We start from the raw sequence: 230,686 nt of genomic DNA on the forward strand, positions 1-230,686 counted from the left end.
CTCCAGCACCGCGTCGTTGACCAAATCATCGATCAGCACCACATCGGCCTCTCTCAACGCCCGAACGGCTTTAAGGGTCAGCAATTCCGGATCACCAGGCCCTGCGCCCACCAGCCAGACTTTTGCATTCATAACGTTTTCCTCACGAGGTAATGGCGATGGGTTGCATTTGAGCAGCCAGCAGACGCTTGATTTGCGGGACACACGAACCGCATTGCGTACCGCAGCCCAGTTCTTCTTTCAGCCCTTGCAGATCCAGCCCGCCAGCAATACCGGCGCACACTGCGCTTTGGCTGACGTTTTTGCAGTTGCACAGAATTACGTTGCCAGCCGCTGGCGCATGGACGTCGCCCGGTGGGGCACTGAGTGGCGCCAGCAGCCACCGCCGCAGTTGCTCGTCGGCGCGGCCTTCCAGCCACAGGTTTTGCAGCCAGTGCTGTGCAAGCGTTTCACCGGCCAGTCGAATGGCGGTGATTCGACCGTTTTCGATGCGCACGCGCTTACCGATGGCGCGTCGTGGATCGTCGTAGGCCAACACCGGGCCTTCGGTGAGTTTCAGGCACTCATCAATGGCGCGCAGCAGATGCGGCTCAGGCGCGACGGTGCTGGCGGCGCGTATCAGCAGCGCGGGACGCTCACGGCCAGCAAGGCTGAGGCTCACGTAGGAAAAAGCCTCACAGAGCGGTCGTAGCGTCTCAAAGTGCTGTTGAACATTGCCCTCGATCAAAGCGAAAAGGTGCCAGGGCAGATTCACCGGCTCCAGGCGTACAGCGCTGTGTTTGAGTTCTGGCTGTTTTGAGAGCGGATCGAACGCCGGCAGGGTCAGGGTATTCACCCCGCCCTTGAGAAAGCGGTCACCGAAATGCATCGGTAGAAAGGCTTGGCCGGGGCGCACATTGTCGTCGCTGGCGACGGCAACGATCACCGCGCCGCGTCGGCTTTTCAGGCTTGTGAGGTCACCTGGCTGCAGCCGATGGCGGCGCAATTCATCCGGGTGCAGGCTCACGACAGCGTCGCTGACATGACCAAACAGTTGAGCAGCGGTGCCGGTGCGGCTCATGCCATGCCATTGATCGCGCAGGCGTCCGGTGATCAGGGTCAGCGGGAAGCGTGCATCGCGTTGTTCTTTGGCGGCGCGATACGGTTCGGCAATAAATTGCGCTCGTCCGCTGGCGGTCGGGAAAATACCGTCCAGATAAAGTCGGGCGGTGCCTTGCGTGGCTCCCGTGGGGAACGGCCACTGTTGCGGCCCTATCTGGTCGATCAGTGCGTGGCTGATGCCGGATAAGTCCAGATCCCGACCGCGAGTCAGTTGCTTGTACTCGTCAAAGAGCTGCGCAGGCTGTGCGAACGCAAACAGGCAGGCTTGTCCGGGCCGCAGGTGTTTCTCCAGGCGCTGCGCGAAATCTACGGTAATCGCCCAGTCGGACCGCGCTTCACCCGGTGCGAGGATTGCCTGGCGGACGTGGGAAATGCGCCGCTCGGAGTTAGTCACCGTGCCGTCCTTTTCGCCCCAACTGGCAGCGGGCAACAACAGGTCGGCAAACGCTGCGGTTTCGGTCGTGCGAAAGGCTTCCTGCAATACCACGAACGGGCAGGCTTGAAGGGCCGCGCGCACGGAGGTCTGATCTGGCAGCGATTGTGCGGGATTAGTACAGGCGATCCATAAGGCTTTGATTTTGCCGCTGCCGACCTGCTCAAACAGTTCGATGGCGGTGAGCCCGGTGTTCTCGGGCAGCTGATCCACACCCCAATAGTCCGCCACTTGCGCTCGGTGTTCGGCATTCGCCGCATCACGATGGCCTGGCAGCAAGTTCGACAACGCGCCGGTTTCTCTTCCGCCCATGGCGTTTGGCTGACCGGTCAACGAGAAAGGTCCTGCGCCTGGGCGGCCGATTTGCCCGGTGGCGAGGTGCAGGTTGATCAGCGCACTGTTCTTTGCGCTGCCGGCCGTGGATTGGTTGAGTCCCATGCACCACAACGATAAAAAACTCGGTGAGGTGCCGACCCATTCGGCGCACTGCTGCAGTTGTTCGAGGCTGATTCCGCAGAGTTGCGAAACCATTTGGGGCGTGTAGTCGCGGACCAGTTTTTTCAGCTCGGGCAAGCCGTCGGTGTGAGCGTTGATAAAATCGCGGTCGACCCAGTCTTCCCACAGCAACAGATGCAAAATCCCATGAAACAGGGCGACATCGGTACCGGGAAGAATGGCCAGGTGCAGGTCGGCCAACTCGCACGTATCGGTACGACGCGGGTCGATGACGATGACTCTCATCTGTGGGCGACGGGATTTCGCTTCTTCCAGGCGTCGAAACAGTACCGGGTGCGCATAGGCCATATTGCTGCCGACGATCATCACGCAGTCGCTCAGCTCTAGGTCTTCGTAGCTGCACGGCGGTGCATCGGCGCCAAGGCTGCGCTTGTAGCCGACCACCGCCGAGGACATGCACAGCCGCGAATTGCTGTCGATGTTGTTAGTGCCCACCAGTGCCCGCGCCAGTTTATTGAAGGCGTAATAGTCCTCGGTCAACAGTTGCCCCGAGACGTAGAACGCCACGCTGTCCGGGCCGTGCTCGGCGATGGTCTTGGCAAAAACGCTGGCGGCGTGATCAAGCGCGGTGTCCCAATCGGTGCGGCTGCGAGCCAGGTTTTTGCCCAGCCGCAGTTCCGGGTGCAAGGCCCGAGCGGCCAGATCGCCCGTCAAGTGCAGCGTCGAGCCCTTGCTGCACAGTTTGCCGAAATTCGCCGGGTGCGCCGGATCGCCGCTGACGCCAAGGATGCGCTCGCCGTCATGCTCGATCAGTACGCCGCAGCCAACCCCGCAATAGCAGCAGGTGGACGCGGTAGTCTGGCGGTCCATCAGCCTGCGTCCCGTAATGCCAACATCACCCGACCCTTGTCGACCCGTGCCGGGTGGTGATGCGCGCAACCAATGTCCGGCGCCTGCGCTTCGCCGGTTTGCAGGTCGATCTGCCAGTTGTGCAACGGGCAGGCGACCCGTTTGCCGTAGATAAGGCCTTGCGACAACGGGCCGCCCTTGTGTGGGCAGCGGTCGTCGAGGGCGAAAACCTCATCGTCGCTGGTGCGGAAAACCGCAATGTCACCTTTGGGGCCGGCGATGATCCGGGAGCCGAGTACGTTGATTTCTTCCAGCGCACAGATGTCCAGCCAGTTCATACCAGCACCTCCAGATTTTTCACCGCGATGACGTCGAATTCCTTCTTCAGCAAGGGCTGTTCCAGGCGTTCTTTCCACGGATCCTGTTCGAACGAAAGGGAAAACTGCAGGCGCTCGTTGAGTGCCTTGCGCCGCTGCGGGTCCTGCAACACTGCATTCTTGATGTGTTCCATGCCAACCCGATGCAGGTAGTGCACGGTGCGTTCGAGGTAGAAGGCTTCCTCGCGGTACAACTGCAGGAATGCGCCGTTGTATTCGCGCACTTCCTCGGCGGTTTTCAGCTTGACGAAGAACTCCGCGACTTCGGTTTTGATGCCGCCATTGCCGCCGATGTACATTTCCCAACCGGATTCGACGCCGATAATGCCGACGTCTTTGATGCCCGCTTCCGAGCAATTGCGCGGGCATCCAGACACCGCCAGTTTGACCTTGTGCGGCGACCACATATTGAAAAGGTCGTGCTCCAGCTCAATGCCCAGTTGCGTTGAATTTTGGGTGCCGAAGCGGCAGAACTCGCTACCGACGCAGGTTTTGACCGTGCGGATCGATTTGCCGTAAGCATGCCCGGACGGCATGTCGAGGTCCTTCCAGACGCCCGGCAAGTCCTGTTTCTTGATGCCCAGCAAGTCGATGCGTTGGCCGCCGGTCACCTTGACCATCGGCACGTTGTACTTGTCGGCGACGTCGGCGATGCGCCGCAGTTCTGAAGGGTTGGTCACACCGCCCCACATCCGCGGGACGACCGAGTAAGTACCGTCCTTTTGAATATTGGCGTGCGCGCGCTCATTGATCAGGCGTGATTGCGGATCGTCTTTGGCTTCGCCCGGCCAGGTTGAAATCAGGTAGTAATTGAGTGCCGGGCGGCAAGTGGCGCAACCGTTGGGCGTTCTCCAGTTCAAGTAGCTCAACGTGTCGGCGATGGTCAGCAGGTGCTGCTCGCGTATGGCTTGGCGGATATGCCCGTGATTAAGGTCGCTGCAGCCGCAAATGGCTTTTTCGCTCTTCGGTTTGACGTCCGCTGCGCCACCCACGGTGTTGATCAGGATCTGTTCCACCAGTCCGGCGCAGGAGCCACAGGAGCTGGCGGCTTTGGTGTGTTTCTTGACCTCGTCCACGCTGAACAGGCCTTGCTCTTGAATCGCTTTGACGATGGTGCCTTTGCACACGCCGTTGCAGCCGCAGACTTCGGTGGTGTCGGCCATGCCCATGGCATTGTTCTGGCCTTGGTGTCCGGTGTCGCCCAGCGCGTTCTCGCCAAACATCAGGTGATCGCGGATTTCACCGATGGCGTGCTGCTCGCGGATTTGCCGGAAATACCAGCCGCCGTCAGCCGTATCCCCGTATAAACAGGCGCCGACCAGCACGTCATCCTTGATCACCAATTTTTTATAAATGCCGCCAATCGGGTCGCACAGAGTGATGGTTTCGGTGCCTTCGCCACCCATGAAGTCGCCGGCAGAGAACAGGTCGATGCCGGTGACCTTTAATTTGGTCGACGTCACCGAGCCTTTGTAGGTGGCGAATCCCAGTTGTGCGAGGTGGTTGGCGCAGACCTTGGCCTGCTCGAACAATGGTGCCACCAGACCGTAGGCAATGCCGCGATGGCTGGCACATTCGCCGATCGCATAGATCCGTGGGTCGTACGTTTGCAGCGTGTCATTGACCAAAATTCCACGGTTGCACGGGATGCCGGATTGTTCCGCGAGTTCGGTGTTTGGGCGAATACCGGCAGCCATGACCACCAGGTCCGCAGGAATGATGTCGCCATTGTTGAACTGCACCGATCCGACCCGGCCATCGCCCGCGTCGTGCAGCGCCTGGGTTTGCTCGCTCAGGCGAAAGTGCAGGCCACGTGCTTCGAGCGCGGTTTGCAGTAATTGACCGCTGGTTTTGTCCAGTTGGCGATCCAGAAGCCATTCGCCGATGTGCACCACGGTCACGTGCATGCCGCGCAACATCAGGCCGTTCGCCGCTTCCAGGCCGAGCAGGCCGCCACCAATCACCACCGCATGCCGGTGGGTTTTTGCGGTGTCGATCATCACCTGTGTGTCGGCGATGTCGCGATAGCCGATAACCCCATTCAAGGTGTTGCCGGGGATCGGCAGAATAAACGGCGTCGAGCCGGTGGCAATCAACAAGCGATCGTATTCGGCTTCGGAACCGTCATCAGCGATAACCCGGCGTTTAACCCGATCGATTTGCACCACTTTGCGGTTCAGAAAAAGCCTGATGTGATTGTCCAGGTACCAGTCCAGATCGTTGAGCACAATCTCTTCGAAGCTTTGCTCCCCCGCCAACACAGGCGAGAGCAGGATGCGGTTGTAGTTGGTGTGGGGTTCCGCACCGAAGACCGTGATGTCGTAGAGCTCAGTGCTCAGTTTGAGCAGTTCTTCCAGGGTGCGCACGCCGGCCATGCCATTGCCGATCATTACCAGTTTCAGCTTTTTCATCAGGTTCTCCGGGGAGCTCGGACCCGCCTCATCAGGGCGTTTCAAGTCGTGCTCGACAAATTTTGCGCAAACAAAAAAAGGCGTCCCGCTAGTTGCCTAGCGAGGACGCCTTTGTCCTTGTCCCGTTCTCTCGGGAAGCACAGCCTTCGTCGTTGAAGGCTGGGCTTTATGTATGGTGAAACGAGTAATGCAGTGCTTGTGCCAAGTCGTCCGCCCTCGGTTTTATTGGGCCGCCGGCGAGTCTGCGTTGCAGCCTCCAAAGGTTATTGCACCGTATGGACGCGCGTTGCCCGTTAATGGAGCGCCAGGTACACCAGCACCAGGTTTGCCAGTAACGACGCCAGCGCCAGGGTTTGCCAGACTTTCAACGGTTCGCGTTCCAGCAACGGGCGCGGCCTGACACTTAAGCTCTGGCGTTCGCCCTGTTCCAACTGCAGCAGCCATTCTTCGGCGGTTTCAAAGCGCTGATCAGGGTCTGCCGCAACAGCGCGCTGCAGGCCGTGTGCAATCCATTCCGGCAGGTCTGGCCGGTAACGGCTGGCACTGGTCGGCGTACCAAAACGTGGGCGCTGGAATGCTTCGATTTCACCGTAGGGATAATGCCCGGTGAGCAACCAGAACAAGGTCACGCCGACCGCATACAGGTCCTGTCGCGGTGCCGGGGCCATGCCGCCAAACGCTTCCGGCGCAAGATAGCTCGGTGTTCCGGGCAAGGTCGACGCTTGATCTTGCGACAGCCCCGCACAGTAGGCGAGGCCAAAGTCCAGCAAGCGCAATTCGCCGTCGTCGCCAAGCAGCACATTCTCAGGCTTGATGTCGCGGTGCAGAATTTGCCGTCGGTGCAGCATGCCCACGGCTCGCAGCAGGCGTTCAGCCAAATCCAGCCATTGTGGCAACGGCAATGGGCCGACAGTGGCGTGCAATTGCGCCAGGTTTTTGCCGGCATATTCGCGCATCACGTAGTACAAATGCTGACGCTGACTGGCGGCATGGACTTCAGGAAAATGACGGCCGGCGACGCGTTTCAGAAACCACTCTTCCGCCAACAAGGCTTGGCCGGCCAAAGGGTCATCGTGCAAACGGGCGGGCAAGGTTTTCAATAACCACGGTTGTTGCTGCTCGTCGCGCACCCGGTACACCAGTGATTGCTGGCTCTGGGCGCGAATACTTTCCACATGCCAACCTTCGAACGCCTGACCCGGTTTGAGGGTGGGCGGCAGCGGCCACTGCTGCAGTTGAATCAGCGCATCGCCGATACCGGTTTCACCGAGAGCGTCGACGCGTACCAACAAAGCGCTGGCGTTGTCCTGGCTGCCGGCCAGATGCGCCGCACTGACCAATGTACGTGCGGCGCTGTGCAGGTCGGGCTGATCGCGCAGGATCGCTGCAACAGCGGTGTCGCCCAGGACTGCCCAGATCCCATCGCTGAGCAGCACGAAACTTTCATTGAGGCGCAGTTCGCCATCCAGAAAATCCAGCACCAGGTGTTGATCCAGGCCCAGTGCGCGTTTCAGCACATGTTGCATGCCCGGCTGATCCCACACATGGTCTTCGCTGATTCGCTGCAGTTGATCGGCGTGCCAGCGATAGACCCGGCAATCGCCGACATGTGCCAGCGTGAAACGTCGCCCGCGCAGGACCAGCGCGCTGACGGTGGTCAATAGCGGTTGTCCGCCGCCATTGGCCTGCAGCCAGCGATTTTGTGCTTGCAGCAACCGGTCCAGCGACTGCGCGACGCCCCAGGTTTGCGGCGTGGCGTAATAGTCCTGGGCCATCGCCTGCAAGGTTGAGCGGGCAGCCAGACCGCCGTCGGCACACTGGCTGACCCCGTCGGCGATGGCGAACAGGTAACCCTTGCTTGCTGCCAGCGCCGGGGCCGGTGTCACCAGGCGCAACGCGTCCTGATTCTCCTCGCGCGGGCCGATAGCGCTGGCTTCGGCGAAGCTCAGTTGCAGGCTCATGAGTCCTCAGACCCGGGCTGCAGTCACGGCGGCCGAACCCCAAGTGGTTCTCCAGCGACGTTTAACACCATGCAGGCCGAACCAGGCCAGGACGCCGAGGCTGGCAAACAACCACAACGCCATCTGATAGCTGCCGGTACTTTGCTTGATTGCACCCATGCCCGCCGCCAGCGCAAAACCGCCCATGCCACCGGCCATGCCGATCAAACCGGTCATCACGCCGATCTCCCGACGAAAACGCTGCGGCACCAGTTGGAACACTGCGCCATTGCCTGCGCCCAGACCCAGCATGGTGCACACAAACAGCGCCAGCGCAGCGTAGGAGTTTGGCAAGTTGAAGCCCACGGCAGCGATGCAAATGGCGGCCACGGTGTACATCGCGAGCAACGTGCGAATGCCGCCAAAACGATCCGCCAGCGCTCCACCCAATGGCCGCATCAAACTGCCGCCGAAAACGCAGGCTGCGGTGTAGTAACCCGCGGTCACCGGGCTCAGCCCATATTGGTCGTTGAAGTAGCCGGGCAGGGCGCTGGCCAAGCCAATGAAGCCACCGAAGGTCACGCTGTAGAAAAACATGAACCACCAACTGTCACGGTCACCGAGGGCTTTGAAGTAGTCGGCCATGGACTTGGGTTGTGGCCGCTGCGGCGCGTTTTTCGCCAGCCAGACAAACACGATCAGGGTCAAGGTCAGCGGGATCAGGGCGAAACCGAACACGTTGCTCCAGCCGAACGCCGCCGCCATCACTGGCGCGATCAACGCCGCGAGTACGGTGCCAGAGTTGCCTGCGCCGGCGATGCCCAAGGCTTTGCCTTGGTGCTGGGGTGGATACCATTGCGAGGCCAGCGGCAGTGCGACGGCAAAGGAGGCGCCGGCCATGCCGAGGAACAGGCCCAGCAACAGCGCTTGCTCGTAGCTGTGAATACCCAGTTGCCAGGCACCGAGTAGCGCACCGATCACGATGACCTGGCCGATGATGCCAGCGGTTTTCGGCGAAAGACGATCAGCCAGCAAGCCCATGACAAACCGCAGCACCGCGCCGGCCAGAATCGGCGTGGCCACCACCAGACCACGCTGTTGCGTCGTCAGGTGCAAGTCAGCCGCAATCTGCACCGCCAACGGGCCAAGCAGGTACCAGACCATGAAACTCAGGTCGAAATAGAGGAAGGCTGCGAACAATGTCGGCCTATGACCGGATTTCCAGAAGCTTGAATTCATCGCGCACCTCAGCGGTAGGGGGTCTCGAAAAGGAGTGGTTAACCAGCAGGTGGGGCGCCGCAACGGCCGCACCACCGACCCCGGTCACTGGGGCCAAAACGAAAAAACGCCGCTACCTGATCCGCCGTGGGCGAATGAGGTGAGCGACGTCTTTGTCGTAGGTGGGGCAACCGCCGTTGGTTACCTGTAGAGATTGCATAGCCAGATGTGTGCCAACACTTGGAACCGGGTGTGGATTTTCGCAAGCAACCCGCACCTACATGAGGTGCGTATAGATCACCAACCCGCGTGGGAGCGGATTTGCTCGCGAAGAGGCCTCTAAAGCACCCTCAGGCATCAGCCCAGTAATTCACTCATCGCGATGATCTGTTCCGCGACCTGAATCAGCTTCTGCTGCTTGCTCATGGCCTGCCGACGCATCAGCGTATAGGCCTCTTCCTCGTTGCAATTTTTCATTTTCATCAGCAAGCCTTTGGCCAGTTCGATGCGTTTGCGCTCAGCCAATTGTTGGTCGCGGGCGTGCAGTTGAGCGCGCAGCGCCTGGTCACTCTCGAAACGGGCCATGGCCACGTCCAGAATTGGCTGCAAGCGCTGCGCGTGAATCCCTTCGACGATGTAGGCGCTGACGCCAGCCTTGATCGCCTGGCGCATCACGTTGGGATCATGCTCGTCAGTAAACATCACAATGGGGTGTGGCTGGTCGCGACTCACCAGCACCACTTGTTCCATGACATCGCGGCTGGGTGACTCGGTATCGATCAGGATCACGTCCGGGCGCACCGTTTCGACGCGTGTTGGCAGGTCGATGGTCAGGCCGGATTCGTCGATGACCTCAAATCCAGCTTCGGTCAGCGCCGCTTTCAGGCGCCCGACCTTTTTTGCGGTGTCGTTGATCAACAGGATACGCAGCATGTTCGCGGGCTCCTCAGCGGCGGGCGAGAAGGGGAGCGCTATCGCTCATGGCGTGCAATTTAAAACTGCGGGCATAGCCGGAAGGGTCTGAGCCGTCCCAGATTTTGCCGTCTATCAACTGGCTGCTGCGCATTTCCTGACCCCACGCTGCAACGCCGACTGCGGTGGCGGCCTCGCGATAGATGCCCAGTTGTTGAACCTGGCGTGCCACGGCGAGGTAATCCGGATCGTCGCGCAGCAGACCCCAACGCCGAAACTGCGTCATGAACCACATGCCATCGGAGAGGTACGGCAGATTGACTTCGCCGCCACCGTGGAATCGCAACGCGTGCGGGTCTTGCCAGCGATTGCCCAGGCCATCGGCGTAATCGCCCAGCAGGCGTGGCTCTATGCAGTCCAGTGGTGCGTCTAGATAGTCCGGCGCACTCAACAACTGCGCGGTGCTACGTCGATTTTCGTTGCTCTCGTCGATGAAGCGACTGGCCTCAAGGATCGACATCACCAGTGCCCGAGCGGTGTTGGGGTATTGCTCGACGAAATCGCGCGTGCAGCCGAGGACTTTTTCCGGATGGTCGGGCCAGATGGCCTGGGTCGTCGCCAGGGTAAAACCGAGGTTCTGCTTTACAGCGGCGGCACTCCACGGCTCACCGACGCAGAAACCGTCGATACGCCCGGCTTGCAAGTGCGCAACCATTTGCGGTGGCGGCACCACGACGCTGTCGACATCTTGCAGCGGATGAATGCCCTGGCTCGCCAGCCAGTAATACAGCCACATGGCGTGGGTGCCGGTGGGAAACGTCTGGGCAAAGGTCAATTTTGGGCGAACTTGGTGCGCGTGCCGATCCAGTGCCTCAGGACTGGTCACGCCTTGCGCCTGCAACCCATGTGAGAGGTTGATGCTTTGGCCGTTCTGGTTCAGGCCCATCAACACCGCCATGTCGGTCGCAGCCACGCCGCCGATGCCCAGGTGCACGGCATACACCAAACCATACAAACTGTGGGCGGCATCGAGTTCGCCAGTGACCAATTTATCCCGCAGATTGGCCCACGACGATTGGCGCTTGAGGTTCAGCGTCAGCCCATGGGGCTGGGCGAAACCTTGTGTAGCGGCCACCACCACCGAGGCGCAATCGCTGAGGGCCATGAAGCCCAGGTCAATCGTGGACTTTTCCGGGGCATCGCTGCCGTTGACCCAAGCCAGGGGGCCGGCTGTGGTTTCAATCATCGGATAAACACCTTCCATAAAAAAACGCCGTACCAGGCTGCTTGCCAGAGCAAGGCCGGGTGACGACGCCATTGTCCTTGCGCACATCCTGTCGTTGGCATGTGCACTGTTGGCAATGCCGGTGCAAGGCATATGCCAGCGCGAAATTCATCAGGTTTCCATCAGGATTGAATACGGCAGCTCTCGCATTCTGATGGTCATTGCAGCGCAGGTTGCAGAAGGAGGCCGGCGTGCAAAGACAACACCACACCACTACGTTTCCCGTTGTTCGCCTCGCCGAACACGTGCTGCACCTGCGCATCGGGGAAAACCCTGTCTGCCTGACTTCTGTGCATGGCGACCGGTGCGGTGAGTTGCCGGCTGGTTGGGAAGGATTGATCGCGACTCGCGGTGCACTTGAGGTGAGCGGTGGTCGCGTGTACGTCGCGGTGATGTCCGAAGTACCGCTGGTGAAATTGCAGGTGTTTTTCGACGTGAGCAACGCGCAGACCGAGCACCCCGTCGACTCTGTGGCATGGGCCACCTTGCCCGTGCCTTACGCAACTGCTCGGTTCGCCCGTGGATTGGAGCGCTGGTACGTCGAACAGGCGTTGCGCGACGATGTGTCGTATCGGCGTTTTGCCAGCCTGCTGCGCCACAACGAGAGCTATGGGCTGGTGCGATTTCTGTTGGAACAAGGCACTCACAGCGAAAAATTGATCACGCTGGCACGACGTTACGGCGTCTCGGTGTCGCACTTTCGTCGTTTGTGCCATCAAGCTTTGGGCACTGCAGCCAAGCCTGCATTGCGAGGTTGGCGTACGGCTCAGGCGCTGTTGAACATGAGCCTTGAAGACAGCTCGCTGACCGACGTGGCGCTGGAGTTCGGCTTTGCGTCGTCTTCGCACTTTTCAAAGGAAATTCGTGATCTGGTGGGGTATTCACCCAGCAGCCTGGCGGATATCACCCATCTTTCAAGCAAGTGAATCCATGACCTCTCGTTTTCTCCCAACGCTGTTCTGCTCGTTGCTGACGCTCTCGCCCATGGTGGCGCAAGCCCAGGTCGAGGCGTTCGTGGCGCGCGAACAAAGCGTGCGCACATTCTTCACCGAGTTGTCGGGGCCACTGGGTAAACCCGTCATTGTCAGCAAGGCCGCCGCCGCCAAACGCATCTCTGGCGAATTCGACTTGAGCACGGCACAGAAAACCTTTGAGCGCATCAGCATCCAGATGGGCCTGATCTGGTACAGCGATGGGCAGGCGATCTACTTGTATGACGGCGCTGAAATCAAAAGCTCGATGGCGACGCTGCAAACACTGTCGGTGTCCAGGCTGCAGGCCTTTCTGACGCGCTCCGGGCTTTACGATGCGCGCTACCCACTGCGCAATGACGGTCTGCGGACCTTTCACATCGCCGGGCCGCCGATCTATGTCGACCTGGTGCTGCAAGCGGCTCGATTGATGGATAACCAGCAGTCGGATTTGCTGTTGGGCAAGCAGCAGATTGGCGTTATCCAGGTGCACAACACCTTCGTGGGCGATCGCAACTACGAACTTCGCGATGACAAGGTCAACATTCCGGGAATGGCGACGGTCATCGAGCAGTTGTTGCGCGGTGAAAAAAGCGATGTCGAATCGGTTGTCAAAAGGCCCGATGAAGTGTCGGAGTTCCCCTTGGAAGGACTCGCCAGCGAGTTTTCATCTTTGGAACCGGATGCGCCGCGAATACTGGCGCGTGAGGTGGCTGCCGGGAACATCCGGGTAGTGGCCTATCCCGACACCAACAGCCTGCTGGTGAAAGGTCTGCCGGAGCAGGTGCGTTTTATCGAGAACCTGGTGAGTGCGCTGGACATCCCGAAGCGGCATGTCGAGTTGTCGTTATGGATCACTGATTTGCACAAGGACGAACTCAATCAACTGGGCATCGAGTGGCAAGGATCATTGAAGGTGGGCGGGCAGGCGTCGGCCTCGCTCAATGGCGGTTCGGCAACCACGCTCGATGGTGCTTCGTTTGTGGCGAGAATCATGGCACTGGAGCGCACCAGTCGCGCGAATGTGGTCGCTCGGCCGGTGATACTGACCCAAGAAAATGTGCCAGCGATTTTTGATAACAACCGCACGTTTTACGCGCCACTGGTGGGTGAACGCAGTGTCGATTTGCAACACGTGACGTACGGCACATTGGTGAATGTATTACCGCGTTTCGCCAAGGCAGACGAAATAGAAATGTCGCTCAACATCGAGGACGGTAACGAAGTTGAAAGTGCAGGCGGTGAGCGTCCCAATGCGCTGCCGACGGTCGGCCGTACCCGCATCAGTACCGTGGCGCGAGTACCGCAAGGCAAGAGTTTACTGGTCGGTGGATTCACGCGCGATGACTACAGCGAGCAGATAGGACGCGTGCCGGTATTGGGTTCGATACCTTGGATTGGAAGGCTGTTCAGCTACCGTCAAAACCGTTCGGCGAACACCGTGCGGGTGTTTTTGATCCAGCCTAAAGAAATCATCAGCCTGCAGGCGCCCGACGCCGTCGAGCCTGAAACACGCCTGATGACCCCCGAGCAGCATGAGCGTTTGCGTCGCGCCTACTTTCGCGCGGCGATCCTTTGATTCTTCCGACAATCTCAACCGGTGGTCGAGCCGCGCAGGCGCGTTTGAACGCCGAAAAAGCGGCTGAGCAACCGTCATCGCAAGCCAATGCGGATCAGGACGTCGACGAAAGCGGCACGGCCGCCGCCGCGCAACGTTTTGTACAGATCAGCGATGAAATGTCGGCGGCACTTGCACAGTTTCGCGGGCGCCGGCATTTCGAACTAAAAACTGAATCGTTAACTGAAAATTTTGAAAAAGTGCTTGAGGACGACACTGCAGCGAAGGCTCAAAAAGTCTTCAGCCTGGCACGCGTCTCGGATCAATCCATCGGTTGGCTAACGCAAATGGCCCGCGGGCTGTTCCCGGACGACAGTGATCTGGCGTTGGTGCTGCGCGAATTGTTGCGCCGCAAGAAACTCGACGCACTGACCCGTCAACGGCTCGAAATACTGTTGGAGGCGGTCGTCGTCCAGGGTTCGCCCAAGCGTATGAAAGCCGGAATCAATGCGGCGTTGAAAGCGCGATTGTTTGGGGCTGCGATTGCCGTACGTGCGGCGCTGTTGCGCGAAACCTACCGTGATTTCCTGGAGTCCGACGAGGGTCCGGTCAATGCCTATCAGGATTGGATTGCGCTGTACGGTGCATCGCAACGGATGACGGTACTGGCTTTCATCGAAGCGGCATTACTCACCGATATCAGTGCTCAGGACCCCAGTTGCTCACGCCAGGAGTTTGGTCAATTGTTGGCCAGGTTGAGCGAACTCAAGCGCCTGCGCTCAGCGGAAGCACTGTTCATGGAACGTCTGCTGAGCGATCAGTTGATTCGTCGGCATAACGATCAGGAAACCGATTGGCTGGTGTTTCTGCTCGGTTTGTTGAGCTACCCCGATGAGCTCGACCAATTGTTGTTGGGCGCGTTGGGGGAGAGCGTTCTGCTGAGCCTGCACCATGATCGTTCGGCCCTGCTGCAGGTCGTGCGCGGAGTCAGCTTGCAACTGCCACATGAACTGTTCGGCGATGAAGAAGCGCCGCAACGTCTGGCACAGCAGTTCAGTCATCTGGCAGCCATTTCCTTCGCTCATGAACGCATCGAAAGGCGCTAGCAGCATGCTCAATACATTTTTGCGCAGTGTCAGCGCTCGTCCGGAACTACTGATCCTGAGCTTGATGGTGATGATCATCGCCATGCTGATCATTCCCCTGCCAACGGCGTTGGTGGATTTTCTGATCGGCCTGAACATTGTCATTTCACTGCTGATTTTCATGGGCTCGTTCTACATCGAACGCATCCTCAGCTATTCGACGTTTCCAGCCTTACTACTGTTGACCACGTTGTTTCGCCTGGCACTGTCGATCAGTACCAGCCGATTGATACTCACCCAGGCTGACGCGGGGGACATCATCGCCTCGTTCGGTGACTTTGTGATCGGCGAAAGCCTTGTCGTCGGCTTCGTCATTTTTTCGATCGTCACCATTGTGCAATTCATCGTGATCACCAAGGGCTCGGAGCGGGTTGCCGAGGTCGCGGCGCGCTTCTCGCTTGACGGCATGCCGGGCAAACAAATGAGCATCGACGGTGACCTCAAGGCCGGTGCGATCACCGCTGAGGAAGCCAAGGAAAAACGCAGCGTGCTGGAGCGTGAGAGCCAGTTGTATGGCTCGTTTGACGGTGCGATGAAGTTCATCAAGGGTGATGCGATCGCGGGCATCATCATTATTTTCGTCAACTTCATCGGTGGCATGGCCATCGGTGTCGGGCAGATGGGCATGGACATGTCCACTGCACTGTCGACCTACACCTTGTTGACGATCGGCGACGGTCTGGTGGCGCAAATTCCGGCGCTGTTGATTGCCATTGGTGCCGGTTTCATCGTCACCCGGGTCAACGGTGATGACAGCAACCTGGGCCGCAATATGCTCGCCCAAATGTTAGGTAATCCGTTCGTATTGGGGGTGACCGCATTGCTCACGGTGGGTGTCGGTTTTTTACCGGGGTTCCCGCTGATGACCTTTCTGCCGATTGCATTGGCGTTGGGGCTGGTGGTTTTTTTCCGGCACCGCAAAGCCAACAGCGTGCCAGATCAAAGTGGAGCTGCACGTCCTGTGTCGTCGGCGCCTGATGAGGCGAGTAGCGAATTGGGTTTGCTGGATGACGTCGACAGTATTGCCACAGAAACCATTGCGCTGATGCTGCTGGTACCGACGGCGCGGCTGGATGAACTGCAGAATGCTCGCTTGGTTGCGCGTTTTCGCAGCCAGTTTTTTGTCGACTATGGCCTGCGAATCCCGGAGCCACAGCTACGTGCCAGCGACGCGTTGCCGGACCATCAGGTTGCGGTGTTGATCAATGAGGTGCGTGCCGATCAGTTCGATATCCATTTCGACCATTGGCGTCTGCTCGACTATTCGCCAGATCTGGAGGCCTTGGGGCTCGGCCTGGTGCGCGGCACCGACAGTAATCGGCTTAGCGGTGTCTGGGTCAACGCCCTCAACAAGGACCGGGTGCAAACCCTGGGCTATCAGTTACGTCCAGCCTACGACGAATGCTATCGCTGCCTGGTGACCTTGTTGGCCCGCAATATCCAGGAGTTCTTCGGGGTTCAGGAAACCAAGCAGTTGCTCGACGAAATGGAAAGTCGTTACCCCGATTTGCTCAAGGAAGTGTACCGCCACGTCACGGTGCAAAAGATCGCAGAGGTCTTGCAGCGGCTGGTCGGTGAGCGGATATCGGTGCGCAACATGAAGTTGATCCTGGAGTCGCTGGCCCATTGGGCTTCCCGGGAAAAAGACGTGCTGGCGTTGGTCGAACACGTGCGCGGCGCGATGGCGCGCTACATCAGCAACAAGTTCGCGAGCGGTAATGATTTGCGGGTGCTGCTGCTGTCAGCCGAGTTCGAAGACATCGTGCGCAAGGGTATTCGGCAAACGTCTGGTGGCAGCTTCATCAATCTGGACCCGGCCGAGTCGGAAGAGCTGATGGATAGGTTGAGTGTCGGCCTGGACAGTGTGCACATCCCGCATAAAGACATGGTGGTGCTGTGTTCTGTCGATGTGCGCCGCTACATCAAAAAACTGATTGAGGGACGGTTCCGCGAACTTGACGTGATGTCGTTCGGCGAAGTTTGCGAAACGGTCTCGGTCAATGTCATCAAAACGCTTTAAGGAACTTCGTCAATGAGATCAATGGACATCGCCCAGTTGCTACGCGAGGCACTGTTGCACAGCGGTTGTACGGGCGCGCAAATGGGGCACTTCGACAGTCACAGCACCATTGAAATGCAGATGAAGGATTCACCGGATATCAGTGTGGGTGAAGTGGAAGGCGTGGTGTGGGTCTGGGCGTCGATCACCGAAGCCAGGCCTCATGCATTCGACCATTGCGCGGTCGACCTCTGGCAGTTTTTGCTGGAGGGCAGCCCTTGGTCCCGCAGTGGGCAATTGCACTTGTGCGAGGTTAATGGGCAACTGGAGTTGCGCTTGATGTGCAATGAGTTGGCCCTGTGCGATGCCGATCATTTTGCGCAAGCGCTGGACGCCTTTGTGGGTTCGATAGAAACGCTGTGCGGCATTCTGCGCCTGTGACCGTGCGGCTGGAACGCCGTGCCGCGCATCCCTTGCGCCTGAGCGGGCCATTGGTCGAGGCAGCCTTGGTCGACGTGGTCATCGGTGAGGTGTGTGAGGTGCGTCAGCATTGGCGTTCGCCGCAACTGGCTGCCAGGGCGCAAGTCATCGGGTTCAAGCCCGGCGCAGTGTTGCTCAGCTTGCTGGGCGATGCACGCGGGCTATCCAGAGAGTCGCTGATCGTACCGACCGGCTCGGTGTTGCGCCTGGCGTGCAGCGATGCCTTGCTCGGCAGCGTGGTCGATCCGCACGGCAACATTGTAGAGCGCCTGGCGCCTGCCAAAGACTGTCTTCAACAGGACTATCCGGTGGACGCCAATCCACCGGCGTATCACCAGCGTCGGCCAGTGGCAGCGCCGTTGATGACGGGCATTCGAGCAATCGATGGTTTGTTGACGTGTGGTATCGGTCAGCGCATCGGGATTTTTGCCGCTGCCGGGTCGGGTAAAACGTCGTTGATCAACATGCTGATCGCGCACACCGAGGCCGACGTTTTTGTGATTGGGCTGATCGGTGAACGTGGCCGGGAGGTCACCGAATTTGTTGAGCACCTGCGCCAATCGCCAAAGCGCGCACGCTGCGTGGTGGTGTTCGCTACTTCGGATTTTTCGTCGGTCGATCGCTGCAATGCGGCGTTGCAGGCCACCACCATTGCCGAGTACTTCCGCGATCAGGGACAACGGGTGGTGCTGTTGCTGGATTCATTGACACGGTATGCCCGAGCGCGTCGCGACCTCGCGTTGGCCGCGGGTGAAGCGCCGGCTCGGCGCGGTTATCCGGCATCGGTGTTCGATGCCTTGCCGCGTTTGCTCGAACGTCCAGGTGTGACGGCCCTGGGCAGTATCACTGCCTGGTACACGGTTTTGCTTGAAAGCGACGATGAGCCGGACCCGATGGCTGAAGAAATCCGTTCGATTCTGGATGGGCATATTTATCTGAGTCGAGAACTGGCGGCCAAAGGACATTTCCCGGCAATCGATGTACTGCGCAGCGTCAGTCGCGTGGCTAGCCAGGTGACGACGGCAGAGATGCAGCAACTCGCGTCTTCTACCCGGGAAGTTCTCGCACGCGTCCAGCAATTGCAGATATTTCTGGACCTTGGGGAATACACCCCGGGTGCAAATGCCGCCAACGATCATGCCATGCAGCGACGTGAGGTCTTGGCCCAGTGGCTGCGTCAGCCGACGGGGGAGCGTTGCGAGCCTGAAGAAACGTTGCGGAGTTTGCATGAACTCATTGCCTGACAGGCGCCGATTGTTGGCATTCAGTGACAGTCGCCAGCGCCGTTGTGAACAGATCGTTTTGCGCACGCAACAGCAGTTGTTGCCTTTACGCCAGGCGCTGGAGGGGTTTGTCGATCAGCAACACGCGCTGCAAAGCTTGCTGGCCAGCCATCACGCAGAGGACTGCGTTTTGGACCATTGGCAATTGCTGGCATTGCTGCGTCGTCAGGCCGTTATCCGACGGCAAATTCAAGAACTGCATCTGGAGCGTGATCGCGTGGACCAGCAGTGCAAACAGTTTGAGCAATCGTTAAGCGAGCAACGTGAGCAGTTGCATGCCTTGCAGCTCAAGCACGGCAAATATGAACGCTCGGTGCAGCACCTGATGCGCGCGCAACGGCATGAGTCGGTGCGTCGAGAAGAACGGGACATTGAAGACATGACTGGAGTAAGGCGATGAAGGAGATTGGCGCAGTAACGTTGTTGCCGGTTCCGGGCCTGGAACCTGACATCGACGATACGCTGGATCAACTCGAAGACAAGTTTGTACCGATTGAAGAGGATGCTCTACCCCAAGGCGTGCTGGATTTGATCGTCGTGTTGACGGCGCGTCATCGATCATTGTCGCCGACGGGAAACAGCCACAGAGAGGGCGTTGCGTCGGTGCGCACGGTTCACAAGGAAAACCCCGATGAGACCGAGCGTCGTACGTCGCTGCGCACTGAAATGCCAGCGCTTTCGCAACGACTCGCACACTTGCGCATGGGGTTTGTCCAGCCGGTGATGACGAACGTTGCGCTGGCGGCACCTCGGCCCGAGGTGTCCGTGGTGCCAATTGAGCACACGATTCGCCCCATTGAAACACCCTGGGTCGAACGGCAGCCGCTGCAGCCGCAACCGCAGCCGCAATCGAGCGAGCCCGCTATCACAGCTGAAGATGTTCACGCTGCGGTTGCGATGCCAACCGGTTCGTTCATGCGACAGTCGCAGGCCATTGCGCCCGCTGTCATTCATCGACCCGACGCGATGCCACCGGCTGTTCCGCTGGCCATGACTGTTACAGAACTCGAGACGCCCGGACGTGATTTTCTGCAGGTACCCTTCAACAAAGGAGCCGCCAATGGGCAAGTGACGATCACTCGACGCCCCGGCGAGTCGGTGCCGAACCTGATTCTCAGCCCAAGCAATGTTCAAGTCCTGGAGCATCTGCGAGAACCCTTTGAGCAGTCGCGTGACAACCACTGGCGGCTCACCGACACGGCGGATGAACAACCTCACCACGGCTCGCATCATGCCCCGGACGATGAACCGGAAGATCCAGAAGAAACACCGGCATGAGAGCGCTGGCGTTGCGCCGCGTCTGCGTGCTGGCGCATGCCCGCGCACAGATCATTCAATGCTGGCAGCAAAAAGGTCACCGCGCCGGGATAGGTCCCCTCGACGAAGTGTCCGGCTACCTGGGTTTTCTGGCGCTCGGTGAACACGGCACTTGGCGTGGGTTGATCAATGCCCGGGACTGGCTGCATCACTCGCTGCCGGCACTGCCGTTGCTGCTGTCACGTGAGTGTCCGGTGGCGAGCATCGCCCAATTGTTTCGTGCGGTGCCGCGAGCACTTGCCCTGAGCGTGGATGAGCTGCACTACCAGGCGCTGTCTGATATCGAGTTGATCGACCCCTCAAATTGGCTGCAGGTGGAATTGCCATGGCTCGACACCTCGCGGGGACGGCTGTGGTTTACGCAGCTGCCGCCGGCATGTCCTGCGCGACCGGGGCAGCCACTCACAGCGTGGCTGGACGACCTCGCGCTGCAACTGAACCTGGTGCTGGGCATCACTTACCTTCATCACCTCGATCTTTTGGTGCTGAGTACCGGGGATGTGTTGCGGATTAATCAACGGACTCACCAGTGTCTGCTGGCGGGGCGTGACATCGGTGTATTTACGTTCAATGAGGAGGGGATACACGTGGAATTGTCGGTCACCGATGCCAGCGAGCAGGAAGTTGTCGGGCTGGATCATTTATCGCTTCGTCTGGAGTTTGTATTGGCCACCCACGACATCGACCTGGGTACGCTGAGACAAATAATTGCCGGCCAGCTCTTACCGCTGGCTGTCGACGCAGCACAGCAAATTGAAATACGTGCCAATGGCAAACGCGTGGCGCGTGGTGAACTGGTGCAATTGGATGAGCAACTGGGTGTCGAGTTGCTAGAGGTTTATCGGAACGCCAACGATGAATGACGTCTCGCTGATTTCGCTGCTGGCGTTCGCTTCGCTGTTGCCGTTCCTGGTCGCGGCCGGCACCTGTTACCTCAAGTTCTCCATCGTGTTTGTGATCGTGCGGAACGCGCTGGGGTTACAGCAGGTGCCGTCGAACATGTCACTTAATGCCATTGCGATGATGCTGGCGATATTCGTCATGACCCCGGTGATGAAGCAAGGCTACGACTATTACAAGACAGAGCAGGTGGCTTTCACCGACATCGAGGCGGTGGTTGATTTTGCCGAAAACGGCTTGGGTGGCTACAAGGACTATTTGCGTAAATACACCGACCCCGAACTGGCGCAGTTCTTTGAGCGGGCACAAGCAGCACAGCGTAGCGAAGACACTGAACTGCTGTTTGAAGAGGCGTTGGAGCCTTCTCTGTTTTCGCTGCTGCCAGCCTATGCGCTCAGTGAAATCAAGAGCGCCTTCAAGATCGGTTTTTACCTGTACCTTCCGTTCGTCATTGTAGATCTGGTGATCTCCAGCATTCTGTTGGCGCTGGGCATGATGATGATGAGCCCGGTGATTATTTCAGTGCCGATCAAACTGGTGTTGTTTGTGGCGCTGGACGGCTGGGCATTGCTGTCCACCGGGCTGGTCAAGCAATACCTGACCTTGCTGAACTAGGGGCGCCGGATGAACGACCTGGTGTATGCCGGTAACAAAACCCTGTACCTGATTCTGTTGATGGTGGCATGGCCGATCATTGTGGCGACCGTGGTTGGATTGCTGGTCGGGCTGTTTCAGACCGTCACGCAGTTGCAGGAACAGACGCTGCCGTTTGGTTTCAAGTTGATGGCAGTCGCGGCATGCCTGTTTTTGCTTTCTGGCTGGTATGGCGAAACGTTGCTCGATTTCAGTCGCGAAGTCATGCGGCTGGCCTTGAGTTAGCGCGATGGCCGCCTCATGGTTTTTTGAACTTTATGCGCTATTCGCAGCTGCCATCCTGGGGTTTGCGCGGCTGGCACCGATATTTTTCATGCTGCCGTTTCTCAACAGCGGCGTGCTCACAGGGCCGCCGCGTCAGGCCGTCATTGTGCTGGTGGCGCTGGGGTTCTGGGTCTACGTGGGCGAGCCGTTGCCAGCGCTCGACGGGCTGGCATTTTTTGGGCTGCTGATGCGCGAGGTCGCAATCGGGACACTGCTGGGCTGTCTCTTGTGCTGGCCGTTCTGGGTGCTGCACGCGATGGGTAACCTGATTGATAATCAGCGCGGCGCAATGCTCAGCAGTACGGTTGACCCGGCCAACGGTTCAGACACCTCGGAGCTGGCGAATTTCCTGCAGTTGTTTGCCGCTGCCGTTTACCTTGAAGGCGGCGGCATGCTGTTGATGCTCGAGACTGTCGGCCACAGTTATCAGGTGTGCGCGCCGGGCAACTGTGAGTTTCAGTTGCAACCGATCTTGAATCTGTTGGACGCACTGGTCAGCAAAACACTGGTGATCAGCTCGCCGGTGGTGGCGACACTGCTGATCAGCGAGGCGTTACTTGGATTGCTCTCGCGCTATGCACCGCAGATGAACGCCTTCTCGATGTCGCTGACGGTCAAGAGCCTGGTCGCAATCATTGTGCTGATGCTCTATTTCGGCGTGCACCTGCCTGATGAAGTGCTGCGCATGAGCACTAAATCCCAAGGTCTTGAGCTATACATGGACGCGGAGGTCGGTGATGTCGTCCAGCGCTTCGAAGACTGAAAAACCTACGGCCAAACGTCTGCGCGATGCTTCGCGAAAGGGGCAGACATTCAAGGCCAAAGACCTGGTCATCACGTGCCTGACGATGTGCGGCATCAGCTACATGGTGCTCAACAGTTCGCTGCTCGAACTGATGGAAACCTATCGGCGGATCATCGCCAGTGACTTCGACGCCGACCTGCAAAAGTACTCGGCCACCTTGGTGATTGTCGCCATCAAGGCGTTGTTGCCACTGCTGTTGGTGTGCGTATTGACCAGTGCGTTGCCTGCGTTATTGCAAAGCGGTTTTGCGATTGCAAGTGAAGCCTTGAAGCTGAATTTTGGCGCATTGAACCCGATCAATGGCTTCAAAAAGCTGTTCAGCCTGCGCACGATAAAGGACACGGTGAAAGCGCTGTTGTACCTCGCCAGTTTCGCCATGGCGCTGTGGGTGGTCTGGTTGACGCAGCGGCAATTGTTGTTCGCACAGCTGTTTGCCCAGGCACCGGACCTGTTCGCGATCTGGGGACATTTGCTGTTGGTGTTGCTGTTGGCGTTTTTGGGGTGCGCGCTGTTGATCGTGATACTTGATGCGGTTTGCGAGTATTGGCTGTTCATGAAAGACCAGATGATGGACAAACATTCGGTCAAGCGCGAACACAAGGAGCAGGACGGTAACCCGGAGATCAAGAGCCGTCGGCGTGATTTGCACATGGAGTTGCTGTCAGAACAGGTCAAATCCGACGTGCGCAGCTCGCGCATGATCATTGCCAACCCGACCCACATTGCGATCGGTGTGTATTTCCGCCCGGAAATCATCGTACTGCCGTTTATCTCGCTGATGGAAACCAACCAACGAGCGCTTGCTGTGCGGGCCTACGCCTTGGAAGTCGGCGTGCCGGTCATCAATGACATCGCGCTGGCGCGGCGAATTTTCAAAACCCATCAACGCTACAGCTTTTTGCAAGTGCAGGAAGTTGAAGATGTATTGCGTCTGTTGATCTGGCTTGAGCAGGTCGAGCAAGCCTGACACCCACTGTCGATTCCTTTTCTCTGAACGTTGGCGTGAGCGCAATTTGGCAGCGCTCTCGCTTTCGCTTTGGCTCAATACATTCGTCAGCACGTCTGACGTTTTTTCAGGAGTGTGGCTGATGAGTCGCAACAATCAACACGTTGAAGAAGTGGCGCAGCAGATGGTGGATGCGGTACTTGCAGGTGCGCCGTTAAAGGATGTGCAAGGCCTGAGTGACGAGCATATGGACGGCTTGTATGCCTTTGCTTTTCAGTTTTACGAAGAAGGTCGGCTGGACGATGCCGAGAAGTTTTTTCACTTCTTGTGCATCTATGACTTTTACAACAGCCATTACTGGATGGGGCTCGCGGCGGTGCACCAGCTCAAGCAGAACCATCAGAAGGCAATCGATCTGTACGCCATCGCTTTTGCCCAAGGCAGCAACGACTACCGACCGATGTTCTACACCGGCCAGTGTCAGCTGGCGCTGGGTAAGCTTGATAAGGCTCGGTTGTGTTTCAAGTACGTCACCGAGCAGGCCATTGAAGAGGGTCTGCGCTCGCAAGCCCAAGTGTATCTCGACACGTTGGAACAGATGGACAGTAGTGTCCGGAGTAATGACCATGACTGAAATCAAAAGTCCCGTACACAGCGGTTTTCAGGGCCGGGCGCAGGCCTTCGAAATGTATGGCAAAGCGGCTGCCCAGGCGGCCCGAACCGTGGATTTCCAGAAGGCCGGCCAAGACGCGCTGGCAGGTTTGATGGCGGTGAATTACACCGCTGAAAAGAGCCCGTCGACGACGTTCGCAGGCCGCCCACAGTTGCATGCGCCGCCGCCACGTGCTGATGGCAACAAGCAGGAAACCGACGGTGATTTGTTCACGCTGCTAATGGCAATGATGATTGAGTTGCTGGGTGAAGTTGACCATAACAAGCTGAAAAATCGTCTGGCCGTTTTGCAAGCCATGGCCAGTGCAAAGCAGTCCGGACATGAAAAGCTTGGCGCTGATTACCAGGCGGCGGTCGATGCGTTGGCGGCGGGTGAGGAGGCCGTGGATATCAGCCACCAACAGCTCGAAAAACTACGTGACCGGGTCCAGCACTTTCAAGGGCTGCTGGGCGCCAGCGAAAGCCGTCTGGCGGAACTCGACCCAGAGTCGCCCGAGTATGCAAGCGAGCTGGCTATTCGCGATCAACTCAAGGGTGAGTTGGCTGGGCACACGCTGATGTTCAAGCAAGCCACCGATCTTCTGCTGAAGCTAGTCGAGGTTGCCAATGTCGCCGCGAAAGCCTTGTCGATCGTGATCGATAGAGTGCAAAACGCAGGCCTTTCCGATTCATCCGTCAAGCAGCCTGCAGAGAAGGCGCTCAGTAGCAGCGCGCAGGCTCTGTTGCACCGGATGAAGATCATCGAATTGCTCGGTGATGCGGCGCAGAACAAAGAAGAGCTGAATCAGGATCTATACCTGGAGTTGCAGGCGAAACTTCAGCAGCACATGCAGCTTGAGGCGGAGAAATATCTGGAGGAAGTGCGCAAAGCCGAGGCATTGCAGAAGACGATGGGCTGCATCGGCATGGTTGTGGGCGTTTTGGTAAGCGTCGCCCTGATCGTTTCCGGCGTTGGGGTGGCTGCCGGCGTGATAGGCCTGGCGGTGATGATCACCGATTATGCCGTCAAGGAAGCCACCGGATTTTCAATCATGGGAGAGCTGATGAAACCGGTGATGACGGTGATGCAGGAAGCCATCAAGGCGTTTAGCAGTCTGTTTTCCAACCTGTTCGGAGAGGACGTCGGCAACGTTCTGGGGATCATCGTAGGTATTGCTGCCACCATTGCCGCCATTGCACTGGCAGTGATTATCGGGGTTCAGGTATTGGGTCCTGTCATTAGCGCCGTTGCGTCGAGACTGGCGTCGGCAATCAGTGATTTACTGCCAAAGATAATCACCGAAACCGCCTCAATGGTCGCCAAATCCGTGACCCAGATACTGACGCTGATGCGTAATTTTCTGGCGGGCGGCAGTGACCCCGTTTCTTTGGCCCGCTTTACGGCCAATGCTGAAATTGCGCTGTCCCTGACTGAGTTTGGTGGCGTAGCGGTGCAGGGCGGCCTGCAAATCAAAAGTGGGCATCATCAGGCCCAAGCGAGCGAGCACTTGGCCGACGTGCGGGTACGCATGGCAGTCAGCGAGGAAATCGCGTCATACCTGACTCGCGTCGTCGAGGATTACGGCCAGGCCATGCGTGACCGGACCCGGCAGATAGAACAGGTATTCGCCGACATGCAACGCAGCCATGCCGCAAGCATACAAATGGTCCGCCACATCTGACTCCCTGCCCAAGGAATTTTCCATGATCACTAATGGTGTTTTGACGTCTCATTCTTTTGTCCGCCCCCAAGCCACAGCCGAAGCCCCAAAGGTTCTTAAAGCGCCCGGTGACACTGCCGTCGGCGACATGATCGGTCGGTTGCAGGTGCTCGACAAAATTGCCTCCGTCCCGCTTTCGCCTGCTGAGCTCAAAAGCGCTATCGACGTCTATCAACCGATTGACGCAGAGTGGGAAGACTTTGCTTTCGCACTGACCATGCTCAGTGATGAAGTACGAAATGATTTGATATTCGATCCGGGCGCTTGGGAAAAGCATGCGAACGTGCTGGTGGCGGCGATCATTGCATTGAGCATTTCGCGGATTACCAATGCCGAGTTGCGCGGGCATTTCAGCATCATGGCCGCGGATGCCGCCAAGGCTCAAGGCGCGGCCATTGTCGAATCGGGCAAAGCGGCGTTGTACAGCGCTATTACAGCGGCTGCGGTCAGCGGTGCAATCGCCGGATTTGCCATGGCAAAAACCTTCCAGGGCCAGGCCCTGAAGCATAACGACATCAACCTGCACAAGAATAATGCTCTCAACGCCAATACGCTCGAAAGGGACTTGAAGCGCGATCGTGCAAGCGATGAGTGGACTCCTGAGTCGACCTACAAAGTCAAAGTGTTCGATGATTTTGGTCGGTCGAAAACCGTGGAATTCAAACCCCAGGGCGCCACGCTGACGCCAAAGGAGCAAGCCTGGTTTGACGGCGAAATCCTCAAGGCTCAGAAGGTGGGGCAGACATCGGATTGGCTGAGCCAGATGGGCAACAAAGGCATCGAAAAGAAGCTTGAAATAGGGCGCGCACTGAATGCCATGTCCATGAGTTTGAGCCAGGTAGTGTCCAACGTTGTCCGGATGAATGAGCACGCTGCGCGTCAAGAAGAAGTGCTGCAGCAGAGCGTACAGAGCACGCAAAAAAGTTTGAGTGATGAAGTCGGGCAAAAAGACGCCGCAGACGCCGCGCTGCTGCAAAAGCTGATGGACATGGTGATGCAGCTGTTCCAGTCGCGTACCAATGCGATGAGTGTGTAGCCAATAACAGGGGAATGAAATGAGAGTAACGGACTTCACACTTGCCAACGGTCGGCCGCCAGCGGACGTCAAATTGATCCAGCAATCAACTGAACTGGCGCCTTCGCTTGCAGCGACTCCTCACGCGTTCACGCTCGTTGAACAACTTGAGCGCTCGATTAAAGTATTGAATAAAACCTACGACACTTTGCTCAAGAGCCCACCGGATGCACTTCAGGCCCGATCCCTGATGTGGACGCAGCAAGTGCGGCAATCCGGGGCCTTGATGCAATACGGCATGCATACCTTGAACGACGAACTGCGCCAGCAAGTGCTCGACGTGCAAGACGGTATGTTGGCTGGTCTCAAAAGTGCAGTGCCGGTACCGTTTGAAGGTGCTTCTGATGTCGGGGTTAGAGCATCTGATGATTTTTTTGACAAGTTGATCGACTTGATCGACCTAATCAAAAACGGGTACCTGGCAGGGTATGAACATATCCTGAAGGCTTACTCGGAGTTTTTTGATGATTTCAATACAGAAGTCACTGCAAAAATGAAGGATTGGATTAAGGGCGCGAATGACGGTAAAGACGTCGAAGTAAATGCCGCCGAAATCAGGTATGCCCTTCAGCGTATTATTGAGAAATATTCACATCCCAATCCGGGCTCGGTTTTATTCCCGGCACCTGGCATGGGCAGCGCAACACGGGAGGAGGCAGACAAGTGGCGTTTGGCATTGGGTTTGCCCGCCAACTGCTTGAAACAGAACTCAGATGGCAGTTTCAGCGTGGTCATGGACCTCAGTCCACTGATAACCATGAGGGATTCGTTGCCTAGCGGTGCCGGTTGGGTAACCTGGAGCACGCCGTCTTTCCAGGCCTGGCAAACCGGGTTCAATGCGCAAGAAGAACGCCTGAAAAATATGCTGCAAAGCTATACGCAAAAATATTCGAACGCCAATTCGTATCACGACAACTTCAACAGGACGTTGTCTTCACACCTTAATCAATATGCGGACATGCTCAAGGCCATGTTGAATTTTTGATTGGCTGGCAATTTTCGGATTGTTAAAACATTGAATTAAAGAAGGCGCAACACGGTGTCGTCAGATGCTGAGTTGCGCCGATTTTTCGCGTGTTTAATAAAATGGAGTTTTAACGATGAGTTTTGCACATCCTCACGTTGAGGAGAGCGTCGTAAAAGTATTGGTTGGCTATTTTTCAACAGCGCGTGGAAAAATAACCGCTGATTCACGTTTGGTGGAAGACCTTTTTGTTGATTCGATAAGCCTCGTTGAAGTCGTCATGTTGCTAAATGAAACTTTCAACGTGGAGATCCCTCAGGAAGAAGTGGCGCAGTGGAAGGCCGTTGAGGATATCACCAGGTCAGTGATGAGCTGTGATGCCATCGGCAGTTATCGCGAATAGTCCTACAGTTTTAATCGTCATTTCATACAGGTATGAAGACTATTACCCTACGGAATAGTCTTTGCGAACTTTCTATAGTCGGGCTGCTTGTCATCTTTGAACCTGATGACTCATAGTTTCAATTGCGTTTCAGTACCTTTCTATAGAGATCGCCCAAAGTATGGACAGTGCAACTGATCAAACGTCATTCAGGTCGTTTGTCTTCGACCAATGGCTACTGCAAAGCGATGGAACGCTGATGCGAGACGGTAAAGGAGTACACGTCCCACCCAAAGAGTTACACGTATTGCGCCTGCTGCTGGGGTCGACCGGCACTGTGATCAGCAAGGACCTGTTGCTGGACAGCGTGTGGCCAAATACAGATGCCGCCGAAGAATCGTTGACTCGATGTATTTACGCACTGCGCAAGCTGTTAAAGGAAAACAAGAGCTTCATCGCGACGGTCTATGGCCACGGTTACCGATTTACCTGTCCGGCGGTGACTCTCGACTCTCCCGACGCAAAAGCTGTCGCGATTCCTTCGCTGGCTGTTCTGCCTTTTCGCGGTATGGAAGCAGCAGCGGCGCTGGACTTGCAGGACTTGATGATCCGTCAATGGACCGCAGCGTTTGGAGAGACTGTGCGGTTCGTGCCCGCCGGGCTGATGGCCAGTTTCAACCTCCCTGTGGATGCCGGGCTGTTGGTCCAGAGCCTGGCGCCGGATTATTACTTGAGCGGTCGCGTGGTTGGCGAAGGTGTGGAACTGCGCTGGTCAGTCGAGCTGATCAGAGGTCGTGACCACGCGCTGCTTCATGGGCAAATTCTGGACGGTGGCGAGGACAATGAGTCTCTCGCGCAATTGGCCTGTCTGATTGCTCAGCAATTACCAGGATTGCGTCCGATCGGCGGCAGCTGCACTTCATATTCGGCTGCCGTCGCCTATTTGAAAGGGGTATGCAGCCTGCAGCGACACACCCCGCAAAGTCTGCGCGACGCATTGGTGCAGTTCGGTCAGTGCCTGGAACAGGCAAGCGGTTATGCGCCGTCATGGTGTGGAGTAGCGGATGCCTGGCTCGGGCATGCCGTGCTCGGATTGTGCGATCAAGAGTATGCGATCCAAGAGGCTGATTCAGCCATTTCCAAAGCATTGTCCTTGGATCCCTGCAACCTTGCAGCACTCACCCGGCTCGCTTTGTTGACCAGTTTGCGCGGCTGTGAAGCGGCGGCGCAGGCGCTCTTTCGACGCTGTCTGATGGCGGCCGACCAAGCGGATGTTCACTACTTCCATGCCTGGCATCATTGGTTCTGGCGGCGCAATGAGCAAGCGTCACAGAGCATCGAGCGTTGTTTGCGGCACGACTCGGGCAGTGTGCGTGCTCAGGTTTTGCGGGTGCGCATTGCGCTGACTCACATGCCGCAGGAAGCCGTGTCGATGGCGCGCAAAACGTTAGAGCAGGGTGCATCGGGACATTCGCTCTTGATCATTTTTCACGCGGTGGTGCTGGCCTACCTTGGGCATCACCAATCAGCCTTGCGTGAACTCGATCGGGCCGGCTTGCATGAGGCGGCCATGGGCGAGCAAGGCCTGGCGGCCTGGAACGTGCTGTTCGGGGTCAACCCGCTAAACGCCCGTAACCAATATGCGATGTGGCTGTACTCGGCTCAGGTCCGATCCATTGAGCTGCTCGATACAAGCCCGAATAATGGATTTGCAGTGGCACCGCTCTGGAGATCGCTGTCTCGAGGATCGAATCGAATTCACTTCGGCACAAGGTTGATGGACAGCGGACGGCGCTTGGCATGAGTCAACGCTGGAACTGCGGATTGTTTGCAGGATTCTGATCGTTGCCAAGCGGTATCGACAGAATTCGATCAGGAACATTCGCGATGATGTTTTTAGTATGGAGGCTTATTCACATCGAGGAGTGAGATCGATGACGGACCTGTCGGCCCCACCTCTACAACCTTGCGTTTTGCGCTTTCTAAATGGCCCTTTGCAAGGTTGCGAGTTCGCGCTTCATGAACCTCGTACATTATTCATTGTGGCGCCGGTCGATCTGTTGGGCACCGTTAGTGCAGTCAGTGTGCCGGCCGACGCGATTTTCGTTCCACTGGATCACGGCGGTTGTAATTTTGAGGTCCTGTTGGACGAAGCCGTGACGGGAGGTGCGACGTTGCGCCTGCTCAACGAGCAGGCAGAGGTTCGCCATTGCGCGTTTCAACAGTGTGAACGTGTGGGTGCCTTGCAGATTGTTTTGCGTGCGCATGACCAACAGTGGACGCCCCAGAGCCTGGGTTTGCAGCCGCCAGTATCGTCTCCAGAACCTGTTGCGTCATGGCGTCCAACACGTCTTGTGAAATGGCTCGGTGGTAGCGTTGCGCTGGGTTTGCTGGTGGCGACGATCAGCATTGGGTCGCTGCCGCAGCCAACGCCTGAAATGGATATCCGCACCTTGATCGCCGGTGCCAGCGCGGACGTTGTAGTGCTGCATGGGCGCGACGCAATGGTTTATGTGTTCGCCTCTTCCGAGCGAGATGCCGGTTGGAGTCGCCAGGTGTTGATGCGCAACAACCTGCTACCCGGCAAGGTTCTGGTGCGCGATCAAGAGCGGCGTCGACTGGAAAAACTGCTGGTTGATCATGATCCGCATCTGGCCTGGCATACCCTGGATTTGAAGGATCCTTCGACGCCAAGGCTGGTGATCAGCACTCAACGCAACGTACTGAGTGCGCAGGCGCAAACCAGGTTGGTCGATAAGTTGCTGGAAGCGGCGCCTTACGCCAGCGACGTGGTGGTGCAGCTGCAAAACGACACGCTGCTTTCCAGCCTGGCTCAAGAGGGCTTGCAACGCCTTTCGTTAGCGTTCACCAGGGTCGAGCACGGTGACAGCGTCACGTTTGCCGTTGAGGGCAACCTGCAGGATGCCGAACTGGCGGCTGCCCGACAGTATGTCGATGCGTTTTATCAGCAGTGGGGTGATCGCTACGTGCACTTCGCGATTGATCTAAAAGACGATTTGCTCAAGGGCAAGTCTTTTCAAGTTGGCCCACAGGGCTACATCAAGATGACGTCGTCGTCTTGGCATTTTCCGTCACAACCCTAGAGGTGATTCATGTCCGGTCCCGGTATTCCCGAGTTTCCAGTTAGCTTCCACGATGATTTCCTGGGGCGCCAGGCTGCCGCGTTCGAATTGGGTGCGGTTGGCCTGCAGAAAGCACTGGATGACGCACTGGAAAAACTTGCGGGTGATGCTTCGAATCCCAAGTTTCTGGCGGCGTATCAAAGTGCATTCTCGTCCTACACGGTATTCCGAAACGCGCAGACCAACACGGTCAAGGGCTTCAAGGACATCGACATGGCGATCATTCAGGCCGCTCGCTGATCGTTTTTTCCTGACTCGCCATTGTCGCCCGACGATGGCTATTTCAATGGGTGCATCGCATGTCTGTTCAAAGCATTGGCGCGTCGCTGATCCAGCGTACGAATGTTGCTGAAATTACAGGTCCGCAGGACAGTTTGGTGGTTTCCCTCGAGAGTCGTCTGATTGACGCCTTCGCCAGTTCGGCGGTGAGCAGCGAGCAAGACGTTGCAGCGATCAATCAACTGTTGCAGAGCCCTGACATTACCAGCCCTGAAGTGCTTACGATGTTGCAGGAGCGAGTGGGGCAGTACAACGTAGACATCAACCTGCTGAACACCCTGGTTCGCAAAGCTGTGGGGACTGCCGAAACCCTGTTGCGTGCTTCATGAGAGCAAGTGTTTTACTCATTTTCCTGTGCCTGATGCTGGCGGGTTGTCGGCAGCCGAGCCTGCTCGAAGGGCTCGACCAGCAGCAGGCGAATGAGGTGCTCTCGGTATTGCTGCGCAACAATATTGCGGCGACCAAAGTAGACGCAGGTAAAACTGGCTATTCAGTAAAAATCAATCAGATCGACTTCTCGGCGGCCGTCGACCTGCTCAACCTTTATTCGTTGCCCTCAAGGCCCCGGTTGCAAGTGGCCGACATGTTTCCCAGCGATTCGTTGGTCGCGTCTCCGAGAGCCGAGAAAGCTAGGCTTTTCTCGGCATTGGAGCAACGAATCGAGCAGTCTCTGGGTGTGCTGGAAGGCGTTGTGTCGGCGCGAGTGCACGTCAGTTATGACCTGGATGCCGGTGAAGGCGGGCGCAAAGCAGCCCCGATTCACCTATCGGCCGTGGCGGTGCATGAGCGTGATATCGAGCCGCAGTTGTTGATCACCGACATCAAGCGTTTTCTGAAAAACAGCTTCGCTGCGGTTGAGTACGAAAACATCTCGGTGGTGTTGTCCAAGCGTTCGCCGACACAACATGTGGCTCCTTCAGTGTTGGCAGCGCAAAGCGGTTCACGTGCGATGTGGCCATTGTTCGGCTTTGTGGCGCTGCTGGTGGCTGCCGCACTGGCCTACGGCTATCGGCATTTGAGTGGAGGTGTTCGTGGCATCGTCCGCTGAACGTTTACAGCACATTCTCACCGAGCCTCTGGCGTATCTGCACACTGAGCGTTTGCCTTTGCCAGCCGATTTCGAGGGGCCCGATGCCCGGTCTGTCCTGAACGGCATGCTGATCGACGGGCTGCTGTTGTCAGCGCCCACAGCGTTGGCGCCCTTGAGTGTCGTTACTGATCTGTGGGTGCGGCAATGGCGAAATCTGCCCTACATAGCGTCTTTGATGGGCGCTTGGCGATTGTTCCCTCAGTTGGCATGCGGCGGGGCGCTGCAACAGTTGCCCTGTTCCTTGCGGTCCTTTGCCAGTTACACACTCAGTGCTCGCAGCAGCCTGGCGATTGAACAGTCGATGCTGTCGCGACAGCACATCGATGCCGCAGGCTTCAACGCGCTGCGGAGTTGGTCCGAACAGGTTTCACCCGAATTGCTTGAACGGCTCTCGCTGCAGTTTTCTCCCCGTGTGATCGCTCTGAACTGGCAATGGCCAGTGACCGAACCCGACCCAGCCCTCTTTTTCCTGGCGGTGCAACATGCTCGACTCCATCCGAACCCTGACTGACTTGCCTGCGTGTGGCGAGGCTCGCATACGCGGCCAAGACATCATCGCCGCCCGCCAGCGCCGCACCTTGCGCAAGCAGGTCGAGCGTTGGACGCGTGATTGCGTCGACCAGGCGCAGCGTGACGCCGAAGTGATTCGCGCGAACGCCGTTCAGCAGGGCTATAGCCAAGGCATGTTGCGAGCCGCTGAAGACCTCGCAACGGCTTTGCGCGAGTCGCAGGCAATGGGACAGGCTTTACGCTGCGACCTCACACAGGCCGCGGCGCAGTTGCTCGGCGGTTTGCTGAGCCGCAGCGAATGGCTGGACGAAATGCTCGAGAGCTGGCTGGCGGAGCAGGTGCCTCATGGCGATGCTGTGTTACAGGTGTTGCTTCCGATGCGATGCAAACCGCAAGGGGCAGAACTGCAGCACCGCTTGCAGGCACTTTGGTCCGGCACTGTTGTGCTGGAATACCAACCGCAAGAGCGTTATCTGTTGCGACTTGCCGACCAGGTTCTGGAATTTGATATCGGCGCTACTCGCCAGAGGCTTGAACCAAAACTGCTCGCCCTTCTGAAAAACCTGCCGGCATCGGCAACAACCCTTGATCAGGGATGCGTACAAAAGCTGCGCGACCTGTGTGTGTCTCTGACTGAGACCAAACAATGAATATTGACGCCGCCAGCAACTCGCGAGTGAGTAGGGACCACGCCGCGCCGACCATCGAAACGCTGGAGTCTCGGCTGTTGCAGGCAACCAGGGAGGTGCCTGATACCAAACGTCCAGACCCCGAATTCGACCTTCTCTATCAACAGCTGTTGGCGATGGAGGGGCAAGGCGAAAAGGCGATCTATGCGTTCATCAAGGCGCAACTGAGCGCCGATGGCATTACGCACGCCTACCCGACGTCCAAAGCCTTGCTGGCGGTAACGCTTCAAGTGTTGATTCGTTTGCAAGATGAGAAATTGCAAACATCGCAACTCTACAAGGAGGTCAGCGGTGCCAACGGTCTGGCATTCAGCATGGACAACTTCGTCAAAAGCTTCATGCGCGATGTGTTTGCGCCGATGGAAGATGATGCCTGGGAGAAAAGTGAGTGGTGAGGTGAATTCAATCGGGCCTGATTTTTAAAAAAGAGGAAACGTCGGGATGGCATTGCCAATTGTAGTATCGGGGGGAGTTTCGCGCCCGACGAGTCCGAACGCTGCTTATTCTTCAACTATCGATACTCACCGCTGCGCGCAGTTGACGCTTGCGGCTGAAACGCTTGAAGTTTCACCTGGTTTTCGATCGGCGGACCTGGGGACGCGGCGGCAAATTGAAGCTGGAATGGCGCGTATGGAACGTGTCGTCACCATTGACCTGGCAGACTTGGGTGAGACAGATCGAAGTGCGGTGGCGCAGTTTGAGACTTATATAGATCTCGGTTTGTTACCGGAGAGTCCGCCTGAGGTGCCCATGTTTGCTCGTGTCCGCACGTTGCACTCTCTGGACCCCGAGCAAAGCCGTGAAAGTAGAATGCACTCAGTGTTGCAGGCGGGTCTGGAAGCGCTTGAGCCTGCCGCAGACGTAGGCATCAATCTGCTCAACATTGTCGGACGCACAGGGACAATCGTTGTGTCGGCCATCGTGCTGCGTCAGATTGTTGCTTTCCACGTTGAGCGCGCACTGCGAGAAGGCGATTCGCCAGAGGCGACCCGCGAATGGTTGGCGGCGGCTTTGGCGATGACGGGGCCGGCGCTGATTCTGTTTGGGGCTATTCGTAATGAACTCGCCGGGATGGCGAATCAAGCGTCGAACCTGGGGCGTATCTGCATGGCCAGTATCACCCTGGGCGCCTTCATCATGTCGCACCTTTGCGGCGCTTCAAAAACCCAGGTCCCGGTCATGACTGCAGCGACGATTTATGTCTTGGTCAGGGGTTTGGCCAACGCTTTTTTTCCGCTGCCAGATAATGCCGGGCCCGCCAATACGCGAGCCACAGGATTAACGACAGCCGTGTACGGGATGGCGCAGTTTATTCTGGCGGAAGTGGGGCAGATGATGCCGTCAAGTGGCGCAGCCCGGTCTGCGCTGGGGCTGGGTTATGACCTGTTTGCGGACATGATCAACGGTGCGCTGAGTGCCGTTGGCATTATCGTTGATGATTGCACGTCTATTTTTTTCAAAAGTTGGCCGGTGATATCACCGCCACGGGCGTTGGACTCAGTGTTTTCGGATCCCGAATCATTGCAGCAAGAGGCCCTGCAAGTGCGTGTCGGATTTCAGATCCCGAGCCGTTCTCAACTGGCTGATGCCATGTTTAACGTCGGAGCGCTGCGCCTTTCAGCCAGTCACGCCATCACTATGGCCGTTGGGGCGATGGTCCAGTGGCTGGAAGACTCCGACGTCGGTGACGATAAGCAGAGCCACATCCTGAACGGTTGTCTGGCGATGATGTTGATGCTCATTTATTTCCCGCTGGTCTTCGGCAGCGCCACGCGCACTGACAATACCTACGCGTTACAGGAAACCTACGTTCCCTAGACCCGTGGAGGCGGCGGAGGGCAATCGGTTACTCGCCGTAACCCCTTCGCCCCGGCTATAATCGCCGCCACTTTTCGTAGCCCAGAGTCAAAGCCGCCCATGTACACCCTGGCCCGTCAGCTGTTGTTCAAACTTTCCCCGGAAACCTCCCACGATCTGTCCTTGGACCTGATCAGCGCGGGCGGGCGTTTGGGCCTTAACGGCTTGTTGTGCAAGGCTGCGGCAAAACTGCCGGTGACCGTGATGGGGCTCCAGTTTCCAAATCCAGTGGGATTGGCGGCTGGCCTGGACAAAAACGGCGCGGCCATCGACGGTTTCGCTCAGTTGGGTTTCGGTTTCGTGGAAATCGGCACCATTACTCCACGTCCGCAGCCAGGTAATCCCAAACCGCGTATTTTCCGACTGCCGGAAGCCGAAGCGATCATCAACCGCATGGGGTTCAACAACCTTGGCGTCGATCATCTGCTGGCCCGCGTGGCAGCGGCCAAGTACAAGGGCGTGCTGGGTATCAATATCGGCAAAAACTTCGATACGCCGGTGGAGCGTGCGGTCGATGATTACCTGATCTGCCTGGACAAGGTCTACGCGCATGCCAGCTATGTCACCGTTAACGTCAGTTCCCCTAACACTCCGGGGCTGCGCAGCCTTCAATTTGGTGATTCGCTGAAGCAATTGCTGGCCGACCTGGCCGCACGGCGGGCGGAACTGGCGTTGCGTCATGGCAAACATGTACCGCTGGCGATCAAAATCGCACCGGACATGACCGACGAAGAAACGACTCAAGTTGCACAAGCGTTGATCGAAACCGGGATGGACGCAGTCATCGCCACTAACACCACCCTCAGTCGGGTCGGCGTTGAAGGCATGGAATACGGTGACGAAGCGGGCGGGTTGTCCGGCGCGCCGGTACGCGACAAGAGCACCCACACCGTTAAGGTCCTGGCTGCAGAATTGGCTGGCCGCTTGCCGATCATTGCCGTTGGCGGAATCACTGAAGGCAAACACGCGGCTGAGAAAATCGCTGCGGGTGCGAGCTTGGTGCAACTGTACTCGGGCTTCATCTACAAAGGCCCGGCGTTGATCCGTGAATCCGTCGACGCCATAGCAGCCCTGCGCTGAACCCTGTGGGTTGTGTAGCGCATATTGGTATTTTACAGGCATAAAAAAGGGCACCTCGAGGGTGCCCCTGGGCCGGAGCCCGCCGCCCGGATGGGGCGTGCGTGGTTAAGTCATTCAGTCATCAGATTGTCGTGTCGGAATGTTCTAGCCCTGTCATTAATTAGCCGACGGCGTGAAGTTCGTTGAGTCTGTGGATTCCCGCAGTGCCGGTCATACCGTCCCAGTTGTCGCCGCGTCCTTCTCGCCAGCCGTTAATCCAGGCTTGGCGTACCGACGGTAGAGTAAATGGGCAAAGCTCACGGGATTTACCACCAACGCCATATTGATATCCGCGCAAAAATGCTCTTTCCAACGGATCACGCTTAAGTCTTCTCATAGGGTGTTGCCCTCACTTGTTGACTGTATTTATCGCGTTGACCTCATCGAGGTCTGGCAGAAAAAACTTCTGCCGTTGGTGGCTCGCTGCCGGCGTCGCGAGCCAAGGTGTCGACGTCGTTGCGGCGTCAACCTGTGTTGAGTTCTAACCAATGCGTCACATCGAGGGAATGATCGTTTTGTCATAAGAACGTAACGATAAAGATGGTAAGGCCATAAGTAACAGAGTGTTTGTAACGTTTTTATTGCTCAAACCCCGGTATGATCAGCCCCCCACTGCATGATGGGTTTAATCCTTTAGTGAGAATGCCTCGTGTTGCGTTGAGGATTATTCGACGAAGGGTCTACTTATGACATTTTGTTTCGACAACTTTTTTGTCTGCCCTTGCATCTAAGCTCCTTTACCTGAGCAGCAAGGTTGGAACGGCACACCTTCGTGCCACGCGGGCGCTCTTTTAGAAAAGCGCCTGATTGAAAACCGGGCCGGCAATGCGTTGCCGGTCCACTTAGCCAAAGGCTCTGAAATTCCAATGTCCGATCAATTCGAAATCTTCCTCACGTGCCCTAAAGGTCTTGAAGGCCTGCTCATCGAGGAAGCCGTCGGGCTTGGCCTTGAAGAGGCGCGTGAGCACACCTCTGCCGTGCGCGGCATGGCGACCATGGAAACCGCTTATCGCCTGTGCCTGTGGTCGCGTCTGGCGAACCGGGTGCTGCTGGTGTTGAAGCGTTTCCCGATGAAAGATGCCGAAGACCTGTACCACGGCGTGCTCGATATCGAATGGCAAGACCACATGCTCAATGACGGCACGCTGGCCGTCGAATTCAGCGGCCATGGTTCGGGCATCGACAACACTCACTTTGGCGCCTTGAAGGTCAAGGACGCCATCGTCGACAAGTTGCGCACGCCACAAGGTGACCGTCCGTCCATCGACAAACTCAACCCGGACCTGCGCATTCATCTGCGCCTGGACCGTGGCGAAGCCATTCTGTCGCTCGACTTGTCTGGCCACAGCTTGCACCAGCGCGGTTACCGCTTGCAGCAAGGCGCGGCGCCGCTGAAAGAAAACCTGGCAGCAGCCATCCTGATCCGTTCTGGCTGGCCTCGGATTGCCGCTGACGGCGGCGCGCTGGCTGACCCGATGTGCGGTGTGGGTACGTTCCTGGTTGAGGCGGCGATGATCGCCGCCGACATGGCGCCCAACCTGCGTCGTGAGCAATGGGGCTTCACAGCCTGGCTGGGCCACGTGCCGGCGTTGTGGAAAAAACTCCACGAGGAAGCCACCGAACGTGCTGCCGCCGGTCTCGCCAAACCGCCGTTGTGGATTCGCGGCTATGAAGCTGATCCGCGCCTGATTCAACCGGGCCGCAACAACGTCGAGCGTGCAGGTCTTAGCGAGTGGATCAAGATCTACCAGGGCGAAGTCGGCACGTTCGAACCACGCCCGGACCAGAACCAGAAAGGCCTGGTGATCTGCAACCCTCCGTACGGCGAGCGCTTGGGCGACGAAGCAAGCTTGCTGTATCTGTACCAGAACCTTGGCGAACGCCTGCGTCAGGCCTGCCTGAACTGGGAGGCTGCGGTATTTACCGGTGCCCCGGACCTGGGCAAGCGCATGGGTATTCGCAGCCACAAGCAGTATTCGTTCTGGAACGGCGCGCTGCCGTGCAAGTTGCTGCTGATCAAGGTCACGCCGGACCAGTTCGTGACGGGCGAGCGTCGCACGCCGGAACAACGTCAGGTGGAGCGCGAGCAAGCTGAAGTCGAAGTGGCCGATAACGACGTCGCGCCGGGCAAATACGAGAAATACAACAAGAACGGCAACCCGATCAAACCGGCACCGGTGGTGATCGAGCAACCGCGCTTGAGCGAAGGCGGGCAGATGTTTGCCAACCGCCTGCAAAAAAATCTCAAGGCATTGGGTAAGTGGGTCAAGCGTGAAGGCATCGATTGCTATCGCGTTTATGACGCCGACATGCCGGAATATTCGATGGCCATCGACCTGTACCACGACTGGGTTCACGTCCAGGAGTACGCAGCGCCGAAATCCATTGATCCGGAAAAAGCCTCGGCACGGATGTTTGATGCTTTGGCCGCCATTCCGCAAGCCTTGAACATCGACAAGAACCGCGTCGTGGTCAAGCGCCGCGAGCGTCAGAGCGGCACCAAGCAATACGAACGCCAAGCGGCGCAGGGCAAGTTTGTCGAGGTCAACGAAGGCGGCGTCAAGCTGCTGGTGAACCTCACGGATTACCTCGACACCGGGCTGTTCCTAGATCACCGGCCGATGCGCATGCGTATTCAGAAAGAGGCGGCCGGCAAGCGCTTCCTCAATCTGTATTGCTACACCGCGACCGCCAGTGTGCATGCCGCCAAGGGTGGAGCGCGCAGCACCACCAGCGTCGATCTGTCGAAAACCTACCTGGACTGGGCGCGTCGCAACCTGTCGCTGAACGGTTTTTCCGACAAGAATCGCCTGGAGCAGGGCGACGTAATGGTCTGGCTGGATGCGTGTCGGGACGAGTTCGACATGATCTTTATCGATCCGCCAACCTTCTCCAACTCCAAGCGTATGGAAGGCATATTTGATGTGCAGCGTGACCAGGTGCAGTTGATCGACCTGGCCATGGCACGCCTGGCGCCGGGTGGGGTGCTGTACTTCTCCAACAACTTCCGCAAGTTCCAGCTTGAGGAAAACCTGACCGAGCGTTACGCCGTCGAAGAAATCACCGCTCAGACCATCGATCCGGATTTCGCCCGTAACGGCAAGATCCACCGGGCCTGGAAAATCACTGCTCGTTGACACTCGATTTGACTGGATCCACAGAGCCTTGATTTTTAAAGGCTCTGTGCTCCTTTCAGTACTGGTCAAATTGATGGCTAATAGCTATAACTCAACCATGGCCAGTGTGCTTTTTCAGCACTTGGCATTTTGAGTTGCGTTTATGTCGTTGCACGTCGTGCGCCCCAAGATTCTGGGCTTTATCAGTGAAGATGTTTCGGCCTGGCTGGTCGGGCTACTGGTATTGCTTGTCGGCGGGATTCTTACGGGGTTATTGGCCTGGTCCGCGCTAAGCCTGTATCAACATCAATTGCGCCAACGTTTCCAGCTGCTGGCCAGTGAACGTTACAGCCGCATCGAAGAACGTTTTGAAGACCAGGAGCAGCGCCTCGATGGCCTGCGCCGATTCTTTGCCAACTCCGATTCTGTGTCCCGGCAGGAGTTCGACGGTTACACCCAACCTTTGCTTCACCGCACCCAGGCCTACTCCTTTGCTCAACGCATAAGCGGTGCCGAGCGTGCGGACTTCGAGCGCAAGATGCGTGAGGAGGGGCTGCCTGACTTCACCATTCGTGACCTGGGCACCAATGGCCAACTGCAAGTGGCGCCTGAACGGGATGAATACGCGCCAGTGGTCTACAGCCAGACGCAAAGCACACTGGGTTCGCCGTTCGGCTACGACCTGCTGGGACAACCTCTACGCCGTTCCACCCTTGAACGCGCCGATCGTCTTGACGGCCTGGCGGTCTCACAGCCGATGCATCTGGTGAATGTCGACCCGACCTACGCGCGGGGAGTGCTGCTGGTAGCCCCGGTGGTGCTCCGCGACGCTAACGGCGCGATTGACCAAAATCTGTTTGGCTACGTGATGGCCGTCATCAGCATGCGTCAGTTGCTGGCGGACGGTTTACCCGAAGCGGATCATGATTACCTATCGGTGCGCATCCTCGACTTATCCACCAATGACCAGCATGAGGTGCTGTACGAGTCGCCCAACGTTGCGGCGGCGGACGAGTTGGCGACTACCCGGTTACTGCGACTTGCCGACCACGACTATCAGGTCGACATCCAGCCCAGCGAAGCCTTTGTGCAGGCTAATCATTCCTCTGTGAGCAGCCTGGTGGTGTTGGGTGCACTGTTGAGCCTGTTGGTCAGCGCTTTGCTTTATGTGCTGGTCAGCCAGCGTCAGCGTGCGTTGAAACTGGTTGAACAGCGCACCGAGGAACTTCGCGCCCGTGAGCAGGAGTTGCGCGGGACCCATGGCCAACTGCGCGGCGTGCTGAATGCCGCGACCCAAGTGGCGATCATTGCCACGGATTTGCGCGGCGTCATCAGCACTTTTAATGCCGGTGCTGAGCACATGTTGGGCTATGCCAGCGTAGAAGCGGTGGGCCATATGACCCTGGAGAACCTGCACCTGCCCCGAGAGCTGGTGATGCGTTCGGCGGAGTTGAGCGCACGCTTCGGCAAATCGATTCCAACGTGCCAGGCAATGTTGGTCGAGGATAGCGACGAGGGCGGCCACGAGGCGCGAGAATGGACGCTGGTGCGTTCCGATGGCAGTCACCTGACGGTGAATATGCTGGCGACACCGGTGCTCGACGAGCAGGGTCTTTGGGTTGGGCACCTGGCAATTTGTATCGACATCACAGAACGCAAGCGAGTCCATGAAGCCTTGGCTGCACGCGATCTGCTGCTGAAGAAGCTCAGCGCCCATGTGCCGGGGGGCATCTATCAGTTCCAGATGGAGTTCGACGGGCGTTTCAGCGTGATTTATGCCAGCGACGGCATTCGTGAAATCTACGAACTCGAGCCGGATGTACTGCTGCTGAATGCCGAAGCAATCTTCACGCGGATTCACCCACTGGACACCACGCGTGTTCGTGCCTCGATCCGGGCGTCGGCGCTAACTCTCAGCCCTTGGCGCGAGGAATACCGGGTGCAACTGCCACAGCGCGGCCTGCGCTGGGTGCGCGGTGAAGCGACTCCCGAGGAACAGCCCGGGGGCGGCGTCCTCTGGCATGGCTATATATCGGACATCTCCGACCTCAAGCGCGTGGAAGAAGAACTGCGTGCGCTGTCGGTGACCGACTCCCTGACCGGCATTCACAATCGCCGCTATTTCCAGGAACGCCTGACCACGGAAATGGCACGGGTGCAGCGCGGTGGTGGAGAGTTGTCGGTGATCATGCTTGATATCGACCACTTCAAACGTATCAACGATCTGCACGGTCATGCGGTGGGCGATAGGGTGTTGCAGGCTGTGTGTGAGCGCATCGGTCATCGTTTACGTCGCACCGACGTGTTCTGTCGTCTGGGGGGCGAGGAATTCATGGTGCTCTGCCCGGACATCAGCGGTGAGCACGCGCACGTGCTGGCGGTGCAGTTGTGGCAGGCGCTGCGCAGTTCACCGATTGATGGCGTAGGCGTGGTGACCGCCAGTTTCGGGATTGCCAGTTGGCGGGTAGGAGAAGGCGCGGACGCACTGCTGTTACGCGCCGACTCGGGTGTCTATGCGGCGAAGCAGGCGGGTCGTGATCGTGTAGAAGGCGAGATGATTTAAGGCTCACTCCCACAGGGGATTTTTGTCGCACATAGAATCTGTGGCCGTAGCAAGCCCCATTGTGGGAGCGAGCCTGCTCGCGATAGCGGTCTGTCATTCAAATTGATGTTGGATGTGCTGCGGTCATCGCTAGCAGGTTCATTCCCACATTAATTCGTTGTCGATCAGAGGAATTGCGTTCAGCGCCGACTCACTGTGGGAGCGGGCTTGCTCGCGAAGGAGGTGTGTCATTCAACGTTGATGTCGACTGACACATTGCATTCGCGAGCAAGCCCGCACATTAATCTGCTGTCGATCAGGGGAGTTGTGTTCAGCGCCGGCCGATTGTAGGAGCGAGCCTGCTCGCGATAGCGGTCTGTCAGTCACATTGATGTTGGATGTGCTGCCGTCATCGCGAGCAGGCTCGCTCCCACATGGGAACTGTGTGCTTTACAGCACCGAAGCCGTGTCCTGTAGTTTCGGCTGGCGATACAGGTCCAGCAGCACCTGATCCAGCACCGACGATGCGCCGAACGGTGCCTTGTCGTTGAGGATCGCCACGACCGCCCAGGTATTGCCGTTGACGTCGCGGCTGAAGCCGGCAATCGCACGCACAGTGTTAAGGGTGCCGGTTTTCACGTGGGCTTCACCGCGCATGGCGGTGGTTTTCAGGCGTTTGCGCATGGTGCCGTCGGTGCCCGCAATCGGCAACGAGCTGATGTACTCGGCGGCGTAAGGGCTGTGCCATGCGGCTTGCAGCATGGCCGCCATTTCCCGGGCACTGACGCGTTCAGCACGCGACAGGCCGGAGCCGTTTTCCATCACCAGGTGCGGTGCTGTAATGCCTTTCTTTGCCAGCCACTGACGCACCACACGCTGAGCAGCCTTGGCGTCGTCACCGTCGGCTTCATTGCGGTATTTCTGGCCCAGGCTCAGGAACAACTGCTGGGCCATGGTGTTGTTACTGTATTTGTTGATATCGCGAATGATTTCCGCCAGATCCGGCGAGTACGCCCGGGCCAGCAACTTGGCACTGCTCGGGGTTGGCGCCATTACGTCCTTGCCCTGGATGCTGCCACCCAGTTCCTTCCAGATCGCGCGCACGGCGCCAGCGGTGTAGGTGGCATGATCGAGCAGCGACAGGTAAGTCTGCGAGCTGCAACCATCGCCCAACTGGCCGCCAACCGTCACGGTCACGCTGCCATCGGCCTGGGTTACCGGGTTGTAACGCACGCCACCGGTGCATTGCTTGGAGTTGATGGCCTTGACCTGGTTTTCGATGCGGATACTGGCAATGGGCGGCTCGACCGATATCAATACCCGACCGTTGTCATTGCGCGCCACAAAGCGCAGAGCCTTGAGGTTGACCATCAGCGAGTCGGGTTTGACCAGGAACGGCTTGTTCTCATCATTGCCGTCATCGTTGAACTCGGGCAGTTGTGGCTGCACGAAAAAGCTGCGGTCCAGCACCAGGTCGCCGGTAATTTGCGTTACGCCATTGGCGCGCAGGTCACGCATCAGCAGCCAGAGTTTTTCCATGTTCAGCTTCGGGTCGCCGCCACCCTTGAGGTACAGGTTGCCGTTGAGGATGCCGCCGCTGAGCGTGCCGTCAGTGTAGAACTCGGTTTTCCACTGGTGGTTCGGGCCGAGCATTTCCAGGGCCGCGTAGGTGGTAACCAGCTTCATGGTCGAGGCCGGATTGACCGAAACGTCAGCATTGAAAATGGTTGGGGTGCCCGGTCCGGTGAGCGGAATCATCACCAGTGACAATGCGCTGTCCTGCAACTTGCTGGCCTTGAGGGCCTTTTCGACATTGGGTGTCAGGGCGGTATTGATCGGGGCGGCATAAACAGGAAGGGCCAGTGGAAGCAACAAACCGGCGAGTAACAATGGACGCAAAGATTTGATCATCTGAAATAGAACCCTGCAGTCGAGGGGAAAAAAGGCGAGGGCATGAAGATAAATTCCCTCAGTGGTCATGAAAGTGTCGGCATTATGCCCCAAGGTGTAAGGCCTTGTGCCGTGCCTTGGGCCTCTAATTGGCTATTTTTTACCAGTGGTACGCCATTGAGCCCAGAGATTCGGGCAATTAACGGCTTAAACTGCTAAAGTGCCGCCCGTTATTACTTATGAGGATTGTTCCAATGGCGACTAACCGTTCCCAGCGTCTGCGCAAAAAACTGTGCGTCGATGAATTTCAAGAGCTGGGTTTCGAGCTGAACCTGGATTTCAAAGAAGATTTGGCTGAAGAAGCCATTGATGCTTTCCTCGACGCGTTTCTGAAAGAAGCCATGGAAGCCAACGGTCTGGGCTATGTTGGCGGCGATGACTTCGGTCTGGTTTGCCTGCAAAAGCGTGGCTCGGTTTCCGAAGAGCAGCGTGCCGCTGTTGAAGCCTGGCTCAAAGGCCGCAGCGAACTGACCGAAGCAACCGTCAGCCCGCTGATCGACGTTTGGTACCCGGAAAAGCCGATCAATCCGGTAGCTTGATGTCATAAAAAACGGCGACCCTTGGGGTCGCCGTTTTTTTATGCCTGGGCTTTACGCCAGTTCAGAATCACCAGCGTCAACACCCCCGCGACAATTCCCCAGAACGCCGAGCCGATGGAAAACAGCGTCAGCCCCGACGCCGTGACCATAAAGGTGATCAGCGCCGCTTCACGCTCCTTGACCTCGCTCATGGCGATGCTCAAGCCATTGATGATCGACCCAAACAGCGCCAGCGCGGCTATCGACAGCACCAGTTCCTTGGGCAGCGCGGCAAACAACGCCGCCAATGTTGCGCCGAATACCCCGGCGATCCCGTAGAAAATCCCGCACCAGACTGCCGCCGTGTAGCGCTTGTTACGATCTTCGTGCGCATGTGGCCCCGTGCAAATCGCCGCACTGATGGCGGCCAGGTTGATCCCGTGGGAGCCAAACGGTGCCAGCAGCAGCGAGGCGATGCCGGTGGTGGTGATCAGCGGCGAGGCTGGCACGTTGTAGCCGTCCGCACGCAGCACCGCGATGCCGGGCATGTTCTGCGAGGTCATGGCCACCACGAACAGCGGTATGCCGATGCTGATGGTCGCCGCCAGTGAGAAGTGTGGCGTGGTCCACACCGGCGTGGCCACTTCAAGGTGAAAGCCGCTGAAATCCAGCAGGCCCATGAACCCGGATAACGCAGTGCCGATCAGTAGCGCGGCGAGTACCGCATAGCGCGGCGACAGGCGCTTCATCACCAGGTAGGTGAAGAACATGCCCAGCACCAGTGCTGTACGATGCTGCGCGGCGACGAAAATTTCGCTGCCGATCTTGAACAGAATTCCTGCCAGTAAAGCCGCGGCCAAGGACGCCGGGATCTTTTTCACCAGCCGTTCGAAACTGCCGGTCAGGCCGCAAATTGTCACCAGCACCGCACAGGTGATGTACGCGCCGATGGCTTCGCCATACGTGACACCGCCCAGGCTTGTGATCAGCAACGCGGCGCCGGGCGTCGACCAGGCAATGGTGATCGGTGTGCGATAGCGCAACGAGAGGCCAATCGAGCACACCGCCATGCCGATCGATATCGCCCAGATCCACGAAGAAATCTGTCCGGCGGTCAGGCCGGCTGCTTGCCCGGCCTGGAACATCAGCACCAGTGAGCTGGTGTAACCGGTCATCATCGCGATGAACCCGGCGACGATGGCCGAAGGCGATGTATCGGCCAGCGGACGGAGCTGTGTGTGCGTGGCGTCGTTCATGACGGCGGTGTTCCTTATACAAATGAAGATGTCCTGGGCAATGCCAGACATTGTGGAAGCGAGCCCGCTCGCGGTAGCGGCTTCACATTCAGCATCAATATCGACTGCCGCGACGCTTTCGCGAGCAAGCCCGCTCCCACAAGAGGGATTGCGTTAAAGCGGATTCTGCATTCAAGCCTAAACTCAAATGTAACGTACCGTTGCAATACAGCCGGGGCCACAAACAGCCGTACAGTCGTGTTGCCACCATCCATTGTGTACAATCGCGGTGTTTTTTACGCGATACTTGCCAGCGACCCACTGTGCCGTATTACAGTCACCGTCAATTCGCCGCAGTTCTCCCGACTCGAGTGCCCATGAACGAACAGTTGCAGCCCCTAAAGAAACAACCGCGAGCTGGCAAAGCAGCCCGCAGCGGTACCCAGGACGATATTGTCTACGCGCATATCTTCGAGGCCATCCTCGAACAGCGTCTGGCGCCCGGCACCAAGTTGAGCGAAGAAGCGCTGGGGGAAATTTTCGGGGTCAGCCGCACCATCATTCGCCGCGCCTTGTCGCGCCTGGCGCATGAAGGCGTCGTGTTGCTTCGGCCAAATCGTGGCGCCGTGGTTGCCAGCCCAAGTGTCGAGGAAGCACGTCAGGTGTTCCTGGCCCGGCGCCTGGTGGAACGCGCTATCACTGAACTTGCAGTGCAGCACGCTACCGCCGAGCAGATCGCCGAGTTGCGGCAGATGGTCAACGACGAGCGCGACAGTTTTTCCCGTGGTGATCGCGGGGCCGGTATCCGTTTGTCGGGCGAGTTCCACTTGAAGCTGGCTGAAGCGGCGAAGAATGCACCGCTGATCAGCTTTCAGCGCAGCCTGGTGTCGCAGACTTCGTTGATTATTGCGCAGTACGAAAGTGGCAACCGTTCGCACTGTTCCTATGACGAACACACGCAGTTGATCGATGCGATCGAAGCGCGCAATGGTGAGTTGGCGGTGAACCTGATGATGCATCACATGGATCACATCGACAGCAAACTCAACCTCGACGAAGAAAGCGCGTCGGATGATTTGCATGCGGTGTTTTCGCATTTGTTGCAAACCAAGAAGCCGAGTAGGTCTTCCGCGAAAATCTGATGGTTCGTGGTGGGCCTATCGCCAGCAGGCTGGCTCCCACAGGTTCTGAGGTCGCATGCACATCTGCTGGGTCTGAGTCGCACGCACATCTTGTTAACCCCACAAATCACTGTGGGAGCCAACCTGCTGGCGATGGCGGCAGGACAGACAATAAAAATCCCCCAGGCTGAAAAGCGCTGGGGGATTTTTTATGCCTGAAAACTTAACGCTGATGCACCAGCGTACCCGCCGCGTAAGTCTGCAACACGGTCCGGTCATCGCCCAGGGTCATCAACACAAATAGCGTCTCGGCAATAGTGTTGGCTTGCTTCAAGCGATAGCTCAGCAATGGCGTGGCGTGGTAATCCAGCACCAGGAAGTCGGCGTCAGTGCCTGGCAGCAGCGTGCCGATCTTGTCTTCCAATCGCAGCGCGCGGGCGCCGCCAAGGGTTGCCAGGTAGAGCGACTTGAACGGACTCAGGCGTGCACCTTGCAACTGCATGACTTTGTACGCTTCGTTCAGCGTTTGCAGCAGCGAAAAACTGGTGCCGCCGCCGACATCGGTACCGATGCCAACATTGAGTTTGTGTTTCTCGGCCATTGGCAGGTTGAACAAACCGCTGCCGAGGAAGAAGTTCGAGGTCGGGCAGAAGGCAATGGCCGAGCCGGTTTCGGCCAGTCGCGCGCATTCGTCGTCGCACAGGTGCACGCCGTGCGCAAATACCGAGCGCTCGCCCAGCAGTTGGTAGTGGTCGTAGACGTCCAGATAGCCCTTGCGCTCCGGGAACAACTCCTTGACCCACTCCACTTCCTTGAGGTTTTCGCTGATGTGCGTCTGCATGTACAGGTCAGGGTATTCACCGAGCAATTGGCCGGCCAGTGTCAGTTGTTCCGGGGTGCTGGTGGGGGCGAAGCGTGGCGTCACGGCGTAGTGCAAACGGCCCTTGCCGTGCCAGCGCTCGATCAGCGCCTTGCTCTCGACGTAGCTCGATTCAGCGGTGTCGGTCAGGTAGTCCGGCGCGTTGCGGTCCATCATCACTTTGCCGGCGATCATGCGCAGGTCCAGCTGTTGAGCCGCTTCGAAGAACGAGTTCACCGATTGCGGGTGCACGCTGCCGAATACCAGCGCAGTGGTGGTGCCGTTGCGCAGCAGTTCCTTGATGAAGATGTCTGCGACTTCATCGGCATGAGCCTTGTCGGCGAATTGGCTTTCACACGGGAAGGTGTAGGTGTTTAGCCAGTCCAGCAGTTGCTCGCCGTACGCTCCGACCATGCCGGTTTGTGGCAGGTGGATGTGGGTGTCGATGAAGCCCGGTGTGATCAGTGAGTCTTTGTAATGAGTGATCTCGATATCGGCGGGCAAGGTCGGCAACAAGTCGCTGGCGTGACCGAGCGCGCTGATCTGGCCGTTATCGACCACCAGCAAGCCGTCCTCAAAATACTCATACGAGGCGTCGATCCCCACTTCGGCGGGGTCGGCGATGCTGTGCAGAATGGCGGCGCGGTAAGCTTTGCGAGTCAGAGGCATGTCAGTTCTCAGTGGGAGGCTTGGCTGCGGCGTGAAGCAGGCAGCAGTTTGGCAATCGATGATCCGGCGCTGGCAGTCTGCTGGCCGAAGTTCGCGTTATAAGTGGCGATGATTTCACCGGCGATGGAGATGGCGATTTCCACGGGCAGCTTGCCTTTGACTTCGCCAATCCCCATCGGGCAGCGCATGCGTTGCAGCACGCTGCTGTCAAAACCACGATCACGCAGGCGATGTTCGAACTTCACCCGTTTAGTCTTCGAACCGATCAGGCCGAAGTAGGCAAAGTCGTTACGCTGGAGGATCGCGGCGGTCAGTTCGAGGTCGAGTTGGTGATTATGCGTCATGACGATGCAGTAGCTGCCAATGGGCAGGTCATCGATTTCGTCGACCGGTTCTTCGCTGACAATTTTGCGCACACCGTGCGGGATCTGCTCCGGAAACTCCGCTTCCCGGGAGTCGATCCAGCGCACCCGGCAGGGCAGGCTCGCCAGCAACGGCACCAGCGCACGACCGACATGGCCGGCGCCGAATACGGCGATTTGCGCCTGGACCTGACCCATGGGTTCGAACAGCAGCACGGTAGCGCCACCGCAGCACTGGCCGAGGCTGGCGCCCAGGCTGAAGCGCTCAAGGTGCGTGTCCTGTTTGCCGCTGGCGAGCATCTCGCGGCCGATTTGCATGGCCTTGTATTCCAGGTGTCCACCGCCAATGGTGTCGAACGTCTGGGAGGCGCTGATGACCATCTTCGAACCGGCATTGCGCGGCGTCGAGCCAAGCTCTTCGATGATGGTCACCAACACGCAGGGTTCACCCTGCGATTGCAGGTCGGCGAGGGCGTCGATCCAGTTGTACATAATTCACCTCGACTTCTTTAGTCGTCTGTTAGAGCGTCATCGCCAGCAGGCTGGCTCTCACCTTTGGATCTCTGTTTCCCACAGAATTTGTGCTTACTGAAGATCCATTGTGGGAGCTAGCCTGCTAGCGATTGGACGCGACGCGGTCTTAGAGCGAAGCCAATTCAGTTTCATCTTCAACGACCTTCGCCACCTTCAACTTGCGCATCTGCTCGCAACCCCACAACACCCGCTCCGGGGTCGCCGGGGCATCGATGTTGGGCTGATGCTTGTAGTCGCCCAAACTCGCCACGGCATCCTTGATCGCACACCATGAGGCGATACCCAACATGAACGGCGGCTCGCCGACAGCCTTGGAATGGAACACCGTGTCTTCCGGGTTCTTGCGGTTCTCCACCAGCTTCACCCTCAGGTCCAGCGGCATGTCTGCCACTGCCGGGATCTTGTAACTGGCCGGGCCGTTGGTCATCAGTTTGCCCTTGTTGTTCCACACAAGCTCTTCCATGGTCAGCCAGCCCATGCCCTGGATGAAACCGCCCTCGACCTGGCCGATGTCGATGGCCGGGTTCAGCGAGGCACCGACGTCGTGGAGAATGTCGGTGCGCAGCATCTTGTACTCGCCAGTCAGGGTGTCGACGATCACTTCACAGCACGCTGCGCCAAACGCGAAGTAATAGAACGGGCGGCCGCGCGCCTGGCTGCGGTCATAGAAGATTTTCGGGGTTTTGTAGAAGCCGGTGCTCGACAACGATACCTGAGCGAAATACGCCTGCTGGATCAGCGCCTCAAAGGTCAGGATGTGATCGCGAACCCGCACATGACCGTTGTGGAACTCCACGTCTTCCTCACTCACCTTGTAGTGCCGCGCAGCAAATTCGACCAGGCGCTTCTTGATGATTTCAGCCGCGTTTTGCGCTGCTTTGCCGTTCAGGTCAGCGCCGCTGGAAGCCGCGGTCGGCGAGGTGTTTGGCACTTTGTCGGTGTTGGTCGCGGTGATCTGCACGCGGTCGATTTCCACCTGGAACACTTCAGCCACGACCTGCGCGACCTTGATGTTCAACCCCTGGCCCATTTCGGTGCCGCCGTGGTTCAGGTGGATGCTGCCGTCGGTGTAAATATGGATCAGCGCACCGGCCTGGTTGAGGAAACTGGCAGTGAACGAAATCCCGAATTTAACCGGCGTCAGCGCCAGGCCTTTCTTGAGGATAGGGCTGTTGGCGTTGTAGCGGCGAATTGCTTCGCGGCGTTCCGCGTACTGGCTGCTTTCTTCCAGTTCAGCGGTCATTTCCTCGAGCATGTTGTGCTCGACGGTCTGGTAGTAATGCGTGACGTTGCGCTCGGTTTTGCCGTAGTAGTTGGCCTTGCGCACCGACAGAGGATCGAGCGCCAGATGCCGGGCAATGGCGTCCATCACTTCTTCAATCGCCACCATCCCTTGCGGGCCACCGAAACCGCGGTAAGCAGTGTTTGACGCGGTGTTGGTTTTGCAGCGGTGACCGTTGATGGTTGCATCGCCCAAGTAGTACGAATTGTCGGCGTGGAACATCGCACGGTCGACAATCGATGCCGACAGGTCAGGCGAGCAACCGCAGTTGCCGGCCAGTTCCAGCGCAATACCGTGCAAGCGACCGGTGCTGTCGAAGCCGACGTCGTACTCGACGTAAAACGGGTGACGCTTGCCGGTCATCAGCATGTCTTCAACGCGCGGCAGGCGCATTTTGGTCGGCTGGCCGGTGAGGTGCGCGATGACAGCGCAGAGGCACGCCGGGCTCGCGGCCTGAGTTTCCTTGCCGCCGAAACCACCGCCCATACGGCGCATGTCGACCACGATTTTGTTCATCGAGACGTCGAGAACTTCGGCCACCAGTTTTTGCACTTCGGTGGGGTTTTGCGTCGAGCAGTAGACAATCATGCCGCCGTCTTCAGTTGGCATCACCGAAGAGATCTGGGTTTCGAGATAGAAGTGTTCCTGGCCGCCAATGTGCAGCGTGCCTTGAATGCGATGCTCTGCAGTCGCTAGCGCGCCCGCCGAATCGCCGCGCTGATGGGTATGGCTGTCGAGCACGAAATGGCGTTTGCGCAAGGCTTCGACCACATCCAGAACCGGTTCCAGATCTTCGTATTCGATGATCGCAGCCATCGCCGCCTTGCGTGCGGTTTCCAGGTCTTTGGCGGCGACAGCGAGCACTGGTTGACCGACAAATTGCACATCATCAATGGCCAGCAGCGGATCGCCCGGCATCAACGGGCCGATGTCTTTCAGGCCCGGCACGTCTTCGTGGGTAATGGCGATGCGCACACCTTCAAAGGCGTAGCACGGTGCGGTGTCGATGCTGATGATTCTGGCGTGGGCGCGGTCCGATAACCGTGCGTAAACATGCAACTGATTCGGGAATTCCAAACGGTCATCGATGTACTGCGCTTCACCGCAAACGTGCTTGGCGGCGCTGTCGTGCTTGACGCTGCGGCCTACGCCAGTGGTCAGGTCCTTGGCGAACAGGTCAGCCAGTTCGGCTTGGGTCTTCTCTACAGCGTGATGATTAGACATAAGCGGTCACCCGAGTCTCGATGTGCGGTGTTTGCAGTTCGATAAAGTATTTACGCAGCAGATTCTGCGCACTCAGCAGGCGATATTCCTTGCTGGCGCGAAAGTCCGAAAGCGGCGTGAAATCTTCAGCCAGTGCGACGCAGGCGCGTTCGACGATTGCGTTGTTGAACGGCGCGCCGAGCAACACCGCTTCGCAGTTGGCGGCACGTTTCGGGATGGCTGCCATGCCGCCGAACGCCAGGCGGGCGTCGGTGATGACACCGTTTTCCACGCGCACATTGAACGCGGCGCAGACGGCGGAGATGTCGTCGTCCAGGCGCTTGGAAACCTTGTACGCACGAAACAATTGTTCGGCGCTGGCACGCGGCACAATGATCTTCTCGATGAACTCGCTTTCCTGGCGCGCAGTCACCTTGTAATCGATGAAGTAATCGTCGAGGTTCAGCGTGCGTCGCGTTTCACCCTTGCACAACACGACCTGCGCGCCGAGCGCGATCAGCAGTGGTGGAGAGTCACCAATCGGCGAGGCGTTGCCGATATTGCCGCCGAGCGTGCCCTGATTGCGAATTTGCAGCGATGCGAAACGGTGCAGCAGTTCACCGAAATCCGGGTACTCGGCGTTCAGCGCTTCGTAGCAGTCGGAAAGGGCAGCAGCGGCGCCGATTTCGATGCGGTCATCGAAGGTGTCGATGCGCTTCATCTCAGCGACGTTGCCGACGTAGATCATCACCGGCAAGGTGCGGTGGAACTGCGTGACCTCCAGCGCCAGATCGGTACCGCCAGCCAGCAGGCGAGCCTGTGGGTACGCGTCGTAAAGGTCCGCCAGATCGGCGACGGTCAGTGGCACCAGGCAGCGCTTGTCGCCACTGTTGAGTTCGCCAATGTCGGTTGGGGCAATGGCTTTCAGGCGTTCGATGGTGTCGGCTTCGCGAGCGTCGAACTGATCCGGTTGCTTGGCGCAGCACGATTGCTCGGCAGCCTCCAGAATCGGTCGATAGCCCGTGCAGCGGCAGAGGTTGCCGGCCAGCGCTTCGTGGGCCTTGTGCGAATCCGGCTGGTCACTGTTCTTTTGCAATGCAAACAGCGACATCACGAAACCCGGAGTGCAGAAGCCACATTGCGAACCGTGGCACTCGACCATGGCTTTTTGCACGCTGTGCAGTTCGCCTTTGTGCTTGAGGTCTTCGACGCTGATCAGCTGTTTGCCGTGCAATGACGAAACAAACGTCAGGCACGAGTTGAGACTGCGATAACGAATGTGTTCGCGGCCGTCATCATCCGTTTGCAACTCGCCAACGACTACAGTGCATGCACCGCAGTCACCGCTGGCGCAGCCTTCTTTAGTGCCGGGTTTGCCCACATGATCGCGCAAATAATTGAGCACGGTCAGGTTTGGGTCCAGGGCGTGCTCGCTACGGAGTTCCTGGTTTAGTAAAAACTGGATCACGGAAGGCCTCGCAGACTCATTATTGTTGTTAACCGACTTGAGCCGAATTTATCAGGTCTGACTTTTCGGTCAATGATTTTCTGACTTAAAGGTCAGGAAAATGCATTTTGTCGATAAACAACCGGTTCCTTCATTATTGACCCTCTCGGGATAGCCTGCTTTTTGCTTGAATCGTGCCAAAACCGCTGAGTGGGCACTCCGCCATAACCCTTCATCTGCGCTACACTGCGCCGCTTGTGCAGATCGATAGAGTTTGAAGGACAACCATGACGTTCAAGGCGCCGGACAGCCTCGCCGAGCAAATTGCTCACCACCTCGCCGAACGCATCATTCGTGGCGAAATGAAGCCAGGAGAGCGCATCCAGGAGCAGAAGGTCACGTTGGCCCTCAACGTCAGCCGTGGCTCGGTGCGCGAGGCCTTGCTGATCCTTGAGCGTCGTCACCTGATCGCGATTTTGCCGCGACGCGGTGCGCACGTCACCGAGCTGACGGCGCACAAGGTGCAAAGCCTGTGCACGTTAATGAGCGAGTTGTACATTTTGCTGGGCAACGCCGTCGCCAGTGGCTGGCAGGCCCAGTCCGACCTGGCGCCGTTCCTGCAGATCCAGCAGCGCCTGACCGCCAGTTTCGAGCGCCAGGACATTCGCGGCTTTGTCGACGACAGCTTCAGCGTGATGCGTGCCGCTTATCCGTTCGCCAACAATCCGTACCTGCAAGAAACCGTCGAGAATCTGCAACCAGCCATGAGCCGCGCCTATTTCCTTGCCCTGGAACAGCGCAAGGCGTCGATGAGCGAGTTTCTGGAGTTGTTCGAACGCTTGCTGGCTGCGGTGATAGCCCGTGACTTTCCGCTGATCCGCGTGGTGCTGACGGCGTATGCCCAGCGCAGCAGCGATCTGGTGGTTTCTGCCTTGACGGTCGCTTAAACGTGCGGCTCAAGAGCATCAAACTGGCGGGGTTCAAATCCTTCGTCGACCCGACCACGGTGAACTTCCCCAGCAATATGGCGGCAGTGGTCGGGCCCAACGGTTGCGGCAAGTCGAACATCATCGACGCCGTCCGCTGGGTGATGGGCGAGAGCTCGGCCAAAAACCTGCGCGGCGAGTCGATGACCGACGTCATCTTCAACGGCTCCACCAGCCGTAAACCGGTCAGCCAGGCAAGCATCGAGCTGGTGTTCGATAACTCCGACGGCACCTTGCTGGGGGAGTATGCGGCTTACGCGGAAATTTCCATTCGCCGCAAAGTGACCCGCGACAGCCAGACGACCTACTACCTGAACGGCACCAAGTGCCGGCGTCGTGACATCACCGACATCTTTCTGGGTACCGGGCTGGGCCCGCGCAGCTATTCGATCATCGAGCAGGGGATGATTTCCAAGCTGATCGAATCCAAGCCTGAAGACCTGCGCAACTTTATCGAGGAAGCGGCGGGCATCTCCAAGTACAAGGAGCGCCGGCGCGAGACCGAAAACCGTATTCGCCGCACCCACGAAAACCTGGCCCGCTTGAGCGATTTGCGCGAAGAGCTGGAGCGTCAATTGGAGCGCTTGCACCGTCAGGCACAGGCCGCCGAGAAGTATCAGGAATACAAAGGCGAGGAGCGTCAGCTCAAGGCTCAGTTGTCAGCCCTGCGTTGGCAAGCGCTGAACGAGCAGGTGGGTCAGCGCGAGGCGGTTATCGGCACGCAGGAAATCACCTTCGAAGCACTGGTTGCCGAGCAACGCAACGCCGATGCCAGCATCGAACGCTTCCGTGATGGGCACCATGACCTGTCCGAGCGCTTCAATCTGGTGCAAGGACGCTTCTACTCGGTCGGCGGCGACATCGCGCGGGTCGAACAGAGCATCCAGCACGGTCAGCAGCGTTTGCGCCAATTGCAGGATGATTTGAAAGAGGCCGAGCGCGCGCGACTGGAAACCGAATCCCACTTGGGCCATGACCGCACATTGTTGCTGACGCTCGGCGAAGAGCTGGACATGCTCACCCCGGAACAGGAAGTCACCAGCGCTGCGGCCGAAGAAGCAGCGGCGGCGCTGGAAGAGTCCGAAACCACGATGCACGCGTGGCAGGAGCAGTGGGACACCTTCAACCTCACCGCCGCAGAACCGCGTCGTCAATCCGAGGTTCAGCAGTCTCGCATCCAGCAACTCGAAACCAGTATGGAGCGCTTGGCCGATCGGCAGAAACGCCTTGGCGAAGAGCGTGCATTGCTGTCGGCCGATCCGGAAGACGCGGCGATCATGGAACTCAGCGAGCAGCTCGCCGCGAGTGAAGCCACGCTTGAAGATTTGCAGGCCAGTGAAGAAGCGCAAGTCGAGCGCCTTGAACAGTTGCGTCAGGAGCTGCAGCTTGCCTTGCAAAACCAGCAGCAGGCCCAAGGTGATCTGCAGCGGCTGAACGGTCGTCTCGCCTCGCTCGAAGCCCTGCAACAAGCCGCGCTCGACCCCGGCACCGGTACTGCCGAGTGGTTGCGTGAGCAGCATCTGGCCGATCGTCCGCGTCTGGCTGAAGGCCTGAAGGTTGAGGCTGGTTGGGAGCTGGCGGTGGAAACCGTGCTCGGTGCGGACTTGCAAGCGGTGCTGGTGGATGACTTCGGCGATTTCGACCTGGCGGGTTTTGCCCAGGGCGATTTGCGTTTGCTCAGCCCGGCCAGTGACGGCGTGCGGGTGCCGGGCAGTCTGCTGGACAAGGTTGAAGCACAGATCGATCTGGCGCCGTGGTTGGGTCAGGTCAAACCGGTGGAGAGCCTGGAGCAGGCCTTGGCGCTGCGTGGCCAGTTAACGGCTGGGCAAAGTCTGATCAGCCGGGATGGCTACTGGGTTGGCCGGCACTTTTTGCGGGTGCGTCGCGCCAGTGAAGCCGAAAGCGGTGTGCTGGCCCGCGGGCAGGAAATCCAGCGCTTGGGCGCTGAGCGCGAAGAGCGCGAAGCCACCGTCGAGACGCTGGAAACCCACTTGCAGAACCTGCGCGCGCAACAGCGGCAGCAGGAAAACGGCCGCGAGCATTTGCGCCGTTTGCTGCAGGACGAGGCACGGCAACAAGGTGAACTGAAAGCGCAGTTGTCGGCTGGCAAGGCCAAGGCCGAACAGCTGACATTGCGTCGCACACGCCTTGATGAAGAGCTCGCCGAGTTAGGTGAACAACGGGCGTTGGAACACGAAAACATTGGTGAAGCGCGCCTGCAATTGCAGGAAGCGCTCGATAGCATGGCGCTGGATACCGAGCAGCGCGAGCTGCTGCTGGCTCAGCGCGACAGTCTGCGCGAGCGACTCGATCGTGTACGCCAGGAGGCCCGACAGCATAAGGATCACGCGCATCAACTGGCGGTGCGCCTGGGCTCGCTCAAGGCGCAGCACGATTCGACCCGTCAAGCGCTGGAACGGCTGGAGATGCAGTCCGAACGGCTGACCGAAAAACGCGAACAGTTGAGCCTTAATCTGGAGGAGGGCGAGGCACCGCTGGAAGAACTGCGCCTCAAGCTTGAAGAGTTGCTCGACAAGCGCATGACCGTCGACGAAGAACTGAAAACCGCGCAGATCGCGCTGGAAGACGCTGATCGCGAATTGCGCGATGCCGAAAAACGCCGCAACCAGGCCGAACAGCAATCGCAATTGATTCGCGGCCAACTCGAAACGCAGCGCATGGAATGGCAAGCCCTGACTGTGCGCCGCAAGACACTGCAGGATCAGTTGCTGGAAGACGGTTACGATCTTCATGGCGTGCTCGCCACGCTGACCACTGACACCAACGAGAAGGAAGCCGAAGACGAACTCGAACGCATTGCGGCGCGAATTCAGCGTCTCGGTGCGATCAACCTGGCAGCCATCGACGAGTACCAGCAACAATCCGAGCGTAAACGTTATCTGGATGCCCAGAACGACGATTTGGTTGAGGCGCTGGACACGCTCGAGAACGTTATTCGCAAGATCGACAAGGAAACCCGAAACCGCTTCAAAGATACCTTTGATCAGATCAATGGCGGTTTACAGGCACTTTTCCCAAAAGTTTTCGGTGGTGGCCGCGCGTATTTGGAACTGACGGGCGAAGATCTACTCGATACAGGGGTAACGATCATGGCGCAGCCGCCAGGGAAGAAGAACAGCACTATCCATTTGCTCTCCGGTGGCGAGAAAGCCCTGACCGCTTTGGCATTGGTTTTTGCGATCTTCAAATTGAATCCGGCGCCATTCTGCATGCTCGATGAGGTTGACGCGCCACTGGATGACGCTAACGTTGGACGCTACGCACGACTGGTCAAGGAGATGTCGCAAACGGTGCAGTTCATCTACATCACCCACAACAAAATCGCCATGGAAATGGCCGATCAACTGATGGGTGTAACGATGCACGAACCGGGTTGTTCGCGTCTGGTGGCAGTGGATGTCGAAGAAGCGATGGCGATGGTGGATGCCTAGCGGCGCAGCGATAAGCCTCAAGCTATGTGCCATCAATGAAGCGGGTTGCAGCTTGGCGCTTAAAGCTTGTAGCTGCGAAGCCGTTGGTCGTGCTAGTTTAATATCAATTTTTCGTATACGTGGGCAAAACGCCTGTCAGAACATAGAGTTGGCGCCACGTTTTAAAGCGGTTTACGAGTTGTAAACCCCTTATTTTTCAGCATTTTTTATAGAGGCACGGGATTACATGGAAATCGGTCTGCGCGAGTGGCTGATCGTCATCGGCATTATTGTCATTGCCGGTATTCTTTTCGATGGATGGCGTCGCATGCGCGGCGGCAAGGGAAAACTGAAATTTCGTCTTGACCGAAGTTTGTCCAATTTACCGGACGAGGACACCAGTGCCGAGCTGTTGGGCCCGCCCCGTGTTCTGGACACGCATAAAGAACCACAGCTGGATGAGCATGATTTGCCGTCGGTGAGCATGCCTGCCCGCGAACCACGTGAATCGGGTTCCAAGCGTGGCAAGCGTGGCCATGGCGAACCTTCGCAAGGCGATTTGAACCTTAATCTGGATCTGGATGGCGGCCCAAGCTTTAGCAGCCGTGACGACGATTTTCCGGATGACACCAAGCCGACGCCTGCGGTCAGCGAAAAAGAACAGCCGCAAGCTGAAGAAGTGCTGGTCATCAGCGTGATCTGCCGCGATGCCGCTGGCTTCAAAGGCCCGGCATTGCTGCAGAATATTCTGGAGAGCGGGCTGCGCTTTGGTGAAATGGACATCTTCCACCGTCACGAAAGCATGGCTGGCAATGGTGAAGTACTGTTCTCGATGGCCAATGCGGTCAAGCCGGGCATTTTTGATCTGGACGACATCGATCATTTCAGCACGCCGGCGGTCAGTTTCTTCCTAGGGCTGCCAGGCCCGCGTCATCCGAAGCAGGCTTTCGATGTGATGGTTGCGGCAGCGCGCAAACTGTCTCAGGAGCTGAATGGCGAACTGAAAGATGACCAACGCAGCGTGCTGACAGCCCAGACAATTGAACATTACCGTCAGCGCATCGTTGAATTCGAACGTCGAGCCCTGACCCAGAAGCGCTGATTTGTAGGGGCCCGGCACGCCGGGCTCCTACAATGAATTTACGCCGCATCAACAGATTGAGCAGCCTCGGCTGCTCTTTTGCTTTATGAGAGAACACCCATGACCGCCGCCAAAAACCGCATTCAAGCGCTGCGCGCTGAGTTGGATCAGCACAACTACCGTTATCACGTGCTGGACGAGCCGAGTATTCCGGATGCCGAGTACGATCGGTTGTTCCACGAACTCAAGGCCCTTGAAGCTGCCAATCCCGAACTGATCACCAGCGACTCGCCAACCCAGCGAGTGGGCAGCGCGGCGTTGTCGGCATTCACCCAGGTGCGCCACGAAGTGCCCATGCTCAGCCTTGGCAATGCCTTCGAAGAAACCGACATGCGCGAGTTTGATCGTCGGGTGACTGAAGGTCTGGACCTGCCGGCGGGCGATTTGTTTGGCGGTGGCGCAGCAGTGGAATACAGCTGTGAACCGAAACTGGATGGTTTGGCGGTCAGCCTGCTGTACCAGGATGGCGTGCTGGTGCGCGGGGCGACTCGCGGCGATGGCACCACGGGCGAAGACATTAGCGTCAACGTGCGCACCGTGCGCAACATCCCCTTGAAGCTGCAAGGCACGGGTTGGCCCGCGACCCTGGAAGTGCGCGGTGAAGTGTTCATGTCCAAGGCTGGCTTCGAGCGCCTCAATGCGACGCAACTTGAGGTGGGCGGCAAGACGTTTGCCAACCCGCGCAACGCGGCGGCGGGCAGTTTGCGGCAGCTGGATTCGAAGATCACCGCCAATCGTCCACTGGAGTTCTGCTGCTACGGCATCGGGCAGGTTTCCGCTGACATTGCCGACACCCATATCGGCAATCTGCAGCAACTCAAAACCTGGGGCATGCCGATCAGTCATGAGCTGAAACTGGCGCACGGCATCGATGAATGCCTGGACTACTACCGTGACATCGGCGAGCGCCGCAACGCGCTGCCCTATGAAATCGATGGCGTGGTGTTCAAGGTCAACAGCATCGCGTCCCAACGCGAACTGGGTTTTCGTGCGCGTGAACCGCGCTGGGCGATTGCCCACAAATTCCCGGCGATGGAAGAGCTTACCGAGTTGCTCGACGTCGAGTTCCAGGTCGGTCGCACCGGTGCGGTTACGCCTGTGGCGCGGTTGAAACCGGTGAAGGTTGCCGGTGTCACGGTGGCAAACGCGACGCTGCACAACATGGATGAAGTGGCGCGCCTGGGCCTGATGATTGGCGACACAGTGATTATCCGCCGCGCCGGCGACGTGATTCCACAGGTGGTGCAGGTGGTTCTTGAACGCCGCCCGGACACTGCGCGGCCAGTGCACATTCCCGAGCGGTGCCCGGTGTGCGGGTCGCATGTCGAGCGCACGCAACTGGTCAAGCGCAGCAAGGGGCGCGAAACCGTGAGCGAAGGCGCGGTGTATCGCTGCGTCGGGCGTCTGGCGTGCGGTGCGCAGCTCAAGCAGGCGATCATTCATTTCGTTTCTCGCCGTGCGATGGACATTGAAGGGCTCGGCGAAAAGAGTGTCGAGCAATTGGTCGACGAAGGCCTGGTGAGTTCACCGGCCGATCTCTACGCGCTGACGTTCGAGCAAATTGTCGACCTGGAAGGTTTTGCCGAGTTGTCGAGCAAGAACCTGCTCAGCGCTATCGAGGACAGCAAGAAGCCAAGCCTGGCGCGCTTCATCTACGCCCTCGGAATTCCTGATGTCGGCGAAGAGACGGCCAAGGTGCTGGCGCGCTCTCTCGGCTCGCTGGAGCGGGTTCAGCAAGCCCTGCCGCAAGTGCTCACGTACTTGCCGGATGTGGGTCTGGAAGTGGCTCACGAGATCCACAGCTTTTTTGAAGATGCGCATAACCAACAGGTCATTGCCGATCTGCTCAAGCACGGTTTGCAGATTCAGGACCAAGGCGAACTCGGCGCCGAATTTGCTGCGAGCACCACGCTGGGTGGTTTCCTCGACAAGTTGCACATTCCTTCCGTCGGGCCGGGTGGCGCGCAGAAGCTGGCCGATAAATTCGGATCGCTGCAAGGCGTATTCGACGCCGACTGGCTGGACATGCGTCAAGCCCTGCCGGAAAAACAGGCAAATTCGGTTCGCGAGTTTTTTGCGGTCGCCGCCAATCGCCAGATTGCCGAAGCTGCCGAGCAGCAACTGCGCGATTTCGGGATGCATTGGCAGAGCGAGAAAAAAGTCGTGGAAGGCTTGCCGCTGGCCGGGCAGACCTGGGTCTTGACCGGCTCGCTCGAATTGATGAGCCGCGATGTGGCCAAGGATAAGCTCGAGAGCCTCGGTGCCAAGGTTGCAGGTTCGGTATCGGCCAAAACCCATTGTGTGGTGGCCGGGCCAGGAGCCGGCTCGAAATTGGCCAAGGCCAATGAACTGGGCTTGAAGGTGCTGGATGAAGAGGCGTTCGTGGCGTTTCTGAATAAGCACGGAATCCAGGCCTGACGTTGAGCCTGTAGTGAGGGGATTTCCCTGCGCTCGTTGAACCCGTGGTGAGGGGATTTATCCTCGTTCGTTGCACTCGTGGTGAGGGGATTTATCCCCGTTTGGTGACGGCGTCGTCGCTACGATGAAGCAGCTCGCTTCGCAAGCTAACGGGGATAAATCCCCTCACCACAAAAAATACTGAAGAGATGAATCTCCTCACCACAAAAAACCGAGAGATATATCTTCTCTCCACATAAAAACTGAAGGGACAGCTCCCCAACACAAAGAACTCTGAACGATCTTCGCGCGGCAATGATCTAGTCTTGGCACGCCCCAAGGAGATCGCCATGTACCGTTTCTTCGAGCAGCTCAGTTCACGTATCGCCGCGCCCTTCATGGGTGAGCGTTCGCGTAACAGCAAAGTGTGGCAATGCCGTTGCGGGCAATCGCTGTTCTTTCGTAACAGCCAGTGCCTGGCGTGCTCTGCGGCGTTGGGTTACCAGCCTGAGCAGAGCCGACTGTCTTCGTTGCAACCGGGTGCTCAGCCCAATACCTGGGTGCTTGATGTCGAGCCCGAGGCTGGCGCGTTTCGCCGCTGCGCCAATCTTGACTCTCCAGCAGCCTGTAACTGGCTGCTGCCGGCCAACGATCACGATACGTTGTGCACTGCCTGTAGCCTGAACCACACCATCCCCGACCTGTCGATTGCCGAAAATCACGAGCGCTGGCGCAAGGTTGAAACCGCCAAGCGACGTTTGGTCGCGCAATTGATCGGTCTCGGGTTGAAGGTCATTCCCAAGTCAATAGACGAACACGCCGGCCTGGCTTTCGACTTCATCGGCGTTGATCTGGAAGGCAAGCCGCCGACTACCGGTCATGCGAACGGCTTGATCACGCTGGACATCAAGGAAGCAGACGACGCGCACCGTGAGCAGATTCGCGTACAGATGCATGAGCCCTATCGCACGTTGCTCGGGCATTTTCGCCATGAGGTGGGGCATTACTATTGGGATCGTTTGATTGCCAATAGCCATTGGCTGGAGCCTTTCCGCAGGGTGTTTGGCGACGAGCGCGCCAGTTATGCCGAAGCCCTTGAGCGTCATTACCAACAAGGTGCGCCGCTGGGCTGGCAGCAAAACAGCGTGAGCGCCTACGCGACCATGCACCCGTGGGAAGACTGGGCGGAAACGTGGGCGCATTACCTGCACATGATGGATGCAGTGGACACCGCGTTGGGTTTTGGCATGAGCGCACGTGACATGGACCTGGATTACCTGCCATTTCCACTCGACACGCTTTACGACCCGCAGCATCCCGGCGGCCCCGCGTTCTTGTCATTCGTCAACGCGTGGATCGAACTGGCCGGCATGCTCAACGAGTTGTCGCGAAGCATGGGCCAGCCGGATTTTTATCCTTTCGTCCTGCCGCCGGCAGTGATTGCCAAGCTGCACTTCATTCATCTGGTGATCCAGCAGGAGGGCGGCAAGGCGGACGAAGTACTGCAAGACCTGTAACTGAAGGCGCAGCCGCAGGCTTTTCACGGTCTGCGCATGTCCTTGACCGGGCTCATATTTTTTAATCCATGTGAACAGTTGTAACTTCGTCTCAGATAGGTACAATGGCGCGGCTCGCCGACAGGTGAGCGTCGTTATGGTGACCCCATCGGTCCCCCCGCAACGATTACCCGTGAACCTGGTCAGAGCCGGAAGGCAGCAGCCACAGCGGGAACATTGTGTGCCGGGGTGTGGCTGGTGGGGTTGCCTCCATAACGCCAAGTCCTCTTAAGCAGGGCTTGCGCGCGCAACATCCTCTGATTTCCTTCTCGCTAAAATCCTTTAATCCTGTTTGCCTGCTGCGCTTGCTTGCGGCGGATTTTTCGTGCCTGTCTTTTATCGATCCGCGCTGCTCGCGTCACGAGCAGCGCAGAGGGTGACGTTTATTCAGACTTGCGGCTGAACAACTTGCGCACAAAACCTGCAATTACCACCAGCCCCACGATCACGAATTTCTTCGCTGCCAGCAGAAAGATACCGATTTTTGCGAACAGGCCAGCCTTGGCCGCCAAACCACCGCCCACCAGGGCCGCCAGGCCATAAGAGGCCAATTTGTCGGTGCCGGGGCTGTAGTCGGTGTACAGGTTGCCGTCGGTGAAGTTGGTGAACGCGATCACCTTCGGCAATTCCTGCTTGATCATCGGCAGGTCTGCCATGGCGGCGACGGCGTTCAGCTCCAGCACGCCTTCGCGGCCCAGCACGCGAATGCTGTAGTTGAGGGTGTTGTCCTCGGCGTCGTCGGCTTTCAGTTCCCGGGCCCAGTACATTTTGTGCGTGCTTTCGTCATAGTGCGGTTGCTCGGCCCAGCCCAATAAGTGCAGGCCGGCATAGCCTTGCTTCTGGCGTGCCTTGTTGTCTTCCTCGTCTTCTTCCTGCATCTGTTTAAGCAGATCGGCGTAGTCGATTTTGGCCGCGTCCTCGTCGGAAATATGCCCGTCGTCCTTGTAGCTGACAATCACTCCCCAGCCGTTGGCAGTCAGTGGATTAACCGCTTTGGGGATGATCATGCCCAAGGTCTTGTGGCCGGGAGGGTTGCCCCAGCCTTCGGTCAGCAAGCGTTCGGTGTCTTTCGGGTCGAGGTAATAGAACTCGTCATTGAGTTTGAGCGTTGCAATGCCGGAGGGCAGGGTGATGGTGCCGTGTTGTTGTTTGAGCGAGGCGAGAAATTCAGCAGGCGTTTGCTGCACCTGAGCAGCTTCGGTAGGCGACGCCGGGACGTTGCTGGCCGCTTGTGCGGGATTGTGCAGCGCACACAGCAGCGCTGCCGCGAGGAAGGGGCGGAGGTATTTCATTGTATTCCTTTACATTTGGTATTAATTTCTCGTGAATAATATCGGATGGCCACTAGCGAAGCGAGCAATTCGGTGCTTTAGTCGTTCGGTTTTTTTGACGCGATAGGTAACGAGGCAGGCGTATCGATGCCGACACACCTGCCTGTTTCATTACTGGCACTAAGGCTTGGACAAGGCCTGGTCAACCGCTGCAATCAGCTTTCCCAGATCCTTCGGGGTGGCTTTGTGTATGACACCGAACAGATACGCCCGCTGTTCGTCTTCATCGCCGAAATCTGCGAAGAAGGCTTTCAGCTTCACGCCCAGCACATTGGCAAGTAAAAACAGAACTTCCACGCTGGGGGTATAGGTGCCGGTTTCGAAGCGGCTGATGGTTTTGGGGTCAAAACCGGTTTTTTCGCCGAGTTCAGCCTGAGTAAGGCCCGCGACCTTGCGGTAGCGCCGAATGGCCGGACCCAAACTTGAAATTTGCATCGCTCAATTCCCATTTAGAATCAAGAACTTAACGATAGATTTTTGCATTAGACAACTGCATGATCCATCACCTTGCTTTGCAAAATGTGATGTGTTTCGTAGAATTACGGCTCCGATGAGGTATTGGGAGCCTCAAGATTAGTAGGTCTTGCGCTGTCCAAGGGCCACTAACTGCTGTTCATGGAGTGATCAAGTGTCTCTGCGCCACCCGTCTCAACCCATCTCTTCCGGGCATTTTGTGCTGGTCGAGCGGTACTTCCGCTAGCGACAGTGAGCCTGACTCATGGATGAGAAATACCGAAGGGCCGTGGATGCTGCCGCGATCTTTTCCGAGACCGATTTAAGCGGCCGGATCACTTACGTCAATGACCAGTTCTGCGCCGTGTCCGGTTACACCCGCGAGGAACTGATCGGGCAAAACCACCGGATGCTCAGTTCCGGCCTGCATTCTGCCGACTTCTTTGCTGCCATGTGGCGCACCATTGCGTTGGGCAGTGTGTGGAAGGGTGATATCTGTAATCGGGCCAAAAACGGCGGTTTGTATTGGGTCGACAGCACCATGGTGCCGGTGCTCGATGAAGACACCGGCCGCATTGAGCGGTACCTGTCGATTCGTTTCGATATCAGCGAAAAACGCCAACTGTTGCATTCGCTGGAGTGGCGCGTCGGGCATGACGTGTTGACCGGGTTGCCAAATCGCGCGTTCCTCTCGGACCTGCTCGATGACGCTTTGGAGTTCTCGCGCCGGGAAAACCTGCCGCTGGCGGTGTGCATGCTCGACCTCGATGGCTTCAAGGCTGTCAACGACGGCTACGGGCATTCGAGTGGCGATCTATTGCTGGTGGAGGTGGCCAAGCGCTTGCGCAGCATAGTGCGCGGCGAAGACGTGGTGGCGCGGTTGGCGGGCGACGAGTTCGTGCTGGTGCTGCGTTACGTGCGAGACCTGCCCGAATTGCGCGCAGCGTTGAACCGGGTGCTGGGGACCATTTCCGCGCCGTATTCGCTGCATGGCAAAGACCTGAATGTATACGCCAGCATTGGCGTCACCCTGTTTCCGAACGATAACGAAGATGCTGAAACCCTGTTGCGTCATGCCGATCAGGCGATGTACGTGGCCAAACAGGGCGGTCGTAACCGCTTTCACCTGTTCGATGTGTCTCGGGATCAGGAAGTGAAGGCCACTCACCAGACTGTCGAGCGTGTGCGCCAGGCGCTGGCAGCCGGCGAGTTGTGCCTGCATTTCCAGCCGAAGGTGAACATGCGCCGTGGCGAAATCGTAGGCTTTGAAGCGTTGCTGCGCTGGGATCATCCTGTGAACGGCATACTCCCGGCCCGCGCATTCTTGCCGCCGGTGGAGGCCACTGACCTGATCATCGATATTGGTGAGTGGGTGATGGATCAGGTGCTTGCGCAGTTGGATCGTTGGCAGCAGGCGGGGCAGTGCTGGCCAGTGAGCGTCAATATTGCGGCCCGGCACTTTCAAAGGCCCGATTTTGTCGATCGGCTCGCTCAGGTGTTGGCCCGGCATTCACGGGTCGCGCCGCAGATGCTTGATCTGGAGATAGTCGAGTCGGTAGCGATTGAAAACATTCAGCACGTCAGCGCGTGTTTGCAAGCGTGCCAAGCGCTGGGGGTGCAGTTTTCATTGGGCGACTTCGGTACCGGTTATTCATCCCTGAGTGACCTCAAATGGCTGCGGACGCAAACCATCAAGATCGACAAATCCTTTATCCGCGACATTTTGCATGATCGCGACGATTTGGCCCTGACCACAGCAGTGATCGGGCTGGCGCGGGCGTTTGGCCGTCAGGTTATCGCCGAAGGGCTGGAAAGTATCGAGCACGGTGAAATGTTGCTGCGACTGGGTTGTGAGGTCGCGCAGGGTTATTTCATTGCGCAGCCAATGCCGCCGGCAGAAGTCCCAGGTTGGGTGGCGAATTTTGTTGCCCCCACGCAATGGCAGGCACTGGAGCAAACAGGTTAAGGCTGGCGGGCATGAGCGTTGGGCGATTCGCCGCCGATGTACAGCTGAATAATGTCGTCAATCTCGCCGGACATTTTCATCCGCAGCAAGGTGCGCAATATACGCTGCACCGGCACTTTGGGATCGTTGCGCACGTAACAGCCGACAGTCTGCTCCTGCAGCACTGCCACGCTCTTAAGCTGTTTTTCCGGTAGCAGACGCTGATTGAACCAGTCCAGCGTCCACTGATTGCTCACGGCATAGCGATAGCGACCCGCCGCGAGTTTTTCCAGCACTTGTTCCTGGTTGCGTGCGTCTTCGCGTTGCAACCGGTCGGCATCAAACAGCGGTTGCAGTGTTGGGTAGTAATAGCCGAGCACCGTGCCGATGGTCTGTCGCGGCAACTTTGCCGGCGCCGTTTGAGGTGCCGAGTCTTGCTGGCTGATCAACAGGTCACGCTGAAACCACAGCGGAAGGCTCCAGATGTAATCCCCTGACTGATTCGGTTGCCACGACTGCGCGGCGTAGCAACGGATATCGACATCGCCGTGTTCCATGGCGCCTTGCACGCGAGCCCTGGGCAGCACATGAAATTCTGCCGGTGCACCGACTTGCGTCGCCAGGCTTAACATCACGTCATACAGAATGCCTTGGGTCAGGTGCCCATGCTCCAGTTGTATCATCGGCATCGCCCAGCTATCGGGCACGACGAAGCGCAGCGGCGCTTCAGCGGCGCCGACGCTCAGACTTGTCACCAGCAGTGCCCCCAAGGCAAGCCGCATAAACACTCCACTGCTGATCAAACCCGGGCGATCATAGCCCTCGCAAAATGCATGTTAGCCAGAATAGAGGAGCGTGCCGGATGCAATTTTGGCCTTGCTCCGCTAGCATTAGCCGCTTCTGTTCCTTCGTTGCGACGGTTTTCGATGAGTTATCAGGTTCTTGCACGTAAATGGCGTCCGCGCTCGTTCCGCGAAATGGTCGGCCAGACCCATGTGCTCAAGGCTCTGATCAATGCCTTGGACAGCCAGCGGCTGCACCATGCCTATTTGTTCACCGGCACGCGCGGGGTTGGCAAGACCACCATCGCGCGGATCATCGCCAAATGCCTGAACTGTGAAACAGGTATCACTTCGACGCCCTGTGGCGAGTGCTCGGTGTGCCGCGAAATTGATGAAGGGCGCTTTGTCGACCTGATCGAAATCGACGCCGCGAGCCGGACCAAGGTCGAAGACACCCGCGAGTTGCTCGACAACGTGCAGTACGCCCCAAGCCGTGGGCGCTTCAAGGTTTATCTGATCGACGAAGTGCACATGCTTTCCAGCCATTCCTTCAATGCGCTGTTGAAAACACTCGAAGAGCCGCCGCCCTACGTCAAGTTCATCCTGGCCACCACTGATCCGCAGAAACTTCCTGCAACTATCCTTTCGCGGTGCCTGCAGTTCTCGCTGAAAAACATGACGCCGGAGCGCGTGGTCGAGCATTTGACCCACGTGCTGGGTGTTGAGAATGTGCCGTTTGAAGACGACGCGCTGTGGTTGCTGGGTCGCGCTGCCGACGGTTCGATGCGCGACGCGATGAGCCTCACTGACCAGGCCATCGCCTTCGGTGAAGGCAAGGTGATGGCCGCCGACGTCCGAGCGATGCTGGGCACGCTTGATCACGGCCAGGTCTACGACGTCCTGCACTCGCTGATCGAAGGCGACGCCAAGGCGTTGCTTGAAGCGGTGCGGCATCTGGCCGAACAAGGCCCGGACTGGAATGGCGTGCTCTCGGAAATTCTCAACGTGCTACACCGTGTCGCCATCGCCCAGGCTTTGCCTGAAGGCGTCGACAACGGTCACGGCGACCGTGATCGGGTGCTGGCGCTGGCTCAGGCGCTGCCAGCCGAAGACGTGCAGTTCTATTACCAGATGGGCCTGATCGGCCGTCGCGATTTACCGCTGGCGCCAGACCCGCGTGGTGGCTTCGAAATGGTGCTGCTGCGAATGCTCGCGTTCCGACCGGCAGACACCGCGGATGCGCCGAGGCAACCGCTAAAGCCAGTGGGGATCAGCCAGGCCACAGTTGATTCCGCAAATTCAGTGGCTGCCGCGCCAGTTGTCGTGCCGGTAGTCGCTGCGGCAGTCAAGCCAATCGAACCTGCTCCGGTACTCGCTTCGGCACCTGAACCAGAGCCTGAACCTGAACCCGTTGCGGTCGTTGCACCTGTTGCCGAGGCTGTCGTTGAGCCCGTCGCCGTTGAGAACATCGTCGACCTGCCCTGGAACGATCCGGTAGAACCCGAAGTCGTCCAGCAGCCCGCCGTCGAGCCGGTTCTGGAAACCATTGGCGAGCAACCTGATTTACCGCCGATGCCGTTACCGACGCCAGACAGCGTGGTGCCGGATGCGCCCGAATGGGCCGCTGCGCCGATTGCTGAGCCATCGGTTGCCGAGGTCGATGCCGCGACGCCCGGTGTGGACCAGGACGATGAGCCGCCGTTGGACGAAGACTACATCGAACCCGACATCGACTCGGCCTACAGCTATCTTGATGAACTGGCCAGCGAGCATGCCGCCGAGCCCGCACCGGAACCTGAACCAGAGCCGGCAGCGCTGCCGGCCACAGGGTTGGCGCTGCAATGGCTGGAGCTGTTTCCGAAACTGCCGATCTCCGGCATGACTGGCAGCATTGCCGCCAACTGCACCTTGATCGCGGTAGATGGCGACAGCTGGTTGCTGCACCTGGACCCGGCGCACAGCGCGCTGTTCAACGCCACCCAGCAACGCCGTCTCAACGATGCGCTCAACCAGTTTCACGGACGCACGCTGACCTTGAGCATGGAGTTGATCAAGCCTGAGCAGGAAACCCCGGCCCAGGCGGCGTCCCGTCGGCGCGTCAATCGCCAGCGCGAGGCCGAAGAGTCAATCCACGGTGATCCGTTCATCCAGCAGATGATGCAGCAGTTCGGCGCAGTGGTCCGTAACGATACTATTGAACCTGTCGAAGCCCTGGCCAGTCAGGGCTAATAACTGAAGGCGTTTGGTCGACAAGGCCGGACGCCGTTTTAATCCAAGTACTTTTGAGGTGATTACCATGATGAAAGGTGGCATGGCCGGCCTGATGAAGCAGGCACAGCAGATGCAGGAAAAAATGGCCAAGATGCAGGAAGAACTGGCCAACGCCGAAGTCACCGGTAAGGCCGGCGGCGATATGGTCACTGTGGTGATGACCGGTCGTCACGATGTCAAGCGTGTGACCATCGACCCGAGCCTGGTGGAAGGCCTGAGCGAAGACGACAAAGAGATGCTGGAGGCTGTATTCGCCGCCGCCGTCAACGACGCCGTCCGCAAGATCGAGGCCAACAGCCAGGACAAAATGTCCGGTGTGACCGCTGGCATGCAACTGCCTCCGGGAATGAAACTGCCATTCTGATTCGCTAAATCGCATCGGATGGGCTAAAAAAATGCCAGGCATCGCGCCTGGCATTTTTGTTTTTGGGACCAGAAACATCGAACGCGATACCGCCAGGAAGGTCTTTCACCTATACCGCCGAATTAATCGATCAAGGAGAAGCTCGCATGCCAGAAGCATTGACTCTTAACCAACGTATCGTCCTGGCGTCCCGACCGGTTGGCGCGCCGACACCGGAAAATTTCCGCTTGGAACGCGAGGCGCTGCCTGATCTGGTCGACGGCCAGGTATTGCTCAAGACTCTCTATTTGTCACTGGATCCGTACATGCGCGGTCGCATGAGCGATGCGCCTTCCTATGCAGCCCCGGTCGAAATCGGCGAGGTGATGACGGGCGGTGCAGTCAGCCGCGTCGAGCATTCGCTGAATCCGAAATTTCAGGAGGGAGAGCTGGTAGTCGGATCCACGGGTTGGCAAAGCCACAGCATCAGTGACGGCCGCAACATCATGCCGGTACCGCCGGGGTTGCCGAGCCCCTCGATGGCGCTGGGCGTGATGGGCATGCCGGGTATGACGGCTTACATGGGATTGATCGATATCGGTCAGCCGAAGGCAGGCGAAACCCTGGTCGTCGCGGCGGCGTCCGGCGCGGTCGGCTCCGTGGTAGGCCAGGTTGCCAAAATCAAAGGCTTGCGGGTGATTGGTGTGGCGGGCGGCGCGGACAAGTGCCGTTACGTGGTCGAAGAGCTTGGGTTCGATGCATGCATCGACCATAAGAGCGCCGGGTTTACTGATGAATTGGCGCAGGCGTGCCCCAAGGGTATCGACATCTATTACGAAAACGTCGGTGGCAAGGTGTTCGATGCCGTGCTGCCGCTGCTCAATCCAAAGGCACGAATTCCACTCTGCGGCCTGATTGCAGGCTACAACGCCCACGAAGCGCCAACCGGCCCCGATCGTCTGCCGCAACTGCAGCGAACATTGCTGACCAAACGCGTACGCATTCAGGGCTTCATCGTGTTCGACGACTACGCAGATCGCCAGCCAGAGTTCGTCAGTGCCATGACGCCGTGGGTGCGTGATGGCAAAGTGAAGTTTCGCGAAGACGTGGTGGATGGCCTGGAGCAGGCACCCGAAGCATTCATCGGCCTGCTGGAAGGGCGTAACTTCGGCAAACTGGTGGTGCGGGTCGCACAAGACTGAGTATTTGACGCTAAAGAGAGGCGCGGGTATAAACCGCGTCTCGTTGTTTTGTCGGATGTTTCCCCATGAGCTTCAGCCCTTTGATTCGCCAACTGATCGATGCCCTGCGCACTTTGCCAGGCGTGGGTCAGAAAACCGCCCAGCGCATGGCGTTGCAGTTACTGGAACGTGATCGCAGTGGCGGTTCGCGCCTGGCGCAAGCGTTGAGTCAGGCCATGGAAGGTGTCGGGCACTGCCGTTTGTGCCGCACGCTGACTGAAGACGATTTGTGCCCGCAATGCGCCGATAACCGCCGCGACGATACCTTGCTCTGCGTGGTGGAAGGCCCGATGGATGTGTACGCGGTAGAGCAAACCGGTTTTCGTGGCCGCTATTTCGTGCTCAAGGGCCATCTGTCGCCGCTCGATGGTCTGGGGCCGGAGGCTATTGGCATTCCGCAGTTGCTGGCGCGAATCGAAGAGGCAGGCTCCTTCACTGAAGTGATCCTGGCCACCAACCCGACAGTGGAAGGCGAGGCCACGGCGCATTACATCGCACAATTGCTGAGCAACAAGGGCTTGATCGCATCGCGTATCGCTCACGGCGTGCCGTTGGGCGGCGAGCTGGAGTTGGTCGACGGCGGCACGTTGGCGCATTCGTTTGCCGGGCGTAAGCCGATAGCCCTGTAGTGCCTGCACTGGCCTCTTCGCGAGCAGGCGCGCTCCCACCTTTGACCCAGTAGCATGGGCGCTCACACAATCCTGTTGAAAACCAAGCAAGCGCTCGGTTAACTTCGCTGAACCCTTCAGTGGAGTTCGCCGATGCCTGCCTTTCAGGAATACTTCGATCCTAGCCACCAATTGGTCCGCGACAGCGTCAGGCGCTTCGTCGAGCGCGAGATTCTTGCGGACATTGATCAGTGGGAAGAAGCTGAAAGTTTTCCCCGTGAGTTGTACCTGAAGGCCGGTGCGGCAGGCATTTTGGGGATCGGTTACCCCGAAGCGCTGGGCGGCAGCCACGAAGGTGATCTGTTCGCCAAGATTGCCGCCAGTGAAGAGCTGATGCGTTGTGGCTCGGGCGGTCTGGTCGCTGGTTTGGGCTCGCTGGACATCGGTTTGCCACCTGTCCTCAAATGGGCCAGGCCAGACATTCGTCAGCGCGTGGTGCCATTCGTGTTGTCGGGCGAGAAGATCAGCGCGTTGGCTGTCACCGAGCCCAGTGGTGGTTCCGATGTTGCCAACCTGCAAACCCGGGCTGTGCGTGACGGCGATTATTACCGGGTCAGCGGCAGCAAAACGTTTATAACCAGTGGTATCCGCGCCGATTACTACACCGTTGCAGTGCGCACCGGTGAGCCGGGTTACGGCGGTATCAGCCTGCTGTTGATCGAGAAGGGCACGCCCGGCTTCACCGTGGGCCGTCAGTTGAAGAAAATGGGCTGGTGGGCGTCAGACACTGCCGAATTATTCTTCGACGACTGCCGCGTGCCTGTAGGCAATCTGATTGGCGGCGAGAACATGGGCTTCGCCTGCATCATGGGCAATTTTCAGAGTGAGCGTTTGGCATTGGCCTTGATGGCCAACATGACCGCGCAACTGGCCCTGGAGCAAAGCCTTGAATGGGCGCAAGCACGTGAAGCGTTTGGCAAACCCATCGGCAAGTTCCAAGTGCTGAAACACCGCCTCGCCGAGATGGCCACGGCGCTTGAGGTCTCACGCGAATTCACCTATCGCCAAGCGGCGAAAATGGCGGCGGGGCAGAGTGTGATCAAGGAGATTTCCATGGCCAAAAACTTCGCCACCGACACCGCAGACCGTATTACCACGGATGCGGTGCAGATATTGGGTGGCTCGGGCTATATGCGCGGGAATCTGGTAGAGCGGCTGTACCGCGATAACCGGATCCTGTCGATTGGCGGTGGCACGCGGGAAGTCATGAACGAGATCATCAGCAAGCAAATGGGGCTTTGAGGCGTGAGTTTGGGGCGATCAAGGTGTGCGGTGCGGTGGATGAGGCAATCGCGAACAGGCTCACTCCCGCACCGGATTTGTGGCATTCACAACCTTCTGTTAGAGCAAGCTTGCCCGTGAAGGCGTCGCTGCTGGGACTGCCTATTTGTCAGTCAACGCAAACTGCGTCAGGCAGAATGTAGGAATTCCCATGTCTTCCAGGCGTTGCGAACCGCCCAGTTCTGGCAGGTCAATGATCGCTGCGGCTTCGTGAGCCCGTGCGCCCATACGGCGAATCAGGTTGGCCGCCGCAATCAACGTCCCGCCCGTGGCAATCAGGTCATCGAACATCACCACCGAATCTCCCTCGCACAGGCTGTCGGCGTGAACTTCGAGGAAGGCTTCGCCGTACTCGGTCGCGTAACCCTCGGCCAATATGTCGGCCGGCAATTTTCCTTGCTTGCGGAACAACACCAGCGGTTTGTTCAACTGATAGGCCAGCACCGAGCCGATCAGGAAGCCACGGGCATCCATCGCGCCAATGTGGGTGAATTCGGCTTCGACGTAACGATGGGCAAAACTGTCCATCACCAAGCGTAGGGCCGTTGGCGACTGGAACAGCGGGGTAATATCGCGAAAGATCACACCTGGCTTCGGGAAGTCGATCACGGGGCGGATCAGGGATTTGATGTCGAAGGAGTCGAAAACCATCGTCGAGGTGTCCTGGCAGGCTGCAAATATCACAGTATAACGGCGGCTGAACCGTTTCGCTCAGCCGCCAATCCTCGAACTCAGCCTTCTATGGAGCCGCCGGCGAGGGCGCACAGCTGAATCGGATCGAGGATGTGAATCTCCTTGCCTTCAGCCGCGATCAGCTCGTTTTGCTGGAAACGCGTGAACACTCGCGACACGGTTTCCACCGCGAGGCCCAGGTAATTGCCGATCTCGTTACGCGACATGCTCAACCGGAACTGGTTGGCCGAAAAGCCGCGTGCGCGAAAACGCGCCGACAGGTTGACCAGGAATGTCGCAATGCGCTCATCGGCGGTTTTCTTCGACAGCAACAACATCATTTGTTGATCGTCGCGGATCTCGCGGCTCATCACGCGCATCAACTGACGACGCAATTGCGGCAGTTGCAGCGCCAGTTCGTCCAGGCGCTCGAACGGGATTTCGCACACGGACGTCGTCTCCAGCGCTTGCGCCGAAACCGGATGCTTTTCAGTGTCCATGCCCGACAGGCCCACCAGTTCACTCGGCAAATGGAAACCGGTGAGCTGTTCTTCACCCGAATCGCTCAGGCTGAACGTCTTGAGGGCGCCTGCGCGAACTGCGTAGACGGAATCGAAAGTATCGCCCTGGCGGAACAGGAACTCGCCTTTTTTCAGCGGGCGGCCACGTTTTACGATTTCGTCCAGCGCATCCATGTCTTCCAGATTCAGCGAAAGTGGAAGGCAGAGAGGGGCCAGGCTGCAATCCTTGCAGTGGGCCTGGTTATGAGCGCGCAGCTTTACTGGCTCGGACATTTCTTAAATCCTTGTGGGAAATCACACATAAGACGTAAGGGTAACCCACGAGAGGACATTCAGGCCAGTCTGTGCCGATATGTCACATCTCGGTAAAGGGTGGTGATTGGCGGCCGATAACCCGTGAACGGAACAGGTGTAAGGAATCTTTTTTCATGGCCTCTATCGGTGTACTCAACTCCGGCAGCAGTGGCGTGCAAATACTGCAAGAGAGCTCAAGCAGTGCGCCCGCCAATGACGCGGTTTCAGAGTTTGATCCGCTTGCCGCTTCGTCCGTGGCCGAGGGAATCAAGGTTTCATTGTCGGGTGCTGGTCTGAGCAAGGCTGCCAGTTCGCACGGTGATAACAAGGACATCGAAGAAAGCGGGTTGCCGGAGAACATTCAACAGATCCTGAAAATGATTCGTCAGATACAGAAGCAGATTGCCGAAAAACTGGCCCGCATTCAGGCGGTGATGGCTGACAAGCGGATGTCGAACGAAGAACGTAGAGCCAAACTGGGCGCATTGCAGTCGGCCATCGCGACGCTCAATGGCGCGCTGATCACCGCCAATCTGTCGCTGTCCAAAGTCATGAGCCAATCCAGCCTGACACCCGAGCAAGTGTTGAAGACAGCATCCTTGGCGATGAAAAGTTAGATCACCCGCGAAAACCGCTGGCGATTCTGCTGTTCCAGGTAAGCGTCGAACACCATGCACAGCGAGCGCACCAGCAATCTTCCGGCGGGCAATACGGTTATTTTTTCGCTATCCAGTTCGATCAACCCATCCTCGGCCATGCTCTGCAATTGCGGCCATAGCGCACCGAAGTAACCGCGAAAATCGATATTGAACGTCTGTTCGATCGTGGTGAACTCCAGACTGAAATGGCAGATCAGTTGCTGAATGACCGCTCGGCGCAAACGGTCGTCGGCGTTGCACAACAAGCCGCGATTAGTCGCCAGTTGAGCGCATGCCAGCGCGTTCTGGTACTGGTTCAGGTCACTGCTGTTTTGGCAGTACAGATCGCCGATCTGGCTGATGGCCGACACGCCTAACCCGATCAGGTCGCAATGCCCGTGAGTGGTGTAGCCTTGGAAATTACGTTGCAGGGTCGATTCCTCCTGCGCAATCGCCAGTTCGTCGTCGGGCAGTGCGAAATGGTCCATGCCGATGTAGCGGTAACCGGCCGTCATCAGTTGCTCGATGGTGCGCTGGAGCATTTCCAGTTTTTGCGCCGGGGTGGGCAATTCGTTGCTGTTGATCCGCCGCTGCGGCATGAAGCGTTCCGGGAGGTGCGCATAGTTGAACACCGAGAGCCGGTCCGGCTGCAGCGCGATGACTTCGTCGACGGTACGAGCGAAATTCTCGGGTGTCTGCTTCGGCAATCCGTAGATCAGGTCGATGTTGATCGAGCGAAATTGCAGGGTACGAGCCGCGTCGATGACGGCGCGGGTTTCCTCCAGGCTTTGCAGTCGGTTGACCGCGCGCTGTACGGTCGGGTCGAGGTCCTGCAGGCCGATGCTGACGCGATTGAAGCCCAGTTCACGAAGCAGGCCCATGGTTGACCAATCGGCTTCGCGCGGGTCGATTTCGATGCCGTAGTCACCGGAGTCGTCGTCCAGCAAATTGAAGTGTTTGCGCAAACACGCCATCAGCTGACGCAATTCGTCGTGACTGAGAAAAGTCGGCGTACCGCCGCCGAAATGCAGCTGCTCGACTTTTTGTGTGGGGTCGAGGTGGCAGGCTATCAGCTGGATTTCCTGTTCCAGGCGCTGCAAGTAGGGCTGGGCCCGTCCGCGATCCTTGGTGATGACCTTGTTGCAGGCGCAGTAGTAGCAAATGTTCGCGCAAAACGGCACGTGCACATACAGCGACAACGGACGCAGTGCCTTGCGGCTTTCGCGTAGTGCATGGAACAGGTCGAAGGTGCCGACATGTCCATCGAACTGCAGGGCGGTCGGGTAGGAGGTGTAACGCGGTCCCGCCAAGTCGTAGCGGCGGATCAGATCGGTGTCCCAACGAATGGCGTCGAGCATCATGCGGGCATTCCCCCGGATAGGCTGGCAGTGTCAGCGAGTCTAGGGGGCGCGGCGTTGGGGTATCTTGATTTGCATCAACGGTCGTCATGTGTCGACCGTCAGGGCCTCTTCGCGAGCAAGCCCGCTCCCACAGGGGGATGCATTTCAATGTGGGAGCGGCGGTGCGACGATTCGACTTGCTCGCGAAGGAGACGCCACTGATCTAGTGGCCCATCAACCAATGCTGATGCGGCCCTGGCAAGGTCCAGATCCCGAACAGAATGACCAGCAAACCTCCCGTCATGCGTACGCTGCGTTTGCGCAACAGCGCTGTGACGCGCTCAGCCGCCAGACCTGTGGCGAGCAATACTGGCCAGGTTCCGAGCCCGAAAGCCAGCATCAGCAACGCACTGTCGACTGCATTCCCCTGGCTCGCTGACCAGAGCAACGTGCTGTAAACCAGGCCACACGGCAGCCAGCCCCATAACGCTCCCAACAGCAACGCGCGAGGCAGGCTCGACACGGGCAGCAGTTTGTTGGCGACGGGTTGGATGTACCGCCATAGCCCTCGACCCAGGCTTTCGATGCGTGTAAGCCCGCTCCACCAACCGGCCAGGTATAGGCCCATGGCGATCAACAACAAACCGGCGAGGACGCGCATGAACATCGCCGCCGGGCTATTGGCCACCGCCCAACCGGCGAGGCCGATCAGCAGGCCCGCCGTCGCATAGCTGAGAATTCGCCCCAGGTTGTACGCCAGCAGCAGCCGAAAGCGTCGGCTGCGTTGCTCCTTGGGGATTGCCAGTGTCAGCGCGCCCATCAAGCCGCCACACATGCCCAGGCAATGGCCGCCGCCCAACAGCCCCAGAATGACTGCCGACACCAGCATCGGCGCCAGTTCAAACATGAGGGGGTGCCTTGTCGTCCGGGTTGGTCGGGCGGCCACTGGCTTCGTCGACTGCGGCTTTGTGGTCAGGGTCCTGGTCGTCGAACAGAATGCTGTGAGCCGGGCCGTCGAGGTCATCGTACTGACCGCTGTCGACTGCCCAGAAGAAAATGTAAACGGCGATGGCCACGATCAGCAGCGCGGCCGGGATCATCACGTAAAGAGCTGGCATCTGGACTCCATGCCCGCGCGGCTCAGGCCGGCAGCGGACGGGTTTCTGGCGTGGCGCTGGCGACGTGCGTGCCCGGCATGCGGGTCAGGCGCAACGCGTTCAGTACTACGGTCAACGAACTGATGGACATGCCGACTGCGGCCCATACCGGAGTGATCCAGCCGAGGGCGGCGAACGGCAACATGAGGCCATTGTACAGCCCGGCCCACAGCAGGTTCTCGATGATTACCTTGCGTGTGCGACGTGCCAGGCTGAAGGCTTGCACCAGCGCATCGAGCCGATTAGAGAGCAATACGGCGTCGGCACTGGTTTTTGCCAGGTCGGTGGCCGATCCCATGGCGACGCTGATGTCTGCAGCGGCCAGCACTGGCACGTCATTCACACCATCACCGAGCATCAATACCTTGCGACCTTCCTTGTGCAGCTTTTGCAGGACCTGCAATTTATCGTCGGGGCGTAAACCACCGTGTGCTTCATCGATGCCCAGTTCGGCGGCGACGCTGGCAACCATTGGCGAGCTGTCGCCGGACAACAGCAGCGTACGCCAGCCGCGAGCCTTGCAAGCTGCCAATAGCGCCGGTGCATCAGCGCGTAAACGGTCGTCGAGAACAAACCATGCCAGCGGTCCTTGGTGGTCGCCGAGCAGCAGCCATTGCCCGGCCTCAGCAGGTATCGACGGGACGTCGGCGCCACTCAATTCACAGACGAAACCCGGTTGACCTATGCGCAGACGTTGGGCACCGACCAGACCCTCGAGGCCAAGTCCCGGTGTGCTGTGCACCTCTTCGGCGGCCAGCGGTGCGCGGCCAAAGGCGCGGGCAATCGGGTGTTCGGAACGGTTTTCCAGTGCGGCTGCCAGGCTCAGGCATTGATCGCTGTCGAGCCCGCTGAGAGGCCGAATGGATCGCAAGACCAGGCGACCTTCGGTGAGCGTGCCAGTCTTGTCGAAAATAACCGTGTCGATCTGGTTGAGGCCTTCCAGCACATGGCCGCGTGTCAGCAGCAAGCCCAATTTGTGCAACGTGCCGGTTGCAGCGGTGAGTGCCGTCGGCGTTGCCAGCGACAACGCGCACGGGCAGGTCGCAACCAGCATCGCAAGGACAATCCAGAAGGCACGCGAGGCGTCCAGTTCCCACCAGATCAGGCCGATCACCGCCGCGGAGATTAATGAAAGCAACAAAAACCATTGCGCGGCACGGTCGGCTATTTCAGCCAGCCGTGGTTTTTCCGCTTGTGCGCGATCCAGCAAACGCACGATGGCCGAGAGGCGAGTGTCCTGGCCGAGCGCGAGCACTTCCACGGTCAGCGCTCCTTCTACGTTTAGCGTGCCAGCGGTAACAGCATCGCCCAGCGTTCTTGGCTGGGGCAGATATTCGCCGGTCAGCAGGGATTCATCGACACTCGACTGGCCGTCGAGGATTTTGCCGTCGGCCGGCAGAATCGCACCGGGATGCACCAGGACCTGATCGCCGACGTGCAGTTCGCTTAGCAGGATCCGCTCGCTCTGGCCATCGGCGCCAAGCCGCAGGCACGAGGCGGGCAGTAGATTCACCAGCTGCGCGGTGGCGGCGGCGGTGCGTTCACGGGCGCGACGTTCAAGGTAACGACCAGCCAGCAGGAACAAGGCGAACATGCCGACAGCGTCGAAGTACAGCTCACCGACGCCGGTGATCGAGGTCCAGATGCCCGCCACATAGGCGCTACCAATGGCCAGTGATACCGAGACGTCCATGGTCAGGTGACGAGTGCGTAAATCGCGCATCGCTCCCTTGAAGAACGGTGCGCAGCTGTAGAACACGATCGGGGTGGTGAGGAACAGCGCCACCCAGCGCAGGATAGTGTGCAGCTCGGGGCTGAGGTCGATGTTGAATTCCGGCCAAGTGGCCATGGTCGCCATCATTGCCTGGAACCATAACAAACCGGCCACGCCGAGCTGGCGCAATGCCAGGCGGTTTTCGCTGGCCAGTTGTTCACTGGCGCGATCAGACTGATACGGATGGGCGGCGTAACCGATGTGGCGCAATTCGCTGAGCACTTGGCTCAATGGCAATTGCGCGTCGGCCCAGCGTACATGTAGCCGATGATTGGACAGATTCAGGCGCGCCTCGGCCACGGCCGGCATAGCGCGCAGATGTTTCTCTATCAGCCAGCCGCATGCCGCACAGCTGATGCCTTCCATCAGCAGGGTGGTTTCAGCGAGTTCGCCGTCGTGACGCACAAAAGGTTTCTGCACGTCGGCGCGGTCGTACAGTGCCAGTTCATCCACCAACTGCACCGGCAGGGCTTCGGGGTTGGCGGATGCTTCGCTGCGATGCTGGTAATAGCTTTCCAGCCCGCCGGCAACAATCGCTTCGGCCACCGCTTGGCAGCCCGGGCAGCAGAACTCGCGAACGGCCCCAAGGACTGGCGCAGTAAAGCGGTTGCCGGCCGGGACGGGCAGGGCACAGTGGTAGCAGGGAGTTGGCGTGGTCATGAGGTTTTCATTGGTACCGCTGAATCTGTGTCGTCAGGTCGAGCCTGTTCGTGGACAAGCTCGCGCCCACATTGGATTTAGGGCGATCCCTAAACCCCTGAGGGAGCGAGCTTGCTCGCGAAGCGCGGTGTTACTTCTTCAAGTCTTCGGCGCCCTGCAGCGGTTCGTCACCTAGCAGCAGGTCCTTGTCATGGTTGACCTGTTCTTCTTCGAACATGCGCCAGGTTTTATCGTCCTGCACACCGAGCAGCTCTACAAAACGACGACCTTCAACCTTGTCACTCAACTGGCCGATGTAGCGACCCTGTTCGGTTTCGCTGCGCGCCAAGGTAATTTTGCGGTCTTTTTCTGGTTGCGTCGGCGAAATCAGGTTCAGCTCCAGCGTGCTCGGCTGGCTGTTACCGGTCAGGCGCAAATCAACTTCGCCGGTCACATCGTCAAGATGAACAGTGGCGCGCAGTTGCAGGGTTTGCGCCAGCAGCTCGCGGTCCAGGGAACGGTTGATGCCTTTGCCGGCCTCGTAGTAGTTATCGTTGACCAGGTTGTCCGGGTTGTTCACCGCGATGGTCACCATGGACAACGTCAGGGTCACCGAGCAGGCCAGTATCCCGATGATGATCCATGGCCAAAGATGCTTGTACCAAGGGCTTGCGGCGTTTGCTGCGGGCATGATCAGTTCTCTCAACGAATTTGTGGGCCGATGAATCGGCTCTTGGCTTCAACGTGGACGCTGTCGTCATCGGCATCCTTGAGGATGAATTTCACCTCGTTGGTGCTCGACGGCAGTTGTTCCGGTGCGCTGGACAGTTCAACCGGCTGGCTGAATATTTCCCCGGCAGCGACTTTTATTTCGCGTTTGCCCTGCAGCTTCAGGTCGGGTAACCCCGTGGCTTCCAGCAAATACGTATGGTCGCGCTGATCTTTGTTCATGATCTTCAGGCTGTAGACGTTTTCGATCCGGCCTTCAGCGTTCTCGCGGTACAGCACACGGTCTTTGCTGACGTCGAAACCGACCAGCGACCGCATGAAGAAAGCCCCCGCCAGCAAGCCCATCATTGCCAGCAACACCACGGCATAGCCGATCAGTCGCGGGCGCAGTTTATGGGTTTTTTGCCCGGACAGGTTGTGCTCGGTGGTGTAGCTGATCAGCCCGCGCGGGTAGTCCATTTTGTCCATGATGCTGTCGCAGGCATCGATACACGCCGCACAGCCAATACATTCGATTTGCAGCCCGTCGCGGATATCGATGCCGGTCGGACAGACCTGGACGCACATGGTGCAGTCGATGCAGTCGCCGAGGCCTTGCGCCTTGTAGTCGACGCCTTTTTTGCGCGGGCCACGCAGCTCGCCCCGGCGCGGGTCGTAGGAAACGATCAGCGTGTCTTTGTCGAACATCACGCTCTGGAAACGCGCATACGGGCACATGTAAATGCACACCTGTTCACGCAGCCAACCGGCGTTGCCATAGGTGGCAAGGGTGAAAAAACCAACCCAGAAATAGGACCAACCATCGGCCTGACCGGTGAAGAAGTCGATGACGAGCTCGCGAATGGGCGAGAAGTAACCCACGAACGTCATACCGGTAGCGAAGCCGATCAACAGCCACATCGCGTGTTTGCTGAACTTGCGCAGGATTTTGTTGGCGCTCATCGGCGCTTTGTCGAGTTTGATGCGCTGGTTGCGGTCGCCTTCGGTGACCTTCTCGCACCACATGAAAATCCAGGTCCAGACACTTTGCGGGCAGGTATAGCCGCACCAGACGCGCCCGGCATACACGGTAATGAAGAACAGGCCGAAGGCGCTGACGATCAGAATGCCCGACAGCAAAATGAAGTCTTGAGGCCAGAACGTTGCGCCGAAGATGAAAAACTTGCGCTCCGGCAGGTTCCACCAGACGGCTTGATGGCCTGCCCAGTTCAGCCAGACAGTGCCGAAATACAGCAGGAACAAGAAAGCGCCGCCCATCATTCGCAGATTGCGGAACAGGCCGGTGAAGGCGCGGGTGTAAATCTTTTCTCTCGAGGCGTAAAGGTCGACGCTTTTACTGGCGTCTTTGGCAGGAGGGGTAACGTCTTGTACCGGTATCTGGTTGCTCATCATTGCATCCCACGGCAGTGGAAAAATGCCTCGGTCAGTACATGCCGACCACGGTCAGAAAGAGGTGTTGCAGTGGCGCAATGATACGCCTGTAGCTCTAGATCAAGGGTGCGACCTTTGGTCACGTTGGGAGAATTTAATCGATGGTGTAATGACTTGAATCAATTGACTTGTGAATTATGGACGGTTTTCCGGCAGGCCGGCTTTCAATTGGCCCACGGGTTGATCAGCGCAACGCCGCTGGATTGAAAATCGTTGACGTTACGCGTGACCACAGTAAGGCCATGAACCAGCGCGGTAGCTGCAATCAGCGCGTCACTCTCGTTGGCGCGATCCGGAACATGCAAGCTGGCGCAGCGTAATGCCACGGCGGCATCCACTGGCAAGATCCGGGCATCGAAGGCTGGCATGACGTGGCGTTTCAGCCAGGTACGCAAGATTTTGCCTTGCGCGGGGTCTCGGCGCTCCATTCGTAAAACCCCTGTCTCCAATTCTTTCAAGGTAATTGCCGAAATAAACAGGCGTGCCGAGATAATGTTTTTAGCCCAGGCAACAACGTTTGCATCCGCCTGGGGCTTACGCAGTTCAGAAATCACATTGGTGTCTAGCAAGAACATCAGGACAGGTCCACTGGGCGATGAATGATGACGGCACGCTCGGTTTCGAACTCGATGTCTGCCGCTTCCGGCATCACCAGCAGGTCGACAATGTTGGCGTGAACGCCTGTCAGTTTTTGGTAGTCCTCAATGCTTAGCAGCACATGAGCCGGCTTGCCACGATCGGTGATGATAACGGGCCCTTGATGCGCGGCTTTTTTGGCACTACTTGTGTCCTGATTGAATTCGCGACTGGAAATAGTGGTGATGACCATTGGGGAGGTCCTCCGTTAAAGTGCTTTGTAGCAACGTTACTACTTGCGGGCAGGGCTGGCAACTTCAGAGGTCCACCGTTTGCTACCGCTGGTCGCTAGGGGCGAGTGAGTTGATGCCAAAAACAAAACGGCCCCGCCAATTCTCATTGGCGGGGCCGTTTTATTGCATCAAGCGTTTGCCTTACTCGGCATCCGCCTCCGGCGCTTTTTCGCCGTGAGACAGGCTGTAGACGTAAGCGGCCAGCAGATGAACCTTGTCGTTGCCTTGCAGCTGTTCTTGCGCAGGCATCTGGCCCTGACGGCCGTAACGGATGGTCTGCTGCAGTTGAGCAAAGCTCGAACCGTAGATAAACGCTGCCGGGTGAGTCAGGTTAGGTGCGCCCATCGCTGGTGTACCTTTGCCTTCCGGACCGTGGCAGACCGCGCAGTTGGCGGCAAACAGCTTCTGGCCCGCAGCCGGATCGGCCTTGGTGCCTTCCGGCAGTTTGCGGCCATCAAGATTGGTCAGCACGAAGGCGGCAACGTCGCTGACGCCTTGCTCGCCGATCACGTCAGCCCAAGCCGGCATCACAGCGTGACGACCGCCCATGATGGTGGTCTTGATGGTTTCCGGTTCGCCGCCCCAACGCCAGTCGGCATCGGTCAGGTTAGGGAAGCCGTAAGCGCCTTTAGCATCGGAACCGTGGCAGACCGAGCAGTTGGAGGCAAACAGACGGCCACCCATCTTCAAGGCTTGCGGGTCTTTGGCGACTTCTTCGATGGGCATGGAGGCGAACTTGGCGAAGATCGGGCCGAACTTGGCGTCCGACTTGGCCATTTCCTTTTCCCACTCGTGAACGCCGGTCCAACCGGTCTGGCCGTTGGCGAACGCGGTTTGCTTGTCGTTATCGAGGTAGTTGTACCCCGGCAACAGGCCTTTCCAGTTCCCCAGGCCCGGGTACAGCACCAAGTAGCCCAATGCGAAAATGATGGTGCCCACGAACAGCATGAACCACCATTTTGGCAGCGGATTGTCGTACTCCTCGATCCCGTCGAAGGAGTGGCCAACCGTCTCTTCCGTCTGTTCGCTGCGTTGGCCCTTACGGGTGGACAGCAGCAGCCAGGTCAGGGCGAAAATGGTGCCGAGACTGAGGACTGTGACGTACAGACTCCAGAACGTAGTCATTCTTTGTTACTCCTAGAAGCTTGCTCGACGTGCTTGATGGCTTCGGGATCGTCCGCGAAAGGCAGCAAGGTTGCGTCTTCAAACTCCGACTTGCGCTTGGGGCTGAACACCCACAATGCCAGACCGATGAAGGCCACCATCACAACAACGGTGCCCAGGCCACGAATCATCCCGATATCCATCTAGATCACCGTTTGCTTTTGATGATGGTGCCCAGGCCTTGCAGATAGGCCACCAGCGCGTCCATTTCGGTTTTGCCCTTCACAGCATCCTTGGCGCCGGCGATGTCTTCGTCGGTGTAAGGGACGCCGAGCGTGCGCAAGACTTCCATTTTCTTGGCGGTGTCTTTGCCGTCGAGCTTGTTTTCCACGAGGAACGGGTAGGCCGGCATTTTCGACTCAGGCACTACGTTGCGCGGGTTGTACAAGTGCGCACGCTGCCAGTCATCGGAGTAACGACCGCCGACACGGGCCAGGTCCGGACCCGTACGCTTGGAGCCCCACAGGAACGGGTGATCCCAAACGCTTTCACCGGCTACCGAGTAGTGGCCATAACGTTCGGTTTCCGCACGGAACGGACGGATCATCTGCGAGTGGCAACCCACACAACCGTTGGCGATAAACACGTCACGGCCTTCCAGCTCCAGCGCTGGGCGAGGCTTCATGCCTTCGACCGGCTTGTTGGTGACGTCCTGGAAAAACAGCGGAACGATCTGGGTCAGGCCGCCGATGCTGACGGCGATAACCATGAAGAAGGCCAGCAGGCCAATATTCTTCTCGACTGCTTCATGCTTCATCAGTGAGCTCCAACTACAGCAATCTGAGCGGCGGCTTCGGCTTCAGCCGGGTTCGAGGCACGTACGGTACGCCATACGTTGTAGGCCATGAACAGCATGCCGCTGGCAAAGAACGCACCGCCCACGGCGCGAACGATGTAACCCGGGTGACTGGCTTGCAGCGCTTCAACGAACGAGTAGGTGAGGGTGCCGTCGTCGTTGATTGCACGCCACATCAGGCCCTGGGTAATGCCGTTGACCCACATCGATGCGATGTACAGCACGGTGCCGATGGTCGCGAGCCAGAAGTGCGTGTTGATCAAGCCGATGCTGTGCATCTGCGCACGGCCGAACAGTTTCGGGATCATGTGGTAGATGGCGCCGATCGAGATCATCGCAACCCAGCCCAAAGCGCCGGCGTGTACGTGGCCGATGGTCCAGTCGGTGTAGTGAGACAGCGAGTTGACGGTCTTGATGGCCATCATCGGGCCTTCGAAGGTCGACATGCCGTAGAACGCCAGCGACACCACCAGAAAGCGCAGGATCGGGTCGGTGCGCAACTTATGCCAGGCGCCCGAGAGGGTCATCATGCCGTTGATCATGCCGCCCCAGCTTGGCGCCAGCAGGATGATCGACATGGCCATGCCGAGCGACTGGGCCCAGTCCGGCAGAGCGGTGTAGTGCAGGTGGTGCGGGCCAGCCCAGATGTACAGGGTGATCAGCGCCCAGAAGTGCACGATCGACAGGCGATAGGAGTAGATCGGACGCTCGGCCTGTTTCGGAACGAAGTAATACATCATCCCCAGGAAACCGGTGGTCAGGAAGAAACCTACTGCGTTGTGGCCATACCACCACTGGATCATCGCATCAGTCGCACCGGCATAGGCCGAGTAGGACTTGAAGAAACTGACCGGCAGGGACGCGTGGTTGACGATGTGCAGCATGGCGGTCACGACGATGAAAGCACCGTAGAACCAGTTACCGACATAGATGTGCTTGGTCTTGCGTTTGACGATGGTGCCGAAGAACACCAGCGCATAAACGACCCAGACAATGGCCAGCAAAATAGCGAGTGGCCATTCCAGCTCGGCGTATTCCTTGGTGGTGGTGTAACCCAGCGGCAAGGTAATGATCGCGCCGATGATCACCGCTTGCCATCCCCAGAAGTGGAAGGCCGCGAGGCTGTCGGAAATCAGTCGCGTTTGGCAGGTTCGCTGCACGACGTAATAGGAAGTGGCAAACAATGCACAACCACCGAAGGCGAAAATCACCAGGTTGGTGTGCAACGGGCGTAGGCGTCCAAAAGTCGTCCACGGCAGACCGAAGTTCAATTCCGGCCATACAAGCTGTGAGGCGATGAAGACACCAAGCCCCATGCCAAGGATCCCCCAGACCACCGTCATGATGGCGAACTGGCGGACTACCTTATAGTTATAAGCAGTCGGACTGATTGCTGTGCTCATTCTAAGGTTCCACGGTTTGGGTGTTTTATTAGGAGTAAAAATCGGCCGCAAGTATGTAGAAAGCGGGGGGTCATTGCAACGCGCCATGACCTGGGTCAATGCTTTCAAAAGCTGATTCTGCGGCCTTTCCATGCGCCGCGTAAGGACAAAATTGCCCGAGAGCAAATGTCACTGCAGATGAAAAAGGCGAGGGGTTCAGGTCAGTTGTAACTGGGTGTGTTGAAACGCAACGAAATAGTGACCGATGGCAACTGGCACGACAGCCGGTATCTACCAGCCTTTGCGGCCTGTCATCGAGCAGATTCGTCGAACACATCGGCTAACGTCGACCTCGAACCAGTCCATTGCCAGTCCGCATCGAGAAAGCGTAGACCCGAATTCGGGGATCCGAAAGTCAGGCTATTTGAGGGTGCGACAAAAAGAAGCAGCAGGGAGGCAGCTGCAAGTCGCAAGCTGCAAGCTTCAAGTCAGGGCTTGTCGCTTGCAGCTTTTGCTTTACCTGTACTTGCAGCTTATGGCTTGCCGCCTGGAGCGGCTTGCGTGCTGCTTGTCGCTTGCAACGTGCCGTTCAACTGCGCCTCACCCTTCGACAGGCTAAAAACATAGGCGGCGAGCAGTTGCACCTTATCGTTGCCGAGCAGTTCGTTTTGCGCTGGCATATGGCCCTGGCGGCCATGCCGAATGGTTTGTTGCAGTTGCGCCAGGCTTGTACCGTAAATAAAACCGGCCGGATGCGTCAGATTCGGCGCACCCATGGCTTCAGTGCCTTGCCCGTTTGCCCCATGGCACGCTACGCAAGTGGTGCTGAACGCCTGCTGGCCGGCCGCCAGATCTGCCGTGCTGTCGGCAGGCAACGGCAGACCGGCCAGGTCATGACGCACATAAGCCGCGACGTTTTTCACACCCACTTCGCCGAGGATTTCGCCCCACGCTGGCATCGCTGCGATGCGCCCGAGCATGATCGTGGTCTTGATAGTGTCGGCCGTGCCGCCCCAGCGCCAGTCGCTGTCGGCCAGGTTCGGAAAGCCAAAAGCCCCTTTGGCGTCCGAGCCGTGGCACACCGCGCAGTTGGAGGCGAACAAACGTCCGCCCATTTTCAGCGCTTGTGGATCCTTGGCCACTTCTTCCACGGGCATGGCGGCAAATTTGGCGAAGATCGGCCCAAACTTCGCGTCAGCCTTGTTCATCTCTTTTTCCCATTCATGAACGCCGGTCCAGCCATTCTCATAACCCGGCAGGATGCCTTTCCAGTTGCCCAGGCCCGGATACAGGATCAGGTAACCCACGGCAAATACCAGCGTCCCGGCAAACAGCATGAACCACCATTGCGGCAACGGGTTGTCGTACTCCTCGATGCCGTCGAAGCTGTGGCCCATGGTCTGGTCGACACTGCCTTTGGTTTCTCCCTTGCGGGTGCCAATCAGCAGCCAGGTCAGGCCGATCAGGCTGCCGATGGTCAGTACGCAAATCCACGCACTCCAGAAGGTGGTCATGGCCGGGTACTCCTTGCTTCAGGTTCTTGGGTGTTGGCGTCGTCGGGTAATGGTTCATCAGCGAACGGCAGCAACCGCGCTTCGGCGAATTCCGGGCTGCGCTTGCCGCTGAATACCCAAAATGCCAGGCCGACGAAGGCCACGAACACCACGACCGTGCCAAGGCCGCGGATCATTCCACTGCTCATCTCAATGACCATGGCTCACCTCTTGCTCTTGATGGCAGTGCCAAGCACTTGCAGGTAGGCGACCAAGGCATCCATTTCGGTTTTGCCCTTGAGCGAGGCGACGGCACCGGCGATGTCGTCGTCGGTGTAAGGCACGCCGAGGGTGCGCATGGCGCGGATCTTGGTTTCGGTGTGGCTGCTGTCGAGTTGATTGGCGACGAGCCATGGATAGGCCGGCATTTTCGATTCCGGCACCACGTTGCGCGGGTTGTACAGGTGCGCGCGGTGCCAGTCTTCGGAGTAACGACCGCCGACCCGAGCGAGGTCTGGCCCGGTACGTTTCGAGCCCCACAGGAACGGGTGATCCCAAACACTTTCGCCGGCAACCGAGTAGTGTCCGTAGCGTTCGGTCTCGGCGCGAAAAGGACGAATCATCTGCGAGTGGCAGCCGACACAGCCTTCACGGATGTAAATGTCGCGGCCTTCGAGTTGCAGCGCGGTATACGGCTTCATGCCTTCGACCGGTTTATTGGTCACGTCCTGGAAAAACAGCGGGACGATTTGGGTCAGGCCACCGATGCTCACGGCCAACACCATCAGCAACAGCAGCAGGCCAACGTTTTTTTCGATTGTTTCGTGTTTCATGGCGGACTCCTCAGGCCATCTGCGCGGCAGCGGCGACGTCGGCAGGCTGTGAGGCCCGTACGGTGCGCCAGGTGTTGTAAGCCATCAGCAACATGCCGCTGAAGAAGATCGCACCGCCCACCAGACGCACGATGAAGCCCGGGTGGCTGGCCACCAGGGTCTCGACGAAGGAGTAGGTCAGCGTGCCGTCTTCGTTGACGGCGCGCCACATCAAGCCCTGGGCGATGCCGTTGACCCACATCGAAGCGATGTAGAGGACCGTGCCGATGGTGGCGAGCCAGAAATGCGCGTTGATCAGGCCGAGGCTGTGCATCTGTGGACGACCGAAGATTTTCGGGATCATGTGATACAGCGCGCCGATGGAAATCATCGCCACCCAGCCGAGCGCACCGGCGTGCACGTGGCCGATGGTCCAGTCGGTGTAGTGCGAGAGGGCGTTGACGGTTTTGATCGCCATCATCGGCCCTTCAAAGGTCGACATGCCGTAGAACGCCAACGACACCACGAGAAAGCGCAGGATCGGATCGCTGCGCAACTTATGCCAGGCCCCCGAGAGCGTCATCATGCCGTTGATCATGCCGCCCCAGCTTGGCGCCAGCAGGATCAGCGACATCACCATGCCCAGCGACTGCGCCCAGTCCGGCAGTGCGGTGTAGTGCAAGTGGTGCGGACCGGCCCAGATGTACAGGGTGATCAGCGCCCAAAAGTGCACGATGGACAAGCGATAGGAATACACCGGGCGCTCGGCCTGTTTCGGCACGAAGTAATACATCATGCCGAGGAAGCCAGCGGTGAGGAAAAAGCCTACTGCGTTGTGGCCGTACCACCACTGAACCATGGCATCCGTTGCGCCACCGTACAGCGAGTAGGATTTGGTCAGGCTGACCGGAATTTCCAGATTGTTGACGACGTGCAGAATCGCCACGGTGATGATGAACGCACCGAAGAACCAGTTACCGACGTAAATGTGTTTGGTCTTGCGTTTCGCCAGGGTGCCGAAAAACACGATGGCGTAAGCGACCCAGACAATGGTGATCAATATGTCGATTGGCCATTCCAGCTCGGCGTATTCCTTGGAGCTGGTGTAACCCAGCGGCAGGCTGATGGCCGCCAGAACGATCACCAGTTGCCAGCCCCAAAAACAGAACTGCGCAATTTTCGGTGCGAACAATTGCGTCTGGCAGGTGCGCTGCACCGAATAGAACGAACTGGCGAACAGCGCGCAACCGCCGAAAGCGAAGATCACCGCGTTAGTGTGCAAGGGGCGCAGGCGCCCGAAACTGGTCCACGGCAAATTGAAGTTGAGTTCGGGCCAGACCAATTGTGCTGCGAGAAATACCCCGAGCCCCATGCCGACGATGCCCCACACCACCGTCATAATGGCGAATTGGCGGACCACCTTGTAGTTGTAGGCGGTACTGATAGAAGTGTTCATGGTTCCCCATCCACGGTTCAGCCGAAGTGAAGGTCTGTGTGCGCGCGTAAGCCGCGCGAGGCAGACGTCCCTTCGCCTGGAGTTATAGGCAGACTAAAAGCGAGGCAAGCATGGACAAAGAGCACAAGGCCAGTATTGACGGGGATCAATGGGCGCGGTGCGTGCAGGATCACGGATGGTTGTGGAATGCCGCCCCGGCACCGGCATCGGCGACGTTGATCCTGGCCCACGGTGCCGGTGCGCCAATGGACAGCGCGTGGATGAACGACATGGCTGCACGCCTTGTCGATCAAGGGATCAACGTGTTGCGCTTCGAGTTTGCGTACATGGCGCAACGGCGTTTGGATGGCGGCAAACGACCACCCAATCCCGCACCTAAACTGCTGGAATGCTGGCGAGAGGTGTATGCCGTGGTGCGACGCCATGTCACTGGGCGTCTGGCGATTGGCGGCAAGTCCATGGGCGGGCGGATGGCGAGTCTAGTGGCGGACGAATTGGGCGCCGATGCGCTGGTTTGCCTCGGTTATCCGTTTTATGCGGTGGGCAAACCGGAAAAACCCAGGGTCGAGCATCTGGCGAAGCTGAAGACCCCGACGTTGATTGTGCAAGGCGAACGCGATGCATTGGGCAACCGCGAGGCCGTCGAGGCGTATGCGTTGTCGCACAGTATCGAGATAGTTTGGTTAGTGGCGGGAGATCATGACTTGAAGCCGTTAAAGGCATCGGGATATACACAAGATCAGCACTTGGCGACGGCAGCCAAAAGAATTGCCAATCATATTAAGTAAAATAAATTTGTTGAATCGCGCCGTCGATAAGTACATCTCCTGGATAAGTATTTATTCCGGCGTTTTTTAGGTGTCATGACGGTTTTTTAACAACCGACTCTTATTTGAATAAGTTTCATTTCGGGTGATGTTTTCTTACGTGGGATTTGAAGTTACAGCTTTCAAAAAAAGCTCAAATTAAATGATGAATTAAACTATTGTTCTCTGTCTGCGATTAAAGGTTCTTGCATTTCTTTTACTCGGCGTATCTAATTTTTCTACCTGCTGATCCCAGTATTTTGATGTGATGTCGAGCGGATTTTCAAATGCCTGTTCTGTTTCAAATAATAGGCATTTATGTGTTGTAAATTTAAGGTGAGCTGAGTTGAGAGTCGAAGAAGGTTGTGCGATGTATCGCAGTTTGATTGAGGTTGGACAGGATTTATTTAAAATTTCATCAGGGATAAAATGTGCGCAGAATTCGGATATCACTATCGTTCATCCGAAAGTACAACACCCTGCAAGCTCAGGTGCAGAGAAGAATGGGCCGATAAGCTTTAAGGAGGCGAAGTCAATCGAGAAGGAGAGTGGTGGTTCTTTGTACACCCGAGAGGCCCGGTTCGTAGAGTACAAGGATGATGTGTATCGAGTTAAAAATCCTTTTTATAGCAACTATGTGGCTGCTGAAGAAGTGATAATGGGTAGTCTTTTTAAGATGAGTGGGCTGGATGCTCCGGCAATGTTGCTGTGTAATAACTGTGAGGATTTTTTTTCTTTTAATGATAAAACCCGGGCAGATTTTACCGCCGAGGCAGCCTTGTCCGGCTTTGCATGCGTTGCATCAAGACTTGAACCAAGTTACAGAGATCTCGGAAGTTTTTTACTAGATGCAAACGTCATGGAGAAGCTTATAGGAACATCTGGATTTCACGAATCGGAATCTTCTGTGAATCAGCGGCTTGTCCAGTATGAGGCTCTTGTCAATACACATCAGGAGTCTGACCGCCGATTAGGGGAAATCTATACGAAGTACCCCGGTAATAGTCATCGGGTTTTCCCTGAGGTTCTGGCCAGTGTCAAGAAAGAAAACTTGATTAAGTTTGATGCCTTGGAGTCATTGAATAAATTACTTCCTCCGGACCTTGTTGAAGAACAGCAAAAGCATTTTTTTGCTTCGAGGTTGATTAATAATTGGGATTATCTGAATTTCTCTTTTTGTAATTTTGGGTATTTTCTTCCCGACGCAAGCGATGAAGGGCAATTTAAAGGCATGACTGTGGATTTTGGTGGGTCAGGCACGTTAGGTTTTGGCGGTTACTCGAAGACAGAAAGTTTCGAGCGTGCCACACAGGGGGCCAGGTTAGAAAATCCTCTTGAATCTACTAGCTTGTTCGAGCGCTCAGATTCGACCTTCTCTAGTGATTTGCCAAGCTCGCTCACAAGCATCAGCACCATTCCTCGGAGTCGTCCGCTCCTGTCGACAGTCAAAGACGTCATTAGAAAGGAAGCGGAGTTGTACGATGTGAAAGGCTCAGCTCTGTTTGAAAAGAATTTTGGGCCCGCTTTGGAAGTGGCTTATCGAATGGCAGTATTGCCAGATGAGGCTGTTGAAAAGTATCTAACTGATCATTGGATCATGGGGGCTGCAGATTTTCCCTATCGGGATAAAAACAACGAAAACAATCTGAGTGTTGCCCAGATCAGCAAGGTGATGAAAGATCGAAAGGAAGCGTTTATCGGACACTTCGGTTTTGAGTCTATAAAGCGCTGGGAAGAGAATAATCCTTTGCACGCTGTAAAAGTCAGAAGCGAAATAGAAAAAAATCTTGGAGAGTTGGTTAAGGGGTTTTCTGTTAGCCCTATTTCGAATCGAAGCCACACTGTCTGAATACTATTAGTATGAGTTGTCCGGCCAGTTAACTCGCCTCAGGTGACAATCCACTCGCTGCCGATGGTGATCCAGCCTTCGCGGAAGAGGGGGCTGAGGTCATCGTCAGTGATCGAGACATTCAGACTTCTGCGGACGGTGTTTTGGCTATCCGTGCACAAGCGAATCTCACCGCACATCGAGTGCTGAACTGAGTGATGGCTTTTCGGTTACCACTTTTGGCAAAGGAGCGCTGGGTGTTCACGCGTCGGTTCTGCCAGTGTTGAAAGGCTGTTCGATAGTAGGCGTTTAGCTGATGCTTGAAATAAAAAACCAGCGATTTACGCTGGTTTTTTTCGTCAGCGGTTAAACCGCTCCACCAACGAGTACTGGGTGTTCGCAGTCTTCGTCAGCTCTTCACTCAACAACGCCGAGTGTTGAGCCTGTTCCGAGGTCTGGTCAGCCAGTTGTGAAATGTTGCTGATGTTACGGCTGATCTCTTCGGCAACAGCGCTCTGCTCTTCGGTTGCAGCCGCGATCTGGGTGGTCATGTCGGTGATGTTGGCCACCGCTTCGCTGATACCCACCAGTGCCTGGTCCGCTTCCAATACCCGTGCCACACCTTCTTCCGCCTGGCGATGACCGGCCTCCATGGTTTGCACGGCGTTGCTTGCGGTTTGCTGAAGCTTGGCGATCAAGGCGTGAATCTGCCCGGTGGATACACTGGTGCGTTGCGCCAGCTGACGGACTTCATCGGCTACTACCGCAAAACCACGACCCATCTCACCGGCACGCGCCGCTTCGATAGCGGCGTTAAGGGCCAGCAGGTTGGTTTGATCGGCGATGCCCTTGATCACGTCGACCACACCACCGATTTCGTCGCTGTCCTTGGCCAACTGCGTCACGGTCAGGCCGGTTTCACCCACCACCGCCGACAGACGCTGGATCGCTTCGCGAGTTTCACCGGCGATGTCGCGGCCGCGACCTGTCAGGCGATTGGCTTCCTGAGTGGCGTCGGCAGTGCGCTGCACATGGCTGGCGACTTCCTGAGTGGTAGCGGCCATCTGGTTGACGGCGGTCGCCACTTGTTCGGTTTCAACGCGTTGACGCTCCAGCCCCGTGGAGCTGTTGTGTGCCAAGGTGTCGGACTGTTTGGCTTGTTCGGTAAGGTGCTCAGCAGTGTCCTGCAGACGAGTCAGGCAAGTTTTAAGGCGTGCTTCCTGGCTGAGAATCGACATCTCCAGACGCGCCTGCGCGCCACGGCTGTCGGTGTACATCTGCGCAATCAACGGGTCAGATGTGGTCTGTTCGGCCAGGCGTAGCAGACGCTTGAGGCCACGCTGTTGCCAACTCAGCCCCAACAGGCCCAGCGGCACCGACAGACCTGCGGCGAGGGCAAAACCCCAGTGCGAATTAAGCGACGCACCGATCATGAAACTCAATTGGCTGACCAGAATGAACGGCAGCCAATCCTGAAGAATCGGCAACCATTTATCAGTAGACGGAACGGCGGACTTGCCTTGGTTGATGCGTTGATAAAGCGCTTCGGCTCGGCGAATCTGTTCAGCGGTCGGTTTGACGCGTACCGACTCATAACCGACAACCTGAGCGCCTTCGAAAACTGGTGTTACATATGCATTAACCCAATAGTGATCACCGTTCTTGCAACGATTTTTTACAATACCCATCCATGGCAAGCCTTGTTTCAATGTTCCCCACATGTGCGCGAACACCGCAGCCGGAACGTCAGGGTGACGGACCTGGTTATGCGGCGCATGGATCAATTCCTCACGCGAAAACCCGCTGATATCGACGAAAGCGTCGTTGCAGTAGGTGATCACGCCCTTGGCGTCGGTAGTGGATATCAACCGTTGCTGAGCCGGAAAGGTTCTTTCGCGTTGTGTTATGGGCTGGTTGTTACGCATAGCTTTATCAATCCGCAAGGCTTTGATGGGTTGTCGGCCGCGTCAGCTATTTGTTGAGATTAATTTTCGGAAATCAGTGATACGTCGCAAAATGACCGTTGCGTCAACCCGCCAGCATCGGATAAGTGAACAGCAAGAAATGCATCAGGTTCAAACCGAAATGGGTGGCAATGGCCGCGCCCAGCCCGCCGAAACGATAGGCCACACCATAGCCAAGCCCCGCCAGGCCTGATAGCAACACCCATTGCCAGCCTGCGCCGATATGGGCGAGGCCGAACAGCAGCGAAGCGATCAGGATCGCGAGGTTTTCGCCGTAGGCCAGGTGTTTGAAGCGCCGGGCGAGTCCGCCCTGGAGGTAGCCGCGAAACAGCGCTTCTTCAACCAGCGTCACCATCAACAAATTGTTGAAAATCCAGATCCATGCTTCGTTTGGCCACTTCGGGGCCCAAGTGACCAGGCCTAGCAGCCAGGCACCACCCAATGCCAGCACGCTGCACAAGGTCAACCCAAAGAGGGTGGCGTACGCCGATAGACGCAATGAGCGCCGTCCGACAATCCATGGGCAAACCAGCAGCAGCCAGAAACCGATCAGGGGTTTGTCCTGATTCAGGTACATGGAAAATTTCACGGCATCATCTGTGAGACGCTGCGCAGCGATGCCTCGGCCGTTGTAGAAACCGGGTAGCCAATGCATGGCCAGTGCCAGCGCCATGAACATGAACAGGCCATGACCGAGGTAGCGCCCAAGACGCACGTGTTGTTGGCGCGCCGCTAATCCGGCGATCAGCAGCAGCGCAAACGAGATCGCCGCCATCCAGCCGAGCTGGCCTTTGATCAATGCAACGCTGTAGCCGATCGAGAGCAGGGCCAGGTAAGTCCATGGCAGGGCAAGCATTTGCAGTCCTTATTATTGTGAAGGCGCGATTATAGGCGTGTCACAAACAAAAACACCTTGAAATCATCACCTATTTCTAACAGGACCATTGATCGATTAAATGGGCTGCTTCCGTTTAAACTTTGTTGAATCCTCCTTCTGCACCTAAGCTCCCGTCACGCTTTAAGAACAGAGGGAGTATGTGCTCAGCGGAGCTGAAGTTGTATCTGTCAGGCGGAATAAAGCACGGCCAACTTGATTTTAAGTGTGGGTGTGCCCCCAATTCTCAGAGGAATTTCAATATGCCTGAAGCACATAGAAAGTTGATTAAAGAATGGGCTGACACTTGGTCCGCACCCTCAAAGCAAGACTTTCTCGATGTCTTTGCCGAGCACTGTATCTACGAGGATGTGGCGGCCGGTAAAGTGATGATAGGCAAGCTTGAGCTGGGTGATTTTTTTGATCTGATCCGAAAAGCCCTGCCCGATTTCAAGGTCATTGACGACTCGATCAAGCTGGGAGGATTTGGTGGCGTCATACAGTGGCACATGACCGGCACTCATTTGGGCGAACTATTTGGTAACGCACCGACAGAGAAGAGTATTTTGATTCGAGGGGTCTGTGTCGTTAACATTGAAAGCGATAAAATTACCGAGTGCACCGATTATTACAATATGGCGACGTTGTACAGTTAGCTCGGATTTAAGAGTGATTAGTTTTTGAATAGTTTTTTATATAAAACCGGCACACCCCTTGGACAGAGGTGTGCCGCTCATTTTATGAAGCGATCAACTGACGTAATACGTAATGCAGAATTCCCCCAGCCTTGAAGTATTCAACTTCATTTAGAGTATCGATCCGGCACAATACTTCTATTTTTTCCTTACTCCCATCTTCACGGGTAATCACCAGCGTCAGGTTCATGCGGGGTGTTAGCTCGACCCCTGTCAGGCCGAGGATATCCAGGGTTTCCTTGCCGGTCAGGTTCAGGGTCTTGCGGTTCTGATCCAGTTTGAACTGCAATGGCAACACACCCATGCCCACCAGGTTGGAGCGGTGAATACGTTCGAAACTTTCGGCGATCACCGCTTTGACGCCCAGTAGATTGGTGCCTTTGGCGGCCCAGTCGCGGCTGGAACCCGTACCGTATTCCTGCCCTGCAATTACCACCAGCGGCGTGCCGGAGGCCTGATAACGCATGGCGGCGTCGTAAATGGGCACCTTCTCGCCAGTGGGAATGTAGATCGTGTTGCCACCTTCTTCACCGCCGAGCATTTCGTTACGAATACGGATGTTGGCGAAGGTGCCGCGCATCATCACTTCATGGTTGCCGCGACGGGAACCGTAGGAGTTGAAGTCTCGTGGTTCTACGCCTTTGTCGCGCAAGTAATGCCCGGCGGGGCTGTCAGCCTTGATATTACCGGCGGGTGAGATGTGGTCAGTGGTCACCGAATCGCCCAGCAGCGCCAGGACGCGGGCGCCCGCGACGTCCTTGACGACCGGTGGCGGGCCGCCGATGTCGTCGAAGAATGGTGGATGCTGGATGTAAGTCGAATCGTCCTGCCACACATACGTCGCCGCTTGTGGCACTTCAATCGCCTGCCACTGTTCGTCGCCGGCAAATACTTCGGCATATTCCTTGTGGAACATGGCGGTGTTGACCTGGCTGACCGCGTCGGCGATCTCCTGGGTGCTGGGCCAGATGTCGCGCAGGTAAACCGGGTTACCGTCCTTGTCGTCGCCCAACGACTCGCTGCTGATGTCGATGCGCACGGTACCGGCCAGCGCATACGCGACTACGAGCGGCGGGGAGGCCAGCCAGTTGGTTTTCACCAGCGGGTGTACCCGACCTTCGAAGTTGCGGTTGCCGGACAATACCGACGCCACGGCAAGGTCGGCCTTCTGGATGGCTTTTTCGATCGGCTCCGGCAACGGCCCGGAGTTACCGATGCACGTGGTGCAGCCGTAACCCACCAGTGCGAAACCGAGTTCATCAAGGTACTGGGTCAGGCCAGCAGCTTTGTAATAATCAGTGACCACTTTCGAGCCCGGCGCCAGTGAAGTCTTGACCCACGGTTTGCGCTTCAGGCCTTTCTCAACTGCTTTTTTCGCCACCAAACCGGCCGCCATCATCACGCTCGGGTTCGAAGTGTTGGTGCAGGACGTAATGGCGGCGATCACCACTGCGCCGTTCTTCAGGCGATAGGTATGGCCTTCAGACTCGTAGTCTGCTTCGCCGATCAGGTCGGCATTACCGACCGCGACACCGCCGCCTCCTTCGCTTTCAAGTCGACCTTCGTCCTTGCTGGTGGGTTTGAACTGCAGGCCAAGAAAGTCAGTGAAGGCTTGTGCGACGTTCGGCAGCGAAACCCTGTCTTGCGGTCGTTTTGGCCCGGCGAGGCTGGCTTCAACACTGCCCATGTCCAGTGCCAGGCTGTCGGTAAAGATCGGCTCTTTGCCCGGCAGGCGCCACAAGCCCTGGGCTTTTGTGTAGGCCTCGACCAGTTTCACCACTTCGGGCGGGCGGCCAGAAAGGCGCAAGTAGTCGAGGGTCACATCGTCTACCGGGAAGAAACCGCAGGTGGCGCCGTATTCCGGGGCCATGTTGGCAATGGTCGCGCGGTCTGCCAAAGGCAAATCTGCAAGGCCATCGCCGTAGAACTCAACGAACTTGCCGACGACACCCTTTTTGCGCAGCATTTGGGTGACCGTCAATACCAGGTCGGTGGCAGTGATGCCTTCCTTGAGCTTGCCGGTGAGTTTGAAACCGATCACTTCCGGAATCAGCATCGAAACCGGCTGGCCAAGCATCGCCGCTTCAGCTTCGATGCCGCCGACGCCCCAGCCGAGTACGCCGAGGCCGTTGATCATGGTGGTGTGAGAGTCAGTGCCGACCAGTGTGTCGGGGAAGGCGTAGGTGCGGCCATCTTCGTCTTTGGTCCAGACCGTGCGACCCAGGTATTCAAGGTTTACCTGATGGCAAATGCCGGTACCCGGTGGCACTACGCTGAAATTGTCGAAAGCGCTTTGGCCCCAGCGCAAGAACGCGTAGCGCTCGCCATTGCGCTCCATTTCGATGTCGACGTTCTGTTCGAAGGCGCTCGCACTGCCGAACCTGTCGACCATTACCGAGTGGTCGATCACCAAATCTACCGGGGACAGCGGATTGATTCGTTGCGGATCGCCGCCAGCCTTGGCCATGGCGGCCCGCATGGCTGCCAGGTCGACGACGGCGGGCACCCCGGTAAAGTCTTGCATCAACACGCGGGCAGGGCGGTACTGAATTTCGCGATCCGAACGGCGTTCCTTGAGCCATGCGGCAATCGCCTTGAGGTCGGCGCCGGTGACAGTTTTTTCATCTTCCCAGCGCAACAGGTTTTCCAGCAGTACTTTCAACGACATGGGCAGCTTGTCGAGATCACCGAGGCTCTTGGCAGCGTCGGGCAGACTGAAATAGTGGTAAGTCTTGTCGTCGATTTGTAAGGTTTTAAGGGTTTTCAGGCTATCGAGGGACGGCATTACGATCACTCCTTTTGATCCGCACGGCTACGGACTGAGGGGAAGAACTGAGGTCTAAACCTAGTCCTCTTTGAGGCTTAAAGCTAATAACTGGACTCTATGGGCAGGTTCAAGGTTCCGAACTCGGCTATCATGCGCCGGTTTTCGTGACAGGCATTGCTTCAACGCAATCCTTGGCATCGCGCAGTGGTTGAATTTCTCGCCATCTGCCCAGGAGTAAGAATGAACACCCTTTTTATGCATTGCCGTCCGGGCTTCGAAGGTGAAGTCTGTTCAGAGATTTCCGAACACGCTGCGCGCCTGAACGTGGCGGGCTATGCCAAGGCCAAAACCGCCAGTGCCTATGCTGAATTTATCTGCACCGAAGAAGACGGTGCCGAGCGCCTGATGCGCGGCCAGCGGTTCGCCGAGCTGATTTTCCCTCGTCAGTGGGCTCGCGGTATTTTTATCGATTTGCCGGAAACCGATCGCATCAGCGTGATCCTGGCGCACATGGCTGACTTCCCGCTGTGTGGCAGCCTGTGGCTGGAAATGGTCGACACCAATGACGGCAAGGAGCTGTCCAATTTTTGCAAGAAATTCGAAGGCCACCTGCGCAAGGCGCTGATGGCGGCCGGCAAATTGGTTGAAGACCCGCACAAGCCACGCTTGCTGTTGACCTTCAAGAGTGGCCGTGAGGTATTCATGGGGCTGGCGGAGTCGAACAACTCGGCGATGTGGCCGATGGGCATACCGCGATTGAAGTTTCCGCGAGACGCGCCAAGCCGTTCAACGTTGAAGCTGGAAGAGGCGTGGCACCATTTCATCCCGCGCGATCAGTGGGATGAGCGTCTGCACAGCGACATGACGGGCGTTGACCTCGGCGCTGCGCCCGGTGGCTGGACCTGGCAACTGGTGAATCGCGGCATGTTGGTGACCGCGATTGATAACGGCCCGATGGCTGAAAGCCTGATGGACACAGGGCTGGTGCAGCACTTGATGGCTGACGGCTTCACCTTCAAGCCTCGGCAACCGGTGGACTGGATGGTGTGCGACATCGTCGAGAAACCAGCGCGCAACGCCGCGATGCTGGAAGAGTGGATCGGCGAGGGGCACTGCCGCGAGGCGGTGGTCAATCTGAAGTTGCCGATGAAGCAGCGTTACGCCGAAGTAAAACGCTTGCTGGAGCGCATTGCCGAAGGCTTCAAGGAACGCGGCATTCGCGTCGAGATTGGTTGCAAGCAGCTGTACCACGACCGCGAAGAAGTGACCTGCCACTTGCGTCGGATAGATGTGAAGAAACCCAAGTCCCGCTGATTTTTCGAGGCTCGCAACCCCTGTGGGAGCGAACCTGCTCGCGATGCGGGCGTCTCATCCAACATCCACGTTGGCTGATCGACCGCCATCGCGATCAGGGCGAAAATGACGATACGGCCGGCATTGCGCGATAATGCCGGCCAGTTTCAGGAGTGAATCATGAGTGAAATGATTGATACGCCGGTTGACGGCACCCTTGATGCCACCGGCCTTAATTGCCCGGAACCGGTGATGATGCTGCACCAGCACATTCGTGATCTGGCGCCTGGCGGCTTGCTGAAGGTTATCGCGACCGATCCGTCGACGCGCCGCGACATACCCAAGTTCTGTGTGTTTCTGGACCATGAACTGGTGGCGCAGCATGAAGAGGCAGGCACCTACCTCTACTGGATTCGCAAGAAACTCGCTTAACCCGCCGACTTGCTGATGCGGATCCGCTTGCGTGCGCTGCGCGCCAAGCGGATCGACAGCATCAACGCTGCACAACTCAAGCCCACGATCAAACCTTGCCACAGGCCGCTCGGGCCGCTTGGGGTGCCGAACCAGTCGGTCAGGCCCAGCGCGTAACCTACCGGCAAACCGATTCCCCAATAAGCGAACAACGTCAGGATCATGGTCACACGCGTGTCCTGATAACCGCGCAATGCGCCGGCGGCTGTCACCTGAATCGCATCCGAAAACTGGAACAGTGCCGAATACACAATCAACATCGCGGCGACGTGAATCACCGTCGGATCCGAGGTGTAGATGTTCGCGATGTGCTCGCGAAACAACAACATCATGCTGGCCGAAATGCACGCATAAGCCAGTGCCGTGCCCATGCCGACGCCTGCGGCGAAACGTGCCTCGCGCGGTTCCTGCCGGCCAAGTGCCTGACCGACCCGTACGGTCACGGCCATGCCCAGGGAATAGGGAATCATGAACACCAGCGAACTGAAGTTCAGCGCAATCTGGTGGCCGGCGACGACAGTGGCGCCGAGGCTGCCGATCAGCAGTGCGATCACCGCGAAAATGCTCGATTCGGCGAATACCGCGATGCCAATCGGCAGTCCGATACCCAGCAAACGCTTGATGGCCGACCACTGCGGCCAGTCAAACCGGCTGAACAACTGGCTCGATTGGTAAGCCGGAGCCCAGCGCTCCCAACCGGCCATGCCCAGCGCCATCACCCACATCACAATGGCCGTGGCCCAGCCGCAGCCGACACCGCCCATCGCCGGCACACCGAAGTGGCCGTAAATGAAGATGTAGTTCAACGGGATGTTCAACGCGAGTCCGCACAGGCCCAATACCATGGCCGGTCGCGTGCGTCCCAGGCCATCACTGAAACAACGCAGCACATGATATAGCGCGACGGCGGGCAAACCGCTGGCGATGCCGTGCAGGTATTGCATGCAGGGGCCGATCAGCTCGGGATCGACTTTCATGAAGCGCAGTATCGGTTCGGCGCTCAAGAGCATGCCGGTCGCTATCAGGCCCACCACAAGGGCCAGCCATAGCGCCTGACGCACAATCGGCCCGATTTCGCTGTGGGTGCCAGCCCCGAAACGTTGCGCGACTTTTGGCGTGGTCGCCAGCAAGGTGCCGGTCATCAGCAGGAACACCGGTACCCAGATCGAGTTGCCTAGAGCGACTGCCGCAAGGTCTCGCGGGCCAACGCGGCCGGCCATCACCGCATCCACGAAACCCATGGCGGTGGTCGCCAGTTGCGCGATCATGATCGGCAATGCCAGCCCGAGCAGGTTTTTCAGCTCCAGGCGAACCCGTGCCGGGCGGGTGAGGGATACGGCGGCGGGGTGATCAGTCACGGAATTCAAGGGCGGAACGTCCAAAAGGTATTAATGCGCGAGGCGGCGCATTCTACGCCTTGACGCAGCAGTCAGGAAAACAGCTGTGTTAGGGATTTGTAATCGTATTTCGCCTGTTTGTGCATCCTCAGTGGCTCATCACCGCCAACTCCGCCTACACTGCCGATCCGCTAAAGGAGCCTGCCATGCTGATTGTTGCCGACGAAAATATCCCGCTGCTCGATGCCTTCTTCGAACGTTTCGGCGAAATCCGCCGGGTCCCGGGGCGCTCCATCGACCGCGCCACCGTCGAACAGGCGGATGTGCTGTTGGTGCGCTCGGTAACCAACGTCAATCGTTCATTGCTTGAAGGCAGCAACGTGCGTTTTGTCGGCACCTGCACCATAGGCACCGATCACCTTGACCTGGATTACTTTCAGCAAGCGGGCATCACCTGGTCAAGTGCCCCCGGTTGCAATTCGCGCGGCGTCGTCGACTATGTGCTTGGCAGTCTGCTGACGCTGGCTGAAATCGAAGGCGTCGAGCTGGCTCAGCGCACCTACGGCGTTGTCGGCGCCGGTGAAGTGGGTGGTCGTCTGGTCAAGGTTCTGCAGGGATTGGGCTGGAAGGTGTTGGTCTGTGATCCGCCACGACAAGCGGCTGAAGGTGGCGACTTCGTCAGCCTTGAGCAGATCATCGAACAATGTGATGTCATCAGTTTGCACACGCCGCTGAAAAAGCACGGCGGGCAATCGACCTGGCATTTGTTTGATAAAGACCGTTTGAATCAGCTCAAACCCGGCACTTGGCTCGTCAATGCCGCTCGCGGCCCGGTGGTGGACAACGCCGCCCTGCGCGATGTGTTGCTGCAGCGTGAAGACCTGCAAGCGGTGCTGGATGTCTGGGAAGGTGAGCCCGAAGTCGACGTGGCACTGGCCGAACTCTGCGTGTTGGCAACGCCGCACATTGCCGGTTACAGCCTTGACGGCAAACAGCGGGGCACGGCGCAGATTTATCAGGCCTATTGCGATTTCATCGGGCAACCGGCTGAGGTCAGCCTGAGTGACTTGCTGCCTGCACCGTGGCTGTCGCAAGTGACCTTGAATGCCGAGAGCGATCCCGCCTGGGCATTGGCGATGTTGTGTCGTGGGGTATACGACCCGCGCCGCGATGACGCGGACTTTCGCCGCAGCTTGGTCGGCAGTGTGAGTGAGCAACGTGCGGCGTTCGATGCGCTGCGCAAGCATTATCCGTTGCGTCGCGAGATTGATGGCTTGCAGGTGCGCATTGAAGGGGATTCGCCGGCATTGCAGCGGATCGTGGCGGCGTTGGGTGCTTTGCCAGTCTAGAGAGCCCGTGCCCATTCACGAGCAAGCCCACTCGACACGAACACACGGTGCGCTGTGGTCGTGAGCCTGCTCGCGATGGCCGCGCCCCGGTTCCCGGACAAGCACCCACAAAAAACCCGGCCATCAGGGCCGGGTCAAGAAGACGGTGGCTATATCAATCTTGTTTGGCAGGCTTGACCAATCGCTTCTCCAGTTCGCGGCAGGCGTCCTGGATCATGTCTTCAGTGATCGGTACTTCGCGCCCGTGTTCGTCAATTATCGAGCAACCCAGAGACTGGTGCGGTTGGGTGCGGATCACTTCAATCTTGTCGTCGCTGCTGTTTTGCAAGGACATGGCCTGTCTCCTCTTCAGGTTGTGTGCTTACTGTAAAACCGTCAGGTGACCGGGCTGTGACAACTCCCTGCGATCTTTCCGGAGCGGCAGTATCAGTCCACCAGAAATACCGCGTCGTTGCCACCCGGACTTTAGACCAATAGCGTCTAGGGCCTAGTCATTGCGGTCATATTTAACCTGACTCATTGTGATTTACAGAGTTCCACCCCATTGAACTGTGTACGCTCACCCATCAATTGCGCACATGGATATCCCGATGCTCTCTGCCCGTCACCGTCGCGCCATTCGCCTGTCCAGTCGTTTCCTTTCGCCTTATCGCTGGCAAGCGTTGGGTGCGCTGCTGGCATTGATCCTCACCGCGGGGATTACCTTGTCGATGGGGCAGGGCATTCGTCTACTGGTCGATCAAGGGTTCATGACCCGCTCGCCGCATTTGCTCAATCAATCGATTGGGCTGTTCATGGTGCTGGTCTTGGCGCTGGCGATTGGCACCTTTGCACGTTTTTACCTGGTGTCATGGATTGGCGAACGGGTGGTCGCGGATATTCGTCGCCAAGTGTTCAATCATTTGGTTTACCTGCATCCGGGCTTCTATGAAGATAACCGCAGCTCCGAGATTCAATCGCGCCTGACCGCCGACACCACGCTGTTGCAATCGGTGATTGGCTCTTCACTCTCGCTGTTTCTGCGCAACCTGCTGATGGTCATCGGCGGCATCGTGTTGCTGTTTATCACCAACCCCAAACTCAGCAGCATCGTGGTGGTGGCGCTGCCGCTGGTGATTGCGCCCATTCTGATTTTCGGGCGCCGGGTGCGCAGCCTTTCGCGCCTGAGTCAGGACCGGATCGCCGATATCGGCAGCTACGTTTCCGAAACACTTAGCCAGATCAAAACCGTGCAGGCCTACAACCATCAAGTCCAGGACGAACAACGTTTTTCGGTGACGGTGGAAGATGCCTTCAACACCGCCCGCAAGCGCATCGTGCAGCGGTCATGGCTGATCACGCTGGTGATCGTGTTGGTGCTGGGGGCCGTCGGCGTGATGCTGTGGGTCGGTGGCATGGACGTGATCGCCGGGCGTATTTCCGGTGGTGAGTTGGCCGCGTTTGTTTTTTATAGCCTGATCGTCGGCAGTGCGTTCGGCACCTTGAGCGAAGTGATCGGCGAGCTGCAGCGCGCCGCCGGTGCTGCCGAACGCATTGCCGAGTTGCTGCGTTCGGAAAATATCATCCAGCCACCCGTCACCGGGCTGGTGACGCTGCCCGAGCGTGTGAAGGGCGATCTGGTGCTGCAAGACGTGCGGTTTTCCTATCCCTCGCGTCCGCAAAGCTATGCCGTAAATGGTCTCAGCCTGACCGTCAATGCGGGTGAAACGCTGGCGCTGGTGGGGCCTTCCGGTGCAGGAAAATCGACCGTCTATGATCTGCTACTGCGTTTTTACGACCCTGCCGACGGGCGCATCCTGCTCGATGGTGTGCCGCTGACCCAACTCGACCCACTCGACTTGCGCCGTTGTTTCGCCCTGGTTTCGCAAAACCCGGCGCTGTTCTTCGGCAGCATCGAGGAGAACATTCGCTACGGCAATCCAGCGGCGACGTTGGCGCAGGTGAAAGAGGCGGCGAAAATTGCCTACGCGCATGATTTCATCGAACAAATGCCCAATGGCTACCAGACCCATTTGGGCGATGGCGGCCTCGGGTTGTCCGGAGGCCAGCGCCAACGCTTGGCCATCGCCCGGGCATTGCTGGTGGACGCCCCGATTTTGCTGCTCGACGAAGCCACCAGCGCCCTCGATGCTCAAAGTGAGCACTTGATTCAGCAAGCACTGCCGAGCCTGATGAAAAACCGCACCACGCTGGTCATCGCTCACCGGCTGGCCACGGTAAAAAACGCCGACCGAATTGCGGTAATGGATCAGGGGAAACTGGTTGCGGTGGGCACGCACCAAGAGCTGATTGCGAGCAATGCGTTGTACGCACGACTGGCGGCGTTGCAGTTTAGTGAAGGCAAGGTCGAGACCGGACTGCAAGGGTAGGAGCGGTGGAGTGAAGCGAGGCTGAGATCTTTTGATCTCGCTCTAACAAAAATGCCCGCATCAATTGATGCGGGCATTTTCGTTCAGGGCTAAAGCACGTTCACAAACGATTATTGATCGTCAAAATACCGTTCATGCCAATCCACCAGCGGCTGTGGGGAGTTGAGTTTTTGGCCGTAGATCACCGAGTACGACAACACGTTTTGCACATACTGACGGGTTTCGTCGAACGGAATACTTTCCACCCAGACATCGAAGCTTAGGTGATCTGCACCGCGCAGCCATTGGCGTACTCGGCCTGGCCCGGCGTTGTAGGCGGCGGAGGCGAGAACACGGTTGCCGTTGAACTGACTGTGCACCTGGCTCAGATACGCGGCGCCGAGCTGAATGTTTTTGTCCGGATCGAGCACTTGCTGCGGCGAGGCCAACGGGATGCTGAACTTGCGTGCGGTTTCCTTGGCGGTGCCAGGCATCAATTGCATCAAGCCGCTGGCGCCGACACCGGAGCGAGCGTCGTCCATGAATGCGCTTTCCTGGCGGGTAATGGCGAACACCCAGCTTGAGTGCAGGCCACGGACCTTGGCTTCACGGACCAATGTTTCGCGGTGAGCCATCGGGAAGCGAATGTCCAGATCGTCCCAATACTGGGCCTGGCTGATGGTGCGAATCGCCGGGAAATACCATTTCAGGTCATAGGCAAGTTTGGCCTGGGCGACCATTTCGTCACGATTGAAATGACGGCTGACGTGGTACCACTCGCGACGACCGTCGACGATCTGCCCGCGAGCGTGAAACTCCAGGGCGCGACGCACGCCGGGTGTGTTGCGCACTTTGTTGATCAGCGCCTGGCTCAACACCAATGGCTTGTTGATCAGCGAGTACGGCAACTGTGAACGGTCGGCAGCGAGGAATCCGTAGAAGTCCCGCTCGCGAGCCAGGCTCTTGTACAGCGTCTGCGCTTGTGGGTTCTGCGGCTGCGCCAGTTCCAGGCTGCGAGCCTGCCAGTAGCGCCAGCGATTGGTGGTCGCCAGGTCTTGCGGTAAGCGACGGGTCAACTGATAGGCATCGTCCCAACGCGCCAGGCGCAGCAGTAAGCGCAAGCGCCATTCGGACACGGTGTTGTCGCGCAGTTCCGGGTCGTATTTGGTCATTACGTCCAGTGCGCGGGGGTCGAAACGGCGTGCCAGTGTCAGGCCGATTTCCCGGGCAATCGCGACTTTTTCATCGCGTGAGAAATGCATGCTGCTGGCGTAACCATCGAGCAAGTCCATGGCCTTGTCCGGGTCTTGGCGCGCCAGGCGGCGCAGGCCGAGGCTGACCACATCAGACATTGACTCATCGGCAGGCGTGAAGCGTGAGGGCTGGTTGAGCAGTTCCGGTTTCTGCGCCACATCCACCAGCAAGCGGCCGCGCGGGGCAAGGGTGGTGAGGCCATTGACCAGGCTGTTGGCCAGCGGATAATTGCGGGCCTGGGCTGCAAGCTTGGCGCGCTCCCAGCGTTTTTGCTCGGTCAGCTGGCCCTCGGCTGCCCAGATACCAAACAAGGCATCGCATGCCGCTGGCTGGGATTTACCGGTTAGCCAGAGCTTCTCGGCATTGGCATAACCTTCTGCTTTCTGGTTGTGACCGATCTGGTACTGCGCATTCAGGCAGTCCAGTTCAGTAAAGTTCAGCTTGGGGTCGTAGTACTTGACGAAGGTCGCCCAATCTCCGCGATCGGCCAGCCAGCGCAACCAGCGCAACTTCATCCAGTTGGCTTGTGGCAGGTCGCCGTGCTCGGCGAGGAATTTTTCGATTTCTTCATTGCTGGCCGATTTAAGTCGGGCAGTCAGTTCATCGTACGCAAGGTAAGGCTCCAGCGGATAGTCGCTGAGGGCTTGGCTGTAACGGAAATAAGGGCCGGTATCGCCCTTGGCCAATGCACGCTTGGCCTCATCGTAATATTGGCGTTGGGTGGACAGATCCACCGCCTGGGCGGATTGAACAGCAGTGGCGGAAAGTAGCAAACACGATAAAAGACTGAAAAGGCGACTGCGCATGAGACATCCGGGCAGAGAAATCATGACAAGTGCGAGCAATGCCCGCACTGAATAATCTGTAGCTTAGCCTTTTGCCAGCAACGGGCGAAAGGTTTGAGGGCCCGTCGGTGCAAGATCACCACAAATGTTATGCAGAGTGCTTCGACATTGAAATTGCCGGCCTTATAAGGCCTCAAGTCAGGTAGAATGCGCGCCCGGTTTTTGGAGAAGCTCATGACCCTGCTCAAATTCAGCGATGTGTCCCTTGCTTTCGGCGCTATGCCGTTGTTGGACAAGGTGTCCTGGCAGATCGCCCGTGGTGAGCGGGTGTGCATCATCGGCCGCAACGGCACTGGCAAGTCCAGCATGATGAAGCTCGTCAAGGGCGACCAGAAGCCCGATGAGGGCTCCGTTTGGCGTGCGCCCGGTCTCAAGATTGGCGAATTGCCGCAAGAACTTCCGGTAGCCGACGAGCGGACCGTGTTCGACGTGGTAGCTGAAGGCCTGGACGGCGTCGGTGAGCTGCTTGCGCAGTATCACCACCTGAGCCAGAACATCGTGACCGACGCCGATCTGGATAAGTTGATGCACGTCCAGCACGACCTCGAAGCGCGCGATGGCTGGCGTTTGCAGCAACTGGTCGACAGCACCTTGAGCCGTCTTCAGTTGCCGGCCGACAAGACCCTTTCGCAATTGTCCGGCGGCTGGCGTCGTCGCGTCCTGCTGGCGCAAGCACTGGTGTCAGAGCCCGACTTGCTGCTGCTCGATGAGCCAACCAACCACCTCGACATCGGCGCGATTGCCTGGCTTGAAGAAGCGTTGAAGGATTTCCAGGGGGCTGTGCTGTTTATCACGCACGACCGTTCATTCCTGCAAAACCTGGCGACGCGCATTCTGGAACTGGATCGCGGCGGCCTGATCGACTGGAACGGCGACTACGCCAGTTTCCTCGTGCACAAAGAAGCCTCGTTGGCCGCAGAAGAAACCGCCAACGCGCTGTTCGATAAAAAACTGGCCCAGGAAGAAGTCTGGATTCGCCAGGGCATCAAGGCGCGTCGCACCCGTAACGAAGGCCGTGTGCGCGCCCTGAAAGCGTTGCGCGTGGAGCGTAGCGAGCGCCGTGAACGCACCGGTAAAGCCAACATTCAGCTGGACACCGCTGACAAGTCCGGCAAGCAGGTGATGGTCCTCGAGAACGTGAGTTTCGCGCATCCGGGCGGCCCGTTCCTGATCAAGGACTTCTCGATGGTCCTGACGCGCGGCGACCGCATCGGTCTGCTCGGCGCAAACGGTACCGGCAAGACCACGCTGCTGAAGCTGATGCTCAGCGGTCTGCAACCTACCAGCGGCACAGTGGAAGAGGGGACGCGCATCGACGTGGCCTACTTCGACCAGTTGCGCCATCAACTGGACTTGGAGAAGACCGTTATTGATAACGTTGCGGAAGGTCGCGACTTCATCGATATCGATGGTCAGAGCCGTCATGTGCTGAGTTATCTCGGCGACTTCCTGTTCAGCCCGCAGCGTGCCCGCACCCCGGTGAAGGCACTTTCCGGCGGCGAGCGTGCCCGTCTGTTGTTGGCAAAACTGTTCAGCAAACCAGCCAACCTGCTGGTGCTCGACGAACCGACCAACGATCTCGATGTGGAAACACTCGAACTGCTGGAAGAGGTCCTGCTGACCTTCAACGGCACCGTACTGATGGTCAGCCACGACCGGGCATTCCTCGATAACGTGGTCACCAGTACGTTGGTTTTCGAAGGTGAAGGCAAGGTTCGTGAATACGTGGGCGGCTATCAGGACTGGCTGCGTCAGGGCGGCTCGCCGCGCCTGCTGGGCGTGACCGAGAGCAAGTCCGGTAAGGCCGACCTCACTTCCGCTGTTGTGACGGCAGAAGCGGCACCGGTTGCTGCAGCCGAAGCGCCGGTGGCGAAGAAAAAGCTCAGCTACAAGCTGCAGCGTGAACTGGAAATGTTGCCAGCGCAGATCGAAGCCATGGAGCAACAGATTGCTGCCGTCGAAGCGCAAATGGCGGACGCAGGTTTTTATCAGCGTCCTGCTGCCGAGACGGCTGCTGTGATTGCTCAGTTGGAGCAGTTGCAGGCTGAACTCGATGTGATGGTCGAGCGTTGGGCTGAACTGGACGCCTGATTGATCCTGCTATGAAAAAGCCCGGCGCTCAGTGATGAGCGCCGGGCTTTTCATATGCAAAGCGATTTACTGGGCTGGCGTAGATCCAATGTGGGAGCGGGCTTGCTCGCGAAGGCTATTTAACATTCAACACATGCGCTGAATGACAAGCCGTCTTCGCGAGCAAGCCCGCTCCCACAGGGTGTGTCAGTTTTTGACCAGGCGTACCGCGAGCACGTCGCAAGGCGCGCCGTGCAGCACATCGTTGGCGGTTGAGCCCAGCAGCAATGCCAGGCCATGACGACCATGGCTGCCAACAACGATCATGTCACACCCTTGTTCCTTGGCCAGGTGATGTATTTCCTGGCGTGGTTGCCCATAAGTCAGGTGGCTGTATTCCTTGGTGAGCTCCGGGTACTTCAGGATCAAACGGTCCAGGCGCTCTTTGGCCTGATCGAATTGCTGTTGCTGCAACTGGGACAGGTCCATGGGGACGTCACCACCAAAGGCCATGGCCATTGGCTCGACGATGTGCACAAGAGACAACTTCGCGCCGTTGCTCACCGATAACTCGCGAGCGCGGTGGATAACAGGATCGCACTCTTCGGTTAGATCTACAGCGACCAGAATATGGTGGTAGGGCATGAGGTGCTCCTCCTGAGGATTGCAATGTTGATAAGTATGGCTGGTTTCAAGCGCATTGGTTGCAAAGTGACTCAAAGCGCTCGTCAAGAATCGGGGGTACAGATATGACGGTCTTGATAGTGATGTCAATCCTGTTGGTGGTCTTGAGTCCATTGGCATGGCTGCGGCCGTCCCGCCATCAGAGTGGTCGCATGGCATTACGCATGGAGGCACGACGCATTGGTTTGGCCATGCAACTGGCGCCTCAGGAATGGCCACACTGGCTGAGTCAGGAGCCGCCAAGCCCTTGTGCGCAATACCATCGACCGCGGCGTGGCAATCGTCCTGCATGCTGGGCCTATTGGCAAAAAGCGCCGGGAGTGTGGGTCAATCAGTGGCAGGAAGTGTGTGAAGATCAAGCATTACTGAATCATTTCGAAAAATTGCCGGCGAATGTCTACAAAGTCGAAGCCGACAAGCAAATGATTGCCCTCTACTGGGGCGAAAAGGGTGAAGCGACCGTTCTGCAAGCCATTGATGATGTACTCAAGGCGCTCGCATAAAAAAGTGGATCTCGTGCTGCAATGGCGCGAGACCTATTTCCAGCGCCCATAAAAAAGCCCGACAAACTCATCGGGCTGGGTTGGCCAGGCAGGCCGGTAATTCCATTGGGAGCTGATCTTACGCTGAGCTCACTGCAATGCGTAAATTTTTCCTCCAGGTCCCGCCAGCGTAGCGGGTTGCCCACGGGTTGCCACGTATTAGGGCGACTTTTCTAACTATTGATCCTATGAATGACTTCACATGCAGATGCGTGTTGAACATCCTTGCTGCGCGGAAATGACCGCAAAGTCGTCTTTCGGCCCGTATTTTGGGCGATTGACAATTGTAAGAAATTCCGTGAAGGTGACGTACCCAAATCAAACGGGCGTATGAATTGAGCGTTTGCATTGAGCATCGCTCCTACAGAATCCCGACTATCGCGTTGGCGGGTGTGACGGGTGGATTGGCGTTAGCATCGACGAAAAAGCGTCCTGCCAAGCCATTCGCCTGCGTCCGACGTGTACTGTTCAGCTTCCATATCGTGGAGATCAGTTGATGATTTACGAAGGTAAAGCCATCACGGTTAAGGCTCTTGAAAGTGGCATCGTCGAATTGAAATTCGACCTCAAGGGTGAGTCCGTCAACAAGTTCAACCGTCTAACCCTGAACGAATTGCGTCAGGCCGTAGACACCATCAAGGCAGATGCTTCGATCAAGGGTGTGATCGTCAGCAGCGGCAAGGACGTATTCATCGTCGGCGCCGACATCACCGAATTTGTCGAAAACTTCAAGTTGCCTGATGCGGAGCTTGTCGCTGGCAACCTGGAAGCCAACAAGATTTTCAGCGATTTCGAAGACCTCAACGTTCCGACGGTTGCCGCGATCAACGGCATCGCTCTGGGTGGCGGTCTGGAAATGTGCCTGGCAGCGGATTACCGCGTCATGTCCACCAAGGCCAAGATCGGCCTGCCAGAAGTCAAACTGGGCATCTACCCGGGCTTCGGCGGTACTGTGCGCCTGCCGCGTCTGATCGGTGCCGACAATGCCATCGAGTGGATTGCTGCGGGTAAAGAAAACCGTCCTGAAGACGCGCTGAAAGTCGGCGCAGTGGACGCAGTCGTTGCGCCGGAAAAACTGCAGGAAGCAGCACTTGAGCTGATCAAACGCGCCATTTCCGGTGAGTTCGACTACAAGGCCAAGCGTCAGCCGAAGCTGGAAAAGCTGAAGCTGAACGCGATCGAACAAATGATGGCGTTCGAAACCGCCAAAGGTTTCGTGGCAGGCCAGGCGGGCCCGAACTACCCGGCGCCGGTTGAAGCGATCAAGACCATTCAGAAAGCGGCGAACTTCGGTCGCGACAAAGCGCTGGAAGTCGAAGCTGCAGGTTTCGTCAAACTGGCCAAGACCTCCGCCGCGCAGAGCTTGATCGGTTTGTTCCTGAACGACCAGGAGCTGAAGAAAAAGGCCAAGGCCTACGACGAAATCGCCAAAGACGTGAAGCAGGCCGCGGTATTGGGCGCCGGCATCATGGGTGGCGGTATCGCTTATCAGTCGGCCTCCAAAGGCACGCCGATCCTGATGAAAGACATCAACGAGCACGGCATCGAGCAGGGTCTGGCTGAAGCCGCCAAGCTGTTGGTGAGCCGCGTTGACAAGGGTCGCATGACTGCTGCGAAAATGGCTGAGGTGCTCAACGGCATCCGTCCAACCCTGTCCTACGGTGATTTTGGTCACGTGGACCTGGTGGTCGAAGCGGTTGTCGAGAACCCGAAGGTCAAGCAAGCAGTGCTGGCTGAGGTCGAAGGTCACGTCAAAGAAGACACCATTGTTGCGTCCAACACCTCGACCATTTCCATTACCTTGCTGGCGAAAGCCCTCAAGCGCCCGGAAAACTTCGTCGGCATGCACTTCTTCAACCCTGTGCACATGATGCCGCTGGTTGAAGTAATTCGCGGCGAGAAGTCCAGCGAGTTGGCAGTTGCCACCACCGTTGCCTACGCCAAGAAAATGGGCAAGAACCCGATCGTCGTCAACGACTGCCCGGGCTTCCTGGTCAACCGTGTCCTGTTCCCGTACTTCGGCGGTTTCGCCAAACTGGTCAGCGCCGGTGTGGACTTCGTCCGTATCGATAAAGTCATGGAAAAATTCGGCTGGCCAATGGGCCCGGCGTATCTGATGGACGTGGTCGGCATCGACACCGGTCACCATGGCCGGGACGTAATGGCTGAAGGTTTCCCGGACCGCATGAAGGATGACCGCCGTTCGGCCATCGACGTGCTGTACGAAGCCAAGCGCCTGGGCCAGAAAAATGGCAAAGGTTTCTACGCTTACGAAACCGACAAGAAAGGCAAGCAGAAGAAGGTGGCCGATCCGTCGGTGCTGGAAGTGCTCAAGCCAATCGTTTACGAGCAGCGCGAAGTCACTGACGAAGACATCATCAACTGGATGATGATCCCGTTGTGTCTGGAAACCGTGCGTTGCCTTGAAGATGGCATCGTCGAAACTGCTGCCGAAGCCGACATGGGTCTGGTCTACGGTATTGGTTTCCCTCCATTCCGTGGTGGTGCGCTGCGCTACATCGATTCGATCGGTGTTGCAGAGTTCGTTGCCCTGGCTGACCAGTACGCTGATTTGGGCGCGCTGTACCACCCGACCGAAAAACTGCGTGAAATGGCCAAAACCGGCCAACGTTTCTTCGGTTAAGCGTCCCAACACTTGAGCGAGAGTGAAATTTTATGAGCTTGAATCCAAGAGACGTCGTGATTGTCGACTTCGGTCGTACTCCGATGGGCCGCTCCAAGGGCGGCATGCACCGCAACACCCGCGCAGAAGACATGTCGGCGCACCTGATCAGCAAATTGCTGGAACGCAACGTCAAGGTCGATCCGAACGAAGTGGAAGACGTGATCTGGGGCTGCGTAAACCAGACCCTGGAGCAGGGCTGGAACATCGCCCGCATGGCCTCCCTGATGACGCAGATCCCGCACACTGCTGCCGGCCAGACCGTCAGCCGTTTGTGCGGCTCCTCGATGAGCGCGCTGCACACGGCCGCGCAAGCGATCATGACCGGCAACGGTGAAGTGTTCGTGGTCGGCGGCGTCGAGCACATGGGCCACGTGAGCATGATGCACGGTGTCGATCCTAACCCGCACATGTCCCTGTACGCGGCGAAAGCCTCGGGCATGATGGGCCTGACCGCTGAAATGCTGGGCAAAATGCACGGCATCACTCGCGAACAGCAGGACGCTTTCGGCGTGCGCTCCCACCAACTCGCCCACAAGGCGACTGTGGAAGGCAAGTTCAAAGATGAAATCATCCCGATGCAGGGTTACGACGAGAACGGTTTCCTGAAACTGTTCGACTACGATGAAACCATTCGTCCGGAAACCACCCTGGAAAGCCTCGCGGCTCTCAAGCCTGCTTTCAATCCAAAGGGCGGCACCGTGACAGCCGGTACTTCGTCGCAGATCACTGATGGTGCTTCGTGCATGATCGTGATGTCGGCGCAACGTGCACAAGACCTGGGCATCCAGCCTATGGCGGTGATTCGTTCGATGGCAGTGGCAGGTGTGGATCCGGCAATCATGGGCTATGGTCCAGTACCGGCCACACAAAAAGCACTGAAGCGCGCGGGTCTTGGCATTAACGATATCGACTTCTTTGAGCTCAACGAAGCTTTCGCCGCACAGGCCTTGCCAGTGCTGAAAGATCTGAAAGTGCTCGACAAGATGAACGAGAAGGTTAACCTGCACGGCGGCGCCATCGCCCTCGGTCACCCATTTGGTTGCTCAGGCGCGAGAATTTCAGGCACTTTGCTGAACGTGATGAAGCAAAATGGCGGCACCTTTGGGGTAGCCACCATGTGCATTGGTCTCGGCCAAGGCATCTCCACCGTCTTCGAACGCGTTTAAGCGTCTCGTTGATGGAAGCCGGGGCCAAGTGCCCCGGTTTTTGTTTTTCAGAATTTATTTTTTATTTTTATTTGAAATGATTTGAGTGAGGGCCAAAGCATGCCGATATCACCTGGGCTCTACCAACATTATAAAGGTCCGCAGTACCGCGTATTCAATGTTGCGCGTCACTCGGAAACCGAAGAGGAAGTAGTGTTCTACCAAGCCCTGTATGGCGATTACGGCTTTTGGGTGCGTCCCTTGAGCATGTTCCTGGAGTCGGTCGAGGTTGACGGCGAACAGGTGCCACGCTTTGCTTTGGTGCAAGCTGAACCGAGCCTTTTTTCGAAGCCATAAGCTGAGTGCGCGCAAAACCCTGCGCTTGACCTCACCTTGTAGCCACTATATATAGCGGTGCCGCGTCAGGCGCCAACCGCCTTTCACTTCTAGAATTCAGGAATTTTCTGATCCATGGGCAAATCGCTGGTCATTGTGGAATCCCCGGCTAAGGCCAAGACCATCAACAAGTATCTGGGTAACCAATACGTGGTGAAGTCGAGTATCGGCCATATCCGAGACCTGCCCACCAGCGGTTCGGCTAGCGCCAGCAAAGAGCCTGCCGCCAAGCGCGGCAAGGCCGCCGCGGGTGAAGGTCCGGTGCTCACGCCGAAAGAAAAGGCGCGCAAGCAGCTGGTTTCGCGCATGGGTGTCGATCCCGAACATGGCTGGAAAGCCCAGTACGAGATCCTCCCCGGCAAGGAAAAAGTCATCGAAGAGCTGCGCCGGCTCGCCAAAGATGCTGACACCATCTATCTCGCAACCGACTTGGATCGCGAGGGGGAAGCCATTGCCTGGCACCTGCGCGAAGCCATCGGTGGTGACGACAGCCGCTACAAGCGCGTGGTGTTCAACGAAATCACCAAGAAGGCGATTCAGGAAGCCTTCTCCAAACCCGGCGAGCTGGACATTGATCGTGTAAACGCCCAGCAGGCGCGTCGTTTCCTCGACCGCGTGGTGGGTTACATGGTTTCGCCGCTGCTGTGGGCCAAAATCGCCCGTGGCTTGTCCGCCGGTCGCGTGCAATCGGTTGCCGTGAAACTGGTGGTCGAGCGTGAACGCGAAATTCGTGCGTTCAACCCGGAAGAATACTGGGAAGTGCACGCCGACCTCGGTACCGCGAAGGGCGCTACCGTGCGCTTTGACGTAGCTCGCGAGAAAGGTGAAGCGTTCAAACCGCTGAACGAAGCTCAGGCGATGGCCGCGCTGGAGAAGCTCAAGGCTTCCAGCTACAGCATCGTCAAGCGCGAAGACAAACCGACCAGCAGCAAACCTTCTGCGCCCTTCATCACGTCCACCCTGCAGCAGGCCGCGAGTAACCGCCTGGGCTTCGGTGTGAAGAAAACCATGATGATGGCCCAGCGTTTGTACGAAGCCGGCTACATCACTTATATGCGTACCGACTCCACCAACCTCTCGGCCGATGCCGTGACGATGGCGCGTACTTATATTGAAAGCGAGTTCGGCAAGAAGTACCTGCCGGAAACACCGAATGTCTACAGCAGCAAGGAAGGCGCACAAGAGGCTCACGAAGCGATTCGTCCGTCTGACGCCAACACCGAGCCAAGCAAGCTGTCGGGCATGGAGCGTGATGCAGAGCGGCTCTACGAGCTGATCTGGCGCCAGTTCCTGGCTTGCCAGATGCTGCCAGCGCAATACTTGTCGACCACGGTTACCGTGGGTGCCGGTGATTTCGAGCTGCGCGCCAAGGGCCGTATCCTGAAGTTCGACGGTTACACCCGCGTCATGCCGCAAATTGCCAAGCCTGGCGATGACGATGTTCTGCCGGACATGGCTCAGGGCGACGCGATGAAGCTGATCAAGCTTGATCCGACCCAACACTTCACCAAGCCACCGGCGCGTTACTCTGAAGCCAGCCTGGTTAAAGAGATGGAAAAACGCGGCATCGGTCGTCCTTCGACTTATGCGGCAATCATCTCCACCATCCAGGATCGCGGCTACGTTGCGCTGCACAACCGTCGTTTCTATTCGGAAAAGATGGGCGACATCGTCACTGAGCGTCTATCCGAGAGCTTCTCCAATCTCATGGACTACGGCTTCACGGCCGGGATGGAAGAGAACCTCGATGACGTGGCTCAAGGCGAGCGCGACTGGAAAAACGTGCTGGACGAGTTCTACGGCGACTTCAAGAAAAAACTGGAAGTTGCTGAAAGCCCGGAAAACGGCATGCGTGCCAACCAACCGGTCATGACCGATATTCCGTGCCTGACCTGTGGCCGTCCGATGCAGATCCGTACCGCATCGACCGGTGTGTTCCTGGGTTGCTCAGGCTACAGCCTGCCGCCAAAAGAGCGCTGCAAAGCCACGGTCAACCTGGTGCCGGGTGATGAAATCGCTGCGGACGATGAGGGTGAGTCGGAATCGCTGGTGCTGCGCGGCAAACATCGTTGCCCAATTTGCAGTACCGCGATGGATGCTTACCTGCTCGACGAGAAGCGCAAGCTGCACATCTGCGGTAACAACCCGGATTGCGCGGGCTACGAAATCGAAGAGGGCACTTACCGCATCAAAGGCTACGAAGGTCCAAGCCTTGAGTGCGACAAGTGCGGCAGCGAGATGCAATTGAAAACTGGCCGTTTTGGCAAGTTTTTCGGCTGCACCAACCCGACCTGCAAGAACACCCGCAAACTGCTGAAGAGCGGTGACGCGGCGCCACCGAAGATGGACCCGGTGAAGATGCCGGAGCTTAAGTGCGAAAAGGTCAACGACACCTACATCTTGCGCGACGGCGCGTCTGGCCTGTTCCTGGCGGCCAGCCAGTTCCCTAAAAACCGCGAGACGCGTGCTCCGCTGGTCATGGAAATTGTGCCGCACAAAGACGAGATCGATCCGAAGTACCATTTCCTCTGCGATGCGCCGAAGAAAGACCCGGATGGTCTGCCTGCCGTGATCCGTTATAGCCGCAAGACCAAAGAGCAGTACGTGCAGACTGAAATCGACGGCAAGCCGACGGGATGGAAGGCGTTCTACGACGGCGGTAAATGGAAGGTTGAAGACAAGCGTCCAGCCGCCAAGGCTTAAAAGCGCTGCACAAAAGGCCGCATGAAAACCCACGGGTTGTCATGCGGCCTTTGTTTTGGGCTTGCGGTCAGATCGGATGATCCACGACACTGTCGGGTCTGTGTTAAGCCAATATTTCGTTGTGGAGAATGCCGTCATGGCCCACGAACTTTATACCCGTACCAATCAGAAGATATATTTCGCCGGGCTGGCGCTGGAAGCGTTGGTCAAAGCGGAAGAGGGGCGGGCGATGAACTCACTGGCGCTGATTCAGGCTGGACGAGAATCGGCGTTGTTTCATCTTTACGGCGCCTTGCTGGGGCTGTGCCATGAAATTGCAGGTTTCTATCGCTTGCCACAGGCCAATGCACCTCGCGCCGAGATGTTGCTGACACGTGAAGTGCTGGAAGCGATCGCTATTCCAGAAATGGCCGAGATGGTTGAGCTGGCGCAAAACCGCGAAACCTGGCTGGCCAAATTGTTGGCGGCCCATGCTGCACTGTTTCAACCGCCGCGCGCGCCGCACAAACCCAAAGGCGACGTGACTCAGCCGCTCATCCTGGCCGTTAACCTGGATGAAGAGCACGCACCTGAAGAGTTGAGCCGGGCGGAACTGGAGAGCTGGCGTCAGAACCTGAAAGGCCTGGCGCTTCGGTTTCGCGAAGGCTTGAGCGAGTGCTGATCGGCCGGTAGCCAGTAGCGCGATTAATAGCGCTACTGGTCAAGTTACTGAGCGAAGCCCGGCCGATGCCTATATAATCCCCGCCTTTCGTGGAGAACAGACCTTTATGCCAACGTCCTTTCTAGAAATTGTCGAGTTACCAGACGGCCGTATCGAGCTGCGCAGGGCCGAGGACGAAGGTTCTCTGGTTACTTTGGATTTCTCCGAGGATGCCAAAGCGTTCCTGCAAGGCCAGCACGTTGAGGTCGCCAAGGCGATGTTGAGCGTTGGTGTTCAGATGGCGGGACGATTGGTTGAAGGCGAATTAACGACTGATGATAGTTCACGGGTTTTGCATTAATCCCGCTCGTCGCTTTCTGCTGACACTGCTACAAGATCGGCTTCTCTATCATTAGAGAAGCCCAGCGCAATCATCGTTTAACCCAATCGAATATTCAGGCTTTGTGCGTCCCCGATACGGGCGGCGCTGATCAACTGTTGCCGCGAGGTTGCGCTCAGGGGATTAAGCCAGCTAACGACGGTGTGGCTGCGGCCCAGGCGCAAGGCCTCGCAGGTCAGTTGTTGTGCGCTCTGTGCGCCACGCGGTTGTAGCAACAGAATGCGTTCACGGTTCAGGCCGGCATCGCGCAGCCAGGTTTGGGTCAGGCTGGCAGGTGGAGCAATCAGTGTGAGCCAGCGCGCATCCTGGTCCTGGCTCAGCTCCCTGAGAATCGGCGCCAACAGGTTCAGACAATTCCCGGCCGCACCACGCAGTGACAATTCGCTGAAGACTTCCGGTTCGGCGCTCCAGGGCGACTCGACCACATCGTTCAGGATCGGCGCCAAGGGTTGCACCATGAACGCCTCGAACAACGGCAGTTGTGCTTGCTGTGATGTGTGTGGGAACTGCATAAAGCCTCCTTTAGCGGCGAATGACGCCAACACTCAAGCCTTCAATCACCAGTTCCTGATCTTTCAGGTTCACTTCGATAGGGGCGAATTCAGGGTTTTCGGCAATCAACCAGACTTTGCTGCCGTCGCGCTGGAAGCGCTTGACGGTCACCTCGTCGCCGATTCGTGCCACCACGATCTGGCCATTGCGGGCCTCGCGAGTGGTATGGACTGCCAGCAGGTCACCGTCGAAAATGCCGACGTCCTTCATGCTCATTCCATGAACGCGCAACAGGTAATCGGCGCGTGGATGGAAGAAGGCCGGGTTGATGTTGCATGACTCTTCGATGTGCTGCTGGGCCAGGATGGGCGCACCGGCAGCCACTCGACCAATGATCGGTAACGTTGAGTCGTCCGCTTTGGCTTCAAAGCCCGGGATGCGAATACCGCGGGATGCACCGGGAGTCATTTCAATCGCACCCTTGCGGGCCAGGGCCTTGAGGTGCTCTTCCGCCGCGTTGGGCGATTTGAAACCCAGTTCCTGAGCGATTTCCGCGCGGGTCGGTGGGTAGCCGTTGTCTTCTAGGCAGCGTTTGATGAAGGCCAGAATCTCTGCTTGGCGTGGCGTCAGCTTTAGCATATTGATCGCTCTGTCTTTTTATACAGTGACTGGGATTATATACAGTGGAACGCTCTTGGCAATGCCCCTTTTTTTTCGTACCGCTGGACGGTCAATCACACCGCTTTTTGCCGCGTTATGGTTGTATGCTTAAATAGCTGACCGGGCATTCCAAAAACGAACTGCCAGGCTTGACAATACATAAACTGAAACGTATGTTTCAAACAAGTGTTTGTCAGGCGGAGTTGCCATGGCCCAGTCGGAAACCGTTGAACGCATCCTTGATGCTGCCGAGCAGTTGTTCGCGGAAAAAGGTTTCGCTGAAACCTCGTTGCGTCTGATCACCAGCAAGGCCGGGGTCAATCTGGCGGCGGTGAACTATCACTTCGGATCGAAAAAGGCGCTGATTCAAGCGGTCTTCTCGCGTTTTCTTGGACCTTTCTGCTTGAGCCTTGATAAAGAGCTCGAGCGGCGGCAGGCCAAGCCCGACAACAAACCGACACTCGAAGAACTGCTCGAAATTCTTGTCGAACAAGCCTTGGTGGTGCAGCCACGCAGCGGCAACGACCTGTCCATTTTCATGCGTTTGCTCGGGTTGGCGTTCAGTCAAAGCCAAGGCCACTTGCGTCGTTATCTGGAAGACATGTACGGCAAGGTGTTCCGCCGCTATATGTTGCTGGTCAACGAAGCTGCCCCGCGTATTCCGCCGATAGAATTGTTCTGGCGCGTGCACTTCATGCTGGGCGCGGCGGCATTCAGCATGTCCGGTATCAAGGCGTTGCGTGCGATTGCCGAAACCGATTTCGGCGTCAACACCTCGATCGAGCAGGTGATGCGTTTGATGGTGCCGTTCCTGGCCGCTGGCATGCGTGCCGAAACCGGTGTTACCGATGCAGACATGGTCAACGCGCAACTGCGTCCGCGCAGTAAATCAACGTCGGTTGCCGCCAAGGTTTGACCGCACACGGGTGGGCGCGGCAGCTTACATCCGCTAAGCTAGCCGCCCATGCCGACTCTCGTTCTGAACCCGTTTCCCATTTATATTGCCGACCCGCCGGGCATCGCCCTTGGCGGTGAATTCGTGCGAGTCGGGTTTATCGTAATCAAGGAATCTCTATGACTGCTGGCCTGCAAGGCTCGTTGATGGTGGACGTCGCCGGTACTTGGCTGACGGCTGAAGATCGCCAGTTGCTGCGCCAACCTGAAGTGGGCGGCCTGATCATATTTGCCCGCAACATTGAACACCCGCGTCAGGTACGTGAACTCAGCGCTGCGATTCGCGCGGTTCGCCCCGATCTGTTGCTGGCTGTGGATCAGGAAGGAGGCCGGGTGCAGCGATTGCGTCAGGGTTTCGTTCGGCTACCGGCCATGCGCGCCATCGCCGATAACCCGAACGCCGAATATCTCGCCGAGCAATGTGGCTGGATCATGGCGACCGAAGTGCTGGCCGTCGGCCTCGATTTGAGTTTCGCTCCGGTGCTGGATCTGGACTACCAACGTAGCGCGGTCGTCGGTACGCGCGCCTTTGAAGGTGACCCGGAGCGTGCCGCGCTGCTCGCCGGTGCATTCATTCGCGGAATGAACGCTGCCGGCATGGCCGCCACTGGCAAGCACTTCCCAGGCCACGGCTGGGCGGAGGCAGACTCCCATGTTGCGATTCCCAATGACGAGCGCAGCCTTGATGAAATCCGCGCCAATGATCTGGTCCCGTTTGCCAGATTGAGCAAGCAATTGGCCGCTGTGATGCCGGCGCACGTTATTTACCCACAGGTCGATTCGCAACCCGCCGGATTCTCGCGTCGCTGGTTACAGGACATCCTGCGCGGTGAACTGCAGTTCGACGGGGTGATCTTCAGTGATGACCTGTCCATGGCTGGCGCACACGTGGTTGGCGATGCCGCCAGCCGTATCGAAGCTGCGCTGACGGCCGGTTGCGACATGGGCCTGGTGTGCAATGACCGCGCGGCTGCCGAGTTGGCATTGAGTGCTGCTCAGCGACTGAAGGTCACGCCGTCCGAGCGTATTGCGCGGATGCGTGGCAAGGCGTACGCCAGTATCGAATACCGCCAGGATCCGCGCTGGTTGACGGCCATTGGCGCGCTCAAAGATGCTCAACTGATTGAATAAGGACTGCACGTTATGACGGTTTACGCGATTATCGGTGGCACTGGCCTGACCCAGCTCGAAGGCTTGAGCATTCGGCAGTCTCTGGCGGTGGATACTCCTTACGGCGCACCTTCGTGCGAGGTGCAGGTTGGTGAGTACGCTGGCAAGGAAGTCTTGTTTCTCGCGCGCCATGGTCATCCGCATCGTTTCCCGCCGCATCAGGTCAACTATCGCGCCAACCTCTGGGCGCTGAAGCAGGCCGGTGCTGAAGCAATTATTGCGGTTAACGCCGTGGGTGGGATTCATGCTGCGATGGGAACCGGCCACTTCTGTGTGCCGCATCAACTGATCGACTACACCAGCGGTCGCCAGCACACCTATTTTGCCGATGACCTGGAGCAGGTTACGCACATCGATTTCAGCTTTCCCTACAGTGAGCCTTTGCGGCAGCAATTAATTGCAGCGCTGGCGGCTGAAGGCGTTGCCTATAGCGACCAAGGCGTTTACGCCTGCACGCAGGGGCCACGGCTGGAGACTGTCGCAGAGATTGCACGCCTTGAGCGAGACGGTTGCGACATCGTCGGCATGACCGGCATGCCCGAAGCCGCATTGGCACGTGAGCTGGAGCTGGACTACGCCTGTCTGTCACTGGTGGTGAACCCGGCGGCGGGCAAGTCGACGGCGATCATCACCATGGCCGAAATCGAGCAGGCACTGCATGACGGGATGGGCAAGGTGAAGTCGACGTTGGCGCGGGTGCTTAAGGGCTGAGTCAGGCAGTACTCCGAGTCGACCCTTTCGCGAGCAAGCCCGCTCCCGCATTTGGCCTGTCTCATACGCAAGTTGCGTCATCACAGAAGATCGTATGTGGGACCGGGCTTGCTCGCAAGGGCGGTCTGTCCGGCACCGAGGATTTCAGCGTTTTTCCAGCTTGTCCGGTAACGGTGAAAACAGCGCCTCGATATCATCGCTCTGCAACTTCCAGTCTCCGGTCTTGCGTCCATCAAGCACACCGGCCGCCAGGTCGGACTTCTCTTTCTGCAGATGCTGAATCTTCTCTTCAACCGTGCCCCGAGCAATCAACTTGTAGACGAATACCGGTTTTTCCTGGCCAATTCGATAGGCGCGGTCGGTCGCCTGGTTTTCAGTCGCCGGGTTCCACCACGGGTCGTAGTGGATCACCGTATCCGCTTCGGTCAGGTTCAGGCCGACACCGCCCGCTTTCAAACTGATCAGAAATATCTGTCGCTTGCCGCTCTGGAAGTCTTTCACTGGTGCGCGCCGATCACGGGTTTGGCCAGTCAGTAGAGCGTACTCGATGCCACGTTTTTTCAACTCTTCTTCGATCAGCGCCAGCATTGAGGTGAACTGCGAGAACAGCAGAATCCGTCGTCCTTCCTCAAACAACTCTTCAAGCATTTCCATCAGGCTGTCGAGTTTGCCTGAGGTGCTGCCGCGAGTCGGCAGGGTGGCGTCATTGACCAGGCGCAAATCGCAGCACACCTGACGCAGCTTTAGTAACGCTTCGAGAATGATGATCTGGCTGCGCGCCACGCCCTTGCGGGTGATCTCGTCGCGGACTTTCTTGTCCATCGCCAGGCGCATGGTTTCATACACATCGCGTTGCGCTTCGTTGAGTTCCACCCAGTGGATGATCTCGGTTTTGGGCGGTAACTCTGTCGCCACCTGCTCTTTGGTTCGGCGTAGCAGGAATGGTTTAATCCGACCGTTCAAGTGCTGAAGCCGGACGTCGCTGGCGCGCTTTTCTATCGGCACGCGGTAATCGCGGTTAAAGCTTTTAACGTCACCCAGCCAGCCAGGCAGCAGGAAATGAAACAGTGACCACAGCTCACCCAAGTGGTTTTCCAGTGGTGTACCGCTCAGGCACAGACGCTGCCGGGCGTTCAGTTCACGGGCAGCTTGGGCGGCTTTGCTGTTCGGGTTCTTGATGTATTGCGCTTCATCCAGCACCAAAACGTGCAACGGCTGCGCGGCCAGGCGTTCGACATCCTTGGGTAGCAGCGCATAAGTGGTGAGGATCAAATCGTAATCGGCCAGATGCTCGAAATGCTTTTTACGGCTGGCACCGTACAAGGCCAGCACTTTGAGTTGCGGCGTGAAGTGCGCCGCTTCATCGAGCCAGTTCGGGATCAGGCTGGTGGGCATCACCACCATAGAAGGGCGATCAAGACGCCCGGCGATTTTCTCGCTAAGAATATGCGCCAGGGTTTGTAGGGTTTTGCCCAGTCCCATGTCATCCGCGAGAATTCCGCCGACCTCCAACTGCCGCAGTGACTGCATCCAGCTCAAGCCTTCCAGCTGATAAGGACGCAACGTCGCATTCAAGCCTTCCGGTGCCGTCGCGGTAAAGTCCTTGATGTCACGCAGGCGCTGGGCAAAGGTGCGGATCTGCTCGCCGCCCTCCCAAAGCATCGGCATGCCTTCCAGTGGATTCAGGCGTGTAGCATCAGCCTTGCTCAGGCGTAGCGTGGTTTCACCAGGTCCTTGCAGATAAAACTCACCCAGCGTTGCGAGCACCGGCTTCAAGCGGCCGAAGGGCAGGGCGACTTGCAACGGACCGTATTCGGAATTCGGACGATTGGGAATGTTTACCAGAATCAACTCGTCATCGCGACGGCGGGCGAGGCGTTCCGGGTTGAGGATTTCCGTGTGCGAGCGCATCAGGTTCAACAGAATGGGCAGCAGGCTCAGCCGCTCGCCGTTGACGATGATCCCCAGCTCCAGGTCGAACCAATCCCGTTCCGGGACTTGCTCGACGGTGGCGTACCAGTCGTCCACGGCGGTCAGGTCGAAACCGAATTCCTCATCAATCTGCAACTCCCAACCCTGAGCGCGCAGCTTCGGCAGTTCATTGAGGGTGAAGGTCAGCCAGGCGCTGTCGTTGACCATCTCGAACAGCTCACCGGCACTTTCCGGCAATGCCTTGCTTTGTCGGGTCGCGATTTTGAATCCAAGGATGCGCAATTGCTCCCGGTAAGCCTGTTCCACTTCCGGGTGGCGTTTTATGCGCAGTGTCTGGGCTTCCTGACGGATCATCACGTCGGCATTTTTTTGCCCGCTGACGTATTCGTCCAGGTAGCTGAAGGACAGCGCCGCGCGATGCTGAATGTAGCGCTGCATTTTGCCGTTGCGGGGTTCGAAGGCGCTGAACTCAATGCTCGCCAGCCATAGCCGCGGCACGGGTTGCACGTTATCTACCAGCACTTGTGGTGGCGCTTTCGGGCTGCGATTTTCGAGTACGGCCTGAAGTTTTTCGAGCAATTCGGCATCTTGTGCGGCAGCGGGATATGCCAGGGTTTCCTGCACTTTCAGCAGCACGGCGGCGCAGTGTTTGCAGTTGCTGTGGACCGGGCACGTGCAACTGGCATCGACCATCAGCAATGTGGCTTTTGCAGACTCACGCAAGCGGATGGTCTGACGATAAACGTTACCGCCAGAACCTTCGCAGGCGGCGACGATGGTGGCGTCGCCGGCCTCGACAATCCTGACGCGGTTTTCCAGCGCGTAGCGACGGCCGCGCTCCAGGCTCTGTTCTTTAAAACGGCTGACCCAGGAAGGTGCCAGGGGTTTGCTCAGGGTCGGGGACATAGGACTTATCAGTCCGGAATTTCTTCAGGGGCGGGTCGAGGTGCGGGAGCAGTCAGTGACGTGATCTTGATCAAGAGGCCGAGATGGCCGTTGTCGAGGAAGTTCAACTGGCCGTTCTTGGTGTGGCTTTCCTGCTTCAGGCGTTCGCTGGCGGTCACCAGACCATTACTGTCGATCTGGTTGACCCAGAAATCGGCGTCGACGTCGGTAAAACGCCCCAGTTTCAGGTTCAAAGTGCCCTCGATAGGGAATTGTCCATACTGTTCAGCACCGTCGCTGATCGCTATTTTGCTGGGCTCTTCATCAAGGCTTTGTTGCCAGGCCTTGTGTAGCAACACCGTGTAATCGGCGCTGGCGGTGAGTTTTTCCACTTCGCCATTCAGGCTCGGCGTACGCAAGCTGTCGGGGCTGATGCGCTGCGCGCCGGCGGCCCAGTCTTCCGGCGCGGCGCGGCTGACAATGGCGGGCACGGCGTTTTGGCGGACCAGAATCATTTCAACTTGATAAAGGTCAGCGGCGAACGCCGTGGGAGCAACCAGGGTCATCAACAAGGTCAGTGAGCGAAACAGGCGCATTCGGCGTCCTTCAAGCAGTTTTCGGAATGAGGCACTCAAGCAGCGCCTCTACTGTATTAAAGCGCTCTTCCGGGCGCTCCATGGGCACCATGAATTTAAACATCGTCGCGCCTTCGAATTTGTAGCGTTTGGGCTGGCCTTGAATCAGTTTGATCAGCGTCAAGGGATCGACCGGGGTTTGCGCCGCGAACTCTATACGCCCACCTTGCGGGCCGCCGTCAATTTTCTTGATGCCCAGCAGTTCAGCCTGCAATTTCAGCGCCGTGATGCGCATCAGGTTTTTGGTCGGCTCCGGCAATAACCCGAAACGGTCGATCATCTCGACCTGCAAATCCTTGAGGCCTTCTTCGTCGGTGGCCGAGGCAATGCGCTTGTACAGAATCAGTCGCGCATGAACATCCGGCAGATAGGCTTCGGGGATTAGCGCAGGCACCCGTAAATTGACTTCCGGGCCGCCACCCAAGGGTTGGTCGAGGTTCGGTTGTTCACCCTTGCGGATCGACTTCACCGCGCGCTCGAGCATCTCCATGTACAGCGTGAAACCCACGGCCTGAATCTGGCCGCTCTGGCCGTCGCCCAGCAATTCGCCGGCGCCGCGGATTTCCAGGTCATTGGTGGCGAGTACAAAACCGGCCCCCAGGTCTTGGGTGTTGGCGATCGCTTCCAGGCGTTTTTCCGCGTCCGGGGTAATTTGCTGGCGCGGTGGTGTCAGCAAGTAGGCGTAGGCCTGGTGGTGACTGCGACCGACACGACCACGCAACTGGTGCAACTGCGCCAGGCCGAATTTGTCGGCACGCTCGATGATGATGGTGTTGGCGCTTGGCACGTCGATGCCGGTCTCGATGATGGTCGAGGCAATCAGCACGTTGAAGCGCTTGTGGTAGAAGTCGCTCATTACCTGTTCAAGATCACGTTCACGCATCTGGCCATGGCCGATGCCGATTCGTGCTTCCGGCACCAGTTCCGCGAGGTCGGCGGCGCATTTTTCGATGGTCTTCACGTCGTTGTGCAGGTAATAAACCTGACCGCCGCGCAGCAACTCACGCAGCAAGGCCTCTTTGACCGTGCTTTTGTTTTGCTCCATGACGAAGGTCCGTACCGACAGGCGACGAGCCGGTGGCGTGGCGATGATCGACAGGTCGCGCATGCCCGACACCGCCATGTTCAGCGTGCGCGGGATGGGTGTTGCGGTCAGGGTGAGGATGTCGACTTCGCTGCGCAGCGCCTTGAGCTGTTCCTTCTGGCGCACACCAAAACGGTGCTCTTCGTCGATGATCACCAGCCCGAGGTTTTTGATTTTTACGTCATCGGAGAGCAGTTTGTGAGTGCCGATGACGATGTCGATCTTGCCTTCTGCCAAGTCCGCTATGGCGGCGTTTACTTCCTTGGCCGACTTGAAGCGGCTCATCACTTCAACGCTCACTGGCCAATCGGCGAAGCGGTCGCGAAAACTGTTGTAGTGCTGCTGGGCGAGCAGGGTTGTCGGCACCAGAATCGCTACCTGGCGTCCGCCATGCACGGCGATGAACGCGGCGCGCATCGCCACCTCGGTTTTGCCGAAGCCCACATCGCCACAGACCAGTCGGTCCATCGGTTTGGGGGCGAGCATGTCGGCGCGCACCGCTTCTATGGTGGTTTGCTGGTCCGGGGTCTCCTCGAAAGGGAAACCGGCGCTGAAGGTCGCGTAATCGGCTTTCGGATCGGCAAAGGCATGGCCTTCGCGGGCAGCGCGGCGGGCATAGATGTCGAGCAACTCGGCGGCCACGTCGCGCACTTGTTCGGCGGCTTTGCGCTTGGCTTTCTGCCAGGTTTCCGAACCCAAGCGGTGCAGCGGCGCCAGGGCGTCGTCGCTGCCGGTGTAGCGGGCGATCAGGTGCAGGTTGGCCACCGGCACGTAAAGCTTGGCGCCCTCGGCATATTGCAGGGTCAGGAACTCGGCGGCCTGATCGTCGATTTCAAGTGTTGCCAGTCCGAGGTAGCGCCCCACACCGTGATCGATGTGCACCACCGGCGCGCCTTCGCGCAGCTCGGTGAGGTTTTTGATCACCGCATCGTTATTGGCGTCGGTGCGTTTTTCACGGCGCCGACGCTGCATCACGCGTTGACCGAACAGCGGGCTTTCGGCGACCAGCGCCAAAGCAGGGTCGTCAATGACCAGGCCTTCGTCGAGCGGGGCGATGGTGATCGCCAGCCGCTCCTTGCTGGCGACAAAATCCGGCCAGCTGTCCACGGTTTTCGGCCGCAGCTTCAGGCGTTCGAGCAGTTCCAGCAGCACTTCGCGACGGCCTGCGGATTCGGCGGTAAACAGCACGCGGCCGGGGAATTCGTCGAGGAAACCGGCCAGCGCCGCCAACGGTTGAGTGGCTTTGGCTTCAATGGCGAGGTCAGGCAGTTCACGTGCCGGGAAGCGCTCGCGGCCGACACCGGTTTCTACATCTTGTTGGCTGGCGACCACGCGCGGCCAGTTTTTCAAACGCGCGAAGCAGTCTTCGACCGGCAGGAACAATTCTGCGGGTGGTAATAAAGGACGGGCGGGATCGACGCGGCGCTCTTCATAGCGATTACGCACGTCGTTCCAGAAGTTTTCTGCGGCTTGTTCGATGCCCGGCAGTGAAAACACTTGCGTGTCCTGCGGCAGATAATCGAACAGCGTCGAGGTTTCGTCGAAGAACAGTGGCAAGTAGTACTCGATACCGGCCGGTGTAATCCCGCTGCTTAAGTCCTGGAAGATCGGGCAGCGGCGGAAGTCGACATCGAAGCGCTCGCGAAAGCGTGCCTTGAAGCGCGTGACTGCGTCTTTTTGCAACGGGAACTCACGAGCCGGCAGCAAGCGAACGGTGTCGACTTTGTCGATTGAACGCTGGGTTTCCGGGTCGAAGGTGCGCAGGGTTTCGATTTCGTCATCGAACAGGTCGATGCGAAACGGCAGTTTGCTGCCCATCGGGAACAGATCGATCAGCGCGCCACGCACGGTGAATTCGCCATGCTCATACACCGTGTCGACATAGCGATAACCACTGGCTTCGAGCCGGGTGCGCATGTGTTCGACGTCAAGCTTCTGGCCAACATCCAGCACCAGGCTGCTGCCGAGCAGGAACTTGGTCGGTGCCAGGCGATGCAGTGCGGTGGTAATCGGTACCACCAACACGCCATGGCTCAGCTCGGGCAACCGATAGAGGGCGGCGATGCGCTGGGAGATGATGTCCTGGTGCGGCGAGAACAGGTCGTAGGGCAGGGTTTCCCAGTCCGGGAAATGCAACACGGGCAAATCCGGGGCGAAGAAACTCAGTTCCTGTTCCAGTCGCTCGGCACTTTGGCTGTCGGCGGTCAGCAACAGGGTGAAGCGCTTGGCAGCGCTGGCAGCTTCGGCAATCGCGAGGCTGAGGGCAGCACCGGGCAAATTGCCCCAATGCTGTTTACCTGCCGCGGCAGGGAGAAGCGGTAGACGCAGAACGGGCACGGAAGGTTGAGCTCCAAGCGTTGCGACAAAGTCGGTAATTGTAGCGGCCTCGGGTGCCGGCTGTCAGTTGCAGACTGCGTCTATTACGCGGTTTGGCGAAATGTAGTGGTAAAGACAAAAACTACCGGTTTTTTGTTGAAAAATCGCGGAAATGTAGTGGCAAAACCAACCCGTGTTACGGAGGGTTACGGACAAGACAGCGTTGTCTCCAAAAAAGTGACTGTGCTGCAGGCCACGGTTTTATTGGGCTTCAGCGGGTCGTTATTTTTTTGAGGACGAATTTGTTACCTGTCGCACGACAGGCGCGCATTGCTACGCGAAGCACTCGGCGGCATAATGTAGCCCCTTTTTTCTGCCCCTACATGTGGAAGGTTCCCGTGACTCAGAAGCCCGACCAGTGTCTTGGTGAATGGATCGACCGTGAAGCACTCGCAGAAGCGATGATTCCGCTTATCGGTCAGCTTTACCGCAATAACAACGTGGTGAGCTCGATCTATGGCCGCAGCCTGATCAACCAGTCTGTCATCGCGATTCTCAAAGCTCACCGCTTTGCTCGCCACCGTTCAACCGACGACAGCGAACTCTCCGTCCACGAAACATTCCCTCTGCTTAAAGCCATGAGCGAGCTCAAGCTCGGCGCGGCTTCGGTAGACTTGGGCAAGCTGGCCTTCAAATTCCGTAACGACGGCAACGGCCGTACTGCCGAGCAGTTCGTCCGTGAAGAGATGGCTGACGTTGTTGGCCAGCAAAACGCCAAGGCGCGCAAAGGCACCGACGTTGTACTGTACGGCTTCGGTCGTATCGGCCGTCTGCTGGCACGCATCCTGATCGAGAAAACCGGTGGTGGCGACGGCCTGCGTCTGCGCGCCATCGTTGTCCGCAAAGGTGCCGAGAACGACTTGGTCAAGCGCGCCAGCCTGCTGCGTCGCGATTCGGTTCATGGTTCCTTCAACGGCACCATCACCATTGATGAAGAAAACAACACCATCACCGCCAACGGCAACCTGATCCAGGTTATCTACGCGAAGAACCCGACTGAAGTGGATTACACCCAGTACGGCATCAAAGACGCGCTGCTGGTGGACAACACCGGTGTATGGCGTGACGCCGATGGCCTGGGCCAGCACCTGGCTTGCCCGGGTATCGACCGTGTTGTGCTGACAGCACCTGGCAAAGGCAAGCTGAAGAACATCGTTCACGGCATCAACCACGGCGAAATCACCGCTGACGACAAGATCATCTCGGCCGCTTCCTGCACCACCAACGCCATCGTGCCGGTGCTGAAAGCAGTCAATGACAAGTTCGGTATTGTTAACGGTCACGTTGAAACCGTTCACTCGTACACCAACGACCAGAACCTGATCGACAACTTCCACAAAGGCGATCGCCGTGGCCGTAGCGCCGCGCTGAACATGGTTATCACCGAGACCGGTGCTGCCACTGCTGCTGCCAAGGCACTGCCTGAACTGGCTGGCAAGTTGACCGGTAACGCGATCCGCGTTCCAACGCCTAACGTGTCGATGGCCATTCTCAACCTGAACCTTGAGAAAGCGGCTACCCGTGAAGAAATGAACGAGTACCTGCGTTACATGGCGCTGCACTCCGATCTGCATAAGCAAATCGACTACGTCAATTCGCAGGAAGTGGTATCGACCGACTTCGTGGGTTCACGCCACGCAGGCGTCGTCGATGCTGAAGCAACGATCACCCAGGATAACCGCGTTGTGCTGTACGTTTGGTACGACAACGAGTTCGGTTACAGCTGCCAGGTCGTTCGCGTGATGGAAGACATGGCCGGGGTAAACCCGCCAGCGTTCCCGCGCTAAGCGTTAGCTGCAGTTGAAAACGCCCCGGCATTGGCCGGGGCGTTTTTGTTTGTATCGCTTATATTTTTTTTGTCTGTAAAGTTGAAGTTAAAGACTCATTAATCAGTGGCGAGAAAGTTCCCGTGTTTAGTGAAAATAAAAACTTTCATTAAAAATAAAGAGTTGTCGCTCGATGACGATAAGTTAGTTGACTCGGATCCAATATAGTGCGCGTTACATATTTGACGTCATTTTATTGTTTGGGGCCAGTACTTGACACTTAAAAGCGCTGTATCTAGTGTCGCCAATGACAGCGCCCGCTCTGCCTCGGGTTTTGTTAGTTTCACCGCCACCATGCTCTACAGCAACTTCCCAAAAAGACAGGAATCTACTCCTGCTCACACCCTAATAAATCTAAGTAAACCAGCGTCGACTTAGTTGTCGTCCAGTCATCTATTTTGTTTTGCTTACCCTGCCGAGAAGTGTCCAGTGGTCACGGTCTGCTATTGCCTGACTTTGCGCGGTTGGTTTATCGGGAGAGTCGAACATGGCTGAAGAACGCTCGAAGTTGTTGTCGCTGTTACCACGTCTGGTCGGTCTGGGTGTTCTGGGTTTTATTATTTGGTTGTTGCTGTCGACACTGCTGATGCCCTTGGTGTCGGCCTCTGCCACGCGGGCCATTTTGAACGCGCCGGTGATATTGCTGACGACGCCGATCGATGGCGTGGTGAGTTCACTGGAGGTCAAGCCCGGGGCAACGTTTGTCCGGGGTCAGAAAATCGCTGTTGTGGAAAACCCCCGCGCCAATCAGGAAACGCTGCTGACCCTGCAAACGCGCCGCTTGACCCTGGAGCAACAGCTGTCGTCATCGGCCAGCCAGGCAGAGCACGATCAGCAGTATTACGAAGCACTGGAAAAGACCAGTGAGCTGTATCAAACCGCGTTTCACACCCGCCAGCTCTTCACTCAAAAAGCCCTTAAAGCCGAGAGCAGCGCAGCCAGTGCACGGTTGATGGATGCTCAGGAAACGGTCGAGCGTAATCTCGAGCTGTTCACCCAGGGCGCGGTGAGTGGCGCGGTTGTCGCCTCTTCCAAGGCTCAACTGGCCTCCTTGCAGGGGGCGGCAGAATCGGTGCGTTCGCAATTGCGGATCAATGACGGCGATGTCAGTGCCGCCAACAAACAGGTTTACCTCGATCCCGATCAGTTGCGCATGTTCGACCTCAGTGCACAAATGACCACGGTTAAGCTCAGCCTGGAGAATCAGGCGCGCAATCGGGCGACCTATCAACGGGAACTCGACAACCTTGATCATCTGATTGAAACCGAGCAAAACCGGGTCAAGCTAATGGCCGGGTATGACGTCGTGGCTTTCTCACCTGGCACTGTGCAGGAGTTGCTGGCGCCACAGGGCACGCTGGTGCAGGCCGGGTCGACGCTGCTGCGCGCGACCGATTGCGGTCAGAGCTACGTCATTGCGGTGTTCCCTGAACGCATGGCCAGCAAGATCGACCGCGACAGTGTGCTCACGGTAAAAATTCGCGGCCTCGATGAACCGCTCAAAGCCAATGTGGTGCAACTGTTATCCAGCGCTTCAGAAATGCGTGCCAACACTTACAGCGTGCCATTCCCTTATGCCGAGCAAAACTCGGTGTACGTGGTGGGCACCTTTGCCGCCGACCTCACTGACAGCCAGCGGGCGATGACCTGTAACCCGGGCTTGTGGGCCAGCGCCGAGGTCTCGCGGCATGAATAACGTGTTGCGAGGTGTCGTCGGCGTTATTCTTTTCGCGAGTGGAGCATGTGCCATTGCCGCGCAAGCCCGGCCGCAACTGGCGGCAATGACCTGCGCCGCACTGGATCGAGCGGTGGCCTCGCAGCCGGCCGGCCCAGTGTTGGTGGCCAGTTATCCGCCGTTCAACGGCCAGCCTGCACCGATTCTGGCGTTGCGCGGTGTGGCCTTTACCTACGATAACGCCTTGGCCAGCATTGCCTTGTTTGCCTGTGGCAAAACCGAGTCGGCGCGGCGGATTGCCGATGCGCTGGCCTTCGCCACGAACCACGACCCCGAGTATCAGGACGGGCGCTTGCGCAATGCGTATGCCGCCGGCCCGGTCGGTGCTCCTTCAATGAAACTGCCGGGCTATTGGAGTCTCGAGCGCAACGCCTGGAACCAGGACGCTTATCAAGTCAGCAGCGCTACCGGTAATCAGGCCTGGGCCGCGCTGGCGTTGCTCGAGGCGTATCGCCAAAGCGGTGAAAATGCCTACCTTGAAGCCGCACGAAAAGCCCTGCAGTGGTCGCAGAAAAACACCTACGACGCGCAGTCTCCAGCGGGATTCAGTGGTGGCTATTACGGCTACTTTGAGAAACAGGTCCAGCAAAACTGGAAGTCCACCGAGCATAACGTCGACCTGGCGGCCGCTTGGACTGCGCTGGATGCGGTGGCGCCCGATCAAGGCTCGGCGCAGCAAGCGCAGATCGCCCGGCAATTTGTTTCAAGCCAGTGGGATGCCGGGGAAGGGCGGTTTCTGATCGGCACCGGGGCCGATGGTCAAACGTCTGACCGTGTGCGCTCAGGGCTGGATGCGCAGATCTGGCCGTTGATTGCCTTGCACGATCCGCCGAAGGATTGGCGTCGGGTGTTTGCCTTTATTGACCACGCGCACCGGGCGGGCGATGGCTACGGCTTCAATCGTGACCCGGATGGTTTGTGGACCGAAGGCACGGCCCAAGCGGCGGCCGTCGCACAGCTCAGCGGTTTGAGTGACAAGGCGCAGCCGCTGTGGAGCGTGTTGCTCGCTCAAGAGGCTGGCAACGGTTGGCTGTTCGCAACCCCCGCAGCGCGCATCAGTACCGGGTTGGCCATAGGCCCGGACTCGGTCACCAACGATTTTTTCTACTACCACCTGCCTCACTTGGGCGCCACGGCGTGGGCGGCGATTGCTGCCACCGGCGTCAATCCCTTTACCGGTTCGCTAGAGGCTGACTGACATGCAGGCACTGGACTCGCTGCAACTGCTGCAAATCAATTTCTGGACGCTGGCGGCGGTGATCTTGTTCACCTGCCTCACTCGCCGCAATCAATGGGCTGCACGTGCCGGTTTCGGTGCTGTGACAGCGTTGTTGCTGATCAACTACGCAGCCTGGCGAATTCGCGACACATTGCCTGACGGCCATTCAGGCTTTGCCACGGTGTGGGCGTATGCGTTTTTGTTTTTCGAGATGATGGCGATTGGTTACACATTGTTCTCCATCGTGGTCATGCTTTTTCGCTCGGATCACAGCCAGGAAGCGGATGCGGGGGAACAACGGTTGCGCGCCCAAGGCAGCAGTGTGCCGGCGGTGGATGTGTTCATCGCGACGTACAACGAAGGTTTGGACATCCTCGAAAAAACCATCATTTCTGCCCAGGCCATCGATTATCCGAACTTCACTATCTGGGTGCTCGACGATACGCGGCGCGAGTGGTTGCGTGATTACTGCGCCGAAGTGGGCGTGCAATACGCAACGAGGCCGGATAACGCCCATGCCAAGGCAGGCAACCTGAACAATGGTTTGCGTCATTCGGCGGCCGGCAGTAACGCCCCGTACATTCTGGTACTGGACGCCGATTTCGCGCCGCAGCAACCGATTCTGATGCGCACGCTGGGCTTGTTTGAAGACCCCAAGGTCGGTCTGGTGCAAACGCCGCAGTTCTACTACAACCCCGATCCGATTCAGCACAATCTCGGCACTTCTGACTGCTGGGTGGATGAGCAACGGGTGTTCTTCGACGTGTTTCAGCCGGCAAAGGATGGCTGGGATGCGGCGTTTTGTGTCGGTACTTCCTTCGTGGTGCGGCGCGATCTGATCAACGAAATCGGCGGCTTTCCGACAGGCTCTGTCTGCGAGGACATCTACACCACGTACCGCTTGTTGCAAAAAGGCTACGTTACTCGCTGGTTGAATGAGCGCTTGTCGATTGGTTTGTCCGCCGAGGGGTTGACCGAGTACATCAATCAGCGCGGCCGTTGGTGCCTGGGCACCATTCAAGTGGCATTGCTCAAGGATGGACCGCTGCGCGGCGGTGGCTACACGCTGAACGACCGGTTGCACTATCTCCACGGTTTGATGCACTGGTTTTCCAAGCCCTTCATTTTGATGATGCTGGTGTCACCGGTGTTGTACTGGTATTTCGGCATCGCCGGGTTCTACGCCAAGCCAATGGACTTTCTGGCGTTCGGCATGCCGGCGCTGATTGCTTTCTGGGGATATGGCACGTGGGTCACTGACCGCCGAACGCTGCCGATTTTCACCGAAGTGACGCAGATCGTGGCATCACTGGCGGTTACTGCGACCATTGCCAGTGCGATGATCCGGCCGTTCGGTCGCCCGTTCAAAGTCACCGCCAAGGGACTCGACCGCACAAAAACGATGGTCCACTGGAAGCTGTTCGGGTTCTTTTTCGGCTTGACCCTGTTTTCGCAGATCGGCGCCTATGTTGCGATCAGCACCGCCGCAGCGTTTGACGGCAACATGCTGTTCAACCTGTGCTGGACCGTGGTCGCGCTGATCTACAACTTGGCCACACTGGTGGCGTGTGTCGACCGCCCGCGTTTGCACGGCGAAGAACGTTTCCCGTTCGACAAACCCACGGGGTTTCGCTTTGGCGGCAAAGTCCTGCCGGGGCGGTTGGTGGATATTTCGCTCAGTGGCACGTCCCTGCGTTGCGCGTTCGCCTCGCTGATCAAGCCTGGGCTGTGCGGTCAATTATGGATCGACCGGCTCGGCTGGCTTGAAGTCGAAGTCATGCGAAATCATGGTGATGATCAATTGGGCTTGAGGTTTGTCGACCTCGATGAACCGATGCGTCGCGCACTGATCGCACGGCTGTTCAGTGACGCGACGATTAACGTGGTCAGCAAGGCCGAGCCTGCGCTGGCATTCGGCACATTGCTGCGGCGTTCATTGCTGGGCGAAAAGAGTTCGGCGCCGCGTTTGCCTGCACCCGGCAAGACACCTTCCTACGTCCCGCTACCCGATTGGCGGCCGGTCATGGTTCGTTCGCGAAAACAGCCGCTGCCTTCAATCAACGCTTCACGCGGCGGCGTGCGGTCGACGCTTCTTTCTCCCTTGCGAGCTTTGCTCGGCCAACGTTTTTAGGTGCGCGCCATGAACAGTTGCTTATCGACCTCATGCATCATGTCTTTGTTACTGCTCAGCGCCTGCTCGCTGGAGCCGACCTATGAAAAACCCGATGCGCCGATCGATCAGCAGTGGCCGGCGAACACGGCGGGAGATTGCTGCGTTGGCAAGCAGGCGTTCGACCAGGACTGGCGCGGTTTTGTGGTGGATGACCGCTTGCGTCAACTGATCGAAATGGCGTTGGCCAACAACCGTAGCCTGCGTCAGTTCGCGGCCGGGGTTGAAGAGGCGCGAGCCGGGTATGACAGTGCGCAGTCCGGGCTGTTTCCCACTATCGGCATTGATACCTACGCCGGGCGCAGCAAGTTACCGCCGCTGGTGCGAACGCCAAACGGCGGCGACAGTGCGGGCAGCATCGCCAACACCTTTCAGGCTACGGGCGGTTTTACCTCCTACGAGCTGGATTTTTTTGGCCGTATTCGCAGCCAGCGTAACGCTGCAGGAGCACGTTTTGAGGCGTCGGAAGCGGATTATCAGACGGCGCGGCTGACGTTGATCGGAGAAGTCGCCAGCACCTGGTTGAGCCTTAAGGCCAATCAGAATCTGCTGGACCTGGCGCAAAATACCTATCAATCCCAGGACCGTTACGGACAGCTGCTGCGCAAAAGTTTCAACCTCGGGTCCAGTGCGCGAATCGACGTGCACCAGGCGGACGCGCAAACCAACACGGCGGCGGTGCAAGTCAATACGTATCGTATGCAAGTGGCGCAGAACATGAATGCGCTGCGGGTTTTGGTCGGGCAGCCTGTTCCGGTGGGATTGTTGCCGACCGGGGTCTTGGGTGAGCAGTTGGCAACGCTGGACGTACCGGCAGGCTTGCCTTCGTCGCTGGTTGAGCGTCGCCCGGACATCATGTCGGCCGAGGCACTGTTGCGTGCGGCGAACGCCGACATCGGCGCTGCTCGCAGCGCTTATTTCCCGACCTTTTCCCTGACCTCTGCGTTGGGCAGCCTGACGGGCGATTTTTCCCGATTGCTCAGTGGCCCGGCGGAGTTTTGGTCGGTCGCATTGGCGGGATCGTTGCCATTGATTGATGGCGGCGCGCGGCGCGCGCAGGTGGACGCAAGCCATGCACGGTTTGACGGTCGGGCGGCCGCGTATGAGGCCACGGTGCAGAACGCCTTTCGCGAGGCCGCGGATGCATTGAATGCGCGCCAGGAAATGCTGACTCAGGTGGAGTTCCAGAAAAAACTGGTGGGGGATTATCAGGAAGCTTATCGCCAGTCTCGCCTACGGTTCGAGGCCGGAATGGACAGCTATTTTTCGACGATGGACGCGCAGCGTTCGCTGTTTGATGCGCAGCAGAAATGGGCGCAGATGGAGCTGGCGCGGGAGATTAATCAGGTGACGTTGTACAAGGCACTCGGCGGAGGATGGAGTCGGACATTGAAGGTGGCGGGGCGTTAGATATCGGCTATCTGTTCAGGCCTCATCGCTGGCGGGCCAGCTCTTACAGGGTTCAGGTAATCCCTTGCAAGAGCTGGTTTGCCAGCGATGCGGTCTATCTGGCGCCGCCGCTGGCGATTGCAGCCTGGGCCGTACGCAACTCATGCTTGTTGCCACGGAACAACACCAGCGTTGCGATCAAACCCATAACCGCTGCACCGCTGAGCCAGATCCCCGGCGCAGCTTTGTTGTCCAGTACGTGAATCAAGTAGGTGCACGCTGCCGGTGTAAAACCACCGAAGGTTGCGGTCGCCAGGCTGTAGGCCAGGGAAAAACCGGTTGTACGAACTTCGACCGGCATAATCTCGGTCAGCGCCACGACCATTGCGCCGTTGTACGAGCCGTACAGGAACGACAGCCATAACTCGACAATCAGCAAATGACTGAAGCTGGGGTTCGCCACCAGCCACGACAGGGCAGGGTAAGCGGTGAGAATCGCCAGAATGGTCGCCGCCAACAGCAGGGGTTTACGTCCGACCTTGTCGGAAAACGCGCCCATCACCGGCAGCCAGAAGAAGTTGGACAAGCCGATGCACACCGTGACCAGCAATGCATCCAGATCCGACAAGTGCAGTTCGGCTTTGCCGAACGTCGGCGTGTAGGCCGTGATCAGGTAGAACGACACGGTGGTCATCACGACCAGTGCCATGCCGGCGATCACAATGCCGAAGTTCTGACCAATCGAACGGACGATTTCCTGCAGGGTTGGGCGATGTTTGCGCGCCTGGAATTCCGGTGTTTCTTCCAGCGAGCGACGAATCACGAAAATCACCGGCACGATCATGCAACCGATCAGGAACGGCACGCGCCAGCCCCAATCACCCATTTGTTCCGGGCTCAGCCAGTGGTTCAAGCCAACCCCCAGCAGGCCGGCGAAAACCACTGCCGCTTGCTGGCTGGCGGACTGCCAGCTGACGAAGAAACCCTTGCGACCCGGCGTGGAGATTTCTGCCAGATACACCGACACACCACCCAATTCCACGCCCGCCGAGAAGCCTTGCAGCAGGCGACCGAACAGCACGATCAGCGGCGCCGCCACGCCCAATGTGGCGTAACCGGGCACGCAGGCGATCAGCACGGTGCCGGCAGCCATCATGGCGAGGGTGATGATCAAACCCTTACGGCGACCGTGACGGTCGATGTAGGCACCGAGGAAAATCGCCCCCAACGGACGCATCAGGAAGCCAGCGCCGAAAGTCGCCAGCGATAACATCAAGGATGCGAAAGCGCTGTCTGCAGGGAAGAAAGTCTTGGCAATGGCCGTGGCGTAGAAGCCGTAGACCATGAAGTCGAACATCTCGAGAAAGTTGCCGCTGACAACGCGAAAAATCGCTTTGCCTTTGCCCGTATTCGAGGACATTTGTACGTACTCACTTTGGCTATCTTATTGGAATCCCTGGTTTTGACGCTTCCTCGCTGTCGGCCTCAGGCATGCAGGCACGCACCGAACAGTTTTGTAACGATATGTGTATGAGTAAGAGTAGGCAACAATTACTTGGCCCGCTGCTTAAACGTTTAATCCATTAGCCGCCCGCAAACACTGCCCGAAGTGAATGACTTCTACGGTTGTGTCGCATAATGGCCGGCCCCGGCGCTGTGCCAGGGGATTGTCGGGAGAGTGAGCGTGTTGAAAAGGGCAGCCGTCCTATCACTGTTGTTTGTTGCTTTGGCCGGGTGCGGCAACGGCGACTCCATGGAGAGCTTCGGTGGGCCGACCATGGGCAGTACGTATTCGATCAAGTACCTGAGATCCAAGGGTCTGGCCGGGCCTGAGGAGGTAAAAGTCGTCGTTGAGAAGATCCTGGCCGAGGTCGACCGGCAAATGTCTACCTACCGCAATGACTCAGACATCGAGCGTTTCAATGACTTGCCTGCCAACAGCTGCCAGACAATGCCCGCGTCGATCCTCGAACTGGTCCGTGTCGGCGAACAACTGTCGTTGCAAAGTGAAGGGGCCTACGACCTGACGGTCGAACCGTTGCTTGATTTATGGGGTTTTGGCCCTCAGGCGCGTGAAGAAAAAGTACCGACAGCGCCAGCGTTGGCCGAAACGATGAAACGCGTCGGTCACGCCCATCTGCGCATCGAAGGCGAGCAGTTGTGCAAGGACGCCGCCGTCGAAGTCGATTTCAACAGCATCGCCGCTGGCTACACGGTTGACACGATTGCCGCAAAACTTGAAGCGATGGGCATCCACAACTACCTCGCCGAAGCCACTGGAGAACTGAAGGCTGCCGGGAAAAAACTCGATGGTTCGCCATGGCGTATTGCGCTGGAAGAGCCGCGCGACGATCAGCAAGTGGCCGAGCGAGTGATTGAGGTCGACGGCTACGGCGTTTCAACGTCGGGCGACTACCGCAATTATTTCGAACAGGGCGGCCGGCGTTACTCCCATACGTTCGATGCACGCACCGGTGCGCCGATCAACCACACACTGGCATCGGTCACGGTCATTGATCCTTCGACGTTGATGGCTGATGGCTTATCGACGCTACTGTTGATTCTGGGCCCGGAGCGCGGTTGGGATTACGCCGAAAAACACGGCATTGGTGCATTCTTTGTAATGCGTGCCGATACAGGTTTTGTCACACGCGCCAATCAGGCTTTTGAGCGCCTCAGCGCTGCAAAAACCAAATGAATGCGGTGATTTGTGTATTGAAAACTGGCGTTGTAGTGCAGGCAAAAGTAGCCTACGACGCGACCAAGGGTTAATGTGCGCGGCGTTGACGCTTCTATAGACTGTGTCCGGGTTCTGCACTGACCCCAAATTGTTCCTTCACGCCGCAGATCGGCGTGATTTAGCCGCAGGTGCCGAGGGCGCCGCGGCCTGTTCTGAGGAGTACGCATGGCTGTCTACAACTACGACGTGGTGGTGCTGGGTTCCGGCCCGGCGGGAGAAGGCGCGGCAATGAACGCCGCCAAAGCAGGACGCAAGGTGGCGATGGTCGATAGCCGTCGCCAGGTCGGCGGCAACTGCACCCACTTGGGCACCATCCCGTCAAAGGCACTGCGTCACTCTGTCCGGCAGATCATGCAGTTCAACACCAACCCAATGTTCCGGGCGATTGGTGAGCCGCGCTGGTTTTCGTTTCCGGACGTGCTGAAAAGCGCTGAAAAAGTCATCTCCAAACAAGTCGCATCGCGCACCGGCTACTACGCCCGTAACCGCGTCGACGTGTTTTTCGGCACCGGCAGCTTCGCCGACGAGCAAACCATTGAAGTGGTCTGCGCCAACGGTGTCGTCGAAAAACTGGTGGCCAAGCACATCATCATCGCCACCGGTTCGCGCCCGTATCGCCCGGCGGACATCGATTTTCATCACCCGCGTATCTACGATAGCGACACCATCCTCAGCCTCGGCCACACCCCGCGCAAACTCATTGTTTACGGCGCCGGCGTGATCGGTTGCGAATACGCGTCGATCTTCAGCGGTCTGGGCGTATTGGTTGAACTGGTGGATAACCGTGGTCAGCTGTTGAGCTTCCTCGACTCGGAAATTTCCCAGGCGTTGAGCTACCACTTCAGCAACAACAACATCACGGTTCGGCACAACGAAGATTACGATCGTGTCGAAGGCGTCGACAACGGTGTGATCCTGCACCTCAAGTCCGGCAAGAAGATCAAGGCTGATGCCTTGCTCTGGTGCAACGGGCGGACCGGTAACACCGATCAGTTGGGTCTGGAAAATATCGGCGTGAAGGTCAACAGCCGTGGCCAGATCGAAGTCGACGAGAATTATCGCACCGGCGTAACGAACATCTATGGCGCCGGTGACGTTATCGGCTGGCCGAGCCTGGCCAGTGCGGCTCACGACCAGGGTCGCTCGGCGGCCGGCAGCATTGTCGATAACGGCAGCTGGCGCTTCGTCAACGATGTGCCGACCGGCATCTACACCATTCCGGAGATCAGCTCGATTGGCAAGAACGAGCAAGAGTTGACTCAGGCCAAGGTGCCGTACGAAGTGGGCAAGGCGTTCTTCAAGAGCATGGCGCGTGCGCAGATTGCCGGCGAGCCCCAAGGCATGCTGAAAATCCTGTTCCACCGCGAAACCCTGGAAGTGCTGGGCGTGCACTGCTTCGGTTATCAGGCGTCGGAGATTGTGCACATCGGCCAGGCAATCATGAGCCAGCCGGGCGAGCTCAATACCTTGAAGTACTTTGTGAACACCACGTTCAACTACCCGACCATGGCTGAAGCCTATCGAGTAGCGGCGTACGATGGCCTCAACCGGCTTTTTTGAGCGGCTCCGGCCGGTGGCCTGAGCCGGCCGGGGAGACCGATTTCAGCAATTCTCAAGGGTGGCAATGGCCAAACCGGGAAAGTCTGTAATCAGGCTGTCAACGCCGAAGTCGGCGAGCCTGCGCATCAGCGCGGGCTCGTTGACTGTCCACACCGATACATGCAGGCCTTGGCGCTGCGCCTTCTGCAGGCGTTCCGGCGTACACAGGGTCCAGTTAAGCGCCAGAATTTCACAGCCATAGCTTTGGGCGACTTTCAACGGGTCGAGCCAGGCGTATTCGGCCACCAATCCGCGCGATACGTCCGGCACCAGGTCCAGCGCTGCTTTGAGCACTTCACGCGAGCTTGAGGTGATGGTGACCTTGTCGAGCAAACCAAAACGCTGAGCCATTTCACGAATCGCCAGCACCGTCGTCGCGGCGCGGGTACGTGAAGCGCTTTTGACTTCCAGCTGCCAGTGCTCGAAATCGCATTTCTCGAACAATTCTTCCAGCGTCGGAATCGGGCATGGCTTGATCCAGCCAGGACCACCCTTGCGCGCGTCGTAGGTCACCAGTTCTTTGGCGGTGTGTTCAACCACTTTGCCGCGACGGTCAGTGGTGCGTTTGAGTGTCGGGTCGTGGATGACCATCAACTCGCCATCCTTGGACAGGTGCAAGTCCAGCTCGCAACGGCGCACGCCGTGCTTGAGGCATTCCTGAAAGCTGGTCAGGGTATTTTCCGGTGCTTCGCCCTTGGCGCCGCGATGGCCGTAGATGAGGGTCACGGTTCTTCCTTAATTAAATGCCGAATTCGTTTTGTTCGCGGGCCAGGCGTCGTTCCTGGGCCTGCTTCTGCAGGATATAGCGGGCCAGCAATTGGCGCTGCGCATCGGTCAGGTGTTCAAACTCGGTGCCGACGTCGTAGCCGTCACCCTTGCGGTCGCAATGGGTCACACGGGCGCGCAGCAACAGGCCGAGGGCTTGTGGCATCAGCACCAGTTTGACCGACAGGTGTGCACCCGCGCTGATAGGTGTCGGGTGCTGAAAGTCGATGCCGCCTTCAGAAATGATCACGGGCTGCGGGTCGCCGATCTGCCCGAGTACGGTGATTGCGATCACCTGGCTGAGTAAATCGATGCGTTTGTTCTGGACTTTCAGGAACGCCGCGATGGCCCGGTCACGCTCATTGATCTGGCGCAGCAGGTGTTGCGACTCAAATTCGCTCAGGTGCAGTTCGCTGAGCAAGTTGAAGAGCGGGGAAGCATCCTGCAACACTTCCTGGCCTGCGGCTTCGGGAGCGGACAGGGGCCGAATTTCCAGTGCGATCATGTCCTCGATACGGTAGTATTCGCGGCGATCTTCTTCATCTAATGTCGACATGGCGAACCCATGGTAGCGGCGGTGGTCTGAGTGTAAAGCTGGTTATCGACCCCCGCCACAAGGACGTTCCTTTTCCCTCCGAACAAGCCCCGACATGTTCAGACCTCTCTTCGTATTTATTGGCACGCGTTATACCCGTGCAAAGCGTCGCAATCATTTTGTGTCGTTCATTTCCCTGACTTCGATGATCGGTCTCGCCCTCGGCGTGGTCGTGATGATCGTCGTGTTGTCGGTGATGAACGGCTTCGATCATGAGATGCGCACCCGCGTGCTGGGCATGGTGCCCCACGCGACCATCGAGTCCGGCGAGCCAATCAGCGATTGGCAAAACCTGGCCGCAAAGGTCAAGCAGAACCCGCAGGTGACGGCCGTTGCGCCCTTCACGCAAATGCAGGGGTTGCTGACCAACAACGGCAAAGTCTCCAAAGTGCTGCTCAATGGCATCGACCCTGCGCTGGAACGCCAGGTATCGATCATTGATAACTTCATGCAACAGGGCAAACTCGACGACCTGGCGCCTAGCAGTTTTGGCATCGTCATTGGTGACAAGGCTGCGGCCAAACTCGGCGCGGCCATCGGCGACAAGCTGACGTTCGTTGCACCCGAAGTCACCGTGACCCCGGCCGGGATGTTCCCGCGCATGAAACGCTTTACCGTGGTCGGCATTTTTCACGTCGGCGCCGGTGAGCTGGACGGTTACCTGGGGGTCACCAATCTGCAGGATCTGGCCCGGCTGCATCGCTGGAAACCAGATCAGGTGCAGGGCTTGCGGCTGAAGTTCGATGACCTGTTCCAGGCACCTCGCACCGCGTGGAACATTGCCCAGCAACTGGGCGAGGATCACTACTACGCTCGCGACTGGACCCGTACCCACGGCAATCTTTACCAGGCGATCCGCATGGAAAAAGCCATGATCGGCTTGTTGTTGTTGCTGATCGTTGCCGTTGCGGCCTTCAACATCATCTCCACTTTGGTGATGGTGGTGAACGACAAGAAGAGCGACATCGCTATTCTGCGCACCCTTGGCGCCACGCCGGGCACCATCATGGCGATCTTCATGGTCCAGGGCACGGTCATTGGGGTGGTGGGCACGCTGATCGGCGCCGTGGTCGGGATTTTCGCCGCGCTGAACGTCAGCGCCGCCATTTCGGCCCTTGAAGGGCTGATCGGCCATAAATTCCTTAATGCCGACGTGTATTTCATCGATTACCTGCCGTCGCAAGTGCAGAGCCAGGACGTGTTGATGGTCTGCGCCGCCGCGTTGGTCCTGAGTTTCCTCGCCACCCTGTATCCAGCCTGGCGTGCCGCGCGCACCCAGCCTGCGGAGGCGCTACGTTATGAGTGAGTTGGGCATGAGTGATAAAGCAATCTTGAGCTGCCGTGACCTGGGCAAATCCTATGAGGAAGGTCCGGAATCGGTAGAAGTTCTGAGCGGCCTGCAACTGGAGTTGCATCCGGGTGAGCGCGTGGCGATTGTCGGCACGTCGGGTTCGGGCAAAAGTACCTTGCTCAACCTGCTGGGCGGTCTCGATACACCGACCAAGGGCAGCGTCTGGCTCGATGGCGAAGAACTCTCGGCATTGAGCGAGAAGAAGCGCGGTCTGCTGCGTAACCGCTCCCTGGGGTTCGTGTACCAGTTCCACCACTTGCTGCCTGAGTTCACTGCGCTGGAAAACGTCTGCATGCCGCTGCTGATTGGCAAAACGGCCATTCCCGAGGCGCGCAAGCGAGCATCGGCGCTGCTGGAGCGGGTAGGGCTGGGCCATCGCCTGGAGCACAAACCGTCTGAATTGTCCGGTGGCGAGCGCCAGCGTGTGGCTATCGCTCGCGCCTTGGTGAACAACCCGGGTTTGGTGATGCTCGACGAGCCGACCGGCAACCTCGACTCCCACACCGCGCAGGGCATACAGGATTTGATGCTGGAACTCAGCACCTCGATGCGCACGGCGTTCCTGGTGGTGACTCACGACATGAACCTGGCGCGCCAGATGGATCGCGTCCTGCATCTGCAGGATGGTCTGCTGACGCCTATCTGATTGGCTGAAACCCGATGTCACTGAACAGTGCGTCGGGTCTTTTATTTTTATACGGTGCCCCAGCGAATGTTCAGACCGTTATCGATCTTTATCGGCATGCGCTATACCCGCGCCAAGCGCCGCAATCGCTTCGTCTCGTTCATCTCGATGACCTCGATGATTGGCCTCGCCCTGGGCGTGCTGTCGATGATCGTGGTGTTGTCGGTCATGAACGGGTTCCAGCGCGAAATGAGTTCGCGCATCCTCGGCATGGTGCCCCACGCGACCATCGTCGGCGTCAACCCGATTGATGACTGGCAACCTGTTGCCGCTGCCGCTATGAAAAACCCTGAGGTGACGGCCGCCGTGCCGTTTACCGAGATGGAAGGGATGCTGTCCTACAAGGGCTCGATGCAGCCGATTCAGGTCAGTGGCATCGATCCTGCTCAGGAAGGCAAAGTCTCCATCGTCGCCCAGCACATCGTGCAAGGGCGCCTCGATGACCTGAAACCGGGCGAGTTCGGCGTGGTGGTCGGTGAGATCACCGCGCGTCGTTTTCGCCTGAATGTCGGCGACAAAATCACCCTGATCGTGCCGGAAGTCAGCACGGCGCCGGGCGGTATTACCCCGCGCATGCAGCGGTTGAACGTGGTGGGCGTGTTCAAGGTCGGCGCTGAACTTGACGGTTCGATGGCCCTGATCCACATGGCCGACGCCGCGCAGATGCAGCATTGGCAGCCGAATCAGGTGCAGAGCGTGCGCCTGGCCGTGAAAGACCTGTACGCGGCGCCGAAAGTCTCGAACGACATCGCCACCAGCCTCGGTGCCGGGTACACCGCCGATGACTGGACCCACACTCAGGGCAGCCTGTTCAGTGCCATGAAAATGGAAAAAACCATGATTGGTTTGCTGTTGCTGATGATCGTCGCGGTGGCGGCGTTCAACATCATCGCGACGCTGATCATGGTGGTGAACGACAAAGGCGCCGACATCGCGATTTTGCGGACCATTGGCGCGACACCGCGGCAGATCATGGCGATATTCATGGTGCAGGGCACGGTGATCGGGATTGTCGGTACCCTGATCGGCGGCGTGCTGGGTGTGATTGCAGCGCTGAATGTCAGTGAACTGGTGGGCTGGATCGAACGGGTCAGTGGTCAGCACATTTTCAGTTCGGACGTGTACTTCGTCAGCAACCTGCCTTCGCAATTGCAGGGCGGTGATGTGGTGTTGATCTGCTCGGCGGGCTTCATCTTGAGCTTCTTGGCGACCGTTTACCCAGCGTGGCGCGCAGCGAAGATCGAGCCGGCTCACGCGTTGCGGTATTCGTAAGCCGATATACCGCTTTCGCGAGCAAGCCCGCTCCCACATTTAACCGAGTTGAGCCGTAGATTTCTGATCAACTGAGGCCCAATGTGGGAGCGGGCTTGCTCGCGAAGAGGCCGGAATATCCGGTCTCAATCCTGCTTGGGTAACTCAATCACAAACCGTGTCCACCCATTATCCGATTCGCAATGAATCTGCCCGCCATGGGCACGGATGATCGACTGGGTGATCGCCAACCCTAATCCTGCATGTTCACTGCTGCCTTCGCGTCGCGCAGGATCCGCTCGATAGAAGCGGTCAAATAACCTTGGCAGCAAATCCTCGGCAATCCCGCTCCCCGTATTCTCGACACTTAGCCTCAACCCTTTAGCCTGGTCGCTGATCCGAACCTGAACTTCGCCGTCGTTTGGCGTGAACCGCAGGGCGTTATCCAGCAAATTCGACAAGGCACGGCGCAACATGTTTCGGTCGCCCTCCATTCGGGCATGGCCTACGCGGCTCAGCGTCACTCGGGCGTCCTCGGCCAGCGGCGCGAAAAACTCAAGCAACATATCGGCTTCTTCCGCCAACGCCAGCGGCTCGCGTTTAGGCACCAGTAACCCATGATCTGCCTTGGCCAGGTACAACATGTCGTTGACCAATTGCGCCATCCATTGCAGTTCTTCGAGGTTGCTGTGCAATGCTTCGCGGTAATCCTCGATCGGTCGTGGGCGGGTTAGGGTGACCTGGGTGTGGGTCAGCAGGTTCGACAACGGTGTGCGCAGTTCATGGGCAATGTCGGCAGAGAACGCCGAGAGCCGCTGAAAAGAGTCGTCGAGTCGTCCGAGCATGGCGTTGAAGTTGTGGGCCATTTCCGCAAGCTCAGGTGGCATGGTCTCTTCTGGCAAGCGAGCGTTCAAGGAATGCGCCGAAACGCCACTGGCTATCGCGCTCATTCGCCGTAACGGCCGTAAACCGCTGCGCGCCGCCCAGGCACCGAGCAGCGCCGTGGCCAACGCGGATAAACCCACTGTCAGCCAGATCAGGTGTTGCATGCGCTGCAGAAAGTGTTGGTGATGAGTGATGTCCAACAGCAGTGTCAGCTGCGGCGAATCGGTTTTGTCGGGGTACAGCGGAGCATTCAGAACGCGGTAGTCGGTGCCACCATCGTTGATACTTGAAAGGCCAGATTGCTGCGGAAGTTTTTCCGGCAACCGAATCGAACTGTCGTACCAGCGCTTGCCATCACTGCCGGTTATGCGCAGGGACAAGTCAGCCTGCCGGCTCAATTCATCCGCCAGTTTGCCCTCGCTTTCACTCGACTGAATGTCCTGAAGTGCCCGACGCAAACCAATCAATTTGCCGTCCAGCAACTGCTGATCAAGTTCAATGAAGTGCGCTTCGCTGGCACGGTTGAACAACACTCCGGCGAACAGTGAAACCACAGCAGTGCAGCCCGCAAACAGCAGTGCCAAGCGGTTACTCAAGGACAACCGGCGCATCAGGCAGGACGCTCTTCGAGGACGTAACCCATGCCGCGCACCGTGTGAATCAGTTTCTGCGGGAACTCATCATCTATCTTCAGGCGTAAACGGCGGATCGCAACTTCGATGACGTTGGTGTCGCTGTCAAAATTCATGTCCCACACCTGGGAGGCGATCAACGACTTGGGAAGGACTTCGCCCTGACGACGTAACAGCATTTCCAACAGCGCAAATTCCTTGGCCGTCAGGTCGATGCGCTGACCGTTGCGCTCGACGCGGCGGCGGATCAGATCCAGTCGCAGGTCGGCCAATTGCAGGCTGGTTTCCTGAGGTGTGGCGCTGCCGCGACGCAGCAAGCTGCGGACCCGTGCCAGCAATTCGGAGAACGCGAACGGTTTGACCAGGTAATCGTCGGCGCCCAGTTCGAGGCCATGAACCCGGTCTTCAACTGCATCGCGAGCCGTCAAAAAAAGTACCGGCGTATCAAGCCCTGCACTGCGCACTGCTTGCAGAATCTGCCAGCCGTCGCGACCGGGCAGCATCACGTCCAGGATCAACAGGGCGTAATCACCGCTCAAGGCCATTTGTTGGCCGGTGTTGCCGTCGGCGACCAATTCGGTGTTGAAACCGGCCTCGTTCAGGCCCTGACGCAAGTAGTGGCCGGTTTTCGGTTGGTCTTCGACGATCAGCAGTTTCATGGGCAACTCGGGACAGTGGAACGAACGCTTATACCGTGGGCCGTATCATTACGGGCCAACCTGACAAAGTTGTAATCTGGCTGTCAGCTTGCGGGCAGTCGCAGCAGTTTAGAGTTTTCTACACGCTGGACCCTACTTTGTTGGAGTACGACTATGTTTTTGCGCAAATCAATGATGCTGGCCGCCTGTTTGCTGGCGTTTAACTCGCCCGTGTGGGCAGCGCCTGCGCATGTTTATGATTTTGGCCAGCCTGCACCGGCAGCCAGCGCGACCCGCAGTGTCGAAGTGGTGATGGGCGATATGTCGTTTACGCCTAAGGCGATCGATATCAAGGCCGGTGAGACCATTCGTTTTGTGCTGGTGAATAAGGGCCAGTTGCTGCACGAATTCAACCTGGGGGATGCGGCGATGCACGCCAGGCACCAGCAGGAAATGTTGAAAATGCAGGCAAACGGCATGCTGACGCCTACAGCGATGAAAGAAATGGACCACAGCGCCATGGGCGGCATGGACCATGGAATGAAGCACGATGACCCCAATAGCGTGCTCGTGGGCCCGGGCAAAACCGCTGAGCTGACCTGGACCTTTACCAAAGCCACCAACCTGGAATTTGCCTGCAATATTCCGGGCCACTACCAGGCTGGGATGGTCGGCAAGTTGACTGTCAGTCAGTAACCACTCAAAGGCTTGGGCAAAGGCTGGTAGAATCCGCTGATTCTTCAGTCAGGTTTCCGCCATGCATCCCGCAGCCGAACACTCGCCGCTGGGCAAATCCAGCGAATACATCGCCACTTACACGCCGTCCTTGCTGTTCCCGATTCCGCGCACCGCAAAATGGGCCGAACTGGGTTTGACGGCTGAAACCCTGCCTTATAAAGGTGTGGATTTCTGGAACTGCTTCGAGCTGTCCTGGCTGCTGCCGTCGGGTAAGCCGGTGGTGGCGATTGGTGAGTTCAGCATCCCGGCGGACTCGCCGAACATCATCGAATCAAAGTCGTTCAAGCTGTACCTGAACTCTTTGAATCAGACGCCATTCGCTGATAACGCAAGCCTTGAAGCAACCCTGGTGAAGGACTTGTCGGCCGCTGCCGGTAAGCCGGTGGGTGTGCGCATTCGCAGTCTGAAAGAGGTCGAAGCCGAAGGCGTCGTAGCATTGCCTGGCGTGTGCATTGACGATCTGGACATCAGCGTCAGCAATTATGAGCATCCACGCCCGGAACTGCTGCGTTGCGATCCATCGCGCATCATTGAAGAAAGCGTGCACAGCCATCTGCTCAAATCCAACTGCCCGGTGACCAGTCAGCCGGACTGGGGCAGCGTCGCCGTGCATTACCGTGGCGCTGCGCTGGACCACGCCAGTTTGCTGGAATACCTGGTGAGCTTCCGTCAGCACTCCGACTTCCACGAACAGTGCGTTGAGCGGATTTTCCTCGACCTGCAGCGGTTGTTGAAACCTGAAAAGTTGACCGTGTATGCGCGGTACGTGCGCCGAGGTGGCCTGGATATCAACCCGTATCGCAGCACTGAAGACGTACAGCTGCCGAACCATCGCCTGGCCCGTCAGTAACACTTTCAGGCGCGCCAGATACGGCGCAATAAAAAGCCCCGCTATCTTTAGCGGGGCTTTTTAGCATCTGCCGGGATCAGATCCCGATGTTGCCCAGGGTTTGCACAATGTTACGCAAGGTGCCGGCAATCGCGGGGTGTTCGAGTTCGAAGCGTTCGACGGCCAGGTTGACCCCGTCGGCGAGGTTGGAATCCTTGGTTTTGGTTTCGAGCTCCAGTTCCAGTTCGATTTGTTGCATCAGCGCGTGCAGGTCGGCGCGCTCGGCTTCGGACAGTGGTGGATTCTGTTCCAATTGCTCGCGCAGAGTATTGAGTTGTTCTTGCAGTTCGCGGGCAGGCATGACGTTCTTCCTTTTATCGATAGGCACTGGCATAGACCGCAGCGGCACGCCAAAGGTCTATGGCTGGCGTTTAGATTAATCCACTGAAGAATATCCTGCATGATCTCGATCAGGGCTTTTCGCCCTTTAGGCGGCGCAGGCTGATATCGGCCAGGCATGTGTCAAGGTCGCCAAGGTGGTCGATCACCGAATGCACTCCCAGGCCGAATAGCTGCACCGTGGCCTTGCCGCGCTTTAGCTCGCGCTCTTGCTGGGTCAGCGCTTGCCATTCATTGGGAGCAAGTCCGCAGAGCGAGCCGCACGACGCCAATCCGATGGTCCATAGCCCGGCATTCAATCCCGCTTGCAGCAGTCGCGGCTCGCCACTGACCAGTACGCAGCCGTCGAGTCGTTCGACGCCTAGCGTTATCAAGGCTTGCCAGCAAGCATGCGGCGCAGGCCAAGGGATATTTGTTGCGAGTTGTTGCGAAGGTTTAATCCAGTTCGGCAATGCGCGTGCGAGGGCGTGGCTGAGAGCGGGCGTTAATTCATCAAGCCATGCACAGGGGATTTGCTGACGCTGCAAGCTGAGTACGCTATCGAGCGCGCCGGGCGTTACTTCGGCATGCTCGGCGCAGTGATCGTCTTGCTGGCGTGTGCGGGCGCCGAAATCCACCAGGCACCCGCTGAGGCCGAACAACACGGCGGTCAGGTGGGGAGCGGCGAGGGGTAAGGTTTCGGCGTGCGGCATATCAGCGTCCCTGAAATAGTGACAAAGGCTATGCGGCGTCAGTGACAGTTGAGTGACACGGCTGTGAATAGGCGGGATTCAACACGAATCATCCGCAGACCATCGCGCACGATGCTGCCTAAAGCGGCTTTTCCGTCTTATACTAACCAGCTTAACGCGAGAGCCAGGTGCTCTCGCCAGTACAATCCAAGGAGTTTTTCTATGCGCTGGAGCAATCATCTAGCTCAGCTTTGTGTGTGCGCCAGCGTGTTGCTGGTTCCGTTTGTTGCCCAGGCAGCTTCGGAAGACGATCCTTGGGAAAGTGTTAACCGCCCGATCTACAAGTTTAACGACTTCGTGGATACCTACGCCTTGAAGCCTTTGGCGCAGGGCTACGAATTTGTAACGCCGCAGTTTTTGGAAGACGGCATCCACAACATGTTCCGCAACGTGGGTGACGTTACCAACCTCGCCAACAACATTTTGCAGGCCAAACCGGCTGCCGCTGGCGTTGATACTGCGCGCTTGATTTTCAACACCACTTTCGGCCTGCTGGGCTTCTTCGATGTAGGTACCAAAATGGGCCTGCAACGTAGCGACGAAGATTTCGGTCAGACGCTCGGCTATTGGGGCGTAGGAAGCGGCCCTTATGTAATGCTGCCGCTGCTGGGCCCAAGCACCTTGCGTGATGCTCCATCGAAGGTGGTCGACGGTTACACCGGTCCTTATCCGTACATCAACGATGTGCCAGTGCGTAACGCTGTGTTCGGCCTGAATATCGTCGATACCCGCGCCAGCCTGTTGTCGGCCGAGAAGCTGATCAACGGCGACAAGTACATTTTCATCCGTAATGCGTACTTGCAGAACCGCGAGTTCAAAGTGAAAGACGGCAAGGTCGAAGACGATTTTTAATCTCGACTGAAAAACGAAGAAGGCGGCCCATTGGCCGCCTTCTCTGGTTTATAGCCAGGTCATTTCATTTTCAAGATTGTAAGCCCGAGTTTCTGACTTCCGCCGTCCTGTTCTTTCACCCAGACCACTTTGGTGTCGGCTTCAAGCCCTTTCAGTGCCGCATGGTCGGAATCAATTCGTACGTTCAGCAGGTCACCCACGTGGAACCGTCGGGGTGCTTCAACCTGCATGCCGCTGCTGGAAAGGTCGATACAGACAGCTTGCACCTCGTCACCTTGATGAATTAGCGACACGTCGGCATCGACTCGCATGCGGATGAAATCGCGCTTTTCGCTGTAGTCCCGATCGGTTTGGCTCATGCGCTGCAACCTTCCATTGAGTTACGGTTTTGCCTGTTCTTATAACTCCCGGTGATTTGACAAGTAAAGAGCTCAAGCGACCATCGGCGTGAGCTTGAAACGCCCCGCGGATGGGAGTACCGTCTGCGCCTTAGAAGGGCACCTCTGGTGTAACTGCGCGTCGTGCAAAAGGCTCGAACGCGGCGCATCAGAGAGGCTAGAAAGCGAATCCAGTAGTCAGCGCGGGGCCAATTGCCCAACCTGCTACGCCAACCTAATTCTGGCGCCGTTTGCCCACATGCCAAAAACCAGTGCCACGCTGCTGATAATCGATGATGACGAAGTAGTGCGCGCGAGTCTCGCCGCCTATTTGGAAGACAGTGGTTTCAGCGTCTTGCAGGCCAGCAATGGCCAGCAGGGTCTTCAGGTATTCGAGCAAGACAAGCCCGACTTGGTCATCTGCGATCTGCGTATGCCGCAGATGGGCGGACTCGAACTTATCCGTCAGGTCACCGAGCTGTCGCCGCAAACCCCGGTGATCGTGGTTTCGGGCGCCGGCGTGATGAACGACGCGGTCGAGGCGCTGCGCCTGGGGGCGGCCGACTACCTGATCAAGCCTCTCGAAGATCTGGCCGTGCTTGAGCACTCTGTGCGTCGGGCCTTGGATCGTGCGCGCCTGCTGCTGGAAAACCAGCGCTACCGCGAGAAACTTGAAAAGGCCAACCGTGAGCTGGAAGCCAGCCTGAACCTGCTGCAAGAAGACCAGAACGCCGGTCGTCAGGTGCAGATGAACATGCTGCCGATCAGCCCGTGGACGATTGACGAGTTCCAGTTTGCACACCAGATCATCCCGTCGTTGTACCTGTCGGGTGATTTTGTCGACTATTTTCGGGTCGACGAGCGTCGGGTAGCGTTTTACCTGGCGGATGTTTCCGGTCATGGCGCTTCTTCAGCCTTTGTCACCGTGCTGCTGAAATTCATGACCACGCGCTTGCTGTTTGAATCCAAGCGCAATGGCACATTGCCAGAATTTAAGCCTTCAGAGGTTCTTGGTCATATCAACCGGGGCCTGATCAGTTGTAAGCTGGGTAAACACGTCACAATGGTCGGTGGAGTCATCGACGAGGAGACAGGTTTGTTGACCTATAGCATCGGCGGTCATTTGCCGTTGCCTGTGTTGTACACGCCAGACACTGTTCGTTATCTGGAAGGGCGTGGTCTGCCGGTTGGCCTCTTTAATGAAGCCACGTATGAAGATCACGTGCTGGAACTGCCGCCGACGTTCAGCCTGACGCTGATGTCCGATGGCATTCTGGATTTGTTGCCAGAACCGACACTGAAAGAAAAAGAAGCGGCGTTGCCCCAACGGGTCAAGGCTGCGGGCGGCACCCTGGATGGGCTGCGGCAGGTTTTTGGATTGGCCACGCTGGGGGAGATGCCGGATGATATCGCCCTGTTGGTGTTGAGCAGGAATCTTTAATGAGTACCGGTAGAATCCAGTTCGCCGAGCAGGACGGCACCTTCGTGCTGAAGTTCGTCGGTGAAGTTCGCCTGACCCTGTGTTCGGCGTTGGATGCGACTATTGAGCGGATCTTCACGGCGTTGAACTTCAACGCGATCGTGATCGACCTGACCGAAACCCGCAGCATCGACAGCACCACACTTGGCCTGCTGGCCAAGCTGTCTATCCTGTCTCGGCAAAAGGTCGGCCTGCTGCCGACCGTCGTCACCACCCACGAAGACATCACGCGTCTGCTGCAATCCATGGGCTTCGAGCAGGTGTTCAACATTGTTGATCGCCCGATTCCGTGCCCGGAATGCCTGACCGACCTGCCAGATCAGGATCAGTCCGAAGAAATAGTGCGGATCAAGGTGCTTGAAGCGCACAAAATCCTCATGGGCCTGAACGACTCCAATCGCGAAGCGTTTCATGACCTGGTGAATGCTCTAGAGCGTCATTGATCTGCACAAGGCTGTATAGCAGCGCATAAAAAAGGCGAACCCATCAAGGTTCGCCTTTTTTACATCCCTTGGATCTAGATCACAGCTTGGCTTGCAACAGCGCCTCAAGTTTTTCCTGGTCCCGAGCAAACTGACGAATACCCTCAGCCAGTTTTTCGGTCGCCATCGCATCTTCGTTGGACAACCAGCGGAACTGCGCTTCATTCAGGTTCAGGCGTGCTTCACCCGCATGCCCTGGCGCCAGTTTGCGCTCCAGCTTGCCGTTATCCGCAGCCAGTTTATCGATCAGGTCCGGGCTGATGGTCAGGCGGTCGCAGCCAGCCAGTTGCTCGATCTGATTCAGGTTGCGGAAGCTGGCGCCCATCACCACAGTCTTGTAGGCATTGGCCTTGTAGTAGTTGTAAATGCGCGTAACCGACTGAACGCCCGGATCATCAGCGCCGGTGTAATCGTTGCCGTTGGCCTTTTTGTACCAATCGTAGATGCGACCCACGAACGGCGAAATCAGGAACACGCCAGCATCCGCACAAGCAGCAGCCTGAGCAAATGAGAACAGCAGCGTCAGGTTGGTCTGGATGCCTTCCTTTTCCAGGATCTCGGCAGCGCGAATGCCTTCCCAAGTGGAAGCGATCTTGATCAGGACGCGATCACGACCGATACCGGCCTTGTCGTACAGGTCCGTCAGACGGTGCGCGCGCTTCAATACGGCGTCAGTGTCGAACGAGAGGCGTGCATCCACTTCTGTAGAAATACGCCCCGGCACAACTTTCAGGATTTCTTGCCCGACCGCTACGCCAAAACGGTCGCTGGCCAAGCCCACATCGCCCTTGCAGTCGTGAACGCAAGCGTTCAGCAACTCGGCGTAACCAGGAATGGCCGCGGCTTTAAGCAGCAGGGAAGGGTTGGTAGTAGCGTCCACGGGTTTAACGCGAGCGATAGCTTCGAAGTCGCCGGTGTCGGCAACAACAGTGGTCATTTGCTTGAGTTGTTCCAGCTTGGAAGTCATGGGCGTGCTCTGTCCTATGGGTCTGATGACATTACCCGAGCGCTGACGGCCACTCAAGGGTGCTTACGTGTATCGATGGCCCCAGCGGCAACAACTTGAGAAACAGCTGTTTGAATGGCGGGGCGCGGTGTCGATAAATACGATGCCGAAATGCAGCACAGGTTCAAACAAAGCGACGATCAACGTCCCTCCAACAACTCGGCTGCCTGATCCAGCAAGGCTAAAGGTTCTTTAGCCTTGTGGATGTCCACTGACAGCAGTTGCCGAAACTTGCGCGCCCCGGGGAAACCAGTGCCCAGCCCCAATACATGCCGGGTGATGTGATGCATTGAACCACCCGCCGCAATATGCGCTGCTATATACGGTCGCAACTGCGCCAGCGCCTCGGCCCGGCTAATCACCGGCGCGGTGCTGCCGAACAATTGCTGATCCACCTCAGCCATTACATAAGGATTGTGATACGCCTCGCGGCCCAACATCACGCCGTCGAACGTCTGCAAATGCTCGTGGCACGCTTCCAGTGTTTTTATGCCGCCGTTGAGAATGATCTCCAGCTCCGGGAAATCCTTCTTCAATTGCGCCGCCACGTCGTAACGCAGGGGCGGAATGTCACGGTTTTCCTTGGGCGATAACCCTTCCAGAATCGCAATCCGTGCATGCACGGTAAAACTCGTACAACCCGCATCCCGAACCGTGCCAACAAACTCACATAACTGTTCGTAACTGTCGCGCCCGTTGATCCCGATCCGGTGCTTGACCGTCACCGGAATCGACACCGCGTCGCGCATCGCCTTCACGCAATCCGCCACCAGTTGCGGATGCCCCATCAACACCGCGCCGATCATGTTGTTCTGCACCCGATCACTCGGGCAACCCACATTCAGGTTCACTTCGTCGTAGCCGTGCTCCTGCGCCATGCGCGCACAAGCGGCCAGGTCCAAAGGAACACTGCCACCCAATTGCAACGCAAGCGGATGCTCGGCCTCGTTGTGACGCAGGAACCGCTCGTGATCGCCATTGAGCAACGCACCGGTGGTGACCATCTCGGTGTACAGCAGGGCATGTTTGGAGAGCAGGCGCAGGAAGAAACGACAGTGACGGTCTGTCCAATCCATCATCGGCGCAACGCTGAAACGGCGGGAGAGTGGGGCAGGCGTAGCGACGGTAGAAGGCATTTGGGGATCTGGAATCGGTGAGGCAGGGAGGTTGGGCAGTTTATCAGGATTGAGGCGGCGAGGTTTAAGCGAGTCCTGCCTGACCGTTCCGCATCAGGCCACCGCATCGAGTAAAGACTGCGCAGCCCGTAGCTCAAACGCCGCCGCAGCGCGCGGCGTTGAGCGTGATGTTATTCATGCCTTGCTAAACAGCGTCGTGCGCTTTGCCATAACGCAGTTCGTAAGCGCGAATGTAGGCATTGGGGGAGTCTGGCAAGTGGGCTTTCACCACGTCGATCAGCGCTTGCCGATCAGTGCCGCTCATCGCCGCAAGAATGGCCAGGTGATCGTTCTCGACCTTCTTCAGATGCCCTGGGTCTGCGTATTTGACGGCTCTGATGAGGTGAGCCTGTTTGGCGCAATCGCCAATAATTTCGACCAGTTTGCTGTTGTTACAGGCTGAATATTGGGCCTGGTGGAATTCGATGTTCAGGTAGAACACCGCGCGCAGGTCTCCCGCGGCGATGGCGGCGGAATGGCGATCTTGAATTTCGCGCATCTTTGCCAGGATGGGGGCTGGCGCCGGTAGCGGCGTGCGCATGGCGGCGGAGACTTCCAATACCTCTCGCACCTCGTATATTTCAGTCACTTCGGTCGGCGTCAGCTCACGCACAAATGCGCCACGATTCGGGATGCGCGTGATCAATCCGGCCGCGTGCAGGTCTTCCAGCACATCGCGGATGACGTGGCGTTTTTCATTAAATCGTGCGGCCAGGTCTTCTTCGATCAGCTTCTCTTTTGAATGAAGCACGCCGAATACGATGTCTTCTTCCAACTGCTGAACTACATCTGCACGCATTCCAGATCCTCAAAATTTTCGATGCTTTTAGTCGCCCGGGAGACTGATAAACAGGAGGTTGGCAGTCTTCCGTCGAACTTGGCTAACGTGCTTTCCGACTGCTATTTCACTGGCGCAAATAATACCAATAAATCCCCGATGATTGTGTTAAATGTATTGTTGACAATATATTTAACAATGCCTAGAGTGAAATTTCATTGAATAGAGGTACGAGGTATGAAACTCAGCAAACTTGAGCATTTCAATATAGAGACGGTTAAACCCGATCAAACCGTCAAGTTTTATACCGAGGTGCTAGGGCTGGAAAACGCCCCGCAGCGCCGCCCCGATGTCAGCCGGCCGGGCACCTGGATTTATGTAGGCGATACGCCGGCCATACACATCAACTTCGTCAAAGTGGATCAAGCAGGCAAGACGGGTGCAATTGATCATGTCGCTTTTGAGGGGCACGATTACAAGGGTTTCTGCGGGCATCTGCGTGAACTGAAAGTCGAGTTCGAGGCCGTGGAGACCCCCGCATTAAAGTTGTCACAGATATACGTTATCGATCCGAACGGAATTCGCATCGAGATCAATATTCGAGGGGAATAAATCCGCGCTTAACGCCTGATTATTATTCCTGACCCATAGAGGCAATAGGTCAGGAATACCGCATTGTATTATCGTTCAGCGGTCATCTGCATTTCTGCAATCAGTGCCCCGGTGGCTTTACGCAGCAAACCGGCATCGTTCATCACTGTCACCAAATCGCAACCCGACTTCACCATCTCGCGGGCGAACGCCACATCGGGACAAAAAATGCCGATCCGCAGTTTATTCGCGCGGGCAACCTTGATGATGCGCTCGATTTCGCGGGTCACCCGGGGTGAGAGTGGATGGCTGATCACACCTTCCAGCGTCATGGACAAATCACTAGGCCCGATGTAAAGCCCTTGCAAACCCGGGACGCTGGCGATCTGTTCGAGGTTTTCCAATGCCAATTCGCTTTCGATCATTGCCCACGACAGCACAGCCTCATCGGCACCCGTAACGTAATCGGCGCCGCCATACAACAGGCCGCGCGCGGGGCCAAAACTGCGATCACCATGGGGTGGGTATCTCATGGTTTTCACGAAGGTTTCGCACTGTTCGCGTGTGTCGATCATCGGGCAAATCACGCCATAGGCTCCCATGTCGAGCACCTTCTGGATAAGCCAGGGAGTATTGGCGGGCACTCGAACCATTGGCACTGTAGCGGTCGTTGAAATCGCTTGCAGCATGCCGAGTGCTGTCTCTAGATCGAACATGCCATGTTGAAGATCAACCGTGACTGCATCGTAAGGCAAGTGCGCCAGTACTTCGGCGCTGTAACTGGAGCCGATAGACAACCACGCATTCAATGCGCATCTGCCTTGCTGCCATACTTCCTGTAAGCCGTTTGCTCGCATGGGTTTCACCTGAATTAAATGTTCAACAGCGCGGCACTCGTTGTTTTGTGGCCGTTGTGTCATTACAAGGATTGCCACGCTCCGTCGTTATTGTTTGATTCGGTGGCGGCGGCGATCATGCGCATGCCGGCGACTCCATCGGCAATGCCGGGCAGGTTGCCCATCAACTCCGAAGTACTGTTTGCGGTGCGGGCAGCAACCAGCGCCAGCGCGGCTTCTGCATAGATATTGGCGAAAGCCAGCGGGTATCCTTCAGGATGCCCAGGGCGGAAACGCGAAGAGCGCGCGACAAAATCCGAGGTGCCGTCTTGCCCTGATCGCAGAATCATCTCTGGTGAGTTCAGCGGTCTGAAATGGAGGTATTCGGCATTTTCTTCACGCCATTCGATGGCGGCCTTGTCACCATAGATACGCAATGACAAACCATGCTGGCTACCCGTGGCAACGTAGCTCGCCCACAGGCGACCAACAACGCCCTCCGCATAATCGAAATCGAGATAAGCGTTGTCATACACTTCTCGTCGAGCCGCCAATGTTTGCAGGCGTGCAGACAAACGTTGGGGCAACTTGCCGGTGACATAGCTCATCAAATGGTAAGCATGCGAGCCAACTTCGCCCAACACGGCTTCTTTGCCCATTGATGCAGCACGAAAACGCCAATGCCGCTGAGCGGGATCGTCCGGCTCCACCGATACACCCGGCGCACCACCCGCAAACTCGACCTCAATCATGCGCAGGGAACCCAGCGCACCGGACCTGACGAGGTCCCGTGCATGGCGGACCATGGGGAACCCGGAGTAGCAATGGGTCAGCACAAACAGACGTCCCGATGCTGCCACACATGCAGCCAGCTCCTGCGCTTGCGCAACGGTTTTGGTCAGTGGTTTTTCGCAAATGACATCGATGCCCTCCTCAAGAAACGCCATTGCAACGTCCTTGTGTATTTGCGGCGGCGTCGCAATCACGACAACGTCGATGCCATCGCTGCGTGCCGCTTCACGCTTCGCCATGTCGCGATAGTCTTCGTAAATACGGTCAGGTGCCACCAACAACCCTGCGCCCGTTGCGCGTGATACGTCTTGATCGATCGAAAAAGCACCCGCTACCAACTCATAATAACCATCGGTTTGGTACGCAATCCTGTGCGTTTCGCCGATCACCGAGTCAAAGCCGCCGCCCACCATGCCGAGCCGCAAGCGGCGGCCGAGTTTGGTTAAAAGTGTCGAGTACATTCTGTGTGTCCTCTTGCTGAAGGGGATGTCACTTTTGTCGAGCGCGCGCTTTAGTAAGCGTTTCTTCATATGAAACCCGGACAGTGTCGAGATACACCGCGCCGATAAGCACTACGCCCACCACGATCTGTTGTAAAAACGGGTCCATGCCAAAGACATTCAATGCGAAGCGGATGGTCGCCATGACCAGCGCGCCACTGACGGCGCCCATTACACTTCCGCGCCCGCCCATTAAACTGGCGCCGCCAATCACGGCTGCAGCAATGGCGTCGAGTTCATAGCCAAGACCAATCCCGGGATGCGCAGAGCTGATGCGTGACGACAGCACAATCGCAGCGCAGCCGACCGTAAAACCGGCAAACATATAGATTTTGATTTTTAGCCGTTTAACATTGACACCGGCACGCCTGACACTTTCTTCGCTGGCGCCAATGGCGTAGGCATAACGACCTAATGGGCGCTGGGTAAATATCAAGTGAGCCAAGATGGCAACAACGGCGACTATCCATATTGGAAACGGAATACCCAGTAGTTCTCCATTTCCGATGTAATCAAACCACTCTGGAAAACCATACAGCGCGTAGCCTCCTGAAAGTTTCAAGGCGATACCCTGGGCAATACCCAACATGCCCAGTGTCACAATAAAAGCAGGGATCCGGCCATAGGCAATCAGGAAACCATTAACAGCACCGCCGACAATACTCAGGCCAATGGCAATCACTATTGCACCCGGCATTGGTATGCCCAACGAAGTTGTAGCGACTGCCATCACCACCATGGACAGTGACATCATGGTGCCGACAGAGAGGTCAATACCGCCAGAGATGATGACCAGTGTCATACCGATCGCCAGTAATGCATTGACCGAGGCCTGTAAGCCGATGGTCAACATGTTGGCACTGCTGAAAAATGCGGGATGAATGAGTGTTATGCCCACGAAAATAATGATCAGTAATAATAAAGGGCCGATCACATCGAACAAACGCCAGAATGAAAATGTGAACGCTCTTTCGGCAGGTTTGTCGGGTGGAGTTTTTGAATATAAATGCGCGGACATAAGGCACCTAAGCAGGAAGTTGAATTGGGTCGGTGGCAGCCGTCTTCATTTCACCGGTGATGATAATGTTGGCCAACTCTTCTTTACTGATGGCAGAGGTCATGACCTCGCCGACTTTTCGACCGTTTTTCATGATCACGCAGCGGTCGCAAACCTCCATCACATCGTGCATGTTGTGAGTGACGTAAATGATTGCCATGCCCCGCGCACGCAGTTCTTTCACCAGCGCCAGTACCTTTCGGGTCTGGGCTACACCGAGGGCTGCAGTCGGTTCATCCATGATGATCACCCGGCAATCGGCGTTTACCGCTTTGGCAATGGCAACCGATTGTCGTTGACCGCCGGACAGGTCCTTGACCATGGCATCGACGCTGGGCAAATCGACGGCAAGTTCCTCCAGCAACTCTGTGGCTCGGCGTCGCATGCTTGTATTGTCGAAAAAAGACACGCCAGGGAAGATAGATTTACGTAACTCCTGGCCTAGATAAAGGTTGGCCACGACGCTTAAGTTGTCGCACAGTGCCAAATCCTGGAACACTGTTTGTATACCGGCTTCAAGTGCGGCTTTTGGTGTTGAAAATGCTATTTTCTCGCCATCAAGAACAATGTCACCCTCTTCGGGTATATAAGTGCCAGAAATGACTTTGATCAGTGTGGACTTGCCTGCACCGTTATCGCCCAGCAAAGCGACGACTTCGCCAGCATTAAAGTCGATAGACACATTGTCCAGCGCGAATAAGGCGCCAAACTGCTTGCGCACATTGTGAATTGAAAGAAGCGACATGTATTCCTCCTATCTTGAATAGTGTTTTTATTGATCGAATCGGAGTGGTGGTTCGCGATGAAAAGTCAGCTCTTTTGCAGGCCTATCTCTGCGGCGTATTCGTCAACATTGTCGGCTGTTACCAGCAACATATTGGAATCAATGAGCGGGGGGAAATCTGAAGGTTGCTTTTCGCCGGACATTAACTGGCCCGCTATCTCGACGGCTTTACTGCCCATGAATGCAGGATCTTGGGAAACAGTACCGGACATCTTGCCGGCCCAGATTTGCTTGACGGCTTCGGCCACTCCATCAAAGCCTACTGTCTTGACCTCCGAAAACTTTTTGGCCTGATCGCCATTACCTTTTACTTGTGCTTTTTTTGCCTGCCGTTCCAGTACTTGGCGGGCGCCTAGCGCCATCATGTCTGAGGCTGCAAATATCAGGTCAATATCGGGATGGGCAGTGATAATTGCTTCGGTAGCTTGTACGCCACCCGGTAAAGTCCAGCGCCCGGTGATAGAACTGACCAGTTGAATGTCAGGGTATTTCTTAAGTGCCTCATGAAAACCTTGTGTGCGCTGCGCCGCAGTAGTGCCACCAGGCTCGCCCTCGAGCATTGCCACTTTGCCTTTTTCACTAATCAGTGTGGCGCTGAAGTCCGCAGCGGCGCCCGCAGCCTTGATGTTATCGCCCTGAATGACCGTGACATGACCATCGCCATCGGTACTGGCGTCAACCAGTATCACGAAGATGCCTGCGCGTTTTGCCTTGCGCACTACATTGCCCAAGCCTCGTGCGACGGTAGGCGCCAAGACGATTGCGCCGAACTCGCCTCGGGCAATCAGCGCTTCGATGATGTTGATTTGATCTTGTACCGCAACATCATTGCTCGAACTGAAACGTTCGGTAGGGATGCCGAGCGTAATGGCGGTGCGTTCCGCCGCTTCAACGATCTTGATTTGAAAAACATCGTTAATGAGTGTCTTGGGCAGGATGGCGATCTTCTTGCCCGTACCCGCGACGGCGCCAAAAACCCCGCTACAGGCTAGTACTGCGCTGGCGCCCAGCAAGATCTGTCCGAAACGACGGCGCGAAAATTCGTTCTTCATGTGTGCCTCTTATTCTTATGTGTTGCCCTTCAAAAGAAGTGCATGAGGTTCACCATAGAATCATCGACAAAATTGTCAACAATTAATTTGACATTCGATCTTTACCTCATCATGTTGAATTGACGTAAACAAAGGTGTGCTTTTGGTCAGTCGCGCCACCCAAAAATAAAACATGCATCGACTACGGGCAAAACACGATGATCAGAATTGGTTTAATAGGCGCAGGTTTTATCGGTCAGATGCACGCACTGGCTTTGCGTAACGCGGCGATGGCGAGCTGGTCGCCGAAAATCGAGATTCGCCTGGTTGCGCTGGCCGATCAAAACCTCGAACTCGCTGCACAAGCGCAGCAGCGCTATGGTTTCGAACGCATTACCGACGATTGGCGGGAAGTCGCAGACGCTGCTGATATCGATTTATTAATCAACTGTGGGCCTAATCATCTTCACGCAGAACCGTCGATAGCCGCAGCCAAGGCAGGCAAGTCGGTATTTTGCGAAAAGCCGCTCGCCGGCTCGGCGGATCAGGCTTATCACTTGTGGAAAGGGGTTGGGGCAACCGACGCCATCGCCATGTGCGCCTTTATGCACAGATCGATTCCTGCACTCAATCTGGCGCGAGAAATGATCAAGTCAGGCGAACTGGGTGAGATTCGTCACTTTCGCTCGCGCTTTTTACTCAACATGGTGACGGGCGATCCTTTGTCCTGGCGTTTCAGTCGCTCGCAAGCAGGCCTTGGTGCACTGGGTGACCTTGGCTCGCACCATATCGATCAAGCGCGGTTCCTGGTCGGTGAAGTGAGTTCGGTGGCGGCCATGACCAACACCTGGACCAAAGACCCGGCCGGAAAAGTAATGGACGTGAACGACGATGCCTTCGTCTGCGTTGCACAGCTTGAGAATGGCGCCAGCGCCTCGTTCGAGGCGTCGCGAGTGGCCACTGCGCATAATCTCGGTGGATTCATTGAAGTTGATGGCAGCAAGGGTTCAATCGCATTTCATATGGAGCGCTTGAATGAGCTGGTTATCTACGAGCCAAAACGAGGGGCGCGCACGCAGTTGGTCACTCAAGCGGACCATCCTTACAGTGACTTCTGGCTGCCCATTGGCATACAAGGCCAGCATCCACTTGGCTGGAACGAGTGCTTCGCCCACCAGGCGCGACATATGCTGGAAGCGGTGGCGGCAGGCAAACCGATTGCACCGCGTGCAACGTTTGAGGACGGTTATCGGGTCGCCGAAATAGTCGATACGATCGCCCGCTCGGCGCAGTCACGCACTTTTGAGACCGTTAACTTTCGCTCGTAAACGGGGAGGGCGTGGTTCTTTGGATCGAAAAACCACCGTAGCTGAACCAATGCTGTCACGCGGCTAAGTTTCATAATGTGTGGTGGGTTCCAGGCCTAGGATGATGACCTTAGGCCATACCACCGTGCTGCAGCCCACAGGGAACTGAAAATGATCTCAAACCTCTTTAAAGTCGTGATGATCGGCGGTGCTTTGCTCTTGAGCGCGTGCTCGGGCGTCAGCACCAGCAGCTGTTATTCAGAAGATTGCCAAACGTATGACTCGTTTGATAATCACAGCCCTACCAATCCCAACAAGTTGAACTTCGGCGGCAGTGCAATTGGCGCCAGTTTCAGTCAATACAGTTCGGGCCTGATGCACGACGATTGATCGGCAACGAATCAAGCAGCGATTAACGAAGAAGGGCATACCGTGTGGTATGCCCTTTTTGCTGTGCGTCGCGCCAGTTGCTTACTTGCGCACAGTTGACTTGGCGGCCGTTGCCACCGTGCCGCTGCCGCAGTTGATATAGGACGAAGATCGCAACCAGCGTTGGTCCGGATAATACGAAAACAACAATTGCCCGTCTTTCATCGAGTCGATCAAGCGATGTGCGATGGCCGGCCTGACAGCGGGGCACCCGAGGCTGCGGCCGATACGGCCGTTGGCCCGCGCCAGGACCGGGCTGACATAAGGCGCGCCGTGAATAACGATGGCCCGATCAAAGGCATTGTCGTTAAACCCGGGTTCCAGGCCTTCCATGCGCAGCGAATAACCGTTCTGTCCGACATAGCTCTGTTGGGTACGGTACAGGCCTAAACTGGTGGCGAAACTTTCATTTTGATTGGAAAAGTTGACCGCCATGTTTTCGCCGCTGTTACGACCGTGCGCCACCAGTTCGTGGAACAGTAACTTGCGCTTCTTTAAATCGAACACCCACAGGCGTTGCTCGGTCGAAGGAAGGGAATAATCGATAATGGCGAGTCTTTGGGCCGGCGCGGTGCCTTGCGCGATGCTGCATTGAGTGGCTCGAACGGCCAGGCCGATGACCTTGGCGTTAGCGCCGGGCGCCGCTTTGACGAGGGCGGCCGACAGCGAATCGGCGTAGGCTGACGGTATGGAGATTGCAGTCAGTAGAAGCGCCGCTATTGAAAAAGCAAAACGTTGTAGCGCCATATAGATGTCTCATCATGTTAATTTCGAATCTAGCAGCGTGTTGAATGCTAGCTGATGAATGCGGGGGATTAAGGATTATTCATGGTGCAATTAACAAGGTTATTCGTCATAAGCCGCATATTTTTTATGGGCTTTCTGATAAGCGGTGCAGCTCTCGCCGAAACGCCGCCGATCGAGTCGATAATTGCGCCTAACATCGCCAGGGATGCGGCACCCGACGACAACGTCGCTTTGGCGATACAAAGCACGCTTGCGCCACTCAGCACCGCATTTCCGCCGTTGCTGACATCGGCGCGATACAAGCGCATAGACGTCAGCCGCGTGGTGCTGGATTTTTATGCTCACCGCAACTTTCGCCCGGCGTGGGCGAATGATAATGACGTTGCTCAATTAGTCAGCAGTTTGAACGCCACTCAGGCCGACGGGCTTAATCCTGCGGATTTTCATATTGATGAGTTGCTCAGGTCGCGTCCGTCGATGCTGGCCGAACAAGCGACACCTGAGCAGTCGGCGGCTTTTGATATCGCCGCCACTCACACGTTTATCACCGCGCTGCTGCAACTGCGGCGAGGCAAGGTCGACCCTTCGCGGCTCGATATTCACTGGAATTTCGACCCTGCCGGCGTCGATCCCCGTGAAGACATGAATAATTTCTTCACCGCGCTCGACTCGCATGACGTGGCCAAAGCCTTTGCCGAAGCACCGCCGCAAGAAGCGGTTTACGTAGGCTTGCGCCAGGCGCTGGCACAACTGCGCAAGGTCCGCGAGGCGGGTGGTTGGCCGAAGGTCGCGGATGGTCATTCACTCAAGCCAGGTATGGATGAGCCCGCAGTTGCGCAGTTGCGTTCGAGGTTGGTGGCAGGTGGTTTTCTGGAGCCCCGGTTTGCGCATGGGACGAAGTACGACGGCGCCGTCACAGCGGCGGTGAAAAAGTACCAGGCCGAGCAATATCTGGGCGCCGATGGCATGGCCGGCGCAACGACGCTGGGCGCATTGAACGTGTCGGTCGACGCGCGCATCGATCAGGTCCGAGTAAACATGGAGCGGGCTCGCTGGCTGCTTTATAAGCTGCAAGGCACGTTTGTGATTGTTGATATTGCCGGTTACAAAGTCGCGATGTACCGCGATGGTCAACCCATTTGGCGCTCGCGGGTGCAGGTCGGAAAGCCGTACCGCAATACGCCGATTTTTCAGGCCGAAATTACTTACATCACGTTTAACCCGACGTGGACGGTGCCGCCGACGATTCTCAAGGAAGACGTGCTGCCGAAGATCCTAAAGAATCCGGGTTATCTCGACGCCAACCGAATCAAGGTGATCGACCGGGCTGGCGCGGTGGTTGACCCCTCGACTGTCGACTGGACCCGTCCAAATGGATTGAGCTTGCGTCAAGACGCCGGGCAGGACAGTTCGCTGGGGCAAGTGGTGATCCGGTTTCCCAACGACTATGCGATCTACCTGCACGACACGCCGCATCGCGAGTTGTTCGCCAAAACTGTTCGCGCCACCAGCTCTGGCTGCATTCGGGTAGAAAATCCGCTGCAACTGGTGGAGTTGCTGTTCAACGATCCGGTTCGCTGGAACAGCGCCGGCATTCAAAAGCAGTTGGCGAATGGCAGGACCGAAAATATCCGGCTGCCGGTCAAGGTGCCGGTGCTATTGGCTTACTGGACTGTCGACTTGAACAGCGATGGTCGGGTGACGTTTAAACCTGACGTTTATGACTACGATTCCACGGTGTTGCGCAGCCTCAATCAACCGGTGAAAGTCAGCAGTCTGGATACGCTGCGCATGGGTGTGACGGCAACAAGCACGGGCCAGCGATGAAGAAGCTGTATGCGGTGTCAGTAATAGCGGTGCTGGTGTTCGCTGGCATCGGCTTGGGTGTGGCCCGTGACTCAAAAGGCCCCAGGCCCGAGTCCGTGGCCGGCGTATTCGACTACTACGTATTGACGCTGTCGTGGTCGCCTACTTACTGCCTGACTCACGACGGCGATGTGCAATGTTCCGGGAAAGGCTACGGTTTCGTGTTGCACGGTTTGTGGCCGCAGTATGCCCAGGGCGGCTGGCCGCAGTCATGTCCGCCGAGGACAAGATTGTCCGCAGCGGAACGAACTAAGGGCATGACATTGTTCCCCTCGCGCAAATTGCTCGAACATGAATGGGCGAAACACGGCACGTGCAGCGGCCTCAGTCCTGCGGATTATTTGGAAACGGCCGACAAGGCTGTTGGCGCAGTCCAGATTCCGCAGCAACTGCAACCCTTCAACGATACGGTGTATTACCAGGCACGGGACATTGTCCGGATGTTTCGGCAAAGCAACCCAGGGGTTTCGGAAAATGGCATCGCAGTCATTTGTAACGGTCCTGTCCTTTCGGAAATTCGCGTGTGCATGCGTAAGGACTTGACGTTTAGCGAGTGCGGTAAAGGCGTCAGGAACCAGTGCCGAGCGGGTGACATTCGAGTTCCTCCTTCGCGGTGACGAGCCTTTTGGCCAGCCAAAGGACCATTGCTCCTCACCACTGCGTAGACTACGCTCACAAAAATAAGGGTTTTGGGCTGTAGCCCACGCCTTGCCCTTCAGGATGAGCTTTTGCCAACCCCTCTTTATGACCCGCATCACGCCCCCGGTGGCACGCTGAAACGGTTGCCGCTGCTGAAAGCGGCGGTGCTGTTTATTGCGACTGTGTGTTTGTGCCTGTGTGGGTTGCTGTATTTGCAGTTGGAGCAGTCTCGCCACCACGATCTGGAGGAGGCGAAAGTTGCCTCCACGAACCTGACCCGGGCGATGGCGCAGCAGGCTGAAGATACGTTCATGAAGGCCGATCTGGTGCTGACCAGTCTGGCCGATTGGCTGCAGGCCGAAGGCTACGGCGCGGCTCAACAGCCGCTATTGCAGAAAACCTTCGCCCGGCGCGTGCATGCGCTGAAGCAGTTGCACGGCATCTTCCTGTTCGACAAAAAAGGGCAGTGGGTGGTGACCTCGTTCGACGACCTGCCTCGTGGTGCGGGTGTGGCGGACCGCGAATACTTCAAGTTTCACCAGCAGAACGTGACGTCGGTGGCGCACATCGGGCCTGCAATCCGCAGCCGCGAGAACGGTGAGTGGATCATTCCGATCTCAAGGCGAGTCAACGACAAAAGCGGCAACTTCCAAGGCGTCTTGATGGCCGGGATCAAAATGTCGTACTTCGATCAATTCTTCAAAAGCTTTGATATCGACGATAACGGCGCGATGTTCCTTGGGCTAACCGACGGCACACTGCTGGCGCGAAGACCCTTCGTGGCGTCGCAGATCGGAACGTCGCTGGCTCAAACCGAAATCTTCCAGAAGCTTTTGCCGAAAGCGCTTTCCGGCAGCGCAATGTTCAAATCGCCATTCGACGGCACTGTGCGTTTGTATGCTTACAGTCAACTGGATGCCTACCCGCTGGTGGTTTCGTCGGCCTCCTCGCGCGATGCAGTTCTACGGGGTTGGTACGACAGGGCGTTTCAGTCCAGTGTCGTTGTGGCGCTGGTTATCCTCGGTGTCGGTTTATTTGGCTGGGTGTTCATTCATCAAGTGCGCGACACCGAGCGCATCGAAGCCGATCTGCGCAAGGCTCAGGAAGCGCTGGAACTGATCGCTACACACGACAGCCTCACTGGCCTGGCCAATCGCCGGTTGTTCGAGCGCGCGATGGACGTGGAGTTTGGACGCGGTGCCAGGCTGAACAATTCATTGAGCCTGATCATGCTCGATATTGATTTTTTCAAACGCTACAACGACACCTATGGCCACGTTGCCGGTGACCATTGCCTGGCTGAAGTGGCGCGTGCGGTGAAAAGTTGCTGTCATCGCAAAGCGGACCTTGCGGTGCGTTACGGCGGTGAAGAGTTCGCCGTACTGTTGCCCGATACCGATATCCAGGGCGCGCTGGTCATTGCCGAGCAGATCCGCCGAAGCGTCATCGACAAGAACATCAGCCACTCCGGCTCACCCACCGGGCACGTCACGGTAAGTCTTGGCTGCTATGCGTTTGTGCCCACCGGGCGCGACAGCGTCGAAGTATTCATTCAGCGCGCCGACGCCGCGTTGTACCAAGCCAAGCATTCCGGGCGCAATCGCTCGGCCGTGCTCTCGATGGAGGGTGGCATCGAAGCGACGCTGCGTTCGGATCGCTAAGACGCCGGCGCGTAGGTGCTTAAGTTATCCGTGATGTGAAAAATCACGGGTAACTTTTTCGCGTTCAGCTGCCTGTTCCGCCACCCGCACCGCCCGTGCCTCCACCGGCCCCACCTGTGCCGCCGCCAGCACCAGAACCGCTGTTTCCACCATTGCCGCCTGTAGAACCACTGGACGAGCCAGTTCCAGAGCCGGAGCTGGAGCCACTGCTGCCGTTGCCGGAAGCGTTGCCACCCGATGGCGCACCAGGCGTGTTGTTGGGTGACATTGCCGAACCGCTGGTGGCTCCGGATTTGGTACCCGTTGCATCAGACCCGTCGCCCGAGGCTGCGAAGGTGGCAACAGAGGCTGCCGACAAGATGCCTGCCAGCAGCAGGGAAGTGATTTTCTTAACGATCATGGTACGTCTCCAAAAGTGAGTCGCTACCTGATGTTGGTGTTAAACGCGGTGTGTTTTGTGCCGACCGGATGACGAATGGTTATGCACGGGCAAAGGTGAGCGTCAGCGGACGGTGTACTGCGCAAGTTTTTGCTCAAGTTTCTGTCGAACATCGGGCCATTCATCATCAATGATGCTGAAACGCACCGAGTTGCGCTTGCGTCCGTCCGGCATGATCCGTTCGTGGCGAACGATGCCTTCCTGCTGTGCGCCGAGCCGCAGGATGGCGTTGCGTGACTTTTGATTGTTTTCGTCGGTGGTGAATTGCACCCGCACACAGTCCAGCATTTCGAAGGCATGGCGCAGCATCAGGTATTTGGCTTCGGTGTTGACGAAAGTTTTTTGCCAGCGGGCAGAGATCCAGCTGCTGCCGATTTCCAGTTTGCGATTGAGACGATCGATTTTCCAGAAGCGCGTCGAACCGATGATCTCGCCGGTATCATTCAGCACGATGACAAAGGGCATGACCGTTCCCGCATCGCGGCCATCAAGCGCCTTCTTCAAATAGCTGTCGACGGTGGTCGAGGAGGGCACCACGGTGACGGTCAGGTTCCATAGCTCGCCATCGGCCGCAGCCTTCACCAGTTCGTCGGCATCGGCATGGTGCAGTGGGCGCAGGCTGATTCCGATACCTTGCAGGGTGGTTTGCATACGTTGCTGTTCTCGGCAATTCAGGGCGGGCATCAGGGGCTTATTACGCCGCACTTGCGGTAGCGGACGCAACCACCTAAACGTGCAGTTGTCACACGCTAGACACCCCGTTATCAGGACTGTTGGCCCATGAAGAATTTGCGAATTGCCACCTTCAACGTCAATGGTATGCGTGCCCGCTTGCCCAATGTGCTGGCCTGGCTGGAGCGGGAGAAACCGGACATCGTGTGCTTGCAGGAGCTGAAATCGGTGGACAGCGCATTCCCGGCAGCGGAGTTTGAAGCCGCGGGATATGGCGCGATCTGGCAGGGGCAATCTTCCTGGAACGGGGTGGCGATTCTGGCGCGAGACGCACAACCGCTGGAGAGTCGGCGAGGTTTGCCGGGCGATGACAGCGATGTCCAAAGTCGGTACTTGGAGGCTGCCGTCCACGGCCTATTGGTGGGCTGCTTGTATTTGCCTAACGGAAATCCGCAGCCCGGGCCAAAGTTCGATTACAAACTGGCGTGGTTCGAGCGGCTGATCACCTATGCCAGCGATTTGCAGCACAGTGAGCATCCCGTGGTGCTGGCGGGCGATTACAACGTAGTGCCCACTGACCTGGATATCTACAATCCGCGCTCCTGGCTCAAGGACGCGTTACTGCAACCGCAAAGCCGCGAGTGTTATCAGCGTCTTCTTGATCAGGGCTGGACCGATTCCTTGCGTCACGTGTATCCCGAAGATCGCCTTTACACGTTTTGGGATTATTTCCGTCAGCACTGGCAGAAAAACTCGGGGTTGCGTATCGATCATCTCCTGCTTAACCAAGCGTTGAGTCCTTATCTATACGAAGCGGGAGTCGATGCCTGGGTGCGCAATGAACCGCACGCCAGTGACCATGCGCCCACCTGGATTCGGCTAGGGTCGCGCAAGCGCCGTTGAGATTCCCTCTGGTTGCGATTGGTTAATTCAATTGTCAGTCAAACAGCGTTATCCCTTATACCTGTGGGCATCGGTGGATCACACCGCCGCCTCACGCATAAGGACTGAGCAATGAGCGAGCCACGCCTGACTAATCTTGCGGCCTACCTGCAACGCCTTGGTTTCGATGCCCCTCCCGCGCCAACCCTGCACACACTGCGTCAGCTCCAGCTACGCCACACTGGCGCGTTCCCGTTCGAAAATCTCAACACACTGTCGGGTGATCCCGTCCTGATCGATCTGCCTTCCATCGAGCACAAACTTCTGCGTGAGCATCGCGGCGGGTATTGCTACGAACTCAACTGCTTGTTTCTGGCGTTGCTGCAAGCTCTGGGTTTCGAGGCGCGCGGCATCAGCGGGCGGGTGGTGATGGGGCAACCTGAAGGTGCATGGACATCCCGCACCCATCGCTTGAGCCTGGTGTTGCTTGAGGGTGTGCGCTATGTCACCGACGTCGGCTTCGGCGGCATGGTTCCCACTGCGCCGCTGCTGCTGGACAGCGAAGAAGAACAAGTAACGCCCCACGAGCCGTATCGCATTGAGCGCAATGAAGAGGGCTACCTGTTACGCGCCAACGTTGCGGGAGAGTGGCGGGCGATGTACCTGTTCGACCTGCAGCGGCAGGAGGACATCGATTTCACCCTTGGCAACTGGTACGTCTCAACGCACCCCGAATCACCCTTTGCCAAACAACTGATGGTGGCACGTACCGGAGACGGGTGGCGGCGTACGTTGAACAACGGCAGCTTCGCTATCCACCGGCTCGGTAGCAAAAGCGAGCGGCGTCAGGTGAGTGACGTTGATGAGTTAATTGATTTACTGCACAGCGAATTCGGGATTCGAGCGCCAGCCAACGCGAAACTCAGGCCAGTGCTTGAGCGGTTGATTGAGCTTGCATGACTCAAGGCTGCATCGCACGGTGCAGTCCGTCGTCTGAATAAGGAAGCCTGGCGGGGCAGGTGAAAGCACTCGAGTGGATGTATTTGCAAATATTTTTGAGGGGGGAAACGCCGCTGGCGAGGGATGAAATGGACATGTGTCCATAATCTGACTGGTGAGTTGTATACAACTCTATAGACATTTGTCCTGAGTCTTGCATACAGTGTGCGCATAACAAAAACCAGGGAACCCCCTAACCATGAAAACGCCCCATGTTTCACACCAACGGCCTGAGGATGAAAATCTCGGGGTCGGCGCGAATATGGCTTACGGCCTGCAACATGTTCTAACCATGTACGGCGGCATCGTTGCGGTGCCTTTGATCATCGGCCAAGCGGCCGGGCTCTCGCCGGCGGACATCGGTTTGTTGATTGCTGCTTCATTGTTTGCGGGGGGCTTGGCAACATTACTGCAAACCCTCGGCTTACCGTTTTTCGGTTGTCAGTTGCCGCTGGTACAGGGTGTGTCGTTCTCGGGTGTCGCGACCATGGTCGCGATTGTCAGCAGCGGCGGGGAGGGCGGTTTTCAGTCGATTCTCGGCGCGGTGATTGCGGCGTCGTTGATCGGGCTACTGATCACGCCGGTGTTTTCACGCATTACCAAGTTCTTTCCGCCGCTGGTCACCGGCATTGTCATCACCACCATCGGTTTGACGCTGATGCCGGTGGCGGCGCGCTGGGCGATGGGCGGCAACAGCCATTCGCCTGACTTCGGCAGCATGGCCAACATCGGTTTGGCAGCGTTGACGCTGGTGTTGGTGTTGCTGTTGAGCAAGATCGGCAGCGCAACCATCTCGCGCTTATCGATTTTGCTGGCAATGGTGATCGGCACGGTGATCGCAGTATTCCTCGGCATGGCGGACTTCTCGTCGGTCGCTGAAGGCCCGATGTTTGGTTTTCCCGCACCGTTTCACTTTGGCATGCCGACGTTCCACTTCGCCGCTATCTTGTCGATGTGCATCGTGGTGATGGTGACGCTGGTGGAAACCTCGGCCGATATTCTCGCCGTCGGTGAAATCATTGGTACCAAAGTTGACTCCAAGCGCTTGGGTAATGGCCTGCGAGCCGACATGCTGTCGAGCATGATTGCGCCGATCTTTGGCTCATTTACCCAAAGTGCTTTCGCGCAGAACGTCGGACTGGTGGCGGTAACCGGCATCAAGAGCCGATTTGTAGTGGCCACCGGCGGTGTGTTCCTGGTGATCCTCGGCCTGCTGCCATTCATGGGGCGAGTTATTGCCGCTGTGCCAACGTCGGTACTCGGCGGTGCGGGCATTGTGTTGTTCGGCACTGTGGCAGCCAGCGGCATTCGTACGCTGTCCAAGGTGGATTACCGCAACAACGTCAATCTGATCATCGTGGCCACCTCTATCGGTTTCGGCATGATCCCTATTGCCGCGCCGAACTTCTATGATCACTTCCCGAGCTGGTTCGCCACCATTTTCCATTCGGGCATCAGTTCTTCGGCGATCATGGCTATCGTGCTGAACCTGACCTTCAACCACCTCACTGCCGGTAACTCCGATCAGCAATCGGTGTTTGCGGCTGGTGCGGAGCGGGTTCTGCGTTATCAAGACCTGGCAGCGTTGCGCGAAGGGGATTACTTCAGCGAAGGCAAGTTGCACGACTGCGACGGCAAGGAAATTCCGGTGGTGGAAGTGGACCACGGGCATGGAGAGTCGCGGCCAGCGCATACTAAAAGCAGTGAGCATGTCTGAGTAAACAGACACTCTGCAGGCTCGCGACAATAAAGCCCCTGACTCTTTCGATTCAGGGGCTTTTACATTAATAGATCAGCTGTACTTGTCCGATATCCGAGTAAGTCCCAGGCAGGCCATCACGACCAGGCTGTACTTTCGCGTACACGGTATAAGTGCGCGTCACACTACTGCCCGCAGCCAATGCATAGCTGTCAGTAATAGGGTAGGAAATGCTCCAAGGCATGGAGTCAGTGCTTGAAACGAATAGTTGATACGCGACTCGCGCCGAGCCGTTACTCAACGCTCGGCTGGCGCCCGGCTCAGCGCCTACATAAGCCAGGCTGTAACTGATCGTGGTAGCAACATCCGTCCTGCATATGACACTGAGCGTTGCGGTGCTGACTCCGGTTTTTCCAGCCAATCCTTTTACCGCGCCAAAATTGAGCGGCGTGGCGGAGACACTGCAATTAGATGCCTGAACGTGTGCGCTACTTAGGGCCAGCATCAACAGTAAGTGACGAATCATATGGGGTCCGTTATAGGATGCTTAAAGGCAAGTGAGTGGCCCGATACTCGGAATACTGCCGGGTTGCGCCGTGTAGTCGAAGCTGGCATGGCAAAGATCACGGTCTTTTGCTTTCGCGGTAATAGTGTTATTCGCCGACAGCGTTTGCATGAAACACTCCCCGTCGTAACCGACGTTGGTATGTTCGCCGCTGATTGTTAGCGTCACCTCTGTTCCTGGCGGTAGAGGCTGACCAGCGCCGTCCAGTATTCGAATGATCGCACTACGGCTTTGTGTGATGGGGAAGCGTGCCATCACGCCACTGCGATCGCTCGGTACTACATTCAGGCGATCAAAGCTGAGGTTGATATCCAGCGGAATATCACCTGCAGCAATCGATAGTTGATTGGTTTCATAGGCGCGTAGTCCTTCAATAAACAGAATCCCTTGGTTATTGGTACGGCCCACCGGACGGTTTTCCTGGAGAACCTCGACACCAGCGATGCCTGCGGTATCCACAACTGCGAAGCTGTCATCAATTGAATTGGAAACAAATACGTGACCGTCCAGCGTACTGATCGCACCGCTGGCGCCTACTCGCCAAGCCGTGTTCCCCGCACTTTGTTCAGCTTCTGCAGAAACAAATCCAAAAGGCGATTTGTAGCTCAGCCCCAAGTCTTCACTGCTTAGCTCACCGCGTTGCTGCTGATAGCGCCAGCCGATGTCGCCGCGATTGACCGCGTTATGCACGATCTGAACGGTCTGGGCGCTATTACCGCCACTGTTGCTGTTGGCGAGACTGACGCTGGCGTCTTGGCCAATCGGAATAGAAAGCCCAAAAAACATTCCATTCCCGGTGGTGCCGGTAAAATCATGAAAAGCAGTGACAGATCCGTATACCCCGCCGGGAAGGGCTCTGGAGAAGACCAGCGATAACGAAGACGTTTGCGTATTAGTTGACGTCAGATTGTACTCGTCGAAGAGGTTGATGCGTTTCTTGGCGAATACCAGTCCCAGTGACCCTATGCCGGGCAGCGAGCCGCCGATGCTGCCACGCAGGGTGGTGCCCGGTTGTTGGTCGCCATTTGCCGAGGCGATGTCGTTAAAACGACTGCCTGCCTTGAGCATGCTGATGCTCGCGTTAAACAAGGGTGTTACGTGTGAAAACCCGACCCCGTACTGCTTGCCATTAGTGCCGTTCATGCGGCTGGCAGCCAATGAGCCGCTCAACACCCCGATATTCCCAACAAGCACATTTGCGCCAACACCGCCCATGCCCAAGACATCGCTGCCCTCAACGTGAGACTCCAATGTGAGCAGGTCGGTAATCCCTCTGCGGTAGCTTGCAGATACTGCGCCTGGGCCATAGTCATCCGATTGCGTCGAATAATGGCGGCGTACGTTGCCCGCCTCCAGGCTCACAGAGTCGAGGTCTTCACGCAGCATCAGGTTGCTTGTATAGAACGGTAATGTCTGAAAAGTCTCGCGGCCGCTGGCATCTCTGACCACCAGGGAGATGTCTCCGCCACCGTTCGACACCGGCACCTGAGTCACCTGAAACGGCCCGGGTGAAACCTGCCCTGACAACTGCCGCATGCCATTGACATACACATCCACCGTCGACGGCACCGCGACCGACGAGCTGATGCCGGGTTGAGGGTAGGTCACCAGGTCTGGGCGCAGTCCGAAGCGAGTGTTCGCCTGTACGCCAAACAGGCGTACCGAACGGGTCCAGCTCAAACTGCCGGTGACCAAATCGCCAACACTCCACTGTCGGGCGGTGGTCACGTCTGCGTTACTCCATGTGCTGTCCAGCCTGACGATATGAGTATCTTGCAAATTACTACTTTGCAGCGCACTGGACTCCAATACCCCTTGGCCTCCGAATAAACGCAATGTCGCCAGGTTGTTGGTGCTGGTGGCGCCTGCGCTGCGGGTAAGTTGACTGTCATAGTTAACGACGGCGCCCGTGTCTATTTGCAGTGCGATGGACGACTTTTTCACAGGCGGGGTAAACAGGTTTTGTGCAATCAAGGCATTGTCAGACACTTGTATATGGATAACTTGAGCGCCAGAGTCGATGGTGTAGTGGCAGTTCTCCAGATCATCCAGAGATTGCAGGGTATCGCCATCGACCTTGGCCTTTATGCCCAAGTCCGCCAATTCATTTGAAGCCATGCTCAACTTGCCGTCTTGCTCCTCGAACAATTGGATCATATGTTTGTCTTGGCCATTTACGATGACACCCAACAACAAAGACTGAGCCTGAGCGGTTATTACTAACCCCATCAAACCCAGTCCTATAACCCGTCGTAAAATCTTGACCGGAGTCACGGTATAAGTGTTAACCACGTATCGTGAGTTTCAATATGATCGCCCGTCGTCAGCAGTAACTTCATTCCGTTGCGCAGACTATGGGCAGGGTCTGAAACCACCCACTGTCCCTCACTGCCAGCTAGCAGATAGGGCAATGTATTACTGTGTATCTTGAAACTCTCACCTTGACTGTCTATCAGTTTGAGATTTGTAAGTCTTAGATGGTGCGCGCCCTGGTTAGTCGTTGTAAGAAGTAGCTGGTCACCTCTTCTTTGAAGCATCCATTCCAAGGGCGGTTGCGTACCACTCGGTGCTTTGACGAACACCGGTACAATGAGGCTGAATGTGAGCTGGATATCTTTGGCGTCAGTAGCGGGTAATTGATCAAATACAATACGAAAGGCTTTTTCTTGCGCGGTGGTGTTGCTCGCAACTTGCATTCTTATCGTTTGGCTCTGACCGGGTGCTATGGTTGCAAAAGGGGGGCTCACCATCAGATCCGTCGTGAGGGTGAGCTCGTCCCGCGCATTATTCTGCACCCACTTGTACGGCCGGATTTGCACCTCGGTAGCCTTGTCGGAACGGTTTGTCAGCGTAAAGCTCGCCACTCGCTGGTTGCTGTCGAGCGTCTCACTGATGGGGGCAATATCCAGCGCTTGAGCGTGAGCCTGTGAGGCGAGCGAAAAGATCGCAGTGAGTACGCATGCCTTGAAAAGGCGAGCAGCAACAATCATGGTTGTCGTGCCCGATCAGTAGTTGATGGTAGCGACTACAACGTCGTTATAGGTACCGGTCAGAGAGGTCAGTTGACCCGCAGGGACTTTACCGTGCACTGTCACTGTCTGCGCGCCGCCGCTTCCGGTTTGATTGGCAAGAGCATCTGCGCCGATCCCCCAGACAGTACTGCCCGTGTCTTGATATAAACCGTAGCTGAGTAACGAAGTAGAGTTCGTAGAGTTAACCATTTGACGGGTGCTGGTCGATGCACCAGTCGCATTGCCGGCACTGAGTCCGATAGTATAAGGCGCCCCATTGGTACAGGTTATCGACAAGGCAGCGGAGGAGCTGATTGCTAAACCGGAATAGTTCCCAAATACCATGTCGGCTGCTGTTAGCGAGCAGGTTGCTACCACTTGGGCACTGACGTTCATATTAGTGGTTGTTGAGGCAGCTGCTAGTGCCTGTCCGGAGAGGGCAACTGCAACGCTGGCGATTGCCAAATTACGGAACTGCTTGAACTTGTTGACCGACATTTGAAACTCCTGACTGTGCGTTAATAGTAATGACTCGCAGGCGGGTGTCCGCTTTCCATTTGAACCTTACTTCATAAGTTCCAACAGATTTTGCCGAAATCTGCGCATGGCCGGCCAAAATCGGTGCGCAAACGGACAGTAGATCAATTAGGTAACACAGGCCTCGACATAGGTATAAGCTGCAAATTGCAAATTTGGCGTCGTTATATTGACGGTGAATTTCACCGGTCTATCGGCTTTCTGCCCAGCCGGCGTAGACAGCGATTTAGTTTGGGGTTTTTTATGAGCGTCGACACATTTATGTATATGTACCGGGCCAAGAACTTTCCTGTTTCCCAACTAGCGCTAAGCGGCGTAGGTCTCCTATGAATTTTGCGATGGAGATTAAACAGACGATAAACGTGGTTGTTCTTGCATATCCGGGTTGTTTTATCGGCGACGTGATTAAACTGCTGGAAGCGTTGCAAGCGTTGCACGATCTGCACTGCGCGGGGGGCTCAGGACAAAATCCGCTGGTCACGCACATTTACTCGCTGGACGGTAAAGACCTCAGTTCACCGTCCATGCCGCTGTTTACGATCAAGACCCAATCGATCAGCGACCCTCTGCCGCAGCCTCTCGATACGTTGATCATTGCGCATGGGACAGAAGAGTCGGTGCGCCATCTGTATCGACCCGTACTGGAATGGCTGCAGCGCACTCAACCCAACGCTCGTCGCGTCGTAGCGCTGGGGGCTGGCGTTTTTTGGTTGGCCGCTGCGGGCATGTTGCGCTCGCGCACGGTGACGACCCACAGTTCATTGATCGATCGGCTTCGGCTATACCACTCTGAACTGGATGTGCGCAGTTCAAGTAGCTTGCAGATTGATGGGCCGTTTTACACCGCCAATGAACGAATCAGCTCCAGCGACCTGGCCAAATTGTTGTTGCGCGATCAGCGAAGTAACGCTGTGCAGCGGCGGTTGTTGCCCGCCGAGCAAAGTGTGTCGTTGGCCCGCGGGGCGACCTTCCAGTTATGCAGTTGGTGGCTTGAGAAGATGGATGCAGACTTGAACATGCAAACCTCGGCGCGGCAGATGAACATCAGCGAGCGCCATTTACGTCGCCAGGTGAAGGAGGAAACCGGATTTACTCCGTCGATGCTGTTGATGCTGCTACGCCTTGAAATGGCGCGCCAGGCGTTACTCGACAGTGATTTGCCTGTCGATAAAGTGGCTCGCCGGGGCGGTTTGCGAGACGGGCAACAGCTTGCACGACTATTTCGCAAATACCTGGGCCAGTCCCCACTGCAATATCGCCATGGCGGCCTGCCGGGTAGCAAACTGCATGAGGATTACCACCGGCTATTTGGTATTGAGCAGCCGCTCGGTTGGTTACAGCGGATGGTGCATGAGGCTCGAGCAAGTTGATGGGCTGGCGAATCGAGAGGGCAAGACGCAAAAAACCCGCCATAAGGCGGGTTTTTTTAGGGTTTCAGAGATTCTGGAAAACTTCTCTGAAACCTTGTATGGCTCCACGACCTGGACTCGAACCAGGGACCCAGTGATTAACAGTCACTTGCTCTACCAACTGAGCTATCGCGGAATGGTGTGTATGTTACTGATTCAAAAAGAGAAGTCAAGCATCAGTTGGTGGTTTGGGTGTTTTGTGAAGACCGGCGGTGGTTTATCGGCCATTGGCGGTTACCAGAATCGTCTCAGCGGTCTACCATGGCCGCCCGGAAGTGGTTACACGCGCTGCCGGCCATTCGCCGAAAAGGTATGCGCCATGAATCAACTGACACGTTCATCTCACACCAACGGGGTGTTCGCATGAGCATTGCCCAAATCAGTTTGCCCAAAGGCGTCGGTCCGCACGCCGAGAAGCTGTTCGACGCGATCACCCAGGCCAGCACTGCTGACGAGCTGAACCGCGCAGGTGGCAAGGCTGAAGGTTTTGTCTTGGGCCTGGAAAGCGCCAAGGCGATCAAGAGCCAGGTCGCCGAATCGCTTTACGTCGCTTTTGACGATGCCGCCAGCCAGCGTGCGACTGAACTGCCTTAGCCGCCGAACGTGACAGTGCCAAGCATCAATTTGGCATACAGCATCGTCGCGCCCAGTTGCACCAGCCACAGCGCCAGACCGCCGAGAAACACGCCGGCTGCCACTTGCAATACCAGGTTGTTGCCGCGTTTGGTGGTTGTGCGTGGCACGAAATGGTCCAGCTCATCGCGGTCAGCGCGTAGGTCATCGTTCTTCATATAGGCGTCCACATTTGATTTGTGTGGAGTTTAGAGGGCGCAGCTGTTGCTTTGAGAATTATCTGAGACAAATAAAAAACGGGAAGCTGATTGGCTTCCCGTTTTCGTATCCAGCAACGACTCAGATCACCGCAACGATGGCCTTGGTCACAGCGTCAATGTTGCTTTGGTTCAGCGCGGCGACGCAGATGCGGCCGGTGTCCAGTGCGTAGATGCCGAACTCGGTGCGCAGACGGGTCACTTGCTCAACCGTCAGGCCAGAGTAGGAGAACATGCCGCGCTGACGGCCAACGAAGCTGAAATCACGCTGGGGAGCGTTTTTGGCCAGCAGGTCAACCATCTGAGTGCGCATGCCGCGAATGCGCAAGCGCATCTCGGCCAGTTCTTCTTCCCACTTGGCGCGCAGTTCCGGGCTGTTCAGCACGGCAGCGACAATGGTCGCACCATGAGTCGGCGGGTTGGAGTAGTTGGTGCGGATCACGCGTTTGACTTGCGACAGTACGCGGGCGCTTTCTTCTTTCGATTCGCTGACGATCGACAACGCGCCAACGCGCTCGCCGTACAGCGAGAACGATTTGGAGAACGAGCTGGAGACGAAGAAGGTCAGGCCCGACTCGGCAAACAGACGTACAGCTGCGGCGTCTTCATCGATGCCATCGCCAAAACCCTGGTAGGCCATGTCGAGGAACGGCACGTGGCCCTTGGCTTTTACCACTTCCAGGACATTTTTCCAGTCGCCCGGGCTCAGGTCTACGCCGGTCGGGTTGTGGCAGCAGGCGTGCAGCACGACGATCGAACCGGACGGCAGGGCATTGAGGTCTTCCAGCAAACCGGTACGGTTAACGTCGTGGGTCGCGGCGTCGTAGTAGCGGTAGTTCTGCACCGGGAAACCGGCGGTTTCGAACAGCGCGCGGTGGTTTTCCCAGCTCGGGTCGCTGATTGCTACAATGGCGTTCGGCAGCAGTTGCTTGAGGAAGTCGGCACCGATTTTCAGTGCGCCAGTACCACCGACCGCTTGGGTGGTGGTGACGCGGCCGGCAGCGATCAGTGGCGAGTCAGCGCCAAACAGCAGTTTTTGCACGGCCTGGTCGTAGGCGGCAATGCCATCGATCGGCAAGTAGCCACGGGAAGCGTGTTGAGCGACGCGAATCGTCTCGGCTTCGACAACGGCGCGCAGGAGTGGAATTCGCCCCTCCTCGTTGCAATACACACCGACCCCCAGGTTGACCTTGTTGGTACGGGTATCGGCGTTGAATGCTTCGTTGAGGCCCAGGATTGGATCGCGTGGTGCCATTTCGACAGCGGAGAACAGGCTCATTTTTGCGGCGGCTCTGAATGGAGTGTGGAGGGACGTGTCGCGCTCCAGCCGAATGCACTAGAGCGGTGCACAAACGGGGAGCTAGTATAGAGGCCATCACCGATTGATGGCGACAGACGATTCGGATTTTAAGGTAAGTTTTTCGGATTATTTTTCGACCGTTAGTCGAAAGGCATCGTCAAAGACTTTAATGGATGTAGGACGTTTGCCTTGAAAGCGAAGGCAATCGACTCCACATTGAGCACAATCCAGTTTTTTCCTCGAGCGACGTCTGTCGTTTGCGGTCTTTCTCGTTCCTGTCCGGTTTTGATCGGGCAGGGGTGAAATCAGAGGTCCTTCATGTCTGAATTCCAGCTTGTCACCCGCTTCGAGCCCGCCGGCGACCAGCCGGAAGCCATTCGCCTGATGGTCGAAGGCATCGAGGCCGGGCTGGCACACCAGACGCTGCTTGGTGTTACCGGTTCGGGGAAGACCTTCAGTATTGCCAACGTCATTGCGCAGGTGCAGCGCCCAACCCTGGTGCTGGCGCCGAACAAGACATTGGCTGCTCAGTTGTACGGCGAATTCAAGGCGTTCTTTCCGAACAATGCCGTTGAGTACTTTGTTTCCTATTACGACTACTACCAGCCTGAAGCGTATGTGCCGTCGTCGGACACTTTTATCGAGAAAGATGCCTCGATCAACGACCACATCGAACAGATGCGTCTGTCTGCAACCAAAGCGCTGCTGGAGCGTAAAGACGCGATCATCGTCACCACCGTGTCGTGTATTTACGGCTTGGGCAGCCCGGAAACCTATTTGAAAATGGTGCTGCACGTGGATCGTGGCGACAAGCTCGATCAGCGTGCGTTGTTGCGTCGCCTGGCTGACCTGCAATACACCCGCAACGACATGGATTTTGCTCGTGCAACGTTCCGGGTGCGCGGTGATGTGATCGACATTTATCCGGCGGAATCGGACCTTGAGGCCATTCGTATCGAGCTGTTCGACGATGAAGTGGAGAGTTTGTCCGCGTTCGACCCATTGACCGGCGAAGTCATTCGCAAGCTGCCGCGCTTCACGTTCTACCCTAAAAGCCACTACGTGACGCCTCGCGAAACACTGCTTGGCGCTATCGAAGGGATCAAGGCCGAACTGCAGGAGCGTCTGGAATACCTGCGCTCCAACAACAAACTGGTAGAGGCCCAGCGCCTTGAGCAGCGCACCCGTTTTGACCTGGAGATGATTCTGGAGCTGGGTTATTGCAACGGCATCGAAAACTATTCCCGCTACCTGTCCGGCCGCGAATCCGGGCAAGCGCCGCCCACCTTGTTTGACTATTTGCCGGCCGACGCCTTGTTGGTCATCGACGAATCTCACGTCAGCGTGCCGCAAGTCGGCGCGATGTATAAAGGTGACCGCTCGCGTAAAGAAACACTGGTGGAGTACGGTTTCCGCTTGCCTTCGGCGCTGGATAACCGGCCAATGCGTTTCGACGAATTCGAGGGCATCAGCCCACAAACGATTTTTGTCTCGGCGACGCCGGGCAATTACGAGGCTGAACACGCGGGCCGAGTGGTTGAGCAATTAGTGCGCCCGACTGGCCTGGTCGACCCGCAAATCGAGATCCGTCCGGCGCTGACTCAGGTCGACGATTTGCTCTCGGAAATTGGCAAGCGCGTTGCGTTGGAGGAGCGGGTGCTGGTCACCACGCTGACCAAGCGCATGTCTGAAGACTTGACCGATTACCTGGCCGATCACGGTGTGCGGGTGCGTTATTTGCACTCGGACATCGACACCGTGGAGCGGGTCGAGATCATTCGTGATTTGCGCTTGGGCGCGTTTGATGTGCTGGTGGGGATCAACTTGCTGCGTGAAGGCCTGGACATGCCGGAAGTGTCGCTGGTGGCCATTCTCGATGCGGACAAGGAAGGCTTCCTGCGTTCCGAGCGCTCGCTGATCCAGACCATCGGCCGTGCGGCGCGTAACCTCAACGGCCGGGCCATTCTCTATGCCGACCGGATTACCGGCTCAATGGAGCGTGCCATCGGCGAAACCGAGCGTCGTCGCGACAAGCAAATCGCCTATAACCTGGAACATGGCATCACGCCCAAGGGTGTGTTCAAGGATGTGGCCGACATCATGGAAGGCGCTACGGTGCCGGGCTCGCGCAGCAAGAAGCGCAAAGGCATGGCCAAGGCCGCCGAGGAAAACGCCAAGTACGAAGCCGAGTTGCGCTCGCCAGGCGAAATCGCCAAACGTATCAAAGCGCTGGAAGAGAAAATGTACCAGCTCGCCCGCGACCTGGAGTTCGAAGCGGCGGCGCAGATGCGTGATGAGATCGGCAAGTTGCGCGAACGGTTGATCGCTGTCTGATATCTGCGGTGCCAGGCATGACCTCATCGCGAGCAGGCTCGCTCCCACAGGGATTTGAGGGTGTCCACATGATTTGTGTCCATCCTAACCCCCTGTGGGAGCGAGCCTGCTCGCGATAGGGGCAACTCGGTCTCAATGAGCTTCCCCAGCCTTGATCCCCGCCGGCAACGCTTTGGTCAGCAGCACCGCGACCATGCTGATGCCCAGCGCTATCCCGACAAAATGAAACGCATCGTTGTAGGCCATGATCGAGGCCTGCTGGTGCGCAATCTCGCTGAGCTTGCCGAGTGCCGCTGTCTCACTGCCAAACCGATCGGTCATCGATGCCATGCGCTCGGCCACTTGGGGGTTGGTTGGCACAATTGCCTCGCGCAAATAATCGAAGTAAGTCTTGGTTCGAGCGTCCAGCAACGTGGCGAGGAGGGCGATGCCAATCGCACCACCGAGGTTGCGCAAGATGTTGAACAGACTTGAAGCCGACCCCGCATCCTGCGGCAAGATGTACGCGGTGGCGATCAGCGAGATGGTGACCATGATCAGCGGCTGGCCCAGCGCGCGGATAATCTGGATCTGATTGAACTGTGGTCCGGCAAAGTCCGGGTTGAGCACGCCCGAAGAAAAACTCGCCAGCCCGAACAGCCCGAAGCCCAGCGTACACAGCCATTTCGGCGAAATGTATTTCATCAGTTTGGGCACCAGCGGAATCAAAAACAGCTGTGGCACGCCCATCCACATGATCACTTCGCCGATCTGCAGCGAGTTGTAGTTCTGGATCTGCGCCAGGTACAGCGGCAACAGATAAATCGAGCCGTACAACCCGACACCCATGCCCAGGCTGGAAATACTCGATAAACCGAAATTGCGATTGCGCAGGATGCCGAGATTGATCAGCGGGTTGGGTTTGGATGTCTGCACAATCACGAAAGTGATCAGGCTGATCAGTGCGATGCTACCCAGGGTCACGATCAGGTTCGATTCCAGCCAGTCCTTGCGATGACCTTCCTCCAGGAACACCTGCAAGCAACCGAGCCCCACACCCAGCGTAAGAATGCCCGTGTAGTCGGTGCTTTTGAGCAATTCCCAGTGCGCTTCTTTCTTCTCGAGGCCGTACATCAAACCGGCAATCATGATCAGGCCCGGTGGGATGTTGATGTAGAAAATGTATTCCCAGCCCCAGTTTTCCGTCAGCCATCCGCCCAGCGTCGGGCCGATGGAGGGCGCGAACGTGGCTGTCATTGCAAACATCGCCATGCCTTTGGCGCGATGGTGGTCCGGCAGCTTGATCAGCGTGAGGGTGAACGCCAGCGGGATCAGTGCGCCACCCGTAAACCCTTGCAGGGCGCGGAAAACGATCATGCTTTCCAGGCTCCAGGCCATGGAACACAGCAAGGATGCGGCAAGGAAGCCCAGCGAGACCCACACCGCCAAACGGCGCGCGGAGAGCAACTGCACCAGCCACGCAGTCAGCGGAATCATGATGATTTCCGCGACCAGGTACGACGTAGAAATCCACGAGCCTTCTTCCAGCGTCGCTGACAGTGCGCCCTGAATATCCTTCAGCGAAGAGTTGGTGATCTGAATGTCGAGCACGGCCATGAAGGCGCCGAGCATCACGCTCGTCACTGCGATCCAGTCCCGTCGGCTCGGCTCGCCGACAGGCCGGATCAGTTGATCACCGGCCATTGTCAGGGGCGTCTTTGATGTTCACTTTTGCGGTAACCGACATGCCCGGGCGGATCTTGCCCTGCAGTGGATTGTCAGCGGCAAAGGTCAGTTTTACCGGGATCCGTTGCACGACTTTGGTGAAGTTGCCGGTGGCATTGTCCGGTGGCAGCAGGCTGAACTGCGCACCCGAGGCGGCGAACAGGCTGTCGACCCGCGCTTCAATCGGCGTATCGCTGTAAGCGTCAAACGTCAGTTCGGCTTTCTGGCCGGGCTGCATATGGCCGATCTGGGTTTCCTTGAAATTGGCCTGAATCCAGATGTCCTGGTCCGGCACGATCGACAGCAAATAAGCGCCGGCCTGCACGTATTGGCCATTGCGCGCGGCACGCTGGCCGATGAGGCCGCTGATGGGGGCGTGGATTTCGCTGCGGGTCAGGTTCAGTTGCGCTTGTGCCAGGTCGGTTTTGGCGTTGGCGATCATCGCGTCGAGGCGTTTGATCTCGGCGCTCAGGGAGTTGACTTGTTGGCGCTGACCTTGCGCGTCGGCTTGGGCCTTGGTCACTTGCGAGCGAGCAATATGGTTGTCGGCGGAAAGGGTGGTCACGCGCTCTTCGGACACATAGCCCGGTTTGCGCAGGGTCTCTGCGCGCGACAAATCAATCTGCGAACGGCTGAGGCTGGCCTGGCTGGACGCGACTTGGGCGTCACTCGCCGCGATCAAGCTGCTTTGTTGAATCAGTTTGCTCTGTGCCTGCAGGCGTTCAGCTTCGCGAGTGGCCAGCGCTGCGCTGGCGCGGTCGACGGCGAGGTGAAAGTCATCACCTTCGAGCTTGATCAGCAACTGGCCTTTTTCGACGTGCTGATTGTCCTGCACCAAGACTTGGTCGATGCGCGCACCCAACTGGCTGGACACACGGGTAATCTCGCCCTGGACATAGGCGTTGTCGGTGCTTTCATAAAACCGCCCCTTGAAGAACCACTCGGCAAAAAAGCCCCCGGCAATCAGCAGGACGATCAACAGGAAAATAAACAGGCGACGCTTGAGTTGGGCAGGCATGGGGCAGACTGTAGTCGAGAAATTGTAAGGAAAGTTATCAGCTTGCGAATCTGGCATACAGCCGATAAACGGTAAATGCCACCGACTGATAATTAGCCATTCGCCACCGCTAACGGGCGTTGTAGACGCAACCTTGGCTTAAATGCCCTGTTGACTGGAGCGGGGCGGCTGTCGCCTGTTACCATTCGCCCTTTGTTTTATCTTCATTTCGAGACTTGCCATGACCACCGTCCGCACTCGCATCGCGCCATCGCCTACCGGGGATCCCCACGTAGGTACCGCTTACATCGCTTTGTTCAACTACTGCTTTGCCAAGCAGCATGGCGGTGAGTTCATCCTGCGGATTGAAGACACCGACCAGTTGCGTTCGACCCGCGAGTCCGAACAGCAGATTTTCGACGCCCTGCGCTGGCTGGGCATCGACTGGAGCGAAGGCCCGGACGTGGGTGGCCCACACGGTCCTTACCGTCAAAGCGAGCGTGGCGAGATTTACCAGAAGTACTGCCAGCAGTTGGTCGAAATGGGCCACGCCTTTCCGTGCTTCTGCACCAGCGAGGAGTTGGACCAGATGCGCGCCGAGCAAATGGCTCGCGGCGAAACCCCACGTTACGACGGCCGCGCACTGCTGTTGTCCAAGGAAGAAGTTGCCCGCCGCCTGGCCGCAGGCGAACCGCACGTGATTCGCATGAAGGTGCCGAGCGAAGGTGTTTGCGTGGTGCCGGACATGTTGCGTGGCGACGTCGAAATCCCGTGGGATCGCATGGACATGCAAGTCCTGATGAAAACTGACGGCCTGCCGACGTACTTCCTGGCCAACGTGGTCGATGACCACTTGATGGGCATCACCCACGTTCTGCGCGGTGAAGAGTGGCTGCCATCGGCACCGAAACTGATCCTGCTTTACGAGTATTTCGGCTGGGAACAACCGCAGTTGTGCTACATGCCGCTGCTGCGTAACCCGGACAAGAGCAAACTGTCCAAGCGCAAGAACCCGACCTCGGTAACGTTCTACGAGCGCATGGGGTTCATGCCCGAAGCGATGCTCAACTATCTGGGCCGCATGGGCTGGTCGATGCCCGACGAGCGCGAAAAATTCTCGCTGCAGGAAATGGTCGACCACTTCGACCTGAGCCGCGTCTCCCTTGGCGGGCCGATCTTCGACATCGAAAAGCTGTCCTGGTTGAACGGTCAATGGCTGCGTGATCTGCCGGTGGAAGAGTTCGCCAGTCGTTTGCAGACCTGGGCGTTGAATCCTGAATACATGATGAAGATTGCACCCCACGTCCAGGGCCGTGTCGAAACTTTCAGCCAGGTTGCTCCGCTGGCCGGGTTCTTTTTTGCCGGTGACGTGAACCCGGACGCAAAATTGTTCGAATCCAAGAAGCTCTCGGGCGACCAGGTTCGGCAGTTGATGCAGTTGATTCTCTGGAAGCTGGAAAGCTTGCGTCAGTGGGAAAAGGACAGCATCACCGCGACGATTCAAGCAGTGGTCGAATCGCTGGAATTGAAGCTGCGCGACGCCATGCCGCTGATGTTCGCCGCCATTACTGGCCAGGCCAGTTCCGTGTCGGTGCTCGACGCAATGGAAATCCTCGGCCCGGACCTGACTCGCTTCCGGCTGCGCCAGGCCATCGACCTGCTGGGCGGTGTGTCGAAGAAGGAAAACAAGGAATGGGAGAAACTGCTGGGCAACATCGCCTGATTCCGCTGCTGCAGGAGCGGGCGTGGCCTCGGATTTACGGGGTTGGACGGTAAGTGATTGTTATGTCGGCAAAAAACTTTGGAATTTGTTAAAAATAAATTTGACACACTTCCTAAGCGCCATTAAGATTCGCCCCGTCCTCAGCGATGAGGGGCTATAGCTCAGCTGGGAGAGCGCTTGCATGGCATGCAAGAGGTCGACGGTTCGATCCCGTCTAGCTCCACCAATTTACACTTCAAGGCTTGGCCACACAGGCCTTGAAGCGATCAGCACTCAGCGTTGATCAGGTGTATAGAAGGGTTTGCGTCCCCTTCGTCTAGTGGCCTAGGACACCGCCCTTTCACGGCGGTAACAGGGGTTCGAGTCCCCTAGGGGACGCCAGTTTTACAGAAGCACTGTTGCAAGACAGTGCTCCGCCGCCAGGCGATAAATCGGGGCTATAGCTCAGCTGGGAGAGCGCCTGCATGGCATGCAGGAGGTCAACGGTTCGATCCCGTTTAGCTCCACCAATTTACAGTTCAAGGTCTGGCCACACCGGCCTTGAATCGATCAGCTTCAAACGCTGATCAGGTGTATAGAAGGTTTTGCGTCCCCTTCGTCTAGTGGCCTAGGACACCGCCCTTTCACGGCGGTAACAGGGGTTCGAGTCCCCTAGGGGACGCCACGATTACCCGCTCTGCGGGATTTTATAAGGGTCATTCAATTATTGAATGGCCCTTTTGTTTGTCTGGCGTTTGGCCAACTCCCTCATTTCTCTCAAACTGTGCTTCAGACCAGCGGTCACATCCACGACTTGCGGAAAATTATTATGAGAATAATATTCTAGTCGTAATATTCGGAGGCAACGATGAACGATAAAAAAGCTCAAACCCGCGAACGCATCCTCAAGGCTGCCAGCGCAGCGCTTATTCAGCGCGGCCCGGCCGAGCCGAGCGTGGGCGAAGTGATGGGCGCTGCCGGCCTGACGGTTGGCGGTTTCTACGCCCATTTCGACAGCAAAGACGCGTTGATGCTGGAGGCGTTCAAGCAACTGCTCGGTCATCGCCGTGGCTTGATTGCAGACATGGATGCCGAGTTGACCGGCGAAGAGCGTCGGGCCTTGGTTGCCGCCTTCTACCTGTCACGTAAACACCGCGATTCAACCGAACATGCGTGCCCGATTCCCGCGTCGGTTGGCGAATTGGGGCGGCTGCCGGACGAGTTTCGTGTGGCATTGAATGAGCACGTGGAATTGATGGTCGCGCAGTTGGCGGCAAGCCCCGAAGACACCGACAAAGCGTTGGCCGACATGGCCCTGATGATCGGTGGCTTGGCGCTGGCGCGGGCGCTGGGACCGTGTGAGTTGTCGGATCGATTGCTGCGCGCTGCCAAATCGGCGGTGCTATGACCTGAAGGCCGGGCCTTGGGAGTGGAGCGATGAGCACGTTGAAGTGGGTTCGTGGCGTTAATGGCACCTTGGGCTGGTTTGCACCGGAGTGGGTGGCGAGCAAAATGCGACGCGCATTCATGACCCCAAGGGACCGATTGCCGCGTGATTGGGAATTGCCGCTGTTGGCAAAGTCCGAACGTATTACGTTGCGCTTCGGGCTCTCGGCGTTGCGCTGGGGGCAAGGGCCTGCCGTGTTACTGATGCACGGTTGGGAAGGTCGGCCCACGCAATTTGCCAGCCTTATTACTGCACTGGTCGAGGCCGGTTACACCGTGGTGGCGCTGGATGGTCCGGCGCACGGCCGTTCTCCCGGTCATTACGCCAATGTCGCGCTCTTCGCCCGCGCCATGCTTGAGGCGGCTGCCGAGTTGCCACCCTTGCAAGCGGTTATCGGTCATTCCATGGGTGGCGCCAGCGCCATGCTCGCCGTTCAGTTGGGATTGCGCACCGAGACCTTGGTGACTATCGCCGCACCGGCACGGATTATCGGGGTGTTGCGCGGGTTTGCGCGTTTCGTGGGGTTGCCGCCGAAAGCGCGCTCGGCGTTCATTCGCCAAATTGAGCAAGACGTTGGCATGCGTGCCGCAGCGCTGGATGTCGCGCAGTATCAGTTGGACATGCCGGGCCTGATTGTTCACGCCGAAGACGATCAATTTGTCTCGGTGAATGAATCGCAACTGATTCACGAATCCTGGTTTGACAGCCGTTTGCTGCGCCTGGAGCAGGGCGGCCATCAGCGAGTACTGGCCGACCCGAGGTTGATTGATGGTGTGTTATCACTGCTCGCCGGTCGCAGCCTGCAATCGCGCCAATCGGCGTAAGCATCCGTTACACTGCCCGGGTCAACATTTACTGACCGGGAGTGGGGCATGGGCTGGGATCGGGCAACGCCATTTATCATTGATCTGCACGTGGGCGCCGATGATATCGACGGTCTGGGGCACGCCAACAACGCGGTGTACGTGACCTGGCTTGAACGGTGTGCGTGGCGCCACTCGCAGCGGCTGGGGCTGGACCTGGTCGAGTATCGACGGCTGGATCGGGCGATGGCCGTGGTGCGGCACGAGATTGATTATCTCGCCGCTGCCTACGAGGACGATGAGTTGCAATTGGCAACCTGGATCGTCGATTGGGACCAGCGCCTGAAGATGACCCGCCATTTTCAACTGGTGCGCCCGCGCGACAACGCCACATTGCTGCGAGCCCAAACCACGTTCGTTTGCATCGAATTGTCCACCGGCAAACCCAAGCGCATGCCCGCCGAGTTCATTGATGGCTATGGCCCTGCGTTGCAGGTCTTGGATTCAGTGAAAATCTAATGTGCGGGCTTGCGCGCGAAAGCGCACTGGCCGCCAACATTTTCGTTGAATGTTAAATAGCTTTCGCGAGCAAGTAATGCTGTTCACTTAGACGATCTTCAGACAAACAGCATTCTGTGGTGAGGGGATGAATCCCCTCGCCACAAAATGTATGGGTATCGCTTAAGTGAACAGCATTCCGCTCTCAGAAGGGGTTTTGCTTGTTTCTGCACACTTCCTCTGAAACCAGTAAACTGCCGCACGTTTTTCGTTGAGTGTGTTTTTCATGCAAATTGCTTTGGCGCCCATGGAGGGGTTGGTCGACAACATCCTGCGGGACGTGCTCACCCGTGTCGGCGGGATCGATTGGTGTGTGACCGAATTCATTCGGATCAACGATCAGCTCCTCACGCCTGCCTATTACCACAAGTTTGGCCCGGAGCTGCTGAACGGCGCCCGCACCGCGTCTGGCGTTCCGTTGCGCGTGCAATTGCTGGGTTCCGATCCGGTGTGCCTGGCGGAAAATGCCGCGCTGGCCTGTGAGCTTGGTTCCGAAGTCATCGATCTCAACTTCGGTTGCCCGGCCAAAACCGTCAACAAGTCGCGTGGCGGCGCGGTGTTGCTCAAAGAGCCCGAGCTGCTCAACCAAATCGTCGAACACGTTCGTCGTGCTGTCCCTGCGCATATTCCGGTCACCGCCAAGATGCGTCTCGGTTTCGACAGCCCGGACGGTGCGCTGGTCTGTGCCACGGCACTGGCCGAAGGTGGTGCGGCGCACATCGTGGTGCATGCACGAACCAAAACTGACGGTTATAAACCGCCCGCGCACTGGGAATGGATCCCGCGGGTGCAAGAAGTGGTCAAGGTTCCGGTGTTTGCCAACGGCGATATCTGGAGTGTTGAAGACTGGCGCCGTTGCCGGGAAATCAGTGGCGTGGAAGACATCATGCTCGGTCGTGGGCTGGTTTCGCGTCCGGATCTGGCGCGGCAAATCGCTGCAGCGCGTGCCGGTGAAGACGTTATCGAGATGACCTGGGCCGAGCTTCTGCCATTGATTCAGGAGTTCTGGCTGCAGGCCAAGGCGCAGATGACGGCGCGTCAATCGCCGGGCCGTTTGAAGCAATGGCTGGCGATGTTGACCCGCAATTATCCGGAAGCCGTCGAGCTGTTCACTGTGCTGCGACGTGAGACAGAACTCGATCATGTCTCGCGTTTGCTGGGGTTGCAAGTCAGCGAAGCGGCCTGAAAAAATCTTCGATAAATCTCTTGAAATGTAATCAGTGGTCCCTATTTAAGGGTTACGCGATGCCGAATTCGGGTCGCGGCGACAAAAACCTTGCTGATTATCTTCAGGAGATTTTGAACCATGAGTACTGCATTTTCCCTGGCCCCAATGTTCCGTTCCTCGGTAGGTTTCGACCGTTTTAACGACCTGTTTGAAACCGCCCTGCGCAACGAGCCAGGCAGCACCTATCCGCCTTACAACGTTGAAAAACACGGTGACGATCAATACCGCATCGTCGTGGCAGCGGCCGGTTTCCAGGAAGAAGACCTGGACCTTCAAGTCGAGAAGGGTGTGCTGACCATCAGTGGCGGCAAGCGCGATGCAACGGAAGGGGTGACCTTCCTGCATCAGGGCATCGCCCAACGCGCATTCAAGCTGTCGTTCCGTTTGGCGGACCACATCGAAATCAAAGCCGCCGACCTGCGTAACGGCTTGTTGAGCATTGACCTGCTGCGTGTTGTGCCGGAAGAGGCGAAAGCCAAGCGTATCCCGATTAACGGGGCGCAGAAACCAGCTCTGCAGCACTAAGGCAGAGCAATGAAAAGGGCGCCACTGGCGCCCTTTTTTGTGCGTGCTATTTCAGCAGCAGTTGGAACGCCTCTACCGGCAATGGCCGACTGTGCAAATACCCTTGATAAAAATGGCAGTCCAGGCCCTGCAAGAATTCCAGTTGCTCGGGAGTCTCGACACCTTCGGCGATGACTTTCAATTGCAGGCTGCGCGCCATGGCGACGATGGCGCGAATAATCTCCGCATCGTTGGGGTCGGTGGTCGCGTCACGGATAAATGACTGGTCGATTTTGAGGGTGTCGACCGGCAGGCGCTTGAGGTAGGTGAGTGACGAATAACCGGTGCCGAAATCATCCATCGCAAAACTCACCCCGAGTTTTTTCAGGCGACGCATTTTGTTGATGGTGTCCTCCAGGTTCTGGATGACGATGCCTTCGGTGATCTCCAGTTTCAGCAGCGAACTGGGCAGGCCGTGGCTGCTAAGGCTGTGCTCGATGCGTTCGACAAAGTCGTTCTGGCGGAACTGACGCGGGCTGATATTCACGCACAGGCTGAATTTGAGCGGGTCGATCAAGCCTTTTACGATCAGTTGCCTGAAGGCCTCGCAGGCTTCGTCGAGGATCCAGGTGCCCACCTCCAGGATCAAGCCGCTGTCTTCCAGCACCTTGATGAACTCGGTCGGCGATTGTGCGCCCAGTTCCGGATGATCCCAGCGCACCAGCGCTTCGGCGCCGACGATGTGGTTGTTGCGTGCGTCCACTTGCGGTTGGTAGTGCACGCGAAACTCGCCTCGGGAGAGTGCCAGGCGCAGGTCGGTTTCCATGCGTAAGCGCTCGCTGGCGGCTTTCTGCATAGTGTTGTGATACATCTGCGTGGTGTTGCGCCCGGAGTCTTTGGCGCGATACAGGGCGATGTCGGCGCGTTTGAGCAGGTCGGTGGGGGTTGAGCCGTGATCGGGAATCAGCGCGATGCCGATGCTGGGTGTCACTTGCAGGCGCTGGCCGTCGAGGAACATGGGTTCCGACAGCAGTTCACGCAAGGTGTCTGCGAGCTCGCGAACCTGAGCGCTGACTTCGTTGCGCGTCCCTTCAAGTCCGCTGAGCAGTACCACGAACTCGTCACCGCCCAGGCGTGCAACGGTGTCCTCCATGCGCACACTGGCCTCAAGGCGCGCCGTGATGATTTTCAACACGGTATCGCCCACCGGATGGCCCAGTGAATCGTTGATGTGCTTGAAGTGATCCAGGTCCAGAAACAGCAGGGCGCCGCGCAGATTGTGGCGCTTGAGCAGGGCAATCTGCTGGCTTAAACGGTCCATCAACAGTGCGCGGTTGGGCAGGTTGGTCAACGGGTCGTGATAAGCGAGGTGGCGAATCTGTGCTTCGGCGTTTTTCAGCAGGCTGACATCGCGCGCGGTCAACAGCAGGCACGCGGTTTCGTTGAGGGTGATCGGCTCCACCGAGACTTCAACCGTCAGCAAGTCGCCGCGCTTGTTGCGTCCCAGCATTTCCTGGTGATGCACCCGGCCCTTGATCTGTAGTTCCGCCAGCAGTGCCGAGCGCTGTTTCTCTTCGGCCCAAATGCCGACTTGATACACCGTGCGCCCGATGACTTCTTCGGCACGATAACCGGTGAGGCGACAGAAACCATCGTTCACCTCGACATAGCGGCCCGTGTCGCGTTCAGTGATGGTGATGGCGTCCGGGCTTGAGTGAAAGGCTTTGGCAAACTTCTCTTCGCTGGCCTTGAGCGCTGCTTCCGAGCGTTGCTGTTGGGTGATGTCGCGCAGCGTGGTGACGATGCAAGGCTGATTGCCGACGCTGATCTGTCGGCTGGAGATGACGCAGGTTAGTGATTGGCCATCCTGGTGCTGAACCTGAATGGCTACATTGCTCAGGCCTTGCTCGCGGATGACTTGTTCGATGCGGCGCAGGCTTTTTGCCGACGCATCCCACAGGCCAATTTCGTCGGCGCTACGTCCAATGACGTCGGCGGTGCTATAGCCAAACGCCTGGGTGAAGCTGGAATTGATCTCGATGAACTGGCCAGTGTCCTGGTGGGTCACGCAAATCGGGTCCGGGCTGACCTGAAACAGTGTGGCGAATTTTTCTTCGGAGGCTACCAGCCGCTGCTCGCGTTCAACCTGGTCGGTAATGTCCAGCAACGTGCCGGCCATGCGTAATGGGGCACCGTTTTCGTCGCGGTAAAGGCGTGCACGGCTTTCCAGGTAGCGCGAAGTGCCGTCCTGCAGTTGCACGCGGTAGGTCAGTTGATAATTGCCTGCCGGGCCTTCGCGCAGGCTGCGATAGGCATCGCGCATGCTGTCGCGCTCTTCGCCGGGCACGCCTTCAAAAAACTCATCGAAGGACTCGTGAAACGGTTTCGCTTCCAGGCCATGCAGTTGTGCCGCCCGCGCCGAGCCGTACAGCATGCCGCTGGGAATGTGCCAGTCCCACGTGCCGAGCTGTGCCGAATCCAATGCCAGGTCGAGGCGTTCCTGGCTGTCTTTAAGCGCGTGTTCGGCGGCTTTGCGTTCGGTCGTGTCGAGGAACGTGCTGAGCAGGTACGGCTGGCCTTCGAGTTCAACCTTTTGCGCGCTGAGGATGCCGTCATGGACCTGACCATTGCTGGCGCGAAATTGCACTTCCATGCTGGTCAGCTCGCCTTTGGCCTTGGTCGCCTTGACCAGCACCGCTCGCTGTTCCGGGTGCACCCAAAGGCCCAGCTCGACGGTGGTACGACCAATGGCGTCCTGTACCGGCCAGCCAAACAGGCTCTCGAAATACTGGTTGGCTTCGGTGATCAGCCCGTCGTCCTGGCGGGTCAATAGCACCATGTTCGGGCACAGGTGAAACAGGGTGGCGAAGCGCTTTTCCGAGCTGCTCAGCGCCTGTTCGCGCTGGCGCTGGTGAGTTATTTCACGGATCACCCCGATCATTCTCGGGCGCCCGTCCTTGTCTGGCAGCAGGCTGCCACTGACCTCCAGCCAGTGCAGGCTGCCGTCCGGCCAGCGAATGCGGTGGTGCATCGCTTGTTCCAGTGGCGCGCCGGCGATCACGGCGTGAAACGCACGGACCGTTTTCGCCCGATCCTCTGGCGGCAGCAAATCCAAGTATTCGAGATCGACCGGCAAGGGTTGCCGGGGATCGAACCCGAACAGCGCCTGAGTGCCTCGCGACCAACTGATCTGGCCGCGTTCTATGTCCCAGTACCACGCGCCCAAACGGGCACCGTTGAGCGCGGCCAGCAACTGTGGTGCGCTTTCCCAGCTCTGCTCGGACTGTTTTGGGTCAAGCGCCTGAATACGCGGCATCGGCGGAATTCGGTCAACAGATTTCGGCATTGGCAAGCCTTGGGCGGAATAGGGCGTTTGGCACAGGAATTCGCGGCTCTATAGGAGTAGCACAAGTTAGCCTTAAGTCCCTGGCAGTTCGATTTGCGCATCCAGCAGGGCCATAAACGCCCGTGCTGCATTCGACAGCGTCCTTTCAGTGTGCAAGATATAGCCTAGCTGGCGAGTGAGCTGTATGCCCGGCAAAGGTATTCGGGCTACTTGATCGTCAAGCATGGTGCGCGGTAATACGCTCCAGGCCAGGCCGATGGAGACCATCATCTTGATGGTTTCCAGATAGTTAGTGCTCATCGCGATGTTAGGGGTCAGGCCTTGCGCCTCGAACAGACGCTGCACGATGTGATGGGTGAAGGTATTGCCGCCAGGAAACACCGCCGGGTGCAGGGCTATATCCGCCAGGCTGACTGCGCCGTTGCTGATCAACGTATGCTCCGGGGCCACCACGAAATCCAGCGGGTCGTCCCAAACGGGTGTGGCCTTGACCAGCGTGTGCGGCTCCGGCGCGAGCGTGATGACCGCCAGTTCCGCACGCCCGTGAAGGATTTCTTCGTAGGCCACTTCCGAATCCAAAAACTGAATATCCAGCGCAACTTGTGGGTAACGGCGGGTGAACTCCCTTAATAAGGGCGGCAAACGGTGTAAGCCGATGTGGTGACTGGTGGCCAGCGTCAGACGGCCGGTCACTTCGCCCGTGAGGTTGGTCAGCGCTCGGCGCGTGTCATCCAGCACATTCAATATCTGATAGGCCCTTGGCAACAGGGCGCGACCGGCCTCTGTCAAGCCGACCTCGCGGCCCAGGCGATCAAACAGCCGTACCTTCAATTGTTGCTCAAGCCCGGCAATACGCTTGCTGATGGCTGGTTGTGTCAGGTGCAGTCGTTCACCGGCGCCAGAGAAGCTGCCCGTCTCGGCAATCGCGATAAAGGCATTGAGGTTGGCAAGATCCATCGTGGTATTCCAGTTGGTTATCCAAAGCATAAAAAATATGAATTTGAGTTATTTAATGTAACCCCATAGGATCGACCTCACAAGCCAAGGGGTTATTGAACCGCGTACGACCCAAGGCATAGAAAATAGAAACAAGCTGATGAGGAACCGTCTGATGGCCGGCAAAACGCTTTACGACAAGCTTTGGGATTCCCATGAAGTGAAACGACGCGATGATGGGTCGTCGCTGATCTACATCGATCGCCACATCATCCATGAAGTGACATCGCCTCAAGCTTTCGAAGGTCTGCGTCTGGCCGGGCGCAAGCCTTGGCGTGTTGATTCGATCATCGCCACTCCAGACCATAACGTGCCGACCACGCCGGACCGTAATGGCGGCATCGAAGCGATTACCGATCAGGTTTCGCGCCTTCAGGTGCAAACCCTCGACGATTACTGCGACGAATATGGCATTACCGAATTCAAGATGAATGACGTGCGTCAGGGCATCGTGCACGTGATCGGCCCGGAGCAGGGCGCAACCTTGCCGGGCATGACTGTGGTCTGCGGCGATTCGCACACCTCGACTCATGGCGCGTTTGGCGCATTGGCTCACGGTATCGGCACCTCCGAAGTCGAACACGTGTTCGCTACGCAGTGTCTGGTCGCCAAAAAAATGAAGAACATGCTGGTGTCGGTCGAAGGCGAATTGCCGTTCGGCGTGACAGCCAAAGACATCGTGCTGGCGGTCATCGGCAAGATCGGCACCGCGGGCGGTAACGGTCATGCCATCGAATTTGCTGGCAGTGCGATTCGTGATTTGTCGGTCGAAGGCCGCATGACCATCTGCAACATGTCCATCGAGGCTGGCGCGCGAGTAGGCCTGGTGGCGGCTGACGAAAAAACCGTCGAATACGTCAAGGGCCGTCCATTCGCCCCGAAAGGCGCGGAATGGGACATGGCCGTCGAAGCCTGGAAAGACCTGGTCTCCGACGCTGACGCAGTGTTCGACACCGTGGTAGAGCTCGACGCCACGCAGATCAAGCCACAAGTCAGCTGGGGCACTTCGCCCGAGATGGTTTTGGCTGTTGATCAAAACGTGCCGGACCCGGCGAAGGAAATGGACCTGGTCAAGCGGGGTTCCATTGAGCGTGCCTTGAAGTACATGGGTTTGAGCGCCAATCAGGCGATCACCGATATTCAGCTGGACCGCGTGTTTATTGGTTCTTGCACCAACTCGCGTATCGAAGACTTACGCGCTGCGGCCGTTATCGCCAAGGGCCGCAAAGTGGCCTCGACCATCAAGCAAGCCATCGTGGTGCCGGGCTCGGGCCTGGTGAAGGCACAAGCCGAAGCCGAAGGCCTGGACAAGATTTTCCTCGAGGCCGGTTTCGAGTGGCGTGAACCGGGTTGCTCGATGTGCCTGGCGATGAACCCGGACCGTTTGGAGTCGGGCGAACATTGTGCATCGACCTCCAACCGTAACTTCGAAGGACGTCAGGGCGCCGGTGGCCGTACGCACTTGGTCAGCCCGGCCATGGCCGCGGCAGCTGCCGTCAACGGTCGTTTCATCGACGTTCGCGAACTGATCTGAGGAACCGCACATGAGAGCTTTTACCCAACACACCGGTTTGGTCGCGCCATTGGACCGGGCCAACGTCGACACTGACCAGATCATTCCGAAGCAGTTTTTGAAGTCGATCAAGCGCACCGGTTTTGGCCCGAACCTGTTTGACGAGTGGCGCTATCTGGACGTGGGGTATGCCTATCAGGACAACTCCAAGCGTCCGTTGAACAAGGACTTCGTGCTCAATGCCGAACGCTACCAAGGCGCGAGCGTATTGTTGGCTCGCGAGAACTTCGGTTGCGGCTCCAGCCGTGAACACGCCCCTTGGGCGCTGGAAGAATACGGTTTTCGCAGCATTATCGCGCCGAGCTATGCCGACATCTTCTTCAACAACAGCTTCAAGAATGGCTTGCTGCCGATCATCCTGACCGACGCTGAAGTGGATGAGTTGTTCCAGCAGGTTGAGGCCAATCCAGGCTACCAATTGACGGTCGACCTGCAAGCCCAGACCGTGACCCGGCCTGACGGCAAGGTCTACCACTTTGAGCTGGATGAGTTCCGCAAGCATTGCCTCGTCAACGGCCTGGACGACATCGGCCTGACCTTGATGGACCACGAAGCGATTGCGTCCTTTGAAAGCAAGCACCGTGCGAGCCAGCCTTGGTTGTTTCGGGATGTTTGAAGATTTTGCGTAAGGCCGGATGACGCCTTCGCGGGCAAGCCTCGCTCCTACAAAGGCATCGCAATCCCTGTAGGAGCGAGGCTTGCCCGCGAAGAGGCCCGCCCAGACACCACAAGGCTCAACCCCAAAAAGGAAGTCCCACATGACCAGCACCGCCCAACACAGCCAGGTAGTCCAGAAGCAATTCGGTGAACAGGCTTCGGCCTATCTGAGCAGCGCCGTACACGCTCAAGGCACCGAATTCGCGCTGCTACAGGCCGAACTGGCCGGGCAGGGCGAGGCTCGCGTTTTGGACCTGGGTTGCGGTGCCGGTCACGTCAGTTTTCAAGTGGCGTCGCTGGTAAAGGAAGTGGTCGCCTACGACTTGTCTCAGCAGATGCTCGATGTGGTCGCTGCAGCGGCTGTGGATAGGGGTTTGAGCAATGTGAGCACGGTCAATGGCGCCGCCGAGCGCTTGCCATTTGCCGACGCTGAGTTCGATTTTGTTTTCAGCCGTTATTCGGCGCACCATTGGAGCGATCTCGGCCTGGCGCTGCGTGAAGTTCGCAGGGTGCTGAAACCTGGAGGCGTGGCGGCATTCATCGACGTATTGTCACCGGGCAGTCCTTTGTTCGACACTTACCTGCAAAGTGTCGAAGTGCTGCGGGACACCAGCCATGTGCGCGATTATTCCGCTGGTGAGTGGTTGCGCCAGGTCAGCGAAGCCGGATTGCACACCCGCAGCACTTCGCGCCAACGGTTGCGTCTGGAATACAGTTCCTGGGTGGAGCGCATGCGCACACCTGAAGTGATGCGTGCCGCGATCCTGGCGTTACAACAGTCGATGGGCAACGAAGTGCGCGAATATTTTGAAATTGAGGCCGACGGCTCGTTCAGTACCGATGTGCTGGTACTGATGGCCGAACGATAAGCGCCGAACGCTGGAATTTTTTCCGGTGTGCCTGCGGGCACACCGACTGATGACATTGAGGAAAGCATGAGCAAGCAGATTCTGATTCTCCGTGGTGACGGTATTGGCCCGGAAATCATGACCGAAGCGGTCAAAGTGCTGGAGCTGGCCAACGACAAGTACAACCTGGGCTTCGAACTCAGCCACGACGTGATCGGCGGCGCCGCCATCGACAAGCACGGCGTGCCGTTGGCTGACGAAACGCTGGACCGTGCCCGTGCGGCCGATGCAGTGCTGTTGGGCGCGGTGGGCGGCCCGAAATGGGACACCATCGAGCGTGACATCCGTCCTGAGCGCGGCCTGCTGAAGATTCGTGCGCAACTGGGTCTGTTTGGCAACCTGCGTCCGGCGATCCTGTACCCGCAACTGGCCGAGGCTTCCAGCCTCAAAGCCGAGATCGTTGCCGGCCTCGACATCCTGATCGTGCGTGAACTGACTGGCGGTATCTACTTCGGTGCTCCACGTGGCGTGCGCACCCTGGAAAACGGCGAGCGTCAGGCTTACGACACGCTGCCGTACAGCGAAAGTGAAATCCGCCGCATTGCCCGCGTCGGTTTCGACATGGCCCGCGTGCGCGGCAAGAAGCTGTGCTCGGTGGACAAGGCGAACGTACTGGCGTCCAGTCAGCTGTGGCGTGAAATCGTCGAGCAAGTGGCCAAGGATTATCCGGACGTCGAACTCAGCCACATGTACGTCGATAACGCTGCGATGCAGTTGGTGCGCGCACCGAAGCAATTCGACGTGATCGTTACCGATAACCTGTTCGGCGACATTCTGTCTGACCAGGCGTCGATGCTGACGGGTTCTATCGGCATGCTGCCGTCGGCGTCCCTCGACACCAACAACAAGGGCATGTACGAGCCTTGCCATGGTTCGGCGCCAGACATCGCAGGTAAAGGCATTGCCAACCCGCTGGCGACCATTTTGTCGGTGTCGATGATGTTGCGTTACAGCTTCAATCTGCAGGATGCAGCCGACGCCATCGAGAAAGCCGTCAGCCTGGTTCTGGACCAGGGTTTGCGCACGGGCGACATCTGGTCGACGGGTTGCACCAAGGTTGGTACGCAGGAAATGGGTGACGCAGTAGTCGCCGCGCTGCGGAATCTGTAATCTCTCGGGCCCGCTGCCACTTTCAACCTCGAAAGCAGCGGCCCACTTTTTAAAGAAGGTGTAGTTGCGATGAAACGTGTAGGTCTGATCGGTTGGCGCGGTATGGTCGGTTCCGTGCTCATGCAGCGGATGCTGGAAGAGCAGGATTTCGATCTTATTGAGCCGGTGTTTTTCACCACTTCCAATGTCGGTGGCCAAGGCCCGTCCGTGGGCAAGGACATTGCTCCGCTCAAGGACGCTTACAGCATTGAAGAGCTGAAAACCCTCGACGTGATTCTGACCTGCCAGGGTGGCGACTACACCAGCGAAGTGTTCCCCAAGCTGCGCGAAGCCGGTTGGCAGGGTTACTGGATCGACGCCGCTTCCAGCCTGCGCATGCAGGATGACGCGGTCATCGTGCTGGACCCGGTCAACCGCAAGGTGATCGACCAGCAGCTCGACGCAGGCACCAAGAACTACATCGGCGGCAATTGTACTGTCAGCCTGATGCTGATGGGCCTGGGCGGCCTGTTTGAGGCCGGTCTGGTGGAATGGATGAGCGCCATGACCTATCAGGCGGCCTCCGGTGCCGGCGCGCAGAACATGCGTGAACTGATCAAGCAGATGGGCGCAACTCACGCCGCAGTCGCCGATCAACTGGCCGATCCGGCCAGCGCCATCCTCGATATCGACCGCCGTGTTGCCGAAGCCATGCGCAGTGACGCGTACCCGACCGAAAACTTCGGCGTACCGCTGGCCGGCAGCCTGATCCCCTGGATCGACAAAGAGTTGCCAAACGGCCAGAGCCGCGAAGAGTGGAAAGCCCAGGCTGAGACCAACAAGATTCTGGGTCGCTTCAAGAACCCGATTCCGGTCGATGGTATTTGCGTGCGCATCGGTGCCATGCGCTGCCACAGCCAGGCGTTGACCATCAAGTTGAACAAAGACGTGCCGATCGCTGATATCGAAGGGCTGATCAGCCAGCACAATCCTTGGGTCAAACTGGTGCCGAACAACCGTGACATCAGCATGCAGGAGCTGAGCCCGACAAAAGTGACCGGCACCCTGAATGTTCCGGTTGGCCGCTTGCGCAAGCTGAACATGGGCACCCAGTACCTGGGCGCGTTCACTGTCGGCGACCAACTGCTATGGGGCGCGGCTGAACCGCTGCGTCGCATGCTGCGGATTCTGCTTGAGCGTTGATCGATTGAAGCAATGAAAAACCCGCGCCTCGAAAGAGACGCGGGTTTTTTTATTCCCGACAACCTGATGTTGATGGGGGGTTGTACCGGCCCCATCGCGAGCAGGCTCGCTCCCACAGGTTTTGTGGTGAACGCCAATCAAGTGTTCGACACCGATCAAATGTGGGAGCGAGCCTGCTCGCGATGACAATGTGTCTGCCAATACTGATGTTGAATGTGCCGGCCCCATCGCGAGCAGGCTCGCTCCCACAGGTTTTGTGGTGAACGCCAACCAAGTGTTCGACACCGATCAAATGTGGGAGAGAGCCTACTCGCGATGGCAATGTGTCTGCCAATACTGATGTTGAATGTGCCGGCCCCATCGCGAGCAGGCTCCCACAGGTTTCAGGGGTGTACACACATCTTGTGTATGACACCCACACACACAGTGTGCGAGCCTGCTGGCGATGAGGCCGGTGTAGACACCGCAAATCCCAGGCAGAATTGCCTGCATCCCAGCCACCCGGTAAAGTGCCGCTCCCCCCGTTTCGCCAGAGGTTAACCATGAGCCAGTCCTTTGATATTGCCGTGATCGGCGCCACCGGTACTGTCGGCGAAACGCTGGTGCAGATACTGGAAGAGCGTGACTTTCCCGTCGGCAACCTGCACTTGTTGGCCAGCAGCGAGTCTGCGGGTCACTCAGTGCCGTTTCGCGGCAAGAACGTGCGAGTGAGAGAAGTCGATGAATTCGATTTCAGCAAAGTGCAGTTAGTGTTCTTCGCTGCTGGCCCGGCCGTCACGCTCAGTTTTGTCTCGCGCGCCACCGCCGCTGGCTGCTCGCTGATCGATCTGTCCGGCGCGTTGCCGGCCGATCAGGCGCCGCAAGTTGTGCCCGAAGCCAATGCGCAGGTATTGGCCGGTTTGAAAAAACCATTGCAGGTCAGCAGCCCCAGTCCATCGGCCACCACGCTGGCGGTGGTCCTGGCGCCGCTGCTTGGTTTGCTCGACCTGCAACGCATCAACCTGACCGCCAGCCTCGCGGTATCGGCCCAAGGTCGTGAAGCCGTTACCGAGCTGGCCCGGCAGACTGCGGAACTGCTGAACGTGCGTCCGTTGGAGCCGACTTTTTTTGACCGGCAGATGGCATTCAACTTACTGGCCCAGGTGGGCAAACCGGATGAGCAAGGTCATACACTGCTGGAAAAACGCCTGGTGCGCGAACTGCGTCAGGTCATGGCGTTGCCTGCCTTGAAAATTTCCGTCACTTGCATTCAAGCCCCTGTGTTTTTTGGCGATAGCTTTAGCGTGACCTTGCAGTCATCGAGCGATATCGACCTGGCGAAAGTCAACGCAGCGCTGGAGGATGCGCCTGGCATCGAACTGGTAGAAGCGGGCGATTATCCGACGCCGGTTGGCGATGCAGTAGGGCGGGATGTGGTCTACGTTGGTCGTGTCCGTAGTGGAATCGACGACCCGTCGGAACTAAATTTGTGGCTGACGTCAGATAACGTACGCAAAGGCGCCGCGCTGAATGCTGTGCAGGTGGCTGAATTGTTGATAAAAGACCTTGCGTAAAAGATACTTGCCAACAATTTGCAGAATGATTCTAGCCGAGCGCTATGCTTGGCCGCAGAGCTGAAAGCGCACCGTAATGCGGTACGCCACGTGGCATGAATGAAATGATCGCGCGCGATGGTTTTTCGTCGTTGCGCGCAATGCCTTATGGCAGCGACTATCAACACCTTCTCGCTGGCCGAGGAATGTTCAAACAAAGGATGAGGCTATGGTTCAAGTTCGCAAACTGGTGTTAGCAATAGCGGCCGCCTCGGCGCTGTCCTCCGGTATGGCGCATGCCCTCGGGCTCGGGGAATTGACCCTGAAGTCGACGCTGAACCAGCCGCTGGTAGCCGAAATCGAATTGCTCGACGTCAAGGACCTCACCGCTGCCGAAGTGGTGCCCAGCCTTGCGTCGCCTGAGGATTTCGCCAAGGCCGGTGTCGACCGCCAGGCGTTTCTCAATGACCTGACCTTTACCCCGGTACTCAACGCCAGCGGTAAAAGCATCCTGCGTGTAACGTCCAGCAAGCCGCTGTCCGAGCCTATGGTGAAGTTCCTGGTTCAGGTCATGTGGCCCAACGGTCGTTTGCTGCGCGATTACAGCGTGCTGCTCGACCCTTCCAAATTCTCGCCGCAAACCGCTGATGCCGCTGCTCAACCGGCGCCGACGCAAACCGTCACTGCACCGGTCACCGGCGCGACCAAGCCAAGCCAATACACCACAACGCCGCGCGATACCCTGTGGGAGATCGCTGCGAAGGCGCGCAATGGCGGTTCGGTTCAACAAACCATGCTGGCCATCCAGGCGCTGAACCCGGACGCGTTCATCGACGGCAACATCAACCGGTTGAAGACTGGCCAGGTACTGCGCCTGCCCGATCAAACCCAAAGTACCAGCCTGCCGCAAAACAAGGCCATCGCCGAAGTTGCCGCGCAAAATACCGCTTGGCGCCAAGGTCGACGTTACGTCGCCAAACCTGGCGCGGGCCAACAGCAACTGGATGCCACTAAGCGCGCAAGCGCCGATGCAGGCTCTACGCAGGCCGCCAAGGACAATCTTAGCCTGGTCTCTGCCGACACCAAGGGCCAGGGCAAGGGTGCTGCTGGCGACGCCAAGAATGTGAGCAACAAGTTGGCGGTGACTAAGGAAAGCCTCGACACGACTCGTCGTGACAATGCCGAACTGAAAAGCCGCATGACCGATCTGCAAAGTCAGATGGACAAGCTGCAACGCTTGATCGAACTGAAGAATAACCAGTTGGCGAAGCTGCAAGCTGAAGGCGCAACGGGTGCAGCAGGTGCAGCGGCTGTTACACCTGGAGCAGCCCCGGAGGCAACGCCGGCAATCTCTGCCGAACTGGCAGCTAATCCAGCAGCGACTCCCGCAGAGCCTGCGCAGCCTGTCGCATCGAGCCCCGCACCTGAAGCCGCGGTGCCTGAAGCGACGCCGACCCCCGCCGAAAAACCGATTGATCCGACACCTGCTGCCGCAGATGATCAAAAGTTCAACGATCTGCTGACTAATCCGGTGTTGTTGGGTCTGGTGGGCGGCGGCGCGGTGATTCTGTTGCTCTTGTTGCTGCTGCTGGCTCGCCGCCGAAAAGCTCAGCAAGAAGCCGAGAAGCACCTGCGGATGGCCCGTGCGTTGTCTGAGGAGCAAGAGTTTTCAGCCGATCATGACTTGCCAGACAGCAGTTTCGAAGGTCTGGAAGTGCCGCCGCCAAGCGTGAACCTCGCTGCTGCGCCAACCCCAACCCCGCCGCCAGCACCCGCTCCGGTGATTGCGCCGGTGGTGGTGACGCCGCCGATTGCCGCGCCATTGGTTGCACCGGCAGCGGAACGCAACGACGACGTATTGAGCCAGGCCCAGTCGCACATTGCCGCCGGGCGCCTGAATCAGGCTGCTTCATTGCTCGAAGACGGCATCAAGCAAGAGCCGCAACGCAGTGATCTGCGCCTGAAACTGATGGAAGTTTACGGCCAGCAGGGCGACCGCGATGCGTTTGTTGCCCAGGAGCGTCAACTGGTTGCCAACGGCGATAATTTTGCGCAGGTCGAGCAGTTGAAAAGCCGCTTCCCGACCATGGCAATCGTAGCGGCCGGTGGCATTGCCGCCGCCGCTGTCGCCGCCGAACTGGATGCGCAGTACGTCAAGGATCTGCTGCTGGATGAGCCGCAGGAGCCCGCAGTGGAGCCGGTCGACGCTGATTTCGACAGCACTTTCGATTTGAGCCTGGATGATCTGGAAGCTGCTTCGCCAACAGTGGTTGCGCCAGAGACCGCGGAAAAAAGCGAACTCGACGCCTTCCCGCTGGACGATGATTTGAGCTTCGAATCGGTGCTACAGCAGCAGACCGAACCTAAGGACGCGAACCTCGACGATCTGTCGGACTTTGATCTGGACATGGACCTCGGTGGTGAAGTGTCGCCGGCGACCCTGGCTGAAGACGACTTCCTGTTGGACCTTGATGAAGGCGTCAAGGACCTGCCAGCGGCTGAAACGCCGGCGGTTGCCAATATTGAGTTGGACGATCTGGAGCTGCCTGCCGACTTTGACCTGTCACTGGCGGATGAAATGGATGCGCCGCACGCACCGGACGCATTCGCTTCGGAGCTCAGTGATGTCAACGCAGAACTGGATCGCCTGTCCCAAAGCATCGCTGAACCGACCTTCAATGAGCAAGACGCGCTGGCCGCCTCTGCCGATGAGCCTGAGTTTGATTTTCTCTCCGGTACCGATGAGGTCGCCACCAAACTCGATCTGGCTCAAGCCTATATCGACATGGGTGACGCCGACGGCGCTCGGGACATCCTCAATGAGGTAGTGACCGAGGGTGATGACGGTCAGAAGAGCGAAGCCAAGGAAATGTTGTCGCGCCTGGCATGAGTATTGGGTAAGGCATAAAAAAACGGCAGCCCATTTGGGCTGCCGTTTTTGTTTGTGCCACGAATGTGCTCCCTGGTCTATTGCCATCGCGAGCAGGCTCGCTCCCATAAGGTTTCGTTAGCACCGCAAGTCCAGTGTGGGAGTGAGCCTGCTCGCGATGAGGCCTTGGCATTCAACATTGAATCTCAGGCCAGCAAATCCTCATAAAACGCGCCAAACGGGCGGGTAGGGTGGGCGATCTGGATTTCCAGAATCCACAGCCCAACATTCGGGCAATCCTCGAAATCGCCCAAGTCTCCTGCGCGATAAATTGCATGCGGGAAGTCGCTGACACGGTGTCCCTTGATTTCCAGGTTCAACTTCCAGCCCATCGCCGCTGCCTGCTCGTCGGCGTAACGATACAGCTCTGCCCCAGCAACCTGGCGAGTGCGCCAGTGATCGTGAACCTGATCGAACAATGCCTTGGCCGCTGCTGCGCAGGCCTGCATTTCGGGATCGCTACCCACAACGAAGGTTGCGCCGGAATCGCCTTCATGGCGATCCCAGGCCACGCCAAGGTCGATGAAGAAAATATCGTTGTCAGCCAATACCGGATCGCCTTCGGAGCGCTGCTTGAAGGTCTTGAGGGTGTTTTCGCCAAATCGGATTTTCGAGGGATGCCAAATGCGGTCCATGCCCATTTCATTCAGCACTTCAAGGCTCATGCTAAGGGCCTCGGATTCGCGCATGCCGGGTTTTATGCGGCGGGCCATTTCGTCGATGGCTTCCCATGTCTTGCGCTTGGCGTGCAACATACCGTCCAGGCTGTAAGCCGGTCCAACAGCTTCTTTGAGCGTCGCGGTCATCATCAGGTCTCGGTGGTTTCGGTTTTTCGTTGTGTAGTTGTCTATATAGCGAAATCGACATGGAGGCTGCAATGGCACAAAAGCAACGCGCTGCTGGCGTCCCGGTACGGCGGCCTTATAATGCCCGCCTTTGCGCTTACTGTAGGCTGTTACTCCTTGGCAAATATAGATAACCCGGCCGCCGAACTGGCGGCCGACGGCTTTTTCCGGATCGCGTTGGGCGTTGAATACAAAGGCTCGCGTTATCGCGGCTGGCAGCGTCAAGCCTCCGGCGTGCTCACGGTGCAGGAAACCCTCGAAAAGGCCTTGTCCAAAGTCGCTGATTCGCCGGTGTCGCTGTTGTGCGCCGGGCGCACTGATGCCGGCGTGCATGCCTGCGGCCAAGTGGTGCACTTTGATACGCAGGTCGAGCGTTCGATGAAAGCCTGGGTCATGGGCGCCAACATCAACTTGCCGCACGATGTCAGCGTGAGTTGGGCGAAGGTCATGCCGGCGCATTTCCATGCGCGCTTCAAGGCTATCGCCCGGCGTTATCGCTATGTGATCTACAACGATCAGATCCGCCCGGCACATTTGAACGAAGAAATAACCTGGAACCACCGCCCGCTCGATGTGGAGCGCATGGCCGAAGCTGCGCAGTATCTGCTGGGCACACATGATTTCAGCGCTTTTCGTGCAGGGCAGTGCCAAGCCAAGTCGCCGATCAAGGAACTGCATCACCTGCGGGTGACGCGTCACGGCAAGATGATCGTGCTGGACATTCGTGCCAGCGCGTTCCTGCATCACATGGTGCGCAACATCGCCGGCGTGCTGATGACCATCGGCACGGGTGAGCGTCCGGTCGAGTGGATGAAAGAAGTGCTTGAGAGTCGCATTCGCCGGTCTGGCGGGGTCACCGCGCATCCATTTGGCCTGTATCTGGTGCAGGTGGAGTACCGCGATGAGTTCGAATTACCTGAGCGTTACATCGGGCCGCACTTCCTGACCGGGTTCTCGGAACTTGACGGCTGACGCCCTCGAACGCATTTGTTACCATCCGGGACTTTCACGGATTTGCCTTGGAGTTTTATCGACATGTCAGCCGTTCGCAGCAAGATTTGCGGGATTACCCGCATAGAGGATGCGTTGGCGGCGGTCGAAGCCGGGGCTGATGCCATCGGGTTTGTCTTTTACGCCAAGAGCCCACGAGCCGTAACGGTTCAGCAGGCGCGCGACATCATCAAGGCTCTGCCGCCGTTTGTCACAACGGTGGGTTTGTTCGTCAATGCCAGCCGCTGCGAGTTGGGTGAGTTGCTCGACGCCGTGCCGCTGGACCTGTTGCAGTTCCATGGCGACGAGACTGCGCAAGAGTGCGAAGGCTGGCATCGTCCTTACATCAAAGCGCTGCGGGTCAAGGCCGGTGACGACATCGCGGCGGCGTGCAGTGCATTTGCGAGTGCCAGCGGTATCCTGCTGGATGCGTATGTTGAAGGTGTGCCTGGCGGAACCGGCGAGGCGTTCGACTGGTCTCTGATACCGCAAGGCTTGAGCAAACCGATCATCCTGGCTGGCGGCCTTACGCCGGATAACGTCGCCGAGGCAATCGCCCGGGTCAAGCCTTATGCCGTTGATGTCAGCGGTGGGGTAGAGGCGAGCAAAGGAATCAAGGATCACGCAAAGATTCAGGCATTCGTCAAAGCGGTACGCGGTTGATGTGACGGCTGGCACACTGCCGCCGTCCACAGGCATGGCTGAGGGTTTTTGGGGTGTACGCAGGTCACGTTTAGCTGATCCGGCATCCCGTCAATCATCGCCGCACATATGAATTTAGCTCAAGGGCATACGCGGGGCTGCGAACCAGAGCGTTCGGGCCGCCGGTACTGGAGAAAGAAAGCATGAGCAACTGGTTAGTAGACAAACTGATCCCTTCGATCATGCGTTCCGAGGTCAAGAAGAGCTCGGTGCCTGAAGGTCTGTGGCACAAATGCCCGTCGTGCGAGGCTGTGTTGTATCGTCCGGAGCTGGAAAAGACCCTGGACGTTTGCCCCAAGTGCAACCACCACATGCGTATTGGCGCCCGCGCCCGTATCGACATTTTCCTCGACGCTGAAGGTCGTGCGGAACTGGGCGCAGACCTGGAGCCGGTTGACCGTCTGAAATTTCGTGACGGCAAAAAGTACAAGGATCGCCTGACCGCGGCGCAAAAGGCCACCGGTGAGAAAGATGCACTGGTGTCCATGAGCGGTTCGCTGCTGGGCATGCCCGTGGTGGTGTCGGCCTTCGAATTCTCGTTCATGGGTGGTTCGATGGGCGCCATCGTGGGTGAGCGCTTCGTACGCGCCGCCAACTACGCGCTGGAAAACAAATGCCCGATGATCTGCTTCGCCGCCTCGGGTGGTGCGCGGATGCAGGAAGCACTGATCTCGCTGATGCAAATGGCCAAGACCTCTGCAGTACTGGCGCGTCTGCGTGAAGAAGGCATCCCGTTCATCTCCGTGTTGACCGACCCGGTATACGGTGGTGTTTCCGCCAGTCTGGCGATGCTCGGCGACGTTATCGTTGGTGAGCCGAAAGCCCTGATCGGCTTTGCCGGTCCGCGCGTTATCGAACAAACCGTTCGCGAAAAACTGCCGGAAGGTTTCCAGCGCAGCGAATTCCTGCTGGAGCATGGCGCCATCGATCTGATCATTCATCGTCAGGAGCTGCGTCCGCGTCTGGGTAATTTGCTGGCGCAAATGATGGGCTTGCCGACGCCGAAGTTCGTCGCCGCGCCAATCGAGCCGATCGTAGTACCACCGGTGCCTGCCAACATATGACCCAACGAACCCTTGGCGAATGGCTCGTCTACCTTGAGCAATTGCACCCCTCGGCCATCGACATGGGCCTTGAGCGCTCGCAACAGGTAGCGTCCCGCATGGGATTGGGCAAACCGGCGCCTCGGGTGATCACGGTCACCGGCACCAACGGCAAAGGCTCTACCTGCGCATTCGTGGCTTCGTTGCTGCGCGCGCAGGGCTTGAACGTTGGTGTCTACAGTTCTCCGCACCTGCTGCGCTACAACGAGCGGGTGCAGGTGAATGGTGTCGAAGCCACTGATGCCGAGCTGTGCGAAGCCTTTGCTGCGGTCCAGGCCGGGCGCGGCGAGACGTCTCTGACCTATTTCGAAATGGGCACGTTGGCGGCGTTCTGGCTGTTTCAGCGGTCCGGCCTCGACGCCGTTGTGCTGGAGGTCGGTTTGGGCGGACGCCTGGACACGGTCAATGTGGTAGATGCCGACATGGCGCTGGTGACCAGCATTGGCGTTGATCACGTTGACTATCTGGGCGATACCCGTGAATCCGTGGCCTACGAGAAGGCCGGTATCTTCCGTCAGGGCGCGCCTGCGCTCTGTGGCGATTTAAATCCTCCCCAACCTTTGCTGGATAAAGCGCGTGAGCTGGCTTGCCCGTTTTTCCTGCGTGGGCGCGATTTTGATTTGGGTGTGACCGATCAACATTGGCAATGGCGTGGTCTGGATGCCCAAGGGCGTGCCGTGGAGTTGCGCGATTTGCCGTTGCTCGATCTGCCGATGGAAAACGCCGCGCTCGCATTGCAGGCGTACCTGCTGCTCGGATTACCTTGGGTTGATGCGCAGATTATTTATGCCCTGAAAGCCACCCGAGTAACCGGTCGTCTCGATCGACGTCAGGTGAACTGGCAGGGCAAGCGTTTGAATTTGTTGCTGGATGTGGGGCATAACCCGCATGCCGCTGAGTATCTGGCCCGGCGTTTGGCCAGTCGCCCGCTTGCAGGCAAGCGCTTGGCGGTGTTCGGCTTGCTCGCAGACAAGGATCTGGATGGTGTTGTCGGCGAATTGAATGCTAGTGTCCAGCAATGGGCTGTGGCGCCGCTGGATTCACCGCGAGCGCGCCCGGTGACCGATTTGCAGGCTGCATTGCAGAACCTTGGCGCTTCGGTAACGTCCTATGGCAGCGTGGCGGCCGCCCTGGAAGGGCAGTGCGCACTGGCAACGAGCGACGACGAGATTCTGTTGTTCGGATCATTTTATTGTGTCGCCGAGGCCCTTGAATGGTTAGCTCGGCGCTCCACGGAGGAAGCGGCAAATGGCATTGCTGGATAAGACATACAAACAGCGCATGGTAGGTGCCCTGGTTCTGGTGGCGCTGGCAGTCATTTTCTTGCCGATGCTGTTTTCCCGTCAGGACGAGCAGCGCCAGGTGACCGTTGACGCGCCGGCCGCACCGCAAGCGCCTTCGGTGCCGCCAGTGCAGGTGCAGCCGGTGGTTGTGCCCGAGCCGCAATCGCTGCCTCAGGAGCCGGTGCCGAGCGACGATGACATCGCCCAGCAAGAAGAACCGTCGATGCCAATTGCGCCAGTGGCTCCTGCGCCTGCGGCCAAACCGGTTGCACCTGCAAAACCGGTCACGCCGCCTGCCCAGCCGATCGCGCCAGCCCCCGGCAAGCCTGACACCACTCAAAGTCGGGTCGATGCCAATGGCTTGTCGATCAGCTGGTCGGTGCAACTGGCCAGCCTGTCGAGCCGTGAGAGTGCGCAAAGCCTGCAGAAAACCCTGCGCAGCCAGGGTTACAATGCTTACATTCGTACCGCCGATGGCAAGAATCGGGTCTTCGTCGGGCCGTTGATCGAGCGTGCAGAGGCAGATCGTTTACGTGACCTGTTGGGCCGTCAGCAGAACCTGAAAGGCTTTGTTGTGCGCTTCCAGCCTGAGCGTGGATAAAACTATCACTGCGATTTGAAATGCACTGACAATCGCAGCTTACCGATAAGCATGGGCTCTGCTAAAATGCGCCGCCTTATCCGTCTGTAGGCTGCACTGTGCCATTTACCTGGGTTGACTGGGCGATCGTTGCGATCGTCGCCATCTCCGCTTTGATCAGTTTGAGCCGCGGCTTCGTCAAAGAAGCATTATCGCTGGTGACCTGGATCATCGCAGGAGTCGTCGCCTGGATGTTCGGTGGTTCATTGTCCGAATACCTCACCGGATACATCGAAACGCCATCGGCTCGCGTGATCGCGGGCTGTGCCATCATGTTTGTCGCCACGTTAATCGTGGGCGCAATGATCAATTATCTTATCGGCGAGTTGGTTCGCGTCACCGGGTTGTCCGGGACCGATCGATTCCTCGGCATGGCCTTCGGCGCTGCGCGTGGCGTATTGCTGGTGGTTGTGGCGGTCGGGCTGTTGAGCCTGGGGCCGGTACAGCAGGACGGGTGGTGGAAAGAATCACAGCTCGTGCCAAAATTTCTATTGGTCGCCGATTGGTCCAAAAACCTGATTCTCGGGTGGAGCAGTCAGTGGCTTGCCAGCGGTATCAGCGTACCCGCTGAGTTGCCGTTCAAGGAGCACCTCTTGCCGACGGCCAAAACGCCTCAGTGAGTTGTGTTCAGTTCAGATCCATTAAGTAGGGGTTGTGTCGCATGTGTGGCATCGTCGGTATCGTCGGAAAGTCGAACGTTAATCAGGCGCTGTATGACGCGCTAACCGTCCTCCAGCACCGCGGCCAGGACGCTGCCGGTATCGTGACCAGCCATGGCGGCCGGTTATTCTTGCGCAAGGACAATGGTCTGGTGCGTGACGTGTTTCATCAGCGCCACATGCAGCGCCTGGTCGGTGCGATGGGTATCGGCCATGTCCGTTATCCAACCGCAGGCAGCTCGACTTCGGCCGAAGCTCAACCGTTTTACGTCAACTCGCCGTATGGCATTACGCTGGCGCACAACGGTAACCTGACCAACGTTGAACAGCTGGCGAAGGAGATTTACGAATCTGACCTGCGCCACGTAAACACCAACTCGGACTCCGAAGTACTGCTCAACGTGTTCGCGCACGAGCTGGCCCAGCGCGGCAAGTTGCAGCCTACCGAAGAAGACGTTTTTGCTGCAGTGACCGACGTGCACAACCGCTGTGTCGGCGGCTACGCGGTCGTGGCGATGCTGACCGGTTACGGCATTGTCGGCTTCCGTGATCCAAATGGTATCCGCCCGATCGTCTTCGGTCAGCGCCATACCGACGAAGGCGTCGAGTACATGATCGCCTCCGAAAGTGTTTCGCTCGACGTACTCGGTTTCACCCTGATTCGCGATCTGGCGCCGGGTGAAGCGGTTTACATCACTGAAGACGGCAAGCTGTTCACCCGTCAGTGCGCCACCAACCCGAAACTCACCCCGTGCATCTTCGAACACGTCTACCTGGCGCGTCCGGATTCGATCATCGACGGCGTATCGGTCTACAAGGCGCGTCTGCGCATGGGTGAGAAGCTCGCCGAGAAGATCTTGCGCGAACGTCCCGAGCACGACATCGACGTGGTCATCCCGATTCCGGACACCAGCCGCACTGCAGCGCTGGAACTGGCGAACCACTTGGGCGTCAAGTTCCGCGAAGGTTTCGTGAAGAACCGCTATATCGGTCGCACGTTCATCATGCCGGGGCAGGCCGCACGCAAAAAGTCGGTACGCCAGAAGCTCAACGCCATTGAGCTGGAGTTCCGCGGCAAGAACGTGATGCTGGTCGACGATTCGATCGTGCGTGGCACCACCTGCAAGCAAATCATCCAGATGGCTCGCGAAGCCGGCGCCAAAAACGTCTACTTCTGCTCTGCTGCCCCGGCCGTTCGTTACCCGAACGTCTACGGTATCGATATGCCAAGCGCTCATGAGTTGATCGCTCACAACCGCTCCACCCAGGACGTTGCCGATCTGATTGGCGCCGATTGGTTGATCTATCAGGACCTGCCGGACTTGATCGAAGCGGTCGGTGGCGGCAAGATCAAAATCGAGACCTTTGATTGCGCGGTATTTGACGGCAAGTACGTCACCGGCGATGTTGACGATGCCTATCTGAGCAAGATCGAACAGGCGCGCAACGATGCCTCGAAGGTCAAGAGTCAGCCGGTCAATGAAATCATCGGCTTGTACAACGATTGAAATCACCGGCCCTGAGGGGCCGGTTTTGTATCTATAAAAGATCAAGGCAAGGAGTGACAGCATGAGTCAGGATTGGGATGCCGGTCGGTTGGACAGCGACCTGGAAGGCGTAGCGTTCGATACCCTGGCCGTACGCGCTGGTCAGCACCGTACGCCGGAAGGCGAACACGGTGAACCGATGTTCTTTACCTCAAGCTATGTGTTCCGTACCGCAGCCGATGCGGCGGCACGTTTTGCCGGGGAAGTGCCGGGTAATGTCTACTCGCGTTACACCAACCCGACCGTACGCTCGTTCGAGGAGCGCATTGCCGCTCTGGAAGGCGCCGAGCAAGCCGTTGCCACGGCGACGGGCATGGCGGCAATCCTGGCGATAGTCATGAGTCTGTGCAGTGCTGGCGACCATGTGCTGGTATCGCGCAGTGTGTTCGGCTCGACCATCAGCCTGTTCGAGAAATACTTCAAGCGCTTTGGCATTGAAGTCGATTACGTGCCGTTGGCGGAGTTGGCTGGCTGGGATGCTGCGATCAAGTCCAACACCAAGTTGTTGTTCGTCGAGTCGCCTTCCAATCCGCTGGCCGAGTTGGTCGACATCACCGCGTTGGCGGAAATCGCCCACGCCAAAGGCGCGATGCTGGTGGTCGACAACTGCTTCTGCACGCCTGCCTTGCAACAGCCGTTGAAGTTGGGTGCCGACATCGTGATGCACTCGGCCACCAAGTTCATCGACGGCCAGGGCCGTTGCATGGGTGGCGTTGTGGCGGGTCGCAGCGAGCAAATGAAAGAGGTGGTGGGCTTCCTGCGCACTGCCGGGCCAACCCTCAGCCCGTTCAACGCCTGGATCTTCCTCAAAGGGCTTGAAACCCTGAGCCTGCGGATGAAGGCGCATTGTGCCAACGCCCAGCAATTGGCCGAGTGGCTGGAACAGCAGGACGGTATCGAGAAAGTCCATTACGCCGGCCTCAAGAGCCATCCGCAACACGCCTTGGCGCAGCGTCAGCAGAAGGGTTTCGGCGCCGTCGTGAGTTTTGAGGTCAAGGGTGGCAAAGAAGGGGCCTGGCGCTTTATCGATGCCACCCGACTGATTTCGATCACTGCGAACCTGGGTGACAGCAAAACCACTATCACGCACCCGAGCACCACGTCCCACGGTCGTCTGGCGCCGCAAGAGCGTGAAGCGGCAGGCATTCGTGACAGCCTGATCCGCGTTGCGGTCGGCCTGGAAGATGTAGCAGACCTGCAAGCCGATCTGGCGCGCGGCCTGGCTGCGTTGTGATCGAGTTGTCGACGCCGGGCACTGGCACCAATGGCCGCGTTGCGCTGGTCACGGGTGCCGCGCGTGGCATTGGCCTGGGCATTGCCGCTTGGCTGATCAGCGAGGGTTGGCAGGTCGTGCTGACCGATCTGGATCGGGTGCGCGGTTCGAAAGTGACGAAGGTGCTGGGCGAAAATGCCTGGTTCATCGCCATGGACGTTTCGAACGAAGGGCAAGTGGCGCTGGGAGTTGCTGAAGTGCTGGGCCAGTTCGGGCGCCTGGACGCGCTGGTGTGCAACGCGGCGATTGCCGATCCGCACAACATCACGCTCGAAAGCCTCAACCTGGCGTACTGGAACCGGGTGCTGGCGGTTAACCTCAGTGGGCCGATGCTGTTGGCCAAGCACTGCGCGCCATACCTGCGTGCTCACAGCGGGGCGATCGTCAACCTGACCTCGACCCGCGCCGCGCAGTCGGAACCCAATACGGAAGCTTATGCGGCGAGCAAGGGTGGCTTGTTGGCCCTGACGCACGCATTGGCGATCAGCCTGGGGCCGGAGATCCGTGTCAACGCAGTCAGTCCTGGCTGGATAGACGCTCGAGATCCCGCAGTGCGACGTGCCGAGCCCTTGACCGATGCCGACCATGCCCAGCATCCGGCGGGCAGGGTGGGCACCGTCGAAGATGTGGCGGCGATGGTCGCCTGGCTGTTGTCGAAGAATGCCGGTTTCGTCACGGGCCAGGAGTTTGTGGTCGATGGCGGCATGACCAAGAAGATGATTTACAGCGACTAGGGTGAGCGGTGTTCAACAATGACGTTGAATGTACAACCGCCTTCGCGAGCAAGTCGAATCGTTGCACCGCCGCTCCCACATTGAAATGCATTTTCCCGCGGGGTGGGGCGTGTTCGCGAGGGCGGTCTGTCTGCTGCCAATAGCCTGAATGACACGATTCTGTCTTTTTCAGAAAAACTTCAATCCTGCTATTGACTTAGCTTCGGTAGGTGCGTAAATTTCGCGGCCTCAGAGAAGCAAAGGGTGATTAGCTCAGCTGGGAGAGCGTCTGCCTTACAAGCAGAATGTCGGCGGTTCGATCCCGTCATCACCCACCACTTCTTGAGTATCTTGCGAAAGCAGGAAGGAAGCTGAAAAGCCTCCACCGACGCGCAGCGGTAGTTCAGTCGGTTAGAATACCGGCCTGTCACGCCGGGGGTCGCGGGTTCGAGTCCCGTCCGCTGCGCCATATTTACCGAGTCAGGCTTTTGTCTGGTTCGAGATTGAAAAGCCTCGAAGCTTTCCAGTCAGACGAGTTACTTGAGCGTCAGCTCAAAGCGATACGCAGCGGTAGTTCAGTCGGTTAGAATACCGGCCTGTCACGCCGGGGGTCGCGGGTTCGAGTCCCGTCCGCTGCGCCATATCTGCTACAAGGCCTACTGAACGCCTTGAAGCTACGAATAAAGCCACTGGCTTGTTCGAGTCGATAGCAAAGACCCTGGTCGAAAGACCGGGGTTTTTTGTGTTCGCAATTTGGCATTTCTGACTTATCCCTTCCTTCCTGCACACCTTTTTGCGTTCGTAGCGCACAAAGGGCTTTCTTCATGGTTGCGGTATTAATTAGAATCACTCTCATTTACGATAACTCCTTGGCACAGGCCTTCTTGAGATGAGTGATGCAGCGATGCCGAAGGAGCAAACCCTTCACGACCTGTACCGCGATCACCGTGGCTGGCTCGAAGGCTGGTTAAGTCGACGCCTGGGCAATGGCTGCGATGCGGCTGACCTGAGCCAGGACACCTTCATGCGCTTGCTCGCGAGCTCGCAGCGAATAGCCGATCTGCAAGAACCCCGTGCTTACCTGCTGACGGTGGGTAAGCGCCTGCTGAGCAATTTCTATACGCGTCGCAGCCTCGAACAGGCTTACCTGGCCGCGCTGGCAGCAATGCCTGAAGAATGTGCCCCGTCCCCTGAACAGCGCTGGCTGCTATTGGAAACCTTGCAAGCGCTTGATGAGTTGCTGGATGGTTTGCCGAGGCTTGTGCGGCGAGCGTTTCTCTGGAGTCAGCTGGAAGGCCTCACGTATCAGCAAATCGCCGAACGCTTGCAAGTGTCCGAACGCACCATCAAACGCTACATGGCGCAGGCCTACGAGCATTGCTTGATGGTGGACATGTGAGTGGCGCGGCGCCTGATGTACGTCAGGTAATGCGTGCAGCAGCGCAATGGCTGGCGTTACTGGAGTCCGGCGCTGCCAATGAGCAGGATCGAGCAAACCTGCAGCGTTGGCGAGAGACAAATTGCAGCCACGAACACGCCTGGCAGAAGGCGCAAGCGTTGCGTCAGCGTTTTGCCGAATTGCCTGCGACGTTAGCCATGAGCAGCCTGGATCGACCAGAGCCGGGTCGGCGTGTAGTACTTAAACGGGCATTAGGCGCAATAGCCTTGGTGCCGGCAGCCTGGCTGATCAGTCGTCAATTACCGTTGGATGTCTGGCGCGCCGACCTGCACACCGCCACCGGTGAGCGCAAAAAAGTTCAGCTTGCCGATGGCAGTTCTTTGCAGTTGAACACGGCCAGCGCGGTCGACGTTGATATGCAGAGTCGCCGACTGAAGCTGATAGAAGGGGAGATGTCACTGAAGGTGCCAGGTCCGTCACCGCTGACGATCCTGACCCGGTTCGGGCGTATTACGCTCAGTCAAAGTGAGGTCTGTGTTCGGCAAGACACGCGCGGCTGCCGGGTTTGCGTATTCGATGGCCTGGTGCAATTGCAACCGCTGCAAGGTCCGTCAATGGCATTGCGCGGCGGTCAGCAGGTTGAGCTGCAAACGGCCGGTGCCGGTGCGATAAGCCCATTTGATGCCCTGGCGCCGGGTTGGCGCGAGGGCATGTTGATCGCGAGGAACCAGCCATTGGGTGATTTCTTGCGTGAGCTTGGCAGTTATCGGCCAGGGGTGTTGCGTTGGGAGCCAGAACTTGAGGCATTACGCGTAACCGGCAGTTTCCGTCTGGACGATACCGATCGTGTACTCGCATTGCTCGCCGCCAGCCTGCCGCTGGACGTGCACTCACGTACGCGTTACTGGGTAACGCTGCTGCCGCGTAAAAATAGTGTGTAAAGGCTGTCCCCTTTTTTCGGGTCGCTTGTCATTCAAGGCATGTGAGCGAATCAAGAGAGCCTATTCAATGCCTGCAGTAACCCCTTTCGACGCCCGTCCGGTTTCGTCCCGTTTGCGTCCGCTGGTGCATCTCAGTTTGTTACTAAGCCTGAATGCCAGCCCCTTGTTTATCACCACCAGTTGGGCGCAAGACAGCGCTCGACGCAGTTATCAAGTGCCTGCCGGCAGCCTGAGCGATGCATTGACCCGGTTCGCCGGTCTGGCCGGGGTCAACCTTTCGGTGGACCCTGCACTGGTGAGCGGCCTGGCCAGCGCCGGGCTTTCTGGCGAATTTGCCGTGGATGAGGGCTTTGCCCGGCTGCTGCAGGGCTCCGGTCTGCAACTGCAACCTGTGGGCGAGCATGCCTACCTGCTGACCCCGGCACCGGAGGGTGGCAGCCTGCAATTGGCGCCTACCTCAATTCTTGGTGCTAGCGGCGCAGCAGACGCTGACGTGTTTGCCGGAGGCCAGGTTGCGCGTCGCGGATCACTGGGCATGCTGGGTTCGAAAGACTTCATGGAAACGCCGCTCAGCATTACCTCGTACACCAGCGAGACGGTGAAAAACCAGCAGGCTCGTACGTTGGGCGACCTGATCGCCAACGATCCTTCGGTTCGCGCGACCAACCCGGCGGGTGGACGTTATGAGCAGTTCACCATTCGCGGTTTCAGCCTGTTCAACAGCGATGTCGCTTACAACGGTCTCTATGGCGTTCTGCCGACCTACACCATTGACATGGAAATGGCCGAGCGCGTGGATATCCTCAAGGGTCCAAGCCAGCTCATCAATGGCATCTCGCCGCGCGGCAGTGTGGGTGGCGGGATCAACGTGGTGCCCAAACGCGCCACCGACACGCCCATCACTTCGTTTACCGCAAGCTACGCCTCCAATAACCAACTGGGAGGCGCTGTGGATGTGGGGCGTCGCTTTGGCGAGGATGACAAGTTTGGTATCCGGTTCAACGGGGTGAAGCAATCTGGCGATACTGAGTGGGATCACCAGAGTGTTGATCGCGACATGGCGGTGCTGGGCCTGGACTTTCGGGGTGAGCGCCTACGCCTGTCGACGGACGTCGGGCACACCGAGCGGGATACTGATGCCCCGCAGGAGCGCGTGCAGATCGGCGCCAATGCGAAGGTGCCGAACCCAAATGATGTCCGCCACAACTACGCGCAGCCTTGGAGCAAGGCGCGAACCAAAGACACTTTCGGTACCGTGAATGGCGAATTCGATGTCAGCGATTCGGTGATGCTGTACGGCGGTGTCGGTGCACGCAAAAGTAATCACGATTTCTTGCGGCACGCCGTTCCGGTCACCAATGACGCAGGCGATTTCAGCGTTCAATCGCGTGATTTCACCCGCGACGAAAATGTTCGTACGGCCACGGCCGGGGTGCGCAACTGGTTCCATACCGGTCCGGTAAGCCATGAAGTCAACCTGGCTGCCAGCTACTTCTACATGGATTTCGAAAATGGCGGTGCCCGTTATGCTTCGGCCCCCAGCAACCTGTACGACCGAGTGCAAACACCGACGCCCGTGAGACCAACGCGACAGGATTCAAAGGTCTACACCGAGAATCGCTTCAGCGGCGTGGCGTTGTCCGACACCTTGGGCTTTTTTGATGATCGACTGCTGCTGACCCTCGGCGCTCGCTGGCAGCGGGTGAAGGTTGACGACTGGACGGACAACGTTAAAGGCGACACGGCCTACGATGAGGAAAAGGTTTCGCCGTCGGGTGGCATCCTGTTCAAAGCGACCGACAAGCTGTCGCTGTACGCCAATTACATGGAAGGCCTGAGCCAGGGCAAAATCGCGCCGTCGACCTCGGTCAACGAAGATGAGATCTTCGCGCCGTTCATCAGCCGGCAGATCGAGGCGGGGGCCAAATACGACGCGGGTGCCTTCGCGGTGACCGCTGCAGTGTTCCGTATCAAGCAGCCAGCCTATGAAACCAACGCCACGACGCGAGTCTTCGGCCCGAACGGCAAGCGTCAAAACGACGGTGTGGAAGTGAGCGTGTTCGGCGAGCCGCTCAAAGGCTTCCGCCTGCTCGGCGGTGTGATGTACATCGACAGCGAATTGAGCCACACCACGAACGGCACCTTCGATGGCAATCGGGCACCTGCGACGCCCAAGTACAACGTTAACCTGGGCGCCGAGTGGGACGTGCCAACCGTGCGGGGCTTGACGCTGACTACCCGGGGCATCTACTCCAGTTCGCAATATCTGGACCAGTCCAACAATAAGGAAATCGACGCCTGGGAGCGGTTCGACGTGGGAGCACGCTACGCATTCAAGGTCGACGAAACCAACGTCACCCTGGGTGCCAATGTCGAGAACGTTGCCGACAAACGTTACTGGAGTTCGGCCGGTGCTTCAGATGACAGCGAGCCAGGCTTGACGCTATCGACCCCGCGAACCTATCTCCTGTCGGCCACTGTCGACTTCTAAGCCGACTTTGCATGACCGGTTTATTGCGGTGCAATGCCGCAATAAATCTGATTATTCGGTCAGTTTTTTTGTAACTGGTTGTTTTCTGCGAGCGCATAAACCTATAAAGTTAACCTTTCGGTCAGTTTTGCACTGTCATCACGCCCTTTGCTCCGTCCAAAAAGGGTTTCTGCACGACTCGAGATTTCCAGAACATAACCAAAAGGGCGGGCCCATAACCGTCCAGAGGATGATCCATGTCCAACCGTGATATATCCCGGCGCTCGTTCCTTCAGGGCGGGCTGGTAGCGGGTGTGAGCGTAACGCTGACACCGCTGAGCACCCAGGCGCTGGCTGCCTTGATGGAAAACAGCGTCACCGTGCCGTCCGAGCAGTGGATTGGCAACAATGGCAAGGCGCGCTCGCGTAATGACGCCTTGTCGAAAGTCTGTGGCAGCAAAGTCTTCGCGCGCGATATCCGCTCCAAGGACATGCCGGGTTGGCCAGAGCAGCAAGGCCACGCCATGCTGTTGAAAATCACCAAGGCCGACCGTCTCTATGCAGGTTATGACCTGTCGTGGCTCGGCGCTGATTTACAGCCTGATCGAATCGTCACGGCTGACGACCTGGAAAAGGACGGTATTGTTTTCCCTGAAGAACATGCCCCCGATCCGTTGCTGCCGGTGGGCAAAGTGCCGATGTTCATCGGTCACCCGGTAGCGATCCTGATCTGGAACGATTTCGAGCGTTTCCGCCAGGCCAAAGCCAAACTCAAGTTCAACGACAAAGCGATTCGCTACGGTGCTCAAGTGCCGTTCTACGAAAGCGATCCTTATGGCAGCTTCCGCTACGTGCGTGTCGGCGGTGCAACCTCGGCGGACGAGGATGAATTCGCCAGCCTCAAGGATTCGATCCTGTTCCCGATGCTGAAGAACCGTCGTCCGGTATGGAATTCGCAACCGGACCTGCATGGCAACCTGACCGAGCGCGGTCTGTTCTACGCCGACCGCATGAAGCAGCAAATCGACACCCCGCCAGATAACTGGCTGGTGTTCGACGAACGTTACAAAACCCCGTCGATCGAACCGGCAGCCATGGAGCCGGACAACGGTAACGGTTGGTACGACCCGGCCACCAAAACCCTGCATTTTGTAGTCGCCACGCAATGCCCGCTGGAGGCTGCGACTGAGACGGCGAAGATGATTGCACCGTCGCGTTTTGGCCTGGCCAACCTGAATATGCATCCGGGTTATACCGTTGGTTACGGCTCCAAAGACCACAACATTTTCGTCTACTACGCGGCCCTGGCGGCGTTGTACGGCGCTGGTGTGCCGGTGCGCTTGGCCAACGATCGCTATGAGCAATTCCAGAGCGGCATCAAGCGTCATCCGTTCGACATCCGCTATCAGTTGGCGGTGGATAAAAACGATCACAGCTTCAAGATTTTCCGCGCCGAGATGAGTGTCGACGGTGGTGGTCGCATCAACTACAGCCCTTCAGTAGCAGCGGTGGGTGCCACCGCGGCGCAGTCGATCTACTACATGCCGCAGAACGACTTGCAGGTGACGGCCTATCATTCCCGGGCCGTTGAAGCCGGATCGATGCGTGGTTACGGCACGCTGCAAAGCATGGCTTCTACCGAAATGATGGTCGATGAAATCGCCGGTCGTCTCGGTATCGATGCCATCGACCTGCGCAAGAAAAACGCCATGCTCTCGGGCATGAAAAACACCCAGGGCGCGATCCCGGCGGGTGCATTGCGCCTGCACGAGATTCTCGACAAGGCTGCCGTTCACGAGGTCTGGAAAAACCGCGACGCGATCAAACAGCAGCGCGAAGCACAAGACCCGGACAACTGGTATGGCGTGGGCTTCGCCATCTGCCAGAAAGACTTTGGCACGGGTTCTGAAGCGCCGATGGCCAGTATCGAATTTACCGCTGAAGGGCACATCACCCTGCGCCACATCGGTATCGAAATCGGCACTGGCATGTCGACTTCTCAGGCCTTGGTAGTGGCCGATTTCCTCGGCGTTCCGGCGACGGAAGTCAAGACCGGCGAGACCCAATGGAAAGAGTTGCAACTGACCAGCGGTGGCAACCCTTACATCATGAGCCAGGCCGAACAGGACACTTTCCTGCGCAACCCGCGTTGGGTTGGCAAATTGGCCTCGGCGTCGTCGGCAACCAACTCTGCGTATTACTTCAGCCACGCCACGCGAGAAGCGGCGCGCGTGCTGTTCAACCACGGCTTGTGGCCGGCGGCCCTGCAGATCTGGGGTCAGGGTCCTTATGGCGGTCAGGCCAATCCCTACGTGGTGCGTCGTGAAGATGCACATTGGGTGGACGGTAAACTGACCGCTAACGGCATGCAGCCATTGAGCTTTGAGCAGTTGGCCAGACACGTCCATGAAAAGGGCCTGGTCAGCGGCGCGACCGTGCATGGCTTCAACCGCTGGAGTTGGGCTGAAGCCGAGTACAGCATCGATGGCGTGCGCGAACGTCTGCCGCTCGATGGCTTGGCCGTCAAGTACGGTGATGGCGCACCTGGCGCGAAAAAGGCGTTGATGAACAGCGCCGGTTTCCACCTGCTGGATCGGCAGAATGTGCATTACCCGGACACTCAGTTGAACAACGCGGCGGTGACGTACTACAGCCCTGTTGCGACGCTGGTGGAATTGAAAGTGAACAAAGGTTCGGCCGAGGTTCAAGTGCTTAACCATCACTCGTGGGTCGAGTGCGGTCGGGTGCTGGTTGAGGAGTTGGTCAAGGGTCAGCTCGAAGGCGGAATCGCCATGGGCATCGGCCACGCGTTGCTGGAAGAGATGCCGCTGTACGAAGGCGGGCCGGGGGAGGGCGACTGGAACTTCAACCGCTACCGCTTGCCGATGGCGCGCCACGTCGCGGTCTGGAACCAGACAGCCGAGATCCTGCCGCCGTTGTCGCCGAGCGATCCATCGAAGGGTATTGCCGAAGTGGTGATGATCCCGGTGGTCGGCGCAATCGGTAACGCCGTAGCCCACGCTATCGGCAAACGGGTCCGTGACCTGCCTATCACTTCTGCTCGCATCAAGGAGGCCCTCAATGGCTAATCGCCCGCTTCAACTGACCCTCAACGGTCAATCCGTCGGCCCCGTGGAAATCCCTGATGACCTGCCGATGATCGACTACCTGCACGAATACAAAAACCTTACCGGTTCGCGTTTGGGCTGCGGCCAGGGTATTTGCCATGCGTGTGTGGTGATTGTCGATAACCCTGACGGCACCAGCGAAGAAGTGCGCACTTGCATCACCGGCGCGCACTATTTCGAAGGCAAAAAAGTACGGACCATCGAAGGCCATGCCAAACGCGACGAGCAGGGCAAGGTCACCGAGCTGAATCCGATCCAACAGCGCTTCGTCGACGAATTCGCGTTCCAGTGCAGCTACTGCGCGCCGGGTTTCGTCAATGCCGCAACGGTGCTCGTCGAGAAGCTGCAACGCCAGCCAATCGTTAAAAGTCAGCTGGAAAAAGTCATTGAAGACAGTCTCGGTCATCACGTGTGCCGCTGCACCGGCTACGTGCGCTACTACAGCGCAACGCGCAATGTGCTGACCGATCTCGGCCTGGTCAAGGAGGGTTAAGCATGAAGCATTTACTTTCCCGCCTGGCATTGGCGGTGGGTCTGGTGGCGCCGGTGTTGCTGGCTCACGCTGATGATCAGGTCAAACGTGGCGAATACCTGGCCCGAGCCGCCGATTGCATGGCGTGCCACACCGCGCCGGGTGGCGCGCCGTATGCGGGCGGCCTGCCGATTGTCTCGCCGTTCGGGACGATTTATGGCACCAACATCACCCCGAGCAAAGAGCACGGCATTGGCCTGTACAGCGATGACGAATTCTTTGCGGCACTGACCGAAGGCAAGCGTCGCGATGGCGCGAACCTGTACCCGGCGATGCCCTACACCTCGTATCACTTGATGCCGCGTGAAGATTCGGACGCGATTCACGCGTACCTGAAAACCATCGAGCCGATCGAGCGTGCCGCACCGGTGACCAGCCTGAGCTTTCCGTTCAACGTGCGTCTGGGGCTGATGGGCTGGAACATGCTCTACGGCAAGGACGTGAAACTCGCGTCTACCGAGGGCAAAAGCGAAGCCTTCAAGCGTGGCCAATACATGGTCGATGTCTTGGGTCACTGCGGCGAATGCCATACGCCACGCGGTTTGCCGGGAGCGATGCAGCAGGACAAACGCCTGACCGGTGGCCTGCTCAACGGCTATCTGGCACCCAGCCTGTTGGCCAACGACCTGGCGGCACGTGGCTGGAATCAACAAGACTTGAGCTCGTTCCTCAAGCACGGGATGAGCGCCCAAGGCACCATGTTCAACGAGATGTTCCCGGTGTTCCACAACAGCACCCAAGGCTTGAATGATCAAGACTTGGCGGCAATGGCAACCTTCCTGCTCGGCGATCAACCGCCCGTCGCGAAGGTGCTGACCGAGGTGCCGCTGGACAAGCTCGGTGCCAGCGCCCAGCGCGGTCGCCAGGAGTACCTGAACGTCTGCGCCGGTTGCCATGCGGTCGACGGCGAGGGCAAACCGCATATCGCCGTAGCGATGCGCGGCAACACCACGTTGCGTCTGGACGATCCGCGCAACCTGCTGCGGGTGATCGAGGACGGCATCGGCGAACAGAAATTTACCGGTTTCGAACGCATGCAACCGATGCCGGGCTTCGCTGACAAACTCAATCACGAACAACTGACCGACCTGTTGAACTACTTGCGTCAGGGTTGGGGTGGGCAGTCGAGTGAACTGGCGGTTGGCGACGTGCAGAAGCTGCAAGCCGATGCTCCGCCGGCCGAGCACAAGGCGCACTGACATGCAGCATCTCGATCTGCAAGTGATTCGTCGGGCGCTGGAGTGGTCTGCCTCCGGCCAGCGCATCTGGTTGTGCACGGTGCTCGCCACTTACGGTTCGGCGCCGCGTGCGCCAGGTTCGCTGCTGGCGGTGACTGCGGCGGGGCATTGGATCGGCTCATTGTCCGGCGGTTGCGTTGAGGAGGACTTTCTCGAACGTGTCGCCGAGGGTGCTTTTCTGGAGCCTGTTTGCGTGGTGCGCTACGGCGAGGGCGATGACCCGCGTTCTCGAGTGAGCCTGCCGTGTGGCGGCATTCTCGATGTGCTGGTGGAGAAGCTCGATCCGGAGTGTGAGGTGCAGGCTCATTTGCGCGAACTGGAGTCGGCGCTGTTGGGCCAGCGTCGGTTGATCCGTGAAGTCGACCTGGCCAGCGGGGCGCGCAGTCTGTTTGCCGACCACGAACAGGGCGCACGCATCGAACGTGAGGTTGATCGGGTTCGCGTGCGGGTCGGTGCTGCTCAACGGTTGCTGTTGGCGGGGTATTCCAGTGTCGCTCAAGCGTGCGCTGAATTCGCCGTCGGGTTGGGTTTCGAGGTGATTCTGTGCGATCCGCGTGACGAAGTGCTTGAAGGTGTGGTGCTGGCGAATGTCGAGATTCGTCGGCAGTTGCCTTCAGTGTTTATCGCCGACGGTGGTTGTCACAGTGATACCGCCGTGGTCGCGTTGACCCACGATCCGCGCATCGACGACTTGGCGATGATGGAAGCGGTGCGCACCGAGGCGTTTTACATCGGCGTGATGGGCTCGATGCAAACCTCGCAGAAGCGCTTCGAGCGGCTGCGGCGCATTGGCGGTTTGGGCGATACCGAACTCGCGCGAATTCACGCCCCTATCGGGCTGAACCTGGGCAGCAAGACACCGTCGGAAATCGCCTTGGCGGTGCTGGCTGACATCCTGCGGATTCGCAGCGGCATCCCACGATCCCGGCTCTAAAGCGCTGTCCTGTAGGAGCAAGCTTGCTCCTACAGGGGATCGTTAGCTTTTAGAAAATCAATGAACGCACGTAGCTTCTTCGGCGTGTTGTTTCGTTCGAAGTAGTACAGAAACATCGTGCCTGTCGGCACCCATTCGTCCAGTACGGACACCAGCTCACCGCTTTCCAGATGCGCGACAACCGGCAAATGGGAGAGGTACGCGAAACCAAATCCGTCCAGTGCCGCCCTCAACAACAGTTCGCTGTCATTGGTGGCCAATCGTCCTCGCACGGCGATCCGCGTCTGTTTGCCGTCCTTTTCAAAATCCCAGCGGGGCATCGCACCTGATGCTGCGCTGCGATAGTTCAGGCAATCATGCTGCAATAAATCTTGCGGATGCTGCGGCAGCTTCCGACCTTGCAGGTACTCGGGTGAGGCAACCACCACAAACCGCATGTTCGACAAAACCGGCACCACCACCATGTCTTCCGCCAGCACATCGTCATATCGAATGCCAGCGTCGAAGCCTTTGGTGACGATGTCGATCAGGCTGTTGTCCACTGCCACTTCAAGGTTGATCCCGTGATGCGCCAACAGAAACTTGCGCAACAGCGGTTGCAGAATCAGCCGGCTGGCGGTCGAGGGAACGCTGAGGCGCAACGTGCCGGCGACCGCATCGCCGGCGATTGACGCGGTGCGCAAGGCGAAGGTCAGATCTTCCATCAGCGGTGCGATCTTGGCGATCAGTTGCTCGCCGGCTTCGGTGACGTTGACGCTTCGAGTGGTGCGGTTCAGCAGTTGCAAGCCCAATTGCTTCTCCAGCGCACGCACGGCATGGCTGACCGTGGACACTGAAAGCCCCGTCGCATCCGCCGCGCTAGTGAAGCTTTTTGCCTGGGCAACGTGCATGAAGAGGCGAAGTTGCTGGAAGTCGGGATCTTTCATTGTGTGGTTTTTCCGGAAAGGGCTTGCAGATTATGACTCTTTTTAGGAAAGCCATACGTGTCCATACTGCATGGCATGGCTCGCATCAGTGAGCAACACCCTGGAGGAAGATCAGCATGACTGCATCGACAGTAAAACCGGTCTGGTTCATCACCGGCTGTTCAACAGGTTTTGGCCGTCAACTGGCCTTGCACACGCTAAGCCTCGGATACCCGACAGTGGTCACGGCGCGTAATCCGGCGCAGGTCGAAGACATCGTCAAAGGCCACGAAGACAATGCGTTGGTGTTGACGCTGGACGTTACTGATCCGGCGCAAATCAAAGCCGCCGTG

Annotated in this window: 198 protein-coding genes, 8 tRNA genes and 1 other RNA gene (2 of these 207 running past the window's edge); 127 read left to right on the forward strand and 80 right to left on the reverse strand. The window is 57.7% G+C overall.

The genetic code is table 11. The annotated features are described in order from the left end of the window. The 8 genes from cobA to ACQR3R_RS01595 form a co-directional block, all read right to left on the reverse strand. Positions 1-132, reverse strand: the 5' end (the start) of a protein-coding gene (gene cobA, locus ACQR3R_RS01560) for a uroporphyrinogen-III C-methyltransferase (RefSeq protein ID WP_428270140.1). It extends 642 nt beyond the left edge of the window; only the first 132 of its 774 coding nucleotides appear in the window; the start codon lies at positions 130-132; its stop codon lies off the left edge, out of view. A 10-nt stretch (positions 133-142) separates the two neighbouring features. After that, the gene (locus ACQR3R_RS01565; RefSeq protein ID WP_428270141.1) at positions 143-2,860 is read right to left on the reverse strand and encodes a molybdopterin-dependent oxidoreductase; all 2,718 of its coding nucleotides are present in this window, start codon (positions 2,858-2,860) and stop codon (positions 143-145) included. Then, on the reverse strand, positions 2,860-3,177 hold the full coding sequence (gene nirD / locus ACQR3R_RS01570) for a nitrite reductase small subunit NirD (RefSeq protein ID WP_428270142.1): 318 nt from the start codon (positions 3,175-3,177) through the stop codon (positions 2,860-2,862). The genes ACQR3R_RS01565 and nirD overlap by 1 nt, the downstream gene beginning before the upstream one ends. Continuing rightward, on the reverse strand, positions 3,174-5,627 hold the full coding sequence (nirB, locus tag ACQR3R_RS01575; RefSeq protein ID WP_428270143.1) for a nitrite reductase large subunit NirB: 2,454 nt from the start codon (positions 5,625-5,627) through the stop codon (positions 3,174-3,176). The genes nirD and nirB overlap by 4 nt, the downstream gene beginning before the upstream one ends. Positions 5,628-5,920: 293 nt before the next feature. Beyond that, a complete protein-coding gene (locus tag ACQR3R_RS01580) occupies positions 5,921-7,588 on the reverse strand; it encodes a protein kinase domain-containing protein (protein WP_428270144.1) in 1,668 nt (555 codons plus the stop codon). Between the two features lie 6 nt (positions 7,589-7,594). Further along, positions 7,595-8,806, reverse strand: a complete 1,212-nt coding sequence (locus ACQR3R_RS01585; RefSeq protein WP_428270145.1) for an MFS transporter — start codon at positions 8,804-8,806, stop codon at positions 7,595-7,597. Positions 8,807-9,142: 336 nt separating this feature from the next. Next, the gene (locus ACQR3R_RS01590) at positions 9,143-9,718 is read right to left on the reverse strand and encodes an ANTAR domain-containing protein (protein ID WP_428270146.1); all 576 of its coding nucleotides are present in this window, start codon (positions 9,716-9,718) and stop codon (positions 9,143-9,145) included. Positions 9,719-9,731: 13 nt separating this feature from the next. Further along, complete coding sequence (locus ACQR3R_RS01595) at positions 9,732-10,943, reverse strand: ABC transporter substrate-binding protein (protein ID WP_428270147.1); 1,212 nt, start codon at positions 10,941-10,943, stop codon at positions 9,732-9,734. Between the two features lie 230 nt (positions 10,944-11,173). Between ACQR3R_RS01595 and ACQR3R_RS01600 the strand changes: the two genes are divergently transcribed. The 28 genes from ACQR3R_RS01600 (at position 11,174) to ACQR3R_RS01735 (ending at position 36,745) form a co-directional block, all read left to right on the forward strand. After that, on the forward strand, positions 11,174-11,908 hold the full coding sequence (locus ACQR3R_RS01600) for a helix-turn-helix domain-containing protein (RefSeq protein ID WP_428270149.1): 735 nt from the start codon (positions 11,174-11,176) through the stop codon (positions 11,906-11,908). A gap of 4 nt (positions 11,909-11,912) precedes the next feature. After that, positions 11,913-13,532 (forward strand): type III secretion system outer membrane ring subunit SctC, encoded by a 1,620-nt coding sequence (sctC, locus tag ACQR3R_RS01605; RefSeq protein ID WP_428270150.1) that lies wholly within the window; start codon positions 11,913-11,915, stop codon positions 13,530-13,532. After that, positions 13,529-14,617, forward strand: coding sequence for a type III secretion system gatekeeper subunit SctW (sctW, locus tag ACQR3R_RS01610; RefSeq protein WP_428270151.1), 1,089 nt, complete (start codon positions 13,529-13,531; stop codon positions 14,615-14,617). Before sctC ends, sctW begins: the two co-directional genes overlap by 4 nt. 4 nt (positions 14,618-14,621) lie before the next feature. Then, positions 14,622-16,676, forward strand: coding sequence for an EscV/YscV/HrcV family type III secretion system export apparatus protein (locus tag ACQR3R_RS01615; RefSeq protein WP_428270152.1), 2,055 nt, complete (start codon positions 14,622-14,624; stop codon positions 16,674-16,676). Between the two features lie 12 nt (positions 16,677-16,688). After that, positions 16,689-17,096, forward strand: a complete 408-nt coding sequence (locus ACQR3R_RS01620) for an InvB/SpaK family type III secretion system chaperone (RefSeq protein ID WP_428270153.1) — start codon at positions 16,689-16,691, stop codon at positions 17,094-17,096. Further along, a complete protein-coding gene (gene sctN / locus ACQR3R_RS01625; protein WP_428270154.1) occupies positions 17,075-18,379 on the forward strand; it encodes a type III secretion system ATPase SctN in 1,305 nt (434 codons plus the stop codon). The genes ACQR3R_RS01620 and sctN overlap by 22 nt, the downstream gene beginning before the upstream one ends. Then, entirely contained in the window at positions 18,363-18,818 is a 456-nt protein-coding gene (locus ACQR3R_RS01630) for a hypothetical protein (protein WP_428270155.1), read from the forward strand. The genes sctN and ACQR3R_RS01630 overlap by 17 nt, the downstream gene beginning before the upstream one ends. Next, positions 18,815-19,696, forward strand: coding sequence for a SpaN/EivJ family type III secretion system needle length determinant (locus ACQR3R_RS01635; protein ID WP_428270157.1), 882 nt, complete (start codon positions 18,815-18,817; stop codon positions 19,694-19,696). The genes ACQR3R_RS01630 and ACQR3R_RS01635 overlap by 4 nt, the downstream gene beginning before the upstream one ends. After that, on the forward strand, positions 19,693-20,598 hold the full coding sequence (locus ACQR3R_RS01640) for a FliM/FliN family flagellar motor switch protein (protein ID WP_428270159.1): 906 nt from the start codon (positions 19,693-19,695) through the stop codon (positions 20,596-20,598). Before ACQR3R_RS01635 ends, ACQR3R_RS01640 begins: the two co-directional genes overlap by 4 nt. Then, positions 20,591-21,250 carry an EscR/YscR/HrcR family type III secretion system export apparatus protein gene (locus ACQR3R_RS01645; RefSeq protein ID WP_428270160.1) on the forward strand — a complete coding sequence of 220 codons (660 nt, stop codon included), beginning with the start codon at positions 20,591-20,593 and terminating at the stop codon, positions 21,248-21,250. The genes ACQR3R_RS01640 and ACQR3R_RS01645 overlap by 8 nt, the downstream gene beginning before the upstream one ends. A 9-nt stretch (positions 21,251-21,259) precedes the next feature. After that, entirely contained in the window at positions 21,260-21,514 is a 255-nt protein-coding gene (locus tag ACQR3R_RS01650; protein ID WP_428270161.1) for an EscS/YscS/HrcS family type III secretion system export apparatus protein, read from the forward strand. Between the two features lie 4 nt (positions 21,515-21,518). After that, positions 21,519-22,316, forward strand: a complete 798-nt coding sequence (sctT, locus tag ACQR3R_RS01655) for a type III secretion system export apparatus subunit SctT (RefSeq protein WP_428270163.1) — start codon at positions 21,519-21,521, stop codon at positions 22,314-22,316. Then, on the forward strand, positions 22,291-23,325 hold the full coding sequence (locus ACQR3R_RS01660) for an EscU/YscU/HrcU family type III secretion system export apparatus switch protein (protein WP_428270164.1): 1,035 nt from the start codon (positions 22,291-22,293) through the stop codon (positions 23,323-23,325). The genes sctT and ACQR3R_RS01660 overlap by 26 nt, the downstream gene beginning before the upstream one ends. A gap of 121 nt (positions 23,326-23,446) precedes the next feature. Further along, on the forward strand, positions 23,447-23,938 hold the full coding sequence (gene sicA, locus ACQR3R_RS01665; RefSeq protein WP_428270166.1) for a type III secretion system translocator chaperone SicA: 492 nt from the start codon (positions 23,447-23,449) through the stop codon (positions 23,936-23,938). Next, positions 23,931-25,637: a type III secretion system translocon subunit SseC family protein gene (sctE, locus tag ACQR3R_RS01670; RefSeq protein WP_428270167.1), complete on the forward strand. Its 1,707-nt coding sequence runs from the start codon at positions 23,931-23,933 to the stop codon at positions 25,635-25,637. Before sicA ends, sctE begins: the two co-directional genes overlap by 8 nt. Before the next feature lie 22 nt (positions 25,638-25,659). Then, positions 25,660-26,712, forward strand: a complete 1,053-nt coding sequence (locus ACQR3R_RS01675; protein WP_428270169.1) for a hypothetical protein — start codon at positions 25,660-25,662, stop codon at positions 26,710-26,712. 19 nt (positions 26,713-26,731) lie between these two features. Further along, entirely contained in the window at positions 26,732-27,736 is a 1,005-nt protein-coding gene (locus ACQR3R_RS01680; RefSeq protein WP_428270170.1) for an IpaD/SipD/SspD family type III secretion system needle tip protein, read from the forward strand. 115 nt (positions 27,737-27,851) lie between these two features. Then, entirely contained in the window at positions 27,852-28,118 is a 267-nt protein-coding gene (locus ACQR3R_RS01685; RefSeq protein ID WP_428270171.1) for a phosphopantetheine-binding protein, read from the forward strand. Positions 28,119-28,356: 238 nt separating this feature from the next. Then, entirely contained in the window at positions 28,357-29,901 is a 1,545-nt protein-coding gene (locus ACQR3R_RS01690) for a winged helix-turn-helix domain-containing protein (protein ID WP_428270172.1), read from the forward strand. A gap of 130 nt (positions 29,902-30,031) precedes the next feature. Next, on the forward strand, positions 30,032-31,201 hold the full coding sequence (locus tag ACQR3R_RS01695) for a PrgH/EprH family type III secretion apparatus protein (protein ID WP_428270173.1): 1,170 nt from the start codon (positions 30,032-30,034) through the stop codon (positions 31,199-31,201). A 9-nt stretch (positions 31,202-31,210) separates the two neighbouring features. Beyond that, a complete protein-coding gene (sctF, locus tag ACQR3R_RS01700; protein WP_428270174.1) occupies positions 31,211-31,480 on the forward strand; it encodes a type III secretion system needle filament subunit SctF in 270 nt (89 codons plus the stop codon). Positions 31,481-31,539: 59 nt separating this feature from the next. Beyond that, a complete protein-coding gene (sctI, locus tag ACQR3R_RS01705) occupies positions 31,540-31,848 on the forward strand; it encodes a type III secretion system inner rod subunit SctI (RefSeq protein WP_428270175.1) in 309 nt (102 codons plus the stop codon). After that, the gene (locus ACQR3R_RS01710; protein WP_428270176.1) at positions 31,845-32,567 is read left to right on the forward strand and encodes an EscJ/YscJ/HrcJ family type III secretion inner membrane ring protein; all 723 of its coding nucleotides are present in this window, start codon (positions 31,845-31,847) and stop codon (positions 32,565-32,567) included. The genes sctI and ACQR3R_RS01710 overlap by 4 nt, the downstream gene beginning before the upstream one ends. Further along, positions 32,551-33,120 carry a hypothetical protein gene (locus ACQR3R_RS01715; protein ID WP_428270177.1) on the forward strand — a complete coding sequence of 190 codons (570 nt, stop codon included), beginning with the start codon at positions 32,551-32,553 and terminating at the stop codon, positions 33,118-33,120. The genes ACQR3R_RS01710 and ACQR3R_RS01715 overlap by 17 nt, the downstream gene beginning before the upstream one ends. Then, complete coding sequence (locus tag ACQR3R_RS01720; protein ID WP_428270178.1) at positions 33,092-33,769, forward strand: hypothetical protein; 678 nt, start codon at positions 33,092-33,094, stop codon at positions 33,767-33,769. Before ACQR3R_RS01715 ends, ACQR3R_RS01720 begins: the two co-directional genes overlap by 29 nt. Then, entirely contained in the window at positions 33,766-34,203 is a 438-nt protein-coding gene (locus ACQR3R_RS01725; RefSeq protein WP_428270179.1) for a hypothetical protein, read from the forward strand. The genes ACQR3R_RS01720 and ACQR3R_RS01725 overlap by 4 nt, the downstream gene beginning before the upstream one ends. A 46-nt stretch (positions 34,204-34,249) precedes the next feature. Further along, positions 34,250-35,626, forward strand: coding sequence for a hypothetical protein (locus ACQR3R_RS01730; protein ID WP_428270180.1), 1,377 nt, complete (start codon positions 34,250-34,252; stop codon positions 35,624-35,626). Positions 35,627-35,725: 99 nt separating this feature from the next. Next, positions 35,726-36,745, forward strand: coding sequence for a quinone-dependent dihydroorotate dehydrogenase (locus tag ACQR3R_RS01735; RefSeq protein ID WP_428270181.1), 1,020 nt, complete (start codon positions 35,726-35,728; stop codon positions 36,743-36,745). 160 nt (positions 36,746-36,905) lie between these two features. On the opposite strand, the gene rmf is transcribed toward ACQR3R_RS01735, so the two are convergent. Further along, positions 36,906-37,121, reverse strand: coding sequence for a ribosome modulation factor (gene rmf / locus ACQR3R_RS01740; RefSeq protein WP_003223300.1), 216 nt, complete (start codon positions 37,119-37,121; stop codon positions 36,906-36,908). A 529-nt stretch (positions 37,122-37,650) separates the two neighbouring features. Here rmf and rlmKL point away from each other — a divergent pair. After that, on the forward strand, positions 37,651-39,921 hold the full coding sequence (gene rlmKL / locus ACQR3R_RS01745) for a bifunctional 23S rRNA (guanine(2069)-N(7))-methyltransferase RlmK/23S rRNA (guanine(2445)-N(2))-methyltransferase RlmL (protein ID WP_428270182.1): 2,271 nt from the start codon (positions 37,651-37,653) through the stop codon (positions 39,919-39,921). 142 nt (positions 39,922-40,063) lie between these two features. Further along, positions 40,064-42,463: a diguanylate cyclase gene (locus ACQR3R_RS01750; protein ID WP_428270183.1), complete on the forward strand. Its 2,400-nt coding sequence runs from the start codon at positions 40,064-40,066 to the stop codon at positions 42,461-42,463. A gap of 429 nt (positions 42,464-42,892) precedes the next feature. Here the strand turns inward: ACQR3R_RS01750 and dacB are convergent, their stop codons facing one another. Further along, on the reverse strand, positions 42,893-44,353 hold the full coding sequence (gene dacB / locus ACQR3R_RS01755; RefSeq protein WP_428270185.1) for a D-alanyl-D-alanine carboxypeptidase/D-alanyl-D-alanine endopeptidase: 1,461 nt from the start codon (positions 44,351-44,353) through the stop codon (positions 42,893-42,895). A gap of 233 nt (positions 44,354-44,586) precedes the next feature. On the opposite strand from dacB, the gene ACQR3R_RS01760 reads away from it, so the two are divergent. Then, the gene (locus ACQR3R_RS01760; protein ID WP_428270186.1) at positions 44,587-44,931 is read left to right on the forward strand and encodes a 50S ribosome-binding protein YggL; all 345 of its coding nucleotides are present in this window, start codon (positions 44,587-44,589) and stop codon (positions 44,929-44,931) included. A gap of 38 nt (positions 44,932-44,969) precedes the next feature. Here the strand turns inward: ACQR3R_RS01760 and ACQR3R_RS01765 are convergent, their stop codons facing one another. Further along, a complete protein-coding gene (locus ACQR3R_RS01765) occupies positions 44,970-46,166 on the reverse strand; it encodes a benzoate/H(+) symporter BenE family transporter (RefSeq protein ID WP_428270188.1) in 1,197 nt (398 codons plus the stop codon). A gap of 356 nt (positions 46,167-46,522) precedes the next feature. On the opposite strand from ACQR3R_RS01765, the gene ACQR3R_RS01770 reads away from it, so the two are divergent. Further along, on the forward strand, positions 46,523-47,287 hold the full coding sequence (locus ACQR3R_RS01770) for an FCD domain-containing protein (RefSeq protein WP_428270190.1): 765 nt from the start codon (positions 46,523-46,525) through the stop codon (positions 47,285-47,287). Between the two features lie 202 nt (positions 47,288-47,489). On the opposite strand, the gene guaD is transcribed toward ACQR3R_RS01770, so the two are convergent. The 4 genes from guaD to xdhA all read right to left on the reverse strand — a co-directional run bounded on the left by guaD (position 47,490) and on the right by xdhA (position 53,643). After that, complete coding sequence (guaD, locus tag ACQR3R_RS01775) at positions 47,490-48,794, reverse strand: guanine deaminase (RefSeq protein WP_428270191.1); 1,305 nt, start codon at positions 48,792-48,794, stop codon at positions 47,490-47,492. A gap of 8 nt (positions 48,795-48,802) precedes the next feature. Further along, a complete protein-coding gene (gene xdhC, locus ACQR3R_RS01780) occupies positions 48,803-49,648 on the reverse strand; it encodes a xanthine dehydrogenase accessory protein XdhC (RefSeq protein ID WP_428270193.1) in 846 nt (281 codons plus the stop codon). Positions 49,649-49,796: 148 nt separating this feature from the next. After that, a complete protein-coding gene (gene xdhB / locus ACQR3R_RS01785; RefSeq protein WP_428270194.1) occupies positions 49,797-52,196 on the reverse strand; it encodes a xanthine dehydrogenase molybdopterin binding subunit in 2,400 nt (799 codons plus the stop codon). Further along, positions 52,189-53,643: a xanthine dehydrogenase small subunit gene (gene xdhA / locus ACQR3R_RS01790; protein ID WP_428270195.1), complete on the reverse strand. Its 1,455-nt coding sequence runs from the start codon at positions 53,641-53,643 to the stop codon at positions 52,189-52,191. The genes xdhB and xdhA overlap by 8 nt, the downstream gene beginning before the upstream one ends. Before the next feature lie 266 nt (positions 53,644-53,909). On the opposite strand from xdhA, the gene ACQR3R_RS01795 reads away from it, so the two are divergent. From ACQR3R_RS01795 to ffs, 6 genes are all read left to right on the forward strand, one after another. Then, positions 53,910-54,569 carry a GntR family transcriptional regulator gene (locus ACQR3R_RS01795; protein WP_428270196.1) on the forward strand — a complete coding sequence of 220 codons (660 nt, stop codon included), beginning with the start codon at positions 53,910-53,912 and terminating at the stop codon, positions 54,567-54,569. 2 nt (positions 54,570-54,571) lie between these two features. Next, on the forward strand, positions 54,572-58,060 hold the full coding sequence (gene smc, locus ACQR3R_RS01800; protein WP_428270197.1) for a chromosome segregation protein SMC: 3,489 nt from the start codon (positions 54,572-54,574) through the stop codon (positions 58,058-58,060). 226 nt (positions 58,061-58,286) lie between these two features. Then, positions 58,287-59,141, forward strand: a complete 855-nt coding sequence (gene zipA, locus ACQR3R_RS01805) for a cell division protein ZipA (protein ID WP_428270198.1) — start codon at positions 58,287-58,289, stop codon at positions 59,139-59,141. Positions 59,142-59,240: 99 nt separating this feature from the next. Then, entirely contained in the window at positions 59,241-61,598 is a 2,358-nt protein-coding gene (gene ligA / locus ACQR3R_RS01810; protein WP_428270200.1) for an NAD-dependent DNA ligase LigA, read from the forward strand. 329 nt (positions 61,599-61,927) lie between these two features. After that, a complete protein-coding gene (locus ACQR3R_RS01815) occupies positions 61,928-63,094 on the forward strand; it encodes a putative zinc-binding metallopeptidase (protein WP_428270202.1) in 1,167 nt (388 codons plus the stop codon). A gap of 146 nt (positions 63,095-63,240) precedes the next feature. After that, positions 63,241-63,337: signal recognition particle sRNA small type (gene ffs / locus ACQR3R_RS01820), an RNA gene on the forward strand. Between the two features lie 179 nt (positions 63,338-63,516). Here the strand turns inward: ffs and ACQR3R_RS01825 are convergent. Together ACQR3R_RS01825 and ACQR3R_RS01830 are read right to left on the reverse strand one after the other, a co-directional pair. Further along, a complete protein-coding gene (locus ACQR3R_RS01825; protein WP_428270203.1) occupies positions 63,517-64,425 on the reverse strand; it encodes a DUF2167 domain-containing protein in 909 nt (302 codons plus the stop codon). Positions 64,426-64,584: 159 nt separating this feature from the next. Continuing rightward, positions 64,585-64,899 carry a helix-turn-helix domain-containing protein gene (locus ACQR3R_RS01830; protein ID WP_428270204.1) on the reverse strand — a complete coding sequence of 105 codons (315 nt, stop codon included), beginning with the start codon at positions 64,897-64,899 and terminating at the stop codon, positions 64,585-64,587. A 283-nt stretch (positions 64,900-65,182) separates the two neighbouring features. Between ACQR3R_RS01830 and ACQR3R_RS01835 the strand changes: the two genes are divergently transcribed. After that, complete coding sequence (locus ACQR3R_RS01835) at positions 65,183-66,883, forward strand: EAL domain-containing protein (protein ID WP_428270206.1); 1,701 nt, start codon at positions 65,183-65,185, stop codon at positions 66,881-66,883. On the opposite strand, the gene ACQR3R_RS01840 is transcribed toward ACQR3R_RS01835, so the two are convergent. Next, a complete protein-coding gene (locus ACQR3R_RS01840; protein ID WP_428270208.1) occupies positions 66,880-67,644 on the reverse strand; it encodes a substrate-binding periplasmic protein in 765 nt (254 codons plus the stop codon). The genes ACQR3R_RS01835 and ACQR3R_RS01840 overlap by 4 nt on opposite strands. Before the next feature lie 144 nt (positions 67,645-67,788). Between ACQR3R_RS01840 and dnaX the strand changes: the two genes are divergently transcribed. The 5 genes from dnaX (at position 67,789) to ACQR3R_RS01865 (ending at position 73,409) form a co-directional block, all read left to right on the forward strand. Continuing rightward, on the forward strand, positions 67,789-69,873 hold the full coding sequence (gene dnaX, locus ACQR3R_RS01845; protein ID WP_428270210.1) for a DNA polymerase III subunit gamma/tau: 2,085 nt from the start codon (positions 67,789-67,791) through the stop codon (positions 69,871-69,873). A 67-nt stretch (positions 69,874-69,940) separates the two neighbouring features. After that, complete coding sequence (locus ACQR3R_RS01850) at positions 69,941-70,279, forward strand: YbaB/EbfC family nucleoid-associated protein (protein ID WP_007905413.1); 339 nt, start codon at positions 69,941-69,943, stop codon at positions 70,277-70,279. 146 nt (positions 70,280-70,425) lie between these two features. After that, positions 70,426-71,460, forward strand: a complete 1,035-nt coding sequence (locus tag ACQR3R_RS01855; protein ID WP_428270212.1) for a zinc-binding dehydrogenase — start codon at positions 70,426-70,428, stop codon at positions 71,458-71,460. Between the two features lie 65 nt (positions 71,461-71,525). Next, positions 71,526-72,128, forward strand: a complete 603-nt coding sequence (gene recR, locus ACQR3R_RS01860) for a recombination mediator RecR (protein ID WP_428270213.1) — start codon at positions 71,526-71,528, stop codon at positions 72,126-72,128. Positions 72,129-72,260: 132 nt separating this feature from the next. Beyond that, positions 72,261-73,409: an acyl-CoA dehydrogenase family protein gene (locus ACQR3R_RS01865; protein WP_428270214.1), complete on the forward strand. Its 1,149-nt coding sequence runs from the start codon at positions 72,261-72,263 to the stop codon at positions 73,407-73,409. Positions 73,410-73,550: 141 nt separating this feature from the next. On the opposite strand, the gene ACQR3R_RS01870 is transcribed toward ACQR3R_RS01865, so the two are convergent. Further along, the gene (locus ACQR3R_RS01870; protein WP_428270215.1) at positions 73,551-74,099 is read right to left on the reverse strand and encodes an adenine phosphoribosyltransferase; all 549 of its coding nucleotides are present in this window, start codon (positions 74,097-74,099) and stop codon (positions 73,551-73,553) included. 80 nt (positions 74,100-74,179) lie between these two features. Further along, positions 74,180-74,914 (reverse strand): fumarate/nitrate reduction transcriptional regulator Fnr, encoded by a 735-nt coding sequence (fnr, locus tag ACQR3R_RS01875; RefSeq protein ID WP_428270216.1) that lies wholly within the window; start codon positions 74,912-74,914, stop codon positions 74,180-74,182. A 155-nt stretch (positions 74,915-75,069) separates the two neighbouring features. Here fnr and ACQR3R_RS01880 point away from each other — a divergent pair, with 155 nt between their 5' ends. Further along, on the forward strand, positions 75,070-75,552 hold the full coding sequence (locus ACQR3R_RS01880) for a hypothetical protein (RefSeq protein ID WP_428270217.1): 483 nt from the start codon (positions 75,070-75,072) through the stop codon (positions 75,550-75,552). Here the strand turns inward: ACQR3R_RS01880 and hemN are convergent. The 16 genes from hemN to ccoN (ACQR3R_RS01960) all read right to left on the reverse strand — a co-directional run bounded on the left by hemN (position 75,549) and on the right by ccoN (ACQR3R_RS01960) (position 90,615). Beyond that, positions 75,549-76,934 (reverse strand): oxygen-independent coproporphyrinogen III oxidase, encoded by a 1,386-nt coding sequence (gene hemN / locus ACQR3R_RS01885; protein WP_428270218.1) that lies wholly within the window; start codon positions 76,932-76,934, stop codon positions 75,549-75,551. The genes ACQR3R_RS01880 and hemN overlap by 4 nt on opposite strands. Positions 76,935-77,136: 202 nt before the next feature. Further along, the gene (locus ACQR3R_RS01890) at positions 77,137-77,820 is read right to left on the reverse strand and encodes an urease accessory protein UreH domain-containing protein (protein ID WP_428270219.1); all 684 of its coding nucleotides are present in this window, start codon (positions 77,818-77,820) and stop codon (positions 77,137-77,139) included. Beyond that, positions 77,813-78,031 carry a cbb3-type cytochrome oxidase assembly protein CcoS gene (gene ccoS / locus ACQR3R_RS01895; RefSeq protein ID WP_428270220.1) on the reverse strand — a complete coding sequence of 73 codons (219 nt, stop codon included), beginning with the start codon at positions 78,029-78,031 and terminating at the stop codon, positions 77,813-77,815. Before ccoS ends, ACQR3R_RS01890 begins: the two co-directional genes overlap by 8 nt. Before the next feature lie 22 nt (positions 78,032-78,053). Continuing rightward, entirely contained in the window at positions 78,054-80,504 is a 2,451-nt protein-coding gene (locus ACQR3R_RS01900) for a heavy metal translocating P-type ATPase metal-binding domain-containing protein (RefSeq protein ID WP_428270221.1), read from the reverse strand. A 130-nt stretch (positions 80,505-80,634) separates the two neighbouring features. Next, positions 80,635-81,174, reverse strand: coding sequence for a FixH family protein (locus ACQR3R_RS01905; RefSeq protein ID WP_428270222.1), 540 nt, complete (start codon positions 81,172-81,174; stop codon positions 80,635-80,637). Positions 81,175-81,185: 11 nt separating this feature from the next. Beyond that, entirely contained in the window at positions 81,186-82,601 is a 1,416-nt protein-coding gene (gene ccoG, locus ACQR3R_RS01910) for a cytochrome c oxidase accessory protein CcoG (RefSeq protein WP_428270223.1), read from the reverse strand. Between the two features lie 206 nt (positions 82,602-82,807). After that, positions 82,808-83,218 carry a PIN domain-containing protein gene (locus ACQR3R_RS01915; RefSeq protein WP_428270224.1) on the reverse strand — a complete coding sequence of 137 codons (411 nt, stop codon included), beginning with the start codon at positions 83,216-83,218 and terminating at the stop codon, positions 82,808-82,810. Further along, the gene (locus ACQR3R_RS01920; protein WP_428270225.1) at positions 83,218-83,472 is read right to left on the reverse strand and encodes a type II toxin-antitoxin system prevent-host-death family antitoxin; all 255 of its coding nucleotides are present in this window, start codon (positions 83,470-83,472) and stop codon (positions 83,218-83,220) included. Before ACQR3R_RS01920 ends, ACQR3R_RS01915 begins: the two co-directional genes overlap by 1 nt. A 181-nt stretch (positions 83,473-83,653) precedes the next feature. Next, positions 83,654-84,637, reverse strand: a complete 984-nt coding sequence (gene ccoP, locus ACQR3R_RS01925) for a cytochrome-c oxidase, cbb3-type subunit III (RefSeq protein WP_428270226.1) — start codon at positions 84,635-84,637, stop codon at positions 83,654-83,656. Further along, a complete protein-coding gene (locus ACQR3R_RS01930) occupies positions 84,634-84,819 on the reverse strand; it encodes a CcoQ/FixQ family Cbb3-type cytochrome c oxidase assembly chaperone (protein ID WP_003175465.1) in 186 nt (61 codons plus the stop codon). The genes ccoP (ACQR3R_RS01925) and ACQR3R_RS01930 overlap by 4 nt, the downstream gene beginning before the upstream one ends. A 5-nt stretch (positions 84,820-84,824) precedes the next feature. Continuing rightward, positions 84,825-85,433 (reverse strand): cytochrome-c oxidase, cbb3-type subunit II, encoded by a 609-nt coding sequence (gene ccoO / locus ACQR3R_RS01935; RefSeq protein WP_157710922.1) that lies wholly within the window; start codon positions 85,431-85,433, stop codon positions 84,825-84,827. Continuing rightward, positions 85,433-86,875, reverse strand: a complete 1,443-nt coding sequence (ccoN, locus tag ACQR3R_RS01940) for a cytochrome-c oxidase, cbb3-type subunit I (RefSeq protein WP_428270227.1) — start codon at positions 86,873-86,875, stop codon at positions 85,433-85,435. The genes ccoO (ACQR3R_RS01935) and ccoN (ACQR3R_RS01940) overlap by 1 nt, the downstream gene beginning before the upstream one ends. Before the next feature lie 512 nt (positions 86,876-87,387). Beyond that, positions 87,388-88,368 (reverse strand): cytochrome-c oxidase, cbb3-type subunit III, encoded by a 981-nt coding sequence (gene ccoP / locus ACQR3R_RS01945; RefSeq protein ID WP_428270229.1) that lies wholly within the window; start codon positions 88,366-88,368, stop codon positions 87,388-87,390. Then, entirely contained in the window at positions 88,365-88,568 is a 204-nt protein-coding gene (locus ACQR3R_RS01950; RefSeq protein ID WP_428270230.1) for a cbb3-type cytochrome oxidase subunit 3, read from the reverse strand. Before ACQR3R_RS01950 ends, ccoP (ACQR3R_RS01945) begins: the two co-directional genes overlap by 4 nt. Before the next feature lie 3 nt (positions 88,569-88,571). Next, the gene (ccoO, locus tag ACQR3R_RS01955; protein WP_428270231.1) at positions 88,572-89,180 is read right to left on the reverse strand and encodes a cytochrome-c oxidase, cbb3-type subunit II; all 609 of its coding nucleotides are present in this window, start codon (positions 89,178-89,180) and stop codon (positions 88,572-88,574) included. Positions 89,181-89,190: 10 nt separating this feature from the next. Then, complete coding sequence (gene ccoN / locus ACQR3R_RS01960; RefSeq protein WP_428270233.1) at positions 89,191-90,615, reverse strand: cytochrome-c oxidase, cbb3-type subunit I; 1,425 nt, start codon at positions 90,613-90,615, stop codon at positions 89,191-89,193. 110 nt (positions 90,616-90,725) lie between these two features. On the opposite strand from ccoN (ACQR3R_RS01960), the gene ACQR3R_RS01965 reads away from it, so the two are divergent. Both ACQR3R_RS01965 and ACQR3R_RS01970 read left to right on the forward strand, forming a co-directional pair. Beyond that, on the forward strand, positions 90,726-91,403 hold the full coding sequence (locus tag ACQR3R_RS01965) for an alpha/beta family hydrolase (protein ID WP_428270234.1): 678 nt from the start codon (positions 90,726-90,728) through the stop codon (positions 91,401-91,403). Positions 91,404-91,767: 364 nt separating this feature from the next. Next, positions 91,768-93,270, forward strand: a complete 1,503-nt coding sequence (locus tag ACQR3R_RS01970) for a hypothetical protein (RefSeq protein ID WP_428270236.1) — start codon at positions 91,768-91,770, stop codon at positions 93,268-93,270. A gap of 338 nt (positions 93,271-93,608) precedes the next feature. Here ACQR3R_RS01970 and ACQR3R_RS01975 read toward each other — a convergent pair whose 3' ends face one another. Together ACQR3R_RS01975 and ACQR3R_RS01980 are read right to left on the reverse strand one after the other, a co-directional pair. After that, positions 93,609-95,174: a methyl-accepting chemotaxis protein gene (locus ACQR3R_RS01975; RefSeq protein WP_428270237.1), complete on the reverse strand. Its 1,566-nt coding sequence runs from the start codon at positions 95,172-95,174 to the stop codon at positions 93,609-93,611. Positions 95,175-95,277: 103 nt separating this feature from the next. Further along, positions 95,278-96,069, reverse strand: coding sequence for a CPBP family glutamic-type intramembrane protease (locus tag ACQR3R_RS01980; RefSeq protein ID WP_428270239.1), 792 nt, complete (start codon positions 96,067-96,069; stop codon positions 95,278-95,280). Between the two features lie 281 nt (positions 96,070-96,350). On the opposite strand from ACQR3R_RS01980, the gene ACQR3R_RS01985 reads away from it, so the two are divergent. Continuing rightward, positions 96,351-96,743, forward strand: coding sequence for an ester cyclase (locus tag ACQR3R_RS01985; RefSeq protein ID WP_428270240.1), 393 nt, complete (start codon positions 96,351-96,353; stop codon positions 96,741-96,743). Positions 96,744-96,825: 82 nt separating this feature from the next. Here the strand turns inward: ACQR3R_RS01985 and acnA are convergent, their stop codons facing one another. After that, complete coding sequence (acnA, locus tag ACQR3R_RS01990; RefSeq protein WP_428270241.1) at positions 96,826-99,567, reverse strand: aconitate hydratase AcnA; 2,742 nt, start codon at positions 99,565-99,567, stop codon at positions 96,826-96,828. Between the two features lie 222 nt (positions 99,568-99,789). On the opposite strand from acnA, the gene rlmM reads away from it, so the two are divergent. Both rlmM and tusA read left to right on the forward strand, forming a co-directional pair. Beyond that, a complete protein-coding gene (gene rlmM, locus ACQR3R_RS01995) occupies positions 99,790-100,863 on the forward strand; it encodes a 23S rRNA (cytidine(2498)-2'-O)-methyltransferase RlmM (RefSeq protein ID WP_428270242.1) in 1,074 nt (357 codons plus the stop codon). 159 nt (positions 100,864-101,022) lie between these two features. Beyond that, complete coding sequence (gene tusA / locus ACQR3R_RS02000) at positions 101,023-101,274, forward strand: sulfurtransferase TusA (protein ID WP_095052036.1); 252 nt, start codon at positions 101,023-101,025, stop codon at positions 101,272-101,274. Here tusA and ACQR3R_RS02005 read toward each other — a convergent pair. Continuing rightward, a complete protein-coding gene (locus ACQR3R_RS02005) occupies positions 101,271-102,671 on the reverse strand; it encodes an MATE family efflux transporter (RefSeq protein WP_428272590.1) in 1,401 nt (466 codons plus the stop codon). The two genes, tusA and ACQR3R_RS02005, sit on opposite strands and share 4 nt — an antisense overlap. A 185-nt stretch (positions 102,672-102,856) precedes the next feature. Here ACQR3R_RS02005 and pdxB point away from each other — a divergent pair, with 185 nt between their 5' ends. Then, positions 102,857-103,999, forward strand: a complete 1,143-nt coding sequence (pdxB, locus tag ACQR3R_RS02010) for a 4-phosphoerythronate dehydrogenase PdxB (RefSeq protein ID WP_428270244.1) — start codon at positions 102,857-102,859, stop codon at positions 103,997-103,999. Between the two features lie 154 nt (positions 104,000-104,153). On the opposite strand, the gene ACQR3R_RS02015 is transcribed toward pdxB, so the two are convergent. Continuing rightward, positions 104,154-104,333 carry a PA1571 family protein gene (locus ACQR3R_RS02015; protein ID WP_428270245.1) on the reverse strand — a complete coding sequence of 60 codons (180 nt, stop codon included), beginning with the start codon at positions 104,331-104,333 and terminating at the stop codon, positions 104,154-104,156. A gap of 256 nt (positions 104,334-104,589) precedes the next feature. Here ACQR3R_RS02015 and ACQR3R_RS02020 point away from each other — a divergent pair, with 256 nt between their 5' ends. Continuing rightward, positions 104,590-106,368: an ABC transporter transmembrane domain-containing protein gene (locus ACQR3R_RS02020; protein WP_428270246.1), complete on the forward strand. Its 1,779-nt coding sequence runs from the start codon at positions 104,590-104,592 to the stop codon at positions 106,366-106,368. A 110-nt stretch (positions 106,369-106,478) separates the two neighbouring features. Here the strand turns inward: ACQR3R_RS02020 and ACQR3R_RS02025 are convergent, their stop codons facing one another. Further along, positions 106,479-108,407 carry a transglycosylase SLT domain-containing protein gene (locus tag ACQR3R_RS02025; protein WP_428270247.1) on the reverse strand — a complete coding sequence of 643 codons (1,929 nt, stop codon included), beginning with the start codon at positions 108,405-108,407 and terminating at the stop codon, positions 106,479-106,481. 213 nt (positions 108,408-108,620) lie between these two features. On the opposite strand from ACQR3R_RS02025, the gene ACQR3R_RS02030 reads away from it, so the two are divergent. Then, the gene (locus ACQR3R_RS02030; RefSeq protein ID WP_428270249.1) at positions 108,621-110,537 is read left to right on the forward strand and encodes an ATP-binding cassette domain-containing protein; all 1,917 of its coding nucleotides are present in this window, start codon (positions 108,621-108,623) and stop codon (positions 110,535-110,537) included. A 186-nt stretch (positions 110,538-110,723) separates the two neighbouring features. On the opposite strand, the gene ACQR3R_RS02035 is transcribed toward ACQR3R_RS02030, so the two are convergent. Then, positions 110,724-111,161, reverse strand: a complete 438-nt coding sequence (locus ACQR3R_RS02035) for a universal stress protein (RefSeq protein ID WP_428270250.1) — start codon at positions 111,159-111,161, stop codon at positions 110,724-110,726. A gap of 104 nt (positions 111,162-111,265) precedes the next feature. On the opposite strand from ACQR3R_RS02035, the gene ACQR3R_RS02040 reads away from it, so the two are divergent. From ACQR3R_RS02040 to ACQR3R_RS02070, 7 genes are all read left to right on the forward strand, one after another. Continuing rightward, positions 111,266-111,703, forward strand: coding sequence for a hypothetical protein (locus tag ACQR3R_RS02040; RefSeq protein ID WP_428270252.1), 438 nt, complete (start codon positions 111,266-111,268; stop codon positions 111,701-111,703). Between the two features lie 535 nt (positions 111,704-112,238). Next, a complete protein-coding gene (gene fadB / locus ACQR3R_RS02045) occupies positions 112,239-114,386 on the forward strand; it encodes a fatty acid oxidation complex subunit alpha FadB (RefSeq protein ID WP_428270253.1) in 2,148 nt (715 codons plus the stop codon). Positions 114,387-114,418: 32 nt separating this feature from the next. Beyond that, positions 114,419-115,594 carry an acetyl-CoA C-acyltransferase FadA gene (gene fadA / locus ACQR3R_RS02050; RefSeq protein ID WP_428270254.1) on the forward strand — a complete coding sequence of 392 codons (1,176 nt, stop codon included), beginning with the start codon at positions 114,419-114,421 and terminating at the stop codon, positions 115,592-115,594. A 99-nt stretch (positions 115,595-115,693) separates the two neighbouring features. Then, a complete protein-coding gene (locus ACQR3R_RS02055) occupies positions 115,694-115,930 on the forward strand; it encodes a DUF1653 domain-containing protein (protein ID WP_428270256.1) in 237 nt (78 codons plus the stop codon). A gap of 114 nt (positions 115,931-116,044) precedes the next feature. Continuing rightward, on the forward strand, positions 116,045-118,672 hold the full coding sequence (gene topA, locus ACQR3R_RS02060; protein ID WP_428270257.1) for a type I DNA topoisomerase: 2,628 nt from the start codon (positions 116,045-116,047) through the stop codon (positions 118,670-118,672). A 136-nt stretch (positions 118,673-118,808) separates the two neighbouring features. Next, positions 118,809-119,333 (forward strand): DUF6586 family protein, encoded by a 525-nt coding sequence (locus ACQR3R_RS02065; protein WP_428270258.1) that lies wholly within the window; start codon positions 118,809-118,811, stop codon positions 119,331-119,333. Between the two features lie 106 nt (positions 119,334-119,439). Beyond that, positions 119,440-119,673, forward strand: a complete 234-nt coding sequence (locus ACQR3R_RS02070; protein WP_428270259.1) for a hypothetical protein — start codon at positions 119,440-119,442, stop codon at positions 119,671-119,673. Between the two features lie 77 nt (positions 119,674-119,750). Here the strand turns inward: ACQR3R_RS02070 and sulA are convergent, their stop codons facing one another. After that, positions 119,751-120,224, reverse strand: coding sequence for an SOS-induced cell division inhibitor SulA (gene sulA / locus ACQR3R_RS02075; RefSeq protein WP_428270260.1), 474 nt, complete (start codon positions 120,222-120,224; stop codon positions 119,751-119,753). Positions 120,225-120,234: 10 nt separating this feature from the next. After that, on the reverse strand, positions 120,235-120,843 hold the full coding sequence (lexA, locus tag ACQR3R_RS02080; RefSeq protein ID WP_428270261.1) for a transcriptional repressor LexA: 609 nt from the start codon (positions 120,841-120,843) through the stop codon (positions 120,235-120,237). A gap of 229 nt (positions 120,844-121,072) precedes the next feature. Between lexA and ACQR3R_RS02085 the strand changes: the two genes are divergently transcribed. The 3 genes from ACQR3R_RS02085 (at position 121,073) to ACQR3R_RS02095 (ending at position 123,699) form a co-directional block, all read left to right on the forward strand. Next, positions 121,073-121,780, forward strand: a complete 708-nt coding sequence (locus ACQR3R_RS02085; protein WP_428270262.1) for a TetR family transcriptional regulator — start codon at positions 121,073-121,075, stop codon at positions 121,778-121,780. Positions 121,781-121,938: 158 nt separating this feature from the next. Then, a complete protein-coding gene (gene nagZ, locus ACQR3R_RS02090) occupies positions 121,939-122,949 on the forward strand; it encodes a beta-N-acetylhexosaminidase (protein WP_428270263.1) in 1,011 nt (336 codons plus the stop codon). Between the two features lie 12 nt (positions 122,950-122,961). Continuing rightward, positions 122,962-123,699, forward strand: coding sequence for an S-methyl-5'-thioinosine phosphorylase (locus ACQR3R_RS02095; protein WP_428270264.1), 738 nt, complete (start codon positions 122,962-122,964; stop codon positions 123,697-123,699). A 144-nt stretch (positions 123,700-123,843) separates the two neighbouring features. Here ACQR3R_RS02095 and ACQR3R_RS02100 read toward each other — a convergent pair whose 3' ends face one another. Genes ACQR3R_RS02100 through mfd form a run of 3 tightly spaced genes read right to left on the reverse strand, consistent with a single transcriptional unit; the run spans position 123,844 to position 130,572 of the window. Continuing rightward, on the reverse strand, positions 123,844-126,537 hold the full coding sequence (locus tag ACQR3R_RS02100; protein WP_428270265.1) for an SNF2-related protein: 2,694 nt from the start codon (positions 126,535-126,537) through the stop codon (positions 123,844-123,846). An 8-nt stretch (positions 126,538-126,545) separates the two neighbouring features. After that, positions 126,546-127,112, reverse strand: coding sequence for a CsiV family protein (locus tag ACQR3R_RS02105; RefSeq protein WP_428270266.1), 567 nt, complete (start codon positions 127,110-127,112; stop codon positions 126,546-126,548). Between the two features lie 10 nt (positions 127,113-127,122). After that, positions 127,123-130,572, reverse strand: a complete 3,450-nt coding sequence (mfd, locus tag ACQR3R_RS02110) for a transcription-repair coupling factor (protein ID WP_428270268.1) — start codon at positions 130,570-130,572, stop codon at positions 127,123-127,125. 377 nt (positions 130,573-130,949) lie between these two features. On the opposite strand from mfd, the gene ACQR3R_RS02115 reads away from it, so the two are divergent. From ACQR3R_RS02115 to ACQR3R_RS02135, 5 genes are all read left to right on the forward strand, one after another. Continuing rightward, positions 130,950-132,398: a glyceraldehyde-3-phosphate dehydrogenase gene (locus tag ACQR3R_RS02115; RefSeq protein ID WP_428270270.1), complete on the forward strand. Its 1,449-nt coding sequence runs from the start codon at positions 130,950-130,952 to the stop codon at positions 132,396-132,398. A gap of 526 nt (positions 132,399-132,924) precedes the next feature. Further along, positions 132,925-134,133 (forward strand): HlyD family secretion protein, encoded by a 1,209-nt coding sequence (locus ACQR3R_RS02120; RefSeq protein WP_428270271.1) that lies wholly within the window; start codon positions 132,925-132,927, stop codon positions 134,131-134,133. Beyond that, positions 134,126-135,370, forward strand: a complete 1,245-nt coding sequence (locus tag ACQR3R_RS02125) for a hypothetical protein (protein WP_428270273.1) — start codon at positions 134,126-134,128, stop codon at positions 135,368-135,370. The genes ACQR3R_RS02120 and ACQR3R_RS02125 overlap by 8 nt, the downstream gene beginning before the upstream one ends. 1 nt (position 135,371) lies before the next feature. Beyond that, positions 135,372-137,522, forward strand: a complete 2,151-nt coding sequence (locus ACQR3R_RS02130; RefSeq protein ID WP_428270274.1) for a glycosyltransferase family 2 protein — start codon at positions 135,372-135,374, stop codon at positions 137,520-137,522. A 9-nt stretch (positions 137,523-137,531) separates the two neighbouring features. Continuing rightward, positions 137,532-138,971, forward strand: coding sequence for an efflux transporter outer membrane subunit (locus ACQR3R_RS02135; RefSeq protein WP_428270276.1), 1,440 nt, complete (start codon positions 137,532-137,534; stop codon positions 138,969-138,971). 94 nt (positions 138,972-139,065) lie between these two features. Here the strand turns inward: ACQR3R_RS02135 and ACQR3R_RS02140 are convergent, their stop codons facing one another. Continuing rightward, on the reverse strand, positions 139,066-140,370 hold the full coding sequence (locus tag ACQR3R_RS02140; RefSeq protein WP_428270278.1) for a tricarballylate/proton symporter TcuC: 1,305 nt from the start codon (positions 140,368-140,370) through the stop codon (positions 139,066-139,068). Between the two features lie 264 nt (positions 140,371-140,634). Between ACQR3R_RS02140 and ACQR3R_RS02145 the strand changes: the two genes are divergently transcribed. Then, entirely contained in the window at positions 140,635-141,648 is a 1,014-nt protein-coding gene (locus ACQR3R_RS02145) for an FAD:protein FMN transferase (protein ID WP_428270279.1), read from the forward strand. A gap of 207 nt (positions 141,649-141,855) precedes the next feature. Then, positions 141,856-143,250 (forward strand): Si-specific NAD(P)(+) transhydrogenase, encoded by a 1,395-nt coding sequence (sthA, locus tag ACQR3R_RS02150; RefSeq protein WP_428270281.1) that lies wholly within the window; start codon positions 141,856-141,858, stop codon positions 143,248-143,250. Between the two features lie 42 nt (positions 143,251-143,292). Here the strand turns inward: sthA and ACQR3R_RS02155 are convergent, their stop codons facing one another. Both ACQR3R_RS02155 and ACQR3R_RS02160 read right to left on the reverse strand, forming a co-directional pair. Beyond that, positions 143,293-144,015 carry a glycerophosphodiester phosphodiesterase family protein gene (locus ACQR3R_RS02155; RefSeq protein WP_428270282.1) on the reverse strand — a complete coding sequence of 241 codons (723 nt, stop codon included), beginning with the start codon at positions 144,013-144,015 and terminating at the stop codon, positions 143,293-143,295. Positions 144,016-144,028: 13 nt separating this feature from the next. Next, positions 144,029-144,610, reverse strand: coding sequence for a PilZ domain-containing protein (locus tag ACQR3R_RS02160; RefSeq protein ID WP_428270283.1), 582 nt, complete (start codon positions 144,608-144,610; stop codon positions 144,029-144,031). A 94-nt stretch (positions 144,611-144,704) separates the two neighbouring features. On the opposite strand from ACQR3R_RS02160, the gene ACQR3R_RS02165 reads away from it, so the two are divergent. From ACQR3R_RS02165 to ACQR3R_RS02175, 3 genes are all read left to right on the forward strand, one after another. Further along, complete coding sequence (locus ACQR3R_RS02165) at positions 144,705-145,955, forward strand: lipoprotein-releasing ABC transporter permease subunit (RefSeq protein WP_428270285.1); 1,251 nt, start codon at positions 144,705-144,707, stop codon at positions 145,953-145,955. 7 nt (positions 145,956-145,962) lie between these two features. Further along, positions 145,963-146,646, forward strand: coding sequence for a lipoprotein-releasing ABC transporter ATP-binding protein LolD (gene lolD, locus ACQR3R_RS02170; RefSeq protein ID WP_428270286.1), 684 nt, complete (start codon positions 145,963-145,965; stop codon positions 146,644-146,646). A 66-nt stretch (positions 146,647-146,712) separates the two neighbouring features. Beyond that, positions 146,713-147,957 (forward strand): lipoprotein-releasing ABC transporter permease subunit, encoded by a 1,245-nt coding sequence (locus ACQR3R_RS02175; protein WP_428270287.1) that lies wholly within the window; start codon positions 146,713-146,715, stop codon positions 147,955-147,957. A 125-nt stretch (positions 147,958-148,082) separates the two neighbouring features. On the opposite strand, the gene ACQR3R_RS02180 is transcribed toward ACQR3R_RS02175, so the two are convergent. Then, on the reverse strand, positions 148,083-149,432 hold the full coding sequence (locus ACQR3R_RS02180) for a heavy metal sensor histidine kinase (RefSeq protein WP_428270289.1): 1,350 nt from the start codon (positions 149,430-149,432) through the stop codon (positions 148,083-148,085). Beyond that, entirely contained in the window at positions 149,432-150,112 is a 681-nt protein-coding gene (locus ACQR3R_RS02185) for a heavy metal response regulator transcription factor (RefSeq protein ID WP_428270290.1), read from the reverse strand. Before ACQR3R_RS02185 ends, ACQR3R_RS02180 begins: the two co-directional genes overlap by 1 nt. A 153-nt stretch (positions 150,113-150,265) precedes the next feature. Here ACQR3R_RS02185 and ACQR3R_RS02190 point away from each other — a divergent pair, with 153 nt between their 5' ends. Together ACQR3R_RS02190 and queF are read left to right on the forward strand one after the other, a co-directional pair. Then, complete coding sequence (locus tag ACQR3R_RS02190; protein WP_428270292.1) at positions 150,266-150,787, forward strand: copper-resistant cuproprotein CopI; 522 nt, start codon at positions 150,266-150,268, stop codon at positions 150,785-150,787. A 61-nt stretch (positions 150,788-150,848) separates the two neighbouring features. Next, positions 150,849-151,679: an NADPH-dependent 7-cyano-7-deazaguanine reductase QueF gene (gene queF / locus ACQR3R_RS02195; RefSeq protein WP_428270294.1), complete on the forward strand. Its 831-nt coding sequence runs from the start codon at positions 150,849-150,851 to the stop codon at positions 151,677-151,679. Positions 151,680-151,755: 76 nt separating this feature from the next. Here the strand turns inward: queF and ACQR3R_RS02200 are convergent, their stop codons facing one another. Continuing rightward, positions 151,756-152,019, reverse strand: a complete 264-nt coding sequence (locus ACQR3R_RS02200) for a DUF4404 family protein (protein WP_428270296.1) — start codon at positions 152,017-152,019, stop codon at positions 151,756-151,758. A gap of 109 nt (positions 152,020-152,128) precedes the next feature. Beyond that, positions 152,129-152,749 carry an HAD superfamily inactivated hydrolase PcrP gene (locus tag ACQR3R_RS02205; RefSeq protein WP_428270297.1) on the reverse strand — a complete coding sequence of 207 codons (621 nt, stop codon included), beginning with the start codon at positions 152,747-152,749 and terminating at the stop codon, positions 152,129-152,131. A gap of 201 nt (positions 152,750-152,950) precedes the next feature. On the opposite strand from ACQR3R_RS02205, the gene ACQR3R_RS02210 reads away from it, so the two are divergent. After that, a complete protein-coding gene (locus ACQR3R_RS02210) occupies positions 152,951-153,640 on the forward strand; it encodes an MlaA family lipoprotein (RefSeq protein WP_428270299.1) in 690 nt (229 codons plus the stop codon). Between the two features lie 59 nt (positions 153,641-153,699). Here the strand turns inward: ACQR3R_RS02210 and ACQR3R_RS02215 are convergent, their stop codons facing one another. Continuing rightward, positions 153,700-153,999 carry a PilZ domain-containing protein gene (locus tag ACQR3R_RS02215; RefSeq protein ID WP_428270301.1) on the reverse strand — a complete coding sequence of 100 codons (300 nt, stop codon included), beginning with the start codon at positions 153,997-153,999 and terminating at the stop codon, positions 153,700-153,702. Between the two features lie 277 nt (positions 154,000-154,276). Here ACQR3R_RS02215 and rssB point away from each other — a divergent pair, with 277 nt between their 5' ends. Together rssB and rssC are read left to right on the forward strand one after the other, a co-directional pair. Further along, on the forward strand, positions 154,277-155,458 hold the full coding sequence (rssB, locus tag ACQR3R_RS02220; protein ID WP_428270302.1) for a two-component system response regulator RssB: 1,182 nt from the start codon (positions 154,277-154,279) through the stop codon (positions 155,456-155,458). Next, positions 155,458-155,940, forward strand: a complete 483-nt coding sequence (gene rssC, locus ACQR3R_RS02225) for an anti-sigma factor antagonist RssC (RefSeq protein WP_123403442.1) — start codon at positions 155,458-155,460, stop codon at positions 155,938-155,940. The genes rssB and rssC overlap by 1 nt, the downstream gene beginning before the upstream one ends. Positions 155,941-156,019: 79 nt before the next feature. Here rssC and tal read toward each other — a convergent pair whose 3' ends face one another. The 3 genes from tal to ACQR3R_RS02240 form a co-directional block, all read right to left on the reverse strand. Continuing rightward, entirely contained in the window at positions 156,020-156,946 is a 927-nt protein-coding gene (gene tal, locus ACQR3R_RS02230; RefSeq protein WP_428270304.1) for a transaldolase, read from the reverse strand. A 179-nt stretch (positions 156,947-157,125) separates the two neighbouring features. Then, positions 157,126-158,121, reverse strand: a complete 996-nt coding sequence (gene dusA, locus ACQR3R_RS02235) for a tRNA dihydrouridine(20/20a) synthase DusA (protein ID WP_428270305.1) — start codon at positions 158,119-158,121, stop codon at positions 157,126-157,128. A 184-nt stretch (positions 158,122-158,305) separates the two neighbouring features. Next, complete coding sequence (locus tag ACQR3R_RS02240) at positions 158,306-158,959, reverse strand: FCD domain-containing protein (RefSeq protein ID WP_428270306.1); 654 nt, start codon at positions 158,957-158,959, stop codon at positions 158,306-158,308. 216 nt (positions 158,960-159,175) lie between these two features. On the opposite strand from ACQR3R_RS02240, the gene ACQR3R_RS02245 reads away from it, so the two are divergent. Continuing rightward, on the forward strand, positions 159,176-159,550 hold the full coding sequence (locus tag ACQR3R_RS02245) for a VOC family protein (protein WP_428270308.1): 375 nt from the start codon (positions 159,176-159,178) through the stop codon (positions 159,548-159,550). Positions 159,551-159,618: 68 nt separating this feature from the next. On the opposite strand, the gene ACQR3R_RS02250 is transcribed toward ACQR3R_RS02245, so the two are convergent. From ACQR3R_RS02250 to ACQR3R_RS02270, 5 genes are all read right to left on the reverse strand, one after another. Continuing rightward, positions 159,619-160,386 (reverse strand): aldolase/citrate lyase family protein, encoded by a 768-nt coding sequence (locus ACQR3R_RS02250; protein ID WP_428270310.1) that lies wholly within the window; start codon positions 160,384-160,386, stop codon positions 159,619-159,621. A gap of 62 nt (positions 160,387-160,448) precedes the next feature. Next, positions 160,449-161,687: a Gfo/Idh/MocA family protein gene (locus ACQR3R_RS02255; RefSeq protein ID WP_428270311.1), complete on the reverse strand. Its 1,239-nt coding sequence runs from the start codon at positions 161,685-161,687 to the stop codon at positions 160,449-160,451. Continuing rightward, entirely contained in the window at positions 161,647-162,675 is a 1,029-nt protein-coding gene (locus tag ACQR3R_RS02260) for an ABC transporter permease subunit (protein WP_428270312.1), read from the reverse strand. Before ACQR3R_RS02260 ends, ACQR3R_RS02255 begins: the two co-directional genes overlap by 41 nt. A 7-nt stretch (positions 162,676-162,682) precedes the next feature. Then, a complete protein-coding gene (locus tag ACQR3R_RS02265) occupies positions 162,683-163,459 on the reverse strand; it encodes an ATP-binding cassette domain-containing protein (protein WP_428270313.1) in 777 nt (258 codons plus the stop codon). 65 nt (positions 163,460-163,524) lie between these two features. After that, positions 163,525-164,550, reverse strand: a complete 1,026-nt coding sequence (locus ACQR3R_RS02270) for a substrate-binding domain-containing protein (RefSeq protein WP_428270314.1) — start codon at positions 164,548-164,550, stop codon at positions 163,525-163,527. A 197-nt stretch (positions 164,551-164,747) separates the two neighbouring features. Here ACQR3R_RS02270 and ACQR3R_RS02275 point away from each other — a divergent pair, with 197 nt between their 5' ends. Together ACQR3R_RS02275 and ACQR3R_RS02280 are read left to right on the forward strand one after the other, a co-directional pair. Further along, positions 164,748-165,857, forward strand: coding sequence for a Gfo/Idh/MocA family protein (locus ACQR3R_RS02275; protein WP_428270315.1), 1,110 nt, complete (start codon positions 164,748-164,750; stop codon positions 165,855-165,857). Positions 165,858-166,007: 150 nt separating this feature from the next. Then, complete coding sequence (locus tag ACQR3R_RS02280; protein WP_428270316.1) at positions 166,008-166,226, forward strand: hypothetical protein; 219 nt, start codon at positions 166,008-166,010, stop codon at positions 166,224-166,226. 81 nt (positions 166,227-166,307) lie between these two features. Here ACQR3R_RS02280 and ACQR3R_RS02285 read toward each other — a convergent pair whose 3' ends face one another. Next, positions 166,308-167,012 (reverse strand): murein L,D-transpeptidase catalytic domain-containing protein, encoded by a 705-nt coding sequence (locus tag ACQR3R_RS02285; RefSeq protein ID WP_428270317.1) that lies wholly within the window; start codon positions 167,010-167,012, stop codon positions 166,308-166,310. Positions 167,013-167,138: 126 nt separating this feature from the next. Here ACQR3R_RS02285 and ACQR3R_RS02290 point away from each other — a divergent pair, with 126 nt between their 5' ends. From ACQR3R_RS02290 to ACQR3R_RS02300, 3 genes are all read left to right on the forward strand, one after another. Beyond that, complete coding sequence (locus ACQR3R_RS02290) at positions 167,139-168,839, forward strand: L,D-transpeptidase scaffold domain-containing protein (RefSeq protein ID WP_428270318.1); 1,701 nt, start codon at positions 167,139-167,141, stop codon at positions 168,837-168,839. Beyond that, positions 168,836-169,495 carry a ribonuclease T2 family protein gene (locus ACQR3R_RS02295; RefSeq protein WP_428270319.1) on the forward strand — a complete coding sequence of 220 codons (660 nt, stop codon included), beginning with the start codon at positions 168,836-168,838 and terminating at the stop codon, positions 169,493-169,495. Before ACQR3R_RS02290 ends, ACQR3R_RS02295 begins: the two co-directional genes overlap by 4 nt. Before the next feature lie 111 nt (positions 169,496-169,606). Then, on the forward strand, positions 169,607-171,178 hold the full coding sequence (locus ACQR3R_RS02300) for a diguanylate cyclase (RefSeq protein WP_428270320.1): 1,572 nt from the start codon (positions 169,607-169,609) through the stop codon (positions 171,176-171,178). 64 nt (positions 171,179-171,242) lie between these two features. Here the strand turns inward: ACQR3R_RS02300 and ACQR3R_RS02305 are convergent, their stop codons facing one another. Together ACQR3R_RS02305 and ACQR3R_RS02310 are read right to left on the reverse strand one after the other, a co-directional pair. Continuing rightward, positions 171,243-171,578 carry a hypothetical protein gene (locus tag ACQR3R_RS02305; RefSeq protein ID WP_428270321.1) on the reverse strand — a complete coding sequence of 112 codons (336 nt, stop codon included), beginning with the start codon at positions 171,576-171,578 and terminating at the stop codon, positions 171,243-171,245. A gap of 102 nt (positions 171,579-171,680) precedes the next feature. Then, the gene (locus ACQR3R_RS02310) at positions 171,681-172,301 is read right to left on the reverse strand and encodes a GNAT family N-acetyltransferase (RefSeq protein WP_428270322.1); all 621 of its coding nucleotides are present in this window, start codon (positions 172,299-172,301) and stop codon (positions 171,681-171,683) included. A 96-nt stretch (positions 172,302-172,397) separates the two neighbouring features. Between ACQR3R_RS02310 and ACQR3R_RS02315 the strand changes: the two genes are divergently transcribed. The 3 genes from ACQR3R_RS02315 to ACQR3R_RS02325 all read left to right on the forward strand — a co-directional run bounded on the left by ACQR3R_RS02315 (position 172,398) and on the right by ACQR3R_RS02325 (position 175,887). Then, positions 172,398-173,192 (forward strand): exodeoxyribonuclease III, encoded by a 795-nt coding sequence (locus ACQR3R_RS02315; protein WP_428270324.1) that lies wholly within the window; start codon positions 172,398-172,400, stop codon positions 173,190-173,192. 111 nt (positions 173,193-173,303) lie between these two features. Next, complete coding sequence (locus ACQR3R_RS02320; RefSeq protein ID WP_428270326.1) at positions 173,304-174,131, forward strand: arylamine N-acetyltransferase; 828 nt, start codon at positions 173,304-173,306, stop codon at positions 174,129-174,131. Positions 174,132-174,369: 238 nt separating this feature from the next. Then, positions 174,370-175,887, forward strand: a complete 1,518-nt coding sequence (locus ACQR3R_RS02325; protein ID WP_428270327.1) for a solute carrier family 23 protein — start codon at positions 174,370-174,372, stop codon at positions 175,885-175,887. A 67-nt stretch (positions 175,888-175,954) separates the two neighbouring features. Here ACQR3R_RS02325 and ACQR3R_RS02330 read toward each other — a convergent pair whose 3' ends face one another. The 4 genes from ACQR3R_RS02330 to ACQR3R_RS02345 are packed head-to-tail and all read right to left on the reverse strand — an operon-like array spanning position 175,955 to position 179,943. Further along, complete coding sequence (locus tag ACQR3R_RS02330; protein ID WP_428270328.1) at positions 175,955-176,395, reverse strand: spore coat protein U domain-containing protein; 441 nt, start codon at positions 176,393-176,395, stop codon at positions 175,955-175,957. Between the two features lie 21 nt (positions 176,396-176,416). Then, a complete protein-coding gene (locus ACQR3R_RS02335) occupies positions 176,417-178,726 on the reverse strand; it encodes a fimbria/pilus outer membrane usher protein (protein ID WP_428270329.1) in 2,310 nt (769 codons plus the stop codon). After that, on the reverse strand, positions 178,705-179,424 hold the full coding sequence (locus ACQR3R_RS02340) for a fimbria/pilus periplasmic chaperone (RefSeq protein ID WP_428270330.1): 720 nt from the start codon (positions 179,422-179,424) through the stop codon (positions 178,705-178,707). Before ACQR3R_RS02340 ends, ACQR3R_RS02335 begins: the two co-directional genes overlap by 22 nt. A 15-nt stretch (positions 179,425-179,439) precedes the next feature. Next, positions 179,440-179,943: a spore coat protein U domain-containing protein gene (locus tag ACQR3R_RS02345; protein WP_428270332.1), complete on the reverse strand. Its 504-nt coding sequence runs from the start codon at positions 179,941-179,943 to the stop codon at positions 179,440-179,442. 401 nt (positions 179,944-180,344) lie between these two features. On the opposite strand from ACQR3R_RS02345, the gene ACQR3R_RS02350 reads away from it, so the two are divergent. Beyond that, on the forward strand, positions 180,345-181,352 hold the full coding sequence (locus tag ACQR3R_RS02350) for a helix-turn-helix domain-containing protein (protein ID WP_428270334.1): 1,008 nt from the start codon (positions 180,345-180,347) through the stop codon (positions 181,350-181,352). A gap of 99 nt (positions 181,353-181,451) precedes the next feature. Here the strand turns inward: ACQR3R_RS02350 and ACQR3R_RS02355 are convergent. Next, positions 181,452-181,527: transfer RNA gene (locus ACQR3R_RS02355), tRNA-Asn, on the reverse strand. A gap of 227 nt (positions 181,528-181,754) precedes the next feature. On the opposite strand from ACQR3R_RS02355, the gene ACQR3R_RS02360 reads away from it, so the two are divergent. Further along, complete coding sequence (locus tag ACQR3R_RS02360; protein WP_428270335.1) at positions 181,755-181,985, forward strand: hypothetical protein; 231 nt, start codon at positions 181,755-181,757, stop codon at positions 181,983-181,985. Here the strand turns inward: ACQR3R_RS02360 and ACQR3R_RS02365 are convergent. Continuing rightward, positions 181,982-182,182: a hypothetical protein gene (locus ACQR3R_RS02365; RefSeq protein WP_428270336.1), complete on the reverse strand. Its 201-nt coding sequence runs from the start codon at positions 182,180-182,182 to the stop codon at positions 181,982-181,984. The two genes, ACQR3R_RS02360 and ACQR3R_RS02365, sit on opposite strands and share 4 nt — an antisense overlap. A 121-nt stretch (positions 182,183-182,303) precedes the next feature. After that, positions 182,304-183,500, reverse strand: a complete 1,197-nt coding sequence (locus ACQR3R_RS02370) for an aromatic amino acid transaminase (RefSeq protein WP_428270337.1) — start codon at positions 183,498-183,500, stop codon at positions 182,304-182,306. 339 nt (positions 183,501-183,839) lie between these two features. On the opposite strand from ACQR3R_RS02370, the gene uvrB reads away from it, so the two are divergent. Next, entirely contained in the window at positions 183,840-185,855 is a 2,016-nt protein-coding gene (gene uvrB, locus ACQR3R_RS02375) for an excinuclease ABC subunit UvrB (protein ID WP_428270339.1), read from the forward strand. A gap of 132 nt (positions 185,856-185,987) precedes the next feature. Here uvrB and ACQR3R_RS02380 read toward each other — a convergent pair whose 3' ends face one another. Then, positions 185,988-187,538: a DHA2 family efflux MFS transporter permease subunit gene (locus ACQR3R_RS02380; RefSeq protein ID WP_428270340.1), complete on the reverse strand. Its 1,551-nt coding sequence runs from the start codon at positions 187,536-187,538 to the stop codon at positions 185,988-185,990. Next, positions 187,528-188,577, reverse strand: coding sequence for an HlyD family secretion protein (locus ACQR3R_RS02385; protein ID WP_428270342.1), 1,050 nt, complete (start codon positions 188,575-188,577; stop codon positions 187,528-187,530). Before ACQR3R_RS02385 ends, ACQR3R_RS02380 begins: the two co-directional genes overlap by 11 nt. 220 nt (positions 188,578-188,797) lie before the next feature. On the opposite strand from ACQR3R_RS02385, the gene gltX reads away from it, so the two are divergent. The 10 genes from gltX (at position 188,798) to ACQR3R_RS02435 (ending at position 194,819) form a co-directional block, all read left to right on the forward strand. Next, positions 188,798-190,279 carry a glutamate--tRNA ligase gene (gltX, locus tag ACQR3R_RS02390; protein WP_428270343.1) on the forward strand — a complete coding sequence of 494 codons (1,482 nt, stop codon included), beginning with the start codon at positions 188,798-188,800 and terminating at the stop codon, positions 190,277-190,279. Between the two features lie 150 nt (positions 190,280-190,429). Beyond that, positions 190,430-190,505, forward strand: a tRNA-Ala gene (locus ACQR3R_RS02395). Between the two features lie 79 nt (positions 190,506-190,584). Continuing rightward, positions 190,585-190,660: transfer RNA gene (locus ACQR3R_RS02400), tRNA-Glu, on the forward strand. Between the two features lie 52 nt (positions 190,661-190,712). Then, positions 190,713-190,788 (forward strand) — tRNA-Ala (locus tag ACQR3R_RS02405). Positions 190,789-190,867: 79 nt separating this feature from the next. Next, positions 190,868-190,943: transfer RNA gene (locus ACQR3R_RS02410), tRNA-Glu, on the forward strand. Positions 190,944-191,126: 183 nt separating this feature from the next. Next, on the forward strand, positions 191,127-191,666 hold the full coding sequence (locus tag ACQR3R_RS02415; protein WP_428270344.1) for a TetR family transcriptional regulator: 540 nt from the start codon (positions 191,127-191,129) through the stop codon (positions 191,664-191,666). A gap of 29 nt (positions 191,667-191,695) precedes the next feature. Then, complete coding sequence (locus tag ACQR3R_RS02420; protein ID WP_428270346.1) at positions 191,696-192,529, forward strand: alpha/beta fold hydrolase; 834 nt, start codon at positions 191,696-191,698, stop codon at positions 192,527-192,529. 48 nt (positions 192,530-192,577) lie between these two features. Beyond that, entirely contained in the window at positions 192,578-193,027 is a 450-nt protein-coding gene (locus ACQR3R_RS02425) for a thioesterase family protein (protein ID WP_428270348.1), read from the forward strand. 265 nt (positions 193,028-193,292) lie between these two features. Further along, a complete protein-coding gene (locus tag ACQR3R_RS02430; protein WP_428270350.1) occupies positions 193,293-194,252 on the forward strand; it encodes a tRNA-dihydrouridine synthase in 960 nt (319 codons plus the stop codon). 120 nt (positions 194,253-194,372) lie between these two features. Beyond that, positions 194,373-194,819, forward strand: a complete 447-nt coding sequence (locus tag ACQR3R_RS02435) for an Hsp20 family protein (RefSeq protein ID WP_428270352.1) — start codon at positions 194,373-194,375, stop codon at positions 194,817-194,819. A 46-nt stretch (positions 194,820-194,865) separates the two neighbouring features. Here ACQR3R_RS02435 and ACQR3R_RS02440 read toward each other — a convergent pair whose 3' ends face one another. Both ACQR3R_RS02440 and ACQR3R_RS02445 read right to left on the reverse strand, forming a co-directional pair. Next, a complete protein-coding gene (locus ACQR3R_RS02440) occupies positions 194,866-198,144 on the reverse strand; it encodes a PAS domain S-box protein (protein WP_428270353.1) in 3,279 nt (1,092 codons plus the stop codon). A 72-nt stretch (positions 198,145-198,216) separates the two neighbouring features. Further along, positions 198,217-199,101, reverse strand: coding sequence for a LysR substrate-binding domain-containing protein (locus ACQR3R_RS02445; RefSeq protein ID WP_428270355.1), 885 nt, complete (start codon positions 199,099-199,101; stop codon positions 198,217-198,219). Positions 199,102-199,255: 154 nt separating this feature from the next. Here ACQR3R_RS02445 and leuC point away from each other — a divergent pair, with 154 nt between their 5' ends. From leuC to ACQR3R_RS02480, 7 genes are all read left to right on the forward strand, one after another. Next, positions 199,256-200,674, forward strand: coding sequence for a 3-isopropylmalate dehydratase large subunit (gene leuC, locus ACQR3R_RS02450; protein WP_428270356.1), 1,419 nt, complete (start codon positions 199,256-199,258; stop codon positions 200,672-200,674). A 10-nt stretch (positions 200,675-200,684) separates the two neighbouring features. Further along, positions 200,685-201,329 (forward strand): 3-isopropylmalate dehydratase small subunit, encoded by a 645-nt coding sequence (gene leuD / locus ACQR3R_RS02455; protein ID WP_428270357.1) that lies wholly within the window; start codon positions 200,685-200,687, stop codon positions 201,327-201,329. A 142-nt stretch (positions 201,330-201,471) separates the two neighbouring features. Further along, a complete protein-coding gene (locus tag ACQR3R_RS02460; protein ID WP_428270358.1) occupies positions 201,472-202,239 on the forward strand; it encodes a methyltransferase domain-containing protein in 768 nt (255 codons plus the stop codon). Positions 202,240-202,305: 66 nt separating this feature from the next. Further along, entirely contained in the window at positions 202,306-203,388 is a 1,083-nt protein-coding gene (gene leuB / locus ACQR3R_RS02465) for a 3-isopropylmalate dehydrogenase (RefSeq protein WP_428270359.1), read from the forward strand. A 69-nt stretch (positions 203,389-203,457) separates the two neighbouring features. Next, positions 203,458-204,570: an aspartate-semialdehyde dehydrogenase gene (gene asd / locus ACQR3R_RS02470; RefSeq protein ID WP_428270360.1), complete on the forward strand. Its 1,113-nt coding sequence runs from the start codon at positions 203,458-203,460 to the stop codon at positions 204,568-204,570. A gap of 542 nt (positions 204,571-205,112) precedes the next feature. Then, complete coding sequence (locus tag ACQR3R_RS02475; RefSeq protein WP_428270361.1) at positions 205,113-206,123, forward strand: aspartate-semialdehyde dehydrogenase; 1,011 nt, start codon at positions 205,113-205,115, stop codon at positions 206,121-206,123. Positions 206,124-206,331: 208 nt separating this feature from the next. Next, a complete protein-coding gene (locus ACQR3R_RS02480; protein ID WP_428270362.1) occupies positions 206,332-208,992 on the forward strand; it encodes a FimV/HubP family polar landmark protein in 2,661 nt (886 codons plus the stop codon). Positions 208,993-209,177: 185 nt separating this feature from the next. On the opposite strand, the gene ACQR3R_RS02485 is transcribed toward ACQR3R_RS02480, so the two are convergent. Further along, positions 209,178-209,840: a M24 family metallopeptidase gene (locus ACQR3R_RS02485; protein ID WP_428270364.1), complete on the reverse strand. Its 663-nt coding sequence runs from the start codon at positions 209,838-209,840 to the stop codon at positions 209,178-209,180. A 153-nt stretch (positions 209,841-209,993) separates the two neighbouring features. Here ACQR3R_RS02485 and truA point away from each other — a divergent pair, with 153 nt between their 5' ends. From truA to ACQR3R_RS02580, 19 genes are all read left to right on the forward strand, one after another. After that, entirely contained in the window at positions 209,994-210,848 is an 855-nt protein-coding gene (gene truA, locus ACQR3R_RS02490) for a tRNA pseudouridine(38-40) synthase TruA (protein ID WP_428270365.1), read from the forward strand. 63 nt (positions 210,849-210,911) lie between these two features. Next, a complete protein-coding gene (locus ACQR3R_RS02495) occupies positions 210,912-211,529 on the forward strand; it encodes a phosphoribosylanthranilate isomerase (RefSeq protein ID WP_428270366.1) in 618 nt (205 codons plus the stop codon). A 182-nt stretch (positions 211,530-211,711) separates the two neighbouring features. Beyond that, on the forward strand, positions 211,712-212,632 hold the full coding sequence (gene accD / locus ACQR3R_RS02500) for an acetyl-CoA carboxylase, carboxyltransferase subunit beta (RefSeq protein WP_428270367.1): 921 nt from the start codon (positions 211,712-211,714) through the stop codon (positions 212,630-212,632). Beyond that, entirely contained in the window at positions 212,629-213,936 is a 1,308-nt protein-coding gene (gene folC, locus ACQR3R_RS02505; protein WP_428270369.1) for a bifunctional tetrahydrofolate synthase/dihydrofolate synthase, read from the forward strand. The genes accD and folC overlap by 4 nt, the downstream gene beginning before the upstream one ends. Further along, positions 213,920-214,555, forward strand: a complete 636-nt coding sequence (locus tag ACQR3R_RS02510; protein WP_428270371.1) for an SPOR domain-containing protein — start codon at positions 213,920-213,922, stop codon at positions 214,553-214,555. The genes folC and ACQR3R_RS02510 overlap by 17 nt, the downstream gene beginning before the upstream one ends. Before the next feature lie 98 nt (positions 214,556-214,653). Next, positions 214,654-215,214: a CvpA family protein gene (locus ACQR3R_RS02515; protein WP_428270372.1), complete on the forward strand. Its 561-nt coding sequence runs from the start codon at positions 214,654-214,656 to the stop codon at positions 215,212-215,214. Between the two features lie 41 nt (positions 215,215-215,255). Further along, complete coding sequence (gene purF, locus ACQR3R_RS02520; RefSeq protein WP_428270374.1) at positions 215,256-216,761, forward strand: amidophosphoribosyltransferase; 1,506 nt, start codon at positions 215,256-215,258, stop codon at positions 216,759-216,761. A 61-nt stretch (positions 216,762-216,822) separates the two neighbouring features. Then, positions 216,823-218,034 carry an O-succinylhomoserine sulfhydrylase gene (locus ACQR3R_RS02525; RefSeq protein ID WP_428270376.1) on the forward strand — a complete coding sequence of 404 codons (1,212 nt, stop codon included), beginning with the start codon at positions 216,823-216,825 and terminating at the stop codon, positions 218,032-218,034. Beyond that, the gene (locus ACQR3R_RS02530; RefSeq protein WP_428270377.1) at positions 218,031-218,807 is read left to right on the forward strand and encodes an SDR family oxidoreductase; all 777 of its coding nucleotides are present in this window, start codon (positions 218,031-218,033) and stop codon (positions 218,805-218,807) included. Before ACQR3R_RS02525 ends, ACQR3R_RS02530 begins: the two co-directional genes overlap by 4 nt. A 241-nt stretch (positions 218,808-219,048) precedes the next feature. Then, positions 219,049-219,124, forward strand: a tRNA-Val gene (locus ACQR3R_RS02535). 54 nt (positions 219,125-219,178) lie between these two features. Beyond that, positions 219,179-219,255: transfer RNA gene (locus ACQR3R_RS02540), tRNA-Asp, on the forward strand. A 95-nt stretch (positions 219,256-219,350) separates the two neighbouring features. Next, positions 219,351-219,427, forward strand: a tRNA-Asp gene (locus ACQR3R_RS02545). A 248-nt stretch (positions 219,428-219,675) separates the two neighbouring features. Then, positions 219,676-220,185, forward strand: a complete 510-nt coding sequence (locus tag ACQR3R_RS02550; RefSeq protein WP_428270378.1) for a sigma-70 family RNA polymerase sigma factor — start codon at positions 219,676-219,678, stop codon at positions 220,183-220,185. After that, complete coding sequence (locus tag ACQR3R_RS02555; RefSeq protein ID WP_428270379.1) at positions 220,182-221,126, forward strand: FecR domain-containing protein; 945 nt, start codon at positions 220,182-220,184, stop codon at positions 221,124-221,126. Before ACQR3R_RS02550 ends, ACQR3R_RS02555 begins: the two co-directional genes overlap by 4 nt. A 67-nt stretch (positions 221,127-221,193) precedes the next feature. Then, complete coding sequence (locus ACQR3R_RS02560; protein WP_428270381.1) at positions 221,194-223,617, forward strand: TonB-dependent siderophore receptor; 2,424 nt, start codon at positions 221,194-221,196, stop codon at positions 223,615-223,617. Between the two features lie 236 nt (positions 223,618-223,853). After that, positions 223,854-226,685 (forward strand): molybdopterin cofactor-binding domain-containing protein, encoded by a 2,832-nt coding sequence (locus tag ACQR3R_RS02565; RefSeq protein WP_428270382.1) that lies wholly within the window; start codon positions 223,854-223,856, stop codon positions 226,683-226,685. After that, positions 226,678-227,217: a 2Fe-2S iron-sulfur cluster-binding protein gene (locus ACQR3R_RS02570; protein WP_428270384.1), complete on the forward strand. Its 540-nt coding sequence runs from the start codon at positions 226,678-226,680 to the stop codon at positions 227,215-227,217. Before ACQR3R_RS02565 ends, ACQR3R_RS02570 begins: the two co-directional genes overlap by 8 nt. 2 nt (positions 227,218-227,219) lie before the next feature. Next, entirely contained in the window at positions 227,220-228,455 is a 1,236-nt protein-coding gene (locus ACQR3R_RS02575; protein ID WP_428270386.1) for a c-type cytochrome, read from the forward strand. Position 228,456: 1 nt separating this feature from the next. Beyond that, entirely contained in the window at positions 228,457-229,428 is a 972-nt protein-coding gene (locus ACQR3R_RS02580) for an XdhC family protein (RefSeq protein WP_428270388.1), read from the forward strand. A gap of 29 nt (positions 229,429-229,457) precedes the next feature. Here the strand turns inward: ACQR3R_RS02580 and ACQR3R_RS02585 are convergent, their stop codons facing one another. After that, positions 229,458-230,354 carry a LysR substrate-binding domain-containing protein gene (locus tag ACQR3R_RS02585; protein WP_428270390.1) on the reverse strand — a complete coding sequence of 299 codons (897 nt, stop codon included), beginning with the start codon at positions 230,352-230,354 and terminating at the stop codon, positions 229,458-229,460. Between the two features lie 116 nt (positions 230,355-230,470). Here ACQR3R_RS02585 and ACQR3R_RS02590 point away from each other — a divergent pair, with 116 nt between their 5' ends. Beyond that, positions 230,471-230,686 carry the beginning of an oxidoreductase gene (locus ACQR3R_RS02590; RefSeq protein ID WP_428270391.1) on the forward strand. Its footprint extends 633 nt past the window's final position, so only the first 216 of its 849 coding nucleotides appear in the window; the start codon lies at positions 230,471-230,473; its stop codon lies beyond the right edge, outside the window.

Source organism: Gordonia sp. IEGM753 (assembly GCF_050321825.1).
Classification (GTDB): Bacteria; Pseudomonadota; Gammaproteobacteria; order Pseudomonadales; family Pseudomonadaceae; genus Aquipseudomonas.

Bases quoted from the DNA above. Each gene is read 5' to 3' on its own strand.
- ACQR3R_RS02030 (WP_428270249.1), top strand. From the start codon at position 108,621: ATGACCCTGCTCAAATTCAGCGATGTGTCCCTTGCTTTCGGCGCTATG.
- ACQR3R_RS01640 (WP_428270159.1), top strand. From the start codon at position 19,693: ATGAGAGCGCTGGCGTTGCGCCGCGTCTGCGTGCTGGCGCATGCCCGC.
- ACQR3R_RS01730 (WP_428270180.1), top strand. From the start codon at position 34,250: ATGGCATTGCCAATTGTAGTATCGGGGGGAGTTTCGCGCCCGACGAGT.
- ACQR3R_RS02305 (WP_428270321.1), bottom strand. From the start codon at position 171,578: ATGATCGTTAAGAAAATCACTTCCCTGCTGCTGGCAGGCATCTTGTCG.
- ACQR3R_RS02070 (WP_428270259.1), top strand. From the start codon at position 119,440: ATGCCAACGTCCTTTCTAGAAATTGTCGAGTTACCAGACGGCCGTATC.
- ACQR3R_RS02485 (WP_428270364.1), bottom strand. From the start codon at position 209,840: ATGATGACCGCGACGCTCAAAGAAGCTGTTGGACCGGCTTACAGCCTG.
- ACQR3R_RS02435 (WP_428270352.1), top strand. From the start codon at position 194,373: ATGAGTACTGCATTTTCCCTGGCCCCAATGTTCCGTTCCTCGGTAGGT.
- leuB (WP_428270359.1), top strand. From the start codon at position 202,306: ATGAGCAAGCAGATTCTGATTCTCCGTGGTGACGGTATTGGCCCGGAA.
- ACQR3R_RS02040 (WP_428270252.1), top strand. From the start codon at position 111,266: ATGACGGTCTTGATAGTGATGTCAATCCTGTTGGTGGTCTTGAGTCCA.
- ACQR3R_RS01850 (WP_007905413.1), top strand. From the start codon at position 69,941: ATGATGAAAGGTGGCATGGCCGGCCTGATGAAGCAGGCACAGCAGATG.
- ACQR3R_RS01675 (WP_428270169.1), top strand. From the start codon at position 25,660: ATGATCACTAATGGTGTTTTGACGTCTCATTCTTTTGTCCGCCCCCAA.
- ACQR3R_RS01930 (WP_003175465.1), bottom strand. From the start codon at position 84,819: ATGGATATCGGGATGATTCGTGGCCTGGGCACCGTTGTTGTGATGGTG.
- ACQR3R_RS02445 (WP_428270355.1), bottom strand. From the start codon at position 199,101: ATGGATCTTGCCAACCTCAATGCCTTTATCGCGATTGCCGAGACGGGC.
- ACQR3R_RS02120 (WP_428270271.1), top strand. From the start codon at position 132,925: ATGGCTGAAGAACGCTCGAAGTTGTTGTCGCTGTTACCACGTCTGGTC.
- rlmM (WP_428270242.1), top strand. From the start codon at position 99,790: ATGAACACCCTTTTTATGCATTGCCGTCCGGGCTTCGAAGGTGAAGTC.
- ACQR3R_RS02025 (WP_428270247.1), bottom strand. From the start codon at position 108,407: ATGCGCAGTCGCCTTTTCAGTCTTTTATCGTGTTTGCTACTTTCCGCC.
- ACQR3R_RS02315 (WP_428270324.1), top strand. From the start codon at position 172,398: ATGAAGAATTTGCGAATTGCCACCTTCAACGTCAATGGTATGCGTGCC.
- ACQR3R_RS01975 (WP_428270237.1), bottom strand. From the start codon at position 95,174: ATGCGTAACAACCAGCCCATAACACAACGCGAAAGAACCTTTCCGGCT.
- ACQR3R_RS01695 (WP_428270173.1), top strand. From the start codon at position 30,032: ATGACGGACCTGTCGGCCCCACCTCTACAACCTTGCGTTTTGCGCTTT.
- ACQR3R_RS02160 (WP_428270283.1), bottom strand. From the start codon at position 144,610: ATGTCGACATTAGATGAAGAAGATCGCCGCGAATACTACCGTATCGAG.
- ACQR3R_RS02140 (WP_428270278.1), bottom strand. From the start codon at position 140,370: ATGTCCTCGAATACGGGCAAAGGCAAAGCGATTTTTCGCGTTGTCAGC.
- ACQR3R_RS02480 (WP_428270362.1), top strand. From the start codon at position 206,332: ATGGTTCAAGTTCGCAAACTGGTGTTAGCAATAGCGGCCGCCTCGGCG.
- ACQR3R_RS02055 (WP_428270256.1), top strand. From the start codon at position 115,694: ATGCCGATATCACCTGGGCTCTACCAACATTATAAAGGTCCGCAGTAC.
- purF (WP_428270374.1), top strand. From the start codon at position 215,256: ATGTGTGGCATCGTCGGTATCGTCGGAAAGTCGAACGTTAATCAGGCG.
- ccoS (WP_428270220.1), bottom strand. From the start codon at position 78,031: ATGCCAGCTCTTTACGTGATGATCCCGGCCGCGCTGCTGATCGTGGCC.
- rmf (WP_003223300.1), bottom strand. From the start codon at position 37,121: ATGAGAAGACTTAAGCGTGATCCGTTGGAAAGAGCATTTTTGCGCGGA.
- sctC (WP_428270150.1), top strand. From the start codon at position 11,913: ATGACCTCTCGTTTTCTCCCAACGCTGTTCTGCTCGTTGCTGACGCTC.
- ACQR3R_RS02340 (WP_428270330.1), bottom strand. From the start codon at position 179,424: ATGATTGTTGCTGCTCGCCTTTTCAAGGCATGCGTACTCACTGCGATC.
- ACQR3R_RS02360 (WP_428270335.1), top strand. From the start codon at position 181,755: ATGAGCATTGCCCAAATCAGTTTGCCCAAAGGCGTCGGTCCGCACGCC.
- uvrB (WP_428270339.1), top strand. From the start codon at position 183,840: ATGTCTGAATTCCAGCTTGTCACCCGCTTCGAGCCCGCCGGCGACCAG.
- ACQR3R_RS01980 (WP_428270239.1), bottom strand. From the start codon at position 96,069: ATGCTTGCCCTGCCATGGACTTACCTGGCCCTGCTCTCGATCGGCTAC.
- ACQR3R_RS01630 (WP_428270155.1), top strand. From the start codon at position 18,363: ATGAACTCATTGCCTGACAGGCGCCGATTGTTGGCATTCAGTGACAGT.
- leuC (WP_428270356.1), top strand. From the start codon at position 199,256: ATGGCCGGCAAAACGCTTTACGACAAGCTTTGGGATTCCCATGAAGTG.
- gltX (WP_428270343.1), top strand. From the start codon at position 188,798: ATGACCACCGTCCGCACTCGCATCGCGCCATCGCCTACCGGGGATCCC.
- ACQR3R_RS01985 (WP_428270240.1), top strand. From the start codon at position 96,351: ATGCCTGAAGCACATAGAAAGTTGATTAAAGAATGGGCTGACACTTGG.
- ACQR3R_RS01660 (WP_428270164.1), top strand. From the start codon at position 22,291: ATGTCGTCCAGCGCTTCGAAGACTGAAAAACCTACGGCCAAACGTCTG.
- sulA (WP_428270260.1), bottom strand. From the start codon at position 120,224: ATGCAGTTCCCACACACATCACAGCAAGCACAACTGCCGTTGTTCGAG.
- ACQR3R_RS01580 (WP_428270144.1), bottom strand. From the start codon at position 7,588: ATGAGCCTGCAACTGAGCTTCGCCGAAGCCAGCGCTATCGGCCCGCGC.
- ACQR3R_RS02425 (WP_428270348.1), top strand. From the start codon at position 192,578: ATGGGCTGGGATCGGGCAACGCCATTTATCATTGATCTGCACGTGGGC.
- ACQR3R_RS02570 (WP_428270384.1), top strand. From the start codon at position 226,678: ATGGCTAATCGCCCGCTTCAACTGACCCTCAACGGTCAATCCGTCGGC.
- ACQR3R_RS02460 (WP_428270358.1), top strand. From the start codon at position 201,472: ATGACCAGCACCGCCCAACACAGCCAGGTAGTCCAGAAGCAATTCGGT.
- sthA (WP_428270281.1), top strand. From the start codon at position 141,856: ATGGCTGTCTACAACTACGACGTGGTGGTGCTGGGTTCCGGCCCGGCG.
- ACQR3R_RS02580 (WP_428270388.1), top strand. From the start codon at position 228,457: ATGCAGCATCTCGATCTGCAAGTGATTCGTCGGGCGCTGGAGTGGTCT.
- ACQR3R_RS02325 (WP_428270327.1), top strand. From the start codon at position 174,370: ATGAAAACGCCCCATGTTTCACACCAACGGCCTGAGGATGAAAATCTC.
- ccoG (WP_428270223.1), bottom strand. From the start codon at position 82,601: ATGAGCAACCAGATACCGGTACAAGACGTTACCCCTCCTGCCAAAGAC.
- ACQR3R_RS02575 (WP_428270386.1), top strand. From the start codon at position 227,220: ATGAAGCATTTACTTTCCCGCCTGGCATTGGCGGTGGGTCTGGTGGCG.
- ACQR3R_RS02420 (WP_428270346.1), top strand. From the start codon at position 191,696: ATGAGCACGTTGAAGTGGGTTCGTGGCGTTAATGGCACCTTGGGCTGG.
- ACQR3R_RS01870 (WP_428270215.1), bottom strand. From the start codon at position 74,099: ATGGTTTTCGACTCCTTCGACATCAAATCCCTGATCCGCCCCGTGATC.
- ACQR3R_RS01770 (WP_428270190.1), top strand. From the start codon at position 46,523: ATGAACGAACAGTTGCAGCCCCTAAAGAAACAACCGCGAGCTGGCAAA.
- ACQR3R_RS02525 (WP_428270376.1), top strand. From the start codon at position 216,823: ATGAGTCAGGATTGGGATGCCGGTCGGTTGGACAGCGACCTGGAAGGC.
- accD (WP_428270367.1), top strand. From the start codon at position 211,712: ATGAGCAACTGGTTAGTAGACAAACTGATCCCTTCGATCATGCGTTCC.
- ACQR3R_RS02255 (WP_428270311.1), bottom strand. From the start codon at position 161,687: ATGAAGAAACGCTTACTAAAGCGCGCGCTCGACAAAAGTGACATCCCC.
- fadA (WP_428270254.1), top strand. From the start codon at position 114,419: ATGAGCTTGAATCCAAGAGACGTCGTGATTGTCGACTTCGGTCGTACT.
- ACQR3R_RS01880 (WP_428270217.1), top strand. From the start codon at position 75,070: ATGGCCTCTATCGGTGTACTCAACTCCGGCAGCAGTGGCGTGCAAATA.
- ACQR3R_RS01725 (WP_428270179.1), top strand. From the start codon at position 33,766: ATGAATATTGACGCCGCCAGCAACTCGCGAGTGAGTAGGGACCACGCC.
- ACQR3R_RS02180 (WP_428270289.1), bottom strand. From the start codon at position 149,432: ATGCGCCGGTTGTCCTTGAGTAACCGCTTGGCACTGCTGTTTGCGGGC.
- ccoP (WP_428270229.1), bottom strand. From the start codon at position 88,368: ATGACCACCTTCTGGAGTGCGTGGATTTGCGTACTGACCATCGGCAGC.
- ACQR3R_RS02285 (WP_428270317.1), bottom strand. From the start codon at position 167,012: ATGGCGCTACAACGTTTTGCTTTTTCAATAGCGGCGCTTCTACTGACT.
- ACQR3R_RS01830 (WP_428270204.1), bottom strand. From the start codon at position 64,899: ATGCAAATTTCAAGTTTGGGTCCGGCCATTCGGCGCTACCGCAAGGTC.
- lexA (WP_428270261.1), bottom strand. From the start codon at position 120,843: ATGCTAAAGCTGACGCCACGCCAAGCAGAGATTCTGGCCTTCATCAAA.
- sctE (WP_428270167.1), top strand. From the start codon at position 23,931: ATGACTGAAATCAAAAGTCCCGTACACAGCGGTTTTCAGGGCCGGGCG.
- ACQR3R_RS02135 (WP_428270276.1), top strand. From the start codon at position 137,532: ATGAACAGTTGCTTATCGACCTCATGCATCATGTCTTTGTTACTGCTC.
- ACQR3R_RS02250 (WP_428270310.1), bottom strand. From the start codon at position 160,386: ATGCGAGCAAACGGCTTACAGGAAGTATGGCAGCAAGGCAGATGCGCA.
- ACQR3R_RS01735 (WP_428270181.1), top strand. From the start codon at position 35,726: ATGTACACCCTGGCCCGTCAGCTGTTGTTCAAACTTTCCCCGGAAACC.
- recR (WP_428270213.1), top strand. From the start codon at position 71,526: ATGAGCTTCAGCCCTTTGATTCGCCAACTGATCGATGCCCTGCGCACT.
- ACQR3R_RS01595 (WP_428270147.1), bottom strand. From the start codon at position 10,943: ATGATTGAAACCACAGCCGGCCCCCTGGCTTGGGTCAACGGCAGCGAT.
- ACQR3R_RS02440 (WP_428270353.1), bottom strand. From the start codon at position 198,144: ATGCCGAAATCTGTTGACCGAATTCCGCCGATGCCGCGTATTCAGGCG.
- rlmKL (WP_428270182.1), top strand. From the start codon at position 37,651: ATGTCCGATCAATTCGAAATCTTCCTCACGTGCCCTAAAGGTCTTGAA.
- ACQR3R_RS02560 (WP_428270381.1), top strand. From the start codon at position 221,194: ATGCCTGCAGTAACCCCTTTCGACGCCCGTCCGGTTTCGTCCCGTTTG.
- ACQR3R_RS02295 (WP_428270319.1), top strand. From the start codon at position 168,836: ATGAAGAAGCTGTATGCGGTGTCAGTAATAGCGGTGCTGGTGTTCGCT.
- ACQR3R_RS02275 (WP_428270315.1), top strand. From the start codon at position 164,748: ATGATCAGAATTGGTTTAATAGGCGCAGGTTTTATCGGTCAGATGCAC.
- ACQR3R_RS02330 (WP_428270328.1), bottom strand. From the start codon at position 176,395: ATGATTCGTCACTTACTGTTGATGCTGGCCCTAAGTAGCGCACACGTT.
- ACQR3R_RS02370 (WP_428270337.1), bottom strand. From the start codon at position 183,500: ATGAGCCTGTTCTCCGCTGTCGAAATGGCACCACGCGATCCAATCCTG.
- ACQR3R_RS02415 (WP_428270344.1), top strand. From the start codon at position 191,127: ATGAACGATAAAAAAGCTCAAACCCGCGAACGCATCCTCAAGGCTGCC.
- sctT (WP_428270163.1), top strand. From the start codon at position 21,519: ATGGCCGCCTCATGGTTTTTTGAACTTTATGCGCTATTCGCAGCTGCC.
- ACQR3R_RS02565 (WP_428270382.1), top strand. From the start codon at position 223,854: ATGTCCAACCGTGATATATCCCGGCGCTCGTTCCTTCAGGGCGGGCTG.
- ACQR3R_RS01620 (WP_428270153.1), top strand. From the start codon at position 16,689: ATGAGATCAATGGACATCGCCCAGTTGCTACGCGAGGCACTGTTGCAC.
- ACQR3R_RS01840 (WP_428270208.1), bottom strand. From the start codon at position 67,644: ATGCGGCTTGCCTTGGGGGCACTGCTGGTGACAAGTCTGAGCGTCGGC.
- ACQR3R_RS02105 (WP_428270266.1), bottom strand. From the start codon at position 127,112: ATGCGCCTGTTTCGCTCACTGACCTTGTTGATGACCCTGGTTGCTCCC.
- ACQR3R_RS02270 (WP_428270314.1), bottom strand. From the start codon at position 164,550: ATGAAGAACGAATTTTCGCGCCGTCGTTTCGGACAGATCTTGCTGGGC.
- ligA (WP_428270200.1), top strand. From the start codon at position 59,241: ATGACCGCCGCCAAAAACCGCATTCAAGCGCTGCGCGCTGAGTTGGAT.
- ACQR3R_RS01900 (WP_428270221.1), bottom strand. From the start codon at position 80,504: ATGACCACGCCAACTCCCTGCTACCACTGTGCCCTGCCCGTCCCGGCC.
- ACQR3R_RS02095 (WP_428270264.1), top strand. From the start codon at position 122,962: ATGACGGTTTACGCGATTATCGGTGGCACTGGCCTGACCCAGCTCGAA.
- ACQR3R_RS01645 (WP_428270160.1), top strand. From the start codon at position 20,591: ATGAATGACGTCTCGCTGATTTCGCTGCTGGCGTTCGCTTCGCTGTTG.
- leuD (WP_428270357.1), top strand. From the start codon at position 200,685: ATGAGAGCTTTTACCCAACACACCGGTTTGGTCGCGCCATTGGACCGG.
- ccoN (WP_428270233.1), bottom strand. From the start codon at position 90,615: ATGAACACTTCTATCAGTACCGCCTACAACTACAAGGTGGTCCGCCAA.
- ACQR3R_RS02345 (WP_428270332.1), bottom strand. From the start codon at position 179,943: ATGTCGGTCAACAAGTTCAAGCAGTTCCGTAATTTGGCAATCGCCAGC.
- ACQR3R_RS02215 (WP_428270301.1), bottom strand. From the start codon at position 153,999: ATGAGCCAAACCGATCGGGACTACAGCGAAAAGCGCGATTTCATCCGC.
- ACQR3R_RS01635 (WP_428270157.1), top strand. From the start codon at position 18,815: ATGAAGGAGATTGGCGCAGTAACGTTGTTGCCGGTTCCGGGCCTGGAA.
- ACQR3R_RS02165 (WP_428270285.1), top strand. From the start codon at position 144,705: ATGTTCAGACCTCTCTTCGTATTTATTGGCACGCGTTATACCCGTGCA.
- ACQR3R_RS01585 (WP_428270145.1), bottom strand. From the start codon at position 8,806: ATGAATTCAAGCTTCTGGAAATCCGGTCATAGGCCGACATTGTTCGCA.
- ACQR3R_RS02475 (WP_428270361.1), top strand. From the start codon at position 205,113: ATGAGCCAGTCCTTTGATATTGCCGTGATCGGCGCCACCGGTACTGTC.
- acnA (WP_428270241.1), bottom strand. From the start codon at position 99,567: ATGCCGTCCCTCGATAGCCTGAAAACCCTTAAAACCTTACAAATCGAC.
- nagZ (WP_428270263.1), top strand. From the start codon at position 121,939: ATGACTGCTGGCCTGCAAGGCTCGTTGATGGTGGACGTCGCCGGTACT.
- asd (WP_428270360.1), top strand. From the start codon at position 203,458: ATGAAACGTGTAGGTCTGATCGGTTGGCGCGGTATGGTCGGTTCCGTG.
- queF (WP_428270294.1), top strand. From the start codon at position 150,849: ATGCATCCCGCAGCCGAACACTCGCCGCTGGGCAAATCCAGCGAATAC.
- ACQR3R_RS01590 (WP_428270146.1), bottom strand. From the start codon at position 9,718: ATGCTGCGTATCCTGTTGATCAACGACACCGCAAAAAAGGTCGGGCGC.
- ACQR3R_RS02015 (WP_428270245.1), bottom strand. From the start codon at position 104,333: ATGTCCTTGCAAAACAGCAGCGACGACAAGATTGAAGTGATCCGCACC.
- sctI (WP_428270175.1), top strand. From the start codon at position 31,540: ATGTCTGTTCAAAGCATTGGCGCGTCGCTGATCCAGCGTACGAATGTT.
- ACQR3R_RS02065 (WP_428270258.1), top strand. From the start codon at position 118,809: ATGGCCCACGAACTTTATACCCGTACCAATCAGAAGATATATTTCGCC.
- pdxB (WP_428270244.1), top strand. From the start codon at position 102,857: ATGCTGATTGTTGCCGACGAAAATATCCCGCTGCTCGATGCCTTCTTC.
- xdhC (WP_428270193.1), bottom strand. From the start codon at position 49,648: ATGTACAACTGGATCGACGCCCTCGCCGACCTGCAATCGCAGGGTGAA.
- ccoP (WP_428270226.1), bottom strand. From the start codon at position 84,637: ATGACTACGTTCTGGAGTCTGTACGTCACAGTCCTCAGTCTCGGCACC.
- ACQR3R_RS02210 (WP_428270299.1), top strand. From the start codon at position 152,951: ATGCGCTGGAGCAATCATCTAGCTCAGCTTTGTGTGTGCGCCAGCGTG.
- ACQR3R_RS02585 (WP_428270390.1), bottom strand. From the start codon at position 230,354: ATGAAAGATCCCGACTTCCAGCAACTTCGCCTCTTCATGCACGTTGCC.
- ACQR3R_RS01750 (WP_428270183.1), top strand. From the start codon at position 40,064: ATGTCGTTGCACGTCGTGCGCCCCAAGATTCTGGGCTTTATCAGTGAA.
- nirB (WP_428270143.1), bottom strand. From the start codon at position 5,627: ATGAAAAAGCTGAAACTGGTAATGATCGGCAATGGCATGGCCGGCGTG.
- ACQR3R_RS02265 (WP_428270313.1), bottom strand. From the start codon at position 163,459: ATGTCGCTTCTTTCAATTCACAATGTGCGCAAGCAGTTTGGCGCCTTA.
- sctF (WP_428270174.1), top strand. From the start codon at position 31,211: ATGTCCGGTCCCGGTATTCCCGAGTTTCCAGTTAGCTTCCACGATGAT.
- sicA (WP_428270166.1), top strand. From the start codon at position 23,447: ATGAGTCGCAACAATCAACACGTTGAAGAAGTGGCGCAGCAGATGGTG.
- ccoO (WP_428270231.1), bottom strand. From the start codon at position 89,180: ATGAAACACGAAACAATCGAAAAAAACGTTGGCCTGCTGCTGTTGCTG.
- lolD (WP_428270286.1), top strand. From the start codon at position 145,963: ATGAGTGATAAAGCAATCTTGAGCTGCCGTGACCTGGGCAAATCCTAT.
- ACQR3R_RS01615 (WP_428270152.1), top strand. From the start codon at position 14,622: ATGCTCAATACATTTTTGCGCAGTGTCAGCGCTCGTCCGGAACTACTG.
- ACQR3R_RS01865 (WP_428270214.1), top strand. From the start codon at position 72,261: ATGCCTGCCTTTCAGGAATACTTCGATCCTAGCCACCAATTGGTCCGC.
- ccoN (WP_428270227.1), bottom strand. From the start codon at position 86,875: ATGAGCACAGCAATCAGTCCGACTGCTTATAACTATAAGGTAGTCCGC.
- ACQR3R_RS01950 (WP_428270230.1), bottom strand. From the start codon at position 88,568: ATGGTCATTGAGATGAGCAGTGGAATGATCCGCGGCCTTGGCACGGTC.
- ACQR3R_RS01890 (WP_428270219.1), bottom strand. From the start codon at position 77,820: ATGTTTGAACTGGCGCCGATGCTGGTGTCGGCAGTCATTCTGGGGCTG.
- ACQR3R_RS02310 (WP_428270322.1), bottom strand. From the start codon at position 172,301: ATGCCCGCCCTGAATTGCCGAGAACAGCAACGTATGCAAACCACCCTG.
- ACQR3R_RS02020 (WP_428270246.1), top strand. From the start codon at position 104,590: ATGCTCTCTGCCCGTCACCGTCGCGCCATTCGCCTGTCCAGTCGTTTC.
- ACQR3R_RS01720 (WP_428270178.1), top strand. From the start codon at position 33,092: ATGCTCGACTCCATCCGAACCCTGACTGACTTGCCTGCGTGTGGCGAG.
- ACQR3R_RS02320 (WP_428270326.1), top strand. From the start codon at position 173,304: ATGAGCGAGCCACGCCTGACTAATCTTGCGGCCTACCTGCAACGCCTT.
- hemN (WP_428270218.1), bottom strand. From the start codon at position 76,934: ATGATGCTCGACGCCATTCGTTGGGACACCGATCTGATCCGCCGCTAC.
- ACQR3R_RS02260 (WP_428270312.1), bottom strand. From the start codon at position 162,675: ATGTCCGCGCATTTATATTCAAAAACTCCACCCGACAAACCTGCCGAA.
- dusA (WP_428270305.1), bottom strand. From the start codon at position 158,121: ATGCCTTCTACCGTCGCTACGCCTGCCCCACTCTCCCGCCGTTTCAGC.
- ACQR3R_RS01920 (WP_428270225.1), bottom strand. From the start codon at position 83,472: ATGGTCATCACCACTATTTCCAGTCGCGAATTCAATCAGGACACAAGT.
- dacB (WP_428270185.1), bottom strand. From the start codon at position 44,353: ATGATCAAATCTTTGCGTCCATTGTTACTCGCCGGTTTGTTGCTTCCA.
- ACQR3R_RS02495 (WP_428270366.1), top strand. From the start codon at position 210,912: ATGTCAGCCGTTCGCAGCAAGATTTGCGGGATTACCCGCATAGAGGAT.
- fnr (WP_428270216.1), bottom strand. From the start codon at position 74,914: ATGTCCGAGCCAGTAAAGCTGCGCGCTCATAACCAGGCCCACTGCAAG.
- guaD (WP_428270191.1), bottom strand. From the start codon at position 48,794: ATGCCTCTGACTCGCAAAGCTTACCGCGCCGCCATTCTGCACAGCATC.
- ACQR3R_RS01815 (WP_428270202.1), top strand. From the start codon at position 61,928: ATGTACCGTTTCTTCGAGCAGCTCAGTTCACGTATCGCCGCGCCCTTC.
- ACQR3R_RS02205 (WP_428270297.1), bottom strand. From the start codon at position 152,749: ATGCCGCACGCCGAAACCTTACCCCTCGCCGCTCCCCACCTGACCGCC.
- ACQR3R_RS02245 (WP_428270308.1), top strand. From the start codon at position 159,176: ATGAAACTCAGCAAACTTGAGCATTTCAATATAGAGACGGTTAAACCC.
- tal (WP_428270304.1), bottom strand. From the start codon at position 156,946: ATGACTTCCAAGCTGGAACAACTCAAGCAAATGACCACTGTTGTTGCC.
- ACQR3R_RS01835 (WP_428270206.1), top strand. From the start codon at position 65,183: ATGGATGAGAAATACCGAAGGGCCGTGGATGCTGCCGCGATCTTTTCC.
- rssB (WP_428270302.1), top strand. From the start codon at position 154,277: ATGCCAAAAACCAGTGCCACGCTGCTGATAATCGATGATGACGAAGTA.
- ACQR3R_RS02510 (WP_428270371.1), top strand. From the start codon at position 213,920: ATGGCATTGCTGGATAAGACATACAAACAGCGCATGGTAGGTGCCCTG.
- ACQR3R_RS02125 (WP_428270273.1), top strand. From the start codon at position 134,126: ATGAATAACGTGTTGCGAGGTGTCGTCGGCGTTATTCTTTTCGCGAGT.
- ACQR3R_RS01565 (WP_428270141.1), bottom strand. From the start codon at position 2,860: ATGGACCGCCAGACTACCGCGTCCACCTGCTGCTATTGCGGGGTTGGC.
- ACQR3R_RS01760 (WP_428270186.1), top strand. From the start codon at position 44,587: ATGGCGACTAACCGTTCCCAGCGTCTGCGCAAAAAACTGTGCGTCGAT.
- ACQR3R_RS02290 (WP_428270318.1), top strand. From the start codon at position 167,139: ATGGGCTTTCTGATAAGCGGTGCAGCTCTCGCCGAAACGCCGCCGATC.
- ACQR3R_RS02280 (WP_428270316.1), top strand. From the start codon at position 166,008: ATGATCTCAAACCTCTTTAAAGTCGTGATGATCGGCGGTGCTTTGCTC.
- ACQR3R_RS02380 (WP_428270340.1), bottom strand. From the start codon at position 187,538: ATGGCCGGTGATCAACTGATCCGGCCTGTCGGCGAGCCGAGCCGACGG.
- folC (WP_428270369.1), top strand. From the start codon at position 212,629: ATGACCCAACGAACCCTTGGCGAATGGCTCGTCTACCTTGAGCAATTG.
- ACQR3R_RS02200 (WP_428270296.1), bottom strand. From the start codon at position 152,019: ATGCCTGCCCGCGAACTGCAAGAACAACTCAATACTCTGCGCGAGCAA.
- ACQR3R_RS01915 (WP_428270224.1), bottom strand. From the start codon at position 83,218: ATGTTCTTGCTAGACACCAATGTGATTTCTGAACTGCGTAAGCCCCAG.
- ACQR3R_RS01650 (WP_428270161.1), top strand. From the start codon at position 21,260: ATGAACGACCTGGTGTATGCCGGTAACAAAACCCTGTACCTGATTCTG.
- ACQR3R_RS01690 (WP_428270172.1), top strand. From the start codon at position 28,357: ATGCGAGACGGTAAAGGAGTACACGTCCCACCCAAAGAGTTACACGTA.
- ACQR3R_RS01855 (WP_428270212.1), top strand. From the start codon at position 70,426: ATGCCAGAAGCATTGACTCTTAACCAACGTATCGTCCTGGCGTCCCGA.
- ACQR3R_RS02550 (WP_428270378.1), top strand. From the start codon at position 219,676: ATGAGTGATGCAGCGATGCCGAAGGAGCAAACCCTTCACGACCTGTAC.
- ACQR3R_RS02385 (WP_428270342.1), bottom strand. From the start codon at position 188,577: ATGCCTGCCCAACTCAAGCGTCGCCTGTTTATTTTCCTGTTGATCGTC.
- fadB (WP_428270253.1), top strand. From the start codon at position 112,239: ATGATTTACGAAGGTAAAGCCATCACGGTTAAGGCTCTTGAAAGTGGC.
- rssC (WP_123403442.1), top strand. From the start codon at position 155,458: ATGAGTACCGGTAGAATCCAGTTCGCCGAGCAGGACGGCACCTTCGTG.
- ACQR3R_RS02190 (WP_428270292.1), top strand. From the start codon at position 150,266: ATGTTTTTGCGCAAATCAATGATGCTGGCCGCCTGTTTGCTGGCGTTT.
- ACQR3R_RS02185 (WP_428270290.1), bottom strand. From the start codon at position 150,112: ATGAAACTGCTGATCGTCGAAGACCAACCGAAAACCGGCCACTACTTG.
- ACQR3R_RS02430 (WP_428270350.1), top strand. From the start codon at position 193,293: ATGCAAATTGCTTTGGCGCCCATGGAGGGGTTGGTCGACAACATCCTG.
- ACQR3R_RS02100 (WP_428270265.1), bottom strand. From the start codon at position 126,537: ATGTCCCCGACCCTGAGCAAACCCCTGGCACCTTCCTGGGTCAGCCGT.
- ACQR3R_RS01680 (WP_428270170.1), top strand. From the start codon at position 26,732: ATGAGAGTAACGGACTTCACACTTGCCAACGGTCGGCCGCCAGCGGAC.
- ACQR3R_RS02365 (WP_428270336.1), bottom strand. From the start codon at position 182,182: ATGAAGAACGATGACCTACGCGCTGACCGCGATGAGCTGGACCATTTC.
- ACQR3R_RS02035 (WP_428270250.1), bottom strand. From the start codon at position 111,161: ATGCCCTACCACCATATTCTGGTCGCTGTAGATCTAACCGAAGAGTGC.
- tusA (WP_095052036.1), top strand. From the start codon at position 101,023: ATGAGTGAAATGATTGATACGCCGGTTGACGGCACCCTTGATGCCACC.
- ACQR3R_RS02175 (WP_428270287.1), top strand. From the start codon at position 146,713: ATGTTCAGACCGTTATCGATCTTTATCGGCATGCGCTATACCCGCGCC.
- ACQR3R_RS02085 (WP_428270262.1), top strand. From the start codon at position 121,073: ATGGCCCAGTCGGAAACCGTTGAACGCATCCTTGATGCTGCCGAGCAG.
- ACQR3R_RS01965 (WP_428270234.1), top strand. From the start codon at position 90,726: ATGGACAAAGAGCACAAGGCCAGTATTGACGGGGATCAATGGGCGCGG.
- nirD (WP_428270142.1), bottom strand. From the start codon at position 3,177: ATGAACTGGCTGGACATCTGTGCGCTGGAAGAAATCAACGTACTCGGC.
- xdhB (WP_428270194.1), bottom strand. From the start codon at position 52,196: ATGTCTAATCATCACGCTGTAGAGAAGACCCAAGCCGAACTGGCTGAC.
- topA (WP_428270257.1), top strand. From the start codon at position 116,045: ATGGGCAAATCGCTGGTCATTGTGGAATCCCCGGCTAAGGCCAAGACC.
- ACQR3R_RS02240 (WP_428270306.1), bottom strand. From the start codon at position 158,959: ATGCGTGCAGATGTAGTTCAGCAGTTGGAAGAAGACATCGTATTCGGC.
- ACQR3R_RS01905 (WP_428270222.1), bottom strand. From the start codon at position 81,174: ATGCCCGCAGCAAACGCCGCAAGCCCTTGGTACAAGCATCTTTGGCCA.
- ACQR3R_RS01710 (WP_428270176.1), top strand. From the start codon at position 31,845: ATGAGAGCAAGTGTTTTACTCATTTTCCTGTGCCTGATGCTGGCGGGT.
- ACQR3R_RS01685 (WP_428270171.1), top strand. From the start codon at position 27,852: ATGAGTTTTGCACATCCTCACGTTGAGGAGAGCGTCGTAAAAGTATTG.
- ACQR3R_RS01765 (WP_428270188.1), bottom strand. From the start codon at position 46,166: ATGAACGACGCCACGCACACACAGCTCCGTCCGCTGGCCGATACATCG.
- ACQR3R_RS02130 (WP_428270274.1), top strand. From the start codon at position 135,372: ATGCAGGCACTGGACTCGCTGCAACTGCTGCAAATCAATTTCTGGACG.
- ccoO (WP_157710922.1), bottom strand. From the start codon at position 85,433: ATGAAGCATGAAGCAGTCGAGAAGAATATTGGCCTGCTGGCCTTCTTC.
- ACQR3R_RS01825 (WP_428270203.1), bottom strand. From the start codon at position 64,425: ATGAAATACCTCCGCCCCTTCCTCGCGGCAGCGCTGCTGTGTGCGCTG.
- zipA (WP_428270198.1), top strand. From the start codon at position 58,287: ATGGAAATCGGTCTGCGCGAGTGGCTGATCGTCATCGGCATTATTGTC.
- dnaX (WP_428270210.1), top strand. From the start codon at position 67,789: ATGAGTTATCAGGTTCTTGCACGTAAATGGCGTCCGCGCTCGTTCCGC.
- ACQR3R_RS01795 (WP_428270196.1), top strand. From the start codon at position 53,910: ATGACGTTCAAGGCGCCGGACAGCCTCGCCGAGCAAATTGCTCACCAC.